Below are 228,690 nucleotides of genomic sequence, written 5' to 3'. Positions count from 1 at the left end.
CGGCATCGAGAAAGTCCACTACGCCGGCTTGAAGAGCCACCCGCAACACGAGCTGGCTCAGCGTCAGCAGCGTGGCTTCGGGGCCGTGGTCAGTTTCGAGGTCAAGGGCGGCAAAGAGGGCGCGTGGCGCTTTATCGACGCGACACGCCTGATCTCCATCACCGCCAACCTGGGTGATAGCAAAACCACCATTACCCATCCAAGCACCACTTCCCATGGTCGCCTGGCACCGCAGGAGCGTGAAGCCGCGGGTATCCGCGACAGCCTGATCCGTGTTGCCGTTGGCCTGGAAGATGTGACTGACTTGCAGGCCGACCTGGCTCGCGGGCTGGCTGCCTTGTGATCGAGTGGTCCCTGGAGGCGGCTGGCGTCAGTAATGGCCGGGTCGCGTTGGTGACGGGTGCGGCACGCGGTATCGGCCTGGGGATCGCGGCCTGGCTGGTCAGCGAAGGCTGGCAGGTGGTGTTGGCTGACCTGGACCGCGAGCGGGGCGCCAAGGTGTCCAGGGTGCTGGGTGACAACGCCTGGTTTATCACCATGGACGTGGCCGATGAGCAGCAGGTGGCCCTTGGGGTGGCCGAAGTGCTGGGTCAGTTCGGGCGCCTGGATGCCCTGGTGTGTAATGCCGCTGTGGCCGATCCGCGCAATATCACATTGGATAGCCTGGACCTGGCTTACTGGAATCGGGTGCTGGCGGTGAACCTCAGTGGGCCGATGCTGCTGGCCAAGCACTGTGCGCCCTATCTGCGTGCCCATGGTGGTTCGATCGTAAACCTCGCCTCGACCCGGGCGCGGCAGTCGGAAGCGGATACCGAGGCTTACGCGGCGAGCAAGGGCGGCCTGTTGGCCCTGACTCACGCGCTGGCTATCAGCCTGGGGCCGGAGGTGCGGGTCAACGCTGTCAGCCCGGGCTGGATCGACGCCCGTGATCCCGCGGCGCGCCGTGCAGAGCCGTTGAGTGACGCCGATCATGCGCAGCATCCTGCGGGCCGGGTAGGCACGGTTGAGGACGTGGCAGCCATGGTGGCGTGGCTGCTGTCGCGCAGCGCCGGGTTCGTCACTGGGCAAGAGTTCGTGGTGGACGGTGGGATGAGCAAGAAGATGATTTACAGCGAGTAGGGCGGGTCCTGCACTTGACGTTATTTTGTCTTTTTCAGAAAAACTTCAAGCAGGCTCTTGACTTAGGTCCGCCATCTGCGTAAATTTCGCGGCCTCAACGAAGCAAAGGGTGATTAGCTCAGCTGGGAGAGCATCTGCCTTACAAGCAGAGGGTCGGCGGTTCGATCCCGTCATCACCCACCACTTCTTGAGAGTTTTGCCTTCGGGCAAGACGCAACGTTAAAGGTTGCACCGACGCGCAGCGGTAGTTCAGTCGGTTAGAATACCGGCCTGTCACGCCGGGGGTCGCGGGTTCGAGTCCCGTCCGCTGCGCCATATTTTCCAGGTCCGATGTTTCGGATTTGAGATTGAACAGCCAAGGCTGCTCAGTCAGATGTTTGAAGGCGGTTGAAGGTGACACTTCAGCAGTCTGAGCGATACGCAGCGGTAGTTCAGTCGGTTAGAATACCGGCCTGTCACGCCGGGGGTCGCGGGTTCGAGTCCCGTCCGCTGCGCCATATCTGTTCCAGGGTCCACTGAACACCCTGAGAGCGCCAAGAAAAGCGTTATGCTTGATTGGATCGATAGCAAAGACCCTGGTCGAAAGACCGGGGTTTTTTGTGTCTGCGATTTGATGATTCGACCTGTAGGAGCCAGCACGCCGGCTCCTGCAGGGTGTTGATCAGAAACCCAGCTTGTCCCGCAGCCCGTAGTACCACGCGCCCAGTGCCGCAAATGGCGTGCGCAACAGTTGGCCGCCCGGGAACGGGTAGTGCGGCAGGTCGGCAAACGCATCAAAACGCTCTGCCTGGCCTCTGAGGGCTTCAGCCAGTACCTTGCCTGCCAGGTGGGTGTACGTCACGCCATGGCCGCTACAGCCTTGGGAGTAGTAGATGTTGTCGCCGATGCGACCGACCTGGGGCAGGCGCGAAAGGGTCAGTAGGAAGTTGCCGGTCCAGGCGTAGTCGATTTTTACATCCTTCAATTGCGGAAAAGCCTTGAGCATCTTCGGCCGGATGATCGCTTCGATGTTCGCTGGATCCCGTGCGCCATACACCACGCCACCGCCGAAGATCAGGCGCTTGTCGCTGGTCAGTCGGTAGTAGTCGAGCAGGTAGTTGCAATCTTCGACGCAGAAATCCTGGGGGAGCAGGCGGTTGGCCAGTTCATCACCCAGTGGCGCCGTGGTAATCACTTGGGTGCCGCAAGGCATCGACTTGGCCGCCAACTCGGGCACCAGGTTGCCCAGGTAGGCGTTGCCGGCGACGATGATGAATTTAGCCTTCACCTTGCCTTGCGCCGTGTGGACGACAGGGTTGGCGCCACGTTCGATACGCACGGCGGCGGACTGTTCGTAGATGGTGCCGCCCAGGGACTCCACTGCCGCCGCTTCACCCAATGCCAGGTTGAGCGGATGGATATGCCCGCCACTCATGTCCAGCAGGCCGCCCACGTAGTTCTCGCAGGCCACCACCTCGCGGATGCGCCGCTCGTCGAGCAGCTCCAGCTGGGTATGGCCATAGCGTTCCCACAAGCGCTTCTGCGACTCCAGGTGGCCCATGTGCTTGCTATTGAGCGCGGCGAATACACCGCCGTCCTTCAAGTCGCACTGGATCTGGTACTTGGCAACCCGCTCACGGATGATCCTGCCGCCCTCGAACGCCATTTGTCCCAACAGTTGCGCCTGCTGGGGGCCGACGCTGCGTTCGATCACGTCGATATCACGGCTATAGCTGTTGACGATCTGGCCACCATTGCGCCCGGACGCACCGAAACCCACTTTGGCGGCTTCCAGTACCGTTACGCGAAAGCCGTTCTCCAGCAGAAACAGCGCGCTCGACAACCCGGTATAGCCAGCACCGATCACGCACACATCGGTTTCAACCTCACCTTGCAGCACTGGCCGCGGAGGAGCCGCATTGGCGGACGCGGCGTAATACGACTGGGGATAGGGGGTGTTCGCCATACTGGAACCTCTGTTTTATATTTTTTACGAGTGCGCCGATCCTACCTGAGTTGAAAATGCCCTGCCAGCCACTCGAAAAAGCAGCGCTGCTGATAAAAATAAAAAATTCGCATATTCATAGGCTTAGCTGCAAAAAAGGTGTTGACACCCCTCGGGAATTCCGTAGAATGCCGCCTCACAGCAGGCACGTAGCTCAGTTGGTTAGAGCACCACCTTGACATGGTGGGGGTCGTTGGTTCGAGTCCAATCGCGCCTACCAAACAAAATCCGCTCTGCTGGGCGGTCTAGAAGGGCTCACCGAAAGGTGGGCCCTTTTTTGTTGTCTTGGATTTCATCAGAACGTTCACAAAATATCGGGTTCGTTCACACTGGGCAATGTGAACGCCGATCTCCTCCGCTTCTTGGAGGGATTCTGCCTCGTCTCAAAATCTCTCTATCATCGATTAACCCCAGCTCGAAATCCTGCTTCAGGCGCTTTGGCGTCATGTATTAGCGTCAGGATGGCAGGGGGCCGAGCAACTCATAGACCGAACCAGTCGACAGGTTGGGCTCTCTCGGGCGGGTCATCGGTATCTATAAATAAAGTTGTGAATTGAAGCTTGCTGGTGATAAGGCAGGTGATGTGATGGCTTTTGGTGGTGGCGTAAATTTTCCGGGGCGAAAGCCCCATGATGTAGGTGGCTATCAGGATGCGGAGTCAATGGTCGTTTGTCGTGGTAGCATCTGGCCAGTCCTGCATGAGGAATGAAGTGCGTGTGATGGCACACCGCCGGATAACTTGAGAGTCAAGCTATACTACGCTGCCAGTTGGTCGGGGGCGGGGCATAGTTGGCAGGCGTTGATTGCTACATATAATAATTTTCTGGTTTCTGTTCTTGAATTGGAAACTCTAAAGCTAGGGGGGGGCGGGTTATGGTTCGCGAAGTGATTGGTCATGATGATAATGATATTGTAATGCTGGGTGATAAGCTTCCAGTTTCAATGAAGCTTGTGCAAAGTATGTATAACGAGTTGACCGGGAAGACTGAGAATATTGGTCAGATGTTGAACGGTAATCACGAAATAACGTTTTCTGATATACAGCAACTGAATTTTAAGATACTGCAGCTTTTTGAGCAGTATTCGGTGATTGAGAAGAGTTGCTGTGTGACGATATATCACATTAATGATAGTAAGGAACAATTTAGTTCGTTTGATCGATTTTCATTTTACGAGAAGGGTTCAAAAAGCCCTTGCGAAAATATTCGAATTGAATACAATTTTCTTATAGTTTTGCCAGCTACAAAAAAGCCACAGTCATACAAAATCACTGTTGATTTGCATTCAAGGGCTGCTCTCAAGAGAAAAGCACGTGCTGAAGTTGGCGTAAATCGCCGTATAGTTCAGATGGTTGCGTTTCGTACTGGCATGATTGATATAGAATATGTCGATTATACCGTTGCTAGAAACTTTATGACGGCTATTAATGAGTGGTACGGCTCCGTAAATAAAAACGAAGGATTTTGGGGGTATGATACGCTTCAAGATAACTCTCATAAAATTTCATCTGTATTTTCTGTATTAAGTCTTTTTTGTTTGTTTTTTGTTATTTATTTCAATAGTGAGCAATTGGTTCCTCCTGCGGCAAGCTTGCATCAGTTATATTTGGCAATGGTGGTTTCGATTTTTTCGGCGATTTTTATTAGTGTGGTGGCGGGGCGCTTTGGTAGTGCGTGTGAGTCATTAATAGATGTATATGCTCCAGTATCGGGCCTGATTTTAAATAAAGGTGATGATGATGTTCTTTCGGAGCAGCGCCGATCTAATGTTAAAACTGTGGTGGGTGGGATTTTGTTTACTGCAATAACAGTTGGTCTTAATGTATTTTCTTCATATGCCTTTTTGAAGATGGGGATCACTGGCTAGTCATCTATGTTGAAAAGCTTGCTTTGATGGCTGTTAACTAATGCCTCTATTTATAAATTCACCGCTGTGATAGTAAGTAGAGGTGTTGTTAGCGGGTTTAGGGTTGATTGGTGAGTGTACGTTAATATCAGGTTCTGGATTGCCGGGGGGAGTTCTGCTGGGGGTTTCTTATAGCTCAACTCCCAAATACACTTAAAGAACGGTCTGTCTAATTTGGTGTTCCAAATCCGCCGCCAAAAATAAGTGAGCTTCTTTGGGTGTCTCTAGCACAAGGCTGGAAAAAATAAGCTGAGCGAGCTAGGTGCTAAGCACTGCACGAGTAGGTCAATCGGAAGCTCGACAAATCTCAAAATAAATTGGACGGCTCTTAAGCTCTCGCAGCCTCAGAACGAGACGTTGAAGGCGAGCATCAAGCGACGTACTACCGTTGGTGTGAACTCGCTGCCACGAGCGGTACGCAAGCCTTGGAGGGGCTTATGCTTCTGTCGTGCCCTTGTTCCAGTGACGTTTGATAGTGGCAATGCCCATACCCAGCTCAATAGCTGTCTGAAGCTGAGTCATGTCTTTGGCCTTGAGTCGTTGCACTGCTGCTGTGGTGCTAGTGGCCTCGGGACGACCAAGTTTCTTGCCTTCAGTCTTGGCGCGACTCAGACCAGCTTGGGTACGTTCAATCAGCAAATCACGTTCAAACTCCGCAACAGCTCCCAGCACTTGCATGGTCATCTTGCCTGCTGCACTGGTGAGGTCTACGCCACCAAGGGCCAGGCAGTGAACACGGATACCGCTTGAGTCCAGATGCTCAACTGTAGCGCGTACATCCATGGCGTTACGCCCCAGCCGGTCAAGCTTAGTAACGATCAGTACGTCTCCAGATTCCATGCGATCAAGCAGCTTCTGAAAGCCGGGGCGTTCCTTGGCTGCAATGCTTCCTGAAATGGTTTCTTCTACTACACGGCTCGCCTGTACATCGAACCCGGCAGATTTCACTTCCTGCAACTGATTCTCTGTGAACTGGTTGGAGGTGGACACTCGTGCATAAAGGAAAGTGCGTGACATGGCGGGTAGCTCCAAGGCGTATCATTTAACGTGGTATCAGTGTGCCTGCGTATCAACAATTAACCAAGGCTAATTTGATGATTCCTGATGCCGCCTGTCCGGAGCGTATCGTTTAACGACCGTTTGTTGATGCCTACGATTGTCGTAGACGCATGATGGCGTCTGTGAGGGCTTGGCTGTTCGAGTCCAGCACTTGTAATGCAGCCAGAGCATTGTCAGCAGCAACAGTACCGCCTTGGCTGGAAACCCATCCGGCAAGTTCTTCTAACGCAGCAGCGATGCCATGTTGGCTGTACAGCATCAGGGTTAATACGTCAGCAGTGGCTACGGCTTGATTCTGGGCAGTCATGGGCGTCGTCCTTGAAAGAGTCGGCACTGATCCTAGTCCACGTTGAAGCTGGTGCAAACAGGGAGGGTGCAGCCGTTGTTGATCAGGTTGTTAGCGTCAGGCATGGTCACCTTCCCGCAGTCAGTGCAAGCGCCTATCATTGGCGGATAACAGTCAGTGAGAATGCAAGGATGAACAAAAAGGCATGGTCGATAATTGGTTTGGCAGGTCTTGCTGTTGTTGCTGTCGTTAAGGCTGTACTCGATAAAACAGCTGAGAAAGTTGTTGATCAGTACTATCCCTCGGAAGGGATGGGAGCATTCTTCAGTTTCCTTGCTGGGATTCCGGCGTGGTTTATCCAGCCCGTGGGGGTGCCACTGCTGGTGTTGTTAGTTTTGTTGATTGCTCTTGGTGCATCCCTTGGCTATATCGCATGGATGATCTATAGCAAGCGGGTTGATAAGGAAGTTTTAAAGTCTAAATTGCCTGCTCCAAAACCAGCGTTGATCGTAAGTGATGAGCAAAGACTAGTTTTGAAGGTCATTGCAGATACTACGAATGCAGGAGTGCCGCTCACGATCAGAACGATTTTTGATTTTGCTGGAATGGATCAGCTAAATTTCGATAATGCACTTAACGAGTTGCAGATTAACAGGTTTATTATACCTTACGATAATTTCCAAAAAGGCAGAATGCTACAGCTTACCCCGGCAGGGACAAAGTACATCCTCGATGAGAATCTTGCACACAAAAGAATAGTCAAGGAGTTTGGTGCTCCAAGATAGTCAATGCTACTTACAGCGTACGCTGTAGGTTGATACCAATTAACGTTTTATTTTTTTTAAAGAGGTGAAGGGGATTTATTTTATTTTATAAAATCCCCTTGCTTTTGATCTGCTCTCAGGCTGTCGCCTGTCCCGTGCAAACCTTGAACGTAGTTCAAGAGGTATAACACTATCAAGCAGGCTTGATGGTAATACTTGGTTAGAAAATGATTCACTTTCGTTCATCAGTAATTTTATTATTTTTTTAACAAGGATAATATTTCAAAGTAAAACTATCAGGCTTCCGTCTTGATTGTGCTAATCCATTGGCTACGCCGACTGTGCTCAGCTGAGACGTACCGTCTCCAGTGCAAAGCTTTCGTTCGCTTCGCTCTCTTATAAATCTGTCGTTAATTAAAGTTACTGACCCCCCCCCCTTGAGAGTTTTCGTCAGGGGGGCGTTGCTTATCTCAGGCGGTCAGCCGCTCTAGTTTCCATTTCTTGATAGTGTTTCTTGAGACATCTGTCTGTCGTGCAATCGATTTTATATCCTCGCCTTGCTCCAGTAGGCGTAGTACCTCCTGTCGCTTCGGGTGTTCCTTTCGCCCTTGCTGCTTTGGTTCAGTCATACCGCTGGCCCAAAACGGATTGAAATCAATTTCCAAGCCAAGGCCAAGGAGTATTTCCGGATGGCGCTCCAAGTGCAGTGCTATACCCCTCAACGACACTCTTGCAGCTTCGACAACCCGTTGAATCTGTCTGACGCTCATCGGCTCGTGGTCGTGGTTCAGTAAGCGTCTTGAGGCGCTTTCTACTGAAATCTCTGGCTGGTATAGCAGTTTGGTGACGTCAGTGGTAGAAACGCTGTACCTTCCGTTGATTACTCCTGGCCCCATATTGATGGCGCCTCGGACGTAGTCGTCTAGCCAAGGTGTTGGTATCTCTTCGACCTTGGCAGCACAGATTACTGCGTACAACGGATTCTTAACTACCGATGCTTTTCGGCCTTTCCCTGTCGTTGGCTCGGCGTGTCTCCCGTTTCTGGTGGTAGGCAGGGTATTGACTGTTGCAGTATGCCCGTCGTGCGTAGTGGGGATGACAATCGAAATTGGGCTCCCGTCCTCATCTATGATGAACGCAGATACTTCCTGACCGGATGGAACTGGGTAGTCGAATGGTTCGGGAGTGTATTCAGAGTGGGTGTAACTACCCAGAACCTCGCTCGTAACCTTGTCGAAGATGATGTCATCAATGGTGGCTGTGCGATGTTTGGTGAGCGTGAAACGAATGTCGGGGGTTGGTACAGTGGCGTGGATCACTTTATTGAGGGCGATACTGGTCATCTTCATTTCTCCTTTTTAGTTCATTTCATAGGCGTTACCTCAGGTATTGCCGATTTAGTTATCCAAGTATTTTTCTTAGGGTGTGCTTTGCCAAATATTGGTAATTAAACCCCCAAATATGCTGGCTGAAACCCATGTAAAAACACCCAGCCCATAGGGTAGTTAGGGGTAGGCTCTTTTACATGGATTTGCGTCAGTAAACAGTGGCGCTAGCTGCGAACCTGTAACAGTTCAAAAAAGGCAGGGCTCACGCTCGCTAATTCTCCGGCGTCTACCAAAGTACCGTTTCGGGATCGCAGCCCAGCCCGTTTATCATATTTAGCCAAAATGGCATCGGACACCCGTATTGCTCGATACTTGGCGATAAGTCTCGGTTTGACGCTTGAGCAGATAATTTTTACGATCAGATTTGATTCTTTGTCTATAATGATGTAGTTCGACATTTTCTATTTCTCCTTGTGGTTTTTTTCGGGTTGGCTTTCACCTCTATTTGGTTGTGCCTGTATATTTTTTTGTCGCGGCAACTTGCTAATGCATGGCACTGTGCAGTGCAGGCGAGTTAGGTGGAATCGATGTTCATATGTACCTCCGCATGTTGAATTTTTGGCAAAAAAATACCGACACATTGGTCGGCATCATCGGCAGTATTCTTTCTACGAAGTAGTAATAAATTCAGCTATTTGATGTCGGCAATCTCGTGGTTGGTTTTGCTTGCTTTTGCAATGTTCATGGAATTTCTCATGGGTTGCATTGACCGTCGGTGGTGGTCAACCAAAATTCAGGCGTTAAAAAACCTCCTGCGATTTCTGGGTGATTTGTTCACACCATGGTCGCGTAGAGGCTTCTAATTTGTCTGTTCTGCCCTCTGCGGCAGGAGGCAGATTCTACACGAATCCTTTAAAAAAACAACCCCCTAGGTGTTGACATTTACGATTGCCAAGTTTGGAAAACTTCTTTTCAGCGAGAGAGAAAAGCATTTGCTTAGTTCAGACCACCGATCTGCCCCGTAAACATTGGGCCGGACGGAATTTGTTCTAAGAGCATGACGAATCCAGAGCAGGTTATGCTCGGGTTTACGGTTGGTTTCTGACGAGTTTTCGAGGCCGCCAACCCTTCTGTTAATCGAGGCTGGCTGCCAGTTCGTTTGATCAGTCGATCAGGTGCAACACATCCCTGACATTCAGGTGGGAGTATCGAGCTACGGATCGAGTATCCCTGTGGCCCGAGACGATCATGATCTGTGCGTTGTTGAATCCCTTCTTCGCTACATTGGTGATTCTGGTGTGCCTGAGCTGGTGCAGCCTGACGCTGCTATCAAGTCCAGCCTTTACACGCGCCAGACGCACAGCCTGAGAAACGGCGTGGGGAGTTACAGTGAAGATCATGTCGAGTGGGTGACGTTCCACAGTGGCCCACAACTGGGCGAGTTCAAGAATCTCAACGGCTCGGTGGGTGAGGGGAACGGATCGCGTGCCGTTCTTTCCATCGATTACATCGGCAATGCGTTCTTTGAGGTGCAGGCAGTCTTTCGTCAGCTTCAGGATTTCAGACCGTCTCATGGCAGTCTCGTATGCCAGTTCAACAATGAGCTTCATGGTTGGTGAGAGTTTCTCCAGCAGCCGCTCAAGCTCACTCGCACGGATCACTTTGTCAGAAGATCGGTCTGGCTTTGGTAGTGCGATATCACTTACAGGATTGTGAATGTCGATCAGCAATCCGCGTTTAGCAAATCGATAGAAGCGGGACATAAAAGCAAGCTGCGTCCTGCACGTTGACGGCTTCACCTTCTTCAATCGCATGATCTTGAAGTCGTTGATCATCTGTGGGGTGATTTCGTGAATGGGCTGTGTGAAGTGCCTGCCCAGATGGTCAACGATTTTCAGTGCGTGGTCGTAGCTACCTTTGCCCTTGAGCATCGTTTCGCAGTACGTCATTCCCAGCGTATAAATAGTGTGATGTTTGCGAAACATCGTCACAGCTTCGATCTGGTCCGCCCATGACTCTGCTTCATCTTTGGTGCTGAAGGTTTTCGACTGGGGAGATTTGCCCTTTATCCGTACCTGAGCATTCCAGTTGCCGGACGGAAGTAAGCGGAAATTGGCCATTTTTAACGCCTCATAGTGTGAATGGGCGTTCTGTGAAACCCTTGAGCACCAAGGCTTGCAGCTTGCTCAAGCAGACATTGACATGGTGGGGGTCGTTGGTTCGAGTCCAATCGCGCCTACCAAACAAAATCCGCTCTGCTGGGCGGTCTAGAAGGGCTCACCGAAAGGTGGGCCCTTTTTTGTTGCGATTTGCAAAGCCCTCACTCAAAACGCCAGTTCCGTACCCGTCTCCAGGTACTCTGATTTTCTTTTCGTCGCGCCTTGAGTGTCTTCCTTCGGGAGCCTCTATTGCTCGTACAGTATTTTCGGCTACTTCGGGCCCCCGGCCACCCCTAAACACAGCGCCCAATTCAAGGCCGCAGCCAACTCCAAGGCTTGGCAGCCCTGATCAAGCAGCTTTCCCCAAAAGGCCACGCCAGGATTTGAGCGCGCAAATCCTGACGTGACCCTGGTTGGCTTACATCCCCTCACAAACTTTATTGATTTGCAGCAACAATTTTTCTTGTTGGACACCCTCCGCCCCAAGCAGCAAAGATGCCCGCCAGTGACCCTCGACCTACTCGGTCAATAATAAAAATCCGCGTCGGGCTGCCCGTTATCGCTTATCAGCGATGCAGGCGTCGTAGCACGCAATCAAGGACTCAACGCCATGCAAACTGTTGTGAACCTTTGGCCGCTGATTGGCGTGCTCGTCATCGTGGTCGGCTTTGTGTTGCGCTTCAATCCATTACTGGTGGTGACGGCGGCGGCGATTGCCACCGGGTTTGCCGCGCATTTCCCCCTGGAAAAAATCCTCGCCACCATGGGCGATGGCTTCCTGCAGACTCGCGCCTTGCAATTGATCCTGCTGCTGCCCCTGGCCGTTATCGGCCTGTTGGAGCGCCATGGCTTGCGTCTGCACGCACAGAACTGGATTGCACGTTTCGAGCGGGCCACCGTCGGGCGTCTGTTGATCATTTATCTGTTTGTTCGCGAGTCCACGGCGGCGATGGGCCTGACCAGTCTTGGCGGGCACCCGCAGATGGTGCGCCCGTTGCTGGCGCCGATGGCGGAAGGGGCTGCCGAGAAGCGTTTCGGCAAGCTGCCGGACAAGGTGCGGCACAAGGTCCTGGCGATGTGTGCCGCCACGGACAACGTGGGGCTGTTTTTTGGTGAAGATATTTTCGTGGCCTTTGGTGCGATTGCCCTGATGCACACCTTCCTGCTGGGCTCTGGTATTGATGTCGAGCCGCTGCACATTGCGGTCTGGGGCATCCCCACGGCGATTTGTGCGTTCATTGTGCACGCCATCCGTTTACACCGGTTTGACCGAAGACTGACGCGTGAACTGACGGCCGCTGCGCCCGTTAACGCTCAGGCGGAGGCCGCGCAATGATCATTTCCATTCAATACTTGTACTGGCTTGCCGGCGTTTTGTTGCTGATTACTGCAGGCATGATCCTGGCTGACCGCACCCACCCCAAGCGTTGGTCAACAGCGTTTTTCTGGTTACTGTTCGCCATTCCGTTCCTGGTGGGTGAGCACCTGCCGTCGGTGGTGGTGGGTGTTGGCGTGGTGCTGATGGCGCTGATCGCCGGGCTCGGCGGGGTAGGGCGTGGTACCCATGTCGAGTTGCATGACAAGGAGTCCCGCGCCAGTGCTGGTCGGCTGGGTCATAAACTGTTTATTCCGGCCCTGGCCATTCCGTTGACCACGGTGATCGGCTCGGTGCTGCTCAAGCACACCGAGATTGGCGGCGTGCCGCTGCTGGACCCGAAAAACACCACGTTCGTGTCCCTTGGTCTCGGCTGCCTGATTGCCCTGGGCTTGGCCTGCTGGCTGACCCGCGATACCCCGGTGCAGGCCCTGCGTGAATCGCGACGCCTGACCGAAGCCCTGGGCTGGGCCATGGTGCTGCCGCAGATGCTGGCAATGCTTGGTTTGTTGTTCAACGAAGCCGGCGTTGGCACGGCCGTGGCTCACGTCACCACCACCTACATCAACCTGGATTACAAGCTGGTCGCGGTGATGGTCTATGTGTTGGGCATGGCGCTGTTTACGGTGATCATGGGTAACGGTTTTGCCGCCTTCCCGGTGATGACCGGTGGTGTGGGCGTGCCGGTGTTGGTGGGGATCTATGGCGGCAACCCGGCGGTGATGGCGGCCATCGGCATGTTCTCCGGCTACTGCGGTACGCTGATGACCCCGATGGCGGCAAACTTCAATATTGTGCCTGCAGCGCTCCTGGAATTACCGGACAAAAACGCGGTGATCAAGGCGCAGATACCCACGGCATTGATGATGTTGCTGGTCAATATCGTCCTGCTTTATCTGTTGATGTGAGGTCGAGATGGAAACTGTGTTGCTGTTGGGGTTCGAGCCATTCGATCGAGACCTGATCAACCCGTCCTGGGAGGCGGTGCGCCTGCTGGATGGGGTGCAATTGCAAGAAGGCGTGACCATCGTCGCCCGTCAATTGCCCTGTGCCTTCGCCACTGCCGGCAGCTGTTTGAACCAGTTGCTGGCCGAGCATCAGCCACAACTGGTGATTGCCACGGGGCTGGGGCCTGGGCGCAGTGATATTTCCATCGAGCGGGTTGCGATCAATCTGATTGATGCACGGATCCCGGACAACCTCGGTGCCCAGCCCGTGGATACGACAGTGACCCCCGAGGGGCCTGCTGCCTACTTCAGCACCTTGCCGGTCAAGGCCATGGTCAGGGCGGTGCGCGAGGCCGGAATCGCAGCCTCGGTTTCGCAAACGGCGGGCACCTTTGTATGTAATCAGGTGTTCTACCGCTTGCAGCATGCCTTGGTTGGATCGGGTGTGCGCAGTGGGTTTATCCATGTTCCGTATCTGCCAGGGCAGGCGGCTGAGCCTCAGCCTTCGATGGCGTTGGCGACAACGGTTGAAGGGCTGAGGATTGCGGTCCTGGCGGCTTGGAATACGCCGCGTGATATTGCCGAGAGCGGCGGCCAGGTGTGCTGATGCGCTGATGCGTCATCGTTCGTTTACAAGCTCGGGGCCGATCCGTAGATTGCATCAGGGCCCGACAACGGGCGACGAGTGCAAGAGGAAACCCTGCAGTGTCCGCCAAAGAATCGGCCGTATTTGATCGTCACTACCGTGCATTCCTGTTTGATATGGACGGCACTCTCCTTAACTCCATCGCCGCCGCAGAGCGGGTCTGGGCCGCCTGGGCGCAGCGCCATGGCCTGGACGTCGAGGCGTTCTTGACCACCATCCATGGCGTGCGCGCCATCGACACTATCACTCGTCAGGCTTTGCCAGGGGTAGATGCGCAGGCCGAGGCGCGGGGTATTACCGAGGCAGAAATCGAGGACGTGGCGGGCGTGGTGGCGATCCCTGGAGCCGTGACGTTTCTACAGAGCTTGCCCGCGCATTGCTGGGCGGTGGTCACGTCCGCGCCCAAGGCCCTGGCGCTGCGCCGTATGCAGGCGGCAGGGCTGGTGCCGCCGGCCGTCATGGTAACGGCTGAGGATGTAACCAATGGCAAGCCGGATCCGGCCGGTTACCTGCTGGGGGCCAAGCGTTTGGGGGTGCCAATAGGCGAGTGCCTGGTGTTTGAGGACGCGTCGGTGGGGATCCGTGCCGGGGAGGCGGCGGGCGCGGACGTCGTAGTGGTGACATCGACGCATTGGGAGCCGATGGCAACGGAACATCCGACGATTGCCAGTTATGACGGCGTGCGGGTGCAGTGTGATGCGGCCGGCCTGTTGCGTCTGCGGCCTTCTACACCGGCTTGAATGCCGCGCCGCGCCGGGTCAGCAGGATGTTCTCGGCGCCAATCCATTGGTAGCCCAGTGGATCCCTAATGTGTCCATGGATGACAGTGCCCGTGATCAGTTTCAACAGGTAAAGCTCGCGCAGGCCGGCGAGGATTTCCTCGGGCTTGCCCAGCAGTTCGCTGGAAGATTTCGGCTTATCTATTGAAAGTTGTTCGATCAAGGACTGTAGGTTCTTTGCGTTATGTTCTATGTCCATATCGATAACGTTTTTTATGAAGTGTAAGGGTATGGGTGCTACCGGGACGGATAGTTCCTCATATTTCAAGTAGAGGATCCAATCGGTGCGTCAGGAGGGGGATTTCTGACGAGCGTGACGAAACGCACGGCGGTTGAGTTTTCGCTGGATCGCAGACTGAATGGGCTTGAGGCAGAAGCAGAACAGATAACCACCGAGAAACAGCGCCAGGTCAGGCCATGTATCGGCATCCTGCGCGGTGGTGCTGCCTTCCATGTACAGCCTGAGGCCGTATCCGATTGTCACAAAACCCAGGGCAATCAGTAGGGCGATCATCCAGGATTTGCAGGTGTAGGGCTCTTTGCGGGATCGCCTCATCAACGCGCTCCGAAGGCACTGTAAGGTTTTGTTACGTTCCTGGAGGGGTTTGTCTGCGATACGGTCAGCAAGTTCCGTGGCTGAACCTGCATGCTGACAACCGGTGGCAGGGCCTGGCGCGAGCTGCGCTGATCACGGGATACCGTAGACAGGCCAAGGGGGCTTTCGCCAGCCGTTACAGGGGACGAGCGGGCTGGCTACTGGGGAGGCTTCAAGGTATTTCGCGTTTGTCCGGTGCAGTCAGGCCTGCCTGGATGCGCTGGTAAATCTCTTCGCGATGCACGGCAACATCCTTGGGAGCATTGATGCCGATTCTTACTTGCTGGCCGCTAACGCCCAGAATGGTGATCGTAATGTCATCACCGATATTTATGCTTTCACCGACTTTGCGGGTGAGTATCAGCATGGACTTCTCCTTGATTGCTTTGAAGGACGCATGTTTCTAACAGGGCGGATGTCGGTTATGTGTAGCTTACTGTGAAGCGCTTCCCTGTGGCTGCCTCTTTTAGGACGCATGGAGGCGGCATTAATTCCCATGGCGCCATCATACAGGTCTGGGAAACATCCTTCGCAATGTTTAAGCCAACGTTTATGACGGCCAGAATAGACAGTGAATGATAAAGTTGCCTCTTTGAACCTTAAAGGGGCAGGGCAGTGCGTAAAGTAGCGATGGCAATTGTGGTATTGGCGTTGGCCGGATGCGGTGAGGGGCCCAATCTCGACACCCCCCGAGACAAGGCTGAAGCCGCCAAGGCCCAGGCTCCTGCGGTTGCCGCTGTGCAGTGGGATATCCTGGTGCGCTCGCCCGACAATAAATTACAGGCGCTGACCGACCTGACCGCCTGGTTGCTGGAAAACGGCTTCACATTCTATCTGGCCAAGGAAGACGGCAAGGATCTGGTGCTGCTGGGGCCGTTCGCCAGCAAGGCCGAGGCTGAGGCTCGCCAGGTTCAGTTGCAGGAAAGACTGGTGAAAAAGAAGAAGACCGACGCCGAGTCGCTGGTGATCGAGCACAAGGCCCGCCCGTAATACGGTGGTTGGCGGGATCCGTGGATCCCGCTCATGTTTATCCGCAGGCTTTCAGATTCACCGGGCCGACGAACTCATTACCACGCCCCATCACGCAGGCTACGGTTTGATTGCGCTGGCGCTCCCAGGGCTGCACGGGATAGGTACGGTTCCAGGCTTCATACAGTTGGCGGTCCTGTTTCGACAGGCGCAGGCCGTATTGTTTACTCATGTAGAAATAAGTACGGGCGATCATGCCGCGGATGGATGGCCTGGGCATGACTTTCTTGGCCTTGAAGTCCACCTGGGTCAGGCATGAACCATATTGCCCGCTCTGCACCGGCAACCAGCCAAAACTGAAGTTGTTGCGATCGCCATTGACCTCGCCGATGCTCGGTACCAGATTGTGCAGGTCAGCTTCAGCGCGTTTGAAGACGGTGTCGGTGCGCGTGCAGTTCTTGCGTCCGCCGTCTTGCCAGCACTGGCGTTGATGGCCGATCTGCCAGGCCGGGACAATGTGCTCCCACTCGATGCGCGCCGCCCGGTTGGCGTTTTTACGCGGAACGTAGCCGCAGGTTTTCAGGTCGACCCGGTTACCCGTGTACTTGCAGCCGCAATAGAACTCAGTGGATTGCGGGGCGTAGAGTTTCCAGGCGATTTTCTTGGCTTCACTGAAGGTACGTGGGGCTTGGGCGTGGGCGGCGGTAGCAAAAAAAACACAGAACAGGGCGATAAAACGGACACTCATTGACTCAATCTTCCTTCGGTACGACCCAGAAAATCTGCACGCCGCCATCATCGCGATAAGCGAGGGTGACGTTGTCGTTTTCTGCGATTTCCTCCAGTAGTCGTGCCCACTCGTCCTCGGGTTCCTCCGGCAAACGGAAAATCAACGCGGCCTTGTTTTTTTGGGCGTTGGTGGAATTGATGATTTTTTGCACACGGATCGCCAGGCGTTGATAGGCGTCGGGCGGTGTCGGTGCTGCAGAGGAGGGCTTGGCCACGGAGGAGTCCTTAATTAGCTGTACGAACATACAGTATTTAACTGTGAGTAAATTCGCAACTGCTTAAAATTCAAGAAGTCCGTGTGACAACGGTTTACGCGGATTGGTGTACAGCGAGGATTTTTTGCAGGAGCCGACAACGACCTGTTGTCCCTGTCGGCGCCTACAAGGGTGTTAGCGGTGTGTCAGTAACTTAGTATTCCCAGAACATCCGCTGCAGTTCCTTGCTGTCCTGGGTCTTGGTCAGGGCGACCATGGCCAGGATGCGGGCTTTCTGCGGGTTCAGGTCATGGGCCACAACCCAGTCGTATTTGTCGTCAGGCTGCTCGGCATTGCGCAGAACGAAACCGCCGGCATTGACGTGGGAAGAACGAATGATTTGCACGCCTTCCTTACGCAGTTCCTGCAGGGCAGGTACTACCTTGGCCGGTACCGAGCCATTGCCGGTGCCGGCATGGATGATGGCTTTGGCGCCAGCCTGGGCCAGGGCTTTGTAGGCGGTGTCGCTGACGTTGCCATAACCGTAGGCAATTTCAACGTCGGGCAGGCTCTTGATGTTCTTGATATCGAACTCCGAGTTCATGGTGTGACGCTTGGCCGGCTGGCGGAACCAGTAGGATTTGCCCTCTACGACCATGCCCAGTGGGCCCCAGGCGCTTTTGAAGGCCTCGGTCTTGATGTTGATCATCTTGCTGACATCGCGACCCGATTGGATCTCGTCGTTCATGGTCACCAGGACGCCTTTGCCGCGTGCGTCTTTGCTACCGGCAACAGCCACAGCGTTGTACAGGTTGAGCATGCCGTCGGCCGACATGGCAGTGCCTGGACGCATGGAGCCCACGACCACGATAGGCTTGTCGGTTTTTTCCACCAGGTTGAGGAAGTAGGCAGTTTCTTCGAGGGTGTCGGTGCCGTGGGTGATCACGATGCCGTCCACGTCTTTGCTGTCGGCAAGTTCTGCGACACGACGACCCAGTTGCAGCAGGTTTTCGTTGGTGATGCTCTCGGAAGCAATTTGCATCACTTGCTCGCCGCGCACGTTGGCGATCTGGCTGAGCTCCGGAATGCCGGCGATCAGTTGTTCGATACCCACCTTGGCCGCCTGGTAGGTGGCGCTGTTGGCCGCGCTGGCGCCAGCGCCGGCAATGGTGCCGCCAGTGGCCAGCACGACTACGTTGGACAGTTTGGTCTTGGATTCAACTTCCTTGGCCTGGGCGGCCACGGGGAAGAGCAGCAGCAGGGCTAAAGCGCCCGGAACAAAGTTCTTGAGTGCAGATTTCATTATTTTTCTCTCTAGTTTTGATGAGTGCTTGTGCAGGTTCATCCAGAACACCCCGGGCTGCGCTGAGCGCCACAAGGTGCTGATTAAGAGCAGGATTTGTACCAGCGGGATTTTGTTTGGGGTTTGATTTTAACTTGTTGATTTAAATCATATTTTTTGATGCTGCGTGATCTCTTGGCTTCAGCTCGTGTCCGAATATCCGAACGCAGGAGGCTGTGGTGTTCGGTTGTCCGAAAATCACCCTGGGAAAATCAGCAGCATCCTTCTGAGGTGTGCCTGCCGATCTGTCGTTTTTAGAGAACGATCACCCAGCCCGGATGTTTAGCCAGGAGCTGGTCGAGCTGTAGGGCAGGAGGTAGAGCCAACGAAGAAAAAGCCCTTTTCTTTCGTTGACAAAATTCGGCAGCCTTCGCATAGTTTGTTTAGCGCAAACGTTTGCGAGGTGTTTCACGGCACTCGGTGAGTGAAGTGAATGTGCAGGCGTTGCTCACAATAATCATAAGATCGGAGTGAACCCATGAAGCTTCCATTCGCTGGACGTTTGCTTGCTGCCGCCGTGCTGGCTGCCGCATCCGCTGCCCTGCCTCTCTCCTCTGCATTCGCTGATGACACCGCCGCCAAACCCAAGGTCGGCCTGGTGATGAAATCCCTGGCCAATGAGTTTTTCGTCACCATGCAAGACGGTGCCAAGGACTATCAGAAAGCCCATGCCGCCGATTTCGACATGATCACCAACGGGATCAAGAACGAAACCGATACCTCGGCGCAGATTGATATCGTCAACCAGATGATCCTCGCCAAAGTCAACGCAATCGTCATCGCACCCGCCGACTCCAAGGCGTTGGTCAACGTGCTGAAGAAAGCCTCCGATGCCGGGATCAAGGTGGTCAACATTGATAACCGCCTGGACCCTGAAGTGTTGAAAAGCAAAAACCTCGAGGTTCCCTTTGTAGGCCCGGATAACCGCAAGGGTTCGCGTCTGGTCGGCGAGTACCTGGCCAAACAGCTGGCGAGTGGCGATAAAGTCGGCATTATCGAAGGCGTCCCGACCACCACCAATGCCCAGCAACGCACCGCCGGGTTCAAGGACGCCATGGGTGCGGCCGGTATGAAGATTGTGTCCGTGCAGTCCGGTAACTGGGAAATCGACCAGGGCAACAAGGTGGCGGCGGCCATGTTGAGCGAATACCCGGACCTCAAGGCGCTGCTGGCCGGTAACGACAACATGGCCCTGGGCGCCGTTTCAGCGGTGCGCGCAGCGGGCATGGCGGGCAAGGTCCAAGTGGTTGGCTACGACAACATCGCTGCGATCAAGCCGATGCTCAACGACGGTCGCGTCCTGGCCACCGCCGACCAGGCGGCTGCCCAGCAAGCCGTATTTGGTATCCAGAATGCGCTGAAGCTGGTCAAGGGCGAAAAAGTCGAGTCCGTGGACGGCGTGATCGAAACGCCGGTAGAGCTCGTCCTCAAGCAATAACCCCTGGCCGCGCACTACAGCGCCCGCTCACATGGAGCGGGCGCCTGGAGATTTTCTTATGTCATCTTCCGCACCGACCCCTGTCCTCTCGGTCAGTGGTATCGGTAAGACCTATGCCCAGCCCGTCCTGTCCGACATCACCCTGACGCTTAATCGCGGCGAGGTGCTGGCGTTGACGGGTGAGAATGGCGCGGGCAAAAGCACCTTGTCGAAGATCATCGGCGGTCTGGTCACGCCAACCACTGGCCAGATGCAGTTCAATGGTCAGGCATACACCCCCGCCAGCCGGACCCAGGCGGAAAAGCAGGGGATCCGTATGGTGATGCAGGAGCTCAACCTGCTGCCGACCCTGACCGTGGCCGAAAACCTGTTCCTCGATAACCTGCCCAACCGCGGTGGCTGGATCAGCCGCAAGCAGTTGCGCCAGGCCGCGATTGAGGCCATGGCACACGTGGGCCTGGATGCCATTGGCCCGGACACCCTGGTCGGCAGCTTGGGCATTGGCCATCAGCAGATGGTCGAGATCGCCCGCAACCTGATCGGCGATTGCCATGTGCTGATCCTCGACGAACCGACGGCGATGCTCACCGCCCGTGAAGTCGAGATGCTGTTCCAGCAAATTACCCGCCTGCAGGCCCGGGGCGTGGCAATTATCTATATTTCCCATCGACTGGAAGAGCTGGCACGGGTAGCCCAACGCATTGCAGTGCTGCGTGACGGCCAGTTGGTGTGTGTCGAACCGATGGCCAATTACAACAGCGAACAACTGGTCACGTTGATGGTCGGTCGTGAGCTGGGTGAGCACATCGACCTAGGTCCGCGCACCATCGGCGCGCCGGCATTGACGGTCAAGGGCCTGACCCGAGCGGACAAGGTTCGCGACGTGTCCTTTGAAGTGCGAGCCGGTGAAATCTACGGCATCTCGGGTTTGATCGGCGCCGGCCGTACGGAGTTGCTGCGCCTGATCTTTGGTGCCGACCTGGCCGACAGTGGCACGGTAGCCCTCGGCTCGCCGGCCCGGGTGGTGAGCATTCGTTCGCCGGTGGATGCAGTAGGCCATGGCATTGCCTTGATTACCGAGGATCGCAAGGGCGAGGGCCTGTTGTTGAGCCAGTCCATCAGCGCCAACACGGCCCTGGGCAATATGGCCAAGGTGTCCAGCGCCGGCCTGGTCAATGGGCGCGACGAAACGGCCCTGGCCAAGCGGCAGATTGACGCCATGCGTATCCGCAGCTCCAGCCCGGCGCAATTGGTGTCTGAGTTGTCGGGCGGCAATCAGCAGAAAGTGGTGATCGGCCGCTGGCTGGAGCGTGATTGCGCAGTGATGCTGTTTGATGAACCCACCCGTGGCATCGACGTGGGTGCCAAGTTTGATATCTATGCGCTGCTGGGTGACTTGACTCGTCAGGGCAAGGCGCTGGTGGTGGTGTCCAGCGACCTGCGGGAGCTGATGCTGATCTGTGACCGCATCGGTGTGCTGTCTGCCGGGCGCTTGATCGAGACCTTCGAGCGTGCCAGCTGGACCCAGGATGAATTGCTTGCTGCCGCATTTGCCGGCTATCAGAAACGTGATGCGTTGCTCAACGAAGCCGCGCCCAGGACAAACCCATGAAAACAGCAACTCCAACCGCCAAAGCCGGCGGTAATTTCTACGGCCTGGGCACCTATCTGGGTCTGGCTGGTGCATTGCTGGCGATGATTGCGCTGTTCTCGGCGCTGAGCAGCCACTTTTGGTCCTATGGCACCTTCAGCACCATTGCCAACCAGATTCCCGACCTGATGGTATTGGCGGTGGGCATGACGTTCATCCTGATCATCGGCGGCATTGACCTGTCGGTGGGCTCGGTATTGGCCCTGGCCGCGTCTGCGGTCAGCGTGGCGATCCTCGGCTGGGGCTGGAGCGTGATACCCGCAGCCTTGCTCGGCATGGGCTGCGCGGCACTGGCCGGCACCATCACCGGCTCGATCACCGTGGCCTGGCGGATTCCGTCGTTCATTGTGTCCCTGGGGGTGCTGGAAATGGCCCGTGGTGCGGCCTACCAGATGACCGGGTCGCGCACTGCCTATATCGGTGACTCCTTTGCCTGGCTGTCCAACCCGGTGGCCTTTGGTATCTCGCCGTCGTTCATCATTGCGTTGCTGGTGATTATCGTGGCCCACGCGGTACTGACGCGTACCGTGTTTGGTCGCTACCTGATCGGCATCGGCACCAATGAAGAGGCGGTGCGCCTGGCGGGTATCAATCCAAAACCCTACAAAATCCTGGTGTTCAGCCTGATGGGGCTGCTGGCTGGGGTGGCGGCGCTGTTCCAGATTTCGCGCCTGGAAGCGGCCGACCCGAACGCTGGCTCAGGCCTGGAGCTGCAGGTGATTGCCGCAGTGGTGATCGGCGGCACCAGCCTGATGGGCGGGCGTGGCTCGGTGATCAGTACATTCTTTGGGGTGCTGATTATTTCTGTATTGGCGGCCGGTCTGGCGCAGATCGGTGCGACCGAGCCGACCAAACGCATCATTACCGGCGCCGTTATCGTGATTGCCGTGGTGCTCGACACCTACCGCAGTCAACGCGCCAGTCGGCGGGGCTAAGCCATGGCAACCATCAAGGATGTGGCGGCGCTTGCGGGGATTTCCTACACCACAGTGTCCCATGTGGTGAACAGGACACGCCCGGTCAGCGAGCCCGTGCGACTCAAGGTCGAAGCCGCGATCAAGCAGTTGGACTATGTGCCCAGCGCGGTCGCCCGTTCGCTGAAGGCCAAGACCACGGCGACCATCGGCCTGCTGGTGCCCAACAGCCTCAACCCGTATTTCGCGGAGCTGGCCAGGGGCATCGAGGATTACTGCGAGCGCAATGGCTACTGCGTGATCCTGTGCAATTCCGACGATAACGCCGAGAAACAGCGCAACTATTTGCGGGTGTTGCTGGAGAAGCGTGTCGACGGCTTGATCGTCACCTCCGTCGGTGGTGATGACGATGGCCTGGCCGCTGGCTTGAAAGGCGTGCGCACGCCCATGGTCATTGTCGACCGGGGCCTGGAAGGCGTGGATGTGGACCTGGTGCGCATTGACCACGAGCAGGGCGCCTACCTGGCGACCCGGCATTTAGTGGCGCTGGGGCACCGGGATATCGCCTGTATTGGCGGGCCCGCCCATACCCGTGTGGCGCAGATGCGCCTGGCCGGCTACCAGCGTGCGTTGCAGGAGGCCGGGATCGCGGTGCCCGCCAGTCGCGTGCTGGAAAGCGATTTCACCAGCACCGGTGGCTATGGGGCGGCGGTGCAGTTGCTGGCAGACAACCCGCCCAGCGCGATATTTGCCGGCAACGACATGATCGGTTTTGGCGTATTGCGGGCGGCCGCCGAGCGCAACCTGCGGGTACCCGCCGAGCTGTCGGTGATTGGTTTTGATGACATTCAAATGAGCCGCTATGTGTACCCCGCGTTGACCACTGTGGGTCAGTCGATCCTGCAATTGGGGGAAACGGCGGCGGAGTTGTTACTGCGACGGATTGCGACACCGCAATTGCCGGTTGACCAGCGCATTGTCACGCCGAGCATTGTCTTGCGTGAGTCAACGGCGCCGTTGGCTGCTGTGTTTGCCTCAAACCGCTGAACGAATTGATGAGTATTGACGTATGCCAGCAACAGTAGTGGTAGTAGGCAGTTTGAACATGGACCTGGTGACCCGGGCCAGCCGGCTGCCTCGCGGCGGTGAGACCCTGGTTGGCCAGTCGTTTGCCACCGTTCCGGGCGGCAAGGGCGCCAATCAGGCGGTCGCTGCGGCGCGCCTGGGGGCTGAGGTTGCGATGATCGGCTGCATAGGCAGCGATGCCTACGGCGCTCAATTGCGCGATGCATTGCTGGTGGAAGGGATCGACTGTCAGGCCGTCAGTGAGGTGCCGGGTTCCAGTGGTGTCGCGCTGATTGTGGTGGATGACAGCAGTCAGAATGCGATTGTGATTGTGGCCGGCAGCAACGGCCAACTGACCCCCGCGTCGCTGTTGGCGTTCGACGCCGTGCTGCAGGCGGCCGAGGTGATTGTCTGCCAGCTCGAAGTGCCCATGGACACCGTGGGGTATGCCCTCAAGCGTGGCCGTGAGTTGGGCAAGACGGTGATCCTCAACCCGGCGCCCGCCAGCGGCCCGCTGCCGGCAGACTGGTACGCCTGCATTGACTACCTGATCCCCAACGAAAGTGAAGCATCGGCCTTGAGCGGGGTGCCGGTCGATTCCCTGGACTCCGCCAAGGTTGCGGCGACCCATCTGCTCAAAGCCGGGGCGGGCAAGGTCATCGTGACCCTGGGTTCGCAGGGGGCGCTGTTCGCCGACGGCCAAGGGTTCGAGCACCTGTTGGCGCCCAAAGTGCAGGCCGTGGATACCACGGCGGCAGGCGACACCTTTGTCGGTGGCTTTGCGGCAGCGCTGGCCAGCGGCCAGAGCGAGGCCGAGGCCATCCGGTTTGGCCAGGTCGCGGCGGCCCTGTCGGTCACCCGCGCCGGAGCCCAACCCTCTATTCCTACGCTGCATGACGTCCAAGGCTTTGTTCGCCCATGAAAAAGACCCCATTGCTCAATATTGCCCTGTCGCGGCTGATCGCCTCCCTTGGTCATGGCGACATCCTGGTGATCGGCGATGCCGGCCTGCCAGTGCCGCCGGGTGTGGAGTTGATCGACCTGGCGCTGACCCAGGGTATTCCTGACTTCATCAGCACCTTGCGCGTGGTGCTCAGCGAGATGCAGGTGGAAAGCCACGTACTGGCCGAGGAACTCTTGCACAAGCAGCCACCGGCGCTGGCTGACCTCAATGCCCTGGACCAGGGCGAACTGGGCGAGCGTCGCTTGCTGAGTCATGACGCGTTCAAGCTGCTCAGCCACAAGGCGCGCGCGGTGGTGCGCACAGGCGAGTGCCAGCCCTACTGTAATATCGCGCTGGTGTCTGGCGTGACTTTCTAGCGTTTCCCACAATGACAAGGAGTGCGTCATGCAACGTAGAACCCCAACCCTGCGACACCTGTTTCGGAGTGTGCTGCTTTTGTCCGTGCTAACTGCTGCAAGCGCCCAGGCGGCGGAAAAAATCGACCTGATCATTGATACCGACCCGGGCGCTGACGATGTGGTCGCGCTGCTGTTTGCGATGGCGTCCCCGCAGGAGCTGAATATCCGGGCGTTGACCACCGTGGCCGGCAACGTGCGGCTGGACAAGACCTCGCGCAACGCACGGTTGGCCCGTGAGTGGGCAGGGCGTGAAGAGATTCCGGTGTATGCCGGCGCGCCACAGCCGCTGCTGCGCACGCCGATTTATGCCGAGAATATCCATGGCAAGGAAGGTATTTCCGGTGTCACCGTGCACGAGCCGAAAAAAGGCCTGGCCGAAGGCAATGCGGTCGACTACCTGATCAAGACCCTGAGCACCGCCAAGCCCCATAGCATCACCATTGCCATGCTAGGCCCACAAACCAACCTGGCCCTGGCGTTGACCCAGGCACCGGAAATCACCCAGGGCATCAAGGAAGTGGTGGTCATGGGCGGCGCGCACTTCAACGGCGGCAACATTACGCCGGTGGCCGAGTTCAACCTGTTTGCCGATCCGGTGGCTGCTGAAATCGTCCTCAAAAGTGGCGTCAAGCTGACTTACCTGCCGCTGGACGTGACCCACAAGATCCTCACCAGCGAAGCGCGCCTGAAGCAGATCGCCGACTTGAACAACAACGCCAGCAAGATAGTGGGCAGTATTCTCAACGAATACGTCAAAGGGGATATGGAGCACTACGGTATGACGGGTGGCCCGGTGCATGACGCCACCGTGATCGGCTATCTGCTCAAGCCCGAGCTGTTCACCGGACGCCAGGCCAACATGGTGGTCGATAGCCGCGAAGGCCCGACGTTCGGCCAGACCATCGTCGATTGGTACGATGGCCTCAAGCACGATAAAAACGTGTTTTGGGTGGAAAACGGCGACGCCCAGGGGTTTTTCGACTTGCTCACCGAGCGCCTTGCGCGCCTGAAGTAAGCTGCCTGCCGGTCGGCGCTCGTCGACCGGTAACTATTCGCGCAGAGGGTCTTCGACCCCCATATGGTCGGCCGGGTATTTCTCGAATATCTGGCCGATAAAGGCCTGCGCTGCCTGGGTGCCCAGCTCCTTGACCAGCAGGTCGATGCCGATGATCGCCAACTCTTCCGGGCTGCCCGGGCTGTAGGAGCTTTGCCCTTGGGGCCACTTGGCTTTGATGTCGGCATTGATGGTAACGATGGTCATCGGGTTCTCGCGGCTCGCAAAGGCTGGACAGGCCTGCAGAGTTAACCATTTTGCGCTGCGTTTGGCACTGCTACTTAGGCATGAGGGGGACGCTGTGCGACACTGGCCCCCTGTTTAATTACCAGGACACGCCACGTGCACATCGACTTGACCAACCCCAAGAGCCTCACATTGGAGGCTGTTCGCCAAATGATTGCCAGTGCCAGCGACGATCAGCACACCCAGCTACGGGTTACCAAGGCCGGTATCGCCTATATCTCTTCCTGTGTGGTGGGAGGGATGCAGATTGATGGGTTGTTGTTTCGCCTGGAGACCTGGGCAGCTGGGTCTGGCTATGTCGGCAAGGTGGCGGCCAGTGATGAGGTGTGGGTGATGCAGATTTTCAATGCGCTGAAGCAGAACTGGCCAAAGCCGCCGTTTGACTACATCGACATCTACTGAGATTTATTCATATCTGGTGACGATTGATTCATCAAGCCATGGCGTAGAGTCAGGCAGACTCGCCTACAGCCAATTGTGACAATTCTGAAACCAATTGGCCAAATCACGGTCGCACGATCTCTGTCCATTTTTCTCAAAGGAGGCTTCATGCCTTGGAAGCTCGCATCATTCGGTACCTTGTTGGCGGCAGCCGTCCTCGCGGGTTGCAGTACTTCGGGTACCTCCGAGCCGGCCAAAGACACGGCCGCGGCTGAGCCTGTTCACACGCGCTGTGAATCGCAGGCTGCGCAGTTCGCCATCGGCCAGAAGGCCTCGCCGCAATTGCTGGAGCAGGCCCGTACCCGTGCCGGTGCGCAGAATGCCCGTATTCTCAAGCCCAACGACATGATCACCCTCGAATACCGTTCCGATCGCCTGAACCTCAACACCGATGACAATCTAGTGATCACCCGCGTCAACTGCGGCTGATAACACAACACTTTTGTGTCACCCATAAAAAACCCCGTCACATGGACGGGGTTTTTTAGATCGGCGTAGAGATTACTCTGCGCGAACCTGTGCAGCTTGCATACCCTTTTGGCCTTTCTCAGCCACGAAGGAAACGGTTTGGCCTTCTTTCAGGCTTTTGAAACCGTCGCTTTCGATAGCTTTGAAGTGTACGAACAGGTCGTCACCGCCACCTTGAGGAGTGATGAAGCCGAAGCCTTTTTCATCGTTGAACCATTTAACGGTGCCGGTTTGGCGATTAGACATGGTGTATCTCCAAGAAACATATATTTTCAGTAGTACTGTGCTGCTCAGGCCAACTGGGCACACTGGGCTATCATAGTCGAAATGTCCGGCTTGGGAGCCCCCCCAAGGCACTGTTTGCCAATCAAACGCGTTTTCTTCAGTGCCCTGGATGGCTGTAAGCCCCGGTTTACGGGGCTTTAGCGAGAAATATCAGCTAGTAAAAAAAGCCGTAAAAGCAATGTAAATTGTGAGAAATAGCAGTTTTCAGTGGGTTTTCAGGCCGTTTTTTCGGTCTGATTTCTCGCCACGCTTACTTTTTCTTCACGACCTTGCAGGACGAAATAGCTGCGACGGCTTTGTTTTTCAGCTCCGCGCTGGCGTTCTGGTTGGTCATCAGTTCCTTGATTTCCGCAGTGCTCAATTCAGCGTTGATTTTATCCGCGCCACATTCGCAATGGGCTTTGGCGGTTTTGGCATCAACGTTCTGGCTGGCGGCGGCGCTGCAGTCCTGGACAAAGCTATCCCGGGCGCCTGCAGGCCAGTTGGACGGGGCGGCGGCTTGAGCGCCAATGGAGAACAGGGCCAGGGAAGCGGCAAGGGCGAAGATCGAGGTGCTGCGCATGGTTAGATGCTCCTTGAGTCGAGATGACGGACGGCGATTTTCAGTGTGTTTGAGGCCTGACGTACAGCCCAAGTTCACTTTTGCCTGTAAAAGCCTGGAGTTTGCCTTTGCGCGGCGGTGGGGCGGCGCTATGACCGTTCATCTGTGCTAGCATCAGCGACCTGGCTTTTTTCGTGCCGGGTTTTTTTGTTTAACTCCAGTCACTCTGGTTCGATTATCGGTTGGCCGAAAGGCTCCTGCCGCTGTAAGGCAGGCGTTCAGCAATGAACGGCCTGGTGTTGGATCTTGTACTGGCTCATCCCAACCCACGTGACCTTTGGTAGGGGTCACCACTAGGAGAGGAGGCGCCATGCCAACTATTACTCTTCCCGACGGCAGTCAACGTTCATTCGATCATCCGGTTTCCGTAGCCGAGGTCGCCGCATCCATTGGTGCAGGCCTGGCCAAGGCCACCGTGGCCGGCAAGGTCGACGGCAAGCTGGTTGACGCCAGCGACCTGATCACCAGCGACGTCAGCCTGCAAATCATCACGCCCAAGGATCAAGAGGGGCTGGAGATCATTCGCCACTCTTGCGCGCACCTGATTGGCCATGCGGTCAAACAGCTGTACCCCACCGCGAAGATGGTGATCGGCCCGGTCATCGACGAAGGCTTCTATTACGATATCGCCTACGAGCGTCCTTTTACGCCGGACGATATGGCCGCCATCGAAGCGCGCATGCACGCGCTGATCGAGAAAGATTACGACGTCATCAAGAAAGTCACGCCACGCGCCGAAGTGATCGACGTGTTCACTGCCCGTGGTGAGGACTACAAGCTACGTCTGGTGGAAGACATGCCGGACGAACAGGCCATGGGCCTGTATTACCACGAAGAATATGTCGACATGTGCCGTGGCCCGCACGTGCCGAATACGCGCTTCCTCAAATCGTTCAAGCTGACCAAGCTGTCCGGTGCCTACTGGCGCGGCGATGCGAAAAACGAGCAACTGCAGCGGGTCTATGGCACCGCCTGGGCTGACAAGAAGCAGCTGGCGGCCTACATCCAGCGCATCGAAGAAGCCGAGAAGCGCGATCACCGTAAAATCGGTAAGCGCCTGAACCTGTTCCACCTCCAGGAAGAAGCGCCGGGCATGGTGTTCTGGCACCCGAACGGCTGGACCCTGTACCAGGTGCTTGAGCAGTACATGCGCAAGGTGCAGCGTGAAAACGGCTATCTGGAGATCAAGACGCCGCAAGTGGTTGACCGTAGCCTGTGGGAGAAATCCGGGCACTGGGCCAACTACGCCGACAATATGTTCACCACCGAGTCGGAAAGCCGCGACTACGCCATCAAGCCGATGAACTGCCCTTGCCACGTGCAAGTGTTCAATCAGGGCTTGAAGAGCTACCGCGAGCTGCCGATGCGCCTGGCCGAGTTCGGTGCGTGCCACCGTAACGAGCCATCGGGTGCACTGCACGGCATCATGCGTGTGCGCGGTTTCACTCAGGACGACGCCCACATCTTCTGCACCGAAGAGCAGATGCAGGCCGAATCCGCCGCGTTCATCAAGCTGACCATGGACGTTTATCGCGATTTCGGCTTTACCGACGTCGAAATGAAGCTGTCCACTCGTCCGGAAAAACGCGTCGGTTCCGACGAGTTGTGGGATCGCGCCGAAGCTGCACTGGCCGCTGCGCTAGATAGTGCGGGCCTTGCGTACGATCTGCAGCCGGGTGAGGGCGCCTTCTACGGTCCTAAAATCGAGTTCTCGCTGAAAGATTGCCTTGGCCGTGTCTGGCAATGTGGTACCTTGCAGCTCGATTTTAACCTGCCGATCCGTCTGGGAGCCGAATACGTCTCCGAAGACAACAGCCGTAAACACCCGGTTATGCTGCACCGGGCGATCCTCGGCTCATTCGAACGGTTCGTCGGGATCCTGATCGAGCACTACGAGGGCGCGTTCCCTGCGTGGCTGGCTCCGACTCAGGCAGTGATCATGAATATCACTGATAAACAGGCCGATTTTGCTGCTGAAGTTGAAAAAACACTCAACGAAAGCGGATTTCGTGCCAAGTCCGACTTGAGAAATGAAAAGATCGGCTTTAAAATCCGCGAGCATACTTTGCTCAAGGTTCCCTATCTTTTGGTTATCGGAGATCGGGAAGTCGAGATGCAGACTGTCGCTGTGCGTACTCGTGAAGGTGCTGACCTGGGCTCGATGCCCGTCGCCCAGTTCGCTGAGTTCCTCGCGCAAGCGGTTTCCCGGCGTGGTCGCCCAGATTCGGAGTAATTACTATTAAGCGTGAAATGAGACAAGATAAACGAGCTGCACCGAAAGCCCCGATCAACGAGAATATCTCGGCACGCGAGGTTCGGTTAATTGGGGCTGAGGGTGAGCAGCTTGGGATTGTGTCAATTGAAGACGCGCTTCTTAAGGCTGAAGAAGCCAAGCTCGATTTGGTGGAAATTTCCGCCGATGCTGTACCTCCTGTCTGCAAGCTGATGGATTACGGCAAGTCGATCTTCGAAAAGAAGAAGCAGATTGCCGCAGCCAAGAAAAACCAGAAGCAGATCCAGGTTAAAGAAATCAAGTTTCGTCCAGGGACGGAGGAAGGGGATTACCAGGTAAAACTGCGCAACCTGGTACGTTTCCTGAGTGATGGGGACAGGGCCAAGGTATCCTTGCGATTCCGCGGCCGTGAGATGGCCCACCAGGAGCTGGGTATGGAACTCCTCAAGCGGGTTGAAGCTGACCTGCTGGAGTACGGTTCCGTCGAACAGCATCCTAAGATGGAAGGACGCCAGCTGATCATGGTCATCGCCCCGAAAAAGAAGAAGTAATCAATAGGGCACGGCAGGCCTTCTGATTATGTTTATCAACTGAATGCGGAGTATCCGAACATGCCAAAGATGAAGACTAAAAGTGGTGCTGCTAAGCGGTTTCTGAAAACTGCTAACGGTATCAAGCACAAGCACGCTTTCAAGAGCCACATCCTGACCAAAATGTCGACCAAGCGTAAGCGTCAACTGCGCGGTAGCAGCTTGCTGCATCCGTCTGACGTGGCAAAAGTCGAGCGCATGCTGCGCCTTCGTTAATTTTGGATCAAGAATAGAGGAAGTAACTCATGGCTCGTGTAAAGCGTGGCGTCATTGCCCGTAAGCGTCACAAAAAAATTCTGAAACTCGCTAAAGGCTACTACGGCGCGCGTTCACGCGTATTCCGTGTTGCCAAGCAAGCGGTAATCAAGGCAGGCCAATACGCCTACCGTGACCGTCGTCAGAAAAAACGTCAGTTCCGCGCTCTGTGGATCGCTCGTATCAATGCTGGTGCTCGTGTTAACGGTCTGTCCTACAGCCGTTTCATCGCTGGCCTGAAAAAAGCGTCCATCGAAATCGACCGTAAGGTTCTGGCTGAACTGGCCGTGAACGAAAAAGCGGTGTTTGCTGCGATTGTCGAGAAAGCTAAAGCCACCTTGGCTTAAGTACCCCCGACAGTCACCCTGGGCTACTCCGTAGTCCAAGGTGGTAAACGTCATAAATAGGGGAAGAGCCTTCAAGCTCTTCCCCTATTTTGTATCTGGAGTCTGTACATGGAAAACCTGGACGCGCTGGTCGCTCAAGCTCTTGAGGCTGTGCAAAGCGCTGAAGATATCAATGCCCTGGAGCAAATCCGGGTTCAATACCTTGGCAAGAAAGGTGAGTTGACTCAGGTGATGAAGACCCTGGGCAATCTGCCGGCCGAAGAGCGCCCGCAAGTCGGTGCGCTGATCAACGTTGCCAAGGAGCGTGTCACAGAGGTTCTCAATGCACGCAAGGCGTTGTTCGAGGAGGCCGATCTTGCGGCCAAGCTCGCCGCCGAGTCCATTGACGTGACCCTGCCTGGCCGCGGCCAGACCTCTGGCGGTCTGCATCCGGTGACCCGGACTCTGGAACGTATCGAGCAGTTCTTTACCCACATCGGCTACGGCATTGCCGAAGGCCCTGAGGTCGAAGACGACTATCACAACTTCGAGGCGCTCAACATCCCAGGCCATCACCCGGCCCGGTCGATGCACGACACCTTCTATTTCAATGCGAACATGCTGTTGCGCACCCATACCTCGCCGGTACAGGTCCGCACCATGGAATCGCAGCAGCCGCCGATCCGCATCGTCTGCCCAGGCCGTGTGTACCGTAGCGACTCCGATATCACCCACTCGCCGATGTTCCACCAGGTCGAAGGCCTGCTGGTTGATCGCGACATCAATTTCGCCGACCTCAAAGGCACCATCGAAGAATTCCTGCGGGTGTTCTTCGAAAAAGAGCTGGCGGTACGTTTCCGCCCGTCCTACTTCCCGTTCACCGAGCCATCCGCCGAAGTCGATATGGAGTGCGTGATGTGCAGCGGTAAAGGCTGCCGTGTCTGCAAACAGACCGGCTGGCTGGAAGTCATGGGGTGCGGGATGGTTCACCCCAACGTGCTGCGCATGTCCGGGATCGACCCGGAAGAGTTCTCGGGCTTTGCCTTCGGCATGGGCGTCGAGCGTCTGGCCATGCTGCGTTACGGCGTGAACGACTTGCGCCTGTTCTTCGACAACGACTTGCGGTTCCTCGCGCAATTTCGCTAGTCGTAACGAACCTTTAGGAGAGCAGGATGAAATTCAGTGAACAATGGCTGCGTGGCTGGGTAAGCCCGCAGGTAAATCGCGATGAGCTGGTTGCTCGTCTGTCGATGGCCGGTCTTGAGGTCGATAGCGTTACGCCGGCCGCCGGTGTTTTCAGCGGTGTAGTGGTGGGCGAGGTGCTCAGCACCGAGCAGCACCCGGACGCCGACAAGTTGCGTGTGTGCCAGGTCAGCAACGGCGCGGAAACCTTCCAGGTTGTGTGCGGTGCGCCAAATGTGCGCCCAGGCCTGAAAATCCCGTTCGCGATGATCGGTGCCGAACTGCCCGGTGACTTCAAGATCAAGAAAGCCAAGCTGCGTGGCGTCGAGTCCAACGGCATGCTGTGCTCTCAGGCGGAGTTGCAGGTGGGCGAAGGCAATGATGGCTTGATGGAGCTGCCGGCTGATGCGCCCGTGGGCCAGGACATCCGTGCCTACCTCGACCTGGAAGACGCCAGCATCGAAGTCGACCTGACTCCGAACCGTGGCGACTGCCTGTCCCTGGCCGGTCTGGCCCGTGAAGTCGGTGCGCTGTACGGCGTGCCTGTCACACGTCCAGTAGTGACCGCGGTCCCGGCAGTCCACGACGAAGTGCGTTCCATCGAAGTGCTGGCGCCAAGCGCGTGCCCGCGCTACCTGGGCCGTGTCATTCGCAATGTCGACCTGTCCCGGCCGACCCCGCTGTGGATGGTTGAGCGCCTGCGTCGCGCCGACGTGCGCAGCATCGATGCCGCCGTCGACATCACCAACTACGTGATGCTGGAGCTGGGTCAACCGCTGCACGCCTTCGATTTGGCCGAGATCAACGGCGGGATTCGCGTGCGCATGGCCGAGGAAGGCGAAAAGCTGGTCTTGCTCGATGGCCAGGAAGTCACCCTGCGTAGCGATACCTTGGTGATTGCTGACCACTCCCGCGCCCTGGCCATTGCCGGTGTGATGGGGGGTGAGCACAGTGGCGTGTCGGCGACGACCCGTGACGTGTTCCTTGAAAGCGCGTTCTTCGACCAGATCGCTGTGGCAGGCAAGGCCCGTTCCTACGGCCTGCACACCGATGCCTCGCACCGCTACGAGCGTGGCGTGGACTGGCAACTGGCCCGTGAAGCCATGGAGCGTGCCACCGGCCTGCTGCTGGAAATCACCGGCGGTGAAGCTGGCCCGATTACCGAGACTGTCAACGAGCAGTACTTGCCGTCGATTGCACCGGTGACGCTGCGCGCCCAACGCGTCGAGCAGATGCTCGGCCTGGTGATCGAAGAAGCGCAAATTGTCAGTCTGCTGACCGGCCTCGGCCTGGACATCAGCGCTGATGGGGCAGGGCAGTGGCGCGTAGAAGTGCCAAGCCATCGCTTCGATATCAGCCTTGAAGTCGACCTGATCGAAGAACTGGCCCGCCTGTACGGCTACAACCGCCTGCCGGTTCGTTACCCGCAAGCGCGCCTGGCCCCACAGCCCAAGACCGAAGCCCGTGCGCACCTGCCGGAGCTGCGTCGTCTGCTGGTCGCTCGCGGCTATCAGGAAGCGGTGACCTACAGCTTCATTGATCCCAAGCAGTTCGAACTGTTCAGCCCGGGTGTCGAGCCGCTGTTGCTGGCCAACCCGATCTCCAACGACATGGCGGCTATGCGTTCGTCCCTGTGGCCAGGCCTGGTGAAAGCACTTTCCCATAACCTGAACCGTCAGCAGGATCGCGTGCGCATGTTCGAAAGCGGCCTGCGCTTTGTCGGCCAATTGGACGGCCTGAAGCAGGAGCCGATGCTGGCCGGTGTGGTCTGCGGCAGCCGTCTGCCTGAGGGTTGGGCCCAGGGGCGCGATCCGGTGGACTTCTTCGACGTCAAGGCTGATGTGGAAGCGGTGCTGGGCTTTGCCGGCGCGCTGGATGCCTTCGCATTTGTCCCGGGCAGCCACCCGGCATTGCATCCAGGCCAGACTGCGCGCATCGAGCGTGAAGGCCGCCTGGTCGGTTTCGTTGGCGCTATCCACCCTGAACTGTCGAAAACCCTCGGTCTTGACCGTCCGGTGTTCGTCTTCGAGTTGGTGTTGGCTGAAGTCGCTGCGGGCAAGATGCCTAAATTCAGCGAGCTGTCGCGTTTCCCGGAAGTGCGTCGTGACCTCGCCCTGGTGGCGGATCGTGATGTGGCGGCCAGTGCCGTGCTGGAAGTAATCCGAGAAAATGCAGGCGAATGGCTGACGGACCTCAGGCTATTTGACGTCTATCAGGGTAAAGGCATTGATCCGCATAGAAAAAGCCTTGCAGTTGGCTTGACCTGGCAGCATCCATCGCGCACTCTTAATGACGATGAGGTGAATACCACGACGCAAAATATCCTCACCTCGCTCGAACAAAGGTTGAACGCCACGTTAAGGAAGTGACGTATGGGGGCTTTGACGAAAGCTGAGATGGCGGAACGTCTGTACGAAGAGTTGGGTCTGAACAAGCGCGAGGCCAAGGAATTGGTCGAGCTGTTTTTTGAAGAAATCAGGCACGCTCTGGAAGACAACGAACAGGTCAAATTGTCCGGTTTCGGCAATTTTGACCTGCGGGACAAACGCCAGCGGCCTGGCCGCAATCCAAAAACGGGAGAAGAAATCCCGATCACGGCTCGCCGTGTGGTCACCTTTCGTCCAGGGCAGAAGTTGAAGGCCCGAGTTGAGGCTTATGCTGGAACCAAGTCATAACGACGAGCTACCCGTCATCCCAGGCAAACGCTACTTCACCATTGGTGAAGTCAGCGAGCTATGTGCGGTAAAACCGCACGTGCTGCGCTATTGGGAGCAGGAGTTTCCTCAACTCAACCCCGTCAAACGCACCGGGAACCGTCGGTATTATCAGCGCCAGGATGTGCTGATGATCCGACAGATCCGCGCGTTACTGTACGACCAGGGGTTCACCATCAGCGGCGCACGCCAGCGTATGTCCGGTGATGAAGCCAAAGAAGACACCACCCAATACAAGCAATTGATCCGCCAGATGATCTCCGAACTGGAAGATGTACTGGTGGTTTTGAAAAAGTGAAACAAGCCTTTAAAATACTTCCACATTTCAAATGCTTGCGGTATATTCCTGATCGCTTCTTTACGAAGCGAACCCAGTTTCACGCCTAGTCGGGGCGTAGCGCAGTCCGGTAGCGCACTAGCATGGGGTGCTAGGGGTCGAGTGTTCGAATCACTCCGTCCCGACCATATTATTCAATGACTTAGCCGCTTTCGAGCGGCTTTGTTGTTTCTGCCATAGTGACTTTCCGAGTGACCCTGGCGTTTTTCATCATGCCTCCCTCCGTTTCAGAATCGTCAACGCTGGTGCGCGTGAGTCGGTTGCTGATACCTTGTTTGCCGCCGCAATCAGCTGATCCAGTTCCGCCGCCGAGTAGTGACTGGTGATGCTTCCGTTCTTGTGGCCGAGCAACGCTTTCCGATCCTCCTCAGTCACGCCAGCAGCACGTAGCCTTCTCCCAAAGGTGTGCTTCAAGTCGTGTATGCGGATCCTGGTAAAGCCGTCATGTGCCGGCCGCAAGAACTTCTCCTGCCACTTCTTTGCCGCCCGAATCCGCGCCTTCTTCCAGGCCGAGTCGTTCATGCGGTGAACCGTCGTTTCATTCCCCTCGCCATCAGGCTTGCCAAACGGGAACACGTAGAGCGGATGCTTGCCGCGTTGCTTCTCGATCACCGACTTGGCAACGTCATTCATCACGACCAGGCGTTCGTCCCGGTTTTTTACGCCGGACCTCGCACTCCTGCCCCCAAACCCGGCCGGGATCAGGAACACGCTCGTTCCAAGCTCCGGTACCGCAATTTCCCAATTCCATTGCAGCTTGCAAACTTCCTGCTCCCGGCACCCTGTGTTGACCTTGAACATCGCCATGGTCTGAAGGTGCGCCGGCAGCTCGGCGAACAGGATCGACTGTTCTTCCCACGAAAGCGGATAGGGCTTTCGGCTGTTCGTCTTCTCATCCAACAGGGAAATCATCGGTACTACGTCGAGTAATGGCCGGCGATCTTCGTCCCGCCACTTCCGCGCGCAGAGGTTCAAAACCCGAATAACCCGCTGTAGCGCGATGTTCACCGTTCGATTCGAGACCGGCTTCCCCGTGGCTGGGTTGAGCTTCGACCGAACGTAGGGGGCTAGCGCGTCATCATCAATGTGGGTCAGCGGCATATCGCCAATGAAAGGATCAAGCTGTTCCATATACGTAGCTGAAATATGGATGGATGCCTGATCCTTCACTTCCAGCAGGAAGCGAGTTGCCGCTTCCCGCCAGGTCCTGACCCGTCGAACGCCATACACCTTCTGCTGGCGCAACTGCTCCAGCTTGTGGATCAGGTATTGCTCAGCTTCGGCGCGGTTACAAGTGCCAGTACTCTCTTGAATTCGCTCTCCTCTGTACTTTTTGTCGATCTTCCAGATGCCGTTCGGCATTTGCTGGAGGCCGGTGATAGCTTTTTGGGCCATGGCAATTCTCCTTTCTTCTTGCCCTGGCGCTCACTGCGGGGGCGATTGTTGTCCTGATCGGCCTGCTTTTCAATTGCCATGGACTCAGCCCAAGAATCTGCCCATTCATCCAACTCGATGCGGTCGAAGCCAACTCCCTGTTTCCCAATGGGGAATTCGCGAACGTTGGGCCGAACCGTTTTGTTAAATTCTTCTCTGCACATGCCCAAGTACGCAGGGGCAGTGGACGCTCTGAGGAAGCGAGGAGCGGTCTCTTTGGTTAGTAATGCAGTTGACTTGGCCATAGAGTCATCACTGTTCGATGGAGGAGGCGGTTTGCACTGACTTCCTGACGGGAAAGGCCTCGCCCTCCCATTTGCCGGGTTTTCCGCGTATCGCGCCATGTAGGCCGTATTGGTGTGGCCTCTTGCTGGCGAACAGCTTTTCACACGCTTTCAGCAAGGCGCCGTCATCTTCTATTTCCAACAGCTCCTGGCCAGCCATAGAACCCACCTGAATCCAGCCGGATTTGTCGCGCCCGTAGTTTTCTGTCTTGAACAAGCGAAACCTGTTCCGGTGTCCGGTACCAGGCGAAGAATTTTCGGTGTTCATGTAGAACGCCACGCCATCGAGGCGCACTCGCAGTACTGTCTTAGCCATGTAGTTCACCACCTTGAAAGTGGTCTGCCAGTACCCTGCGCGCGTCGATGCCGCATGATGCGGACATGGCGTAGATCTGGCCGAAGGTGGTTTCCCGACGCTGCAAGGCGTTGAACAGCTCGATCAGGCGCTCGCCCAGTTGTCCGTTACTGCGGCTCATAGGCTGGAACTCACAGGCGCGAGCGGAGCGACGGCACTTGCCAGCGCGTCCAGCAGCAGGGTTTGGCGATTCTGTCCATCCAGATACTGACGCACGGCTTGGACGAACACGCTGTTCATGCTGCGGTCCGCGGCGTTCGCGGCTGCTTCAATGTCAGCGCGCAGGCCGTCAGGCAGGCGCACCACAAACTTGTCGGCAGTGCGGGAATCGTATTGGTTGGTGCTCAATGTGTTTCTCCAGGCAAGCCGATATCCGGCCGCGGTGATGGCTTTCGCAAAAATTGAGGTGCTCTTGTTTCGCCATGAGGTGGCGAAGGAGTGGCTGTAAATTAGCAACAGCTAAATAAATTAGCAAATTGTTTTTGAGCGTTGACGGTTGCTAATTTTTTGTGAGGAGAAAGCTTTCAACTCGTAGTGGCTAAATAATGGTGCTAGATTCGCCTCATTACGGCTTGTTGGCAGCCTTGGCTAGGCTTGAGTTTGCCGACCTCAAGAAAGGGACTTTATGAAAAAGATGCTTCTTTGCCTCTCAATGGCCGCGCTTCTCTCGGGTTGCGCCACCAGTGGCACAAAAATCGAGCAAGCTCAGATCGACAGCTTGGTCAAAGGCAAAACCACCAGCAGTGAAGTGATTGCTTTACTCGGGCCACCGACGGCGGTCACACAAAATTCCGACGGGTCGCAAGTGCTGGGCTGGGGATATGCCTATGTCGGTTTCGCCGGTATTGGTACAGAGGTAGAGAGCACGACGGTGACCATTGCTCCTGATGGGACTGTGAGCAGCTATGCCCGTAGCGGGTCGAAGGTCGGAGGAGGGGCGCCATCAAAATACTCCGCTGCGCCCGTGCAGCCGACACCTGGACCTATGACGAAGAGTCAGTACAAACAGGTCCAACTCCAGAAGCTCACTGATCAGAACCTGCCTTATGACGAATATCAAAAGCGCTATCAGGAAATAATGGCGCAATAGCCCAGCTGAAGCGTTGGGCCCGGTCATTAGACCAATTCAAAGGAGTGAAATCAGTGACAACTATCAAGTTCAGCTACAGGGATGCTAGGGGGGATGTGAGCCAGCGGGAGTTGATTCAGTGGTCAGAGAACTTGACTTATATTCAGGGGCGTTCCGCGGGTGACTCATTTCCCAAGACCTTTCGTAAGGACCGCATAGTCGAGATCCTGTTCGGTGCGGAGCTGCTGCTGAATGATGCAGCTCCGCCAGCTCCTACGCTGTTGCCAAAACCACGTCCAGCGGACGTAGCGGTATCGGTCGCTGCCTCCCATCACCCACAGCCCAAGGCACCGCCCGGCGGGGTCAACCAAATTCTTTTCACTGGCTTTGCAGCGGAGCACCGTGCTGAACTAGAACAAAAGGCATTGAAATCAGGACTCAAAGTTATGAGTACCCCTGGAAAAACACTTACTTTTCTCTGCTATGGCGATAACGCCGGGCCTACTAAAGTTGCGAAAGCTCAGGAGGCCGGGGCATTCATCATTGATGCTGAGCAGTTTCTGAGCTTAGTCACGACTGGCGAGATGCCTTAGCCGCACCTGGCGCGGCGATGACGTAGGAGCTACTTCATGTCCTTAACCAAACCCAACCAGCAGCTACGCCGTGACATTAAGGCGATCGCATTCAACCTCGAGCAGTCCTGTGTCGACCTGGGCAAGCCAAGCTTGCGGAAAAGCTCGGCGATGCCGACGCCATAGCCCTGATGGGGTTGGTTGGTACGCTCTACGAAGAGGCGGATAGACTGGTGGGTTATGCCGAGGAAGTTAAGGCAGGCCGAATAGTGCGGGCTGCGGAATAGCTCGGATGACATCATGGCGAAATCAAAGCTCTTGGAATAAGGCTGGGGTCTATGCCTGGTTGGCACTACTCTTACTAATCTCCGACCGTTCAGACACAAGCTGGCTGGGCGGAGCTTATGAGGTCGCAAGCAGTTCTTCGCCCCAGGATTCGTTGGGCTCTGCGTTTTGGTAGTGGGGCTGAGTCGATAGCCTTGAACCACTTCTACTGCGCGCACGAGTGATGTGAATGCGGGGAGGGGGAGGGCGGTGAGGCGCGCATAATTAGTGCCGAAAATGTCTTATCTGTATAGCGTAAGCATTTACCTACAAAAGTTGGCTTGATTTTTGAGGGGGTTATCCGTCCGTCTGATATAAGGCTGGCGACACGTTTTGAGAATAACAAAACCGTGTCGCGCGCAATCATAGGCTATACATTCAATCGTGTGAATCGCCCGTAATTTACGATTTGATTCTGAACGTACACCGAAAGGATGCCCAAGAGGGCAATGACCATGAAGCGAGACTACCAGCCCCCACGCCATGACCCAGGTCCGGAAGAGGTGAATTTCGACATCCTGCGCATGAACAATGCACTTGCAGGCAGTCGCTTCACTATGCCTGAGGGTATGAAGCGCGAAGAATTCCGAGAATGGATGCGCGAGAATGCTGATAAATGCCGAACCAGGTAGAATTTAGTGTTCACTTCACGCAACTCTACAACGCCCTTTCGGATGCGGAGCAGGATTTGATAGACGAATTTGTCTTTCATTTCCATAAGAGCGGTACCAAGGGTTTCTACGGGAAAGTCGGTCCAACCGACAATGTTCCTCATCGCGACCCTGACCGAGAGAAGAAGATTTGGTATGCAAAGCGGCACAAGCTTTGGCATGCCCACATTGGTCACCCGCATTGGGATGCCTGCAAGAACCAAATGGCGAGTTATCACACATCAAATTTTGTTGTGCATTTCCAAAAGTTTAGCGAAACGTCGATAGCCTTGGTCGATTATGGGTCGCATGATCCTATGACACAGCCCAAGGCACAGTCGCTGTTTAAGCGATGACAGGCAAATATGCAAGAAGCCCGGCCCAGCGCCGGGCTTCTTGTATGTACCCTTTCACGACCTTTTCACAGTGGAGCGCCTAGTGTGGCCACAGCTCCTTGTTAAGACCCTTTAAGCCCGCTACTCCCCATCGCGGGCTTTTCTTTGCCTGGAATTTGCCAATCACGCCAGAGGTTGCCTAAGCTGCGTTTTCTATGTCCTCGAATGGAGTCGAAGTCATGCCAAAACCACAATACTCACTCCCAGATATGCTCGAACGAATCTACGAGAATCAGCTCGCTCTTGAGGCTGCCGTTATGGAGTTGTCGTTGTGGGCGAAGCGTAATGGGGGAGGTCATGTGGATGAGAATGTAAGGGGCGCACTGGATACGATCGGCGAGAACGCTGGGCACATCAAGCAAGGCTTGGCCAGGTTGAGAGCTCAAGGGCCAGATTGATCCAGCGGCAACCGTAGATAGCCCGCTGATGTGCGGGCTTTTTTCGTTTAGGGCTTAGCGTTTCGAGGCCTGCTCGTATACCGTACTTCGCTCGCGCTTACCGACGGCCAGCACCAGGATAACAATCCGCTCATCCTCGACGCGGTACACAAGTCGGTAGCCGGCACCGCGCAATTTGATCTTGTAGCAGTCCTTCATGCCATGAAGCGCATCGCCTGGCACTCGCGGGCCGGACTGCCGCTCCTGGAGCTTTTTCAGAAACTGGAGGCGTATTGCTCCGTCGAGTTTACGCAACTCCTTCAGCGCCTTCGGATCCCACTCAACCTCGTACTCAGCGGCCATTGGCGATATCTGCCTCTGCCTCGCCAATCAGATCGTCCAGAGATACTCGAACAGGTGTTTCGTTGGCGTCGAGCCGAGCCTTGACCAGTTGGACCAGCTCCAACTCGTCCAGGCGCTCAACCATCGCCTCGTAGACGTTTGCTGGAACCATGTAGCCCATAACGCGGTTGTGGTTCAGCACAGCAACAGGCATGCCGTTGGCGCCGCTCAAGACGGAGGAGGGGTTCTTCTTGAGTTCGGATACGCTGACGGCCACATCAGCCAGAATATTTTGCATATATATGACTCCTATATAGGTCTTTATTCTGGTCTTTTTGTGCGCGTGTTACAAGTGCATAGCAAATCTGCTCGAGCTTCTCGGTCGGCTACTTTCGGTGATTGCCTGTTCTGAGTGGGGCCGTACTTTCGTATCTGCGGGCAGTTGGTAGATCTTTCATTTGGCCTTGAAGTACATCATTGCATCGATGAAACGCTTTGCCTTTTGCTGGGTGTCGACGCGGGTTTGGTTCAGTGTGCCTCCAGCTTGGTTTCGAGTGATCACGACCCAGCGGTTGCGCTTGGTGTACAGAGTCGCTGTGCCGATCGAGTTGAAGTAGATCCTGGTCTGAACGGCTTTGGATGAGGTTGTCGAGTTGCCGGCGGCAATCGCACCATTCCCGATGGGTACAGCACTCGCGAAACCGCTGCTGGAGGAAGCGACACCACTCCCATAGGCGATGTACTCACTGGTGAAGAAAACCTGTTCGGGCCTGGTCTTCTCAGGCTGCTCCATCAACACCTGTTCAATCACCGATTTGGCCTGCTCTGCAGTGATCGGAGCCGGTTGGTACTCGACGACCTTGGACGCACATCCAGTTAGAAACAAAAGTGCTGCGATGGCGATAGCTTTCATCCCTGACTCCCTTAAATTAATGCCGAGCATTCTGCCATGGCACGGCTAGCCAATGCTCAGAACATGCTTGGGCATTTGTAAAGGTTGATCGATGAGCTATCAAGGCGGGATCCAAGCACATACAGCGTCTGGACCTGGTTCTTCTGTGCAATGAAACCCTCGCACGAGAAACCGCACGTCACGTTCGCAGTGAAGCAGATGTTCTGCATGCTGAATTTGTAGAGATCGTGTGGCCAGGTTAGACAGTCATATTTTCCGCCGACGGGGCAGTGGACCTGTTCTAGCTCGCCGGACGCCACAATCGTCGATCCTGTTAGGCGGTCAATTTCCCCATATCCCCATGCCGCCTGGCTCAGTCCAGCAACGATCAGCGGCAACATCCAGCGCAATGCGGTCATCATCTTTCCATGATTCAGGTGGTGGGGCGCTGACTCTACCAATCCGGGGAGCCGGCCTCAACGCCTGCATGCCCAGTCATTTTAGGTGTGTTCCTCGGGTGCGCCGCAGGGCTATTACATTTTGCTAACGGGCTAGTTAGACTGAACGTTATTGGAATACTAATTCGGTTCGTTCAGGAGAAAGTTATGGCGGCAACTAAATTTCTGGATGATTTGTTAGATGGCTTTGTATGTGTGGCGGATCTTATCACCAGTGTCTCCTATTCAGACGAAGATTCAATACTCACTCTACAAGACGCTGCTCGCGCGGTACTTGCCTGCCTACGGTCTGTAAAGAAAGCTCCCCAGCAAATGAGGCTGGATAAGGCCGGGTTGCCAGTAATCGATCTGGATGGCGGTGCTACGATATTTTTGAGAAAAGTGGCAGAAAACAAACGGTATTCCAGCTTGCAGGTTAGCGATGTAGTACTTGATGAAGCATTAACGTCGGAAGGGGCAGATCTTCTTGAGTATGGTTTTTCACGAGATATCTGGGATGTTCTTCGAGAGGATGGTATCCAAACAAGCTGGCGTCTTAACTACAAGACTGGTTTGCGTAAATACTCTTTTTTGTCATCTGTCTGGAAGGCCACTCCTCGCGAAATCAGTGTCTTGTTGGAGGGTCAAGGCTATAAACGTCCAACGGTGGTAAGTCTCATAAGGAAGGGGTATGCGGTTCCAGCAATCTCCCTCAGTGGCGTGGCAGAACGAACAGCAGAACTTGAAATCGACCAAGAAGTGGACCTGGGTGATGTGAGGAGATGGCTTTCAAAAAACGGCATAAATTGGCCAATTCCTGTGATGGTCGAGTGTGAACCAAGTGAATATTCTTATGAGTTGCAGACGCGTTCCAGTAATGACACTAGCAGGGCCTTTACCGTGCGCTTGCAAGAGCTTGAACGTCAAAATACGGATTTGCTCCAACAAAATGCCGATCTTAAGGCTCAGTTGTTGAACGTTAAATCCAGCTCGGTTGACCAAGGCGCGAGTCCGCAGGGACTGAATTTTCCGTATGCCACAAAGGAGCTTGAGGCAATGCGCCAAATTGCATTGAAATACTGGGCGCAGTATTCGCCAGAGATGCGGCAGCCGAAGCAAGACGAGATCCAGCGGGAGTTTTGTAGCCTGCTAGGGTTGAATGTGCCTGCCGAAAAAACACCTCCACACAAGGCAATTTACCTAGCAACAGCAATCAAACCTGATCATCTTATCAAACCATGACATGGGGCATGTAACCATGTATCCCCTTTCTGTCATGAACGTTACTACTGCAACCTGTTTACAGTCCAGATTAATGACAGGAAACAGCATGACTGACTTGAATGATCATTCGACGCAATTGGCGAGTGCCACAATCTATAAGTATTTCGCGCGATCTTGTCCGGAAAATGCAGAGCAAATCCTGAAAAGGCGCAGAGCTTTACTCGGATTCGTACAGACATTATAAAGCTCGGGGCTTGGCTCGTTCGATTCACCCATCACCACTATGGTGATGGTAGGAGGCTCATTGCTGGGAAGGGCTCAGGCTTTTCGCTTACGGTTAACAATTAATCGCCGCGGCGCCTCCAGGTGCTCGATATCCCGCTTGGTGGAGATTTCAATATGAGGAGCAGCCGGGGCGGACTCATCGTCACCGTAAGTAATCCAGATCGAATCTCCGCCATCCCATTCGAACTTATAACCGGCTTCATTGAGTTCATGGCTGAGCTCAAATTGAATTTTTGCCAATTCTTCCGATGGAAGCGATTCAAGCCCGAGGTCGCTGAGTGGTACCTCCGCCGCATTCAGCCCCCGAATAATTGAGCGGTTGATAGATACCCTGATTCGTTCTCGCACTATGGCTGGAATGCTTTTCCTCGCTACAGAGGCGTATGTCTTCGCCTCGTCTGCGGAGAAAAGGACTTCAGGCGATTTGCCATCCGCGAGCAGGCTGAGATCGAGGCGAGCGACTACCTCCGCGGTGAGAGAGCGACCGCTCTCCTTGGCGGCGCGCTCAAGCTCTGCCTTGAGTTCGGCCGGCATCCTGAAATTTACTTGAAGGTCTGTTCTGCTCATTTTCAGATAATGAAGCACGGTGCTATTGACTGCAATAAAGCACGGTGCTTAAATCGTGACAAAGCACGGTGCTTTGTAAGGGGTTTGAAATGAAGGTGCGTGAAATGAAGCAAGTGATCTTCCGAGCAGATCCTGATGTAAAGGATTGGCTCGAAAGGAAGGCACAACAGGAAGAGCGCAGCCAGAACTGGTTGGTCGGGAAGGCGCTGAGAGAGGCGATGCAACGAGATGAACAAATCAAACAGGCATAAAAAAACCCCAGCGCCGGCCAGCGCTGAGGTTTGGGTAACGTCAATCTTCTAGGAAAAACGTCATGAACAAGCATACCGAAGTAAACGAAAAACTCAATGCTGGCGCTGTTAAAGGGGCGGTGACCGTGCCGCTTTCATTCGTGCGCTGCAACGTTGAGCGACAAAATTTGTACAACGTTTGTCCAGGCGTTCCCGCTGTTGATGCTTTGAATCAGGCATCTTGCATTCTTCATAGCGTGAGGTCTGCGTTGGAAGACGCGGGGATGGCCGAGCTCATTGTTACGCCAAGCCAAGCATGGTTGCTCCACATGGCGGTCGAGTCTGCTAAAGCTGCGATCGACTCCGTCACCGAAGGCCTGGAGAAAGCACGATGAATACTTTCTCGATTCAATCCGAGCAGCGTTCTGGAGAGGCACCACGTTTTCCGCAATCGCAAAACGTGGCGCGGACAATGTCATCGCGAGAAATCGCTGATTTGGTCGAGGCGCGACACAACGATGTGATCGCAACTATCGAGCGGCTGTTCGCCAAAAACCTTTTACGATCAAGTCGTAAAAGCCGCAGGGAGTCCACTGGCGGGCGTCCGGTTGATGTTTATGACCTGACTGAGCGCGATACTCACTTGGTGGTGGCTGGCTACAGCGACGAGCATCGGGCGAGAGTTATCGACCGCTGGCAGGAGCTGGAGGAGATGATAGCCAAGCCTGCTTTCGATATCTCCAGCCTGAACGACCCAAAGGTCTTGCTCGCGCTGCTTACCGACAACGTGCGTAAGGTTGTAACCCTGGAAGCGGACAACACCGAGTTGACCAAAGAGAACCATCTTCTGGAAGTGAAGGTGGAGCAGGACGCTCCCAAGGTGGCCTTTCACGACATGGTCGTGGTGTCGCACAAGACCTACAACGCCGCACAGGCCGCGAAGATTATCGGCACCGGCCGTACTAGGCTGCTGCAGTTCATGCGGCAGAAGGGGTGGATTACTCGATCGAACGAGCCCTATCAGGCGAAGATTGAGGCCGGCCTGCTGGATGTGAAGCTGGGTACCTTCGAACATCCAATCGACGGCACGATTCCGACGTGCTCGACGCTGATTACTGGGAAAGGGCTGGCGAAGCTGGAAGCGCTGTGGCGGGAGAGGGACGCAGACTTGTTGGCGTAGACGCGAAGAGAGCCCGGCCTAGTGCCGGGCTTTCTGTATCTGGCTTAAGGCTTTTCAGCGTTGGCCTTCTCAAGGAGGGCGGCTATGCCCTCAAGCAGGACCAAGTCCGACTCCTTGAGCCTTCCCTTCGCCGCGGCCCTGGCGAGTTTCTCAATAACCGCAACTGCCCGCGGCGTAGCCTTGTCCTGAAGAGCCTGATAGGCAGACGCCGCCTCTCGCACCACATCCTGACGAGTGTACTCACCCTCGATCAATGCCGGCCCGTGCCCATTCGGATTGACCAGCACACCAGGCGTGAGCCCGATTTTCTGCTCGAGGTTGAGCGCTGCCTTCTCGCCCAGGGAGCGGTGCCCATTGAGGATCTGGGACAAATACGAAGCGTCCAGATCGTGCTGGTCGGCGAAGTCTTTCTGGCTGAGTGGGCCGATGACACGCCGCAGCGCGTCGACCCGAAGAGTTTTGATATCCATAGGCGAATAGTGTCCCTGCGTTAGCAAACAGTAAATTATAAAATGCTATTGCTATTGAGATTAGCAAAATGTAATCTGGGCTTCTTTCGGAGACAAACATGACGCTACTCGAACTTATCCGGTCCCTCGACACACCTGCAGTGGAGTCGTTGGCCAAACGCAGCGGCACCAGTGCCGGCAACCTCAAGCAGATCGCCCACGGCTTTCGTCGGGCAGGCCCAGGCCTCGCCATCAATCTTGAGCGGGAGTCGAGCAGGGCAGTGACCTGCGAAGAGCTTCGGCCAGATGTTGACTGGGCTTATCTGCGCAATTCAGGCCAAGAGCTGAATCTTTAATCTCGATTAAAAGAAGCCCTGATCGAGGGCGCATATCTTCGCCCTGAGCTGAACGTTCCGCCACGACAACCACGAAGAGGTTTCCCGAAATGGAACAGGTACACCGCGCAATACATGAGGCAGTTCTGGAGGCGGGGCCAAAGCAACTGGCTCACCTGATGGGTATGAGCCACACAGCATTGCTCAACCGCAGCAACCCCAATGACGACTCGCACCGCCTGAACCTGGAGCAATTTCTCCAGATCCTGGTGCACAGCAAAAACGTTGAACCGCTGGAACACCTGGCCAACACATTGGGCTATGCGCTGGTGCCGCAGGCGCGGCCGGCGAGCATGAACCTTATCGAGGCTCTGGTGCATCTGGCGGCTGAGTACGGGGATGTTTCCAGGCTGGTGCATGACGCCCTTGCGGACGGTCGGGTTTCACCTTTTGAGAAGGCGAACATCCAGAAAGAAATCGGCCATGTGCGGCAGAGCTTGCTGGTGCTGGAAGAGTCGGTGAAAGCGGCGTGAATGCTCGGCAGAGCATCTGGTCGTCTGGCAGGTTGCATCACTTAAAACGGGCAGAGAATCAATTTTGCCCGGTGCAGAAAGTAACAAACCCGGCGGGAACCGGGCTCATTTAATCGTCCTGTGTGATCAGGACTACACAACTACAGAGGTGTGAATCATGGCACATGCTATTAGTAATGAACAAGTTCGTTCGAATGCTAGCACTTTCGGAATGTCGTTGGCTCAGCCTTATCCGATTGAGAAGGTGGGCTTCGATATCGGATGTATTGGCTTCTGCGTTCAGGGGCTTCATCGGGAGCGTCGCATCAAGCGCTTCATGACTCATGAGATGGGCCGCGCTGATGCAAAGGTGGCTCTGGAGCTTCTTATCCCAGAGGTCCCAGAGGCAGAACTGTCGCTCTCAGCAAAGGGGTTTTTCAGCCAGGAAGTTCCCGAGTTTGAGAGAACGGCCCTGATCATGAGCTCCATCGTTAAAGCATCCAAGTACGAAGCGCGGCCGGGCAAATTCATCCTTGAGGCTGTGGGGTGGTATGGGCAGGCCGCCAAGGAGATGGCTCAGCCAATCTGGATGCCTGTCTGGAGGGCTGAGCAGTGAGCACTCCCAAAGAAACTGGTCCAACTGTCATTGACGAAGCCCACATGGAGCAGTTCACCAACGACCAGTTGGCCTACAAGGCATGGATCGGTGCCGACCTAGTGCAGGAGATCTTGTTTGATGACGGCGGCGAGGAACGAGACTTGATGTATGAGGCTAAGTTCGAGGTGGCCCACGCTTGCATGGCCTTGCGTGTGCTAGTCCGCCGGCTTACCGGCATGGATGCTGACACGCTCCGGCAGGCCGTATTGCAGCGCCACTTGGAGGCTCTGGTGCTGTGTCCTGAGGTCGAGCAGTACCCAGCAGGGGAGACACTGCAATGAATACCTTGCAGCAACCCGTTCCAGTGTCCACCACTGCCTGCACCATCGCCGGCCCCTGGCCAACCTACGGCAACTTCCGAACGCTTCCAGAGCGCGAGCGCTGGGTGCTTTACGGAAGCGCCAAGGCCTACCGCGAGTCGCTGGAGCGCCAGGGTTTCGAGATGGCTGAAACCTATGATGCCTTCATCCGTCGCGTGACAGAGGAGCTGGATATCTGATGGCACGCATTAGGACGATCAAGCCAGAGTTCTGGAGCAGTGAACAGGTGATGGAGTGTCAGGCTCTGACACGCCTGCTGTTCATTGGTATTTGGAATTTTTGTGACGATGGCGGCAATCATCCTGACTCGGAGAAAACCATCAAGGCCCGGGTTTTTCCCGGTGACGAAATCAGCTCGTCGAGTATTCGTCGAATGCTCGACGAGCTGTCGTCGAACGGTCTTTTGGCCTTCTACGAGCACTCTGGCAAGCGGTATTTGCATGTCAGCGGGTGGGAGCACCAAAGGATTGATAAACCAACCTTCAAGTACCCAGAGTTTGTTCAGTCTCCAGCTGTGTCCAGTCCGCCACTTCTGGGGGCTGGCACTGATGACAACCAGAAGCCGGGGCCTGGAGGTGATTCTGTCGGCGAGCCCTCTACGAGTATTCGACTACCTCTCGACGAGTCCTCCTCAAATCCTCTACTAGGCCTCGACCCCGGAAGGGAAGGGATGGGTAATAGGAAAGGAGAAGAACAAGATCAAGAGCAGGTCGTCGCTAACGCGTCGGCCCCTGCTCAGGCTGAAACAGCTCCGGGCAAGAAATCTAAACGCGGGACACGATTACCAGCGGATTGGATAGCGCCTGATGACTGGCTGGCATGGGCGAAAGGCGAGCGATCTGAGCTTGACGATCGGATGCTTGAGGCGATGGCGGATTCGTTCAAGGACTACTGGGTCAGCAAGTCAGGGGCGAACGCCACGAAGCTGGACTGGGAGGCCACCTGGCGCAACTGGGTGCGTAACCAGCGTCTTGGGAACCAGCGGGCCAGCCCAAGCAGCACCCAATCCAACTACATCGACCTCGACAAAATTGACCATACCGAAGGGCTTGTTCGCCAGCCTGACGGGACGTACCGAGTAGCCAAGCCATGACCACACCGAACATCTTGAAAACCGAAAGAGTCCAGTGCCGTGAGCACGGCGAATACAACAACCAGCTGATCGAGTCGTTTTCCGGAGATCACTTCTGGGAGGGTTGTACGCGTTGCCAGTTTGACGCTATCCACTCCGGTGACGATGCCATCCGCAAGCCTGCTTTGGATATCCGGCGTGAACGGGCGCTGAATGCTCGGTTGCTGGCTTCTGGAATTCCACCACGCTTCCGTGAGGCTACTCTGGAGAGCTACCTGACCACCACCAGCCCCGAGCAACAGGCGATTGCGTTGCGCCAATGCCAGGACTATGCGGCTAGCTTTGATGACCACTGGATGGTTGGCCGATCGATGATGCTGCTGGGGTCTCTGGGTACCGGCAAGACCCACCTGGGCTGTGCAGTTGCGCAGAGCGTTATCCGCAACCTCGGGGCGACTGCCAGCTACACGTCGGCGCTGGACATCATCCGAAATATCAAGTCTACCTTCAGCAAGGATTCGAATCTTACGGAGAGCGAGGTCTATGCCGCACTCAGGAAACCGGATCTTTTGGTGGTCGACGAGGTAGGCGTCCAACACGGTAGCGACTTCGAGCGCCAGGTGCTGTTCGAGGTGATCAACGACCGTTACAAGGACATCAACCCAACCATTGTAATTTCGAACCTGGGCATCCTAGGCCTGCGCAAGTGCCTAGGGGATCGCGCCGTGGACCGACTTACCGACGCTGGCGGACCTGCAGTCCTTTTCAACTGGGCTTCGGCGCGAGGTGCAGCATGAGTCGCGAGCTTTTCAGCATCGAAGCCGAGCATGGCGTCCTGGGCGCGATCATGCTGAAACCAGATCTGTTCGACGAGGTCACCAGCAAGGTCAGCGTTTCCGATTTCCACGACCTGGAGAACGCTGCGCTCTACCAGGCAATCATTGACTGCCACGCCACTGGTGATCCGGTTGACCCGGTCACCGTTGGGCTATGGCGCCCGACGTTGCCGAGCGGCGATAGCACCCTGGCGTTCGCGGTCGAGATCGCCAATAACGTAACCAGCACCGCCAACTGGAAGACGTACGCTCGGCACGTTCGTGAACGGGCAATACTTCGTCGGGTGGTTGAAGCCGGCGACGTGATTCGTGAGCAAGCCACAGAAGAGCTACCGCTTGCGGAGATCATCGCACTTGCCCAGCAGGCGACGGCTGACCTACGTGATCTGGACGACGACGGCCAGCGGGATTACTACAGGGCCAGCGAGATCCTGTCTGGTGTGGTCGACACCATCGACTCGAAGTTCAACAAGACGATGCCTACAGGGCTTTCGACCGGGCTGAAGGATCTTGATGAGCTAGTGCGAGGGTTACGCCCTGGCAACATGATCGTTGTCGGCGGCCTGACGGGTTCAGGCAAGACCATCCTTGGCCTGCAAATCGCCCAGCACGTCACCTGCAAACTCGACGGTGTGGGTCTTGCTTTCTCCATGGAAATGACCAAGGAGGAATTGATCACTCGCGGCCTTGCATCGATCGGTAGCGTCAACCTTAGCAAGTTGGACAGTGGCGACCTTGAAGACCATGACTGGCCAAAGCTAACCAGCGCGGTCAGCGTCCTCAGCGAAGCCAAGCTGTTCGTAAATGACCAGGCCGGCATGACGATGCCCCGCATCCGCTCAATTGCCCGGCAGTGCCAACGCCGCGAAGGGCTCAGCGTGCTGCTGGTCGATTACGTCCAGTTGATCAGCGCCGAAGGTAGCGGCAACCGCTCTATCGAAGTCGGGAAGATCTCCACGGCCCTGAAGAACCTGGCCAAGGAGCTCAAGATCCCGGTAATCGTGCTGGCCCAACTCAACCGCGGTTCAACCAATCGTCCAGACAAGCGTCCTCGTCCGAGTGATATCCGAGACTCCGGACAGATCGAGCAGGACGCTGATGTGGTGATCCTTGTGCACCGCGATCTGGAAAGCGAAGAGGGCCAGAACGGAGTAACCGAACTCATAGTCGGCAAGGTCAGACACGCAAAGGTCGGTTCGTGCCTTGTGCAGCAGCAGGGCAAGTACGTCAGGTTTGTTGATTTCGGAGGTAAAGCTCCAAGCACCGAAGAGGTGGAGATGGGGCGCGTATTGAAATTCACCGGCCGCGCAAAGGGGGAGGGAAGACCATGAGTAACGTAGCAGCGGCATTGCCGCGCAAAAGCATGAGCGACCTAGAGCGGCGCTTTTTGAAGATCGCGGGTGAGGAGCTGGCCAAGGTCAAAGTCGGCGGGCCGAGCGCACTGGCTTACCTGCTGGATATGGTCGCCAGTTGGCACGGCAGTCGGGCTCAGATCGGGTTCCATGACTTCGGGCAGCGCTGGCTGATCGAGGGCAATGCAAAGAACAAGCCCGCCGACCGGTTGCTGCGTGACTTGTTTGGCTTGAGTGATCCAGATCCAAGGAGAGCCGCATGAAGAAGCGCACGTATCTCGACAAACCCCTGGGCGACACGGAGTACCTGCTGGAACAGTGGGGCTGGTGGCGGATGGATGGGATGGGCTTGCCCCGTTACGTCTCGCCGCTGCTCGCCTTGATGCGGGACAAAGTCCAGATGGCGAGCCCATCCAGTTACGTTATTACGGATGATCAGGCGCTTGCTGTGGATTCAGCCATGGCCAGACTCACACAGCGCAATGCGCAGATGGGCTTGTTCCTCTGGCTCTACTTCGGTGCCAAATGGACGATGGTTCGAATAGGGGAGTCCGCTGGTATTTCTGAGCGCTCAACGCGAGAGGTAATCAAATCCGGAGTCGGTTGGATTGATGGTGTCCTGCATAGAATGAGCGATGCCGCGTAAATAGTCCTTTCATGCCGGATGCCGACCTGTTTTCATGACAGCGTGTTTGGCTGTTCCAGCGCGACACTGAGACAGACTCAACAAAGCCCGGTCGCAGAAATGCTTTCCGGGCTTTTTGTTGTCATTGGGGTTGATTCGTGAGTTGATCTTTCACATTTCTTGGACTGCAAGACGGCCAGAGGTTGTGTTAAGTTTCGTTAGCTATTCGAGAAGAATTTCTAGGAGAGTCTGCGAAGGGACGGCATAATGCCGGCCTTGTGCCATCGACTTGCCAAGGGAGTGACGATGCTCGAAAAGATTGGACATATTAAAAACCCTCTAACTGTTATCGCAATGTTTGCGGGAATCGCGGAGTTGAGCGGGACCGTAGTTTTGCCATTCCTAGAAAAGCCTATTCAAGAAGTGTACGTTTGGTTTTTGATGGGTTTTCCTGTGTTGATGATTTATCTTTTTTATAGAACTCTTTGGCGAGATCATACTGTTCTCTATGCGCCGTCCGACTTTCAGAAGGATGAGAGTTTTATGCAGGCGCATTTTAAGAAGTATAGTGAGGGGGAGGTGGATACACCATTTTCTGACATCTCATCAGAAGTTGAAGTTTTTGCTGCTAAGGACGTAGAGCAAGAACCTCACGCTACCGAGAGTGAGTCGTTAACTCCGGATCCTTTCGAACCCCCGATTGGTAATGTGGAAACGGACGGTGATAAAAGAATTCATGTTTCTGAAAAATATCTACTGAAAGTCTCTAAAAGGCGAATTCTCAGCAGGCTGTCTCGTTTATGTCATGGGGCATATCATGAAGACGTTGAGCCTAAACAGCTTCCTAATGTTAAATTTGATGGGGTGGTAGAGTCTCTTTTCTCATTTTGCGTGGTTGGATTTGTTCGCGGAAACGATGAGAATAAATATGCTTTGCGAGATGCTTTCTCAAAGATGAATGATGCGAGATTATTTTGGAATACTCTCTCAGATGAAGAGAAATCAAAATTCTCTCTTCACGTTGCCTTGATGCGGCTCAAGGGGGAGCATCCAGTAAGTGAGCGTATGATAAAGAAAGTTCAACTATTAAAAGCTAAGTTTCCTTTTAAAATAGATGTGGCGGAGTACATCTGCGAGAAGAGGAGTCTGGATACAAATCACCTATGCGATTGATATTGTTTTGTGCGGTTTTTTCAGGGGTTTCACCCGTTGTAAGTTCACGTCAGACCCTATAGAGACCCGCCAAGTGCGGGTTTTTTGTTGGCTGGAAATCATCCCTGAGCCCTGGCATTTGCCGGGGCTTTTTCGTATCTGGAGGCCCGTATGGCAGCCCCAGGCAGGAGCAGAAGCATGGCCACCCCGTCAACGGAGAGCATCGTAGAGGCTGTGATTGTTCCGGCAGCCAACAAGGGGATGCTCGCCGGCGGCGCTGTTGGTCTTTACGGCTGGCTTTCCCAGGTCAACTGGATCGGTATATCGGGCGTCGGAATTGCGGTACTGGGCTTGTTGATCAACGTTTACTTCCAATTGCGCCGCGACCGGCGTGAAACCGAAGAGAAAGCCGCCAACGCCCGCCGGGAAGACGCAGAGAGCGCCGCCAGAATCAAGGCTTTGATGGATAAGTGCGGGATATGAGCGCTGTCATTCGCCAGCGCATCGCGGTCAGCCTGCTCAGCCTGAGCGCTGCCGGCTTCGCCACATGGAAGGCGAGCGAGGGTTACACGCCTGTCGCTGTCATCCCCACCAAGGGCGACTTACCAACCCTGGGCCACGGATCTACCCGTTATGAAGACGGCTCGCCAGTCCGCATGGGCGACACCATCACCCCGGCCCGCGCCGAAGTCCTGGCCCGCAACCTGAACAGCCAGGCTGAGAAGCAATTCGCTGCATCACTTCCAGGCGTGAAGCTGTACCAGGCCGAGTTCGATGAGTACATGGACTTCGTTGGGCAGTACGGCATCGGCACCTGGCGCAAGGGCTCGCCCCGCAAGAGCCTGCTGGCCGGTAACTACGTCCAGGCCTGCAATGATCTGCTCAAGTACAAGTACGCCGCTGGCTTCGACTGCTCGACACCGGGCAACAAGCGCTGCTATGGGGTTTGGGCTCGCCAGCTTGAGCGCCACGCCAAGTGCATGGCTGCCCAGTAATGACCAACTACCTACTCGCCGCTATTGCTGCCCTGGTTCTGCTGCTGGGCATCCAGACACATCGCCTGGATAACGCTCAGACCGCTCATGCCGAGTACGTGGCAGGCATTGAGCGCCAAGCCAATGAAGCCAGCGAGCAGTCCCGCAAGACCGAACAGAAGCACCAGCAAGCCATTGAACAGGTACGCACCGATGCAACCAATCAAAAGATCAGCGATGACGCTCATGCTGCTGAGCTTGTTGCTATGGGTGTCAGCCTGCGCGAGCAACAGTCCACCCTGCTTGCCGACCGCGCCAATCTCCGTGCCCGCCTTACCAAGCGAGGCAAGACAATCGACGACCTTAACGATCTGCTCGCCCAGTTGCGCACAGAAGCTGACAACCATGCGGGTGAGCTGGCAGCAGCGCTTGACTCAAGTCGTCGGGCCGGATTTGCCTGTGAGCGCTCCTATGACGCAATACGACCATGACAAAACTGAATGATCGTCAGTCTCGATTCGTCATCGAGTACCTGGTTGACCTTAATGCCACACAGGCCGCTATCAGGTCCGGGTACAGCAAGAAGACAGCGGGACAGATTGGCGATGAGAACCTGAAAAAACCTCAAATAGCCCAGGCCATCAAGGAAGCGATGGATTCTCGCAATCAGCGTGTGCAGATCAATGCTGACTACGTGCTGAATCGCCTGGTTGAGATTGATCAGCTCGACGTGTTGGACATCCTCGATAACGCGGGGAACTTCAAGCCGATCATGGAATGGCCCAAGACTTGGCGCCAAACACTCAGCGGGGTTGACCTTCAGGAAATCATGCTCGGCGACGTCGAGACGGTTATCCGCAAAATCAAATGGCCCGACAAGCTCCGCAACTTGGAGCTGCTCGGTAAGCACGTCGCAGTCAGCGCCTTCCGTGAGCAGGTTGAAGTGAACGTAACCCACACCTTATCTGAGCGGATGGCTAAAGCACGTGAGCGCGCCAGCAACGGTTGACCTTGAGCAGCAGTTGGTCGAGGACATTCTTTCGTTTGCGCAAGATCCGCTTGGTTATGTCTGGTACGCCTTCCCGTGGGGCGAGCCTGGCACTGAGCTGGCGAACAAGTCCGGGCCCAGGCCCTGGCAGATGGAAGTCCTCGACTCAATCGGCAAGAAGCTACGCGCCGGCGCCAAGGATCTGGGAGAGGTTATCCACGAAGCCACGGCCAGCGGCCACGGCATCGGCAAGTCTGCCCTGGTGTCCTGGCTCATTAAGTGGTGTGTCGACACCTGCGTCGATGCGCGTGGCGTTGTCACAGCGAACACCGAAACCCAGCTCAGGACCAAGACCTGGCCCGAGGTGGCGAAGTGGAACCGGCTTTCCATCACGTCGCATTGGTTCCGTATCACGGCCACGGCGCTGATCAGCACCGATCCTGAACACGAAAAGAACTGGCGTGTGGATGCGGTGCCCTGGTCGGAAAGCAACACCGAGGCATTCGCCGGCCTGCACAACGAAGGCAAGCGCCTGCTCCTGGTGTTCGATGAGGCGTCAGCCATCGCCGACCTGGTGTGGGAAGTGGCCGAGGGTGCGCTGACCGACGAGAACACCGAAATCATTTGGGCTGCCTTCGGTAACCCAACCAAGACCACCGGCCGGTTCCGGGCGTGTTTCACCCGGTACAAGCACCGCTGGGCGCACCGCCAGGTTGATAGCCGGACGGTCGAAGGCACCAACAAAACGCAAATCGCCAAGTGGCAGGCGGACTACGGCGAGGACAGCGACTTCTTCCGTATCCGTGTACGCGGCATGTTCCCGAGGGCTTCTGAATTGCAACTGATCCCGACTGATTGGGTGGCGGAAGCCATGAAGCGCGAGGCCGTGTATGGCATGGACGATGCCCTGGTCTGCGGCATCGACATTGCCCGGGGCGGTATCGACAACAACGTCATCCGGTTCCGGCGCGGCCTTGATGCTCGATCGATACCGGCGATCAGGATCCCAGGCAGCGAAACCCGCGACACCACGCTGTTCATCGCCAAGGTTTGCACCGTGGTGCAGGAAAAGCGCCCTGACGCGGTGTTTGTGGACTCGACAGGCGTTGGCGGACCAGTTGCCGACCAGTTGCGACGGCTCATGCCTGGCGTGGTGATCATCGACGTGAACTTCGCCAGCGCAGCGCCAGACCGGCACTACGCCAACATGCGCACCTACATGTGGTGGCAGATGCGCGAGGCCATCCGCGCGGGCCTGGCCATCGAGAAGAACGCTGAGCTTGAGGCTGAATTGACTTCGCCCGAGTACTCCCACAACGGCAGTGACCAGATCGCGCTGGAAAAGAAGGACGCCATCAAGAAGCGCCTGGGCATATCCCCGGACGACGGTGACGCCCTGGCCCTCACGTTCACCATGCCGGTGATGAAAAGCCAATACAGCAACTACAGCGGGGCCGGAGACAGCAACAACGGCCTTGAATCCGAATACGATCCTTACGCGAGAAACTGACATGTGCGGAAAGAGCATCAAGAACCTGGTCAACAAGGTGGTCAAGCTCGACCCCTTGCGTGGCGGCGACGTACTACTTGAGGGCATGGGCCTCCCGAACATGTTTGGCGAGAACACCGGCATGTTCAACAAGGCCGAGCGCGAGAAGGCCGCAGCTGAAGCGGCGTCTGGCTCTGGCACTTCGGTCAATCCAGCAGCCCCGACCACCTCCAGCGATTCAGTACAGGCCGCTGTTGAGGCCGAACGCAAGCGCCGTCTGGCCCAGTCCGGCCAAAACGGCACCATCTTGACCGGCTCGTCTGGCGTGCTTGGCAATGCCAACACCAGCCAGAAAACGCTGTTGGGGGTGTAACTTGGCCGACTCCCTGCGCGAACGCTGCGAGAAGCGCTACACCGCTCTCAAGAGCGAGCGCGACAGCAACTGGCTGCCTGAGTGGAAGGAACTGGGCGACTTCATCAGCCCGCGCTCTGGCCGCTGGAACAATACCGACACCAACGACGGCAAGCGCCGCGATCAGAAGATCATCAACCCGCAGGCCACGTTTGCGGCCCGCACGCTGGGCGCCGGGATGCATACCGGCATGACCAACCCGTCGTCGCCCTGGGTGAAGTTCGGCACGCCTGACCCTGGCCTTATGAATTACGCCCCGGTCAAGGCCTGGCTGTTTTCTGCTGAAACTGCCATGCGCGAAGTCATGGCCAGGTCGAACCTGTACAGCGTTCTGCCCAACCGTTACAGCGAAGAAGGCATATTCGGCACTGCGCCCATGGTGGTGATGCCGGACGACAGCGACTTGCTGCGCTCCTACCCGCTGGCCGTGGGCAGCTACATGCTGGCCAACAACAGCCGCAACCAGGTGGACACGCTCTATCGCGACTTCCGCATGACTGCGCGCCAGATGGAACAGCAGTTCGGCAAGGACAAGATGGACACCGCGTCCAGGAACCTGTTGAGCAGCAAGCCAGATGCCTGGATCGACATTTGCCATGGCATCGAACCCAACGACACCCGCGAGAAGGGGCGCAAGGACAACACCAATATGCCGTTCCGCTCTGTGTACTGGGAGAAGGGCGGTGACAAGGATTCGATGTTGCGTGAATCCGGGTTCAAGGTGTTCCCGGTCATGGCGCCGCGCTGGGACGTGCTGGGCGAGGACGTGTATGGCACTGGCCCGGGCTCAATGTGCATTGGCACCACCAAGGCCATTCAGTTGATGGAGCGTCGCAAGGCCGAACTGTTGGAGAAGGGCGTTCGCCCGCCAATGGGGGCGCCGGTCAGCCTCAAGAATCAACGCGCCTCGATCCTGCCGGGCAGCATCACCTACCTCAACGATATGCAGGTAGGTGCCAAGTTCGCCCCGCTTTACGAGGTTCAGCCGGCCTGGCTTGGCCAACTGCGTGGCGAGATTGAAGCCGACAGCTCGATCATCGACACCGCGTTCTTTGTTGACCTGTTCCTGATGATCAGCCAGATGGACAGCGTGCGCACCGCGTACGAGATTGCCACCCGTAAGGAAGAGAAGCTGCTGATGCTGGGCCCGGTGCTCGAGCGTCAGACCGACGATCTGCTTGATCCGCTGGTGGACATGTACTTCAACCAGATGCTGGAACAGTCCATTCCGCGCTGGACCGGCATGTTGCCTGGTGCACCACTGCTGCCGCCGCCGCCGAAAGAACTGGCCAACATGGACTTGCGCATTGAGTTCACCAGCATCCTGGCCCAGGCCCAGAAGGCTATCGGCGTCTCCAGCATTGAGCGCGCTATCGGGTTCGCCGGCACCGTGGCCAACGTGACCCAAAGCACTGAGGCACTGGACCTGCTCGACTCCGACGAAGCCATGCGCCAGTACTTTGAACTGATCGGCGTGCCTCCGACCCTGGTGCGGGCTGACGACATGGTCGCGCAGATCCGCGAGCAGCGTTCCCAGCAGATGCAAGCCCAGCAGATGCAACAGGAACTCGGCAGCGCCATCCAGGGCGCCCAGCTGTTGAGCCAGACCGACACCGGCGGGGATAACGCCCTGACCGCGCTTGCGGGGGCTATGTGATGGACGACCAGCCAGGCCAGAAGCCGACCGAACAGGAATTGCAGGACATAGCCGACTTCAAGTGGCTGATGGGTGATAGCCGAGGGCGCCGTTTCATGTGGCGAACCATGGGCAGTTGCCGAATTTTCCAGGGCTCAATAGGCCCCACGGATGCAATCACGAACTTCAACGAAGGCCAACGCAATGTTGGCCTTCTTCTTTTGAGCCAGGTGAACAACCTGACCCCCGAGCTTTACGCCGTCATGGCTGCCGAGAACGTTGAGCAGCCTGCTGACGATCAACCCCAGGAGACAGATGAATGAGCCCTTTGATGATGAAGCTGCTTGGCCGCGTGTACATGAGCGAGGTTGATGCTGGCGGTGGCGGCGGTGGTGCAGATGCTCCCGCTCCCGCAGCTGATGCCCCAGCCACAGCGGCTGAAGGCTCTGTATTGACGCCGCCCGCTCCCGCAGACGCACCGGCGCCGGACGCAACCAAAACCCCGGACCAGATCCAGCAGGAAGCTGACGCAGCCAAGGACAAGGACAAGGAAGACGGCAAGGACGCTGACGACAAGGACAAACCTGCCGGCGCCCCAGAGGCCTACGAGGACTTCACCCTGCCCGAAGGCATGGAAATGGATGCCGAGGTGCTGGGCGAATTCAAGAACCTGGCCAAGGAACTGAACATCCCGCAGGCCAAGGCCCAGCAGTTGATCGACTTCCAAACCCAACTGGCGACCAAGCAGGCCGAGGAATACCAGGCCGCTGTAGTCAAGCAGTCCCAGGAGTGGGCCGCATCCATCAAGAACGACCCTGAAATTGGCGGCGAGAACTACGAAAAGAGCGTAGCCAGCGCCATCAAGGTCATTCAGTCCTTCGGCGACCCGGCATTGACCGAGCTGCTGAATCAATCCGGGCTGGGCAACCACCCGGCGCTGTTCAAGTTCTGCCACCGCATCAGCGCGGCTATCTCGGAAGACAAGTTCGTCTTGCCTGGCAGCCAGGCCAATGCACCGAAAGAAATGACCATTGTTGACGCCTTCAGCTAAGGCATTCATAAACCGTAGGAGATACACAGATGGGCATCCTTACCTCCACCATGCCGACCCTGATCGATAAGTTCAGCAGGGAAGACAGCACGAAAAAGGTCATGAAGATCGTTGAGCTGATGGCCAAGCGTAACGACATTCTTCAAGACGCCGAGTACCAGGAGTGCAACGACGGCTCCAAGCACAAGACCACCATGCGCTCGGGCATCCCTGAGCCGACCTGGCGCATGTTCAACCAGGGCATTCAGCCAAGCAAATCAACCACCGTTCCAGTGCTGGATACCACCGGCATGATGGAAGACTACGGCCTGGTCGATAAGGCGCTGGCTGATCTCAGTGGCAATGCCGACGCTTTCCGCACCTCCGAAAACATGGCCAAGTTGCAGGGCTTCAACAACAAGGCCGCCCGCTACATGATCTACGGCAACACCCAGGCAGAGCCTCAGGCGTTCCTGGGCCTGGCACCGCGCTACAACGATAAGTCGGCAGAGTCGGGCGCCAACATCGTCGATGCCGGCGGCACTGGCTCCACCAACACCTCCATCTGGTTTGTGACCTGGGGCGAGATGTCTACCCACCTGCTGTATCCGAAAGGCAGCGTGGCGGGCTTCCAGCACAAGTTCCTGGGCCAGCAAACCGCCCGCGCCGAAAACGGTGGTGATTTCGAGGCGTACCGCGATCACTTCAAATGGGATATCGGAATGTCCGTTCGTGACTGGCGTGCAAACGCTCGTATCGCGAACATCGATGTAACCCAGTTGACCCGCGATGGCGCGACCGGTGCGAACATCATCGATCTGATGATTGATGCTCTGTATCGCATCGACAACCCGGAGCAGGGCGAGGGGCGGACCATCATCTATGCCAACCGCACGATCCAGTCGTGGTTGCACAAACAGGCGATGAACTCCAAAAACGTCAACCTCACCCTGGGCGAGTACGGCGGCAAGAAGATCCCAGAGTTCCTGGGCATCCCAATCAAGCGCATCGACGCCATCCTCAACACCGAAGCCCGCGTGGTCTAACGACCGCGTGGCTTTCCCCTATTCAGGAGAGACCATCATGCTTTTCGACGTAAAGCTGCTCATGTCGAACGCCCAGGCAATCACTGCCTCCGCAGCTTCGACCGACGTTATCGACCGTGGCGACAACAAGGACGTAGGCCGCGCCGGTGACATTCCCCTGGTCATCCAGGTTGTTGAAGCGTTCAACACCCTGACCAGCCTCACCATCGAGCTACAGACCGATGACAACTCTGGGTTCAGCACACCTCGGTCGCTGTATTCGGTGGTGGTCCCGCTGGCCGACCTGAAGCTGGGCTACCAGACCCCGGTGATCACACTGCCGCAGAAGACTGAACGTTTCCTGCGCCTCAACTACACCGTGACCGGCACCGCCCCAACACTGGGCAAGGTAACCGCTGGCATCGTTGCCGGAGTGCAGACCAATGTCTAAGCGCTATGAAGTGCTGGAGCGGTCGTTTATCAACGGCCGGCTCTATGAGCCAGGTGAAACCGTGGTGCTGGAAATCGACAGTCCGGGCAGCAACCTGAAGATCGCTGGCGCGGAGAAGGCTGCGCCGGCCCCCGCTGGCAATCCCAACACTGACGGCCCTGAGTACTCCAGCAAACACAACGGTGGCGGGCGTTTCATCATCGTCAACAAGGCCGGTGAGCGAGTTGGCGAGTTCACTGGTGCTCGGGAGGACGCGGAAGCGGAAGCCGCTCGCCTGAACGCTGGCGGTGAGATTACGGCCCCCGCCGGCAATCCAAACACTGACGGCGACAACACCAGCGGCAACGCACTGCCAGACGCCTGACCCCCCAGCAACAAACCCTCAGGGCCCTTCGGGGCCCTTTTCTTTTTCTGAGGTTCCCGAATGTCCAGCGATATCGAAATCTGCAACCTTGCGCTGTCGCGGGTGGTTGTAACCAAGGCGATTGCCTCGTTTACCGAGCGGAGCATAGAGGCTGAACAGTGCCGCGTGCTTTACCCACATCTGCGTGGGCTGGTGTTGCAAGAGTTTCCCTGGCCATTCGCGGAATCAATTGTTGCGCTGGCCTCCCTCGGTAGCCCTGCGCCTGGCTGGGCGTTCCGTTATCGGTACCCGGCCGACTGCCTAAAGATTCGCAACATCGTGCAGCCAGGGTTTCGTCGCGCACTGAGCAGCGACATGGAAATCCCATATCAAATTGGCTACGACGCCGGCGGGCGGGTGATTCATACCGACCAGCCTGAGGCGGTGTGCCGTTTCACCTTCAAGGTTGAAGACTCAACGTTCTTCGACGCACTGTTTGTCGAGGCACTGGCCTGGCGTCTGGCCATGGATCTGGCCTTGCCGCTGACCTCAAAGGCAGACCTGCAGCAGTTCGCCGCCCAGCAGTACCAAATGGCCCTGACCCTGGCCGAGGGCTCGGCCTTCCAAGAGTCTCAGTCCGATCCAGAGCCTGAATCTGAATTCGTCACGGTGAGAACATGAGCAGCGTTGCTCAGCCTACCTTCGCGGCTGGCGAGCTATCGCCGTCGGCCAGCGCCCGTACCGATATCGCCCGCTATTACACCGGGCTCAAGCTCTGCCGCAACTTCATGGTCATGCCCTACGGTGGCGTGCGGAACCGGGCGGGCACAAAGTTCGTGTGTGAGGTCAAAGACTCGACCAAGCGTTGCCGCCTTATCCCGTTCCAGTTCAACGACGTGCAGACCTACGTGCTGGCGTTCGGCGACCTGAACATGCGGGTTATCAAGGACGGTGGCCAGGTGCTGTATAGCGCCGGCCCTAGCGTTGGTCAGCCTTTCGAGCTGGCGTTGCCGTACACCCAGAACGACCTGGACCTGTTGAACTTCACCCAGTCCGCCGACGTGATGACGTTCGCGCAGCCCAGCTACAAACCCCGAGAACTGAGCCGACTGGCACACGACAACTGGACCACGGCGGAAATCAGCCTGGCCCCGCGCATTGCTGCACCAGCTTCAGCAGCGGCTGTTTCTGCTGGTGGTTCCGGTACTCAGCAGACTTGGCGATATCAGGTGACAGCTGTTCTCGATGACGGCAACACCCTGGACGAGTCACTGCCTGCAACTTCAAACAGCGTTACCAGCTTTGCAGATACGGCAATCGCCACGATCACCTGGCCAGCAGTCACCGGGGCTACCTATTACATCGTCTACAAGGACAACGCCGGTGCGGGAATCTACGGGTTTATCGGTCGCGCTACGGCCCTCACGTTCACCGACAACAACATCACCGCCGTCAAGACTGATACTCCGCCCAATGGCAATGACCCATTCGTGGGAGCCGGCAACTACCCGGGCGCTGTGGGCTATTACCAGCAGCGCCTGGTGTTCGCCGGTAGCGACCTGAGCCCCCAAACCGTCTGGATGAGCAAGACCGGGCTGTTTAAAAACTTCAGCTTCTCGACCCCAAACAAGGACGATGACGCCATAACGTTCACTATTGCCAGCAGGGAGGTGAACCGGATGCGTCACCTGCTGGGCCTGCGCAAGCTGCTAGGGCTTACGTCTGGCGGGGAGTGGACATTCTCCGGTGCCGACACAGGGTTGACCGCAAAGACCGTGCAGGCGAGCCAGGAAGGCTATGACGGGTCTGCCATTGTTCCGCCCGTGGTGGTGGGCAACAGCTCGGTGTACGTGCAGGCCAGGGGTAGCCGGGTGTCGTCATTCGGTTACTCGCTCAATGCCGACGGGTTCGCCGCCGATGACCTGACCTTGTTCAGCGCCCACCTGTTCCGGGGCCGGGAGCTGACTAACGTTGCGTATCAGAAAATTCCTGACTCCATCGTCTGGTATGTGCGTGATGACGGGATCTTGTTGGGCCTGACCTATCTGCCGGAACAGCAGCTGGTGGGCTGGCACTGGCACGATACTGACGGCTTTGTCGAGTCCATCGCCTGCGTTCCAGAGGGGCAGGAGGACGCGCTTTACATGGTGGTCCGTCGCACCGTCAACGGCGTGCAGAAGCGCTATATCGAACGCATGGCGTCCCGCCAGATCACCAGCATTGAGGATGCTTTCTTTGTTGATTGCGGCCTGACCTATGACGGGCGCAACACGGATATCGCCAAGACCTTCACCCTTTCCGGCGGCAGCACCTGGCAATTTCCCGAGGTGGTGACCATGACAGCCGTTGGGCACGCGCCGTTCACCGCCGGCAGCATTGGCTTCGACTACTCGCTCAAGCGCGAGACCATGGACGAAAACGGCGACCCAGTGACCGAGATTGTCCGGGTTGAAGTGGTGGGCTACACCAGCACAAGCGTGGTTACCGTCAAGCTGTTGGTTATCTGCCCGGAATCGTTGCGCGGTACGGCTGTTTCGACGTGGGCCCGCCAGGTCAAAACCCTATCGGGCCTGGGCCACCTGGAAGGCAAGACCGTTTCCATCCTGACTGACGGCAGCGTGCATCCGCAGCGCGTTGTCACCGGCGGATCGGTTGCGTTGCAGGAAGCCGCGGGCATTGCTCATGTCGGCCTTCAGTACTTCTCCGATATGGAAACCCTCGACCTTGAGCTTAAAAACGCCAATGAAACGGTCCAGGACAAGAAGATTGCTGTCACGTCGCTGACGGTGGTGGTCGAGGAATCGCGGGGAATTCTCGCTGGTACGAACAAAAACCAGCTGTACGAAGCCAAGACCAACCGCTACGAGTACGAGCCACCTATTGAGCTGCTCACCGGCCAGGCACAAATCACCATCCCTAACAACTGGCAGAACAAGGGCCGGGTGTTCATCCGCCAGGCTGACCCGCTCCCGCTGTCCGTGCTGGCGGTGATTCCGGAGGTGACCATTGGTGGCCGCTGATGTTTTGCCCATTGAGCCTGAGGATATCGCCGCCATTCTGCGCGACGTACGCCAGGCCGACATTGACGAAATCGTCGAGGGCCTGGGCGTGTCGCTGGAAAGTGAGCTGGTCGACGGCATCGCCGGCAGCCTGAACGCCCGGAAGATCGTAGTGGATGGCCAGATAGTCGCGGTGTTTGGTGACGCCGTGCACAGCCTTCTTGGCTCTGTCGGAGTGCCCTGGCTGATCAGCACCATCCACGTCGAGCATCACGCCCGCGCCTTCCTGAAGGTCTGCAAGCCAGAGGTTCAGGGAATGCTGACCCGCCACCGGCACCTATTCAATTATGTCGATGCCCGCAACACCGCCGCCATTCGCTGGCTGAAGTGGCTTGGCTTCGACTTCGGTGAGGCCGTCCCGTATGGGCCCAAGCGCCTGCCGTTCTACCCCTTTACCTTGGATCGAGAGGAATAACCCATGTGCTGGATGGCATTGATACCAGTCGCCATAGGCCTGGCGGGCAGCATGATGCAGGCCCAGGGGCAGAAACAGAATGCCGCCTTTGAATCGGGCATGTTGAAACAGAACGCCATGTTCAAAGAGCAAACCGCCCAAGAGACCATCAACGCCGGCGATACCTCGGCAGATTGGCAGCGTGTGCGCACTGGGCAAATGGTCGGCACCCAACGCAGCGTGCAGGCCGCCAACGGTATCGACGTGAACAGCGGTAGTTCCGCCCTGATCCAGGACGATACCGCCATGCTCGGCGAGCTGGACGCCCTGACGATCCAGAACAACGCGGCGCGTGAGGCTTACGGCTACCGGGTGCAGGCACAGCAGGACAGGACCAACGCCAAGCAAACCGTCAAAAACGGCAATACCGCTGCCATGGGTTCAATCCTGGGCGGCCTGGGAAATGCCTTTGGTTCGTTCGCGGGCGGCGGTGGCTTTGGCGGGACTGGCGCGGGTACTCAGGCCGCAATGGCGGGCGGTACCAGTCGTTTAAATGCAAATCAGCGCCTTGCGTAAGGGGTAGGTAATGCCAAGAGTACCGACATACGACACGGCGCAGGTCCAGCAGCAGCCAACCCGGCCCATTCAATTGCAGGGCGTTGCGCCTGATAACACCTCGATTGCCCGTGGCTTGCAGAGCTTCGAACGGGGCGCGCAGATACTGGCCGACAAGTCCCGCGAGCAAGCCGACACAGCGTCGATCATGAACGCTGATCGCAAGCTGACCGAGTGGCAGCAGAACACCATGTTCAACCCTGAGGGCGGTGTCTACACCCGCAAGGGTGGGCAGGCGCTGGATATCACCAATCAGACGTTGGCCCAGTTTGAAGACGCCCAGGCCAAGATCGCCGAAACGCTGACCAGCGAACAGCAGAAGGCCCGGTACGCACAGATCGTTGCAGGCCGCCGCAACTCGCTTTCCAACGAGCTGAACCGGTACGAGTTCACCCAGCGCGAGCAGCATTACGACGACACCGCCGAGGGTCAGCGCAAAAGCGCTATCCAGGGCGCCGCGCTGTACGCCAACGACCCGCAGCAGTTGGCGTACTACCAAGCCAAGATGAATATCGTTGAAGGGTCTGAGGCGCAGCGCAAGGGGCTTCCTGCTGAACTGGCAGAACAGAAACGCCTGGAGGCAAATACCCGGCTGAACGCCGCAGTCATTGAACAACTGGCCGCGCGCGACCCGATGAAGGCCCGCGAGTACTTCACCAGCAACGCCATCAACATGACCGCCGATGCACAGATCAAGGCCGCCGAAATGCTCAAGCCGTTGATTGACCGCCAGGTGGGCGTTAGCGTCGGCTCCAAGGCTGTCGAGGCTGTGAGCAGCCCTGACAACCGTCTGTTCGCCTCGATCCTGCAGGCCGAAAGCGGTGGCAAGCAATTTGACCGCAGCGGCCAGCCGATGACCTCCAGTCGCGGGGCTATCGGTGCCGCCCAGATTATGCCCAGCACCGGGCCCGAGGCTGCCAAGCTGGCCGGCGTTGAGTGGGATGAAATCCGTTTTCGCAATGACCCGGAATACAACCGGCAACTGGGCCAGGCCTATTTCCAGAAGCTGACCAACGACTTCAAGTCGCCGGCTCTGGCTGTGGCCGCGTACAACGCAGGCCCTGGCATGGTTAACGACTGGATCAACGGCACCAATGCCACGGGCAAGAACGCGGACAAGCTCAAGCTGGGCGACCCGCGTACCGGCGAAATCAGCCAGGCTGAATTCCTCGACAGAATCCCCTTCAAGGAAACCCGCGAATACACCCAGAAGGTTCTGGGGAAGGCTGTCCAGGCGCAGGAACCGAGCTTTGGCGAAGTGGCCCAGGCCATTGATTCCCGCGATGACCTGACGGTTGATCAGAAGTCTATTGCCCTGCAAGCGGCAAAGCAGCGTATTGACTGGCAGGCCGAGCAGCGCAAGCAGCAGGACGCCCAGAACCTTGAATCGGCATGGGATGTGGTGCTGCAGGGCAATAGCTGGGATTCGATCCCGGCCGCTACCTGGGCCGCGCTTCCCGCCGCTGGCCGCAAGCAGATCATGGAGTACAGGCCAGGTCGGCCAACTGACCAGGAGGTCTACTACCGCGCCCGCGACCTGATCGTAGGTGGCGAGGAACTGAACCTGCTGGGTATGCGCGGCAAGCTGTCCGACACCGACTTCCAGGAACTGACCAAGCTCCAGCAGGATCGCCGCGAGAAGGGCGCCGAATCCACGGCATCCATTGGTAGCAATGACACGATCTTCAAGGAAGCGTTGCGCGTGGCCGGCATCGATGCGAGCGCCAAGGCCGGCAAGTCAGACGCCAAGGCAGTGGCCGCCGCACGCCGCTACGTCGATACGCAGATCCGCGCCCTGGAGCAGGATCAGGGCAAGAAGGCCACGCCCGACCAGGTGCAGAAGGTCGTTGACCGGGCATTCATCCAGGGTGAAGTACCCGGCTCCGGGTTCCTTGGCATGTTCTCCACGCAGAGGCGTGCATTTGAACGCCAGGACGGTGACCAGGTAATCGTCCGGGATATCAAGCAGATCCCGCCAGATGAGCACCAGCAGATTGTCGAGGCCATGAAGCGCCACGGCCAGAAGCCCAATGACGCCGACATTCTTCGTCTTTTCAATGAGGCAAACCAATGAGTCGTTACGACGAATTGCTCTCCGGTAGCGGCGAGCAGGGCGCCGCCGAGCCCAACAAATATGACGCAGCGATTCAGCGCCGGCGTGATCTGCCAAACCCACGCACCGCCTTGAGCTATGTCGCCGACACCAACCCGGACGAGCAGGCCAATATCCAGCGCCTGGCTGAACTGACCGGGCTGCCGCCGGAAATGGTATCGCGCAACCGGCCGGAGATTGAGCGCAAGGCCAAGCTGGACGCTGTGGACTATGACGCCTTGCTGAGTCGCGCCCCGGTCACCAACAAGTTTTTGACCGACCCGAACAATGCTGGCGTGGCGCATGACGATATCGACGCGCTGTCGAATGTTGAGGGGGCCTTTGACAGCTTCGTCAAGGAATCGGGGCAGCAGCACTCAACGGGTACTGGTGACGCGCTGTCCCGTGGTATTGGCCAGATCGGGTTGGTGGGCGAGGCTGCCGCCAACCTGCTTGACCGCTCGCTTTCGTCGGTCGGCGGCTTCTTCGTCAACATGCTGGCCCCGCAAAGCGCCCTTGATCGCAATGGCACGGATGAACCGAACTACACCGGGCAAAGCGAAAACAACGTGGTCAGCGCCGTGGAGGGCTACATGGCCATGCCGCGTGACCAGCGTATCGCCTTCGCGGGCCAGGTGTTCGACCAGGCCCGGGCCGGCGGTGCAGGCTTTGGCAGTGCGGCGGCAGATACCGGCATGTATGCCTTGCGCAACCCTGGGCTGATCGGCAGCGCTTTGACCGAAGCGTTGCCAAGCCTGTTGGTGGGCGGCGGCGCTGGTGGCATTGCCGCCCAGCCGGTGAAGAACTTTGCGGTCAGTCGCCTGGCCAGCACCTTTGCCCAGCGGGCAGCTGAAAAAGCAATCGTGGTTGGTGGTGTGAACTTCGGCGCCGGCATTGCTGGTGGTGCAGGTGAAAACCTGGCCGAGGGCTACAAGAAAACGGGCGATATCGATCAGTCCTACGCCTACAGCCTCAAGCGCACCGTGGCAGAAGCCGCCGTAAACGCCCTGGGCGGCATGCTGCCCATTCCGTTTGCTGGCCGTGGCATTGGCGGAAAGCTGGGCAATATCGCCGTCGAGGGCACGGCCCAGGCTGCTGGTGGTGCTGGTGGCGCGCTCGCTGGTGCCGCCGCCGTTGGCGAAGAAGCGACCGGTGGCGAAATGTTCCTCAATGCCGCCTTGGGCCTGGCCACTGCGCCGCTTGACGTGGCCATGGCCAGCGCCAGTTCGGGCCGACGCTACTGGCAGATCGAACAGGACCTGTCTGCCGTGCAGCGCTTGGGCGACATGGCCGAGAACTCCAAGATGTTCAAGCGCTCCCCGGCCCGTGCTGAAGCGCTGATCGCGCGCCTGAAAGAGCAGGCCGGCGGCACTGTGGAAAACATCTTGGTACCGGCCGAACAGTTCATGCGCTACTTCCAGGAGAACAACTTAGACCCTGAACAGTTCGCCACGGCGGCCACCGGCAATGCTGGCGCCCTGGGCGAGGCCTTGACCTTGGGCGGCGATATCTCGATCCCGCTGGAAAAGTGGGCCTCGGTCATCGCAAAGGATGGTCACCACCGGGGGCTGGAACAGGACATGCGCGCAACGCCGGACGCAATGACCCTGCGCGAGCTGGCCGAATTCCAACAGCGGGTACCGGAAGAACTGGACCGCCTGCGCGACCGGGTAGAACAGGACACCGTGGCGGCGTCTGATCGCCGGGTGTTTGAGGACGTGCGCGGGCAGTTGCTGGGTATTGGTCGTGAGGCGCAGACCGCAGACCGCGAGGCATCGCTATATCAGTCGGCTTTCCGCGCCCTGGGCGAACGCTCCGGGGTTGATCCTTTCGAGCTGTTCAACCAGTACCAGTTGCGCGTAGGTCGCGATATTCCCGAGGTGCTGCGCAGTCCGGCGAGTGCTGACCAGTTGGATTTGCTGCTGGATCGCCTGCGCATGGGCGACATTCCAGACGACGCAACGATCAATGGCCCGTCGCTGATCGACTTCATTCGCGAGCGCGGCGGCATTAATGACGAAGGCGGCGAGCTGGCGGCCCGCGACGCCGATGTTGGGCGCCGTGGTTTCAACCGTATTGCCAGGAAGGGCGGGCGCAGCCTTGACGATATGGCCGCACAGGCAGCAGAGGCCGGTTATCTGGGCAACGTGATGAGCGCCACGCCTGACATGCTGCTGGCTTCGCTCGACAAGGAACTGCGCGGTCAGCGCCAGTCAGCTCCCGGCAACATCAATCAGGAACAGCTGGATACCCGTACAACCCTGGACGAGTTGCAGCGTGCTATTGATCAGTCAGGACTGGACCTGGGCGCGATGGACAACGCGGCCGTCCGCAAGGCATTGCTTGGTGATGACGCTGTGCGCTTTGACCAGGCAGAGGATGGCGCGCGCGGGTTCATCCAGTTCGGCGATGACCGCAAGTTCAACATCAAGCTGACCGACAAGGCCAACCTTTCCACCTTCCTGCATGAAACCGGGCACTTCTATCTTGAAGTCATGGGCGATCTTGCTGCACGGACTGACGTGCCCGACCAGGTCAAACAGGACTATCAAACAATCCTCGACTGGTTTGGTGTGAACGATCGATCGGCAATCAAGGTTGATCAGCACGAACAGTTTGCCCGTGGCTTTGAAGCGTATTTGCGCGAAGGCAAGGCGCCCAGCGCTGCACTGCAATCGGCGTTTTCCCGGTTCAAGGCCTGGCTGACGCAGATTTACCGGGATGCAAGCCGCCTCAATGTTCAGCTCAATGACGAAGTGCGCCGCGTGTTTGATCGCCTGCTGGCCACCGACGATGAAATCGCTGTCGCCCAGGCGCCGTACCGCAACCTATTCACCGATGCCCAGGCCGCCGGTATGTCGCCGGCCGAGTTCGACGCCTACCGTGCTACCGCCGATAAGGCCGGCAAGGCCGCCGAGGAACAGTTGACCGCCGAGGCGCTGCACGAACTGACCCGCGAGCAACAGAAGTGGTGGAAGGACGCGCGCGGCGTGATGCAAGAAGCCGTGACCAAGGAAGTCGAGGCCCAGCCGGTTTACCGTGTACAGGATCTGCTGCGCAAAGGGCTGCAAACAGATGGCACGGTCGGCGATCCGGTAAAGCTGGCCCGAGGCCCGCTGGTGGAGCGGTATGGCAAGCCGGTAGTTTCCCGCCTGCGCGGCATGACCGGCGATGAAGGGATCCACCCGGACCTGGTGGCCGAGCAGTTCGGCTACACGTCCGGCGATGAAATGGTGCAAGCCCTGGTGGGCGCCCGTGGGCGCAAGGAACTGATCCAGGCCGAAACCGATGCACGGATGCGCGCCGAGTACGGCGACATGCTCAACGACGGCTCGCTGGCTGATCGTGCAATTGATGCAGTGCACAACGATGACCGGGCCCAGGTGGTTCGGGAAGAGCTGCGCGCCATTGATCGCTTGCGCCGCCAGGTGGAGAAAGTCCAGCGGGCTCAGGATGGCGATTCCCGTGCCCTGCGTAATGACGCCTACAGCGCCATCCCGTCATTGAAGGACATTCGCGAAGTCGCCACCCAGGTGATCGCCGACAAGACCGTGCGCGATATCCAGCCACACCTGTACCTGAACGCCGAGCGCAAGGCCAACCGTGACGCCTTCAACTTCGCGACCAAAAACCGCTGGCAGGAGGCCGCAGAGGCCAAGCAGCGCGAGCTGTTGAACCACTACCTTTACCGGGCAGCCACCGCCGCCCGCAAGGAAGAAGAAAAGATCTACACGTTCATGCGCCGCTTTGAAAAGCCATCGACCCGGGAGCGAATCGGGAAGGCTGGCGCCAGCTACCTGGAGCAGATCGAGGGCCTGCTCGACCAGTACGAGTTCCGCAGGGTCAGTGGCCCGCAGGTGGAGCGCCGCCGTAGCCTGGCCCAGTTTGTCGCCGAGCAGGAAGCCGCCGGCAACGTGGTCACCGTGCCGCAACACCTGATTGAGCAAAGCGCCAGGGTCAACTATCGGGATCTGACCTTTGAGGAACTGAACGGCGTGCGTGATGCGGTGGTGAACATCGAACACCTGGCCAAGCTGAAAAACAAACTGTTGAACAGCAAGTACAAGCGGGACTACGAGCAGGCCCGCATTGATCTGATCCGCTCCCTCAATGACAACGTGCCAGTCGATGCCCGCAAGGTGGCGACCTCGGAAAGCAGCGAGACCACCGCCGACAAGGCATTTGGTGCGCTGGCCGGGCTTGATGCCTCACTGACCCGCATGGAAAACGTGATCAACCGCCTGGATGGCAGGAACACCAGCGGCCCATGGCATGCGCTGGTGTGGAATCCGCTGGCCGAGGCCCAGGCCAATGAACGCACGCTGTTCAAAAATGGCATTCGATCCATTGTTGAGCGCTTCGCCGGCATGGATTCCAAGCGTCTGGCCGACCGCTTCTATATAGCCAGCGCTGGGAAGTCGTTCAACCGCCGTGAAATCTTGATGCACGCGCTCAACACCGGCAACGAGTCGAACCGTACCAAGCTGCTCAAGGGCAACAAGCTGAATGACGCTGCCCTGGCTGACATGCTGGGCCGCCTGGATAAACAGGACTGGGACCTGGTGCAGTCGGTGTGGGATTCCTTCGATACCCTCTGGCCAGATATTGCCGCCATGTACAAACGGCTGTCCGGTGTAGCGCCGCCACGCATTGAGCCCAAACCGGTAAGCACTGCCTTCGGCGAATATCGCGGGGGTTACTTCCCGATCATGTACGACCGCAAGCGGGCAGGGGCGCCGCCGGCGGCAGTGGGTGGCGAGCTGTTCAACGAGGGTTTCGAGGGGGCGCTACCGTCCAACGGGTTCACCAATCAGCGTAACGACAACGCCAGCGGGCCGTTGCTGCTGGATTTGAGCGCCATTCCCCAGCGCCTGGCCCAGCACGTCCACGACCTGACGCACCGCGAGGCTCTGCAGGATGCCCATCGGCTGACCAAAGACCCCCAAATCAGGGCGGTGCTGCTCGAAAAGCTCGGCCCGCGCGGCGCGGATTCGTTCCTGCCGTGGTTGAAGGCCATAGCCAACGACCGGAACCCACCGGAAACCGGCAACTTCAACCGGTTCCTGGACGCAGCCAGGACAAACACGTCCATCGTGGGCCTGGGCCTTTCCAGCACCACCTTGCTGGCGCAGGTCGGTGGCCTGATCCCGGGCCTGCTGTACGTCAAGCCGAAGCTGTTGGCTCAAAGTCTGCTCGATGGCATCCGGTCGCCCGTCGAGACGTACCGCATGATCACCGATGCATCGCCGGCAATGCGCCTTCGTTGGGACATGGAGGACGGCCGACTGGCTTCAAGCATGGCTGACCTGATCGGCAAGAACGCATTTTTCCGCAAGCGTGATGACCTAGTGCGGTTCTCGTTCAACCTGCTGGGCTACCTGGATCGCGGCATTTCCGGCGCAATCTGGATGGCCAGCTATCGCGAAGGGCTTGCTGCCGGCAAAGAGGCGGCCGCCGCCGCGCTCGATGGCGACAACGCGGTGCGCCTATCTCAGGGCGGCACCGGGGCAATGGATATTGCTGCTATCCAGCGCAAGGACCAGGGCGCGGCCATGCGCCTGCTGACAATGTTCTATACCCCGTTTTCGGCCTACTACAACCAGAACCGCGACCTGGCCTTCGAAGCCAAGCAGGGATCGCGCACGGTGGCCAGTGCTGCCGCTGCAATGCTGGCCGTGGCGTTCTTCCAGGGCGTGGTGGGCGATCTGCTCACCGGCAAAGGGCCTGACGAAGACGAGAACACCGCCGCATGGATGGCTAAAAGCACGCTTGGCTTCGGCGTTTCCGGCTTCCCGGTGATACGCGACACCATTGGTTCAGCGCTCAGTGGTCACGCCGGATCGCTATCGCCGGCTTGGCAGGCCATCAACGCAGGGCGGCAGGCCGCTGGCGCGGTCACTGGATTGGTTACCGGCGATAAGGATGCAGGTGCAGCAGCCAAGTCTGTTGTCACCGCCGGCGGCTATCTGCTGGGCGTACCGACAAAACCGTTAACCCGCCAGGGTTCGTACCTCTGGAATGTTGCCGTGGGCGAGGAAACCCCTGAAGACGCCGCCGAGTTCATTAAAGCCCTGTTGCACGGGGCCCCGAAAAAGTAAGCCCGCAGCAACCCACCCCGAAGCCCGCCACTGAGCGGGCTTTTTTTCGTCCTGAGAAAAGGAGTCACGACCGTGACAGTTCAAACAAGTAACAACGTAGCGACCTTCGATGGGAACGGGATTACTACTGTTCATCCGTTCAATTTTAAGTTCTTTGATGGGCGCGATCTGGTTGTGCTTTTGATTGATAGGGCAACGCGCGAGACCGAAACGCTTGTCTTGAATTCTGACTTTACCGTCCAAGGTGCTGGTGGGGAGTCTGGTGGCTCAGTAACAACCTCCATCGCTCCGCCGACAGGTAAGGTTCTTCGGGTTTCGCGTGAACTGAAAATTACCCAAGATACTAGCCTTCGAAATCAGGGTAAGTTTTTGGCGGAAGTGCATGAAGATGTATTCGACAAACAAGTAATGATTTCCCAACAAATCCAGGAGCAGGTTGACCGGTCTGTGAAGGTTCCAGTAGACGGCACGGGAACTGGAGATGAACTGGTAGAGCAGCTATTTGATGCTCGAGATATCGCGGTGCAGAGCGCGGCAGAGGCAGAGGCCATTGCGGAAAAATTCGGCGATGTTGATGAGGCTGTCACGCTCGCGGAGCAGGCCGCCGCCACTGCCGGTACATCTGCTGTCAGCTCCGCGGCGTCGGCGGCGCAGGCGTCGGCGTCCTCTACGGCTGCGCAAACTGCTGCTGATTCGGCTCAAACTTCTGCAAGCGTTTATCCAGATGTCGCGGCAGGCCTGGCTGCTACACCAGCAGACGGGTATTTCAGCGTTGTGTCGCCAGACTCAGCAGAATATTTGATTCTTTATCGTGATGTGGGAGGCGTGGCGGTAGAGCAAAAGCGGTACCCAAGCGCCCAGATAGATGGACTGACGATTGAGAAAGGAAAAGCCTACCCATTCCGGCAAATGACGCGTGCAGGTACCACCTCTGCGGAAAATCCATACTGGAGCAACAGCATTCTAAGTGTGTGCGTTGTTAATGCTAGACCTGGTGAGTACTACCAAATTGCTTGGCAGGCAAACGAAAGCCCCTATCTGGGGGAAAATAACTTCAACTGGATTATCAGAAAGTTTGATGCTGCAACGTTCCCTACCACGGGAGAAAACGAGGCCCTGGTTGAACTTGGTGATGTGCAGCCACAATTCACAAGGACGGGCGGTATACAGACCGTCGTCATTATTCCCAAGAATCGCTTGGAAATGCAGTTTGTCATTACGGTGGATCCTTCTGGGCTGCCGCCTGCAGGGACCGCTGTGAATTCAAATTCCGGATCAACCTTCCCTGCTTGGTCGTGGATTATTGACACCAGCTGCTACAGCTATGCCTCTGAATATAAGTCGCCGCAAGTAGACACCCTTTCTGTAAATTCCCGGAAAGTGTTCCCGCTTAATGCTGTCCTGCCTCGCGCCGGCGTCATATCGGCGGACTATCAGCCATTTCGCGACCTGTTCCTTGATATTGAAATTTTCGGCGCAGAAGCCGGAAAGCTTTATCGGGTTTCCTACATAGCATCCACGGCAGTAGTGCCGGTGGATGCAAGTAAAGCATCCCTCGGGTTTCGCATTGAAGAGTTCGACAAGGCAACCTACGAGGCCAGCGGGGTGGCTTCCAACATTCAGAACTTCCCGACCATTGTTGGTGTGGTAAGTCGAACTGGCGGGCCGCAAACGCTGACTTTTGAGACCACAGCAAAGCCCACAGTCGTAGTGAAAATCACGCTGGATGGCGCGAAAATTCCGGCCGATGGTTCTGCTTTCGCCTCAGTAAACGCAGGGTTCCCTGGGCGTAACTGGATTATCGACGAAAGCCGCTACAAGCGAACAGCTACATCTGGCGCCACAGGCGAAGCGCAGAAGAACGGTGTCTATTACACCTACAACCAGACCACTAAAGTGCTTACGTACGCCTACGTATCTGGAGATTACGCGTACCGTGTCACTGTCCGTCCTGTAGCTATGAATGGGCTTCCAAACCTCACTAGGATTGATCGGGCGCCTAAGGTCGCCGATCTGTCTTTGGCGGCTTGGGCGTTGCTCAGCGATACAGAGACGGATTACTTGCCGCCAATGATTGTTGAGGCTGTGAGCGGTGGTGACAGTGCGCCTCGCTACTACACTGGCGGCGCCCACGGCAGCGATGGCAACGCTGGCGGGGTGCCTACAGCTCGAAACACCCTGTACACGGTTTACATTGATGGCCAGCTACTCGATAAGACGGCTTCGGGTTATGCGGGAAGCGTTCAATGCATGATCATCAACGAGTTGTTCGCCTACAACACGATCAGCCTCAACCGCTATGTGTTGCAGCAAGCTTTCTCGCTGGATATGTCGGGTGCCGGCATGGAGATTTACGCCAACATTACTGCCCTGGAGCCGGTTAATGTATCTGTAGACAATGGGCCTCAGGCGTACTTTGGAGGATTCAACACCACGCAGATGCTGGCCGATTCCGAATTTCCAGCGCGTACCGCACTCGATCCTTCCGTTCTGAGCGGTGCAAGAACTGCATACCCGAAGGCATGGCTACTGCTGATGAAGTCGTCTAACGGGACTATGGCCTGCTGGGTTGACCGTAGCTATGAAGCGGGGGACGGGCGCTATGTTTCGCCAGATGCGTCATTTATCCGTGGGGGCGGGGTAGGGCGTGCGAAGTTCTACAACGCTATCGTGGCTGCGGCTAGCGCGAATCTGGCAGCCGGAGAGAGTTACAAATGGAGGGGTGGCTATCACTTCTTCTCGGATACCGCGCAGGCGGGCTTTGATACTAAAGCAGCACTCACTATTGGGCGGAGCAAGAAACTTGTGACTGTGGCTATTGGAGGTGTAAGTCTGACGGTTTAGCCAGCCGCAGGGTGAGAAATATCAGGCCGCGTATACGCGGCCTGAATATTAATATCCGTGACGATTGAACGGACTATAAAGCTGATGGCAATCGTTGCCCCGCCGCCCGGTGTTGCACTTCCTAGCCGATTTTTCCAGTTGTTCTGCGTCTGACGCTACTGGTAACCCCTCACCCTATGGGCAAGCATTGCTAGTGATGCGGTGCCTCAAGTCAGCGCTCACGGGGTGAGATCATTAGATATGTTTTGCATAGTTATTGATTGCCTTGCCGTTATTGCTCTTTGATAAAAGATCTTTGAAGTTGACTCTGTCGCGCATCAATTTTTCAATTCCTTTCTGATAACCGACGAACTCCAATGTGCTGATCATGTAGTTCTCAACACAAAGATATCCGTCAATGGCTTTTAGAACAGTGGGGATAAATCGCACGTTGCCTACGCCAGGCACAAGTTTGGTGTTTTTATCATAAATAATATGTTCAATATCTTTTATGCTGAAGAATGAAATAAGTGAGAATATTTTTTGGCAAAAAAATGCATATGAATTACGTGATTCATCAGAAGGGGCGTGTTCAATAGCTATTTTTAGCTCCTCTCTTGCATTTATGATGCTTGCGATCTGTTCGTCAATCACTTTTATTTTTAGGCGAGGTGTGCCATCAGCGGGTTCTCCTGCAAAAAGTCGATTATGTATGCGAGGGTTGATTCTATAGTCAACTTTAAGCCCGCCGGGGAATTTTGTATTACCTACCAGTTCATAGTAAGAAACAAATTCTCTCCGGTGAAGATAAAAAAGTTCATGTTTGTTTTTTTCTATCTGTCTAGCTGTTTGGGCTGTGGAGTGCAGCTTGGTTACTAGTGCTGCTAGAGGGATGGAAAGCGAAAGGAGAGCGATAGGTAGTTTGCTTATTTCAATGAATTTATTGAAGCCTTCAATACTTAAACTTGGCGTTTGGGTTTTCCAGACTGACCACCCGAACAGTGTGAAGTATATAATTGGCGTCAATACTACTATCCAAAATAAAGCTTGTTTTGATAGGCCGTGGTCAGGATCTAACCAAATGGTTTTTGGCCATGAATCATTGTTTTTCTTAATGCGACTAATTGTAACGGTTGCCATAATGGCTAATGCAATCGGTGGGCAGGTAATATATAAAACTAGAATAATGCAGTCCATGAGAGCTCCGGTGCTTGGTCTGATCCTGATTGAATGATATCTCTTTGCCACGTCCTCGGTTCTATGCAAAAAGTCACTGACTGAAAAAATAATCGAGACTCCCCTCATCACTCGAGAGCTATTAGCTTGAGGTTGATCGTCTGGGGGCCGGTATTGCGGCCTAGTTCTACAAGCGAACGCCAGACGTGTCAGGGGTGATGCGGTGATTGGTGGGTGTTCGGTCGGCAGAACGCCGTGAGGTAGCCAAAAAAGGCTCAGTGACTTTACGAGTGACTTCGTAAATTACGGCTCCGCACTGTTAGGCATCGTTGCAGCGAGCGCCAGGCGCGAAGCCTTGTATTTAGCGGGTTGTAGAGGTGTCCGCTTGCATGGGGTGCTAGGGGTCGAGTGTTCGAATCACTCCGTCCCGACCATATAATTCAATGACTTAGCCCAATCTGAAAAGATTGGGCTTTTTCATGCGTAGGGACTTTTGCGGGGGCTCATCCCGTTTTTCTCCTCAAGATTGTCAGCGTCGGCCCGCGAGAGTCAGTATGCAGATACTTTGTTCTCAGCTTCAATCAGATGTTGCACCTCCGGGGTAGAATAGTGGCTCGTAATGCTGCCGTTCTTATGCCCCAACAACGCTTTACGATCTTCCTCTGTCACGCTTACTGCACGTAGCCTTCTGCCAAAGGTGTGTTTGGTCGTGAATCTTGATTGATCTGAACCCAGGGTGTGCCGGCGCCTGGTGGGTCTTCTCCCACTTGTCCGCTGCGCGCACCCCGGCTTTCTCACACTTCGCCCGCCGAACCCGGCAGGCATCAGAAACACGCTGGTGTTCAACGCCGGCACTCGTGTTTCCCAATCCCATCGCAATTTGCAGACTTCCTGTTCCCGGCAGCCGGTGTTCACTTTAGAGAGGGCCATCCTCAACAGGTGGTCCGGCAGCTCGGCCAAAAGCATTGACTGCTCATCCCATGACAGGGGGTAAGGCTTCCTGCTGGATTTCTTTTCCCCCATCATTGAAATCATCGGCACGCTTTCCAGCCGATGGATCAAGTACTGCTCGGCTTCTTCCCTCTCGCTTGCTCCAGTGCGTTCTTGAAGTCGGCAACCTCTGACGACTTTGTCGATGTGCCCAATCCTGCTCCTCTCGTAGAGGCCCGACATTGTTTTTCGCGCCATTGTTTTGCTCCTTGGCGCCCACTGCGGGGCGGATTGTTGTCCTGATTGGTCTGCTTTTCAATCGCCTTGGCTTCGATGTAGGCGTCTGCCCACTGGTCCAGTTCATGACGGTCGAAGGCAACGCCCTGTTTCCCAATGGGGAATTCGCGGACGTGGGGGCGCACGGTGTTCTTGAGTTCTTCCCGGCACATGCCGAGATAAGCAGGTGCGTGCATCGCCCGAATGAAACGCGGCGCGGTCTCTAGGGCTGGCGCCAGCTTTGTGTTGGCCATAGGAATGCCTCGCCACGCCGTTGCCGGGTGGATTGATTGAAGGGGGGAGGGGTTACTTGGTTTTGAGTTCGGCGCTCCGCGAATCTTGGTGGCGCGGCGTAGGACGGTTAACCGCCTCTGTCGACGTCAGCTAGCGGGCCACAAAGGTGGTGCCGGTGGACCTGTGAGCGGATTGAATGGAGTGCTCGCCCCCAGTGAGCGCTGATGGACAAGTTCGCGACGCTATTACACCGGTCATTCACCGAGCCCCGCCATCACGTTGGCTCGATCCAACGCGGCCTTCAAAAAGTCACGTCTTCGGGGCCGATGTTGAGGCTCACGCCCGGCGAATCACGATTGTCATTCAGGAAGCCACTAACGATCAGGCGCATCTACTCGCTGTGGTTACATGGACTTCTCGAAACGCCTGTTCTTCACCGCTGCAGTCCGCCAGAAATAGCGCAAAAATGGTGGTGGCCATGGTTTTTAGCCGTCACCATACGTGGCAATCTCGATATTTAGCGGGCGGCTACTTGGGCTGTCAGAGTGTGATGATAAACGCCGCCACCGCCATAATCGCCAAGCAGCCAAGAATCTCGCCCGTAACGGGCATCAATAAGGTCAGGGACGCCACCGCCAGCAGGGCGGCTACGAGCATCCATCCTACGCGCCGCGAGCCCATCATGTGCAACGCTGCGTGAACAGGTAACCGTGGCCGCGCACGGTGTCGATCGGCTTAAAGCCGGTCCGGCCTTCGATTTTGCGCCGCAGTCGGTACACCAACACCTCGATGACATTCGGATCGCGCTCACCGTCTTGCGGATAGAGTCCCATCAAGTGTTCCTTGGCCACTACCTGCTGATGATGGCGCATCAGGTACTCGAGGATGCGGTACTCGTAGGCGCTTAGGGCCAATGGCTGCTCATCGAGAACCGCCTGCTTGCGATTAAGGTCGAGCGACAGCGGTCCGGCGACGAGAGTCGATTGGGTAAACCCGCCGGTGCGGCGCAGCAAGGCAGCCAGCCGTATGTCCAACTCTTCAAACCGAAAGGGTTTGACCAGGTAATCATCGGCCCCGGCGGCCAGACCTTCGACCTTGTTCTGCCAATTGCAGCGCGCGGTGAGGATTAGAACTGGAAAACGCTGGCCCCGGGTGCGCAGCTGGCGGATCAGTTCCTGCCCACTCATATCCGGCAGGCTAAGGTCGATCAGCGCCAGGTCATGGTTGAATTGCTCAGCCCGGTACAACGCCTCTTCGGCGTTGCTCACGGCTTCAACCAGGTAACCGCTCTCGGTCAGGCGCGTGTGCAGGTGATGACGCAACAACGCGTCATCTTCAACGACCAGCAATTTCATGACGCTCTCCTTGGAAACCTACTGACGAGGCACACCGATGTACCTCGTCAGCTTGACGTCGGACGCTGGTTAAAACGCGTAGTTGGCCGCCAGGTAGGTCTGAGCGCTGCTGTTGAGTTTCATCGAACCCTGTTTGCTGCCGCCGTGCTCGTTCAGTTCGGTACTGGCGTTGGTGCGCAGGTAGCGGTAACCCAGTTCCACCGAGGTGTTTTGCGATACCTGCTGCAGTACACCTACCTGAGCGCCGATGGTGTAACCGATATTGGTGTCGCGGCTGAAGCCGGACGATTCCTGGCTGACTTTGGTCAGGCCGGCCGAGGCACCGCCGAACAGTTTGGTATCTTTGCCCACCGGCAAGAACAGGTCGTAGCTGCCGAGCAGGTTTTCCTGACGCTGCTTATACGCATGGTGCGAACCCGACACGTTGTCATAGGTGGCGTAGTAACGGCTGTCGTCGCTTTGACGGCCGACGCGAAGACCAAAGGTGTGGTCCTTGTGGATTATGCCGTCGGCGCTTGGGTGGTTGAGGTTATCGTTTAGTGACTTGGATTTACTGACCTGGTTGCTGGTCTGGCCATAGGTCAGGCCAGCGAAGTTAGTGGTCTCCGCCTGGGCCGTGGCACTGGCGCCCAGTACGGTGAAGGTCAGCAGCAATTTTTTTAAGGAGGTCATGAGGAAATTCCTAATGCGCTGAGTGCGCTGTGGGGGATGAAGCAAGGTTATGTCCCCCGTCCTGAATACCCGCTGAACCCCTGCTGTACCTTAACTGAACCAGATCAAACGATTGTTTGAAGAGCCAAGTTTATTCTTTGGAATGCGCTGCTGGAATCCGGAACCACCAGAACGGAGCGGGCCTGTCGTCTGGCGTGCCACGGGGCCACGTCTATTGCCTCATCAGCAAACGCAAGATTGAAGACGGCAAGGCGCAACTGTGTGTCAAGGTTGAGAACCCCTTTCCGGTGATCAAGGTGCGCTTCAACCAACGCAAGGTTCGTTACCGTGGGCTGAAAAGAATACAGCGCAAAGTTGTTCAGTCTATTTGGGTTGGCCAATTTGCTGCTGGCCAAACGGTTTTTGCAACGGGCGACGGGATAAAACCGCCTGAAAGCGAGATGAGCCCGCGAATCAGCAAAATGAGGGCAGAAATCGCCCTCAGAAACCCAGAGTAAGACCGATGGGTTGAAAAAGGACGGCCTGGAAATGGAGGGCGGCGTGAGCGGATTAATTACTCGGCGCCTCCTTAATGGTTTTTGTCGTCGAATACTATCTTCCATAGTGGTACTGCAGTAGCAAATGTACCACGGTGAGTGGTTAGCCCTGTCGAAATTGCCTCTACCTGTGGGTTGCCATTTCCTATGGCTTGTTGATAGACCATCGGTAATCTGCCCAGGCCGATAGTAATCGCCTCATCAGCTTCGCCATAATAATTTTTCACTAGGCTTTTAATCACCCATCGGTAGGCTTGTGTGTCAGCAATTAATCGGCCATAAGCCGATGCTGCAAAAAACTGAGAGTTAAAATATTCTTTCTTAATTAGCTTCCGTAAGTCCGTGGGTATGTCGGCTGGGTCGTACTGCTGCCTCTCATACGCTTTGCGAGAAACTTCAAAATAGTCTTCATTTATTATTGATCTAGCCAAGCCAGGGATTCCATAATAGTGTTCAAATGAAAAGCTCGAGAGAATAAATAACGTAGGTACCCAGTCGGCATCGTTGGCTCTCGGGAAGTTTAGAAAACCACTCAGCGTTATGAAAATATCAGTTGGTGCACTGGCAGTCACTGCTGCCTGCACGGGGATGTTTGCCTTTTCTAACTTTTCAAGAAAGGCCATCGTGACGAAGCCGCCTTGTGACCAGCCAGCTAAAAATAAATTACGTGTATTGATTTGCATATGGCTAAGGACTGCTTTACTGGCGACCAACATATCGTAACTGGATTGCTGATGGCTAGCCTTCACCATATAACCTTCTGGCTCAGTGGATTTTCCCAAACCAAAGTAATCTGCACCTATGACGATATAACCCTGCCCGGCAAACTGAGCAATCATTAGCGCCGTTTCAGTCGATTGCTCGGGAAAAGAAGGGACTTGTTGCTTGCCATAGACTGTGCCGTGTTGATAAGAAACAATTGAAAGGTTAGAAGAATCTATATCTGGTATTGCAAGTAGTCCTGTGGCTATAGTGGGTTGATTGCCACGCTCTGGTATAACTGAAGGGTAGGTTATTCTATACAAGCTTACGCCGTTTGTTGCAGGTGAGTATTTCACAGTGACACCGAAAAATTCAGGCGCAAGCTGCTGGAGAATATTATTAAGCTTGTTCGGGGACCAATACCCAATCAATTCAAGTTTTACTTCGGATGAAACCACTGTTAATGTCTGTGTGCTTTTTGCCTGAGCAGTTGTTGCCAATGGCAGTAGAAAAAAAATAAGTGTCACTGCATGCACTAGTTTGTATAGGTGGTTCATGGGATTTCCTTGTGTTGGTGTTCAAGATTTTTGATATTGGAAATAAATATTATCTTTTGATGTCTCTCGATTTTTATGGACGCTCCGATCAACTTGCCGAAAAGTGGCGGCAAGTTGGTCGTAGCATCCCTAAGCGACGGTTTCTTTTTTAACCGCCCCCCCCGATTTCTATCGCGGCCACTCCAGTAACCGAAAATTGACCCGCTCGCTCGAAATGCTGCCTCTTAAAGAGCAGAGCTCTCAGCAGGGAGTGTCCGTTCTTCCTGTCGACGGTCAGTGGTAATCAGGAATCATTGTCCTACAATACTTTCGGGGAAAGTAATGTTTCCGAGCCGGTTTGTGCACGAGCCTGTGAGAAGTGGTGAATTCACATTAATTGAGCTTCTGTCTTGCACTGTGTTTGCCGAAACTAGTCCATTATTGGTGTCAAAGTTTGAAAGGTGATGAAATTGAAAATTTACTTTCGGGTGATTATAGCAATTACAGCTGCATATGCCTCGCTTACATGGGCTGCCCCTGAGTTGCAGGTGAAGTTTCACATGGGCATTGGCAACGGTAAGACCCAGGAGGTCGGCGGCACCCTTGTTAATGTAGGGGATGCGCCTATTACTCAAGGGTATCTGGTGATTACGCCTATAGCGACCCAATGTCACCCCAAGGCAAGCATTCTCTATACGTTTGGATTGTTAGCTCCCGGTGAGGAGCAGCCGTTTCGCGTTCCGGTTATCGAACGTTTTTCCAGCTATCGACTGCAGATGGGCGCTTTTGATGAACAAGGGTTTGCTGTTACGGCCAAGGATGCCAATCAGGCCATCCTGGATGGACGCATTGGCGAAGAGCGCGAGAAGTGTAACGCCGCTCGAGAGAATTAAAATCATAAAATGTTAAATGAGTGTTTTTGGTTCTTGCGCCATTTCATTGTTGGCGCATAACTGCGCTTCACTGTGCAGCCACTGAAAGTAAGCAATGAAGTCCAAGTGTTGGACTATTAAGGAGGCCTGCACCTTTGGGTGCTCGCTTGATAGATTTTTCTTGGGTAGAGTTTAATGATTTTCTTTCAAAATAAAAAAGCGTTCACCTATTTGACCCTGCTGTTCTTTACAGGTCATATCGCCTCGTCGGTGGCTGCGCCTTATCAGAAAACTGTCGCGGCAGAGCAAGTTCTGCAATACATTATCTACCCACCGGTTCAAGGTGAGACATTACAAGCTATTGCCGAACGCTTTTCTCTGCCGGTCAGTGCATTGACATCATTGCGCGAACAATTTAAAGCCTACGGCTGGTCATCCAGCTCGGTACTAGTACCTTATAGTCCGCAGGGTGAGGCACGGCTGTATAGCAATTACCTCGTCTATCAACTCAAGCCCGGTGAAACCCTGGCCGCAGTTGCCGGAAAATTTAACCGTTCCACTCGTGAACTTTCAGCCTTAAACGGGCAGGTTATGCTGGCCAGCAAACTGGCCACGCTCCAGGCAGGCGACTTCATTTTGGTGCCCGGTCCGGTGGGCTTTGCAGGCAATGGCAAGCTGAGTGCGGCACAGCTCAAAGAACAGGATCAACTGACCAGTGCCTTAGCGCAGGAGGTGGTGGGTGCTGCCCAACTGTTGGGGGCCAACCAGAAAAAAGGTGCAGACCCAACCGGGATGCTGACTCAGCGTGCCATGGGCGGGGTGACCGGCGGTGCGTCTCGCGAGATCGAGAAGTTCCTCGGCGCCAATGGCACCGCTAAGGTCGGAATCCAGGCCAACGTCAACAGCGGCCAGGTCGGCTACTCGCTGGATTACCTCCAGCCGTTGTACGAGCGTGACATCGACATTGTCTTCGCTCAAATAGGCGCACGCACCTTTGGCGAACGCAATCTGGCCAACGTCGGACTGGGGTATCGCAAGCAAGTGGACCCGCATTGGGTATTGGGGGTAAACGGCTTTCTCGATCAGGACATGTCTCGCAACCACACCCGTGGCGGCATCGGAGGCGAAGCCTGGACCGATCAGGCGCGCTTCTCGGCTAACTACTACGCCCCACTCAGCGGCTGGAAACACTCCAACGATCATCGGCTGAACAGTAATCCAGACACCCGCTTCCTTCAGGAACGTGCCGCTAAGGGCTGGGACGCTAATGTGGAAACCGCGATGCCCGGCATTCAACAGCTGTCGCTCTCTGGTAAATACTTCCAGTGGCAGGGCGACCGCGTCGACGTCTCAGGTAGCCGTAGTCAGACGGAAAAAAATCCTAAAGGCTATACCTTGGGTGCCAAGTATCAACCGATCCCTTTGCTTAACTTGAACGCTCAACATACCAAAGTTACCGGTGGCCTTGGGGGCTGGGAGCTGGGCATGGGGCTGACTTGGGACTTCGATAAATCACTCAATGAATTGCTTGATCCGGAAAAAGCTATTGCCCTACGCCCACTGGCACAAGCCAAGACCGATATCGTCAATCGCAACTACAACATCGTTCTTGAGTATCAGGAAAAAGACAAGTATGCGCCGCTGACCTTTGCGCTGAGTAACATGAGCATGATGGTGGGAACCAGTGATCCTGGTATGCGTGTTCAAGGCGGGCGCCAAGGTTTGGTGACCTACTCATCCTCTGACCCACTGGCACTGAGCGTCGACTCCGTGACCGGTGTGTTGAGTGCTCTGGTGCTTGGTACGGTGACCATTACTGCCGTTGAACACGATGGAGCCGGTAAAGTTTTCGGTTCAGCCAGTTATACCGTCACCGTAACTCCCAATACCTTGGTGCCGGCAGTTAATGTAACGGCCATCAATGGCAGCCTCAGCGTGGGTTCGACGTTAACGGGGGTCTATACCTTTACATCTAACGGCGGTGAGCCCACCGACAAATCAACAATGGTTTGGCTTAACGGCGGCCATACCGAGACTGATAACACCTATTTGCTCGACGGTGCCGACGTTGGCAGCGTGTTGACGTTTCAGGTTACCGCGCAAAACGGTGCTGGAATTATCGGTAATACCTCCAGCATGAACACGGCCAGCTCAATTGATACACAGATCCCGGTAGTGATCATTCAGGACCACGCCGGCAACACGTTGAATGGTGTTCCTTTGGTGGGTGACGTACTCACTGCGATGGTGGTGTGTGCCACTAGTTGTAGTGCCAGTAGCTTCCTCTACCAATGGGAAGAAGAAACCACCCCAGGCAGCGGCGTGTATGTCGATGTGGCAGGGGCGACGGGACAAACCTTCACAATCCAACCGGGGTATCAACTCAAGCGGGTTCGGGTGACGGTTGAATCCCAAAAAGTCACGCCCTAGATGACGCATTCACTGCGGTCACGGGTTCACTGGACGCGCTGAAGGGTACAGATGAAGGGTTATGAGGCTTTGTCCCAGGGACATCTGTGCCGTGGCAGTGGCCCTGCAACTGCTGTGGTGGGTGGGCAAATGGCGGGATGTCACCGGATGCCCGGCTTGTTACGGATCTTGTTTTTAACCTAGGTGTGGTGGCCAGGCGCGTAAGCCGCGGATGCGTAGGCAGAGCAGTGGACGTTCGATAGCAGTCTTCTGCCGCGCAGAGCGTCTTCTCGGTGCTTGGTCTTTTGAATATTCGAATTCTCTTTTTCAGGTTTAGATAGCGCTCATGAAGTTATTCAGAAACAAGATCACCGCTGGAATATTGATTGCATCGCAATTTATGTACGGTGTGCCGGTGTATGCGGAAAAATACACTTCCGAGCCCACTTCTCGGATTAACGGGCGAGCCCCGGTCGCCAGTAACCTTGCGTTTGACAAGCTGATACCGGCATTTGGCGACACCGTTACGCTGACCTATGATTTTAGCGACCTGGATGGGGACTTGGAGCAAGGGACCACAGTGCAATGGCTGCGCGATGGTCAACCTATTCAAGGCGCAACTGCGTTCAGTTACACCGTGGCTGAGAGCAACGGTGATCGTCCAGGCGAACGGCTGAGCGTAGAGGTCACGCCTAGGACCGACCCTGCGCGCTCCGAGCCGTCCGTGGGCCAAGTCGCAAGCCTGGAGACAACTGTGTACGGTGATCCAGCGGCGAAGCCGGTGGTCTCTGATTTGAACATCGTGGGTAAGCTGAGCATCGGTGAAGCCCTGACCGGCGTGTACAGCTATGACGACAACGGCAGTGGCTCGGCTGATGCGTCGACCTATAAGTGGGGTGTGAAAGACTCGACGGCCAATGGTGTTGCGAGCGGCGATCAGGTCACCAACAGCGGTGTGGTGCCAGGTTATACCCTACGTGATACCGATGCCGGTCAGGTGCTGGAAGTGTCGGTGCAGGCGAAGAACCAGGCCGGCACCGTGGGCAACACGGACACCAAGACGACGGCGAACTCGACCGGTACCACCGGCGGTGACGGTGCAGGGGGTGTGATTAACCTGAACGTCGCCCCGGTCATCGCTGACCTTACGATCAACGGCAAGCTGAATGTGGGTGAAAACCTGACGGGTCAGTACACATACGATGCCAACGGCAGTGGCTCGGCTGATGCGTCGACCTATAAGTGGGGTGTGAAAGACTCGACGGCCAATGGTGTTGCGAGCGGCGATCAGGTCACCAACAGCGGTGTGGTGCCAGGTTATACCCTACGTGATACCGATGCCGGTCAGGTGCTGGAAGTGTCGGTGCAGGCGAAGAACCAGGCCGGCACCGTGGGCAACACGGACACCAAGACGACGGCGAACTCGACCGGTACCACCGGCGGTGACGGTGCAGGGGGTGTGATTAACCTGAACGTCGCCCCGGTCATCGCTGACCTTACGATCAACGGCAAGCTGAATGTGGGTGAAAACCTGACGGGTCAGTACACATACGATGCCAACGGCAGTGGCTCGGCTGATGCGTCGACCTATAAGTGGGGTGTGAAAGACTCGACGGCCAATGGTGTTGCGAGCGGCGATCAGGTCACCAACAGCGGTGTGGTGCCAGGTTATACCCTACGTGATACCGATGCCGGTCAGGTGCTGGAAGTGTCGGTGCAGGCGAAGAACCAGGCCGGCACCGTGGGCAACACGGACACCAAGACGACGGCGAACTCGACCGGTACCACCGGCGGTGACGGTGCAGGGGGTGTGATTAACCTGAACGTCGCCCCGGTCATCGCTGACCTTACGATCAACGGCAAGCTGAATGTGGGTGAAAACCTGACGGGTCAGTACACATACGATGCCAACGGCAGTGGCTCGGCTGATGCGTCGACCTATAAGTGGGGTGTGAAAGACTCGACGGCCAATGGTGTTGCGAGCGGCGATCAGGTCACCAACAGCGGTGTGGTGCCAGGTTATACCCTACGTGATACCGATGCCGGTCAGGTGCTGGAAGTGTCGGTGCAGGCGAAGAACCAGGCCGGCACCGTGGGCAACACGGACACCAAGACGACGGCGAACTCGACCGGTACCACCGGCGGTGACGGTGCAGGGGGTGTGATTAACCTGAACGTCGCCCCGGTCATCGCTGACCTTACGATCAACGGCAAGCTGAATGTGGGTGAAAACCTGACGGGTCAGTACACATACGATGCCAACGGCAGTGGCTCGGCTGATGCGTCGACCTATAAGTGGGGTGTGAAAGACTCGACGGCCAATGGTGTTGCGAGCGGCGATCAGGTCACCAACAGCGGTGTGGTGCCAGGTTATACCCTACGTGATACCGATGCCGGTCAGGTGCTGGAAGTGTCGGTGCAGGCGAAGAACCAGGCCGGCACCGTGGGCAACACGGACACCAAGACGACGGCGAACTCGACCGGTACCACCGGCGGTGACGGTGCAGGGGGTGTGATTAACCTGAACGTCGCCCCGGTCATCGCTGACCTTACGATCAACGGCAAGCTGAATGTGGGTGAAAACCTGACGGGTCAGTACACATACGATGCCAACGGCAGTGGCTCGGCTGATGCGTCGACCTATAAGTGGGGTGTGAAAGACTCGACGGCCAATGGTGTTGCGAGCGGCGATCAGGTCACCAACAGCGGTGTGGTGCCAGGTTATACCCTACGTGATACCGATGCCGGTCAGGTGCTGGAAGTGTCGGTGCAGGCGAAGAACCAGGCCGGCACCGTGGGCAACACGGACACCAAGACGACGGCGAACTCGACCGGTACCACCGGCGGTGACGGTGCAGGGGGTGTGATTAACCTGAACGTCGCCCCGGTCATCGCTGACCTTACGATCAACGGCAAGCTGAATGTGGGTGAAAACCTGACGGGTCAGTACACATACGATGCCAACGGCAGTGGCTCGGCTGATGCGTCGACCTATAAGTGGGGTGTGAAAGACTCGACGGCCAATGGTGTTGCGAGCGGCGATCAGGTCACCAACAGCGGTGTGGTGCCAGGTTATACCCTACGTGATACCGATGCCGGTCAGGTGCTGGAAGTGTCGGTGCAGGCGAAGAACCAGGCCGGCACCGTGGGCAACACGGACACCAAGACGACGGCGAACTCGACCGGTACCACCGGCGGTGACGGTGCAGGGGGTGTGATTAACCTGAACGTCGCCCCGGTCATCGCTGACCTTACGATCAACGGCAAGCTGAATGTGGGTGAAAACCTGACGGGTCAGTACACATACGATGCCAACGGCAGTGGCTCGGCTGATGCGTCGACCTATAAGTGGGGTGTGAAAGACTCGACGGCCAATGGTGTTGCGAGCGGCGATCAGGTCACCAACAGCGGTGTGGTGCCAGGTTATACCCTACGTGATACCGATGCCGGTCAGGTGCTGGAAGTGTCGGTGCAGGCGAAGAACCAGGCCGGCACCGTGGGCAACACGGACACCAAGACGACGGCGAACTCGACCGGTACCACCGGCGGTGACGGTGCAGGGGGTGTGATTAACCTGAACGTCGCCCCGGTCATCGCTGACCTTACGATCAACGGCAAGCTGAATGTGGGTGAAAACCTGACGGGTCAGTACACATACGATGCCAACGGCAGTGGCTCGGCTGATGCGTCGACCTATAAGTGGGGTGTGAAAGACTCGACGGCCAATGGTGTTGCGAGCGGCGATCAGGTCACCAACAGCGGTGTGGTGCCAGGTTATACCCTACGTGATACCGATGCCGGTCAGGTGCTGGAAGTGTCGGTGCAGGCGAAGAACCAGGCCGGCACCGTGGGCAACACGGACACCAAGACGACGGCGAACTCGACCGGTACCACCGGCGGTGACGGTGCAGGGGGTGTGATTAACCTGAACGTCGCCCCGGTCATCGCTGACCTTACGATCAACGGCAAGCTGAATGTGGGTGAAAACCTGACGGGTCAGTACACATACGATGCCAACGGCAGTGGCTCGGCTGATGCGTCGACCTATAAGTGGGGTGTGAAAGACTCGACGGCCAATGGTGTTGCGAGCGGCGATCAGGTCACCAACAGCGGTGTGGTGCCAGGTTATACCCTACGTGATACCGATGCCGGTCAGGTGCTGGAAGTGTCGGTGCAGGCGAAGAACCAGGCCGGCACCGTGGGCAACACGGACACCAAGACGACGGCGAACTCGACCGGTACCACCGGCGGTGACGGTGCAGGGGGTGTGATTAACCTGAACGTCGCCCCGGTCATCGCTGACCTTACGATCAACGGCAAGCTGAATGTGGGTGAAAACCTGACGGGTCAGTACACATACGATGCCAACGGCAGTGGCTCGGCTGATGCGTCGACCTATAAGTGGGGTGTGAAAGACTCGACGGCCAATGGTGTTGCGAGCGGCGATAAGGTCATCAACAGCGGTGTGGTGCCAGGTTATACCCTACGTGATACCGATGCCGGTCAGGTGCTGGAAGTGTCGGTGCAGGCGAAGAACCTTGCTGGTGTAGCCGGCAATGTGGAGACCAAGACGACGGCGAACTCGACGGGTGGCACAGGCGGCACAGTGATCGACTCCTCCAAGAAGCCGCAGATCGATAAGCTGAGCATCAGCGGTATTCTGGATCAGAATCAGGTACTGACAGCAACCTATACCTACAATGATCCGAACGGCGGGTCGGATAGTTCGACCTATGCATGGGGCCTGGTAGGCACAACAGAAGGGGCTGTCGACAATTCGACGGACGTGGTAACTGGTAACGGCACCGTGCAGTCGCCGCCCTTGGATCTGGCGACATATTCTGGTCGCGTGGTGGAATTGACAATGTTGCCTAAAAATAATCTGGAAGTACCGTTGATTGGCAACAAGGTAATGGCTACTACAGAGCTCCCCCCTAGTGTCACTGATCTGAAAATTAAGCGACCTACTTCCGAAGGATATACCGTCATGGTCGGTCAGACCCTAGAGGCAGAATTTAAACCCGTTGGCAACAATATCGGAGTGACGAATAAGATCCAATGGTACCGGGCTGCGAATGCCATTCCTACGGCTACCAACAAAACCTACCAGCTAGTCTTCGCCGATCAAAATGAGACTATTACCTTTAAAGTGACACCGGTTTCAACGACAAACTTGAATGGTGTAGAAAAAATTTCTGCCTCGCTAGGGCCTGTCGCAAGTGCGATAAGACCGTTCATTCAACCAAAAGCGAAGCGGATGTCATGGAACGCAGCAAGAAACTTTTGCGCATCCCGAGGAGGAAAATTGGCAGAATCAAGCGATTTACAACAGATATTTACCCGTTTAACAGGTGCTGCGCCGGCTGGTTCGGAAAACGCGCAGGGTAATAAAATCATGAACACTATCTACGGATGGCCGTTCACAGAGGACGCTCCGGCGTACTATTATTGGGCCAATGATCAACCCTCTAGTGAAGAAGGTTATGCTGTCGACATGAATAATGGCTATAGAAGCAAAAACTATACAGAGACTAACATGCAGGTGGCCTGCATTGCTGGTTCGAGATAAGTGAAGTTCAAGCGAGATAACCGGGTTTGCTAACGATCTATTGAAGTGCTTGGTGGTGTGCGAGCAAAGTCGCAACTATGGTTTTAGGGAGGGACTGCCGGCAACGGCATGTCCTTTCTGGCTTCACCGGTTTCAGAATGGTGGTAAGTTTTGGTGGCGCGTGCCCTGCGCAAAAAAAAACGGCATTTGTTTTCAATAGGGAAACTCCGAACAAGCCCCCAAGTATGCTGAAATACAGCCTCACACCTGCCCAGAGTGCTTCATGAGCCAGCTGAGCTTTTCCGATTTCGAATACGCAAGCAAACACGCCGCGATGGATCAGGTCGTGCCCTGGAGCGGTTTACGGGCGTTGATACGAGCCTTATTATCCGAAGGCTGGCGGTGGCCGCAAACCGTATCCGCTGGATACCATGCTGCGCATTCACTTGCGGCAAAACTGGTTCTTGATCCTGCCATGGAAGAGGCGCTGTATAATCACGCCCATCCGCCAGTTTGCGCACTTGACCCTGAGCGCGCCGATTCCTGAGGATATGGTAGTTGTGAGGTAAATGGTCACCGTAATAAGAGACCACATCCCCAACGACCATAAACGGTGTAAATCCTTCATAGCCACCTTCTGCGCCTTTATAATTCACATAACCACAGACTCCTTCATAGCTTTTACCACTAGCGAAACGCCCCTTGAATTTATAAATAGTTTCAAATTTCGCGGAGTCGGGGTCTGAAATATGTCTGAGCAGCTTCCTTTTTGCATCGACGATTTCGGTCTTGCTTGCAATAGAGTGCTCGACTGTAGGGGGAGCAGGTGGCGCTGGGGGAGGGAGAAGTCCGCAACCTGTAAGTGCAAGAGTGACACCAGCTATGGTTATTTTCTTTAACCTTTTCCAAAATCCTTTTTCTAGTGCTTTAGCGCCGAATCAGCATCGTAATGTGCTAATTCGATGTGTCGATAGAGATGCACAGCACCGCCTTATCGAATCCTGCTTGGGAATCCATACTGCGACAAGAGTTGTGATTTTTTTGTTCCTGCTTAGTCGCCGAAGCGCATGACCGACTGTATCGCGATGGTATTGGCGTAGAACTCTCTTATGAATAGTACGAATGTGCTAGATGGCCCTTTGCCTCATGTCCAGGGTGTGAAACTATTTTCTTCAAAAATAACGGCAAAGGGCCGCCCCTATGATCGCTTTTACAAGGCATCTCCTGCCTGCCGCATTACTGTGTAGTGCCCTCGCTGCCCAAGCGAGCGAAGTGCTGAAGGGCGACTTCTGGGTCGTTCACTACCAGGGTGCCTTGGGCAAGAATCAAGTGTTCATCGCAGACGGCGACCCCACTCACATCGTCAATCGTCCAGGTGGGGCGAAATCATTGGGTGTCTATCAACTTTACGAAGAGCCCGGAAAGCCCGACTTCACCTCTTACGATGTCGAAATCGATTGTGCGAAGAACCGCGTGCGAGTAATGGGTGCAGCGGATTTCCGCAGCGTGTTCAATGGGTTTCGCGATGCGAAGTATTCCAGACAATGGCAGAGCAAACCTGACGCCTGGCTGATGCAAAGCCGTGACTTTGTCTGTAAGCCGACTGAACGCCAGGCCAAGAAGATGGAGCACTTGGGTGTGATGTCCGCGTCGCAAATGAGCAAGGCAGGGCCGCACTTCTTCGAGATATTGAACCGCGAGGCCGCCAAGACGGCCATCCTGCAGAAGATAGATGACGGGTTCGCGCAGATGCCTGCCAAGTAACGCGACCTTCAGGGAGAAGACCTTATGAACCGATTGTTTATGTTGGCCTTGCTCGCCACCTTGCTCAGTGGCTGTGCATCATTGTCGGCCAGCAGTACCTGGAAAGATCGCCCGGTGGGCGAACTGATCGACTTCTTCGGTGTGCCAAGGCAGATCATGGTGGCGCCGGAGGAAGATATGGTAGTGCTTAGGTATGTACGTGACAGTAGCTATGTCTCACGTGAAGCAGCGGGTACTTACACGGGGCCGCAGAACGGGCAACTTGTGCACGCAGAATACTGGGAAGACGTACAACACTCAGGCAGTTGCGAGATCAATGTGTTCGTCAACAGAGCGCGACTGGTGCAGAAGGTGCGGACGAAAGGGCGTTGTGTAGCGGTCGAGATGGCACCAGTAAGGTAGCGCATGGGCCACTGGCAAGAAGAGGGGCGGGTCTAACTATACGGAGCGGCCTTGCGAGGTGCAGGATTTTAGCGAATGGCATGAATTCATGCGCGCCTGCGAAGACAAGGTGATGGTAAGCATCAATGATCATCCCGAAGTCCGACGGGTGTTTAAAGGGTTCCGCATGGAGGCGATGGATATCCGTTACAGCAGGGCCAACCCGAGGAAGGGTGTAGCAGAAAAAACAGGCGAGCTGGCTATTATGAACTGGTAATGGTCACTATCAGCGCATTGGTGCAATCAGCTCAGGCCCTTTGCTCCGTACGTTGCCCACGGCTTTCTCGACTTTGAACCATTCGAACACCTCCGATGATTTGCCCTGGTGCAATACCATCTGCTCGGCACGCTCCTTGGGCGTGCCCGGGTCCAGACATTCCCTGGCCAACTCCGGCGTGAGCACCACAGGCCGCCGGTCGTGAAGGTCTACCATGCCGCCGGCGCTGTCGGCGGTGATGATCACAAAGCCGTCATGCTCGCCTTGGCCTTCATCTGCGTCGGGTAGCTGGCCTACGGTCGCGCACAGCACCGGCGCGCCATCTCCATGGGGAATTCGCGGACGTGGGGGCGAACGGTGTTCTTGAAAACCGCTCGGCATATGCTGAGATATGCGGGGCTGCCGATGCCCTGATGAAACGCGGCGCGGTTTCTAGGACCGTCGCCAGCTTTGTGTTGGCCATAGGAATGCCTCGCCACTCACCATGGCCAAAGAGGGCGAGTCGTACGATTTGAAGGTCATGATCACGCTGCACATCCTGGTGCCGGATCTGCCCCCACAGGAAGAGCTGCCGCCACCTGCGCTTGATCCTGTGGTGGCTGCACAAACCCAGATCGCGCACTTGCGAGCCGAGGCGGATTACGCAATCAGGCACCTGCAGGATGCAGTCGATATCGACGACGCTACAGCGGCAGAGCTGACGCCCCTCAAGGCCTGTAAGAAGTACCGCGTGGTCCTGAGCCGCGTGCCTGAGCAGGAAGGGTACCCGCTCGCAATTGATTGGCCCGCCGCGTCCTAGTACCGCGCTGTTGATCTCGGAACTCAGGTGTGGCAACGGCGGTTTCAAAGTATTTCGTACAGGCCCTGGGCGATTATTAAACAGCGTTACTGGATCACGGAAAGCGCTTTTTTTACAAGTTGCGATCACACGCAACTCAAGGCGGTGAAACGGTAATCACCGTGAAACCGGTGAACTTGCCGGGTGTGACTGCTCCCGTGGGGGTACTCAGTGTCGAGGTAATGTCTAATTTGCTGGTTTGACCATCAGTAACATTCACATTGATGCCTCTAGTCGCGTCCTTGCCATTTACGGTGATCTTTGAGAATAGAGTCCAATAGTCGTCGAGTTGCACGCCTAAAGAGTTTGTCCTGGATGCTGAAACTGTAACGTTAGTTGAGCCTCGGCACTGCAAATCGAGCTGGGTTGAAGCCTTTGCTCCTGATAATTTATTGTCGGGAAGGCTTCCATGGTCAATAGTGGCATTCCCCGATATTTCGCATTGAACTGCTACAGGGCCAACTCTGGCGCATGGCCCGAAAGGATTATAGGCGCCGCCGACACTGGGGCCGACTCGGGAGTACGTAAATGTTATGCAGATATTATTATCGGCATATTGACGAGGAACTAGAATCGATCCACTTAGAGGGATTCTAAATCCTTTCATCTGTAGGTCTGAGAGTAATTGGCCCAAAGTAGACGCGCCATGGCGAACAGGTACCTCCCAAGAGTTGTACTCTCCTACATAGATAATCGAATATGGCTGCAGCGCAGCAATGCCAATTGTGCATAAAGTTAATTGTGGGTCGTCGGATGCGCAAGGGCTCGGGCTGGTGTCGCCAGTTGTCCACCCGCTTACTAGGAAATAATAGCGCACCCCGCCCGATTCTATACGACTGTCTGTTGTGGTGAGGGTGTAGTAGGCCTGTGCTTGTAACGCTGAGGCCCATAATAGTATCCCAGCGAAAACTTTTTGCAGCACCGTTACGGAAATTTTTTTCATGTTGATTACTCGTAACTTAGGGAAAAAGTAAGAGATGCTTCAAAATCACCAAGCCCTAGGGCGTGATTAGCAAGTGCCTTGGGCTCGCCTTGCAGGTAAGTATTGAAGCTGAGCAAATTGTCGCCGATAGTTAGCGGCCCCATGCGGTGAGTCTTGTTCAATGGCAGGGCAGTGCCACTTTTAGTTTCCAGCCCGACCAGCAGACCTTTTACTGTGGCGCTTTGAAGCACCAGCAGCCCGGGAGGCTCTTTGCTTTCATTGCCGCTGAAGGTGATGCTGACCATACGTTTGCCGACATCCGGGTCACAGTTGGTCAGGTGTAGTTCAATCGGGAGACCCTTAGTTCTGCCGTTGAGATAAAGATCCTTGTCGATTACGGTGCTGAAGTCCCGCAGAATCTCCCTGTCATTCTCCGCGAGCACACAAGGTTCATTAACCAACGTGCCAGAAAAGTACAGGTTGTCCGGTGTCGCCTGCGCTGCAGGCAACCATAGGCTTACAACTAACCAGGCACTTAAGGTGGTCGTGTACTTACCCATAGATACTCCTAGTATAGTTCGGCCATCAAAAGCGCTGAGGCGGTAAAGTCAGTGCTGGGCAACTGAGCAGCGGGGAGCTTTACCGGTACGGCTTCGAGCAGCGGTGGCGTCGATGCGCTGACATCGATCTCTCGAGATTCGTTCGGAATCAGCACCGTGCCACCGAGCAGTACTTTGATGCCTAGGTTGTCCACCGAGGTCTTCAGGGCAGTAGGCTCGAAGTCTGCGTACGCTCCTTTGAGAGTCAGGCGCATGTGCCAGGCGATACCAGTGCCAGCCGCACCCGGACATTCGATCTGATAGGCGATCGCCTGGCGATAAAGCTCACCATCAATGCGATTGACGGCGATATTGCGCTCGAAGTGCACATCTATACGGCCACCCTTATTGCTAATAATACAGACGGGGGGCGCCAGCAAATTTCCGGTGAACTGCAGATTGTCTTGGCCCAGACTCGGAAAGCTTAGGGCGGTGAACCATAGTGCCGGTAACATGTAACCTAGTGTCTTCATTGATAGTCGACCACAAGGGTTGCGCCAGCTCTAAACGGACCCGCCTTGATCTCGCTGTTCTGGCGTTTAACCAACACCGCTTGCAATAATGGCTGCCTGCGAGAGTCAAAGTTTGCCCAGGTGTTGATTGCCAGCGGTTCACCGTCTTTTGTTAACGCGATGCCGAGATTTTCATACCCTGGGACTCTCAGCAGCGTGGAGTTGAAACCCGCGTCGTTACCGCGGATTTGCAGGCGTAGATCATTTGTCAACGAGCGTGTGCAGTCGAGGGAGTAGCCCAGGGTAATAGTTTTGTAATGTCCATTGATGCCCGTGGTCTGCACATCGCCAAACGACTGAGTAATAGGTTCGTTTTTGTTAATAACACAAGGAATTGCGGCATATACAATACCTTGAATTCTTACTGCCCGCTCGTTAGCGGGAGAAGTAGATGCACAAGTAACTAGCACGGCGAGAAGTGCAGTTTTTCCGACTTTCATCGCGGGAAATTCAATCATACGTCAGGTACACATTTAGACTGGCGCGAAAGGCGCCGGGGCGTAAAGCGGCTGCGGTGCGTTCAGGACGGATGTAGTACGTCAACTGGCTCTCTCCAGGCGAGACGAACCAGGCCGGTGCAGTGCGGCCTAGGCGTACGTCGTTGCCTTGGACATCGAGTACACGCAGGCCGAAGCCCTCGGCGCCAACCACCTTGATCAGGTCGGGGGTATCGGCATCCGCGACCGCGTTGAAGGCCAGTGTAGCCACCGGTTCAATCGCGCTCCAAACCAGCGTGCCTTGCTGATCATCACGTCGACCACCATCGCTACGCACACAGCCTTGCAACTTCAGCTGCATGGCCACCGGAGCGCCCTGATCGCCAATGCGTGAAAGGCGCGCAGTGCTCAGGTCTCCCAGCGACAAGGTCTGATAGGCGGAGCTCGGATCTAGGTAACAGGCGCTCTCAAGCAAGTTCCCGGTGACTTGGAGTTCGGCCGTCTGTGCAGGAATGCCAGCGGCGTGAGACCAAGTCCAAACACTGGCGTTGCACAGCAAGGCTACCAGGCATCTACGTGTTGCGAGCATCGTGATTTGCCCTCACTTGAACAGGTCATGGCTCGGTGTCAGCGGTTGTTGGCAACGGCGCTGGCGGTGCAGGTACCTGCGGTGCAGCTGAACTGCAGCTGCGGGCGGCCACCGAAATCATTTACGTAGGTCAATACAGGTTTGTCGCCCAGTGACTTGCTGCTGACACCCAGATCCAACTGACCTCTGGGGGTGATCATCAAGGGCTTGAAGTCCGTTGCGCTGGCGGTTTTGAGGTCGGGCGTGGCATCGATCACGGTGATGTAATAAGGCGTCGGGTTGTTCACTAAATAGCGGTCGTTCTGGCGGGTAAGCGTCAGTTTTTCCTGCCAGGGGGCTTCATTGAGACCGGCTTTTGGAGCAATAGCCACGGGGCGATAGAAAAGCTTCACTCGCGTTTGCAGCGCGATCTGCAAAGTGTTTGGTTTATCGCTGCGCGGCGGCACTTCGCGAAGGTTGAAGTAGAACAGTGATTCGCGATCCTGGGGCAGTTGGCCCAGTTCAGGCAGACCTTGAATTTTCACCTGGCTGGTGGTGCCGGCTTCCAGGCGCTGGATTGGAGGCAGTACCACCAGGGGGCTGGTGATCTTCTCGGCCTGTTCGTTTTCAATCCAGGCCTGGGCCAAATAGGGCAGTTGGGTATTCTGGTTGCTGACGCTGAGGCTGACCGATTTCTCGCTGCCGGTAAAAATCACCCGGGTACGATCAAGCGACACGGCGGCTTGGCAGGTCTGTGCGGTGCACGCGCCGATCAAAACGAGCAGGGGCAGAGTGTTGCGTTTGAAGCGAGCTTTCATAGAGGTACCTATTGCAATAAATTAAGCGCCAGCGTTATCCACGTCGCTGACTGGCCGGCACATCAGCTCCAGTTGTCGCTCAAGCGATGTAACCCGGTCGGGTAGGGTGAAGGTGCATCGTGCGCTGCCATCCCAATGCAGCGACATGGTTTCGCCTGGCTTTATGCCGCTTAGGTAAGTCGATCCTTCTTCACCGACAATGCCGGTTTCCTGGCCGCGGCTGTTCTGGGCGGTTGCGCCAAAGGGCGGAGCGCGGCGGTTTGCCATGCGAATGATGACCATGGACTTGTAGCCGGCAATAACGTCAAAGCGGCGATAGCCAATCGCGCCCTCGGTCAGGGTCGCCTGGGTGACTGATTGGGTGGCTTCGACGTCGTCGGCCAAGCTGTCCAGAACTATGTTGGCCTGATTCCGGTAGTAGCTGTTCACGTCGCTAATCACAGCCTTGCCGAAACGGTTGGTGCGGGTGACCCCGCCGCTGCCGCGCACCGGTACGCCGGCTACGCCCTGGGTATCAACCAGAAGCCGGGTGCCACCCATGAGGCTGCTACGGTGCAGGGCCGCGCCTTCACCGGTCAGGGTTGCTCCGCCTTGCAAAGACAGGCTCGCCGAGGTGTACTCGCCGGTCTGATAGCTGGCACTGGCCGTTACCTGAGCCTCATCACCATCATGAGAGAGGAAGCCGCTGGCCGTTTCACCGCTTGAGGCCTTGCCTGCGCTGAGCATGTAGTGGTTACGATCATCGATGCGGTCGTAGTAACTCAAGCTATGGCTGCTTTGCCCCTGGTTTACCGATGAGCTGTAGCTGAATGAGCCATTGCTGCCCCAGGGAATGCTGACCGACAGGTAAGCGCCGTCATCTGAGGTGCCGCTGGCCTTGTTCTGGTATGCGGTGAGCGACAGGCTGAGGTTCTTCAACCCTCCCACGTTGAAATAGCGTGACAACGACAGGCTATAGCGATCGCTCGCCTGGCTGTTCCAATAGGTCTGGTGGTTGTAGTTCAAGTACACGCTCAGCGCGGAATCGCGAAACTGTTTGCTTAATGTCGCGGTATACATTTCCTTGCTCTGGTTCAGTGGCTGGCCACCTCGCCGGGCTTCGATGAATTCGTTCATGCTCATGTAGCTCTCTTCGGAGAACCGGTAGCCGGCAAAGGTGACCTGGCTGTCGTACTCGTCGAAGCGTTTGGAGTAACTGGCGCGGTAGGATTTACCGCTCAATGTGTCGCGCTCCGGCAACGTCGCTCGCGACTGTGTAACGTCGACGGACAATGCACCGAACGCCATGAGGTCACGGCCTACACCCACAGCCAGCGAACCGTAGTCCTTGGCGCCGAGGCCACCGCCATACAGCGACCAACCGTTGCTCACCCCCCAGGAAAACTCACCGGTGGCGAATGCCGGGCCATCAAGCTGATGCTCCCAATCAGAGGGTTTGCCGGCAGCTAGCTTGTAGCGCACCGAACCCGGACGGGTCAGGTAGGGGATGCTGGCGGTGTCCATCTGGAATTCTTGGACGCTGCCATCCTGTTCTTCGACGCGCACGTCAAGTTGGCCAGAGACCGCATCGTTGAGGTCTTGGATGCGAAAAGCGCCTGGTGGTACCTGGGTGTCGTAAAGCACTCGGCCTTGCTGGCGAATTACCACGCGCGCGTTGGTGCGGGCTACACCGCTGATTTCTGGGGCATAACCTCTGAGGTTGGGGGGCAGCATGTTGTCGTTACTGCTCAGGTTGCCGCCGGTGTAGCGGAAACTGCCGAACAGGTTCGAGTCCAGGTAGTCCTCACCGAGGATCAGGTTCGAACGTAGCGACGGCACAGCGCGCAAAGCGTAAAAGCGACTCCAGGCAAATTGCTGCTGTGAAGGTTGGTCGGCGCTGCGTTGCATCTGGCTTTGCCAGTCGCCGCGCAAGCGCCAGGCACCCAGGTTGATACCGGCGGTACCATTGCCGCTGAGGTTATCGGTGCGTCCTTTACCTTGTTTGCGTTCGGTGGTCTGGGCGTTGAGGTTGTAATCGAACAGCACGCCGGCGATGCCGTCGTCCCAGCGTGAAGGCGGATCCCAATTTGCCGCCGTGTACTCCAGTTGGTCCTGGGGAATGCTCACGTACAGTGCCGAAGTACTCAGGCTGCCACGTGCCTGCATGCCAGGAACACTACTGAGGTTCAGACAGGCGCCGTCGTGCCACCAGGTCAGGGACTTTAGGACGTGCTCTTTCAGACCCAGTTCCTTGACCAAGGCTGGGGAAAGACAGGCGACGCTGCTTTTCGGATCGTCGTCGGCCGGGAGGTAATCGATCGGGAATTCCGTCAATGTATCGCGGTTCATGTGGACCATCAGGCTGTACTGGCCGGGCATAATGAAGTTGGCCGATGCAAACACTCCAAGATCAAGGTTCTCGCGATCTTTGAGGTCCAATACCTCGGTGTTGAATTGGAATTCTTCGGCTCCATTTACCCACGTCGCGACACAACACAACGCCGTAGCAGCCAATGCCTTACGGTGATCCACGTGACTAAATCCTTGAGCGAAACTGCGCACTGGGTAACTGCAGTTCAGAAGTGCTGAATACTCAGCTTAATCGTGGCGTGATAGTCGCCCGCTTCCAATGTATGTCCACTGCCGACGAGTGACAGCGAGTAGTTAAGAGTCAGCATGTCGGGAGACATACTGCTGTGTTGTAGTAACATGCCGGGTGAAACTAACTTTCCTTCCTGGTCTTTGATTTGTAAGGCAATGCCCTGTGCGACGCCTTGAACACTGAAGTATTTACCATTGGACTCACCTTCAAATGTTAATTGGAAACGCTGCGAAGGTTCAGTGTTGTCGTTCGTGCGGTAAGTAATGCAGTCATTTATAAAAATATTAAGGGGTTGTTTAGATGTAGTATCGCCATTGATTAAACCGTGAAGCGCTGTGGGCTTAAATGCAATCGTCTGGCTATCATTACCCATACGGATAGTGCAGGCGCTATCGACAATGCTTCCGGTCATCTGCACTCGCCCCTTGAGCCCAGTAGTCATCACCGGCTCGGCCAAACAGACAGACCCGCCCAAGGTGCAAAGGGCCAGGGTGACCAGCAATGCGGTTGAACGACTCATCTACGCCTCCGCAAAGTTCTCCGCAGCACGCAGCAAGTGCTGCGGAGTCCTCAGTGACAAAATCCGTTACTGATATGCGAGGGTGAAGTTGGCGAAAGTCTCGAAGTTACCCGGTACGATTTCGGCTGCGGCAGCTTCGCCGCCGCCTTCCGCAGCAAGCATGTCGCCCTGCAGATAAGCATTGAATTGCAGGTAGGTGTCGCCATTGGACAGCGACTGAGCAGGCGAAGCACTGCCCAGTTTGATGAGCGCGCCGGAGTGATCGGCAATGGCCAGGCTTGCACCTTGGGCAGTGCCTTTCAGCGACAGCAGGTCCGGGTTCGACGAGGGCGAACCGGTGAAAGTTGCCGTCGCAGACTTCAGAGCGCCCAGGTCACAGCCGCGCAATTCAATTTTGAAAGGAGTCGGGTTGGATTTGCCGCCGTTTTTCAGGGTTACGTTGGAGATTTGATCCATGTCGACAGTCTGGTACTGCGACTCTTGAGATATTGAACACGGCGAATCGATAATCGCGCCCTTGAAGGTAATCACACCGTGACCCTGATCTTTGGCAACACTGACAGCAGAAGTGGCAGCCAAGGTGATTGCCATTATCGCGCCAGCCAACGTACTAACTTTCATTTGAAACTCCTAAATTGATGTTGGTGTCCTTGAAGGGGACTCAATTGAACTCTCTTTGCGCCGGGGTATCGCCGTACCCTTGAGCTGGAGCCAGTTTAGGAGTGACAGGGGAAGAAATGAGTAGGACGTTGCCTATGCATGATAGGGAAATTTCCTACAAATTTGCTGGTTGGCAGTTAGGGAATCAATGCATTGCGCTTGGCGAACTCGGCCAGATCGACCAGCGAGGCGGCGCCTAGCTTTTGTAGCAATCGGGTTTTATAGGTGCTAACAGTTTTATTGCTGAGAAAGAGCATTTCACCAATCTGCTTATTGGTGTACCCCTGGGCCAGGTGTTGCAATACCGTCACTTCACGGTCTGTTAGGGACTGAATTTGTTCAAGCTCAGTAAGTTGTTCTGCTGAATTGACGCTGTCAAAGGACAGAGAGGGGAAGAAGCTATAGCCGGCGTCTACGGCTTTGATCGCGTTGATCAGGCTGCCCAAGTCTTCTTCTTTATTGACGAAGCCACGAGCGCCCAGCTGGATGCAGCGCCGGCACACTGAATCGGCGGGTTGAGAGGTCAATATTAGAATCTCGCTGCGTACATTCAAGGCTTTGATTCTAGAGATAACGGTATAGCCATCCAGCTTTGGAATGCCAATGTCGAGGACAACCACTTGTGGTGTCAGGTCGCGCACGAGTTGAACAGCGTCGATACCATTGTCTGCTTCGGCGACCACACGCATACCGTGCTTTTCCAGCAGGACCCGGACGGCAAGTCGAATGACCGGGTGATCGTCAACTATAAGAACGCTATGCATAATGTGAGTTCTACCTTGAAAAAACGTTTGTTACGAAGCGGTGTAGTCTCGGCGATATAAGGTTAACACCATTAGCTATTAGCGGCAGAGCTGTAAGTGCAGGATAGTGCTGCCTTAGGAAATTTCCCAGTGCGCATAGGAAAAGTCTCATGGAGATGTAGGAAGCGCTCCTTGCAGACTGTTCGTCCTTTAATTGCGTGCGTGTAGACCTGCAATGCAAGATTTGACTGTTTTGGTGCTGGAGGATGAGCCCTTTCAGCGCCTTGTCACCGTAACCGCGTTGGAAAAGGTGCTTCAGGGACCCATTCTGCAAGCTGCTGGTGGAGAAGAAGCGATTGCTGTCCTGGCCGCTTGTGACGCTGTGGACATCGTCCTCTGTGACCTGAAAATGGCGGGCATGGATGGCCTGGCGTTCTTGCGTCATGCCAGCAGCAGCGGCAAAGTCGGTGCTGTGGTGTTGTGCAGCGAGCTGGATCCGGTTCTACGTCAGGGCACAGTCGCGATGATTCACTGCCTAGGTCTTACTTTTCTGGGCGACCTGGGCAAGCCGTTCAATCTTGATGGGTTTAGCCTATTGGTTAAACGGTACCGGGAATACTGCAGCAGCATTCCCAGACTGTCGCCAGCAGAATTGCCGACCTTGGGCGACGTGCAACGCGGCCTGGATAACGGCGAATTTGAAGCCTACTACCAACCCAAAGTTACTCTCGAGGGCCAACTGCTGGTCGGAGCAGAAGTTTTGGCGCGTTGGACGCACCCGCAGTGGGGCGTTTTATTGCCGGCGCATTTTTTGCCCGTCATGGAAGAACACAATCTGGTCGATAGGATGTTCTGGCAGCTTTTTGACCAGGGCCTGGCCCTGCAGCAAAGACTGGCTGTACAAGGACGGGTGATTAACCTAGCGTTCAATCTGCATCCCGCACAACTGGCGTGCACCGGGCTGGCGGAGCGCATTGCCGTGTTGCTCAAGCAATCGCAGGTGCCAGCGGTCAGCGTGATGTTCGAAATCACTGAAGTCGGTGTCGTGAGTGCGCCGGCCAGTAGCCTGGAGAACTTGGTGCGGCTACGTATGCTTGGCTGTGGCCTAGCCATGGATGATTTTGGCGCTGGTTATTCTTCGCTGGACCGGCTCAGTGAGCTGCCGTTCAGCGAGATCAAGCTCGATCGGGCGTTTATACGCAAGATGCAAAGCCAGCCAAAAAGCGCCGCAATCATCAGTTGTTCTGTTGCGTTAGCCCGAGCGTTGGGGGTCTCGCTGGTTATCGAAGGTGTAGAGACCACCGAGCAACAGGTACGTCTCATTGAGTTGGGCGCCACCCTTGCCCAGGGCTTTCTTTTTGCACGCCCCATGCCGGAAGCTCATTTTATAGACTTCTGTACCGTTCAGGCGGGTTGGGACCGTTGAGGATTGAACGACAGAGGCGACTTTGAACTATTATTGCCTCATCCATGACGGCCCTCCAGTATCATGCCGGGCTCTTGAATGAACGGCCTTCAGCCAACGGATTCCCGTACTTCAGGCATTTTCGGTCTCCTATTTCATATGTATCTACGTCCATTCTGTCTGTCCATCGGGCTGTTTTTGGGGGGCGCCCCGGTGATGGCTACATCATTACCTCCAGCCCCGCAGGTACTGTCCAGCCAACTGCGTATCGATCGTCCCGATCTGGCTGTTTCTAGCGAAGATTGGCATTGGCTGCGGCACAAGGCCGAGCTCAAGGTCGGCGTATCGGCAGCCGCGTCCGCGCCGTTTTCGATCAATGCCCAAGACAACCTGTACGAGGGCATCAGCGCCGATGCAACTGCTCTGGTCGCGCAGCTATTGGGCTTGCAGGTGAAGGTCGTGGCCTTCGCCAATGAGCAGGATGCGCACAAGGCATTACAGGCCGGTAGCGTTGATGTGATCAGTATTCACGGCAGCACCAGGCCACGCCCGAACCTACTGCTGAGCATTCCCTATGCCGAGGATAGGCTGGCGGTTTTCAAACGCAGTACCGAACCTCGGCATTCACCCGTTGATCTTGCTGGCTTGCGCGTAGCGATCACCGAAGAACACAGCGACGAGCTCAAGCAGCGCTACCCGCAGGCCGATTTGCGGGTGTATGCCAAGCATGATGAGGCGATTGCCGCTGCAGCCTTTGGCCAAGCTGACGTTTATCTGGACGATCTGTACAGTGCCTACTACCGAATCAACCACTCCTACTATGGTTACTTGCGCTTTGAGCGTTTCAGCGATCTATCGGTAGGCGGTTATGGTTTTGCCTTGCGCACGGATAACTCGCGCTTGCAGCGGCTCATCAATGTCGCCATCGAGGCTATCGGTGACGATACGCTGCGTAACCTGTCCAAGCGCTGGGTCGGCAACAGCTTTATTCCAAGTGAAGAACCCTTAGACCTCACCGTAGAGCAGTTACGCTGGATCCAGCGTAACCCAGTGGCGCGACTGGTAATCAATGATGACATGGCGCCGGGTGCCTACTTCGACTCGAACGGCGTATTTTCCGGTGGGTTCGCTGACCTGCTCGAAGTGATAACCCTAAATACGGGCCTGCGTTTTGAGGTTGTTTTGCGCAGCGGCGGTTACCCGCAGATGATCGAAACGTTGAAAAATAACGAAGCTGACCTGGCCTTGATGACCGCCAGCCTTGAGCGTGAAGCGTTCCTGCGTTTTTCCAGGCCGCTGGATACCAGCCCCTTTGTGTTGCTTAGCAGCAAGGAACAGCAAGGCAAGCTGGAGAGCCTGGCCGACAAGCGTGTGGCGATTCCTACTGGGCACGTGGGCTCACAGCAACTGCGCAAGCGCTACCCCGAAGCAGTGATAATTGACGCTGGCACCACGCTGGATACGATGAACTTGCTCTATGAAGGCAAGGTCGATGCCGCCATTGTGGCGTTGCCTGCAGCACGTTATTACAAGGAGCGTTTGTTTCGCGATAAATTGGCGATCAACCAGGTGATTGATGTCGGGCCTGCCACGCTCAACTTTGCGATGCGACGAAGTGATGTCGAACTGCAATCCATTATCAACAAGGTCATGCAAAGCATCGCCCCGGATGAGATCAATGCGATTTCCAATCGCTGGCGTTCACCACCAGGGATGAGCGGCCAGACTTGGGTCGATTACCAAAGGGTTATCATCAACATCGTCGCGGTTGCGGTGTTGTTGCTTTTGCTGTCGTTGGTCTGGGTGGTGTATCTGCGTCGCCAGATTAAAGTCCGGGCAAGGGCAGAGCGGTTGCTCAGCGATCAACTGCAGTTTGTCGAAACACTGACTGATTGCATGCCGCCGCCGCTGTATGTGCGTGATCTCAAGGGACGCATGCTCTCGTGCAACCGCAGCTACTTGAAAAGTGTCGGCCTGAGCGCCGAGCAGGTGCTGAACAAAACGGTGCGTCAGCTACCCAAGGAAAACTTCGAGAGCCTCCCGGATTTTCATCGCAACTACTTTAAGGCGATGCGCGACGGCCAGACGATCGAGTCGGTGCATGCCATTCAGCTCCAGGGTAGGGAGGCGTGGATCAACCACTGGGTGCAACCGTTCCAGGACCCCAAAGGTGAGATAAAGGGGGTTATTTGTGGCTGGTTAGACATCACTGAGCATCGTCAGTTGGTGGAGCAGTTACGAGAAGCAAAAGCCCTCGCGGATGATGCCAGCCGTGCCAAGACCAGCTTTCTGGCGACCATGAGCCACGAAATTCGCACGCCAATGAACGCCGTAATCGGCATCCTTGAGCTGGCACTTAAGCGCGCCGAAAGTAAGCCGATTGACCGCGCGAGCATTGAAATCGCCCATACTTCGGCAAAAAGCCTGTTGGAGTTGATCGGCGACATTCTCGACATCGCCCGCATCGAATCCGGACGTCTCAGTCTGTCGCCCAAGCGTGCCAACTTGCGTGAACTGATCGAGTCGGTGGCCAGGGTGTTCGAGGGGCTGGCTAGGCAAAAGCGCTTGACCCTCATCCTTGACATCGATTCGAGCATTAACTGCGATGTGCTAGTCGATGCCCTACGCTTCAAGCAAATCCTCTCCAATTTGATCAGCAATGCCATCAAGTTCACCGAAGAAGGCTCGATCACGATCAGTATTTCCGGGTTCTTGGTCGATGCCAGCCTGCTTAATGTTCACCTCAGTGTGGAAGACACCGGTGTAGGCATAAGTCCTAATGATCAGCAACGCTTGTTCAGACCTTTCGTTCAGGCGCAGCGCAATGTGCAACAGACCGAAGGGACGGGCCTGGGACTAGTGATCTGTCGTTCGCTGTGCGAAATGATGGGCGGCCATGTCACTATGAGCAGTGCTTTAGGCCGTGGAACGAAGATAGAAGTAGAGCTGCATTTACAGGTATTAGAGCGCATCAACATCACGCAGTTACCCGCGTTACCCTTGGCTCATCAACGTTACTGCTTGCAAGTTCTGGTGGTAGATGATCACCAAGTCAACCGCCAAGTATTACACCAACAACTGGAATTCTTGGGTCATGATGTCTATGAGGCAGAAGACGGGCAGCGTGCCTTCGACCGCTGGGGCGAGCACTCTTTTGATGTTGTTATTACCGATTGTCATATGCCGGTCATGAGTGGTTCGGACCTTGCACTAGCCATACGCAGAGTCGAACAGGAGCAAGGACTAGAGCCCACGATGATTATTGGCCTTACGGCCGATGCGCAGCCGGAAGAAATAGAACAGTGTATAAAGGCGGGCATGAATGATTGTCTCATCAAGCCTATCGGTCTTGATGAGTTGGACGCGAGATTGTTGGGGCTACAACAGAATCGGGATGCAGAGAACGAGTGTCCTGCGACGACATTGCCACTGATGGCATCCGATTCACTACAACTGGTAGATCTGGGACCTCTGGAGTTGCTTCTCAATAATGACCCGGTAAAGTTTCGTGAAATACTGGATGAGCTAATCAATAATAATCGCAAAGATTGTCAGTTGCTGAGAGTCCTACTTCAGAATGGTGAGACGGATAAGTTAGGGGAGTTGGCTCACAGAATTAAAGGCGCTGCGCGTGTGGTTAAAGGAGAGCAACTGGTCGAGTCTTGCCGGCGTATGGAGTTGGTATGTGCTGATGCACAGGCTTCGTCTGAAGAGCTCAACCAGGCGTTGAGCGAGATGGAGTTTTCCATACTCCAATTGGAGCGGGTACTTGCAGCTCTTTGAACGGAAATTGTCTCTAGGACTGCTTATGTCGCGCTGAGCTTCTTGAATAAATCTGTAATCCACGTCGGTATCCATTCCGTTTTCAAGCTGCGGAACACTCGCTCCATCGGCGCATTGTCCCGGCAGTTTCCCCAGCGGCTCATGCTCTGGCGCATTCGATAACCCCACAGCCGCTGGCGAAATAAACGACTTGCACACTGGGGCAGCAGTTCCGATTGGCGCAGCTTTTTGAAGGCAACCAATTTGGTTGCCAGCATGAGTCGCCGAGGTAACTGTCATGAAAACGCCGTGGCCGAGAGCTTTTTCCGTAAGCGTTCGGCAATTACACCTTGCTCTTGGGTATTGGCATAGCGGCGATCAGGCTGCCCACCTTATCCTCCATCCTGTTACCGCCCCAACATCAGATGACTACGCCTGAAGTCTTTTCGTGGAAGTCGATGGATTTCAGCGAGCGTTGGTTAACATAGAAAAACTCTAATTCACGCATACGGACTTTGGTGTTTACGCGATCAGTAGTGGAAGCAGGATAGCCTCCTGCTTCCACGAGTGGATTGCTAGTTAATGGGTTTGCTGATCAATCCCGGCCTGTAACGCCTGGCTATCACTGTGCCCGCCGACCCTCAGCGGTCCAAGGTTGAAGGCTTGATCCTTACGTATGGCGTCGTCCTGTTTCTGGGTCAATTCGTCCTTGGCGCCCAGCACCAGGTTGACCGGTGACTTCGACAGGTTCAGCCCGACATCCGCTCGGTAATCGCTGCCGGCCAACGTCGTTGCCGTGACCTTGGAACCACCCAGGTCGACCTTGCCCTGGTCCGCGCTGATCCGGGCGCCAGTCAGGTGAGCTTCGCCACTCACCTGCAGTTTGACGCCTTGCGTGCGGATGCCCGACGCTTGAGTGACGCTGTCTTTCACCACATGGCTGACGTCCAGGTTCAACGTCGGGGTGTAGGACGTGTTGCCGCTCTTGTCGCCGAACAGCACGTTTTCGGTGGTATTGGCCACCGAACTGCCGGTGGTGTTTTTGCCGTTGACGGCGTAGCTGTCAGTGGTTTTTGGCCAGGCTTTTTCCTTGAGGTCGGACAGGCGAGTGCCCACGGCATCCTTCTTGTCCGCCAGGTAAGCCTTGGCTTTGTCCACGCTCGTACCGAAGGCGCCGCGGGGCTCGGGGTTCACGTCGTAGCTACCGCTGCGGGTGAGTTTTTCGCCCAGGCGTTCCTTGGCGTTGCCAACGCTGTTGACCACGCTGTCCTTGGCCGAGGCCAGGTGCTCGGTGCCCTTGTCCACGGCGTTCTCGAGCTTTTCGCGGTGCTTGTCAAACGCGCCCTCGGCCTTGGCTTGCACCTTGTCCTTGAGCGGGCCGCTGGCCTTGGCCAGTTTGTTGACCACGCCGGGTTGGTTTTTCTCGACATCAAGCTTGGCGTCGACGTTGACCTGGGTGCTGCTGACTTGATCCTTGCGGCTCTCGACGACGAGGTCGCCGCCGACATTGCCACTGACCTGATCGGCTTCAATTCGCGCGCCGGCCAGATGGGTATCACCGGCACTGTTGATCACCACCTTATTCGCCTTGATCAGGCTGTCGTGCTGGGTGGTGCCTTGCAGGTGATCCACGTCGACCTTGGCCCGCGCATTGATGCCGTGCTGGGTCTTGGGGGTGTCATGTTCACCGGCGTCGGCCAGGGTGGTTTTGCCGCCGCTGCCGCCTGCGCCCAGGGTCACGCCCCAGCTGTTATGCGCCTGGGTCGATTGCGCCGACTCTTGCAGGATGCCGCCGTTTTGCGCATCCAGATTGACGCTGTCAGCCACCACCTGAGTGCCTTGCAGGTGGATCGCATCCGCCGCGTTGGCGCCGCTGGTGAGGCTCACTTTGCCGTTGCTGTGCAACTGCCCGACGCTAACGCCATGGTCGTTTTCGGCGACTTTGCCGATGTTGAAGTTGGCGCTCAGGCTGCCGGTGGTGCCGCTGCTTTCAGCGCTGCTGGTCTTGCTGGCCCCGACCGTCAGGCCGCCGCCCAGGTTGCTGCCGCTGCTCACGTGCGTAGCGGTGGCCGCTTGCAGATTCAGCTTGCCGCCAGCGTTGAGGCTGATGTCACCGGTCTTCGTGGTGCTGCTGCCGACCTGAGTACCCTGCAGGGTCATGTCGCCACCGCTGCTGAGCTGGATCGGGCCGTTGCCCTGCAGCGTCGCGACACGCGCCTGGCTGTCCTGGGTGTTCAGGCGCTTGTCGTCCAGTTGCACGCCGGCACCGAGGCTGGCGTTCGTACCGTTGCTGCCCGGGGCCGTGCCCACGGTCATAGAACCGCTGCCGCGCAGGCTGTTACTGGTGTTGCTCTGGGTATCGTTGGCCTGGTTCAGCGCCAATTCGCCACCGGCTTTGAGGTTGACGCCCGCCTGGCCGCCGTTGAATTGGGTGCCTTCATAACGCGCGTCGCCTTGGGTCTCGATGTTCACACCCTGGGCCCCGGCGTAGCTGCCGACCACCGCCGTGCTGCTGGATTCGCGCACATCGCTGCTGCCGCCTGCGCCATTGCCGCGCACGTTCAAGTCTTCACCGGTGGTGGTGTAGACGCGCACGCCCACTCTGGCGTCAACGCCTTGCTCGCTGCTGGTGTGGGTGTTGGCGGCCGCCGTGGCGAGGTGCTCGCCGGCATTGATCTTCAGCCCGCCCTCACTGGCGCGGTACTGGGTGCCTTCATCTTTCACGGTGTTGGCGACATTGACCTGCACCGTGCCACCGCTGAACTGGCTGACCACGGCGGTACTGTCCTGCTGTGTGCGGGTCTTGTTGGTATGGCCGACTTCCACATCGAGCCCGACATTCGGTTGCTCGAAGGCATCCAGCAGGCCGGGCTGATGGAATTTGGCCTGGGCCACGCCGTCGACGGCTTTTTCGATCGGCCGGGTGATGCCTTTGTATTCAACATTGGCGCCGACGTCGGCGGTCCAACCGTTCTCTTTGTGGGTGCCGGTCTCGGTGTTATGCGCCGCCTGGTTATCGACCTGCGCCGCGTTGACCTGCAACTCAGAACCGGCCTTCACCTGCGCGCCCTGGCTGGTCAGGGTGTTGCCGGCGTTGATCGTCAGCGCGCCGGCCGACGCCACGCTGCTGGTTTGCGCGGTGGTTTTGTGGCTGGTGTCAGTGCTGCTCTGGTGGCTGAACTGCGCACCATTGCCGGCTCGGTCCAGGCCGCCGGTGTAATACACGCCGCCAGCGGTGGTAGTGGTGTCGGTTTGGCTACGGGTGCTGTCATCGGTCGCCAACAGCTCGACGTTTTTGCCGCTCACGGTCGCATCGCCCTGGGTCGCCTTCAGCTCGGAACCCTTGATGCTCACGTCGCCACCGGCCGTGACGGCCAGGCTGCCGCCGCTGAGGCTGGAAGCTTGCTGCTGGGTGGTGTCGGTCTTGCTGGCGTGCTGCTGGTCTGCATAGTTCACACCCGCGCGGTACTGATGCGTGCCGTCGGCGGTTTCCTTGGCGTAGCTATCGAAACCCCGCGTGTGAGTGCTGGTAGTGGTGTGAGAGGTGTTTTCAGCCGACGCGACTTTGATGTCACCCTTGGCATTCGCTTGCAGTTCGCCTGCCGCAGCGACCTTGGAGCCGCTGACGCTGATGTCCTTGGCGCTTTGCAGTTTGAGGTTGCTGTCCGAGCGCAGGTTGCTGGCGACGACGGTGCTGTCTTTGAGGTTCTTGCGGCTTTCATCCTTGGAGATACCAAAGAACTTGCTGTCGTTGCTGTAGCTATTGTCGTGGGAGGTGTCTTGCACGCCGTCGATCACCAGAGAGCCTTTGTCGCTGATGACGCTGGCCTGTTGGCCACCACGCGCCTGGCTGCCGCTGATGCGCACGTCGTCCGCCTTGACGATCAGCTTGCCATCGGCATTGACCTTGCTGCCGGTGTTCAGGGTCTTGCCCTTATCGCCATCGCCGTTCTTGCCGAAGAAACTGCCGCCAGTCAGGTCGCCGGAGTAAGCGTTGTCGCTGCTGCTCTGGATACGGCTGGCGCTGGTGATGTCGACTTGCCGAGCGGCCAATTGAATATCGCCCGCAGATTTCAGTTCGGCGCCTTGCAGTTGCAGTTTTTGCTGGCTGGTCAGCTCCAGGGCTTTGCCGGCCTTGAGACTGCTGGTGACGCTGCGCTGTTCGCTGCTGGACTTGTCCCAGTTGGCTTTCCACAGGTGCTTGCGGTGGTTGCCCTGGTCGCGGGTTTCGTGGGTCTCGGTGGCGGCGCTCAGTTGCAGGTCGGCGCCGCTGTTGACGCGCAATGCGTCGCCTGCTTCGACCTTGCTGGCCTTGATCTCGGTGTTGGCGCCGGACGACAGCGTGGCATTTTGTTGTGCGACGACGTTGTTGCCGTGCTGACGCGAGTCCTTGTCGGTGGTGGTGCGGTCATAGGTTTCGTAGGTAAACAGGAAGTTGCTGTTGTTCCACTGCTCACGTTTTTCCTGAAGTTTTTGGCTTTCCAGGCTGCTGAGGGTGAGGTTGCGGCCGGCGTCGAGCTTGACGTTGCGTCCGCCGACGTCGGTGGCGGCGAGGCTCAATTCTTTGGCGCTGTGCAAGTCGACATCGCCCTGGCGGCTCTGCACACCGGCGCGGGTGGCGTCGAGGCTGTTGGCGTGGACCTGGCCGCTGATATCGAGGTCGCCGGCCGAGCTGACCTTCACCCCATCACGGCCCTCGACTTGCACCGCGCCCACGCGCACCCCGGCACCTTCGGCGGTGCTGATGATGTTGATACGGCCGGCCTGCATTGCCCCGAACAGGCGGGCGTCGATACGCTGGTCCTGGGTTTTGCTCGCCGGGTCGACCTGGCGCACCTGGCCGCTGGCGTAGTCGACCTGATTGCGGCCGACCTTGAGGTTCAATTGGTCACGCGCACTGAGGCGCCCATCGCTGTCGATACGCGGCGCGATCAGGTTGATCGACCCCGCGCCGTTTTGCAGGCCCTGGCCCTGCACCGTCAGGTGGCCGCTTGCATCGCGAGTGTTCAAGCCTTGCAGCTTGCCGTCGTTGAGCTCAGGGCGGCCCACTACCAGGTTGGCATTTGGGGTGTTGATGAAACTGCCGCCGTTGACGGAAATGCCATTGGGGTTGGCCAGCACATAATCGGCAGCCCGGCCAAAAATCTCCTGAGCGCCGTTGATGGCCGAGGCGTTGCGGCTCACCACTTCGTTGAGGATCACGCTCGCCGCCTGGCCCTGGAACTGCGGATTGGCCGCCAGTTGCCCGGCGAGTTGCGATTGACCAGCCTGCAAGGCGTTGTTCAACACCACGCCCTGGCGGTCGACGTTGTAGTCCAGAAACTGGTTATGGGACAGGCCGCCGGCATTCGGCGCGACGATGTTGACGATGGGCACGCCGCCCTGGTTTTGCAGCTGCGGCGTACCGCCAGGCCCTTCGACGACGGTTAAGCCTCCGGCCAGTACCAGCTGTGGCAGCAGGAACAGGCTGGCGATGGCCCAGCGCAGTTTGCCCTGGGGTGAAAGGTGAAATGTATGGGTGTCAGTCGGCATAAAAAATTCGCTTTGTGTTGGCTGATCCGCGACGTGCGTTGTTCGTTGCAACGCTGCTGTGGTGGTCAGGTACGGCGGTTAACTCAGGCTAAACAGGTGTTGCTCAAATCTGCACGCTAAGGCGCGTCAGCCAGACCTCCGGCTCCTGGCCAAACCCTGCGGGCGTGTTGAGGTTGCGTTGGTAATCGAGGTCCAGTTGCACGTTTTTCCAGCTGAGGTTGAGCCCGGCACTGGCACCGCTCAGGCGCTGGCTTTGAGCGCCGTGTTCGCGCTTGATCCAGCCGTTGTCCAGGCCCAGGCGCGGGGTGATTTTTACCGGCAGGTCGCTGGTGAGCGGCAGGCGCAAGGTGTTGCGCCATACCGCGCCGATGGCCCCGGACGTGATGTTTTCGCGGTAGCCACGCACCGCCGAATCGTCGGTGCCCAGCAGTTGTTCGATGGCAGGCAACGCATCCGGGCTGTATTGCGCCGACAGCTGGCTCTGCCACTGCCACGGTTGCCCCAGCCATTGGCCGTTGCGCCATTGGGTGAGGTTGGCGCGGTACTTATGGAATTGCGCCTGGGGCAGGTTTTTTTGCGTTTGGTCAGCATCACGGTCGGCGCCGAACCATGTCAGGCCTTGGGCGTAATTGACGTCGAGGTTCCACACTGCGCTGTTGAGCCAGAACAGATTCAGGCCAGCCTCGGCCACTGTCAGCGTTGGGCTCTGGATGCCTAAGCGAACCTTTTGCAGGTAGCTGTCGACGTCCTTGTAGGCCAGTTGCAGGTTGGCGCTGAGTTGATGGCCCTGGTCGCGCCACAGCACGCGGTCGGTGCGCAAACTGACCTGGTCGGTACGGCCGCTGTTGTAAAACGTGGCGCGGCTGAGCTTGAACGGCGAGCGGTATTCGGTGTGGCTGGCGAACAGGCTGTAGGTCCAGTACCCGTAAGGGATGGAATAGAACAGGCTGTTGCTGCGGCTGTAGCGCGGCCCGTGGTTGAGCGTGTCGCTGAAGCTCAGGTTGAGCGAATCGTTGAGCTTGAGCGGGCTGTCCAGGCTCAGGTTGATGGCATTGCGATCACGCCCCGTGCCGGCACTGCCGAGGTTATCCACTCCAAGCCCCAGCCCCCAGCGTGACGCCGTGCTGCGCGAGCGCAGGATGATGCGCGAGGCGCCAGCTTCATTGCCAGGGGCGATGTCGGCGGTGAGGTCCACCGAACGCAGGCGGTTGAGCTGGTCCAGGCCTTGTTCCAAATCGCGCAGGTTCAGCGGCTTGCCGAGCATCCCGGGGAACGCGCCGCCTAATGACACCGGCAGGCTCTGGTCGGCCAGTTCGATGGCTTCGAGGTAGCCCTCTTCGACGTGAATATCCAGCGACTGTCCGGCCGCCGGCGGGCTGATCAGGTACGGGCGGCTGGCGATATAGCCGGCTTGCACATACAGCTGGGTGATCTCGGCCAGCAGGCGGTTGATCTGGGTGACGCCCATGCACGGCGCCACGTAGGGTTCGATGCGTTTGTTCAGCTCAGCCTTGCTGAACAGCGTGACCCCTGCCAGGCGCGTGCCACTTAGCGGCCAGCAGCGGTCATCTTTGGCGATGTCTGTTGGCAAGGCCGGCGTGGCCGCTTGCGTACCGAAACTACCGCGTTGCAGTTGCCGTTGGCGCTGCTCCAGGTGTAATTGCTGCAAGTCGCGCTGCTGTTGCTGCTGCAAGCGCAGCGCTTCCTGGCCCGCTTGCGGCCCATCGGCGGCGGCGGCCGGCAGCGCGCACAGGCAGAGCAGGGCGACGCCCAGGCTCTGGATACAATACTGGCGTTGGGTTGAGGGCTGATTTGGCACTCGACATCCTTAACGTAGAAGTACGCACAATCCATACCCATTAGCCAAACGGTGAACTCAGGGATTTTGCACAGTTGAGCCATCATTAAACTGTTTGTTACATCAGTGGCAGGACTTTTTACGTAAAACGTGGGGAATGCCGCGTTATTCACAAAATAAATGCATAGAGGTGGTGCGGGAGGGCCTGGCGACAACTCGTTTGGGCGTTTCATGAGGCGATTTCTGCTCTCATTCTGCTGACTCACCGATCAACCCTGCCTTTCAGACGTATTTACCCCTTTGCCTTTTACAAAAGCCGCTGGGCTAGCATCAGGTTGTTCAATACAAACAGCTGAACATCGGCATTCTGTTCTCTACTCGCCTCCAGGCATCGGTAGTGAATCTTGCGCTTGCCCCGTTACTGCATGCGGCCTTCGCCGTGATGCTTGTAACTGGTTGGCCGCGCACCATTTGCCAAGACAACGTCCTGTTCAGCCTGCTCCGCTTGCTTGGCAACATCGAGCGCATACGCTCGATGTAGTGCGCGCGGTTAAGGGTGTCCCCTTTCGACCGATTCTGTTGAAAAAGTCGGCTATGGTTTCCACGGCAGAAAAGTACGCGCTTGAGATTGAAATCTCTACTTTGAGTAGAGGGATCCCGGGCTCAGATTTCGCGTAGCAGCGCGCAAGAAAGGCGTTTTCAGCGGTCAATATTCCGGCAGGCTGGAAGAACCGACTTTTTCAACAGAATCGACCCAAAGCTGACATCAGGCGATGGATGCTCTTGGCCAATAGCCGTGATTAAGCAACCAGCGTAATCTTTCGGCCATCTCGCACAATTGAGGCAAGCAACAGATGACGGAACAGCTTTGCGTTGTATTCATTCCGGCGCTTTCGGTGGCTTTGCAAAGCGCCGAAACGAACAAAGGCTCCCCACTTACAGAGTCCGAGGCACTCAAAATCCGTGATCACGCGACGTGTGTTGCAGTTCCATTCGACGTCGCCCTGGATATGGAGAACGAACGTGGTTTCCGGGACTTAGTTGCCGAGGACTGCTGGAATGAATGGCAGCGACTACGGCTCTCAATGAAGAAATGCCCCCTCTGAATTGCACAAATACTCAGTCATAAGATGCAGTCTCACCTGCCTATTGCTGCTGAAATGAGAGGCAGCTATTGGCCGATTCTGTTGAAAAAGTCGGCCATGGTTTGCGCATCAGAAAAGTACGCGTCCGAGATTGAAATCTTTACTTTTGGCAGAGGCTTCCGGACTCGGATTGCACGTAGCAGCGTGCAAAAAAGGCGTTTTCATCAGTCAATGATCAGGCAGTTCGGGCAAACCAACTTTTTCAACAGAATCGGCCGTTTTCTGCCCTTCGCGACAGGCAGTTATCGATCCCAAAGGGACACCGGAGCAGGTTATCTACCAGCTGTGTGTTTGGAGGTGTGTATTGTTGAATTTGCCGTTACCCTTCTGGGACATCACGCAATAAGGACTATGCACATGAATGTCGGAATGGCTCATGCGATTGAGGCCGCAGAAAGCGAGTATTTGTGTGCCCGCGTCGAGAGTTTGTCTCGGATAAGTGGAAACCCTTTTGGTGCTCGTGTGTTTTTCAACGAAGCTTTTCCATGCTTTCAGGTGAAGGCATCACCTAGCCCGATGCTCAATCGCATCTACGGCGATAGTACCGACAGACCCAAGCCACTATTGAGCTTGCTCAAGGAATCAGCAGAGTATTCGACAGTAACGCCTCTTATCGGAAAGGCCTCGCCTTTGAAACAGTACGCTTTGGTGGGTGAGAGGCGGCTGGAGCGTCTGAGGGGGTGGACGCATCTGCAACTCGCGTGCACCATCGAAAATGTGGTCTTGAATCACCACTCATTCGAAATCGAAGAAGCCACCTCACAAACGCTTCCTGAGTTCGCAACCGTGCATGCGAGTGGATTTCATACCAAGCCAGAGCATCTTCAGTTGAGCCAGGCTTCGTTCGCAGGACTGATGTCAAATGAACGTCTGAAAATCTACGTTCTTAAAGCTGATGGAAAGGTCGTGGCAGGAGCGTTGATGTACCTGGCCTGCAATGGAGTTGCCTACCTTGGGACGGCTGCCACCCGAAAAAATGCACGAGGCCAGGGCTACCATGGAGCCCTGATATCTCATCGGGTAGAGCAAGCAAAAAAACACGGCAGTCTTGTGATCGCCGCAACCGCGCTTCCCAGCTCGTAAAGTCGCCGAAATTTGCAGCGTACAGGGCTAGCGACATCCCACGCTCAAGCGCTATATCGCCTGGTAGATAGCTGAAGTCTGCTCTTGGCCGGTTAGCGACGGTCTGACTTCGACCGTCGCTATGCATGATCAAACCTCAGTCTGTTCCGCCATTTCCAGGGCGTCATCGACCTCAATCCCCAAATATCGAACAGTGCTCTCCAGCTTCGTATGGCCGAGCAGCAACTGAACCGCCCGCAGGTTCTTCATCCTGCGATATATCAGTGATGCCTTCGTACGTCGCATTGTGTGGGTGCCATACATGGCAGGATCAAGGCCCACGGCTTTCACCCAGCCTTTGACGATACGAGCGTATTGACGAGTAGATAGATGGTCTGAAGTATGCAGCCGGCTAGGAAACAGGCAGTCCTCGCTGCGTAGCTGGGCCCGATGTATCCAGGCCGCGAGAGCAGACCGTGTTTGCTCAGTGATCTCAAACTGCACAGGCCGCTGCGTTTTCTGCTGCATCACCATGGCTCGTGATGATACGTGTTCGCCATGGGCGACATCGCGCACGCGGAGCTTGGTTAAGTCGCAGGCTCGAAGCTTACTGTCGATGGCCAGATCGAAGAGAGCCAGATCCCGGGTTCTTTCCGCAATTTGAAGCCTTACTCGGATGGCCCAGATATCTCTCAGTCGGAGTGGGGCTTTCTGCCCGACTAGTTTTCCTTTGTTCCAGGGCTGACGGCCGCAGGTAGCGATGATGTTCATAACAAGTCCTCCACGTGTGGAAAGACAAGGATGGCTAATCAGAGCGACGGTCGCTCACCGGCCAAGAGTACTCTCTTAGAGGGGTCTAAGAAGCCGGGGGGAAATTAAATGTAGGAAATTTCTCACGCGCCCTTGAACTTTAATGAGCAACAGTCGTTCATAGGGGAGTTGCCTGTCAGAGGCAATTCTCGCAGATCACGTGCCGTTCTGGTGCATGCTGCACCCGCAGGAAGATTTCACAGGGATGCGAAATGAAAGTATGTTTCCGGCCTAAGGAGTACCTGGCCCGTTTCGGTACGTTGTACTTGCCTGTTAGAAAACTGCCACCGTCCCTTCATTCGGTGGCCGTATTGTTGTTCGGTTTGATCAGCTGTTTCGGCGTGCAGGCCGCTGACCCTCCCGCACCTGCCCAACAGTTGCTATTGCAGCAGGACCGCGAGCGAGCGTTGCGCGAGCAACTTGAGCCGTCGCCTGATGTGCGCCTTGAGGCGCCGCCCTCATCCTCCGCCGGGGTTTTGCTCGAGAAGCGCGAATCCCCCTGTTTCCTGATTCGTCAGGTCGTCTTGAACGGCGAGTTGGCTGAAGATTTTCAATGGGCACTGCGCAGCGCCGATCCCAAAAATGACCCGGCCACCGGTCAGTGTCTGGGTGCCCAAGGCATCAACCTGACGATGAAGCGAATCCAGAATGCAATCATCGAGCGCGGGTTTGTCACGACACGCGTGCTTGCACCTCCTCAGGATTTAAACAGCGGTGTGCTGCAACTGACCCTGATTCCGGGGCGCATTCATTCCATCCGCTTCGCCGAAGGCACCTCTACCCGAGCCAATGCCTGGAACGCGGTGCCTGCCAAAACAGGTGACCTGCTGAACCTGCGTGATCTTGAGCAAGCGTTGGAAAACTTCAAACGCGTGCCCACGGCTGAGGCGGATATCCAAATCGCCGCGGCCCAGGGGATGGACGCAAAGCCGGGCGACAGTGACTTGGTTATCGCGTGGAAACAGGCACTTCCCGTGCGTTTGAGCGTGTCGGTAGATGATTCGGGAACCGACGCCACAGGTAAGTACCTGGGTTCGGCTTCGGTGTCGTTGGACAACCTGCTGAGCCTGAACGATTTGTTCTACGCCAGCTTCAACCACGACTTGGGCGGGGGGGACGCGGGTAATCGTGGTTCCAAGGGCCATACCTTGCACTACTCTGTCCCCTACGGTTATTGGCTGTTTGGCGTCACGTCCAGCGAGTATGACTATCACCAGACGGTCGCTGGGGCCAACCAGACTTACAAGTACACCGGAGAAAGCAAAAACAATGAGATCAGCGCGTCTCGCTTGCTGTATCGCGATGCCGTGCGCAAAACCACGCTCAAGCTCAGTGGCTGGACGCGCACTTCGCAAAACTATATCGACGATACCGAGATCGAAATTCAGCGCCGACGCATGGCAGGCTGGGCGCTGGGGCTGAGTCATCGGGAGTTCATCGGTACCGCCACGCTCGATCTGGGCACCAGCTATCGCCGGGGCACAGGTGCGCGCAACGCAATCGCTGCTCCTGAGGAGGCGTTTGACGAAGGGACCTCGCGTTCGCAGATCATCAACGCCGACGCGCAATTTTCCGTACCGTTTGGCCTTGCCACGCAGCGCTTGCGTTACACCGCGGCCTGGCGTGCGCAGTGGAACCGCACGGCGTTGGTGCCGCAGGATCGTTTCTCGATCGGCGGGCGCTACAGCGTGCGCGGGTTTGACGGTGAAAACATTTTGTCGGCCGACCGTGGTTGGCTGGTGCGTAACGACCTCGGCCTGGCGCTGGGCAACTCCGGGCAGGAAACCTACCTGGGTGTTGACTACGGCAAGGTGGGCGGGCCTTCAAGCCAATACCTCATTGGTGATCATCTGGCTGGGTACGTGGTGGGGTTGCGCGGTGGCTACCGGCAAGTGTCTTACGACGTGTTTGTCGGTCAACCAATCAGCAAACCCAAGGGCTTCGAGACTGCCAGTACCACGGCAGGTTTCAGCCTGACGTGGTCGATGTGAGGGTTTGCCATGCAACTCGATAACCTTGAGCTGATCGCGCCGGCGTTCAGCGAAAAGCCATGGAACGAGGCCCAGGCGCTGGGTGCCGCCGTATGGCTGTGGATGCACTCGGCGAGCCATCGCGATGTGCCGCTGCACACCCTGAACGCGCTGCTGTTGCCAGCTATTGCCAACCGCCAGTTCATCATCGGCTACGAATCGGGGCGCCCGGTGTTTTACGCCGCCTGGTGTTGGTTCAGCGTCGAGGCCGAGCAGCGCTATGTGCAAAATCCTGCCATCAGCCTGCCTGCGCACGACTGGAACAGCGGCGAGCGACTGTGGTTCCTGGACTGGGTGGCGCCTTTTGGCCACAGCGCCCGCCTTGCACGCTTAGTGCAGCGCCATTTGTTTGCCGACAGCCGGTTCAGCGCTCTGTATCACCGGGGCAACGAGCGCGGGTTACGGATCAAGCGGTTTCAAGGTGCTGCTCTGGCGCGCTTGAAGTGGCCGATCGCGGCCGTTGCCCGCCAATCGTAGTACTTGCGGCATTTTAGAGCTTTCAAGACACAGGGATCGTCATGAACAAACACCTCTACAGGATCGTTTTTAACAAAGCCCGTGGCCTGCTGATGGTAGTGGCCGAAAACGTGCTGGGCAGCAAAAAAGCCTCAGGCACCGGGATCGGTGTCGCCCCTGTCGTCTTGAATACTGTGCTGACACTGCGTCCCCTGCGGTTCTCATTGATGGCGGCGTTGGGCTTGATCACATTGGCCTCGCCGCTGGCCTGGGGCGATATTGTGGCTGACCGTGGCGCTGCGCCCGGCCAGCAACCGGTGATTATCAACGCCGCAAACGGTGTGCCCCAAGTCAACATTCAGGCCCCGAGTGCGGCAGGGGTGTCACGTAACACCTACAGCCAGTTCGACGTTAATGCCCAAGGCGCGATCCTTAACAATGCGCGCACCAATACCCAAACTCAGCTGGGTGGCTGGATTGAGGGCAATGCGCATTTGGCCGGCGGTACGGCGCGGGTGATCCTTAATGAGGTCAACAGCAGCAACCCCAGCCAATTGCGTGGTTACATCGAAGTCGCCGGTGACCGAGCCCAGGTGGTGATCGCCAACCCGTCGGGCATCGCCTGTGACGGCTGTGGTTTTATCAACGCTAACCGTGCCACCTTGACCAGCGGCAGTGCGCAGATGCAGGACGGCCAATTGCAAGGCTACCGCGTTGAAAGCGGCAAGGTGGTTATCTCCGGCAAGGGCCTGGACGCATCGCAGACCGACTTTACCGATGTCATCGCACGCTCGGTCGAGGTCAATGCCGGTATCTGGGCCAAGGACCTGCGGGTGACCAGTGGCGCCAACCAGGTCAATGCCGACAATACCCAGGCGACGGTCATCAACGGTTCCGGCGATAAGCCCCAGGTCGCCATTGACGTGGCGCAGCTGGGTGGCATGTATGCCGGCAAAATCAAGTTGGTGGGTACCGAAGCCGGCCTCGGCGTGCGCAATGCCGGGCAAATAGGTTCGAGTGCCGGCGATGTGGTCATCAGCGCCGACGGGCGCCTGGGCAACAGCGGGCAAATCAGCAGCAGTCAGAACCTGCAGGTGGACAGCCAGCTTGGCATCGATAACAGTGGTTCGCTGTACAGCAAGGGCGCCGCGACGCTGTCCAGTCGTGGCGATATCAACAACCAAGGGGTGGTGGCTGCGCAGCAGGACTTGACCCTGACCGCCCAAACCATCGACAACGCCAGCAAGTCGATATTGGGCGCAGGTGTGGCAACTGACGGCGCGGTCAGTGGCAATGGCGCACTGCGCGTCAGCGCCAGCCAGACGCTCAAGCACCAAGGCTCGGCGATTGCTGCCGGGGATCTGCAGTTGAGCGCCGAGAACCTTGACCTCAATGCGAGTAAGACCGCTGCGCAAAATGTCATGCTCACTGCCCGCACGGGCGGCGCTGACTTAAGCGGTGCAGCGTTGGACGCGACAGGGACGTTGAGCACAGCGGTGCGACAAACCCTGACCACCGACAGCGCCAAAATCAACACCGAAGGTGTGCAATTGGCCGCCGGCAGCCTGTCCAACCGCCAAGGTGAAATCGTCCAGGTCGGCAAGGGCGCCACGGTGATTGCTGTATCCGACAGCCTGGATAACACCGAAGGACGCATCGCCAGTAATGCGACCGACGTACGCCTTTCGGCGGCGCGCCTGTCCAATGCCAAGGGCAGGATCGAGCATGCCGGCACGGGCAGCCTGACCCTTCAGGGCCAGGCGCTGACAGGTGCCCAAGGCAGCCTGCAGAGCAATGGTCTACTGCAAGTCACCGTTGCCGACGCGGTACTGGACGGCGCCACCACCGTAGCCCGGCAGATTCAAATCGACGCCAACCAACTGTCCAATCGGCAGGGGAACATCCTGCAGACCGGCGCGGGCACGTTGCGCATCAACACCATGGGCCTGCTGGACAACACGGGCGCCACAGTGGCCAGTGACAGTGATATCAGCCTGACGGCTGATCGCTTGCTCAATCAAGGCGGCGCGGTTCAGGCGGCGGTGGCCGGCAACCTCAAGGTCACCGCGCATACGCTGTTGGACAACAGTGCAGGCACGCTGGCCGCAGCCAAGGGCGCACAGTTGAGTACCGGGCAGTTGCTCAACGCGCAAGGCAAGATCACTGCGGGCGACAGCCTCACGCTGTCCGGCGGGCAGGTGAACAATGACCACGGCACGCTGGCGGCCATCGGCGCACTCAGTGTCAGCGCCGACGCATTGCGTAACCGGCAGGGCACCGTGGGTTCGGTCGGCGGGCCGCTGGTGCTGACGGTGAGCCAGGGCGCGTTCGATAACATCGGCGGTGTGGTGCAGGCCCGGCAAGGCGTGACAATTACCAGCCTGGGCCTGAATAACGACGATGGGTTGATCAGTGGCGCGGCCTTGTTGCTCGACAGTGCCGGGCAAGGCCTGTCAAACCAGCGCGGCGCCATTATCGGCAGCGGCACCGTGGACCTGCGCAGTGGTGAGCTCAAGAACCAGGCCGGGCTTATCCAGGGTAGCGGTGCGATCACACTCGACACCCATGGGCAAACGTTGACCAATACTGACTCGGGCAGCGCCAATGGCATCCTCGGGCAGGCCGGTATCACGCTGCGCTCCGGCAACCTGAACAACAACGCCGGCTTTATCGGCAGTAAAGGCGACGTGGCGATCCATGCCGCGCAGGTCGATAACCTCGACGCCGGTGTACTCAGCAGTGAAAAGAGCCTGCTGCTAACCGCTGGCGGCCTGAGCAATCGCGGCGGCCAGCTGCAGAGCCTGGGGAACGCGCGGCTGGACATCGGCAGCGGTCACCTCGATAACGTCGGCGGCCTGCTGCGTGCCGGGGGCACCTTGACGGTCGATGCAGGACAGTTGGATAACCAGCAGACCCAAGGGAGCAACCAGGGCGTAGAGGGGCAGTCTTTAGCCCTGAACCTGGCGCAGTTGCTTAACCGCTCGGGTGCCATTCGTGCCGACCAGTTGCTGAGCGTCAACAGTACCGGGCAGTTGGACAACAGTGCGGGCCTGATCTCGTCGAGCAAGCAAGTGTCGATCAACGCAGACCAAGCGCTGCTCAACAGTGCCGGTACATTGATCGCCGGAGAACGGCTCGGCCTGACCAGCGCCAGCCTCAGTGGCGATGGCCGCGTGTTTAGCCTGGGCGACATCAGCCTCAACCTGGCTTCGGGGTTGGTCAATACCGGCAAACTGCAAGCCAACGGTAATCTAGAGGTGACCCTGCAAGGCACGCTCGACAACCAGGGTGGGGTTCAGGCCGGCAAGCAATTGCGGGTATTGAGCGGTGGGGTTGAAAACCGCGCCAACGGTGAGATCAGTGCCGCGCAATTGACCCTTGATGTGGGGGATACCCTGAATAACCGTGGCTTGATCGATGCCCAGATCACCCGAATCAATACCCAGGTGCTCAACAACCTTGGCAGCGGCCGTATTTATGGTGATCACGTATCCATTGCGGCGGGGCAACTGACCAATGATGTGGAAGATGCCCGAGCGGCCGTGATCGCCGCGCGCGAACGCCTGGACATTGGCGTCGGGACGCTGGTCAACCGTGAGCACGCCATGCTTTTCAGTGCCGGTGACTTGTTGATCGGCGGCGCGCTGGATGCCCAGGGCCAGGCCACCGGCCAGGCCGGGCTGGTGCATAACGCCAGCGCAAGTATCGAAGCACTCGGCGGGCTGAGCCTTAACAGTGCCGAGTTGCGCAATACCAACGAACACTTCAGCACCCAAGTGGTTGAGGTCAGCCGCGAAGGCGTCCAGGAGTTCCAGCACACCGGCTCTGCCAATCGCTATCGCCCGGATCAGATCTCACTCTACAACGACGAAGTCAGCCACTTGGTCAGCCCCGAGGGCGTGGCCGATAACTACAACCGCTACGACTACACTCGTACCACTACCCAGACCCAGATCCTCACCTCGGACCCGGGTGAAATCCTTTCCGGCGGCTCAATGCTGCTGACCGCCAATTCGGTGTTGAACGACAAGAGCCGGATCATCGCCGGCGGCACGTTGGTGGGCACTATCGGACAGCTCAACAACACCGAAGTCACCGGGCAGCAGACGGTGACGGACAGTGGCACGTTCAGCCATTTGTATCGCATCCATCGCAAGGGCCGTGACCGTCAGGGCCGTTCGACAGCCGCCTACAACCCGGCCGCCAGCGTCACGGATATTTTCCTGCGGCCAACCCAGTACCTGCAAAACACCGCCCATACCGGCAGTGGCCTGCAACTCGGCACTCGCCTGACCAGTAGCGTCGATCAGGCTGCAGGCGGTGCCAGTGCGGCCAAGGTCAATGTGGGCAATGGCCGAGCGCCTGGCGCGGTGCTGGAAGTGGCGGCGCTGCAAGCGACGGCGGCGGGAGGCGTAGGTGAGTCAATCCGTACCGGCGGGCTTAATGTGCAGGTGCCGGACAACAGCCTGTTCCACCTCAATCCCCAGGCCAACCCGAACTATCTGGTGGAGAGCGACCCGCGTTTCACCAGTTATCGTTCCTGGCTGTCTTCCAACTACATGCTGGATCGGCTGCAACTGGATCCGGGCCTGACCCTTACGCGGCTGGGCGATGGTTTCTATGAGCAAAAACTGATCCGCGAACAGATTGCCCAACTCACCGGCAGACGCTTCCTCGACGGCTACGCCAATGATGAGACCCAGTACCGCGCGTTGCTCGACAGTGCGCTGACCTACGCCGGCAAGTGGAAGCTGGTGCCGGGTGTGGCGCTCAGCCCTGAGCAAATGGCCCAGTTGACCAGCGACATCGTCTGGCTGGTGAAGAAGGACGTAACCCTTGCCGACGGCAGCGTGACGCAGGCGTTGGTGCCGCAGGTGTATGTGCGGGTGCGCGACGGCGACCTGGATGGCTCCGGTGCACTAATGGCGGGCAACGTGGTCGACCTCAAGCTACAAGGCGACCTGGTTAACCGCGGCACGATCGCCGGGCGCAGCGTGCTGGCGATTTCCGCCGACAACCTGCAGAACCTGGGCGGGCGCCTGACCGGTGGCGAGGTGGAGGTAAAAGCCCGCACCGACTTGAACAACCTCGGCGGGTTGATCGATGCCTCCACGCGCTTGAATACGGTTGCCGGTCGCGATATCAACATGGTGTCCACCACGCGCAACACCGAAAGTGCCCAGGGCACCGCCACGGGTATTTCGCGGGTTGCCGGGTTGTTTGTCTCCGATGCCAAGGGTGAACTGGTGGTGAACGCGGCGCGCGATATCAACCTGAGTGCGGCGCAGATCGTCAGTTCCGGCAAGGACGGCAAGACCACGGTGGTTGCTGGCCACGATATCAACCTGGGCACGGTGACCCAGAGCCGTGAACAAAGCGTGCAATGGAACGCCAGCAACTGGCGCAAGGACGCGAGCCGCACCGATGTCGGCAGTGTTATCCAGGGTGAGGGCGAGGTACGCCTGATCGCGGACAATGACCTCAATGCCCGAGGTGCCAAGGTCGTCAGCGAGCAGGGCGGGGTCACCGTTTCGACAGGCCGCGACGTCAATTTAAGCACCAGCCAGAGCTACAACTTTGTCGACGAGGCCCATAAGGTCACCGGCAGTAACAGCTTGTTCTCCAGCAAGACCACTTCAACCCGCGACACCGTGAGTGAAACCCGCGCCCAGGCCACCACCCTCAGTGGCGAGACCGCGTGGGTCAAGGCCGACAATGACTTGAATGTGCGCGGCAGTAACGTGGTCTCCACCAGTGGCACCACCCTGGTAGCCGGGCACGATGTGAATGTGGTGGCCGCCACCGACCAGCTCAGCGAACAGCACTTCAAGGAGGTCAAGCAAAGCGGGCTGTTCAGCGGTGGCGCCATCGCGGTGACCATCGGCAGCCAGCAGCGCAGCGACAAAAACCGTACCGCCAGTGAAACGGCGGCGGCCAGCACCATCGGCGCCACCGATGGCAACGTGAGTATCCTGGCCGGCAATGCCTACCGCCAGGTCGGCAGCCAAGTGACGGCGCCCAAGGGCGATGTGAACATTGCCGCGCGGTTGGTCGATATCCTTGAGGCCCGTGACCAGCAACACATCACCCAGGAGACCAAGTTCAAGCAAGGCGGCCTCACGATTACCGTAACCAACCCGGTGATCGAAGCCGTGCAGACCGCCCAGCGCATGAAAACCGCGTCCGACCGCACCGATGATGGCCGGCTCAAAACACTGGCGCTGGTCAACACCCTGATGGGGGCGGGCAACGGCTATATCCAGTATGACAAGGACCGGTCCATGGCCGGCGGCATTAATATCAGCATTTCGGCCGGCACCAGCAAGAAGGAAAGTAAAACCGAGCAGACCTCCAATTCGGCCGCCAGCTCGTCGGTGTTGGCCGGTGGTGATGTCAACATTACCGCGGCCGGCGCCGGCAAGAACAGTAACCTGACCGTACAAGGCAGCCAGATCACCGCCGGCCATGACGTTAACCTCAAGGCCGACGGCGCTATTGCCTTGCTGGCCGCGCAAAACACGGTGCAACAGCGCACGACCGAAAAGGGCAGCAACGCCAGCCTTGGGATTGGCATTGCCATCGGCGGCCAAACCACTGGCATCAGTTTTAACGCAGGGGCGTCCCAAAACCGCGGCAAGGCCGATGGCGATGATGTGGTCTGGAGCAATACCCATGTGGACGCCGGTAATAAGGTCTCGCTCGATTCCGGTGGCGATACCCGACTCAAGGGCGCAGTGGTGAGTGGCAAGCAAGTCACGGCCGATGTGGGCGGTGATTTCAGTGTCGAAAGCCTGCAGGACACCAGTACCTACAAGGCCAAACAGACTAGCCTGGGCGTGGGCGTGAGTATTTGCGTGCCGCCATTCTGCATCGGCTCATCGAGCTTCACGTTGAGTCAGAACAAAGGCATTCAGAAATCCAACTTTGAAAGTGTCACTGAGCAGAGCGGCATTCGGGCCGGGGACGGTGGTTTTGATATCCGGGTCAAGGGCAACACCCACTTGGTGGGCGGCGTGATCGCCAGCAACGACAAGGCGATTGCCGATGGCAAGAACAGCTTGAGTACCGGCTCATTGACCACCGCTGACCTGCACAACAGCGCCAAGGCCAGCGCCGACAGCAGTGGGCTCACCCTCAGCAGCGACTTTGTCGGCCAGGGCATGTACGGCGCCAGCAAGGCCTTGTTCAGCAACTACCTGGATGCAGGGAAGGCTTCGGACTCTTCCGAGGGCAACACGCTGAGCGTGGTGAGTGCCGGCAATATCCTCATTACCGATGCCTACCGCCAGCAGCAATTGACCGGCCGTGATGCCAGTCAAACCGTGGCCAGCCTTAACCGTGACACCGCCCACTCCCATGTTGGCGCCGAGCGTCAGGACCTGGACAAACTGCAGCGTACCGCCGAGGCGGAGCAGTCGATCAAGAATGAGGCCTATCGCCAAGGGGTGCAGTTTACCGATAAGGCGTATCGCACCATGTTCAAAACGCCGCCACAGATGTTGGCGCTGGAGCTGGATGAACAGGGCAATGTGAAGGAAGGCGCGGACCAAAAGCCGTTGTTCCGTGTAGTGGGTGATGCAGAAAGGCAACATCTGCAGGCGGATGAAAACAACGTAGTCAACGTAGCCCTCAATGGCATTTTCAACGACGACAAAGCCGCGGCTAAATACGCGGCTCAGCATCGCGACCCTGGCGCGACCGGGCCACAGTATTTCATGTGGTTTCCCAAGGCGGACAATACCCTGTCGGAGCTGTTGATTGCCGGGTATCAGAAGGCGATGGATAACGACTTTTTCGGCTTGACCAACTACACCGCGGCCTCGCGCCAGTTGCAGCTCGACTATGGCGCCACTGGCTTGCACCTGACTGAACACAGTCGCGGCACTATGACCGGTGGCAACTCCCGACAATCCATTTACAACATGCCTGATGCTGCCGGGTTACTCAGCAAGACTACGGTGTATAACTTCGGTGGCGCGTTCAATGTTTACACCGCCGATGAACAGTTGGCCTTTTTGCAAAACCGTTCGGCCGTCACCGACCCAGTCGAACAGGCGAAGATGGTTCTTAAATACGAAGTTCATAACAACGACCCGGTGGGCAGGTGGTTCTTCATGGGCAATAACCCGGGTACTGGCGGCGTAATACCTGAGGGCAGCAGCTTGCTCAAGGAGTTGGGCAATGTCTTCACCGGTGATACGACCATGCACAGCTGTTATGGCAGTGGTGCGCAAGCCTGCGCAAGATATTGGCCGCAAGGCAAGCCGGTGCTGGTGCCTGTCAGCCCGAGAAAATAAGGAGATTGATCATGTGGCTTAAACCTATGGCATTGGCGCTGCTGCTTGCTACCCTCGTCACCGCCTGTTTCAGCGAGCCCTTTCAGCCCCCGGCGGCTGATGCGGACTTATGGGAGAAACCCGGCGCGAGCAGCAAGGATGTCTTGACCTCCATGTTGGCTTGCGGTGAGAAGAATGGCTCCGGCATCGATCCCAATGCCAGCTTCCAGGAGCGGGCGCAGCGCTTTGTGTGTATGAAGCGCTCGGGCTACACCCGGCGTGATGGTTTTGACGTCTGTGCGTTGCGCACCCAAGAACCGTTGAAGGCCTGTGAGTCGGCGCAATGAAACCACAAAAAAACCGCCCTCTTTTTGAGGGTTCGTCACTCAACACGATAGGGACATCACCTGTGAAATATGCAATCTGCGCCACCTTGCTGCTGTTACTGAGCGGCTGTCTGACCATGTCGGGTGAGTACACCGTGACGGCTCAGGACGCCTCCGGCGCCCCGTTAACCAAGCTCGGCACGTTCACCGCCGAGGGCCATAACATTTACCCCATACGCAATGCGTTCTGCCTCAATGCGCCGGGGGCGACGGTCATCATTCGCGATGCCCGGACCGGCGAGGAACTGAGCAGCGAAAGCCCTTATCACTGCCGTTAAGCCTCAAAAAAGGACTTCCATGAGAGCGTTTCTGATAGCCGGCCTGGCCGTGGCCGTGAGTGGCTGCGGCAACATTTCCAATATCCGTGCTTACAACACGCCCTATGTTGAACCCACAGCAGGGGATACCGCACGCTTGCGCGTGATCACCAATGGCGTGGCGCGCGGTGTGCCGGGCCGTGACTGCATCGACTGGCGTGTGCCTGGCGCCGGGGTGATGGCCGTGTCCGAATCCGGCTTTGCGGGTCAGAATAATGGCCGCAGCCTGGGCATGCCCGAGAGCAACCGCCGGGTGGAGGCGCAAGGCTCGGCGCGTAGCGAACTGAAGGTGCCGGCGAACAAGCCTTTTGCCATGAACTTCCAGAGTGAGGGCTATGTTTCTGGCGGCAATTCCTATAGCTGCAGGCAGAGCTTTCACTTCACCCCCAAGGCCGGGCAAGATTACGAACTGATCCTGCTGGACGGTGGCCAGTGCCTGGTCGCGTTGCAGCGCTTAAACCCAGCTGGAAAACCTGAAAACGAGCCTGTTGAGAAGGCAGGGCTGTGTAGAGCATTGGATGCCTTTTAGCTTAGCGTATTCAGAGTTCCAGCTATAGGTGGCTATCCGGACATTGCGGATAGTTCAAACCTAAACGTGAGCCGAATCAATGCGCATCGGGGCGTGGCCTTTAGCCGACTTGACATACCAGGCGTATCCAAGAGGCAGAGAAGTGAGCCAGCTTGCACTTGCGGAGGAGGCAAGCTGGGCGAAACCAGAACCGAGTTGGTCGTCCGCTTTTGAGGTAGACATCCAGACAAAGGCCAATCGTTTTCTGGCGCTGTCACGAGATGGAGATAGATGGCATCATCGACCACAATTTTTCTGACATGTCCGCTTATGGCCGAATTCAATCGGTCGTCACAGGCAGAAAACGGCCAAAAGTGGCCGCTCATTACGTAGGAAATTCGGGCGATTCAGCAGATGACGTGTTGAGCTAATCAAACGTTACGACAAAACAATGTAGTCATTGCGCTGAATGATGCCGTCGTGTGGTCCCTCAACCAAATGAACGTATCGTCCTTCTATCGCATCAATCGGCAAACAGTCGTCCACATCCAGCACACCATCAGTATGGGCCTGGACCCAGTGCTTTAAAATCTCGCGTTTACCGAGGCTCATCGCCTCCCGCTTATCTTTCGCAACTATCAGAGAATAGTGATGCGCTTCGCCAAAGGATTTAACTTCATACCCGCCTAAATTGATAAAGTACAAACGCATTGATCCAGGGCGGGGAGCTAATTCACTTAGTTCTAACTTCCAGCCTGCAACTCCATCAACTGCCATCCATGCATCAATATGAAGGCCTACAGGAGATCCAAACCAACTCTGTCTAAGCTGAGGATATGCATCCTCTAAGCTATCAGCTAATACGAAGGCTATATCATGGACTTCAATTTTCGCTCTAGGATGTTTTCCGCCTAACATTACAATAAAAAGCATTATTCGCCCTGCTATAAATTAAAAATGGAACAGCTCAAATAATTGCGGGCCATATTATCATGCTTTAAACGCCATTAACATCGCACCGACAATTGCACGCAAGTCAAAAAATCAAATCAATAACCTAATAAAATTCATATAAACACACCTCCTACAACGCCATGCGTAAATGGTGATGAAGGATCAAAGAATGTAATTATACAGGTGTCAGTCAGGCCTCTATAGGCATCGAGTAGGCGTTCGGGGTTAACATTTTCGGGGGCTTCACCGCCTCCCGAACGCGTGCGCAAAGACCTGTGGTCGATTCAGAAAGTAGTAAAGTCCGGAGACGAGGACTCACAGGACCAGCCCTCCTGGTAAATATTCACACCCTAACTGAAGGTGCTGCAGCCCTTCGTGAAGGGCAGGTTAGCGTCGTTTGCCGCCAGTCAGGCGTAAACTCAACAGCGTTATCGGTGATGGGTTGGAACATCTAAGCCCGTAGCCCCCAAAACACAGGCAGTACAGCACCACGATTCATCCGTGGACTCGCTCAATGATCCGCATCGATTCCATCTGGATCGCCACCGAGCCGATGGACATGCGTGCCGGTACCGAGACCGCGTTGGCTAGAGTTATCGCGGTGTTCGGTGCGACGATTGAACCAAGACAAGTTTCACTGGCCAGGTATCCGGCACGGATCGGACGTCGAACTCGACAAGGAACAACTTCAGGCCTTGATACTGGGCTTGCCTTGGCAGCGGATAGCCGCGGGCGGCTCGATCACAGTGCTTTAGCTGCCATTACCCAGAACGCTCAAGAATGACGAATAAGGATCTTAAACTTCAAAGAGCCGACGCACCTGCACGGAATCGGCGTTACCGCTTTGTTCAAGAGGAAGAAAGTAACGTAGTTGCCATTGCTGTGTCCTAACGGCCTCTTTGGCGACTGGTTTGACCCAAGGTGGATAAACGCGGATAGCGCGCTTACCACCTTTACCGTTAGTCGCCATGATGCCCTTTGATGCCAGTATTTTCTGGTCGAAAACAAACTGTCCGCGATGCGTTGCATCGAACACACTCACCACAACAAAGGCTACGCCATCATCGATATCGAGAGGTGCAATGATGCTGCCTGACGTCGGGCGCTTCCATATTGTGACGAACTGTCCAATCTTCGTCGGCGTTGTTTTAGCCACACGGAAGACAATGGTGTGTCCGTCGAGGCCAAAGCGGGAGGCACCATACTCGGCACTCTCAGCCTCGCGTATAGCCAGATCCGTCAATTGCATTCCCGCCGGCGTGTACACATCCTGGATAGCCGCTATCAGATCGTTTGGAATATAGCCGAGGCCAGGGTCTGCCGCGCCCGCATATTTTGTGCCTTGTTCAGTTAAATCGAATTTCAAAGGGAACAACTCCTAAACCACTCATTGGCCACACGATCCAATCCAGAACATATGCTACGCCCTTCGACATACCGAACGGACTGCGGGCGATTACATCGTGTGATTACGCAAGGTGGGATAGCCAGCCGCTTACGCTTTGGATAGGTCCTTCGTGACAGGAAGCTTCTGGCCGAACGCGGCCATACGACAAGTGCCCCGAATCGTGGGCAATTTGGTAGTTCGTGTTCGGCCGGCAGGTACCCCCCGGAAAGTCTAAGAAGTCACTAGATGAGGGGTCACATAGACCCACGCGGCATATGTGAAGAAACACATGCCAGTGCAGAAGCAAACAAATCCAATCAGGCTTGCCCCCCACATCAAACATCTCGCTTCACGCTGCGTCCCGCCCTGACTACTGCCAGCCCCCCTTGCCATTTTCATAACACTTGACCTTCCCCTCATGGCAAGCCGGATAAGACCTCCAGTGTTGGTTTGTCCTGAAAATTACAAGGAGGTACACGATGTACGGCAAGCGCATAACCCTGGTCGCCGTGGCGATAGCTGTCGTGTTCACGCTGGGTGGCTGTAAAGAGAGCGCGCCCGCGGCCGATGCCGCCAAGCCGCCTGGCGTGCCGGTGGCCGAGGTGGTTGCGCAGCCGGTGATTCCGTTTGTTGAATACACCGGCTCCTTGACCGCGATTGAGCAGGTTGAGTTGCGCCCGCGTGTCAGTGGTTATCTGCAAAGTGTCAGCGTGCCTGAAGGGCAATCCGTGGCCAAGGGCAGCCTTTTGTTTATGATCGACCCACGGGAGTTCCAGGCGGCGCTGAACGCTGCCAAGGGCCGTTTGCGTGAGGCTGAGGCCAATGCATTGCTGGCCCAGGCCGAGCATGGTCGGGCTGAGCAACTGTTCGCTAAAAAGGTGGTGGCGCGGGATCGTCTCGACAGCGCCATCGCCTCGTTGAATGCCGGCAGGGCTCAGGTCGACGCCGCCAAGGCCGCGCTGGATGCCGCACAACTGGACTTGAGCTACACCCGCGTCACTGCGCCCATCAGCGGGCGTGTCGACCGTGCCCTTGTCACCGAGGGCAACTACGTCACCCGTGGGGTGACGCCGCTGACGACGATCGTTTCCATCGACCCGCTGCATGTGTATTTCGATGTCGACGAGCGCACCTATCTGCGCTCGCTTGCCGCGACTCGGGAGGTTGCTGCGTCGAAAGGGGAAAAGGCCGCCAGGGTCATGGTGGCGATGCTTAACGATGCAAGCTATGCACGCGCCGGGCGGGTGGACTTCCTGGCCAATGCGGCCGACCGCAAGACCGGCACAGTGCGTGCGCGTGCCGTGGTCGACAACCCGGATGGGCGCCTGACGCCGGGGCTGTTCGCCAAGGTCAAGCTGGACATCGGCGCGCCGCAACCCCGGGTGTTGGTGGCCGACCACTCGATTGGCACTGACCAGGGCCGCCGCTATGTGCTGGTGGTCGGCGCAGACGACAAGACCGAATACCGTCCCGTCGAACTGGGGCCGATGGCCAACGGCTTGCGCGTGATTGAGCAGGGCCTGCAACCGGGTGAACGCATTGTCGTCAAGGGGCTGGTGCGCCCCGGCATGCAGGTGACGCCATTGGCCGCCAGGATTGATGGGGCGCCGTTGGATGCGCCGTTGGTGTTGGGGGGCGTGCAATGAGCTTCCCACGCTTTTTCATTGACCGGCCGATCTTCGCCATCGTGCTGTCGGTGTTAATGATGATCGCCGGCATCGTGGCCTTCTTTCATTTGCCTCTCAGCGAATACCCCGCCGTGACGCCGCCCACGGTGCAAGTGACGGCTTCTTATCCGGGCGCCAACCCCCAGGTGATCGCCGAGACGGTGGCGGCGCCCCTTGAGCAGGTGATCACGGGCGTCGAGGGCATGCTGTATATGACGTCGCAATCGGCGACCGATGGCCGCATGATCCTCACCGCGACCTTCGCCCAGGGCACCAACGCGGACATGGCGCAGATCCAGGTGCAAAACCGCGTCTCGCGGGCCCTGCCGCGTTTGCCCGAAGAGGTGCAGCGCCTGGGCGTGGTTACGCAGAAGACCTCCCCGGACATCCTCATGGTGGTCCACCTGCTGTCGCCCGACCAACGTTATGACCCGCTCTACATCTCCAACTATGCCTACCTCCAGGTGCGCGACGAGCTGTCGCGGATTCCGGGGATCAACGACGTGCTGGTGTGGGGGGCGGGCGAGTACAGCATGCGTCTGTGGCTCGACCCGGACCTGATCGCCGCCCGTGGCTTGACCGCAGGCGATGTAATTACCGCAGTGCGTGAGCAAAACGTGCAAGTGGCGGCCGGCTCGGTCGGCCAGGCGCCTGACTCCAGCGCGGCGTTCCAGGTCACGGTCAATACCCTCGGGCGCCTGACGGACGAGGAGCAGTTTGGCGACATCATCATTCGCACCGGTGATAACGGCCAGGTGACGCGTCTGCGCGATGTGGCCCGTGTCGAAATGGGCGCCGATGCCTACGCGCTGCGCAGCCTGTTGGACGGCGAGCCGGCCGTTGCCCTGCAGATCATCCAGAGCCCGGGCGCCAACGCGCTGGATGTGGCGCAAGCGGTGCGCGATACCATGCAGCGTCTGGAGGCCAATTTCCCCGAGGGCATGGTGTCGCGGATTGCCTATGACCCGACAGTGTTTGTGCGTGCATCGCTGGAGTCAGTGGCCATCACCCTGATGGAAGCGATCCTGCTGGTGGTCCTCGTGGTGGTGGTGTTCCTGCGTAACTGGCGTGCGTCGCTGATCCCGTTGATGGCCGTGCCGGTGTCGATCATCGGCACCTTTGCGGTCATGCATCTGATGGGCTTCTCCCTCAATACCTTGTCGTTGTTCGGCCTGGTCCTGTCCATCGGGATTGTGGTCGACGATGCAATCGTGGTGGTCGAGAACGTCGAGCGGCATATCGAGAACGGCGAGGAGCCGACGCAGGCTGCGCGGCGAGCGATGGGCGAGGTCACCGGGCCGATTATTGCGATCACCTCGGTACTCGCTGCGGTGTTCATCCCCACCGCCTTCCTCAGTGGCCTGCAAGGTGAGTTCTATCGGCAGTTCGCGCTGACCATCGCGATTTCCACGATCCTGTCGGCGGTCAACTCCTTGACCCTCAGCCCGGCACTCGCCGGCCTGTTGCTGCGCCCGCGCGACGCTGCGGTGGTGCATGACCCGCGCAGCCTGCGCGGTCGCGCCGCGCATCTGGTGCAAGTGCTGAGCCGGCCGTTCCAGCGGGCACCGCAGGCGTATGGCAACACGGTGCGCAAGGTCGCGGGTCGTCGCGGCGCGGCGCTGTTGGTGTATGGCGGCTTGCTGGCGCTGACCTGGTTTGGTTTCAACGCTGTACCGGCGGGCTTCGTGCCGATGCAAGACAAGTACTACCTGGTCGGTATCGCCCAGTTGCCCAATGCGGCCTCCCTGGATCGTACCGATGCGGTGGTGCGGCAGATGTCGAAAATCGCCCTGGATGAGCCGGGCGTCGAAAGCGTGGTGGCGTTCCCTGGGCTGTCGGTCAACGGCTTCGTTAACGTACCGAATGCTGCCGTAATGTTCGTTATGCTCGATCCGTTCAAGGAGCGTACTTCTCCCGACATGGCTGCGGTCGCCATCGCCGGGCGCCTGCAAGCCAAGTTCGCGAGCATTCCCGACGGTTTCCTCGGTGTATTCCCACCGCCGCCAGTGCCCGGTCTTGGAGTGACCGGAGGCTTCAAGCTGCAGGTTGAGGACCGGGGTGGGGTCGGGCTCCAGGCTCTGGTGCAGCAGACCCAGGTGCTGATGACAAAAGCCACCGAGTCGGGCCAGGTCGCCGGGTTGATGACCAGCCTGGACGTCAACGCGCCCCAACTGAATGTCGATATCGACCGCACCCAGGTCAAGAGCCAGGGGGTGCGACTGGCGGATGTGTTCGAGTCTTTGCAGGTCTACCTCGGTTCGCTGTACGTCAACGACTTCAACCGGTTCGGCCGCACCTACAAGGTGACTGCCCAGGCCGATGCGGACCACCGTATGCAGGCCGAAGCCATCGGCCGCCTGCAGGTGCGCAACGCGGCCGGGGACATGCTGCCGTTGTCGGCGTTTGTCACCGTCACACCGAGTTCCGGGCCCGATCGGGTGATTCATTACAACGGCTATCCTTCGGCCGATATCTCCGGCGGAGCGATGCCCGGGGTCAGTTCCGGGCAGGCCGTCGCACTCATGGAGCGCCTGGCACAGGAGGTACTGCCCGAGGGCGTGACCTATGAATGGACGGACTTGACCTACCAGCAAAAGCTCGCTGGGTCATCGGCGCTGTTCATTTTCCCGCTGTGTGTGTTGCTGGCCTATCTGATCCTGGCCGCGCAATACAACAGTTGGTTGTTGCCCCTGGCGGTCTTGCTGATTGTGCCCATGTGTCTGCTCAGCGCGATCATCGGCGTTTGGTTGGTGGACGGCGATAACAACGTGTTTGTACAGATCGGGCTGGTGGTACTGGTCGGCCTGGCTGCGAAAAACGCCATCCTGATTGTCGAGTTCGCTCGCAGCCTTGAAGCCGAAGGCGCCAACCCGCTGGAAGCGGTTATCCATGCGTGCCAGCTGCGCTTGCGACCGATTCTGATGACCTCGCTGGCGTTCATCGCCGGTGTGGTGCCGCTGGTATTTGCCAGCGGTGCCGGGGCCGAGATGCGCCATGCCATGGGGGTTGCGGTGTTTGCCGGGATGTTGGGGGTGACCCTGTTCGGTCTGTTCCTGACGCCGGTGTTCTACGTGGTGATGCGCAGCCTTGCGCTGCGCAAGGTTTCGAGTCCGAAGCTGCAGTTGGAGGAGCGCGTGTCATGAAATTGGCCTATCAAGCGTTTCTGGTGTCGTCGCTCCTGCTGGCTGGCTGCACCGCAGTCGGGCCCGATTACTCCGCGCCGGTGTTGCCCGCCGCGCAACGGCCAGCAAGCTTCGGCGCGCCCATTGCCGGTCTTGGTACGGGCGATGTCGAGGTGCAGTGGTGGCGTGTGTTCGATGAGCCGGCCCTCAGCCAATTGATCCAGCAGGCGCTGGCGGCCAACCACGATATCGGCATCGCGGCCGCGCGGCTCGACGAAGCCAAGGCGATGTTGCGCGAGAGCCGCCAGGGCTTCTTGCCCAGCGGCGGTACCGCGTTAGGGTATGAGCACCGACAGCGCAGCGAAGTCGAGACCCCCCTCGGCCAGCAGCGCTCCCTTGAAACCACGCGCGCGGCGCTGGATGCCGCCTGGGAAATCGACTTGTTCGGCCGCGTCCGGCGCTCGGTGGAGGCGGCGCAGGCTCAGGCGGGATCGCGCCAGGCGTTGCTGCGCAGTGTGCAGGCGAGCGTCGCCGCTACCGTCGCGGCAACCTGGTTCGAGCTGCAAGGGGTCGAAGCCGAGCAGGCGGTGGTGGCGGACATCAGTCAAAGCCAGCGCGACAGCCTGGGCCTGGTGGAGCACTTGGTCAGCGTAGGCGCCGCCACCGAATTCGATCGGCTGCGTGCCGAGGCCTTGCTGCGCAATGTCGAGGCGGTAGCGCCTGGCCTGGAGCGACGTCGGGCAACCACCACCAACGCGTTGGCGGTATTACTGGGGCAGGCGCCACAAGGGTTCAAGCCACCGCAGGCCCGGCCCGGCCGTGAGACCTTGAACCTGCGCACCCTGCAGGTGGGCGACCCGGCCGGCTTGCTGGCCCGGCGCGCCGATATCGCCGCAGCCGAACGGGTGCTGGCAGCCGAGACCGCGCAGATCGGCGTGGCAACAGCCGGTTTGTATCCGGATATCCAGGTGCAGGGCTCCATCGGTCTGCTGGCCGGAAGCCTCGGCGCCTTGGGCGACTCGGGCATGCAGTCGAACTTTATCGCACCGGTCATTCGCTGGTCGCTGCTGGACACTGGGCGCGTACGCGCGCGGATCGCCGCCAGCGAGGCGCGCACCCAGGCGGCATTGATCAGCTACGACCAGACCGTATTGCGCGCCCTGCAAGAAACCGATGACGCGTTCCAGGCCAACAGTGCCGCAGGCAGCACCCTGGGCTTGCGGCTGCTGGAAGCGGCGGCCAATCGTGAGGCGGCGAGGTTGGCCCGCACGCGCTTCACGGAAGGTGAGGGGGTGTATCTGGACGTCCTGGAGGCCGAGCGCGCGGACTTCAGCAGCCGCCGCGCACTGACCGTGGCGCGCACCGAGCAGCGCTTGGCGGTGGTCGGTATCTACAAGGCATTGGGCGGTGGCTGGCAGATCTGCGAGCAGGCGGGGCAGGTGTGCAGCGGTGCTGCGGCACTGCGTTAGACACCGTTGTTGTACGCAAGCGCGCTGCTTGCGGTGTTCGGCGAAGAACGGCCTGGCGGCAGATTTACTGTCGCAAGCCACCATTTATCGAATGAGGAGTCACCCAGATGGATACCAAGCAGGTTCTAACCGTTGGCCTGGCAGTGCTAGGCGCGGCGACAATGCCGTCGATGGCAGCCCAGGAAAGCATCAAAGGCACGTTCGCGCTGCCCGGCGAGAGCGAAAAGGCTGTTGGCGCGCTGATCGTCAAAGAAACCGGCCCACTGACACGTGAGTTGTCGATTGCCTTTACCGACAAGGCCACCGGGCAACCGATCGTGCAGTTTGACGAAGAACTGACCCAGCGCCTTCATGTGCTGGCGACCGACAGCCATTTCACCAGCTTTATCCATGAGCACGCGGCCAAGCTGGGCGCTGATGGTCGCTTCAAGGTCGCGATGAAGTTTCCCCGGCCGGGCACCTATTACGTCTATGCCGATGCCGTGCCGAGCGGGCTTGGCCAGCAGGTGGTGCGCTTCGAGGTGCCAGTACAAGGCGGCAGCGATGCGGTGGCCCAGGCGCCGGCCAAGCCGGAGCAAGGTAGCGATGGCCCGTACACGGTCAAGTTGGACACGTCGGCCTTGCGTGCCGGCAGCGAAAGCATGATGTCGCTGACCGTGCTCAAGGATGGCAAGCCGGCCCAGGACCTGGACACCTACCTGGGTGTGGCGGCCCATGCGGTTTTCGTCAGTACCGATGAGCTGGACTATGTGCATGCGCACGCCATGGCGGCGCAGGCCGCCCACGGTGACCATGGCGACCCAGGCGCAGTCTCGGCGCAGTTGATGCTGCATGCCAAGCCCGCGCATGCGGGGCCTTATGCCTTGTGGATTCAATTCAAGGGAGGCGACAAAATTCGTACCGTGCCTTTCCTCGTGACAGTTCCCGCCGCGTCCTGAAGCCTCCCCCCGGCATCCTCGCCTCGCCGTTGGTCAGCCATCGGCGGGGCGAACAGCCCTGGTTACGGGCTGTTTCAACTCAATGAAAAGAATTTTCCTACAGGTGTTGACCTTGCCACTGGAGGAACCTTTAGGATTTTTTTCGAGTACGTAAACATCATAAAAATAAGGATCAAAGGGGTTATCAATGGATACTGCTGCCCTGCAACAACGCCCGGACGCCCATCAGTGCACCATCGCTTCGGCGCTGATGGCTGATGCTTTAAAGCCCGGCGCGCCATACACCCAGGTCACCAGCGCGCTGGAAGCGCTGCTCGCGCTGACCCGGCAAGGCCTGTCGGGAGACGCCGGCGCCTACGCCCACTACCAGTCAGCACTGCTGCAACTGCACATTCCCGGCGAGCCGCGCACCGAGCCGACCCGTCGCTGGATGGCCAGTGAGGTTTACCGCGTTGAAGATGAATTCGCCGCCGACCTGCCGAGTTTCACCGCACTGCCGGCGGATGAGTTCCGCAAGCAGGTCGATGCTGAAATCGCCGCACGCAGCCGGGTCAATCATCCCATGTCGGTGCACCTGTTCCAGGGCACGCCGCCGGTGCAAGACGTGCGCTTCTTCCTGGAACACCACTGGACCCGCTCTTACAACTTCTACAGCCTGCTGGCCGAACTGGCCTTTCGCTTCGAAGCCATTGAGGACGCGTCGGTGTTCTACCGCAACCTTTACGGCGAAGCGGGCGCGGAGACACCGGAGCGTTCCCACCCGGCGATGCTGGCCCACCTCATGGAGTATTTCGATATTCCGCTGGCGATTGACTTCCCGGCACTGCACCCCCTGGAAAAGGCCTACCTGAACAATCGCATTCGTTGTGTGCGGCACACCGATGTGGCGTGGGGCCTGGCGTTGCTGTACGCCGTCGAGTCGGTCAGTTGCGTCAACCATCGGCGCATCTACGAGTTGTTGCAGCGCCTTGAGGTGCCAGAGGGGCCCAGTGAGTTCCACCGCCTGCATGGCACCCAGGATGAGATCGACACCGAGGAAATGTGGGCACTGATCGCCAAGTTCGCCAGTGATGAAGGCTTCCAGCGCATGTTCATGCGGGCGCTCAAGCGTCACTTCGAAATCAACAAGGCCTACTTCGACAGCCTGTGGCAGCAGATGCAGGAACAACGCCTGCCCGCCTGATCCTCCCAGCGACCCTAGAACAAAAAAATGGAGCACATGATGAGCCCACGTAATTTTTCGCTGCCGCAATTACAGAGCATTCACACCGCTGAAGCCCGCCTGCTGGCTGAGGCGCTCAAACCTGACACGACATTCAACCGTATCGAAATTGCCGCCAATATGCTGCGCGCCTTGTGCGAATCGGGCCACCGGGGCGATGCCGCGAACGCGGCGCAGTGTCAGCAATTGTTGTACATCCTGTCGCTGAGCGATGACGTCGCCACTGCCTCGACCCGGCGCTGGCTGGCCAATGCGATCTATGGCGTGCAAGAGCGTTTCATGCCGTCTGCGGACCTGGCATCGCCCTTGTCCGAAGCTGGCTTCCAACAGCGCCTGGAAGAGGAAATCGCCGCGCAGTCGCGGGAAAACCATCCGATGTCGCAGTACATATTTGAAGGCAAGGCCTCCCGTGAGCAACTGCAGGTGTTCCTGCATCACCAGTGGTTCCGCACCTTCCGCCTGTACCGCGACGCAGCGGACCTGCTGGTCAACCTCACCGACGTGGATGAGGCAGCCGCGCTTGGCCGTTACCTCTACGGCGAGCTGGGCGAAGAGGACGAGCAGCGCTCCCACCCACGGCTGTTGGCCAAGCTCCTCGGCGCCGTGGGCCTGCCTGCCGATTTCGACGCCATCTCGACCATGCCCGAAGAGATCGCCTACCTGAACAACCGGGCCCGGTGCTTTCGCAACCCGGATGTCGGCTGGGGCCTGGCGGTGTTCTACATCACCGAACTGGTGGTTCCCGGCAACCACGGCAAGTTGTACAACGCCTTGCGCAACGCTGGCCTGAGCCAGGACGACGCGGAGTACTACGAAGTGCATATCAGCCTTGTCCCGCCGCGGGCCAAGCGTGAATGGGCGCTGATCTCACGGCGTATTCCGGACCTCGCGTTCCAGAATTCATTCCTGACGTCCCTGGCCCAGCACTTCCGGCTGGAGAGGGCTTATTACGACGCTGTCTGGGAAGAAGTGCAGCGCGTGAAGTAGCCCTCCCTGGACAACGCGAGTAACCCGACATGCCGAGTCATATATCAGAATCCCGTATCCACGGGGGCGCTTACTCGTCCCCGGAATTTGCCGCGATCTTCTCTGATGCCAATCAGGTGCAGAAGTGGCTCGATGTTGAAACAGCGCTGGCGGCGACCCAGGCGCAGATGGGCATCATCCCCCATGAAGCTGCGCGGGAAATCGCCCGGGTGGCCAGTGTGGAGCTGCTCGACCTCGACGCACTGGGGCGCGAGAGCATGGAAACCGGGCACATCCTGGTGCCGACCATTCGCGCACTGGAGGCCTTGTGCGCCGATGGGTTGGGTGAATACGTGCATTACGGCGTGACCACCCAGGACATCCTCGACACCGGGCTCATCTTGCAGGTTCGCGATGCCTGGGGCCTGGTCTTGCAGCGTTTGCGGGGGATTCGTGGGCATTTGCTCACGCTCGCCCTGCAGCATAAGCACACGCCGATGGTCGCCAGGACCCACGGGCAGCAAGCGCTGCCCACCACGTTTGGCTACAAGGTCGCGGTGTGGGTCGATGAAATTGATCGACACCTTGAGCGCTTTGATGAGGCGTATGCCCGGGTAATGGTGGGCAACCTGACCGGCGCCGTGGGCACCTTGGCGGCCTTGGGCACACAGGGCCTGGAGGTACAGCGCCGGACCCTGGAAAGCCTTGGCCTGGCGGCACCGTTGAGCAGTTGGCACAGCGCCCGCGACCGGGTCCTGGAGGCGGCCTGGCTGCTGGTCCAGGCCTCGGCGACCTTGGGCCGGGTCGCCAATGAGATCTACCACCTGCAACGCACCGAGATAGATGAAGTGCGTGAAGGCCGCCGGGCAGGGCAGGTGGGGAGCAGCACCATGCCCCACAAGCAAAACCCGTCGACGGTGGATCTGATCAGCGCGCTTTCGCGGCTGGTACGCGCACAAATGCTCGCGCTGACCGATGCGGCGTTCCAGTTGCACGAGCGTGACGGCACCACCTGGCGCATCGAATGGGCGGCCTTGCCGGAGCTGTTCATCTACGCCGGTGCCTTGCTTGCACGGATGGAGGGTGTGCTGCTGGCCGGGTTGGACGTGCGCGAAGCGCGCATGCGCAGCAACCTGGATTTGCTGGACGGGCTGATCCTGTCGGAGCGGGTCATGCTCGCGCTGGCGCCTCGCCTGGGCAAGCAGACGGCCCATCAGTTGGTCCACGAAATAGCTCTGCAAGCCCAAGGCGCGGGTGTTTCTTTTCGCGAAGCCCTGCTCAACGATCAGCGTTTGCACGGCTGTTTCACCCGCCAAGCGCTCGACGACCTGCTTGACCCGACCACCTACACGGGGCTTGCGGCACAGATGGTCGAATTGGTGGCGAACAAAGCGATACCCCGGTCTTCAAGCGATGGCCTTGAAGCGGTGATGGCAACCCCAGGAAATGTCGGTCAGTCCCAGTACGCGATGGAGGGTATGTGATGGATTCGCAAACGTTGGAAAAGGTAGCCCGTGCATCTTGCACCGCTCGTTCGGAACACCTCGGCCTGGGTCATGACGGCGAGCAGTGCCGGCACGAACACAGCCACATCCTCGACTCGAAAACCCACGGTTCAGGCTATGCCGGCCCGCAGAGCCGCAAGATCTTCTGCAGTCACTGCCGCCTGCAGCGCTGGCTGGATGTGGAAGCTGCGCTGGCCATGGCCCAGGCCGATGTCAATATCATCCCGCTCGAGGCCGCCCTGGAGATCGAAAAAGCCGCCTTGCTGTCGGGCATCAATGTGCGCCAGTTGGCCGAAGGCGTGGCTGCCACCGGTCATTCGCTGATGCCCTTGCTGAGCGCCCTGCAAAAAAACTGCAGCCCGAGTGCCCGTGAATTCGTGCACTACGGCGCCACCACCCAGGACATACAGGACACCGCCCAGTCCATGGAAATGCGCGACGTCCTCGACGCGATGGACCTGGCCCTGGAGACCTTGCTGGGCAAACTGTCGACGCTGGCCGATGCGCACCGTGATTCGCTGATGGTCGCCAGGACCCATTCGATCCCAGCCTTGCCAACCACCTTTGGGCTGAAGGTCGCCGGCTGGATTGATGAACTGCTGCGCCACCGCCAGCGCCTGGCTGAGGCCCGCCAGCGAGTGCTGGTGGTGCAGCTGTTTGGCGGGGTCGGCACGATGGCGGCGTTCGGTCCGGACGCGATGCCCATGCTGGAGCGTTTTGCGCAGCGCTTGTCGCTGCAAGTACCCCTGACCGGATGGCACGTATCCCGTGACCGTGTCGCAGAGTTCGTCAGTACCTTGGCCATGGTCACGGCATCGCTGGCCCGTGTGGCCGACGAAATCCGCACGCTCAATCGCTGGGAAATCGGCGAGGTGGAAGTGGGCTGGAGCGATCAGCAGATCGGCAGCAGCACCATGCCCCACAAGCGCAACCCCGAGGGCTGCGAGCAGGTCGTGGTCCTGGCGCGGTTAGCCAAGGCCCAGGTCGTGCTCGCGCTGGACGCGATGATCCTCGAGCACGAGCGCGATTACCGTGGCACGCGCCTGGAGTGGTGTGCGGTGGCGGACGTTTCGCACTATGCGCTGATGGCGCTCTCGATTCTGACCGAGACCATCGACGGGCTGACCGTTAACGTCAAGAAGATGGAATGCACCGCCCAGGGCTATGGCGATGCGATCTGCACCGAAGCCGTGGTGTTCGAAATGGCACGCAAGCTCGGCAAGAGCAGCGCCTACCAAATCATCTTCGAAGTGTCCCAGGCGAGCCAGCGCGATCACGTGTCGATCCGCACGGCGATCGAGGCCGATACCCGGGTGGTCGCTGTCATGGATGCAGGCGTCCTGGCGCGGCTGTTCGAGCCCAGAAGCCATCTGGGCATGTCCGAACGCATTGTCGATAACGTGCTGTCCAAACTGACGGACCGCTGACCCTTGCTCAATGAGCAGGCTTGCAAACTTATCAAGGAGAGACAGATGTCTAAGGTTATGGAAGTTGATAAAACCAAGGTCCAGCAGTTTTCCGCGCGGATCATGGAGGATTACGGCAACACACTGCGCGGTGCGATGCTCTACATCGGTGACCAGCTTGGCCTGTTCAAGGCACTGGCCGACGGTGAGGCCGTGACCCTGGAACAGCTGGCGCAGAAGACCGGCTACAACGCACGCTATTTGCGCGAATGGCTGGGCAGCATGGTCACCGGCAGCTATGTGACCTATGACGCGCAAACCCGTAGCTACCAGATGCCCGCTGAATTTGTGCCGGTTCTCGCCGATGAAGACTCGCCCTATTTTGCCGGTGGGATCATTCAGCTGAGTGTGCCGTTCGTGAGCATGGCGCCCAAGGTCATCGAAGCTTTTCGCCACGGTGGTGGTTGCGCCGAAGAGGCGTTTCCGCTGGAAACCTGGAAAGGCATGGAGCGCATGACCATGCCTTGGTACAAGCACTACTTGGTGCAGCACTGGATTCCTTCCCTGGACGGCGTCGAAGAGAAGCTCAAGACCGGCGGCAGTGTCCTGGATTTCGGTTGCGGCGCCGGCCTTGCGGCGATCACCATGGCCAAGGCGTACCCTGAGGCCCGGATTGTCGGCTGCGACTTTCACCTGCCTTCCATCGAGCTGGCACGGGCCAATGCCGAGGCAGCCGGGGTCGGTGACCGGGTGCAATTCGAGGTGAACGATTCGGATGCCTTGCGAGGCCAGCAATTCGACTTCGTGACCACCTTCGTGGTGATCCACGATGCCACCGATCCTCAGCAGATGCTCAAGGACCTGCGCGCCGCGACGGCCGAAGACGGCACCTACCTGATGGTCGAGCTCAACCTGTCCGAAGAGCTTCACGAGAACATGAACCTGTTCGGTCGAGTGATGTATCCGCAGAGCACCCTGTATTGCATGACCTGCTCGCTGTCCCACGGTGGGGCAGGGCTGGGGGCGTTCATGGGCGAGAAGCGCGCACGGCAGATGGCGCAAGCCGCCGGGTTCAGCCACTTCCGCAAGGTACCTTCCGAATGGCCGCCAATGCCGGCGTTGTTTGAACTCAAGCCGTGACCTAGCGTGCCCGGGGGCGTGTGGTACACGTTCCCGGGCATGCTCCTGCGACACCTGCGTGATGGACCGCCCAACTCTGTTATCGTGGCGCCCCTCTGAACGCACGGAAGCAATCACCCATGGATTTCTGCAAACCCCTGGCAATCGTCCTCCTGGTGTCGATTGGCAACCCCGCTGTGGCCGCCGAAAACAATAACCCGTTCCAGGGGGCGCTTATGCTCACCTCGGTAGCGCCCTTTGTGATTACCTCGGGAGCCACCGCCGGTACTTCCTACATTCCAGAGCTTTTCAAATCCTCCAAAAGTGACGCGCTGGCGTTCATTGGCTCCGATGGTGAGATCCGGGGTGCACAGTTCGAGCAGGCAAGCAGGTTTTATCGCTCGACCTACACGCCGCCGCTGATGTCTGACGCACAGCTGGCCCTGGCGATCGCGGCCTCATCTATACCGGCACTCTAGTGTTGGTTGTTCACGCCGCTCAACGGAACGTATGATCTGAGCCAGCCCTCCTTAGTTGGGGCTGAGCCGACTCACACCCGTTGAAGGACATGAGCATGCAAAAGCACTTCGGTAATTCAGGCCTGTTCAAGGCTGCGTCGTATCACTGCAACAACTCCCTGGTGAGCGGCATCGCGCGCTGGGAGCTGAAAAACATTGCGCTGAATACGAAGGAGTTTTTGATATGTCCAAAGAACTACTCGGAGTTTTTGCTCTAGGGTTGATGGTGATCGGTGAGTTTTGTGCAATCTACAGCGAGGTAGTCACCGCCAGGCTGGCCCATGCCGGCGACGGTTCATGGCAGGCATTCATCATGCCTGTAGTGCTGATGTGCTTTGCCGGGCTTTGCCTGTTGAGCGCCTATTGGCTGGGGTATGTGGCGGTCGGTGATATCTGGATCGTCACCGTGGTCTCGGTCACGTCCTTGTTGCTACTGGAGTCTGTGGTGGTCTGGGCGCTGTTCCATGAGGCACCTGGGCGCGGCGCATTGATCGGCTTTTGCCTGGGGGCGCTGGGGATGCTGGCTACGGTATTGTTGTAGTTGCACTTTCCTGGCCCGGCATGCAGATGCCGGGCACCCCGCTTTCAGCCAAATCCCAGACAAAGAAAAGCCCGCGATGGGGAGTGCGGGCTTAAAGGTTTTCACTAGGAGCTGGGATCACCTTAGGCGCCCGACTGTGAAAGGGATGTGAAAGCGTTAAGCAATCTGCAGTCGCGCTTATCAGCGCTGTATCGATAAGCGATAAACCCCCACCGGCCACTGCACCAGGGATTTACCCTTGTTGAACAGGGCTACGCGGTCCATTTGTGGAGTGGGCAGCCACAACGTCCCGTCCTTGTCCAGGAAGGGCGCGTCAACCCAATGCAGGCGCTTGTCCACGATCAGGGTTTCGATCTGTCCGTCAGGGCGGCGCACGCGCATGGCGTCGTGGGCCAGGTCGGAAAAGTACAGGTTGCCCTGTGCATCCATGACCGAACCTCCCGTTGCCGGTATATCGGCAAAGAATTCTACCCGCGCGGCCAGTTGTTCCGGGGGCAGGGCCGGGTTCGCAAGGTCCTGGATCCGCACCTTGAACCACGGGCCTTGCAGCGCGCCATAGTACAGCCAGACGCCGTCAATGCTGACTTCCAGCGGGTCGGCGTTGACGCGCAGGGGTTGGCCGTTGGGGGCCTTGACCACCTGGTTGCTGAGGATCAAGTCCCGGTCGGGCCGGGCGACCACTGAGGCATGCTGGTTCAGCACGCGCCGGGCTTCGCCGGTCTTCAGGTCGACGACAATAATGCCGGCATTTCCCGCATCGGTGAGGAAGGCCTTGCCGGCGCTGAAGCGGACGTCGTCCACGTAGCTGCCGGCCATGGCGATATCCGGCCCGAAGAAGTAGGTGCGAACCACCTGGTTTGTAGGCAGGTCGATACACACCAGCTTTGCGCCTTGGCTGACAGGGTTGCCGCCGAATTCGGGCGATCCGGTATCCACCACCCACAGTTTGTCGCCCTCCAGGCGCAGGGCATTGATGTTCACGAAGACGTTGGCAGCATCCCGCCCTGGTGCCCAACTGTTCCAGGCACCGCTTGGATAGGCAGCGCGCTGGCCATTTTGGTCGATTGCCGTCAGTTGTGGCCCCTGGGTCCCGGTCCAGCGTGGCCCCGAGAGAAACGTGCGGCCGCTGTAGTGCGCTACGGCGTTCCAGATCTGCCCGGAGCTTTGGACCGCGACGTCCAACTCGGGCTGTTTGACGGTGGCGCACCCGGCAAGCAGTGCCAGCATGGCGGCGCCCAGCAGCAAACGGGTCATGAGCGTGCTCCCCCAGCGCGGGCACAGGTATCCCACAACTCGGTGAGGCGTTGATGGAGGGTGTGCATGAACTGGCTGACGGTGGCTTTCGACATGATGATTCTCCTGCATCTGGTGACGTGACCTAACGAGGAGATAGCTTGATTGCTGGCGTTTAACTGAAAAAGCCCAGGTTCGATGCAATCAGTTTCTTCAAAATATTGATAATCCGCGTTCACACAGCCCAATACGCCACGTTCGTTGCGCAATGTTTCCCCGGGTGAGAAACTGGCCTAATTGTGAACGGTTATCATCTGCCGCCTATGCCATCTCCTTCCGCACGCATCCTGGTCATCGAGGATGACCTCGAGCTGTGCACCTTGCATAAACACGCCGGCAAGCCCTTGTCCAAGCGGCGCAAGCTCGTGGCGATGAACCTGCAGATGCTCAGCCAGGGGCGTTAGGTCCGCCAGGCTGGCACGCCCTTGTCGTCGATCGTCCAGTGCGGCTGCCCCGCTACGATCTGCACGCCACCGACCCAGCGCTCGTGGCTTGCATGATCGGGCCAGTACTCGCTGCCACTCAACACCTGGTGGCCCAGGGGCGTCAGCGCCAGTGTGCGGCCAGGCCAGGGTAGGTGGCTGTCGGACTCAGTCAGCAAAGGAGAGGCCCCGTCGATCAGCGGCCGCATCAGGGCATGGAACATCATGTCGCCGAGGTAGGGCAGGGGTTCACGCTTGGCCATCAGCTCGGCGAACACCCGGGCAAACGGCGTGGGGCCGACTTCTACCAGATACTGCAGGGCCAGGCGCTCGGTCAGCGACAAGCCATCGCGAGCGCCGGGCAACTCCTGCAACTGTCGGCGCAGTGCCGGGGCCAGCAAGGGCAAGGCGGGGAGGGGGTTGCGGGCCAACTGTGCCAGGGCCACGGGCGAGCTGTCGCAATAGGCCGCCCACGCCTGCCGCGCCAATTGGCGCATGGGCTCGTCAACTGGCCGGCGCTGGGGCCACAGCCAGGCCAACACCTGCGGGGCCAATTGCCCGATGCCGATAAAGCGCTGCACGCCGGGAATGCGGTCGACCGCGATCAACTCCAGCCTGGCCGGCGTGTGCTGAAGACCTGCCAGGGCACGGATCAGGAACAGTTGGTCATAGGCATCCGCTTCGCACCACAACACGCTGTGGTCGGCGCTGCCCAGCTCTTCAAGATGGCTGTACTCATCGTCCAGGCGGCGTGCGGCATCTGCCACATCCAGGGTAAACGCCTGGCCGATGAAGCGCGCCCGCATCGCCCGGTAGGCCTCGCCAGGCAAGGTCTGGACCGGGCCCATGCACAGCGGGTCGCTGAGCATCCGAAACCGCCCCTTGAACCCCGCCACGCCGAGGCTGTGGGCAATATCATTGCCGCAGCGCCAATGGGTGGTGCGCGCTTCATCGCTGGCTTCGAAACCGGGGTGGTTGGCGGCGAAATCCACTGCATCCACATGGGCCTTGAGCTTGGGCCAACTGCTGAAACCCAGTTGCCGGGCAATCAGCCATTGGGCATCGGAAAGCGTCGGGTGCGGGTTGGCAAGCAGCGCCAGTTCGGTTGGCGCGGTGCCATGTTTCAGGCGCTGCAACAGTTCCTTGGCGCGCTTGCGCTGCTGCTCAAGGTTGATACGGCCGTCAGTGGCCGATGAGGCGGGGCGTTGCGACATACGATCTCCTTGCACAAACCTTGTCCGCTTTAAGGTTGGGAGTCGTAGTGATGAGGTATGCAGTCATGTCCTGGGCGCGGCCCTTTCCGCGGAAGGTGGCGTAGATGGCGCCTGGCGCGAATATAGGTAGGGGGAGGGTGGATTGCAAGGTGTTCTGTTTCTGGATGTTGAAATCGGCAACTTCTCCAAGAGCCGAAAAAACACTTGAGGTAGCCTTATTTCCTACAGACAACAAGGAGTCGTCATGCAACGAAAAACCATCAATCCCCCGACAGTCTTCAACTCCCTGCAATACGGTTTCAGCCAGGCCATGGAAGTGCGCGAGGGCCGGCGCATTCTCTTGTCCGGCCAGGTGGGGGTGGATGCTGACGAGCGCACCGTCGGCCCCGGCATCGCCGAGCAGACCGCCACCGCCCTAGACAATATTGAAAAGGTCCTGGCCGCGGCCGAGGGCGATCTGTCCCATGTGATCATGCTGCGCCTGTATATCGTCGAGTCCGCCCGCGATCAGCAGGAGCCTATCGCTGCCGCGCTGCGCGAGCGTTTCCCCGACAATCCGCCGCCGTCGTCATGGATCATCGTCAGCGGCCTGTCGCTGCCCGAGTGGTTGATCGAGATCGAGGCGGAGGCGCTGATCCCGGGGTGATCAATAGCGCATCATCACCGACTTGAGTTCGGTGTAGTCCTCGATAAACGCGCTGCCAAACTCCCGGCCAATCCCCGAGGATTTGTTGCCACCGAACGGCACGGCCGGGTCGAGCAGGGTGTGCATATTCACCCATACCGTGCCGGCGTTGATCGCCGGGACCATGCGCAGCGCCTTGCCCAGGTCGTTGGTCCACAGGCTGGCGCTGAGGCCGCCAGCGGTGTGGTTTATCAACGCCAGCAACTCATCCTCGTCGTCGTAGGGCAGGAACGTGGCGATGGGGCCGAAGGTCTCTTCGGTGAGCAGCGTGTCGTTGATGCTGTTGGCGAGAATGATCGTGGGCTCGACATAGCAACCCTGCCAATCCATTGGCTGGCCGCCATGGATGATCGTGTTGTTTTCGGCGCGGGCGGTGGCAAAAAAACCTTCCAGCTTCAGCTGGTGCTGACGGTGGGTGACCGGGCCGAACTCGGTGCGCTCATCCAGTGGCGAGCCGATATTCAGTCGGCTCAAACGCTGGGCCAGGGCTTGCATGACCGGGTTGATCTGCGAGCGGTGGACGAAGAACCGCTCGGCCGCCGCGCAGATTTGCCCGGAGTGCAGGAACCCGGCTTCGATAATGCCGTTGACGGCGGTTTCCAGCTTCACATCGGGCAGGAACGCCGCGGCGTTTTTGCCACCCAGTTCCAGGGTCGCGCGGGTCAGGCCGGCACCCATGGCCGCGCTGCCCACCGCAAGGCCGGTGGGCACCGAACCGGTGAATGACACCTTGTCGGTGCCGGGGTGTTCGATCAGCCCCTTACCCACCCGGCCGCCGCCGGTCAGCACATTCAGCACGCCAGCGGGCAGGCCGGCTTCCACCGCCAGTTCGGCAATGCGCAGCAGGGTCAGCGGCGTGAACTCGCTGGGCTTGATGATGATGCTGCACCCGGTCACCAGGGCCGAGGCGAGTTTCCAGATGGCGATCATGGTCGAGAAATTCCACGGCACGATGCCTACCACCACGCCCACCGGTTCGCGCAGGGTGAAGGCGGTGTAGCGCTCGCCGGCAAACGAAGGCAGTGACGGGGTGAGGGTCTGGCCGCTGATCTTGGTCGCCCAGCCTGCGTAATAACGCAGGAAATGCGCGGCCTGGTCCACCTCGAACGCCCGGGAAATCTGGATGATCTTGCCCGACTGACAGGTCTCGATCTGTGCCAGCTCCTCACGGTGGCGTTCCAGCAGGTCGGCGAGTTTGAGCAGCACGTTACCGCGCACTGCGGGGGCGGTCTGCGACCATTGTTTAAAGCCGTGCCTGGCGGAGGTCACGGCCAGCTCGATATCACTGGCTTGCGCGTCGGCGACCGTGGCGATGACCTGGCCGGTGGCAGGGTTGATCACCTCCAGGGTCTGGCTGGACTGGCTGGCGACGTAGCCACCGTCGATAAACAGGCCGTGGTCTCGACGCAAGAAGGCTTCGACGGTGGGCAGCAGCGCGATATCGCTCATGGGGAGGTTCCTGATCAAAAGGGAAACCCCGAGGCTAACCAACGCTGCAGGCGACAGCTTGACTGTGCCTGCCGGGGCGTATGTCTGTGGCTGCCATGCCCCTGTGGGAGCGGGCTTGCCCGCGATGGCTGAGTGTCAGTCGATACATTCGGCGGATGAACTACCGCTATCGCGGGCAAGCCCGCTCCTACAGGGGAAGTGCGGTGGTTCAGGTGCAACCCACGGCTTAGAACGGCACCGCCACCACCAACTGGCTATACACGTTGGTGCCGTTGCCACCGACCTGGTTGCCGCCCGTCTCCTGGTCCTTGTCCGGTTGGTACAGGCCAATCAACGGCGTGATGATCAGGTGTTCGTTCACCGCCCATTCGACATACAGGTCCAGCTCGCGGCCATCCAGGTCGAGCATGTTGCGCTTGCTGACAGTCTGGTAGTCGAAGAACAGTGCGCCGAGGGTCAGGTTGTCCAGCGGCTTGACCTTGAGTGCCACGTGCTGCACCGAGGTGTTGCTGTTGTAGGGCCCGGAGTAGTTGCCCGCCACTTCGCCCTGGACCCAGGTACCCAACCCTCGATTGAAGCCAGCGAATAGCGCATCCCAGTTTTTCGAGTAGCGCGCATAGCGGTAGGTCAGGTCCGGCGACCAGGGCAGGTCGGCGAAGGTGTAGCCGGCCTCGGCGTACCAGGCTTTTTCCGGGCCGGGGTCTTTGTCCTGCCAGGCGTATTCAAACGAGAAGTGCGCGTTGTCGATCCCGGCATTCCCGGTGCCGCGCAGGCTGTAGAGGTTCATGCCCTTGCGTTGGCGTTGCAGGTCGTTGGCAAACCGCTCGTCCACGTCGATGCCATGCAGGTAGGTCAGACCCAGGGTGCCTGGCGCTGCGCTGTATTCCAGGGTGCCGATGGCCATTTCGGTCAGGGCCTGGGCGCGGTTGTCGGACTCGATCCACATCAGGCTGCCATGCAGGCCGTCCTTGCCGCCCAGGCGCATCACTGCCGCCTTGTCGAACGCATGCCGCGCCGCGATGTAATAGGCGCCGCCGCGGTCGAACTCACCGTCGGCCACGCCATTGCCCAGGTTCGGGCCATCGTCGTTGATGATAAAACCGTCGCCCACGGTGATGATCTGGCGCCCGTACGACAGGTCCAGGCCATCCTTGCCCAGGGCCGGCAACAGGTCCCCCGAGCGCCAGCCGGCAAAGGCTTCGTCGAACTTGGTGGTGCGCTCGCTGCCGTCGGTCACGCGGGAGGCATCGCCATCGCCCCAGGTGCCGGAACTCACCAGGTTGGTGGTGCCATACACACTGGCGTTGCCGCCCAGGGTCTGCTCGACGCTCAAGCCGTACTTGATAAAGCCTTCACGCCAGGTCGAACCGCCCTGGCTGCCCTCGTAGTTCTTGCGACTGTTGAACATGCCGTACACGGCCAGGAAGTTGCCGGTGACGGTGGTGTCGTCGTCGGCATACAGTTCGATTGCCTGGGCTGAAGGTTGGCCAATCAACAGCGCCAGACCCAGGCCGACAGCCGGGCGCAGGTGGCGGGTTTTGCGTGTGTGCTCCATTGTTATAGTCCCCCAAGGGTTAAGTTGAGGGCGCATTAGGGCGAGCGTCGGCGGCGCAAGTCTTTCACCTGCGTGCCAGGTAATTGATCCTGGCCGCCAGGCTGCAAGCCCTGGCAGGGAGCAACAAAACCGGCGGCAGCCAGGGGCAAGACGATCAGGTGGGGCGGGGCGCACAGTGCAAACACTTCTAAAAAATCCCTTTCGAGGATCTGCACCATGTCGAGCAATGACAGACTTACTGCGCACCTGAACCGGGGCACGGTGGGTTTCCCCACCGCGTTGGCCAGCACCATTGGCCTGATCATGGCCAGCCCGGTGATTCTCACCGCGACCATGGGCTTTGGCATCGGCGGCAGCGCGTTTGCGCTGGCCATGCTGCTGGCCGTGGTGATGATGCTGGCCCAGGCCACGACCTTCGCCGAGGCCGCCTCGATACTGCCTACCACCGGCTCGGTGTACGACTACATCAATTGCGGCATGGGCCGTTTCTTTGCGATCACCGGCACCTTGTCGGCGTATTTGATCGTGCATGTGTTTGCCGGCACCGCCGAGACCATCCTCGCCGGGGTCATGGCCCTGGTGAACTTCGAACACCTCAACACCCTGGCCGAATCCGCCGGTGGCTCGTGGCTGCTGGGTGTCGGTTTTGTGCTGGTGTTCGGCGTGCTCAATGTGTTTGGCGTCAGTGCCTTTGGCCGCGCCGAGATCATCCTCACCTTCGGCATGTGGACCACCTTGATGGTGTTTGGCGTGCTGGGCCTGATCGCCGCGCCGGCAGTGCAGCTGGACGGCTGGTTTGGTGAGTCCCTGGTGGGCACCGACCTGGTGACAGTGCTGTCGTTGGTGGGCATGGCGATGTTTATGTTTGTCGGCTGTGAATTCGTCACCCCGCTGGCGCCGGACTTGCGCCAGTCGGCCAAGGTCATGCCCCGGGCAATGATGCTCGGCCTGATGGGCGTGGCAACGTGCATGTTCATCTATGGCGCAGCGATGAAGCGCCAGGTGGAAAACGTGGTGCTGGACGCGACCAGCGGCGTGCATCTGCTGGACACACCCATGGCCATTCCACGCTTTGCCGAACAGGTGATGGGGCAGATCGGGCCGCTGTGGCTGGGCATTGGCTTTCTGTTTGCCGGCGCCGCCACCATCAACACCCTGATGGCCGGTGTGCCACGCATTCTGTATGGCATGGCGGTGGATGGCGCGTTGCCCAAGGTCTTCACCTACCTGCACCCACGCTTCAAGACTCCGGTGCTGTGCATCCTGGTGGCGATGCTGATTCCGTGCCTGCATGCGCTGTACCTGGGCGGCAACACCGACAACATCATGCACCTGGTGCTGGCGGCGGTGTGTGCGTGGAGTTTCGCCTACCTGTTGGTCACGGTGTCGGTGGTGATCCTGCGCATTCGTCGCCCCGATTTGCCACGGGCTTATCGCTCGCCGTGGTTCCCGCTGCCGCAGTTGCTGTCCAGCGCCGGCATTCTGTTGGGCATGTGGTTTATCACGCCGCCAGGGATGAACCCGGCGGATATCTATGTCCCGTTCGGCGTGATGCTGGGCGGCACTGCGGTGTATGCGCTGTTCTGGACCCTGGTGGTGCAGAAGGTCAATCCATTCACGCCGGCGTCGGTGGAAGACGTGCTGGCCAAGGAGTTTGCCAATGAACCGGGTCACGCTCATCACGGCTATGTCAGCACTGCGGCAAAAGCTGTCTGAACTGTTCAGTGCGCAACGGGCGCCCGCCGGCTATCAGCCTGGGCGCACCCTGGGGCAGTTGCAGCGCAACCTCGGGCTGGCGCGTTTCGAGCAGGTATCGCCGACTTTGGCGCACGCCCTCCTGGACGACGACAGCCTGCACCTGGAAATCCGCGAGCGCACCGAATCGCAGTTGTTGATGCACCTGGTCATGACCGAATTCAGCCTGCGCCTACCCGCCTCGGCAGAGGGCGCGGCACGCTTTGAATTGCACCATGGCGGGGCCATTCGACGAACTGGAATCTGCTGCCGGCAGCGCGCGGGCGAGGGGGCATTGCTGGGGCAATTGCAGGCGCGCTTGCAACAGGACAGCGCCCTGCACGAGGCATTGATGCCCCTGGATTTCAAGCGCCTGCACATCGAGCTGCATGCCCAGCAATGGCACGTACGCCTGGAGCACATGGGCGGCAGCGAGGTGGTCAACCGCATGCCGGCCTTCCGACGCTACATTGCCCTGAGCCGTGAACAGCGGGATGTACTGCTGGCTGCGCTGCTCGGCTTGCAGCGCGTATTGCGCACGCTCTGATTGGCATCATTAGTGCTAACACAATGGTGGACAGGTACTTGTTGCGCGCATATAGATAACATGTTAACTATTGCCCGACAAAAACAATAAGCCATTGTGGAGACACCCATGGGTATCCAACAGAGTGCACAACAGGGGCTCGACACCTGGAACCGCGACTTGCGTGCCATGTGCGGCCACTTCGACACCGAACTGGCCTTCAACCGCTCGCTGTTTATCGGCGAGTTCTCCATGCTCGCCAGCGGCGGCCTGTCGTTGGCCAGCCTGCGTACCAATGCCGGGTTGATCAAGCGCCAGGCGACCAACCCCGACCGCGATAACGATCAGGATTGCTTTTTGGTCAGCCAGCGCAGCGGCTATTCGCAGATCGTGCAGAACGGCCAGCGGGTGCAACTGGCTCCTGGCGAACTGCTGCTGATGGACTCGGTGGGCTCTATTGAAATCACCCCATTCGGCTTGATCGAGCATATCTCGCTGTCGTTGCCGCGCACCCAGGTGTGCAAGCAGATGGGCAGCCAATCAAAGACCTTTGGCAAGATCTCCTCCAGCAAAGCCTGCGGGCGCATGTTGCATGTGTTGATGGACCAGTTGTGCAAGGGCAGCGAGGGTGCCGAGGACGAGGTTGAGGCGCTGCAGTGTGCCTTTGTGTCACTGCTGGGCTCGGCCCTGGAGCAGGACGATGACGCGCGCGAGGACGTGGCCGCGTTGCAGGGCAACAACCTGCGCAGCTACGTGCAGAAAATCATTGATGAGTCTCTGAGCCAGCCTGGCTTGAGCCCGGTGGGCCTGGCCAGCCGCTTGAACATCTCGGTGCGCCATTTGTACCGGCTGTTCGAAGAACAGGACGACAGCGTCTGCCGCTACATCCAGCGCGCGCGGCTCAAGCGCAGCGCCGATGACTTGATCAACCCGTTCCTGCGCAGCGAGTCGATCACCTCGATTGCCTACAAATGGGGCTTCACCGATTCTGCGCATTTCAGCCGTTCGTTCAAGAAGCAGTTTGAGCAGTCGCCCAAGGCGTTTCGCAGTAGCCGGTTGCAGCAGGTGGTAGGAATGGCCTGACCGCGACTTATCAATCAGCCCACCCCCAATGTGGGAGTGGGCTTGTGTGGGAGCGGGCTTGCCCGCGATTGCGGTATGTCAGATTAGAAGTACTTAACTGATCCACCGCCATCGCGGGCAAGCCCGCTCCCACACCAAGCAACGCAGTTATGCGACCGCGAAGTAGTGCTTGACGAAACTCTCGCTGACCACTTCCCACAGCACGGGTGTGCCCTGGGTCACGAACCAGCTGTCACCGGCCTGGTAGCGGGTGGTTTGGCCGGTGTTTTCGTCGGTCAGGCGCACCTCGCCGGTGACCACTGTGGCTTGTTCATGAAACGGGTAGACCATGCGGAATTTGCCCTGGGTGGTGCCGAAATAGGCGCTGCTGACTTTGTCGGTGGGCGCACCAAAAGTCATTTTGCCGAAAGCCTTGAGCTCGCCGGCGAGGATCTCGGAGCCGAGATCGGCAACGGTGCCCCAGGCGTCGAGTTCAGACAGCTGGATATCTTTCTTGAGGGTAACGAGGGCCATACAGTTGCTCCTGAGGGATAAAAATGGAGTTAGCGGCGACCATTCCAGTAACCGGACAGTTGGTGCCAGGATTTGCCGGCGGTCAGCAGCAAGGGGCGGATTGCGTCCTTGCCGATAATCGTCGGGCGGTGGACTGAGCTGACCAGGTCATAGCGCGCCGAGCCTTCGCTCATGCCTTCGGCCAGGACCTTGCAGATGATGTGGCTGGGGGTGACGCCAAAGCCCGAGTAACCCTGGACGAAGAACGCATTGCTGCGCCCCGGCAGGGTGCCGATCTGGGGGAACAGGTTGGGGCTGCAGGCCATCGGGCCGCCCCAGGCCAGGTCGATTTTCACGTCCTTGAGGTAGGGGAAGATCTTCAGCATCAACTTGCGGTTCCAGGCTTTCAAATCGCCGGGAATGTGCTCTACCAGCGGCGTGGCGGCGCCGAACAGCAGGCGGTTTTCGTTGGTCACGCGGTAGTAGTCGATCACCGGGCGGATGTCGCTGTAGGCCCCGCGAATCGGGCTTATCCGCTGGATCAGTTCTTCGCTCAACGGCTCGGTCATCATCTGGAACGCGTAGGTGTTGATGGTCGAGCGATGCAGCTCCGGCTCCAGCTTGTTGAGAAAACTGTCACAGGCCCACAACAGCTTGCTGGCCTTGACCGAGCCGCGCCCGGTGCGCACGGTGATGCGCTCGCCATAGCTGACTTCCAGCGCCGGGCTGTTCTCGAAGATCCGCACGCCAAGGCCGGCCAGGGCGGTGGCTTCGCCCAGCAGCAGGTTCAGCGAATGCACATGCCCGCCGCCCATATGCAACAGGGCGCTGCTGTAGGCGTCGGAGCCGATGATCTGCTGGACGTCGGAGCCGCCGAGAAAGCGGATTTCATGCTTGCTGTTGATCGACTTGAAGTCTTTTTCCCAGGCCCGCAGGGTCTTTTCCTGACGGGCGTTGAAGCCCATATAGCCGTAGCCATGGCAGAAATCGGCGTCGATGTTGTACTTGGCGATCCGGTCTTTGATGATGTCGGCGCCCAGGTCACTGATCTCGAACACTTGGCGCAGGCCGTCTTCGCCGACGTCTTGCTTGATTTTCTCCAGGTCGTGGCCGATGCCGGCCATGATCTGCCCGCCATTGCGCCCGGTGCCGCCAAAGCCCAGGTAGCGCGCCTCCAGCACGACAATATTGGTGATGCCCTTTTCTGCCAGTTCCAGCGCCGTGTTGATCCCGGAAAAGCCGCCGCCGATCACGACGACGTCGGCCTCGATGTCCTGCTCCAGGGTGGGAAAGCTCAGGTTGTACTTCTTGGTCGCGGTGTAATACGTGGGGGTTTCAATAGTGATCATGGCGCAGCCTGAAAAGTGAAGGAAGGCTCTAAAGCAGATGTCTTCATTAGGGGCTTTGGCGGCAGCAATGTCTTGATCCTGCGTGCCGGGGCTTTTGATTCAGCGCGCCATGGACGTGCGCGACCATTAAGTTATAGCGCTTGCGCGGGGTGGGGATGTTAGAGTTTCGTTAAAACATTAACTAAATATCACGTGACCCTGACACTATGCTCAAACCCCGGCAGTCCCTGACCCTCACTTTGCTACAGGCCCGCGAAGCGGCCATGAGTTTTTTCCGTCCCTCGCTGAACGAGCACGGCCTCACCGAGCAGCAATGGCGGGTGATCCGCATCCTCAATGAACACGATGAACTGGAGATTTACCAACTGGCGGAACTGGCCTGCATCCTCAAACCGAGCATGACTGGCGTGCTGGTGCGCATGGAAGCGGCGGGGATGATCCATCGGCGCAAGGCCGAGCAGGATCAGCGGCGGGTATTGGTGACCCTGGCGGACAAGGGGCGGGCGAGTTTTGCCTCCATGAGCCAGTGCATGGAGGCCAACTACCAGCGCTTGCAGGAGCAACTGGGGGAGGAGAAGTTGCAGACGTTGCTGGGGCTGTTGGATGAGCTGAAAAACATCAAGCGCTGAAACACGATCTCTCAAACACCACGCATCCAAAATGTGGGAGCGGGCTTGCTCGCGAAAGCAGTGGTTCAGTCACCGAATATATTGACTGACACACCGCTTTCGCGAGCAAGCCCGCTCCCACATTGGGTCCTGCGGCGTTTGAAGGTAATTAGTAGACGCCGCCAGTGCTCGCTGGCGCGGGTTTGTCTTTGAACGTGCCCACCAACCCCTGCAACCCACGCATCAGCACCGTGGTATCCACCCCCACCGCGACAAACCCCGCGCCCAGTTCGATGTAACGCCGGGCCAGTTTCTCATCGGCACTGAGAATCCCCGCCGCCTTGCCCGCCTGGCGGATCCGCGCAATGGCATCTTCGATTGCCGCTTGCACGTCTGGGTGCCCCGGATTGCCTCGGTGGCCCATGGAGGCACTCAAATCCGCCGGGCCGATAAACACGCCGTCCACCCCCTCGACGGCGGCAATCGCGTCGAGGTTGGCCAGGCCTTGCAGGCTTTCGATCTGCACCAGCAGGCACATCTGTGCATCGGCCTGGTCCAGGTAGCCGTCGATGCTGTTCCAGCGCGAAGCCCGCGCCAGCGCACTGCCCACACCGCGTATGCCTTGGGGCGGATAGCGCATGGCGCGCACCAGCTCCCGGGCCTGGGCGGCGCTTTCGACCATCGGCACCAGCAGTGTCTGCGCGCCGATATCCAGCACCTGCTTGATCAGCGCGGTATCGCCGATCACCGGGCGAATCACCGCCGCGCTGGGGTAGGGCGCCACAGCCTGCAATTGGCCGAGCATGCCGCGCACGTCGTTGGGGGCGTGTTCGCCGTCGATCAGCAGCCAGTCGAAACCGGCATTGGCCGCCAGTTCCGCGCAGTACGCGTCCGCCAGGCCCAGCCACAGGCCGATCTGCGCTTCACCGCTGGCGAGCCGCTGTTTGAAACGGTTGACAGGCATGTCCATGAATCAGTCCTCCAGGGGTCAGACGAAGCGGCAGGAAATCGAACCGAGCATGTCGTAGTCGACATGGAAGGTATCGCCCGGGCTCGCCGCCACCGGCCGGGTAAACGAGCCGCCGAGGATGATTTGCCCCGGCAGCAAGGTGACGTCGTAGGGCGCCAGCTTGTTTGCCAGCCAGGCCACACCCTTGGCCGGGTGGTTGAGCACGGCGGCCGAGACCCCGGACTCTTCGATCACGCCGTTGCGGTACAGCACCGCCGGCACTTTGCGCAGGTCGATTTCGGTTGGCCGCACCGCGCGGCCGCCCATGACCACCCCTGCATTCGCGGCGTTGTCGGAGATGGTGTCGAACACTTTGCGCGTGGCCTTGGTGTGCGGGTCGATCTGCTGGATACGCGCGTCGATGATTTCCAGGGCCGGGATCACCCACTCGGTGGCGTCAAGCACATCGAAAATCGTGCAGCTGGGGCCCTTGAGCGGTTTGCCGAGGATGAAGGCCAGTTCGACCTCGACCCGCGGCACGATAAAGCGCTCGAACGGAATGTCGGTGCCTTCCTCAAACAGCATGTCATCGAGCAGCGCACCGTAGTCCGGTTCGGTGATGTTCGACGACACCTGCATCGCCCGCGAGGTCAGGCCGATCTTGTGCCCGACCAGCTTGCGCCCGCCCTTGATCTTCTGGGCGACCCAGGCGCGCTGGATGGCGTAGGCGTCCTCGATCGTGATCGCCGGATGCTCAAGGGAAAACTGGCGTACCTGTTCGCGGCTGCGTTCGGCATGGTCCAGCTGGGAGGCGGCTTGCAGGATGAGCTGTGGATCAAGCATGACAAGGGTCTCTTACTGAGGGTTGACGATGGCAGCGTTGGTGCGCAGCACCAGCAGGCCGCCAAGGGCGATAAACAGCGCCAGCACGTACAGGGCGAGGCTGGCGCTCTGGGTGGTGTCGCGCATCCAGCCGATCAGGTACGGCGCAAGGAACGAGGCAATGCTGCCAAACGAGCTGATCATGGCGATCCCGGCCGCCTGGGTGCAGTTGGACAAGAAGGCCGGCGGCAGTTGCCAGAACATCGGCAGCGCGGCGCTGGCGCCCATGCCGGCGACAATCAGGCCGCCCATCACCACCAGCGAGTTGCCCGGTGCCAGGCCGGCCACCGCGATCCCCGCCGCCGCCATCAGCAATGGCACACACAAGTGCCAGCGGCGTTCGCGGTTGCGGTCCGAGGAGCGTCCGCAGCCGATCATGAAAAAGCAGCCGGCCAGGTACGGCACGGCGCTCAGCAGGCCGACCTGGCTGTCGCGGCCGATGCCGGCGCCATGGATCAGGGTGGGCATCCAGAACGCCAGGGTGTTGACCGCCAGCATCACCGCAAAATAGATCGCTACCAGCAGCCACACTTGCGGGTCGCGCAGGATGCCGCCAAAGGAGGTGATGGATTTGCGCTTTTCCTCGGTGCTCAACTGTTCGCGCAATTGTTGTTTCTGCGCAGGCTCCAGCCATTTCACCGTTTCAAAACTGTCCGGCAGGTACTTGAGCACCACCAGGCCCAGCAGCACCACGGGTGCGCCTTCGATCAGGAACATCCACTGCCAGCCGCGCATCCCGCCGAAGTCGTGGAAGTTTTCCAGGATCGCCCCTGAGAGCGGCCCGCCAATCACCCCGGCCATGGGCACGGCGATGGCGAACAGGGCGGTGATCTGCGCACGTCGGCGCGCCGGGTACCAGCGGTTGAGAAACACCAGGATCCCGGGGAAGAAACCCGCTTCGGCCACGCCCAGCAAAAAACGCAGGACGTAGAAGCCGGTGGAGCTTTCGATCCACAGCATGCTGGTCGACAGGATGCCCCACACCACCATCAGGCAGGCGATCCAGCGCCGTGGCCCAACGCGGTCCAGGGCCATGTTGCTGGGCACGCCGAACAGCGCGTAGGCGATAAAAAACAGACCGGCCCCGAAGCCATACACCGTGTCGCTGAAATGCAGGTCGTTGCTCATCTGCATCTTGGCGAACCCGATGTTGATCCGGTCCAGGTGGGCAAACAGGTAACAGATCAGCAACAACGGCATCAGGCGCCAGGTGACGGTGCTGTGGGTGCGATCATGCTCGGCAAGGGTGACGCTGTGGGCGGTATTGGCTGTGCTCATGATGTTGTACTTTTTGTCTGAGAGGCCGTTGGGGGAGGCGGGGGGTCAACCCGCCTGGTTGCTTAAAAACGCGTGGACGTTGTTCTGTTTGAAATTCAACTGCGGGTGCAGCTCGACCATCTCGAAGGACAGCGCCAGCAGCCGTTGTGCCTGCAGGGCGGCGAAGTGCTCGGTGATCACCATGAACAAGGTTTCAGCCACCGCCTGACGGGTAGGCAGGTCGCGACCGTGGCCGACCTTGAGGGTCATATGGACGAAGGCGTAGTCGTGCTTGCCATCGGCCATGCGCCAGGTGTCCAGGCGCACCGCGCGGCTGCGGATGCCGCCGAGGGGGAACACGCCACTGTCTCCCAGCACCTGGTGGACCTTTTCAAACAGCCCTGCCAGGTCGGCCTGGGGTTCGAGGTTGTCGGTGTATTCGGCGATGAAATGCGGCATGCAAAGCCTCCTTCTGTAGGCGATTTAATGTGGGCGCTGTGTCGCCGGGCGAGGCTGCGCCCACATCTGCGGGTGTTGTATTCAGAGCGGGAAAATGGCGTTGATCTGGCCGGTGCCGGAGCTGCCGAATGGCTCGGTGATGATCTCGGCCGGGCGGTTGTACTCAGGCCCGCCGAGCAAGCCCAGGAGCATCGCGGTGTCGTGCATCTTGCCCTCGCCAAAGCAGTGTTCGGCATAGTCCGGGAGCATCGCGCAGAACTCCTTGAAGCGGCCTTCGCGCCACATCTGCACCACGTGCATATCCACTTGCTTGTCGAACTCGCGGGTCCAGTTGTGGATATTGGCTTCGGCTTCGCGGTCGTCGGAGAAGCGGTGCGACAGTGACCCGGAAGCCAGCACCAGCACCTTGCGATCACTCTTCTCGATGGCGCGGCGCACGGCGGCACCGAAGGCGAAGCTGTCTGCCAGGCGATGCCAGGCGCACCAGGCGGCGATGGAGATCACCTTGAATTTCTGCTCTTGGGGCACGTCCATGTGCATGTAGCGCATGGGCACCAGGGTGCCGTATTCCAGCTCCAGGCTCGGGATGTTGTGGTTCATGGTGCGCACCCCGGCCAGGTTGGCTTCGGCGGCAATCAGTTCACCCAGTTCCGGGCAGCCGGGGTAGGCGTACTCCATGTTCTTGATGAAGTGCGGCAGCTCATTGCTGGTGTAGGTGCCCTGGAAGCGCTCGCCACCGTTGACGTGGTAACCGCTGTTGACCAGCCAGTGCACATCGAATACCACTGCGGTGTCGGCCCCCAGTTCACGGGCGCGGCGCCCGATCTCCTTGTGCCCGGCAATCGCCGCCTCGCGGCAACCGTGGTGCTTGCCCGGTAGTTCCGACAGGTACATGGAAGGCACGTGGCAGATTTTCGCCGCCAGGACTACTTCACCCATGATCATTCTCCTGATTTCATTATTCTTGTTGGTACGCTACGGACCCTGTAGGAGCGAGCCCCGGCGGGGTTACACGCCCCAGCGCGGGATGTGGTGGCTGCCCATGGAAATGCACACGTTCTTGATCTCGGCGAACACTTCGAAGCTGTACTGGCCGCCTTCACGACCGGTCCCCGAGCCCTTGACCCCGCCGAACGGCTGACGCAGGTCGCGCACGTTCTGGCTGTTGATAAACACCATGCCGGCCTCGATGCCACGGGCCAGGCGATGGGCCTTGCCGATGTCCTGGGTCCAGATATAGGACGCCAGGCCATACTCGGTCTCGTTGGCCAGTTGCAGGGCCTCGGCTTCGTCCTTGAAGGGAATCAGGCACACCACCGGACCGAAGATTTCTTCCTGGGCGATGCGCATGTTGTTGTTGACATCGGCGAACACGGTTGGCTGGATAAACTGCCCGCGTGCCAGGTGCGCCGGCAGGTTGGCCGGCCGCTCCAGGCCGCCTGCAACCAGGTTGGCGCCTTCTTCTAGGCCAATCTTGATGTAGCCGGTGACTTTGTCATAGTGGGCTTGCGTGATCATCGAGCCCACCTGGGTGTTCGGGTCTTGCGGGTCACCGACAATCAGGCGTTTGGCGCGGGCGGCGAACTCGGCGACGAACTGCGGGTACACGCTCTCCTGGATAAACACCCGGCTGCCGGCGGTGCAGCGCTCGCCGTTGAGCGAGAAGATGGTGAACAGCGCGGCATCCAGGGCCCGTTCGAGGTCGGCGTCTTCAAAAATCAGCACCGGCGACTTGCCACCCAGCTCCATGGAGTACTTTTTCAGGCCGGCGGTCTGCATGATCTTCTTGCCGGTGGCGGTGCCGCCGGTAAAGGAAATTGCCCGCACATCCGGGTGACGCACCAGGGCATCACCGGCGGTGGCGCCGTAGCCCTGGATCACGTTGAGCACGCCCTTGGGGATCCCTGCTTCCAATGCCAGGCGTCCCAGTTCGTTGGCGGTCAGCGGCGACAGCTCGGACATCTTCAGTACCGCCGTGTTGCCCAGGGCCAGGCACGGGGCGGTCTTCCAGGTGGCAGTCATGAACGGTACGTTCCATGGCGACACCAGCGCGCACACACCCACCGGTTGGTACAGGGTGTAGTTGAGCATCTGGTCGTCCACCGGGTAGCTGTGGCCGTCCATGCGCGTGCAGACTTCGGCGAAGAAATCAAAGTTGTGCGAGGCCCGAGGGATCAGCACGTTCTTGGTCTGGTGGATCGGCAGGCCGGTGTCCAGGGTTTCCAGTTCGGCCAGGTGCGGTACGTTCTGCTCGATCAGTTCGCCGAGCTTGCGCATCAGGCGCGCGCGCTCCTTGGCCGGGGTGTTGGCCCACTTCGGGAAGGCTTCCTTGGCCGCAGCCACGGCCTGGGCGACTTCTTCAGCGCCACCGCTGGCCACTTCACCAATCGCCTCGCCGGTGGCGGGGTTGTAGTTGATGAAGGTGTCTTTGCTTTCGACCTCGCGGCCGTTGATCCAGTGTTTGATCATGGGGTTCAAGCCTCTTTCCGGGCGGCGAAAAAGTCCGCCTCGCTGACAATTCGGTTGACCAGGCGGCCGACGCCTTGCACTTCCACCACCACTTCATCCCCTGGCACCACATCGGCCAGGCCTTCGGGGGTGCCGGTGGCGATCATGTCGCCGGGTTGCAGGGTCATGAAGCTGGACAGGTATTCGATCAGGTAGGGGATATCGAAAATCATGTCGCGGGTGCTGCCTTCCTGGCGCAACTCACCGTTGATCCAGGTGCGCAGGGTCAGGTTGCCTGGGTCCGGCACATCGGCCACGTCGACCATCCATGGGCCGACCGGGGTGGTGGCGTCGCGGTTTTTCACGCGCAGGTTGGGGCGGTAGTAGTTTTCCAGGTAGTCGCGGATCGCGTAGTCGTTGCACACGGTGTAGCCGGCCAGGTACTCCAGGGCGTCCTCGCGCTTGACGTTGCGCGCCGGCTTGCCGATCACCGCCACCAGTTCGCACTCGTAGTGCATATAGGCGATGTTGTCCGGGCGCCAGGTGATCTGGTTGTGCCCGGTGTAGGTGCCTGGCGACTTGATAAAGGCCAGCGGCTCGGTCGGCGGGGCGAAGGCCAGCTCGGCGGCATGGTCGGCGTAGTTCAGGCCCAGGGCGAACATATTGCCGGTGGCCGGTGGCAGCCACTCGACCTGGTCTTCGGCCAGCAGCCGGCCATCGGCCAGGCGCACAGCGTTATCGGCTTCGACGTGGACCTGATGGACCTGGCCTGCATAGCGGATACGGGCGTGTTTCATGGGTGCTCCTCGGCCTGGATGTGGTTGACCAGGCGGCCCAGGCCGCTGATCTCGACTTCGACGGTGTCGCCGGGCTGCACATCCACGCGGCCTTCAGGCGTGCCGGTGATCAGCACATCGCCCGCATGCAGGGTCATGAACTCGCTGATTTCGGCGATCAAGCGGGGAATGTCGCGCACAAAATTGGCCGTGGTGTTCTGCTGGCGCAACTCGCCGTTGACGAACAGCTTGAGGCTCAACTGATGGGGGTTGGCGATCTGCTCGCGGGCCACCAGCTCAGGGCCCAGGGCGCAGAACCCGTCGCGGCACTTGGCTTTGACGGCGGGGCGGTAGTAGCTGTCTTCCGGCAGGCTGAACTCATTGACGATGACGTAGCCCGCCACGTGCTCCAGGGCATTTTCCACGCTGACGCGGCTGGCGCTTTTGCCGATCACCACGCCCAGGGCCGGGCCCGGTTGCAGGCGTTCGCCGTGGGGCTGGAGCACGATGCCGTCATGGCTGTTGCGGGTGTTGGGGGTCTTGATAAACAGCACCGGCTTGACCGGCGGCTTCTGGTACGGCGGCTGCTCGAATTCGGCGAGACGCTGGTTCAGCAAGCCCTGGTAGTTCAGCGCGACGCCGAACAGGGTGCCGCTGGCAACATCATGCAGGGTACGGCTCATGGATTTCTCCTGGCGATGGCGACTGCTCTGGAGGCAGTTCGTTAATGTGTTAACGTTATAATTAATATGTTAACTACCGTCAAGCGTGGCAAAATCATCGGGTGCAAAAAACAATAAAGAGGCGCCTGTGAAACCGATCCCCAACATCAACATCGGCCAGGTCTACGACCAGCGCTACAGCGATGCCGACGTGCATTACGACCGGCTCGGCAACCTGGCGGGGTTTTTCGGGCGCAATATGCCCGTGCATCGGCATGACCGGTTTTTCCAGGTGCATTACGTCAAGAGTGGCGCCGTGCGGGTCTACCTCGACGATCAGCAGTACCTGGAATCCGGGCCGATGTTTTTTCTCACGCCGCCCACGGTAGCCCATGCCTTTGTCACCGAAGCCGATGCCGACGGCCATGTCCTGACCGTGCGCCAGCAACTGGTACGGGCGCTGATTGATGCCGACCCGAGCCTTGCGCCCGGCCCGCAGATACCGCCCGCCTGCGTCGCGCTGGCACGCCTGGCACCCACGTTTGAGCCCGAGATCAAGCGGCTGGAGTGGCTGTTCGACGAGCTGTGCAACGAGGTCAACAGCACGGGCGCCGGGCGGGCGACAGCCCTGGAAAGCCTGACCCGCCTGATCATGATCAGCCTGCTGCGCCTGTGCGCCAATTCCCTGGAAGCGCGCCCGGCGCGCCACGAAGACTTGCGCATCTTCCATCGCTTCAATGAACTGATCGAAGACCACTATTTGCTGCATTGGCCGCTGTCGGCGTACGCCGAGCACATTGGCGTGACCGAGGCGCGGCTCAACGACGTATGCCGGCGTATTGCCGACCTGCCGTCCAAGCGCCTGGTGCTGGAACGGCTGATGCAGGAAGCCCGGCGCCTGCTGCTGTTTACCGGCAGTTCCGCGAATGAAATCTGCTACCAGTTGGGGTTCAAGGACCCGGCCTATTTCAGCCGGTTCTTCCAGCGTTATGCACAGATGACGCCGGGGGAGTACCGCCTGCGTCAATCGGGCCTGCGTTGATCACCACAGCGCCAGGCTGTAGCCGACGATGATGCGGTTTTCGTCGATATCACTGGTCAGGCCGTTGCTCGACCGCAGGGTCGCGTTACGCAGCCTGACGTTGACGTTTTTCAGCGGCCCGCTCTGCACGGTGTAGGTCAGGTCGGTATCGCGCTCCCATTCGCGGCCGTTGCGCACGCTGGCGGTCTGCACATGGCTGCCGTCCACATAGCGCGTCATAAAGGTCAGCCCCGGCAGGCCGAGGGCGGCGAAGTTGTAGTCATAGCGCGCTTGCCAGGCATCGGTCTCGGCCTTGGTGAACACATTGATGGTTACCAGGTTGACCGAGTAGGGGTCCATGCCGGGGTAGGCGAAATCGCCATGGCCTGACAGGTTCTGGTAGCCCAGGCCGAACTTGTGCGCCCCTGTCGACAGGCTCAGCATGCCGTTGAAGAACCGGTTGTCGATGCGCCCGCCATCCACCCGCGAAGCGCCGCGCAATTCATGGCTGCCCTGTTCGCGGGTATCGAAGTAGCGCAGGTCGCTGCGCAGGCTCATGCCGTTGCTCAGCGGCAGGTCATGCACCAGGCCGATGAAGTGCTGGCGGTAGATATCCTGCATCTGTGCGTAGTAGTAAGTCGTCGCCAGCTGTGGGGTGATTGCATAGGTGCCGCCGGCCAGGTCCAGGTGGCTGCTGTCGACGCCGGCGTAGCTCATCGCGTCGTTGCTGGAAGAGTCGCGCAGGTTCTGTTTTTCCAGGCGGCCGAGGTTCAGGGTCAGGCCGGCGATGTCCTGGGAGGTGAGCAACTCGCCGCTATAGGTCGAGGGCAGGAGCCGGGTGTCGTTGTAGGCGGCCACCGGCAACTGCGGCTGCAGGGTGCCGGCCTTGAGCACGGTTTTAGAGACCCGCACCTTGGCCGTCAGGCCCAGCTCACTGTAATTGTCGACGGGCTGCTGGCTGGCGCCATACGGCAGCAGCCCGGTGCCACGGCGGTCGCGGCTGGAGTCGAGCTTGACCCCCAGCTCACCCAGGGCATCCACGCCAAAGCCCACCCGGCCTTCGGTGTAGCCCGACTCCAGGCGCAGCACAAAGCCTTGGGCCCACTCATCGGCCTTGTTCTGCGGCGCGTTGGTTTGGCGAAAGTCGCGGTTCATATAGAAGTTGCGCAGGTCGAGGCTGGCCTTGCTGTCCTGGATAAACTCGGCGTAGGCGCTCAAAGGGCTGAACGTAGCGCACAGGCCAGCGCTGGCCGCCAGGGGAAGGAGGCGCAAATGCATGACAGATTCCTTTTGTTGTTTTTGTAGGTATCGCCCTTCGGATCGCTGAAGGGAGTGGCATATTGTTAACATGTTATATTTATTATGGGTAGACAATTTGCGCTGCTTTAAAATAATTAGTGTCGAGGTTAACGAGTTTGTGTGGCGGCCGGCTTGCATGCCCGTGGAGCCGACCCTAAGCTTCGACGCTTCGATCTCTTTTGTGCGTGAGCCATGTCCACTCCCAGACCTTCCCTGACGCTGACCCTGCTGCAGGCCCGCGAAGCCGCCATGGCGTTTTTCCGGCCGTTGCTCAATGAACATCAATTGACCGAGCAGCAGTGGCGGGTGATTCGGATCCTGCGCCAGCAGGGCGAACTGGAGAGTCATCAGTTGGCGCACCTGGCCTGCATCCTCAAACCGAGCATGACCGGCGTGTTGGCGCGCCTGGAACGCGACGGCATCGTGCGTCGGCGCAAGTCCAGCGAAGACCAGCGCCGGGTGTTCGTGACCCTCACCGAGCAGGGGCAACAGTGCTTCGTCGAGATGAGCGCGGGGATGGAAAGCAACTACCAGAAGATCCAGGAACAGTTCGGCGAAGAGCAATTGCAGCAACTGCTCGACTTGCTCAACCAGTTGAAAAACATCAAGCCCTAAGCTGTTGCCGGCGATGGCGCCTCATACCGCGCCGCACACAGGTTGAACACTCATGGAAAGACGGCAATTCAGCGGCGGGATGAAAGGCAAGAACCTGCGCTACCTGAACGAAACCCCGGGCCAGGCCCAACGCCAGGTGCGTGCAGGGTTTGTGTTGCTGGAACACTTTTCCCTGCCGGCCTTCACCCAGGCGCTGGACACCCTGATCACCGCCAACCTGCTGCGCCCGGGGTTGTTCACTTCACGCACTTTCGGCCTGGACGAGCAGGAGGTGATCAGCGACCTGGGCCTGGTGATTCGCCCGGACGCGCGCCTCGACCATAACGCCCTGGGCGACCTCGATCTGTTGGTGATTTGCGGCGGCTATCGCACCCAGCTCAAGGCCGGTGAAAGCTTTATCGAACTGCTCAAGGCTGCGGCGCAACAGGGTGTGATCCTCGCCGGCCTATGGAACGGCGCGTGGTTTCTGGGCAAGGCCGGGGTGTTGGACGGCTATCGCTGCGCCATTCACCCGGAACATCGCCCGGCCCTGACGGAAATCGCCAAGGCCACCCAGGTCAGCAGCGAGCCCTATGTGATTGATCGCGACCGCTTGAGCGCGTCCAGCCCTTCGGGCGCGTTCCATATGGCCCTGGACTGGATCAAGAGCCTGCACGACAAGGCGCTGGTGGAGGGCATTGAAGATATCCTGGCGTTTGAGGAGTCGCGTTACCGGCGGATCAAGCCCGCCGAAAATATCTGCGTGAGTGCGCCGCTGCGCGAGGTGGTGCGCTTGATGGATGCCAACCTCGAAGAACCCCTGGCCCTGGAGCAACTGGCGGTGTATGCCGGGCGCTCGCGGCGCCAGCTGGAGCGCTTGTTCCGCGAGCAGTTGGGCACCACACCGCAGCGCTACTACATGGAGCTGCGCATCACCGAGGCCCGGCGCCTGCTGCAGCACACCGAACTGTCCCAGGTCGAAGTGCTGGTGGCCTGCGGGTTTGTGTCGCCCAGCCACTTCAGCAAATGCTACAGCGCCTACTTCGGCTACCGGCCTTCAAAGGAAACCCGGCTGGTGAAGTAACCCCCCCATTTCTACGCGGAATGCGTCGCCGGTTTGCTCGCCGGTGCGCGCTTGACGCAATGCGCCAGCGCCTGCTCGATATCCGCCAGCAGGTCTGCGATATCCTCCAGCCCCACCGATAAGCGCACCAGTCCTTCGGCAATCCCGTGCTGGGCACGTTCCTCCGGGGTGTAGGTGGAGTGGGTCATGCTGGCCGGGTGCTGGGCCAGGGATTCGGCGTCGCCCAGGCTGACCGCGCGGCTGAACAGCTTGAGCGCGTTCATGAAGCGTTTGCCGGTGGCGATGCCACCCTTGAGTTCAAAGGCAATCATGCCGCCCGACAGTTTCATCTGACGTGCTGCCAACTCGTATTGCGGGAAGGAGCGCAGGCCGGGGTAGGTCACCGACTCGACTGCCGGGTGGGCCTGCAAGGCCTCGGCCACGGTCTGGGCATTGCTGCAATGGCGATCCATGCGCAGGGCCAGGGTCTTGAGACCGCGCATCAATAGAAAGGCGTCCTGGGGCGACAGTACGGCCCCGGTCAGGTCCTTCAAGCCCTGCAGGCGAATGCGCTGCGCCAGGTCATGGCGGCTGACGGCGATCCCGGCAGTGATATCGCCATGCCCGCTGAGGTACTTGGTGGCCGAATGCACCACCACATCCGCGCCCAGTTCCAGCGGGCGTTGCAGGTACGGGGTGCAGTAGGTGTTATCAACCACCATGGTCACGTTGGCTTGCTGGTGAGCGATCTTGGCCACGGCGGCAATGTCGATCAATTGCAGGTTGGGGTTGGCCGGGCTTTCGCAGTAGATCATGCGGGTCGCGGGGGAGAGCGCGGCACGCAGGGCGTCGAGGTCTGCCAGGTCGACATGGCGCACCTTGATGCCGAACTCACCAATGCCATGGTGCAGCAGGGCGAAAGTACAGCCGTACAGGGTCTGGCTGACGATCACCTCATCGCCGGGGCGTAATAGGGTCCAGAAGGTCGCCGCAATCGCGCCCATGCCGGAACTGAACGCCACTGCGGCCTCGCCGCCCTCCAGGGTGGCCATGCGTGATTCCAGCAGCGCCAGGGTCGGGTTGGAAATGCGCGTGTAGAAGTGCCCGCTTTCTTCACCGGCAAAACACCCCGCGCCGTATTCGGCGGTCGGGAAGGCAAAGGTCGCCGACAGATAGATCGGCGGCACCAGGGCACCGTGATGGTCTTGCGCATCGTAGCCGTAGTGAATGGCACGGGTAGAAAAGCCGAATGTGTTGTGTTTATTGTGCATGTCGGACACTCCTTATTTCCTACAATGCTATGCTCATAACCGAGGCAGAACGTTGCCTACTTTGCCGAGAAAAGCCTGTGGCGAAGGATGAAATCCCATAAAAATAACAACTTGAGGCAAGACATGCCCAGTAGCCTGGACCGTACCGACAAAGCCCTGCTCAACGCCCTGCAAGGCAACGCTCGCCTGACCGTCGCCGAACTGGCCGAGCGCGTGTCCCTGACCACCTCGCCCTGCTGGCGAAGGGTCAAGAACCTGGAAGACAGCGGCGTGATCAGCGGCTACCAGGCGATCCTTTCGCCCAAAGCCCTGGGCTACGGGGTTACGGCCTTTGTCAGCATCATGATGGATACCCACTCCAAGGAAATCGCCCGGGCGTTTGAACAGCGGTTGCTGGACATCCCGGAAATCGTCGCCTGCCATAACGTGTCCGGCCGCTATGATTTTTTACTGGAAGTGGTGGCCAGGGACCTGGAGTCCTTCGGCGAATTTGCCCGTGAGGTGTTGCAGACATTGCCGTGTGTGAAGGAAATCTACTCGAGCTTTTCCTACAAGTCGGTCAGGCCGTTGCGGGTGATTCCGTTGCCGGGATGACGAGGCACTCGTGGGCATTGCGCAAGGCCGTGGTGCTTTCCTGCCGGCTTAAGAGATAAATCGTATTTCTTGCTCCGCTGTGACCCTTCAAGCCCATACGGTACTGCCGGATGCTAAAGGGCAGGGGGGCGATGTCTGGTTTGTAAGCAATGATAAAGATATGTCCGTGCCCAAAGCCCAGCCTGGTGATGCCGGTCGCCATACGCTCATCCATGAACTGGGCCACGCAATGGGGCTTACGCACCCCGGCAACTACAACGGCATTCTCGATCGTTCGAAGATCGACTCCCATGAAGACTCTCAAAGCCATAGCGTCATGAGCTATCGGGGCGAACACACGACCTATGCCAATCATGGGGGCTTTCGGGCGTCGGCTCCCCAGCTCGACGATATTTACGCTTACCAATCCAAATATGGCGTCAATCACCAGACCCGCAAAGACGACACCACGTATGGCTTCAATTCCAATACCGGTCGTGACTTCCTGAGCGTCAATACCAAGCACGACAAAATGGTCGCCGCCATTTGGGACGGTGGCGGCAATGACACGCTTGACTTCTCGGGCTACAGCCAAGACCAGAAAATCAGTCTTGAAGAGGGTACGTTTTCCGATGTGGATGGCCTAAAAGGCAACGTTTCCATTGCTTATGGCGCCACTATCGAGAATGCCAAGGGTGGGACAGGCAACGATTGGCTGGTGGGCAACGCCGCGAATAACGAACTGCGCGGTGGCGATGGCAACGACTCCAGCGCCACGGCACCGGACCGGATCCAGGACTTTGTCAGCGGCGAGGACAAGGTTGACGTGTCAGGTATCAGGGCGCAGCTGGGTGATAAACCGTTGCAGTTTGTCAGCCGTTTTACCGGGGTGAGCGGTGAAGCCATCGTCGCCTATGACCGACAGTCGAACATGAGCACGTTGCAGATTTCGGGAAAACCCAGCCAGCCGGCCTTTGTCCTGGAGGTGCAGGGAGAACTGCAGCGCAGCGATATCGTGAGCTGATCGCTAAAGGTGTCCAAGGGCGGTGGGCCAGTCCTGGCTGTTCAGTACACCCAGCACCTTGAGCTTGCCATGCGCATTGATTTGAACGAACAGTGAGCTGCCATATTCGGCGCCATCAGCGTGGGGGTAACCCAGCACTCGCTCCAGGTCACCGATGCATTCGCTGTGGGTGACCAGCAACAGGTTGCGCCCAGGGCGTTTGCGTACCGGCAGATCGTGGGCGAGGGCCGTGCCACATAAGGTCAAGCGGTCGGGCAATATCTGGGCATCGCCGAACATGAGTCGCGAGGTTTGCACGGTACGCGTGGTAGGGCTGCTCACCACATCGCTGTGGGACATGCCCAGGGTGTGGAACGCGCTACCCACGGCGACGGCCGAGACACCGCCGGGGCGGCTCAAGCCATCCGCAGGGCCCAGGCAGGGGTTGCCGGAGCGGTCGCAGCGTTCTTCATGGCGCACCAGTACGATCAGGTCGCCACTGCGCCAGGCCGCCAAGGCTCCCGAAGTGACCAGGCGATTGTCGATTCCCAGGTTCGGCGGCGTGGTTGGCCAGAGCATTGCGCCCATCACCACCAGGCACAGGGCGATGAGCGCAACGAAACGCAGCCATAACTGCTTGAAGGTTTTCGCCCGGGCCTCATCCGGGCAATTTATGTCAACCACACTCTTCACCCTGACACCTGAGATACAGCCATTTAAGTTGCTGGGCAATTTAGGGGCCGGGGCGTGGTCGGCCAGTGAAAGCGATGTGAAAAAATTGCCTGGGTGGCGAGGGATAAGTCCCTCGCAACAAGGTCAGTTTCTCCTACAGCACTGATCACATCCTCCTTACATCTATTTGAAAAAATACTGTACAGATATACAGTATTATCCTACAGTCCATCCCAGGTGAACGGATTTCACCGCGCACCGACGCCACAATTTTTTAACTATGGATGGATAAAAAATGAAATCGAAAAAAGCCTTTATGCTGGGCGCGGCCATGGCGGCCTCCTGCTTCGTTTCGGCCTTTGCAATGGCCGAACAATACCCTTCGCAAGCCCCAGCCAAACTGTCCGCCCAGGCAGTCAAGCAAGCGGTCGACCAAGTGCTTAAAGTGGGGGGCAAGGTCCAGTCGTCGAAATTGTCGGTCGAACTCAAGCAAAAACTCAAGGCGGCCAAGGCAGCCAAGCCCAAGGCCCTGGCGAGCAAAGCCGCAGCCAGCGCTGCGCCCTTTGAGGCGGTGATCGGCGAGTTGCAAAAGCCGCAGCAGGATCAACTGCAAGGCGCAGCGATCGCGGCTTTTACCCCACAGTTTCCGACCCTGGATATCAACACCCTGTACACCCTCACCGGGGTAGAGACCGGGGCCGAAATCGCCTATCACTTCAACCTGCCGAAAAACGCTCGCATCCAGGTCCAACTGCTGAACCAGAGCGCCGGTACCGATATGTCGTTGAGCCTGTTCCATGACGATGGCCAGGGCAACCTGACGCTGCTGGGCACCTCTGATAACGCAGACAGCGCTGATGAATACCTCAACGGCGTGATGCCTGCCGGCGATTACTACTGGTACATGGTGGCCAAAGCCGCGAGCAATTCGCAGTTCAGTTTTGGCGTGGCGGTGGACAGCAATATCGACGCCTTCGAGCCCAACGACACCGCGCAAACCGCGTTCGCCCTGCCGGATGCCCTGAACCAGGTGACCGGCAACCTCGACAGCGTCAACGATGTCGATTACTTCGACTTCACCGCGCTGCGCGGCCAGGGTGTGGGCATGTTCCTTGGCGATGACGGCGAGGGCACCCGCGACCAGTGGATCTTCGAGCGCTTCGATGGCAACAATTGGGTGGTGATCCAGCCAAACAACACCTCCACCTACCCCAACCTCACGCCTGGCTACACCGTCAAGGTTCGGGTGCGGGCCAACCCGGCAGTGGCGCTCAACCCGCAGGCGCGATACCTCTTGTCTTTTGGCTCGGCGCCGCGACTGAACCAGAGCAATGTGAATGGCGATAACGTGGTGCGCATTCCCAGTTCGATCATGCAACTGGCCACCCAGGCTGCCCGTAGCCTGAGCTGGAGCACCCAATGGTCGGACAGCACCGGTGAGCCGTTGCGGGGTGTGACCCCGGTGCTGCGGGTCGACAAGCGCTTCGATAACACCATCAACTACCACTGGGTCAATTACGAGGCCAAGACCGGTATCACCGGCGCGGCCTCCGGCAATGTCGACCTGGGCACCTGCTCCGGCGATCTCAATGCGGTCTACCCGGACAGCTCGTCCGGCCAGACCTACAACTGGCGGACCTGGTTCAACATGGGCGGCTGGCGCATCGAGCTCAAAGAGTTCCCCGGTGTTGGTGTGGGCGGCAACATCACGCAGTACGTAAGCCTGGGGCATATCTGCAGCCAGACCATCGTGCGCTAACCGAAAACGGCTTGCCGGCGATCGCCGGCAAGTCGGCTTCTACAGCGCCAGTTTCAGTGGCAAGCGGGCCATGCTGGTGTTCTTCAGCGAGCCCAGGTACAGCCAGTCGCCATGCTCGCGCGCCGTGGTCACCGGCGAATAGTTGCCGGCACTGCCATCCTGCAAATTAGCGATCACCTGGCCATGCACGTCCAACCCCAGTACAAAGGCTTTGCGCTCAACGGGCTTGGGCAGCACCAGCAGCGCACGTACCACCATCTTGCGGATCGCCGGGTAACCGGCCAAGCCATCAAGCAGCGGGTTACGCGGTGAATACAGGGCTACCCAGAACCGATCCCGGCCGTTGAAGGTGAGGTTGTCCGGCAACCCTGGCAGGTTGTCGATAAACAGGTCATGGGTGCCCGCCTTGTCGCCCTTGAGCCAATAGCGACTGATGCGATAGGCCCCGGTCTCATTGACCAGCACATAGGCCTCATCCGGCCCCAGCGCCACGCCGTTGGCAAATTGCAGTTGATCGAGCAACACCTCGGTCTGGCCGTTGCTGAAGTCATAGCGCAACAAGCGGCCATCGCCACCATGCTCGATCACCGCTTCACCATCCTGGCCATAGCCCCAGCGGCTCGACGCGTCGCTGAAGTAGGCGTAGCGCCCGGCCGCATCCACCGTCACATCATCGGTAAAGCCGAAGGGCAGGCCATTGGCGCTGGTCGTCAGGCTGGCCAGTTTGCGCTGGCCGTCCAGTGCCAGCAGGCCTTTGATCCCGTCGGCAATGATCAGCCGCCCGTCCGGGTGTTGCGCCAGGCCCAGCGGCCGCCCCCCGGTATGGGCCAGCACCTCCAGGGTCTGGCTGTCGGGTGCGGTGCGGATGATCCGCCCGTCATGCAGGCCGGTGATCAGAAAACCCTCAGCATCCACCAGCAACGCTTCAGGCCCGTCGATGCCCAGGGCACCGATACGCTGGACGTCCTTCAGGCGCTGGTTTTCGCTGTAGGGCCCATCCTTCAGCGAGGGTGCCTTGGGTGGTGTCCAGTTGACCGGTTGCACCTGGGTGGGCATCAGCAGCAGGAAGGCCACGACGACGATCAATACCAGGAGCAGCAAGTGACGGATTTTTTGATTCATGGTGTGTCCCGAGGGGCTTTGGAGGGGGGCGTGACCGGCTCCCAGTGCAACGTGCCGAACAGATAGTCCATCAGCGGCAGCACAATGTTGAAGTTGCGCCCTTGCATCAACTCACGGCGGTGGTGCAACGCATGGAGCTGGTGCATGTGCCGGATCCACGGCAGGCGTGCCAGGGGATGGTCGGAGGGCAGATGTTCACAGGCATGGAAGGTTTCGTAGAGCAGGTAACCGAGGATCATACACCCGGCGAACAACCCCGCCACGTTGGGGTTTAACTGCTTGAGCAGCCACCAGGCGGGGAGGGTGATGGCAAGGCTATGGACAACGATCAGCCAGGCGGGAAACAGGATCACCCGCCAGTCCCTGGTGCTGTCGTAGGTCATATGGCCAGGGGTGAAAAAACTGTGGTGATCGCCGGTGTGGCGTGCATAGAACAGCTTGGCGACAGCGTGTTTGTGATGGCCCAGGTGGCGGTGGACGAGGTAGATGCACAGGTTGAAGAACACCAGGGTCAGGGGGATGGTCAGCCATTCCCAGGCCTGAATGTGCTGGGTGCTGCCCCATGCCAGGAGGATGCAGGACAAACCGTAGAGCAGTACAAAACCGGCATGCAGCCACGGGTTATAGCGTGGGTGGACAGCGGCACGGTAGCGTTCGCGAAAGGCCTCGGTGGGATGGGTCATGGCGTCGCTCGTTGTATTTTTTGTTGGTGAGTGAGCTTAGTCCGGCCTGAGGATTTTGCGAGCTGAGCTTGCCCCTGTGGGCGCTGGCTTGTCGGGTCGCCACATCGCTGCGATCACGCCAGTAAGAACACCTCGGGTGTGCGCCTTAACGACCCACGCGAGCATGCCCACACCCACAAGGGATATCGCAAGGGGCTTGCACCCACCTCATTTCCTTGCTAGCTTCTGGCAAAATGTTAACGATAACATTTGCTCTAAAAATAAAAACAAAACAGAGAACCACGCCATGAAAATGCTTCGCAAAACCCTGTGTTTGTTGGCTTTAAGCATCTCCACCGTCGCCCTGGCCGACACCAAGCCTGCCCCCATGCGCATCGGCGCTTCCTTCCAGGAAATCAACAACCCGTACTTCGTCACCATGAAAGACGCCCTGCAAGAAGCGGCGGCGACCATCGGTGCGCAATTGATCATCACCGATGCCCGCCACGACGTGTCCAAGCAGGTCAGTGACGTGGAAGACATGCTGCAAAAGGGCATCGACATCCTGCTGATCAACCCCACGGATTCGGTCGGCGTGCAGTCCGCCGTCAAATCGGCCCACGCCGCGGGTGTGGTGGTGGTTGCAGTGGATGCCCAGGCCGAGGGGCCGCTGGATTCCTTCGTCGGCTCGAAAAACTTCGACGCCGGCTTCCAGGCCTGTGAATACCTGGCCAAGAGCATCGGCGACCAAGGCAATATCGCGATCCTCGACGGCATCGCCGTGGTACCGATCCTCGAGCGCGTGCGCGGTTGCAAGGAAGCCGTGGCCAAGCACCCGCAGATCAAGATCGTCAGCATCCAGAACGGCAAGCAGGAACGTGACCAGGCGCTGAGCGTGACCGAAAACATGCTCCAGGCCCAACCCACCCTCAAGGGCATTTTCAGCGTCAATGACAACGGCTCCCTCGGCGCACTGTCGGCCATCGAGGCCAGCGGCATGGACGTCAAGCTGGTCAGCGTCGATGGCGCACCGGAAGCGATCAAGGCCATCCTCAAGCCAGGCAGCAAGTTTATTGCCACCTCGGCGCAGTACCCCCGCGACCAGATCCGCCTGGCCCTGGGCATCGCCCTGGCGAAGAAGTGGGGCTCCCATGTCCCCGCCAGTATCCCGGTGGACATCGCCCTGATCGACCAGGCCAAGGCCAAGGATTTCAGCTGGTAAACCGTCCATGCCCCACGTCAATCGTGGGGCACAGGGCATCCTTCTGAACGAGAGGTCGGCGGTATGAGCAGTCTTTTGCAACTGGAAAATATCTGTAAGCGCTACCCCGGGGTGCAAGCCCTCAAGTCCATCAACCTGCAAGTGGAACGCGGCGAGATTCATGCCTTGCTCGGGGAAAATGGCGCGGGCAAATCGACCCTGATGAAAATCCTCGGCGGCGTCGAGCACCAGGATGAAGGGCGCATTCTGATTGACGGGCAGGCCCGACACTTTGCGACGTATCGCGATGCGATTGCCGCCGGTATCGGCATTGTCTTCCAGGAGTTCAGCCTGATTCCCGACCTCACGGCCGTGGAGAATATTTTCCTCGGCCATGAGCTGAACAACCGCTTCGGCCTGCTGCGCAAGCGCGATATGCATGAGGCGTCCCAGGCATTGTTTCAGCGCCTGGGGGTGAGCATCGACCTGCAATGCCCGGTGCGGCGCCTGAGCGTGGCCGAGCAGCAGTTTGTCGAAATCGCCAAGGCCCTGGCCCTGGAGGCGCGGCTGCTGGTGCTCGATGAACCCACCGCGACCCTGACGCCGAGCGAGGCCGAACTGCTGTTCGAGATCATGCGCGAACTCAAGCGCCAGGGTGTGGCGGTGATTTTTATCTCGCACCATCTGGAGGAGATCTTCCAGGTTTGCGACCGCATCAGCGTGTTGCGCGACGGCGGCAATGCTGGCGTCACCGACGTGGCCGACAGCGATATTGACCGCCTGGTGGAGATGATGGTGGGCCGCAAGCTGGAATGCAGTTTTCCCGCCAAACCCACCGCCGCGCGCGGGCCGCTGCTGCTGGAGGTCAGGGATATCCAGTTGCAGCGCAATGGCCCCCACAACCAGTTCCACCTGCACCAGGGCGAAATCCTCGGCTTTGCCGGGCTGGTCGGTTCGGGCCGTACCGAGCTGGCACTGGGGATGATGGGCGCACTGCCGTCGGTGACCAAGGATGTGTGGTTGCGCGGCGCCAAAATCAGCCTCGACGACCCGGCCCAGGCGTTGGCCCACGGCATCGGCCTGTTGCCGGAAAGTCGCAAGAGCGAAGGCCTGATCACCGATTTCAGCATTCGCGAAAACATCTCCATCAACAACCTGCACAAGTACCAGGGCGCCAGCGGCCTGATCGACAAGGGCAAGGAGTGCGCCAGCGTCGAAGCGTTGATGCAGCAACTGTCGATCAAGGCGCCGAGTGGCGAAAGCCGGGTGTTCAACCTGAGCGGCGGCAACCAGCAGAAAGTGGTGATTGCTCGTTGGATCAACCATCACTGCGATGTGCTGGTGTTCGATGAACCAACCCGTGGCATCGACGTCGGCGCCAAGGCACAGATCTACGCGCTGATGCGCAAGCTCACCGAGCAAGGCTACGCAATCATCATGATTTCCTCCGAACTGCCGGAAATCATCGGCATGTGCGACCGCGTCGCCGTGTTCCACAAGGGCGCCATCGTCAAGGTACTGGAAGCGTCCGCCGTCAACCCACAAGAGGTCATGCGCCATGCAACAGGGGGCTCAAGTGAATACGTCCATTAACCGCGCAGGTACCCAGGGGTTACGGCTGAACCTGGCACGACTGGTGCGCTCGCCGGCGTTCTATCCGTTTATCGGGCTGCTGGTGGTCACGGCGGTGATGATCGTGGCCAGCGACAACTTCCTCACCGCCAGCAACCTGTCCAATATCGGCCGCCAGGTGTCGATCAACGCGATCATCGCGGTGGGCATGACCTGCGTGATCCTCACCGGTGGTATCGACTTGTCGGTGGGGCCGGTGATGGCCTTGTCCGGCACCCTGACCGCCGGGCTGATGGTCGCGGGCCTGCCGCCGGGCCTGGCGATTGGCGCGGGCCTGTTGATCGGCGTGGCCTTTGGTATCGGTAACGGGCTGTTCGTGGCGTACCTGCATATGCCGCCGATCATCGTCACCCTGGCGACCATGGGCATCGCCCGGGGTTTCGGCCTGATGTACACCGATGGCTATCCGATTTCCGGGCTGCCGGAGTGGTTTGGTTTCTTTGGCCGCCAAAGCCTGCTGGGCATCCAGGTGCCGATCCTGATCATGCTGGTCACCTACCTGGTGGCCTACGTGCTGCTGCAACACACACGCATCGGCCGCTACATCTACGCCATCGGTGGCAACGAAGAGGCGGTGCGCCTGTCCGGGGTGCGCGCGGCGCGCTTCAAGTTGCTGGTGTATGGCATCAGCGGCCTGACCGCAGCGATTGCCGGGCTGGTGTTGACCTCGCGCCTGATGAGTGGCCAACCCAACGCCGGCATCGGTTTCGAGCTGGATGCGATTGCCGCGGTGGTCCTGGGCGGCGCCTCGATTGCCGGTGGGCGCGGGGTGATTGTCGGCACCTTGCTCGGCGCCATGCTGTTGGGCGTGTTGAACAACGGCCTGAACATGCTCGGGGTCTCGCCCTATGTGCAGAGCGTGATCAAGGGCGCAATTATTTTGCTGGCGATCTTTATCAGCCGTCAGCGCCACAAGTAAAAAAACCAGCACCTCAACGCGGCCGCCGTGGCCGCGACGGGCTCTCTCATCTTCAATAAAGGTCAGTACATCATGGATAAGCACAGCCAAATGCAAGCCGTCGTCTGCCACGGCCCGAAAGACTACCGCCTGGAGCGCATCAGCAAACCCCTGGCGCGGCCCAATGAACTGGTGATCCGCATTGCCGCCTGCGGGATCTGCGCCAGTGACTGCAAATGCCACTCGGGCGCGGCGATGTTCTGGGGTGGCGACAACCCGTGGGTCAAGGCGCCGGTGGTGCCGGGGCACGAGTTTTTCGGTTACGTGGAGCAAGTGGGCGAGGGCGCCGAGGAGCACTTTGAGGTCAAGGTCGGCGACAAGGTCATCGCCGAGCAGATCGTGCCCTGTGGCAAGTGCCGCTTCTGCAAGTCCGGCAAGTACTGGATGTGCGAAGTGCACAACATTTTCGGCTTCCAGCGCGAAGTGGCCGAAGGCGGCATGGCCCAGTACATGCGCATCCCCAAGACCGCCATCGTGCACAAGATTCCCGAGTCGGTGTCCCTGGAGGATTCGGCGTTGATCGAGCCCATGGCCTGCGCGATCCATACGGTCAACCGTGGCGACCTGCAACTCGATGACGTGGTGGTGATTGCCGGTGCCGGCACCCTGGGCCTGTGCATGGTCCAGGTGGCTGCGCTGAAGACCCCGAAAAAGCTGGTGGTGATCGACATGGTCGACGAGCGCCTGGAGCTGGCGAAAAAATACGGCGCCGATGTGGTGATCAACCCGGCCCGTGACAACGCCCGCGCGATCATCAATGGCCTGACCGACAACTACGGCTGCGACGTGTATATCGAGACCACTGGCGTGCCGGCCGGCGTGACCCAGGGCCTGGATTTAATCCGCAAGCTGGGGCGGTTTGTCGAGTTCAGCGTGTTCGGCGCCGAGACCAGTGCCGACTGGTCAATCATCGGTGACCGCAAGGAACTGGACGTACGCGGCGCACACCTGGGGCCGTATTGCTACCCGGTGGCCATCGACCTGTTCGAGCGCGGCCTGGTGACGTCCAAGGGCATCGTCACCCACGACTTCCCCCTGGATAACTGGGCCGAAGCGTTCGACCTGGCCAACTCGGTGAAGTCGATCAAGGTGCTGCTCAAGCCGGGGCAATAAGTATGAAATACGTGATTGGCGTGGACATTGGCACCCAAAGCACCAAGGCGCTGTTGGTGGATGGTGAGGGTCGGATCATTGCCCAGCACAGCCAGGGCTATCGCGTGGACACGCCAAAAGTGCGCTGGGCCGAGCAGTGGCCGCAGGTCTGGCTGGACGCGGTGGAGGCCTGTGTAGCCGGGTGCATGGGCAAGGCCGGGGTCGTCAAAGAGCAGGTCAAGGCGCTGTGCATCAGCAGCCTGTACGGCGGCTCGGGGATAGCCGTGGATGCGCAGATCAAGCCGCTGCACCCATGCCTGATCTGGATGGACCGCCGCGCCGGCGAGCAGGTGGCCTGGGTCCGCGAGCAGGTTGACCTGGAGCGCCTGTTCGCGGTCACCGGCAACTCCCTGGACAGCTACTACGGCTTCACCAAGATGCTCTGGCTCAAGCAGCACCAGCCTGAAGTCTGGGCCAACACCCGCTACCTGCTGCCGCCCAACAGCTATATCAATTACTGCCTGACCGGTGAGGTGGCGGTGGATCACAGCAGCGCCGGCAATATCGGCGGGGTCTATGATGTGGCCGCGCGCGGCTGGTCCGTCGAGATGCTGGCGGCGCTGGATATCCCGTTGGCAATGATGCCCGAGCGCTTGCTGTATTCGGGCGAAGTGGTGGGCGGTTTGCTGCCGGAATGGGCTAGGCGCCTGGGCCTGGCGCCGGGCATGCCGGTGCTGGCCGGTGGCGTCGATGCGGCGATGGCGACCCTGGCGGCCGGCGTCACCCGGCCGGGCAACCACGTGGCGATGATCGGCACCAGCATGTGCTGGGGCTACCTCAACCAGCAGGTGGATGCCCGCCATGGCCTGGTGAGCATGCCCCATGTCTATAACGGCCAGCAGGACCTGTACATCTTTGGCGGCGCGATTACTGCCGGTGCCTCGGTAAGCTGGTTTCGCGAGCAGTTCTGCCAGGCCGAGGAGCAACAGGCCCAGGCCACCGGCCAAGACAGCCTGTGGCTGCTGGAACAGCGCGCGCGCGAGATCCCGGCGGGCAGTGAAGGGCTGTTGTTTTTGCCTTACCTGATGGGCGAGCGCAGCCCGGTGTGGGATGACCAGGCCAGCGGCAGCTTTGTCGGCCTGAACCTGTATCACAGCCGCATCCACCTGTACCGCGCGGTGCTCGAAGGCGTGAGTTTTGCCCTGCGGCACAATATCGAGGCGGGCATGCGCGGTGCCCATTCCCTGGACCCACGGTTGATCGTGGTGGGCGGCGCGAGCCATTCGGATTTGTGGATGCAGATTATCGCGGATGTCACCCGCTACCCGGTGTACACCATCGTCCAGGAAGTGGAGGCGGCGCTGGGCGCAGCGTTGTTGGCGGCGCACACGGTGGGGCTGGTGGATAAGGCGCAAATGGACAAAGGCTGGGTGCAGTTGCAGCTGCGGGCCGAGCCTGGGGCTGAAAATGTGCAGGCATACGACCGCGCTTTTGCCGACTACCTGAAGCTGTATCCGGCACTCAAACCGATCATGCATAGCCTGCAAATGAGTTAAGTGAACACAGACCAAGATTTGGGAGCAGGCAAGCCAGCTCCCACAGGGGTTCTCCATTGCATTCGAGACCATCATCCATGACCACCACCTTCGACTTCAGCCACCAGCGCATCCTTGTTACCGGCGCCACCAGCGGTATTGGCCGGGAAATCGCCCTGCAACTGATCGCCAGCGGCGCCCAGGTCTTTGCCATCGGCCGCGATGCCCACGCCCTGTCCCAATTGGGTTGTGCAACCCTGTGCCTGGACATCGCCAACAGCGCCGCCCTGGACCTGGCCCTCAAGGACTTGCCGCCCATGCACGGCCTGGTCAATTGCGCCGGGATCTCGCGCCTGGAACCGGCAGCGGCGATCAGCAGCGCCGCCTTCGACCACGTGATGAACGTCAACGCCCGCGCCGCCGCGCAAGTCGCCAGCCGGGTAGCGGCGGCGATGATCGCGGCAGGTATCGCCGGCAGTATCGTCAACGTTTCCAGCCAGGCCTCGTTGGTGGCGCTGGAGGATCACCTCGGTTATTGCGCGTCCAAGGCTGCCCTGGATGCGATCACCCGTGTGCAATGTGCCGAATGGGGACGTTTCGGGATCCGCGTCAACAGCGTCAACCCTACCGTGACCCTCACGCCGATGGCGCAACAGGCCTGGTCCGACCCGGCCAAACGCGACCCGGCCCTGGCGGCGATTCCCCTGGGGCGTTTTGCGCAGCCCCGGGAAGTGGCGTTGCCGGTGCTGTTCCTGTTGAGTGAGGCCGCGAGCATGATCAGTGGGGTCAGCCTGCCGATTGATGGCGGCTACACCAGCCGCTAGCCGTTCTCCAGCTTGCCGGCGATCACCACCTTGTCCCGGGGTTTGTGCGGGTCTTGCAGGCGGTCGAGCAACAGGCGCACCGCACTGCTGCCGGCCAGCGACGCATCGTGGGCCACGCAGGCAATCGGCACGCCGAAGATATCGGCAAACGGCAGGCGGTCGATGCCGCAGATGGTCAGGCTGTCGTGGGGGATATTGTGCATGCGCAAGGCGCGCAGGGCGCCGAGGGTGATCAACTGGTTGAAACCCATGATCGCCTCCGGCGCGGGGTGCGCGGCCAGGTAGTCGAGGGTGTGCAGGTAGGAGGGCATCAAGGTGTAGTCGCCGGCGCACACTTCGACCTGCACCTGGGGATGCTCGGCGAGCACTTCGCGCAGGCCCTTGAGGCGCTCCACGGTGATGCGTGAATGCTGCGGCCCGGTCAGTACCAGCAGGCGCTTGAGCGCCGGGTTCTGGCGCAACAGGTACTGCGCGGCCTCGATCCCGCTGTGGTAGTTGTCCAGCACCACGCGGCTGAACGGGCTGTCGTGGATCGTGCGGTCGAGCAGCACCACCGGGGTCTTGCCGTTGCCCAGGCGCTCCAGGTAATCGGGCTGGTAGTCGGGCTCGTCGGAGACCGGCGACAGGATAATCCCCGCCACGCGATAACCCAGCAGGGTATCCACGGCCTTGCTTTCCAATTCTTCCAGCTCGTCGGTGTCCACCAGCATGATGGTGTAGCCGTGCTTTTTCGCCTCGCGGGAAATCGCCTTGATCATTTCGCTGTAGAACGGGTTGTCCACCGACGCAGTGATCACCCCGATGATCAGGCTTTCGCTGCGCTTGAGCCCGCGAGCAAAGGCGTTGGGCACATAGTCCAGCTCCCGCGCCACCTCAAGGATCCGCGCCAGGGTGGCGGGCTTGACCAGGTCAGGTTTGCTCAACGCCCGCGACACCGTGATGGTGGTCATATTGACGCGTTTGGCGATGTCGCTGATGGTGACGGATTTTTTCTTGTTCATCGGCAGGTGGGACCAGGAGAAAACATCAGGAGGCTACCATGGGCATCGGTTCAAAGCACCGGATCCCAACGCTGTGACCAATCGCTCTCGGCCTTGACCACCCCGCGCAGCAGCACCAGGGCCTGCTGCAGGATCGCCGAATCACGCTCACGCGAGTACACCAGGTAGGTCGGGAAACTGAACTCCGGGGCCTTGGGCACGCGCTCCATCACGCCGCTTTCGAGATAGCTCTGCACCACCCGCGTGCGGAAATAGCCGCTGCCACCGTTCTCCAGGATGTACTGCAAGGCCAACGGCCCCAGGTTGAAACTCACAGCCGCGCGGGCCTTGTCCGGCAGGGCGGCGTCGTGTTGCTGGCGAAAGCCCGCGCCCCAGTCGATATACACATAGGGATCGGGGCGGGCGGCCAGACGCACCAGGATCAGTTTTTCCTCCAGTACCTGCTCCACCTGCAACCCCGGCCAGTACTGCGGCTGGAACACCAGCGCCGCATCCAGCACCCCCAGTTCCAGCTGGCGCAACAGGTACTCCCCGTCACGCACTTCGGTGCGCAGCGCATGGCTGGGGATGTGTTCGCGCAGGGCCTTGGCCCAACCGAGGATCAGCGGGTTGCACAGGCTGACTTCGCCGCCGATATGCAACACATTGCGATAGCCCTCGGGTAACGGCAGGTCGCGGCGTGCGGCTTCCCAGGTTTGCACCAGTTGATTGGCATACACCACGAATGCCTCGCCATCGGCCGTCAACCGCGCCCCGGCGCGGTTGCGCACAAACAGGGTGCTGTCGAGCTGGCTTTCGAGCTTTTGCACCCGGGCGGTGATGGCGGTCTGGGTAACGTGCAGTTTCTCGGCGGCTGCGGCCAGGCTGCCGCAGCGGGTGATTTCCAGGAAAGTGCGTGCCAGTTCGATGTCCATGTCGGCTCCGAGGCAGGAGCGAGCGTGCTCGCGAAAAGTGTCAACGATACCACGCGCCTCTTCGATGAGTGCGTTGCTCCAGGGCTCAGCGCGTGCGCGTGGGCTCACGCTTTCCTTAAGGAAAGGCCTATGTCTGCTCGCTGTGTGCAGGGCTAGTTTGGGATGTGCCCAGGCGGGCTCGTCCCCCGGCATTTCTCACCACTTCACTGCACCAGTGAAAAGGAGACGCAACATGTCGACTTCAACAACGTTTAACCTTTCTCCCTTTGCCAGCAATACCGTGACTCACTTGGATCGTGTCCTTCACCACGATCAACGCGGTGGCGAACGCACAATCAACGGCAAACCTTCATATACCGTCGAGCAGGCCGCCGATGAGATAACCCGTGACAACTCCCGTTGGCACGATACCAATGGTGATGGAAAAACTGATGTCACCTACCAGTTTCGAACGACGGCCGGGCCGTTTTTTCGGGCATTGGGCCTGAGTGGGTTCAGTGAATTCAATCAGGCCCAGAAGGATTCAGCGCGGCAGGCCATGGACCAATGGTCGGATGTGGCGAATGTGCGCTTCACCGAACAGGGTCAGGGAGCGGTGAGTGAGGGCAATATCAACTTTGGAAACTTCAATGAAAGCGCTGACGGCAAAAACGCTTTCGCGACGACGCTGCCTTCTGAAGCGACACAGCGATATCTGGCGGCAAACCCGCGTATTCCAAGGTTCGGTGCAGCCTCTGAAATATGGCTGGCCGGATCGGATGAGGTCCATACAGCCCCCAGCCATTCCAACGACGGGCACAGAACCACCGCCCACGAACTGGGGCATGCCCTGGGGTTGTCGCACCCGTTCAGAAGCCTTCCTACAGGTTCGAGTTACGCGACGGCTACCTACGCGGAGGACACCAGCGGGCATAGCATCATGAGCTACTGGAGTGAGCAGCATACTGGCCAGTCCTTCGTAAAAAACGGCATCAACTACCAGCCCTCTACACCGATGGTGGATGACATGGCCGCCATCCAGAAACTCTACGGGGCGAACCACGAAACCCGGACGGGCGATACCACCTATGGCTTCAACTCCAATGCCGACCGTGAGGCTTATCGTTTGAGTTCATCCAGAGACGCTCCAGTGTTTACAGTCTGGGACGGTGGTGGTGTAGACACGCTGGATTTTTCTGGGTTTAGCGATAATCAGGTGATCAATCTCAACGAAGGCGCACCGTCGGATGTCGGCGGGATGAAAAAAAATGTATTCATTGCCAAGGGCACGACCATCGAAAACGCCAAGGGTGGGGCGGGAAACGATATTTTTATCAGCAACCTTACCCAGAACATATTGACTGGCGGCGGTGGCAGGAACTCCTACCTGTTCTTGAATGCGCAGCAATCGACACCGCAGAGTCCTGATCGAATCACCGACTTCGTGTCGGGCAAGGACAAGATCGACGTGTCCAACCTGCGGGCGACGGGGCCAGAGGCTACTTATGTGGATGAGCGTGACGTTTCAGTGGTTGATGAAGCGCTGCATGGAGTTGAATCAGCGCCGAGGCGTGACATTGCGGAAAAACCCATGAGGTTCGTCAGCCGGTTTACCGGTGAAGGTCGCCAGGCCATTTTGGAATACGACGCTCAAGCCCATCAGTCCACGCTGCAGATTGACCTGAACGGTGATCGTCGCGTCGACTTCCTGCTCAAGATTGATAGTGAGCAGCCTTTGAAGGGCTCCGATATCAAAGCCTAATCCCGCAGCAACCTGTAGTCGGAGCCGGTCAGCCGGCTCCTGCAGGTGATCGCGTTTCAGGTGGGCGTATGCGGTGCTTGCAAATGCTGGGTCGGGAACGCCCTGGCATACGCCTGGCACACCCGCAATACCTGCTCATCGGCAAACCGCGCACCCACCACATGCAAGCCCACCGGCAAACCATTGGCCGCCAGCCCGCACGGCACCGAGGCCGCCGGTTGCTGGGTGAGGTTGAACGGATAGCTGAAAGGCGTCCACTCCATCCACTCGCCCAGCCCGGAGCCCGGTGGCACGTTATGCCCGGCGTCAAAGGCGGTGATTGGCAGCATCGGCGAGACCAGTAGGTCGTAGTGCTCATGGAACGCCGCCATGCGCGCCACCAATGCCGCCCGGGCCTCCAGAGCGGCGCTGAAGTCGGCCAGGCCGAGGCGTTCGCCCTGTTGCGCAATGCGCAGCAGGCCGGGGTCGAGCAGCTCGCACTGGGCGTCGGTCAACTGCCCGGTCAGGCGCGCCGCGCCGGCACACCACAGGGTACTGAACACCTCCAGCGGATCGCTGAAGCCCGGGTCGATCTGTTCGACATGCGCCCCCAGTTGCACCAGGCCCGCGACCGCTTGGGCGACCACCTTGGCCACCTGCGGATCGACGTCCACGTAACCAAAGTCCGGGCTGTAGGCGATACGCAGGCCCTTGAGGTCCGTGCCCGGCTTGAGCCATGGCGTGTTGCGCGGCGCGCCGATCAGGCCGTCCCGGGCATCCGGTTGGGCCACGGTTTGCAGCATCAGCACTGCATCTTCCACGGTGCGGGTCATCGGCCCCAGGTGCGAGAGGATCGTCATCGAGCTGGCCGGCCATTGCGGTACGTAGCCAAAGGTCGGCTTGATCCCGAAGGTGCCGGTAAAGGCGCAGGGAATGCGGATCGAGCCGCCAGCATCGCTGCCCTGGTGCAACACGCCAAGGTTCAGCGCCGCCGCTGCACCCGCGCCGCCGGACGAACCACCGGCTGTGGTGCGCGTGTCCCAGGGGTTGCGGGTGATGCCGTACAGCGGGTTGTCGGTGACGCCTTTCCAGCCGAATTCCGGGGTGGTGGTCTTGCCCAGCAACACGGCGCCGGCCTTGCGCATAAACGCCGAAAACGGCGCGTCAACGTCCCACGGCCCGGTGGCGGAGGAGGTGCGTGAGCCCTTGCGTGTGGGCATGCCTGCTGTCAGGGTCAAGTCCTTGATCGACGCCGGCACCCCGTCCAATGCCCCGCAGGGCGCGCCCTTGAACCAGCGCTGCTCCGAAGCCCGTGCGGCGTTCAAGGCGCCCTCGGGGTCGACATGGCAGTACGCGTTGACCACCGGGTTGTAGCGCTCGATGCGCAGCAGAGTGTCTTCGGTCACTTCCACCGGCGACAGGCTCTTATCCCGGTAGCGTGCCAGCAGTTCTACAGCCGTCAGGTTGGCGATCTGCGTCATGCTGCTTCACCTCCCTGTTGCGCGGCATTGACCATGGCCCGCAGCAGCACCGCGCAGCCGGCGGCCAAATCATCCGGCGCGGCGTTTTCGATTTCGTTGTGGCTGATACCGCCTTCGCACGGCACAAAAATCATCCCGGCCGGGCCCAGTTCAGCGACAAAAATTGCGTCGTGCCCGGCGCCGCTGACAATGTCCATGTGGCTCAGGCCCAGCACCTGGGCAGCATCGCGCACGGCGTTGACGCAGGTCGGATGAAAGTCCAGCGGCGGGAAGTCGGCGGTGGGCGTCAACTCATAGCTCAAGCCATGCTGCTTGGCTGTGGCTTCGATCACTTCACGCACTTCATCGACCATGGCCTGCAGCTTGTCGGCATGCAGGTGGCGCAGGTCGATGGTCATCTGCACTTGGCCGGGAATCACGTTGCGCGAGCCCGGATGCAGGGTCAGGCAGCCGACCGTGCCGCAGGCGTGGGGTTGCTGTTGATGAGCAATGCGGTTGACCGCACTGACCACCTGCGCGGCACCCACCAGGGCGTCCTTGCGCAGGCGCATGGGCGTGGGGCCGGCGTGGGCCTCGACGCCGGTGAAGGTCAGGTCGAACCACTTCTGGCCCAGGCAGCCCATGACCACGCCGAGGGTGATGGCCTGATCTTCGAGGACCGGGCCCTGTTCGATATGCGCCTCGAAGTAGGCGCCCACCGGGTGCCCGAGCACCGCACGCGGGCCGGCGTAGCCGATGCGCTGCAGCTCGGCGCCCACCGACAGACCTTGCTCATCCTGCTTGTCGAGGGTTTCCTGCAGGTCGAATTTGCCGGCAAACACTCCCGAGCCCATCATGCACGGCGGGAAGCGTGAGCCTTCCTCGTTGGTCCATACCACCACTTCAATCGGTGCTTCGGTTTCCACGCCCAAGTCATTCAAGGTGCGGATCACTTCCAGGCCGGCCATCACCCCATAGCACCCATCGAACTTGCCGCCGGTGGGCTGGGTATCGATATGGCTGCCGGTCATCACCGGTGGCAGGTTGGGGTTGCGCCCGGCGCGGCGGGCAAAGATATTGCCGATCGCATCCACGCTGACGCTGCACCCGGCCGCTGTGCACCACTGCACAAACAGGTCGCGGGCCTGGCGGTCGAGGTCGGTCAGGGCCAGGCGGCATACGCCGCCCTTGGCCGTGGCGCCGAGTTGGGCCAGGTCCATCAAGGATTGCCACAGGCGGTCGCGGTTGATCAGCGGGGCGTTGCTCTGGAGCGGTTGCGCAAAACTATTCATCAGCAGTCTCCGGTCAGGCACTCAGGGCCAGGTAGCGGTTCTTGATCGTCGGGTCGGCGCGAAACGCCTCGGCGCTGCCTTCGTAGACCACGCGGCCCTGTTCGAGTACGTAGTGGCGGTCGGCGAGCTTGTCGCAGACCAACAGGTTCTGCTCCACCAGCAGCACTGGCAGGCCGTCGTCCTTGATCTTGCGCAGGATCTTCACCAGTTCGTCGACGATCACCGGGGCCAGGCCCTCGGTGGGTTCGTCGAGGATCAGTAGCTTGGGATCGTTGAGCAGGGCGCGGGCGATGGCGAGCATCTGCTGCTCGCCACCGGACAACGCATGCCCGGCGTTTTTGCGCCGCTCCTTGAGGCGCGGGAACATCGCGTACACGTCCTCCATCTGCCAACGGCTGGTCTTGCGCACGGCGATGCGCAGGTTTTCCTCGACTGTAAGCAGGCGGAAAATCCCGCGGTTCTCCGGCACCAGCGCTAATCCCTGGCGGGCAATTTCAAAGATTTTCTGCCCCACCAGCGGTTTGCCGTTGAAGTGAATCTGCCCCTGGCGCGGGCAGATAATCCCCAGGATGCTGCGCAGGGTGGTGGTCTTGCCGGCGCCGTTACGGCCGAGCAGGGTCACCAGTTCGCCGGGATTGACAGTCAGGGACACGCCCTCGAGGACGTGGCTCTTGTCGTAGTAGGAATGGATATTGTCGACGGTCAGCATCAGGCGGCCTCCCCCAGGTAAGCACTGCGCACGCGCTCGTCGGCGCGCACGAATTCCGGTGTGCCCTCGACCAGGATCTGCCCGTGGCTCATCACAGTGATGCGTTGGCTGATGGACATGACGATGCTCATGTTGTGCTCGATCAGCAGCACCGTATGGTCGCGGCCCAGGTCGCTGATCAGTTGGGTCATGATTGGGATGTCGTCGATGCCCATGCCGGACGTGGGCTCGTCGAGCATCAACAGCTTGGGCTTGGAGCAGATCGACATGCCCACCTCCAGTACACGCTGCTGGCCGTGGGACAGCTCTCCGGCCAGGGTCTCGGCGCGGGCGGTGAGTTGCAGACGCTCCAGGACCTGGTCGGCCATCTCCAGGTGTTCACGCTTACTGTCCACGCGGCGCCAGAAGTTCAGGGCGCGTGCGCCGTCACGGCCCTGGGCGGCCAGGCGCAGGTTTTCGCGCACGCTGAGGTTCTGGAACAGGCTGGTGAGCTGGAACGAACGCGCCATGCCCAGGCCGACGCGGCTGTGGGCCGGCTTGCGCATCAGGTTCTGGCCGTCGAAATGAATCGCCCCGGCGGTGGCCTGGCGTTCGCCGGTCAGGCAGTGAAACAGGCTGGTCTTGCCGGCGCCGTTGGGGCCGATAATGGTGTGGATGGTGCCGGCTTCGACCTTGAGGTTGACGCCGTTGACGGCATGGAAGGCGCCGTAGGCCAGTTCCAGGTCTTTGGTTTCCAACAGGATGCTCATAGCAGATCCTCCTTGGTCACGGCGGGGGCCTTGCGGCTGCCACGCACACGTTCGAACAGCGCCGACAGGCCGCCCCACAAGCCTCCACGCATAAAGATCACCACCAGGATCAGGATCACCCCCAGCAGCATCAGCCAGCGCGGCCACAGGTCGGAGAGAAAGTCCCCCAGCAGCACGATGGAACCGGCCCCCAGCAACGAGCCGAACAGCGAGCCGGTGCCGCCGACGATGGTCATGATCAGGATGTTTTCCGACATCACCAGGTCGATGTTGGACAGCGGCACAAAGTGCAGGAGCATGGCGTACAGCGCCCCGGCGATCCCGGTGACCGCGCCAGACAGCACAAACACCAGGATCTTGAAGTGGCGCGTGTCGTAGCCGATGGCCGAGGCGCGGGTTTCGTTTTCGCGGATCGCCATCAGCGTGCTGCCGAACGGCGAGGCGATCACCCGGCGCGCGCCGATAAAGATCAGCAGGAACAGCACCGCGACAAAGCCATAGAACACCCGGGCGTCGGCCAGGGACAGCAGCACTGTGTCACCGATACGGATTTCCGGGCGCGGCACACTGAGCAGGCCGTTGTCGCCACCGGTCCAGTCGCTCAGGGTGTAGGCCAGGAAGTAGGCCATCTGGCTGAAGGCCAAGGTCAGCATCACGAAATAGATGCCGGTGCGGCGGATCGCCAGGGCGCCCACCAGGAAGGCCAGGAACCCGCCGACCAGGGCCGCGCCGAGTAGCGCGCTGAACAGGCCCAGTTGCAAGTGGATCATCAGCAAGGCGGCGCAATAGGCACCGGCGCCGAAGAAGATGCCTTGGCCGAACGACAGCAGTCCGGTGTAGCCCAGCAACAGGTTGCAGGCCAGGGCGGCGAGGGCAAAGATCAGGATCTCGGTGGCCAGGGTTGCCGAGGGCAGGATCAACGGCAGGCCGATCAGTACCGCCAGCACCCACAGCAACATGGCCTTGGATTGAGTTTTAGCAAACGGCAGGGGATTTTTCTCGCTCATGTCAGGCTCTCCCGAACAGGCCGTAAGGGCGTACCAGAATCACCACGGCCATGGCGCCGTAGATCATCAGGCTCGCGCCTTGGGGCCACAGGGTGGTCATCAGGCTCTGCACCACGCCCACCAGCAGGCCGCCCACCAGGGCGCCGCCGAACGAGCCCATGCCACCGATCACCACCACCACAAAGGCGATGCCGAGGATCTCCGGGCCGACAAAGGGCTGGGCGCCACGCAACGGGGCAAACAGCACCCCGGCGATCCCGGCCAGGGCCACGCCGAGGGCGAAGGTCATGGAGAACAGGCGGAAAATATTGGTGCCCAGCAGCGACACGGTCTCGGTACTTTCACTGCCGGCCCGCACCAGGGCGCCAAAGCGCGTGCGCTCCAGCAGCAGCCACAGGCCCAGGCCCACCAGCCCCGAGAACACAATCAAAAACAGGCGGTAGTAGGGGTACACGAAGTCGCCGACCACCAGCACCCCGCGCAGCAGTTCCGGCACGGCGACGCTTTTGCCCACCGGGCCCCAGATCATCACGCTGGCTTCCTGGATGATCAGCGCGATACCCAGGGTCACGAGGATCTGGAACATGTGCGGCAGGTGGTAGATCCGCTGGATCAATAATCGCTCGATCAGCCACGCCAGCGCGGCCACCACCAGCGGCGCGATCAGCAGGGCCAGCCAGAAGCTTTCGGTGAGGCTGACGGCGGTGTAGCAGATGTACGCCCCCAGCAAAAAAAACGCGCCGTGGGCGAAGTTGACGAAGTTCAGCAGGCCGAAAATGATCGTCAGCCCGACCGCAATCAGGAAGTAGATCATCCCCAGGCCCAGGCCATTGAGAATCTGGAACAGGTAAAGATTGAGCATGCAGGAATCCTCCAACAGGCGGCCGCGGTCAACGACCCTGTCGTGTGTTACCGGTGAAAGTGGGCGGATCAGCCGAGCTTGCAGCCCGTGGCTTCTACCGGTGGGAACGACTGGCCGGAGCTGAGGACTTTGGCCAGGTCATCCTTGTCGGCCATGTCGCCCGTGGCCTTGCCCACCAGCAGGTAGTAATCCTTGATCACCTGGTGGTCGCCGGCGCGGATCGTTTCCTTGCCGGTCGGGCCGTCGTAGCTCAGGCCCTGCATGGCCTTGGCCACGGTGGGGCCGTCGAAGCTGCCGGTGGCCTTGATGGTGTCGAGCATGACTTTGGTGCTGATGTAGTCAGCGGCCAGCGGGTAGGTGGGGTTGATCCCGTATTTGGCCTGGGTCAGCTTGACCAGCTCACGGTTGAGCGGGGTATCGACCTGGTGCCAATACTGCGCGCCGAGGTACACGCCTTCGAGTACATCACTGCCCAGCTCCTGGAACTGGTCGAGGCCGGCGGACCACACCAGCAGCACTTTCATGCGCTCCTTGATACCGAAGTTGACGGCCTGGCGCAGGGTGTTGGAGGACTGGCTGCCGAAATTCAGCAACACCAGCACGTCGGGCCGGGCGGCGATGGCGTTGGTCAGGTAGCCGGAGAATTCCTGTTCCTGCAATGAGTGATAGCTGTTGCCCACATGCTCCAGGCCGTTTTCGGCCAGCACGCTCTTGGCGCCTTCGAGCAAGGCTTCGCCGAACACGTATTGCGGGGTGATGGTGTACCAGCGCTTGGCCTCGGGCAGCAGCTTGATCAGCGGCACCAGGGTTTCGCGGATCGCGCCATAGGTGGGCACCGACCAGCGGAAGGTCGCACTGTTGCAGTCCTTGCCGGTGACTTCGTCAGCGCCCACCGGGGTCATGAACACACCGCCAACCTTGTCCACTTCCTTGGCCACTGCCAGTGCCGAGGACGACAGGGTGCAGCCCTGGAAGAACCGCGCGCCGTCCTGGCCGATCGCCTCCTGGACCTTGCGCACCGCCTTGCCGGCGTTGCCTTCGGTGTCGATCACCTTGTAGTTCAGTGGGCGCCCGAGAAGTTCGGGGTACTGGGCCACCGCCAAGCGTGAACCCATGTCGGCAAACTTGCCATAGCTGGCAAAGGCGCCAGACATGGACTTGAGGCCGTAAAAGGTAAACGGTTCGGCGGCGAATGCACTGCGCACGCTCAGCGGAAGGCTGAGCGCGGCGGCGGCGGTGAGGCTGGCTTTCAACAACGTACGACGCTGCATGGGGTGACTCCCTGGTTTAGTTATTGGCAGGAGTGGCAATGGCGATACGGTGGAGCACGGCCTGTGGGCAGGCCTTTTTTATTGAGGTGAAACACGGTCAAAACTGTAGGCGCAGGCAAGCCAGCTCCTACAGGGGATTTGGGGTGTTTTCAGGAGTGGTCGAACTCCAGCAAAAAGTGTGGGCTGACCTGGCCTTCCAGCGCGGTCATGTGGTGTTCGGCGTCGCACATGTGTTCATGCATCAGGCTGCGCACGGCCGCTTCATCGTTGGCGCGAAACGCGCTCAGCAGTTGCTTGTGATAGTCCAGGTTGGCCGCGTCGAATTGCTTGCGCTTGGGCTTGTAGGCTTTTTTCAGCACCACCAGGTCGCGCAGCAGGTCGTTGAGGAACTGCGCCATAAAACTCAGCAACGGATTGGGGCAGGCCCTGGCCAGCAGGTTGTGGAACTCCAGCTCCGCCAGGCGCTGCTCGCGCTGGCCGGCCTCGCTGTCTTCCGGCGCGCTGCAAAAGTCCACGTTGTCTTGCAGGGCGCGATAGTCGTCTTCGCTCAGGCGCCCCAGCACTGACACTGCCAGTTCCACCTCGATTACCTTGCGCAGTTGATACACCTGCTCGCCATCCAGGTGCTGGAAGTGCAGGTAGTTGCGCAAGGCGCGGCTGGCGGGCTCCGTGCCGGCCTGGTTCAGGTACGCGCCACCGGTAGGGCCGGTGCGGGTGCTGACCAGGCCTTCGACCTCCAGGGCCTTGAGCGCTTCGCGGGCCGAGCCCTTGGAGCATTGGAAGCTCTCCATCAATTCGCGCTCGGTGGGCAAGCGGTCGCCGGGCTTCAAGGCATCGGTGACGATCGAGCGCTTGACCGACTCGACAATCACATCGGAAAGTTTCTGGCGTTTGCGTCGCAGGGGGCGGCTGAGCATGGTTTTCTATTTATCGTATTAATGCGGATAAATAGCACTTAATAGGGGTTGGGGCGGGGCGTCAACGGCAGGGGTCGTTTTCAGTTAAAACAGGTCGTAAACCACGTCCATGCTCCCACAGTTGATGTGTCGTGCTCATAAAATTTGAGCCTGGCGCAGTAATTGCCTGCCATAGCGCTCCAGTCTTTGTGCAGGAGCACCCGAGCATGCAATTACGAGCCTTGCGGTATTTTCACGAGGTGGCGCGCTGCGCCTCGTTGCGTAAGGCGGCCGAGCGTTTGTACGTCACGCCCACTGCCGTCAGCCGGCAGATTGAACACCTCGAACACTTCTTTGGCGCCGCCCTGATTGAGCGCGGCCCGCGCGGTATCCGCCTGACGGTGGAGGGTGAGTGCCTGGCCGAGCAGGTCACCAGCACCCTGCGCGGCCTCGATCAGGTGCGCGATGTGATCGCCAGCCGGCAGAGTCAGGTGGCGGGTAACATCAGCATCCATGTGTCAGAAAGTATCGTTTCCACAGTGCTGGCGCCGGTGCTTGCGGCGTTTTACCGGGCGCACCCCAAGGTCACCTTCAATATCGTGATCGCCAGCGCCTCGGCCACCCTCGACGCCCTGTGCAGTGGCGAGGCCGACCTGGGCCTGGCGTTCTATCTGCAGGAACGGGCCGACGTGGAAGTCACCGCACAATGCGAGTTGTGGCACCGGGTGCTGGTCAGTGCCGAGCACCCCTTTGCCCAGCGCGACAGCATCGAACTGCGCGAACTTGAAGGCCAGCCCCTGGCCATTCCTGACTCGGCGTACGGCGTGCGCCAGGCCCTGGAGATGGCAGCAAAAAAACGAGGAGTGACGATCCAGCCGGTGTTTACCACCAGCTCCCTGGAAGTGCAGAAAAGCCTGGCCCGGCAACGGGCGGCGGTGTTGATCCTGCCCCAGGTGGATGCCGACGCCCGCGACCTGGGCGATGGCCTGGTGGCGGTGCCGATTGCCGATGAGCACCTGGGGCGAATCCGCATCGACCTGTGCGGGTACCGCAACCGGCCGCGCTCGGTGGCGGTGCTCAAGTGCCAGGAAATGCTGGCCAGCGCGATGCAGCGTTGTGCGCTGGTGGACTGAAGCCTCAGTTGCCCAGGCAGTCGCTTGCCGGCGGTGGCTGCCTGCCGTGTGCCAGGTAGACACCCGCCCAACGATTTACGCAGCGGCTGGCATCGACGACGGAACTGCCCTGTAGATAAGGCCCCTTGAGCCGCAATGTGGCGGGCAGGGATTCGAACGCCGGGGTGGCAGCCTCATCGGGCTCTACCAGCACCATGCGTTCGATGCGATCGGCAAACAGCCCGGCGTACCCGGCACCGAGCACGTTGCCTTGGGCGATGCCCAGGAAGCTGATCCGTTGCTCACCCAGTTGCTGGCGTACGAAATCCATGTCCCAGGCCGATTGCTCGTTGTCGGCTGCTGTGCGGGCGTTGCGCGGGCTCAACTCGATGACATCGTAGAACTGGGTCAGCGTCCGGTACGCCTCGGTGTTGTAGTACTTCCAGACTGTGGCCAGGTGCACCGCGAACACCCCGCGCAAATCCGCTTGTGCGGTAGCCGGGCGGGTGAAGATCACACCCCGACGCTCCAGAGGCTGACGGGCACCGACCCGGGTGAGGGTCAGGCGCAACGTGCGTGCGTCCGCGGCCTGATGGTTTTGCGGCACGGTGACGATGCCGCACTGGGTGCGTGCCATCACCTCCTGGTCAAGGGCCCGCCCGGGCAGGCGCGGGCAATCCACCAGCCACTCGATACCCGGCGGTGCGGCATGGCCAGGGGAACTCAAGAGCATTAACCATCCACTGATGATGCAAAGCGCTGCTGCTTTCAAAGGTTTCATCCGCGTTCCTGGGTAACCGTCCGTAGGGGACAGGCTTTTTACCAAGCGCGGCGGCGAGCCAATGCCGGAGCAGTCTCATGCAGGGTGTAAGAATTCTGAATATTACCCGTCGGCATTGACTGGTGCCGACGGGCGGGTGTCAGAACAGGTTGATGGGGAAGTTGCCGACGATCCGGAACTCGTCGTAGCTGCCGTCAATTTGACCGCCGCTGGCGCGGTGGTTGTAGACGATGGTGCGCAGTACGGTGTTCTTCAATTTCCCCGATTGCACCACGTAGGCCAGCATCAAGCCGTTTTCATTGTGCTTGGCGTTATCCAGGCCGCGCACGTTATAGCCGGTGTTGTGGCCGTTGCGATCCCCCTCGTAGTGCGTGCCGTCGATGCCCCAACCCTTGGCGTGCCACAGGCTGGCGGTCAGGCCGGGCACGCCGTAGGCGGCCAGGTCGAGGTCGTAGCGCAGTTGCCAGGATTTTTCGTTGGGGCCGTTGTAGTCCGAGTACAGCGAGTTGGCCATGTAGTTGCCGGTGGACTCCCACACATAGTCGAAGTACTCGTTGCCGAACACCTGTTGCCAGGCCAGGGTCAGGCTGTGGGCCTGGTGGTTGGCGGTCACGGCCAGGCTGGCGGCGTCGTTGTCGATATAACCCAGGCGCTGCTGGCCGGAATCCTGGGTGTGGTAGTAGTGCAGGGCGGTCTTGAGCGCCACCGCGTTTTTGTCGCCGATACGGTGGGTCAGCCCCAGGTAGTACTGGTCCCACATGTCCTCGAAGCGCGAGCCGTAGAGGCTGGCTTCCAGGCCGTAGCCCGGCTTGAGCGTGGCCCCCAGGTAGCTGATGCGCGCGCCGCTGTAGGCGCGGTTGCCGAAGGTGGTGGTCAGGCGTTCGGCGCCGGTGCCGGTGCGCGGGATGGCCCGGTCGAAGGTGCCGCCCTGCACCGACAGCCAGTCCCGTTCGTTGCTGTACAGGCCCACGCCCTGGAAGCTGGAGGGCAGGGCGCGGTTGTCCTTGTAGCGCAGGATCGGGTTATCGGTCATCAAGCGCCCGGCCTTGAGCTCGGTGTTGGACAGGCGAAACCGCACATCGCCCACCCCCAGCCGGCTCCAGGTCGGGATCGCATCGCCGTCGCTGTCCACCAGCACGCGGTCACCGCCATTGGCCACCTTGCCATGCCCGCGCTGCAGGTTGACCGCGCTGAATACGCCGACATCGACCCCCACGCCAATCACGCCCTGGGTGTAGCCGGAGCTGTACTTGAGCATGGCGGTCTGCACCCAGGTTTCGCGCACGCGGGTGCGTTCGATGCCGGCGGGTTTCTGGATGCTCAGGTAGGTGCTGCGCTGGGTGTGCTGGTTGGAGTAGTAGTGACGCAGGTTCAGGTCCAGGCTGCTGCCGTCGATAAAGCCGGGGGCGCTGGCCTGGGCGTTTTCTTGAGCAAAAGCCTGGGTACCGGACGCCAGGGCGGCGGCCAGGAAAAGACGTGGATACATGGTGAATCCCCACACAAAGAAGAGTAAGGCGACCGCTGAGGCCGGGCACAGTACCTGTGGCAAGTGGTCTTGCCACAGTAGGGATAAAGCGATCAGCGAACCGGGGCTTCTCTGAGCCGGGTTTCGCGGGCCGGGGTGCCGGGCAGCACAGGCCGGGTTTCCTTGGCGAACCAGGCGGCGGTGAGGCACACCAGGTTGGCGATCAGCAGGTACCACACCGGTGACATCGGGTCGCCCGTGGTGCCGATCAGCCAGGTGATGATGATCTGTGCGGTGCCGCCAAACGCCGCCACACCGAAGGCGTAGACGATGGAGAAACCGGTGGAACGCACGGATTTGGGGAAGCTTTCCACCAGCAACACGATCAACGCCGCGCCGCTCATGCCATGCAGGCCGGACAGCAGCGCCAGGGTCAGGAGGAAGGTCGACGGGCTGGGGTGTTCGGTCATCAATTGCAAGGCCGGGAACAGGATCAGCAACAGCACCACCCGGGGCGTCATCAGGATCACCCGGCGCCCGAAACGGTCGCACAACATGCCGCCAGCCACTGCGCACACCGCCATGGCCGCACCGGCCACCAGGGTTGAGAGCATGGAAATACTGGTGGGCAGCTTCAGCTCAGTCAGGGCAAAGGTGGTCATGTAGTTGAGGAAGTACTGGGTGATGGTGCTGCCCGAAAGGATCAGCAGGCCCAGGACCAGGGCGCGTCGATGCTTGCCGCAGACTTCGCGCACCAGGTCGCCGGTGCTGGTGGTTTCGCCCTGGCCGTGGAAGGTCTCGGCCAGGTTGCGGCGGATATAGATACCAATCGGCAACACCAGTAGGCCAAACACGAACGGCACGCGCCAGCCCCAGCTGTTGAGGTCTTCGGGGGACATGACTTTGGTCAGGGTGTAACCCACCAGCCCGGCGGCCATGGCGGCGACGCCCTGGGCGACCACTTGCCAGCAGGCATAGGTGCCGCGTTTGTGCGGCGGCGCGGCTTCCAGGATATAGGTGGTGGCGGGGCCGGCTTCACCGCCCCAGGCCAGGCCCTGAATCATACGGGTGACCACCAGCAGGATCGGCGCGGCAATCCCGATGGTCTCGTAGCCGGGCAATATCGCAATACTGCCGGTGCCCACCGCCATCATCACCAGGGTCAACAACATCGCCGGCTTGCGCCCGACGCGGTCGGCGTAGGCGCCAATCAGCACCGCGCCCAGGGGCCGTACGATAAAGCCGATGCCAAAGGCCGTGACCGAGAGCATCAAGCTGACGAAGGCGCTGTCGGACGGGAAAAACGTATGGCCGATCATCACCGCGAAGGTCGCGTAGACCCCAAAGTCGAAAAACTCCACGGCATTACCCAACACCACAGCGAAGATGCTCTTGCGACCGGCGTCCGGCGATGGCGTTTCGGGTGTGTGCTCGGGACCCTCGCGAGTCAATTGTTCAGTGTGCATACCAGCCCCTCGATTTTAGTTATAGGTCGTCCAGACCCCGGCCTTGTGGCCAGGGAACAGGCGTGTGGGTGGGCAGTTCAGTTACAGCGTCAAGGTCAGTTCGGGTTCGGCCATTGGTGGATTGCGCCACGCCAGCTCTCATAGGTTTTTGCGATTTGCAGCAGCCAGATATCGGCAAAACGCGGTGCGATCATCTGCAGGCCGATGGGCATGCCATCGGCGGCGAAACCACAGTTGATCGACAGCGCCGGTTGCTCGCCCATGTTCCAGGGCACGGTGAACACGATGTGTTCGAACGGTAATTGCGGGTCATTGCTCGGTGACGGCCATTCGGCGGGGAACGCGTTGACCTGGTTGGTGGGCGACAGGATCAGGTCCAGGTCGCTGAAGGCCTGGGCGGCGCGGCGGCGCATCTCGAAGGTCTGGTTGAACCCCTGCACCGCCTGCACGCCGCTGATATCGGCACCGGGCGCGGCCCAGTCGCGGATGTACGGCAAGACCTTATCGAATTGCTCGCTGCTCAACGCCGACAGGTCGCCCCATTGCCGGGCGCGCCAGAATTGGTCGAGGCCGTCGAGCTGGGCGCGGTCCATGATCGGGGGGATCAGCGTGACCTTGGCGCCATGGGCTTCGAACAGGCGCGCGGCGTGTTCCACCGCCTCACACACGAAACCTTCCGGTTGCAGGCCGGCGCCGGGTTCCAGCATCAGGCCGACGCGCAGGCCCTTGACCGACAGCGGCTGGTTGCTCCACTCGCTGGTGAGCGGCGGCAGGCTGGTGGCGTCGCGGGCATCGGGGCGGGCCAGGTGCTGCATCATCAGCACGCAGTCGTCCACCGTACGGGTCATGGGCCCGGCGGTGCGGCCGGTGTAGTAAGGGTCAATCGGGATACGCCCCAGGGTCGGCTTGAACCCCACCAGGCCGCACCAGGCGGCGGGCAAACGCACCGAACCGCCGATGTCGGTGCCGATATGCAGTGGCCCGTAACCGGCGGCGGCCGCAGCGGCAGCCCCCGAGCTGGAACCGCCGGTGTTGTTGGCAGTGTTCCACGGGTTGCGGGTGATGCCATGGAAGCTCGACAGGCCGGAGGAGAGCATGCCGAAATCCGGGACAGTGGTCTTGGCCAGCACAATCGCCCCGGCTTCCCGCATCCGCGCGGCGGGCGGGGCGTCCCTGAGGGCCGGGGTCAGGCGGGTGGCGGCACTGCCGAGGGGAATCGGCGTGCCTTCGGTAGCCACCAGTTCCTTGATGGTCACGGGTACGCCATCGAGCACCCCATTGGGCTGGCCTTTGTTCCAGCGCTCGGTGGAGGCCTGGGCTTCCCGGCGCACCTGCTCGGGATCGAAGGCATACAGGGCGCGGATCTGCGGCTCCCAGCGGTCGATATGGCCCAGCAGGTGATCGTAGTAGTCGATGGGGGAGAGCTGGCGACTGGCGAAATGCGCCAGCAATTGCGCGGCCGTGAGGTCGTGAAGGTCGGTCATTGAGCGCTTCCTGGTGATGGGCCCTGGGGCTCATGGCGGGTGGCTGTTGGACCCGACTATATAAACCCTGGGGGGCAGCGACCATCACATTCGAAGCGGTGCAGTGTTGCGTTTTTGTGTGCACTCAATTGTCACGACTGTGGGAGCCGGCAAGCCCTAATGCCCGTCAGTTAAGCGCAGATCCCCTGTGGGAGCGGGCTTGCTCGCGAAAGCAGTAGGTCAGTCAACATCAATGTTTGCTGGGCCGACGTCTTCGCGAGCAAGCCCGCTCCCACACTGGATCAGCGCAACAATGGCTCGATCGCTTGCCGGACCCGTGGATCGTCACAGTGCGCCACATTGAAACGCATAAACTCGCCCATCCCCGACTCATACCCAAACAACGCCCCCGGCGCCAACACCATGCCGCGCTTGAGCCCGGCCTCGGCCAATTGTTCAGCGTTAACCCCGGCCGGCAGGCGCGCCCAGAGAAACATCCCGGCCTCATACCCCATGGGCAGCTCACAGCCACAGCGGCGCAACCACTGTTCCACCCGCGCACCGGCTTCCAGCAGGCGCTGGACCATGCGCTTGCGGTGCCGCGCATAGCTGCCCTCGCTGAGCAGGCGGTAGACCAGTTGCTCGAACAGCTCCGAGGTCACGCCGCCGCTCATCAACTTCATATTGGTCAGGTTGGCCGCCAGTTGCGGTGCGGCCACCACATAGCTCATCCGGGTATTGGCGCTGAGGGTTTTCGAGAAGCCCGACAGGTACGTCACCTGCTCCAACCCGGCAAGTGCCGCCAGGCGGGGCGGCGGGTTGGGGTGCAGGTCGCCGTAGAGGTCGTCTTCGATGATATGGCAGTGATACTGACGCATCAGTTGCAGCAAGCCAAAGGCCTGGGCTGCACTGAAGGAATGGCCGGTGGGGTTGTGCAGGATGCTGGTGGTCACATACAGGCTGGGCCGGGCCTCGGCGAGCAACTGCTCCAGGGCCGCCAGGTCGAGCCCGTCCGGGCCGCGCGGCAGTGTCAGCACCTTGACCCCGTGCAGTGCCAGGTTGGCGTGGAAGTTGAAATAGCACGGTGCATCCAGCAGCACCGTGTCACCGGGGCGCGCCAGCAGGCGCATCAACATGTCCAGGCCCTGCAGGGTGCTGGGCGTGGTGATGATCTGTTCCACCGGCACCGCCAGGCCATCGCCCTGCAGTTTTTGTTGCAGGGCCTGGCGCAGGGGCAGGAAACCCGCTGGCGTACCCATGCCGGCAACCCGCAGGGAAGGGGCCCGCACCACACTGCGCAGGGCCTGGCGCATGGCCTCGGAGTCGAGCCAGTCTTCGGGCAGATGCCCGCCACCGGGGCGTAGCTCGCCCTGGCCGGTCAGCATGGGGCGGCGCAGCACACTGAGCAAATCCTGGGGCAGCAGGTCCACCCAGTTGCTCGACGACGGCTGCGTCTGGCGCTGGGCCACAAAGTGCCCACGGCCTTGGCGCGAGGTCAGCAGATGTTGGCCGCGCAGACGGTCCAGGGCTTCATTGATGGTGAATTTTCCGACACCCAACTGCGCTCCCAGCTCACGCACCGACGGCAGTTTGCTGCCAGCGGCCAATTCGCCTTGTTCGATAGCACGGGCGAACGCCTCGACGATCTGCTGGACCTTGGGGGCGTGCTCATGAAAGTGGATCTGCGGAAGGGCCATCGCGACGTCCTGAAGTTTGCCGGTCTCTTTACCGGTAAAGTCTGCGTGAATAACCGCCGAGTTTACCTGCCCGACACGGAATTCGCGCCCTAGACTGCGCAACATTCCTCCCCGCCGCGAAATTACCCACCATGGTCACCGCCCTTACGCTGTCTTCCTTTCTGTATTTTCTGGTGTTGTGCAGCACCCTGGCCTTCAGCCCCGGCCCGATGACCTTGCTGCTGCTGAGCCTGGGTCTCAAGGACGGCCTGCGGCACTCCTTGCCGGCCCAGTTCGGCGCCAGCGTGTCGTACCTGATTTCGATCCTGATCTTTGCCGTGGGTTTTTCCGAGCTGATCAAGGGCTACCCGCTGATTACCCAGGGCATCCAACTGGTGGGCGTGGCCTATATTCTGTACCTGGCCTACAAGCAGTGGACCAGCAGCGGCGTGCAGATCACCGCCGCCGGGCACGGGCCGGAGACGCCCCGCGGCCTGTTCGGCAAGGGCTTGCTGACCGGCCTGTCCAACCCCAAGGCAATCATCCTGTTCAGCGCCGTGTTCCCGCAGTTTGCCGCCGTCGGGCAGGACAGCGCCGCCGGTGACATCGCCATCCTCGGCCTGACATTCCTGATCCTGCAATTCGCCAGCGGCTGCCTGTATTGCTACTTCGGCCAACGCATCAAGCATGTGCTCGAGTCGCCGCGCAAACGCGTGCTGTTGCAGAAGGTCACGGCAGTATTGCTGCTGGCGGTGGCGATGTTGTTGGCCCGCGGTTTCTCCAGCTAGTCCGCTGGCGTCAAGGGTTTGGCAAGGCGATTGGCGTCTGCAGTAACTGTCTGAGCGGTACTGGCTATTTGCCTTTGCCCTGATAGACTTTCAGCATTCATCCAGGATCAGCCAGATCATGTCAGCCGCAGGAGGAAAAGGACTTCCGCTCGCCAAACGCCTGTACAAATCTCGGACCCTGGGGCTGACGCTCGGCTTTGTCTGTGTATCGGCCGGCATGTACCCACTGGACCCGCCTGGCTGGGTCTGGGCCTGGATGCTGATCAACGCCTTCGCCTGGCCGCACCTGGCCTACCAAATGGCGCGCCGCGCCGAAAACTCCCTGCGCGCCGAGCGCCGCCACCTGTTGGTGGACTCGTTTTGTGGCGGCTTCTGGGTCGCTGCCATGCACTTCAACCCGCTGCCCAGCGTCACCACCCTGTCGATGATGACCATGAACAACGTCGCCATCGGTGGCCTCCGATTTATGCTGATGGGGTGGGTGGCCCAGGCACTGGGCATCGGGGTGGCGCTGCTGCTGTTCGCCCCGGCCTATATCGCCCTGACCACGCCCGCCCAACTCTACGCCTGCTTGCCGATCCTGATGCTCTATCCGCTGGTCCTGGGCTGGATCTGTTATCGCCAGGCCATCACCCTGGCCCGGCATAAACGCGAACTCCTGGCCCTGAGCCGCACCGACAGCCTGTCCGGGTTGCTTAACCACGGCGCGTGGAAAGACCAGCTGGAAATCGAATTCGCCCGCTGCCGGGGCGGCCAGCAGGGGGCCGCCATTGCGTTGATTGATATCGACCATTTCAAGATCATCAACGACACCTACGGCCACGTCACCGGCGATATCGTGCTACGCCAGTTGAGCAAGATCCTGCGTCAGAACCTGCGCGCCACCGACCTGGCCGGGCGTTACGGCGGCGATGAATTTTGCGTGATCCTGCCGGACATGCCCCTGGGCCACGCCACCGAAGTAATGGACGCCCTGCGCGACCGCTTCAGCTCCCTGGGCTACGCCCAGGACCCCACCCTGCGCGCCAGCCTGAGCATCGGCCTGGCACCGTATCAAGCCTCCCACGACGACGCGACCAGTTGGCTGAATGACGCCGACCAGGCGTTGTATGAGGCCAAAAGCGGCGGGCGCAATCGGGTGCGGTCGATGCAGGGAGGGTGGGTGCGGTCGGTTTGAAGGGCCTTGGGGAATCTTGGTACTGCTTTTTTGTGGGAAGTCCGCTCGCCACAGGGATCGTGTTTGCCTCAGTTGCTGCGGTGTTAAATCCATCACCCTCCCCGGTAAGGGCATATCGACTTTATCAATGAGCATCAATAGTGGTTATTAGTTGGTTTTTTGTAATATTTTGGACTCCTAAATAGATCTGTTCTGATTATCTTAGCGAGTCTCCCCAGCGCACGCGAAATTCAATTTGTTCCTCGATATCGTTAGTCAGGTCATGTTCTTCGTAATCGAATATACGCACCATCTCTGGTTCAGGCTCACCTAACTTCATTTCATAGGCTACGAGGCCACTAGACATCGAAGATGACATAGCAGAAGGGAAAACATTGATTTTTGAGCCTTTGCACAAAAATTTTACTTCGCTAAATTCCTTTCGCAACAAACCAAATGAGCGAAAAACATCCAGTCCGGAGTACGTTTTTTTTGTTTGGTCGGAAAAGGTTATAAAAAGCGCACATGTGTTTCGATCGTATTCTATTTTTGCTTTTTCAATGTTGCCTCGATTGAGTATGCTTATTTCTATATTTTTCATGATTTACTTTCTATAAGGGTTTATTAGGCTGTAGTTTGCGGATGTGCCATCTTCGTTTATTGGGGTTGCACCTAATATGTCTTTTCGATGAATACGGTCGGGGATGGCTATTTCTTTTTCCCTTTTGTAGTCGGATAGTATTCCTAGTTCTTTGTTGACGTCTCGGCCGGGTATCTTTTTTAAAGTGTACAAAAAGCCATCTTCTAATCCGTAACGTGTTGCAAATATTATACCTACGTCCCTTGAAGTCGAGGTGGGTACAAAATTGCTTGGTGGATCCATATTGTCTCTCGAGTGCAAGAGTAGGTCCGTGCTTTTTCCTCTGCTCTTAAACCCCTCTTTGAAGATTTTACGTGGATGCCTGGAGTCTCCCCGGTAAAGATATTGCTTTTTCGTTGCGGGGGCTGGAAGGGAAGGAGCGCTCTCGTCGGTCTTCGTATCGGCGGACGGGTTTTGGACTTCAGATCCGGGCTCACATTTTTTTTCGCCCGGACACGCATTCAACCCCAACGGATCCACCCACCCCGTAGGATTGGGCACATACAAATACCCGTTCACCCCACCCGCCAACTTCACCGGGTCGGGCGTCAGGTAGCGTCCGTTATCCGGATTGTAGTAGCGATGCCGGTTGTAGTGCAGCCCGCTTTCCCGGTCGAAATACTGCCCCTGAAAACGCAGCGGGTTATCGACGGTGCTCTCGTCCAGTCGGGTGATTTTTCCGTAGGCTTGGTAATGGGCTGACCAGACGATTTTGCCGTCCGTGTTCGTTAGCTCCTGGGGCGTACCCAGGTGGTCCAGTTGGTAGTGGAACGCCTGGGTATTGGCCGGGCCAAAGCCTTCCAGCAAGGCCAGCGGCCTGAAGCTATCAGGCTCGTAGAGATAGCTGCGATGCTGCCCCGCCGTGTGCTCGGCGATGACTTTGTCGCCTTGCCAGAAAAACTCAGTGGTTTTGCCCGCCACGGTTTTGCTGATGCGCCGCCCAAATGGGTCATAGCGATAACTGGCCTGGCTGCCGTCCGGATGCGTCACGCCGATCAGGCGGTGCTGGCAGTCGTAGCGGTATTCGGTGACTAACTGCTGCGCGCGGCCACGGCGTTCGCGTATGAGGTTTCCGAAGGCGTCGTAGTCGTAATGCCGGTCGCCTTGCAGTAACAGGCGGTTGCCGACGACGATGCCGGGGCCTGGGCGGTCTTGCATCAGCAGGTTGTTCGCCGGGTCGTGGGCGAAGCGTTCGGTGGGATCCTGGGAGTGGTCGGCGCGGGTCAGGCGGTCGAGGGGGTCGTAGTGGTAGTCGTGCTGGCCCTTGCGGGTGTCGAGCAGGCGGGTGAGGTTGCCGCTGTTGTCGTAGGTGTAGCGGCGAAGGCCGTGGCGGTGTTCGTGTAGGGCCAGGCGGCCCTGGTCGTCGTAGTGGTAGTGGCTCAGCAGTTGGCCTTGCTGGCGCTGGTGTTCGCGGCCTGCTTTGAACAGGTGCGAGCTGAGTGTCCGGCCATTCAGGTCGACAGTGGCAAGGTGGCCGCCCTTGTCGTGGTTGAAGGTCAGGCGGTTGTTGTCTGGCAGGCGCAGGGTTTCGAGTTGGCCGCAGTGGTCGTAGCCATAACGCAGGGTGCCCCAGCCTTGGTGCTCGGCGGTCAGGCGGCTTTGCGCGTCGTATTCGTACTGCAGCGGCCAGTGGCCGTCGTCGACGCTAAGCAGATTGCCGAGGCGGTCGTAGGTGTAATCCACCGTGCTGCCATCGGGCAGGTTTTTTCGGACGAGGCGGCCGGTGTTATCGCGCTGGTAGGTGGTAACCAACTGACGGTCATCGTCGCCAAACTCGGTTTTTTCCTGCAGGTGGCCGTTGAGGTCGTAGACGTAGGCGGTGCGTTGGCCGTCGAAGCCGGTTTCCTGCTGGATCAGGCCGTTGGCGTGGTACTCCAGTTGATAGCGCTCACCTGCCTCGTTTTCGATCTCGGTCAGCAGCAGGCGAGTGTTGTCGTAGCGATAGCGCAGGGCCGTGCCATCGGGGTTGATCCGGCGACTGATCAGGTGCAAGCCATCGGCATATTCATACCGGGTCACACGCCCCAGTTCATCGCGCTCGGCGGTGATTTTTCCGTAGGGGTTGTAGCTCAATTCGCGGGTGGCACCGCCCGGCATTACCACCTTGATCAGCCGACCCACCGCGTCCCAGTGATACTGGGTCAGGGCGCCATGTTCATCCTCGCGGGTAATCTGCCGGCCCAGGTCGTCATAGCGATAACGCCGTACGCCGCCATTGGGCAGTTGTTCTCCAATCAACTGGCCAAGATCGTTCCACGTCAGGCGCTGACAGCTGTGGTCCGGGTACCAAACCGCTAAAAGCTGCCCACGCTTGTCATAGCTGTACTCGGTGACATTGCCGTCAGGGTCAGTCTGGCGCGTGATCGCGCCCTGATCATTACGCTGGTACTTCCAGACCGCCTGACCCCGGCGCATGACCCGTACGAAGCCATCCTCATACTCGTAGGTCGTGGGCTCGTCATCCCCGGGAAACAGCGCCACCAAGCGCCCAGCCTCGTCGTACTGATAGGCCGTGATCGCGCCCAGGGGATCCTGTTCAACCGTCAGCCGCCCCTGTGCGTCGTAGGACCTGAAATGCTCGCCGCCATCCGGATCAACCCGCTGCACCAGGCGTGCCCGCGGGTCATGCACGTAGACTTCCTGGCTGCCATCGGCGTTAAGCAGGGTGACGCGGCCGTCATCCCAGCTATAGCGCGTATCCATCTGCGCAAAACTGGCCCAATGCCGCACACAGCGCGCCGCCTTGCCAGACCGTTCCCACTCCCAGAAAAAACTCGCCCCACCGGCCAACTGCCGCTCAGTAATTACCGCAAGGCTGTCGTACTGATAGCGCTCGCTTTCGCCGACGGCATTGGTCGCCTCAAGCAGTCGCCACTGTTCGTCATAGCGGTAGGAAACAACGTTCTGCTCAGTAACCCAGGCGTCATCCGATTCGCTTTCCACGCGAAACACCTGGTAGTCCAGCGCCACGATATGCCCGCGGTCATAACGCAACAGCAAGGCGCGACCGGCACCGTTATCCAGGCGCAGAATCCGCCCCAAGCCATCGCGGGAAATACCCAGGCGGTTGTCATACCCATCGCTGATCGCCGTCAGCACACCGTCGTGAAAGTGGTAGAAGCGTGCCCCCTGCGCCAGCACCAGCTCATCCGGCGTCGCCCCCAGATAAATCGCCGCTTCAGCCAGGCTATTGCTGATCGCCGGGCGGGCACTGGAGGGCAGGGGAAAGGTGGTGCTGCGGTTCTCATGGTCCGTCCACACCACCGACCCGCCGACCACCTCCAGCCGCTGCGCCAACGAGTGGCTCCAGCCAAGCCCCAGCCCGCAATCCACCTCCACGGCACTGGTGCGATACAGGCGCGTCCAGGCAAATGGCAGCACGCCATCCAGTTCGCCATCGGTCAGGGTCAGCAGCTCTTCGCCGGTGACCATGGACACCGGGCAACCGTGGGTCGCGGTTTTGTCGGCGCTGGCGGTTGCTTCACCGTTGGGGTTTTTCGCGGAGGAGGGTGCGTCGTCGACCGCCTCATGCTTGACCAAGGCCGTCTTGGGCGCGGATTTTTCCCGCACCAGGGGCACCGGATTGGTTACTTCCATTGCGCCGGCTTTCAGCGGCACGCTGGGCACCGTCTTGATCGGCGTTGCAGGGCTACCCAGCATTAACGGCCTGAGCGCCTCGGCATGGGGCTCCATGCCGGTCTTCGCAAATGGCCGGGCCATCTGCTCGAGCCATTGGCGGACCCGACCCGACTTGATCTTGCCCAGCACTTGCGCGCCCAGGCGCACCGTCACGCCCATGCCGGCGGTGACCCACACCAGCAACAGGTTGATCAGCACTTCGGCGGTGATTTGCCCCAGCAGTTCGTTCAAGTACGGCGGCGGCAGCATGCGCATCCAGCTGACCAGCGCCGACAGGTAGATAAACAACAGCGGCTCGTCGCTGAGCATCAGCAGGCCATTGGCGATGGCTTCCTGGCTCAACGCCAGCAGGGCATCGAGTTCGGTCTGGGAGAGGTAGTGCAGGAGTTTTTCGCTGTTGGGCTTGAGGTCCGCCAGCCATTGATACAGCTGTTGGATGTTGTCCCACAGCTCATGCAGTGCGTTGCCAAATCCCTGCGCATAGCCTTGGTCCAGCAGGCGGTAGCGCTGCACAAAGTTGGCTTCGGAGTAGCCCTGCCACAAAGGTTCGAATGTACTGCTCCAGTCTTTGCGCAACTGGCTTTCCAGCGGCGCAATGATGGCCTGGTAAGACGCGTACAACGCCTGGACGTGGGCTTTGGAAACATTGGGGTAGAAGGTGATCCGATACGGCTGGTCGCGGGTGCAGTCGGTGACTTCGAGAATGCCGCTGGGGCCGATGGTTTTGTAAAGGGGGTCGCCCAGCGGGCCACCGTCCTTGGGGATGGCTTGCAGCATCACCGGGGTGTTGCCGATGGGCACAAAACGTGTGCTCTCGAACATATGCACCAGGGTCAACGAGCCACTGGCCTTGCACATCGCGACGGTGCTGCTGGGGGCTTTGGACGCAATGGGCGCCACCAGCGCCACCTCATCGCCCACCTTGAAGACCTGCTCGACCTCCAGCGCCGAAAAGCTCCAGAAACTCTCGGCCCAGGCGTCATAGGTGTTCAGGCATTGCCGGAAGTCGGCGAGAACCGCTTCGACGTCCCGCGTTTTGAAGTCCATGGCCGCCAGGACCATAAAACCAATGGCGGCATTCAAGAGGTTGCCCCCAGGACCGGGGCATCAATTGGAAAGTACATCGGCGGTCCCTTGCGCTGTGTGATCAGGCGAGGGACTTTGCAGCGGTTTTTAACGCTTGGAAGTAGAGATTATCCGGCAGTCGGGTGGGATATTTCGGGGGGGCCTGACGAAGAGTCTCCTGTCGGTTTGCGGATGAACAATGTGGCCATTGTCAGGTAGGGTGTGAGAGACCCTCTCCAATAAAAAACAAGGATCTGTTCATGACTCTCAACGTCCCCCGTACGCTGTTGTCCGCTGCCCTGGGGTTGTCCCTGGGGATCGCCATGCCGGCTTTCAGCGCCCAGCCTCACCCGCAGATCCAGGCCGATGCCGAGCAGTACAAGGCCCCGGCCTTGAAGCTGTTGGAGCGTCTGGTGAATATCGACTCGGGTTCCGGCTACGAGCCGGGCCTGACCCAGGTGCGCGAGATCGCCGTCGATGAATTGAAACAACTGGGTTTCAGCATCGAACAGGTGCCGGACGCGGCAGCCAATAACAGCCATGTAATCGCCACGCTCAAAGGCACGGGCAAGGCGAAAATCCTGCTGATGGCGCATATGGACACGGTGTTCAAGGAAGGCTCGGCGGCCGAGCGGCCGTTTCATATCAAGGACGGCCGTGCCTATGGCCCCGGGGTGATGGACGACAAGGGCGGGATCGTCGCCGGGATCTATGCCTTGAAAGTGCTGAAAAACCAGCACTTCACGGACTACGCGCAAATCACCTTTCTGCTCGATGCCAGCGAAGAAACCGGCTCCGAGGCCGCCTCCGAACTGATCCGCAAAACCGCCAGGGCCCACGATGTCACCTTGAACCTGGAGCCCGGTCGTCCGGCCGATGGCCTGGTGGTCTGGCGCAAGGGCAGTGCCACAGCGGTGGTTGAGGTCAAGGGCAAGGCCGCTCACGCCGGGGTTGCCCCGGAGTTGGGGCGTAACGCGGTGATGGAGGCGGCCCACCAGATCCTGCAACTGGGCAAGCTTGGGGATGACGAGAAAAAAACCACCATCAACTTCACCGTGCTCAAGGCTGGCGATCGCACCAACGTGATCCCCGACCAGGCCACGGCCAAGGCGGATGTGCGGGCGGCGCTGCCGGAAGAGTTTGATCGGATCGAGAAGGATCTGGCGCGGGTTTCCGCCAATAAGCTGATTCCTGAAACACAGGTCACCACCAGCCTGCAACGGGGTTTGCCGCCGATGCCGCAGACGCCTGAGTCTGACAAGTTGGTGGCTATCGCCCAAGGCATCTACGCCGAACTTGGGCGCAAGCTGACCATTGAAGGCAGTGGCGGGGCGGCGGATGCCAGCCTGTCGGCGGGTGTCGGCACCCCGACGCTGGACGGCTTCGGGATTGTCGGCGGCAATATCCATACAGCGCAGGAGTACGCCGAGGTGGAGAGTGTGGCGCCGCGGATTTATCTGTTGAGTCGGATGATTATGGAGCTGGCCAAGCGCTGATCTGAAAGCACCATCAATCGCTCGGTAGACACCGGGTTGATGTGGGAGCGGGCTTGCCCGCGATAGCGGTGTGTCAGGCGGCATCTTGGTTGACTGATTCGCCGCCATCGCGGGCAAGCCCGCTCCCACACAAACCGACACATTAGGAGATTGCCGCCCGCACCTTGTCCCGGCCCAGCACCAAACTGCACAACGCTGGCAAGAACAGCAGCGTCAACAATGTCCCCACCAACACCCCGCCGATCAGCACATACGCCAGGGACGACCAGAACACCGACAAGGTCAGCGGAATAAACGCCAACGCCGCCGCCAGCGCAGTCAGTATCACCGGCCGTGCGCGGCGTACGGTGGCTTCGACAATCGCCTCGGTGGTGGCCAGGCCCTGTTCCTGGTTCTGGCGGATCTGGTCGGTGAAGATCAGGGTGTTGCGCATCAGGATCCCGCCAATCCCGATCAACCCCAGGATCGCATTGAAGCCAAACGGTTGGTTGAACAGCAGCAAGGTCGGCACTGCGCCGATCAAGCCCAGCGGGGCGGTGGCGAAGACCATGAACATCACGCCGAACGAGCGCACCTGGAACATGATCACCGTGAGGGTCAGCAGGATCATGATCGGGAACAGTGCCGCCAGGGCCACGTTGGCCTTGGCGCTTTCTTCCACCGGGCCGCCGATGTCCAGGCGGTAGCCGGCCGGCAATCGTGCAATCAGCGCTTGCAGGTCTTTGTAGACAGCCATCTCCACGTCGGGCGGTTGCACGCCGTCGATGATGTCGGCGCGCACTTCAACCGTGGTCTTACGGTCGCGGCGCTTGAGGATAGGTTCCTCCATCACGGCCTGGAAATGCCCGACCTGGGCCAGGGGCAGCGACACGCCGGCGCTGTTGGTCAGGGTCATATTGTCGAGGTTGCCGAGGTCTTCACGCTGGCTGCCCTGGGCACGGACCACCACCGACACCGTGCGGTTGCCTTCGCGTACTTCGGTGATCGGGTTCCCGCTGAGCAGGGCGTTGAGTTGGGATTTCACCTCGTCGGGGGTGAAGCCCAGCAGGCGCAGGCGATCCTGGTCCAGCACCAGGCGATAAGCGCTGCTGCGTTCGCCCCAATCGAGGAACGCGTCCTTGGTCAGAGGGTTGGCGGCAACCACCTGGCGCACCTCTTCGGACAGGCTGCGCAACAGGCTCAAGTCGGGGCCGGACACGCGAAACACCACGGGGAAGGGCACCGGCGGGCCGAACAGCAATTGCGTGACCCGTACCCGCGCGGCGGGGAATTCGCCGTCGGCGATGCGCTCGCGCATGCGCCGTTTCAAGGCATCGCGGGCATGGGCGTCGGCGGTTTGCACGATCAGTTTGGCGAACGCCGGGTCAGGCAACTCAGGGTTAAGCGACAGGAAAAACCGTGGCGCACCGCCGCCTACATAGGTGTCGACCATGCGCGTCTGCGGCTCTTGCAGCAGCGCCTTTTCCAACTGCGCCGCCACCGCCTCGGTGCTTTTGAAGGCACTGCCCGGCGGCATATACACCTCCAGGATCAATTCGGAACGGTCGGAGTTGGGGAAGAACTGCTTCTTCACCACACCCATACCCAACCCGCACAGCACAAACGCCGACACCACCAGCCCGGTCACCTGCCAGCGCCGGCGCACGCAGGTTTGCACCAGGTGGCGCAGTTTCTGGTACCAGGGGCCGGCATAGATCGCGTCGTGGCCGCCGGGCACCGGCTTGATATTGGGCAGCAGCTTGACCCCCAGGTACGGGGTAAACACCACCGCCACCAACCACGAAGCGATTAGGGCAAAGCCAACGATCCAGAAGATATTGCCGGCATATTCGCCCGCACCCGAACGGGCAAAACCCACCGGCAGAAAGCCGATGATCGTCACCAGGGTGCCGGTCAGCATCGGCGCCGCAGTGGCGCTCCAGGCAAAGGTCGCGGCGTGGATGCGGTCGAAGCCTTCTTCGAGTTTCACCACCATCATCTCAATGGCGATGATTGCGTCGTCCACCAGCAGGCCCAGGGAAATGATCAGCGCGCCGAGGGTGATGCGGTCAAATTCGCGGCCGGTCAGCAGCATGATCACAAACACTATGGACAAGGTCAGCGGCACCGCCGCCGCTACTACCAAACCGACGCGAAAACCCAGGGCCAACAGGCTGATGACCATCACCACGGCCAGGGCGACGAAGAATTTGAGCATGAACTCATCCACCGCCAGGCTGATGTTTTTCGCCTGGTCGGAGACTTTTGCGAAGTTGACGCCCAGGGGCAGGTCCGCCTGGATTTTAGCCTCCTGGGCCTTGAGGCTCTGGTCCAGGTCCAGGCCGTTCCAGTGTTTTTCCATGATGATGCCCAGCATCAAGGCCGGGTCGCCCTGGTGGCGGATACGGTAGCTGGGCGGGTCTTCATAGCCACGGCTGACGGTGGCGACATCGGCGATGCGCAGCACTTTGCCGTCCACCGGCAGCGGCACGTTTTCGATCAGCGCCAGGCTGTCAAAGGCGCCGTCGATACGGATATAAGCGCGGGCGCCGGCGGTTTCGACAAACCCCGACGGCGCCACGGCGTTTTGCGCGGCGAGGGCGGCGAAGATCTGCTCGGGCTTGATCCCCAGGGTCGCCAGGCGCTCATAGGAGAACTCGACAAATACCCGCTGCGCCTGTTCGCCGAGGATATTGACCTTCTTCACCCCCGGCAGCCTGAGGAAGTCCTGGCGCATTGCTTCGGCCATCTGCACCTGTTGGCGATGGGGCAGGTGTTCGGCTTCCAGGGCGTATAGGGCGAAGTACACATCGGAATATTCATCATTGAAGAACGGCCCGATCACGCCCTTGGGCAGTTTGGCGGCTTCGTCACTGAGTTTTTTGCGGGTCTGGTAGAACAGGTCCTGGATTTCATTGGGGCGCGTGGACTCGAGGAAGGTCATGCGCATCGACACAAACCCCGGTTGGGCGATGGTTTCGACGCGGTCGTAGTCGTCCAGCTCCTGCAGGCGCTTTTCCAGGCGGTCGGCCACTTGCTCCTGCATCTCCTGGGCCGTGGCGCCGGGCCAGGCGGCGGTGATGGTCATGACTTTGACGGTGAACAGCGGGTCTTCGGCGCGCCCCAGTTTACCGAAGGAAAAAATCCCGGCAGCGAGGATCGCGAGGATCAGGAACAGGGTGACGGCACGGTGCTTGACCGCCAATGCCGAGAGATTCAGGCCATGCATGCTCAAGGTTCCTGGCGGCGGTTGAAGGGCTGTGCCTGGGCGGGCAGCACGCGCACGCTGTCACCCTGATGCAGCAGGTGCGCGCCGAGGGCGACCACCCGTTGGCCGGGGCTGACGCCGCTGGAAAGCAGGGCTTCTTCCTGGCCCAGGCTGGCCACCGTGACCGCAGCGAAGCTGACTTTGTCATCCGCGCCAATCAGCCAGACCCCGCTGCCGTTGCCGGTATCCTGCAAGGCGCCAATCGGCACGCGGGTGTGTGGCGGTTGGTCGTTGCCTTGCAGGCGCAGGGTGATGGTGGAACCGAGGGCGACACGCTCGACCGTGCCGTGCAGCACATAGCGCGCGCGGTAGGTGCGGGTGACGGGATCGGCGCTGGCCGAGAGTTCACGCAATGTCGCGGTGACCGCCTGGTCCGGCGCACCGAACGGCAAGGCCAGGGCTTTTTGCGAGGCGCGGTCACGCTGGTTTTCCGGCAGGTGGATGATGGCTTCCCGCGCACCGTCGTGGGCCAGGCGCGCGACGATCTGCCCTTCGGCCACCACCTGCCCGCGCTCCACCCGCACATCGGTGATCACCCCGTCGCCATCGGCCCGCAGCACCGAGTAGGTGCGACGGTTTTCAATCTGGCTGGCGTCCGACTGGGCGGCGGCGAGTTCAGCTTCGGCGACCCGCAGGTTAGTCGCGGACTGGTCGAAAATCTGCCGTGACACCGCGCCGGTGCTGGCCAGGCGTTGGTAGCGATTGGCATCATCACGGCGCTGACGCAGTTGCGCCTGGGCGGCATTGACGCGGTTTTTTGCCGAGCGCAGTGCCAGCTCGAAGTCGCCGATATCCAGGACCAGCAGGATGTCGCCCCGGGAAACGTGCTGGCCGGGATCGACTTTGCGTTCGATCACCTTGCCACTGACTCGAAAACCCAGGTCGCTTTCGGTGCGTGCCGCCACCACCCCGGTATAGGCATTCTGCTGGCTTGCAGCGGCTTCGACGTTGGCCGCCAGCACCGGGCGCGGTGGGGCGGTGTTGGCGGTGGGGTCGGCCTGGCTGTTGCAACCGCTGAGCAGGATCAACAGCGCCAGGGGCGAAAAAAGGCGGTGAAGAGGAGGGCGTGGGCTCATTTCAGGCTCCTGGTGGCGTTGGCGTAGAAAAAATTACGAACGTAATATTTGGCCAAATATTACGACCGAAATATAATTTAATCCACCCTTTGCTTTGGATCGCGTTGTCACACGTTGTCCAGGTAGATGATTGAGATGCCTGCTTTGCGTTTTGCGGGTGGCCTGTAGTCTCAACGCCCACGCCAATGAAACCGGATGGGCTATGACTGCGAAGCGCCGCGGTTAAGTCGTCCCATCCATGGAACGATGCGAGCCAAATCCGCTGTCTAGTGCCTTATTGGTATTGGATTTAAGGTGGATGCACTTTGGAGGTCCATCATGAAAAACATCATTGGTATCTACACCAGCCCACGCGGCCATTGGGTCGGCGACGGTTTTCCGGTTCGCACGCTATTTTCCTACGACACCATGGGCAAGCACATCAGCCCGTTCCTGCTGCTGGACCACGCCGGCCCGGCGGATTTCACCCCCACCACGCAGCGACGTGGCGTGGGCCAGCATCCCCATCGCGGCTTTGAAACCGTGACCATCGTCTACGACGGCGAAGTCGAGCACCGCGATTCCACGGGTGCCGGCGGCACCATCGGCCCGGGCGATGTGCAGTGGATGACTGCGGCCAAAGGGATCCTGCATGAAGAGTTCCATTCCGAAGCCTTCGCCAAACGGGGCGGCGCCCTGGAAATGGTGCAACTGTGGGTCAACCTGCCGGCCAAGGACAAAATGAGCGAAGCCGGCTACCAGACCATTCTCGACGGCGATATTCCGTCGTTGCCCCTGGCCAACGGTGCCGGCAGCCTGCGCCTGATTGCCGGTGAGTTCGCTGGCCGCACCGGGCCGGCACGCACCTTCACGCCGATTGACGTGTGGGACCTGCGCCTCAAGGGCGGCAAGGCCGTGACCCTGGACCTGCATGCCGGGCGCAATACCGCGCTGGTGGTGCTCAAAGGCACCGTGCAAGTCAACGGCCAGGAACTGGCACGCGAAGGGCAACTGGTGCTGTTTGAGCGCGAGGGCGATCAGCTCAGCCTGGAGTCCAACGCCGACGCCATGGTGCTGCTGCTCAGTGGTGAACCCATCGACGAGCCCATCGTCGGTCACGGTCCGTTTGTGATGAACACCGAGCAAGAGATTCACCAGGCCTTCGCCGACTTCCAGTCCGGCCAGTTCGGCCAAATGCACGGCGCCTCCCGCTGATTGGCGGCGCCCTATACCCGCCAACTGCATTTCATGCGATCTTCAGGGCATTCGCCCTGGAGTCGCCTGGATGCTGTCTTTTTTCTCCGATCACCCGATGCTGTGCGCCCTGGCGCTGATCCTTATCGATATCCTCGTCTGGCGTCTGTTTTCGGCCAGCCCCGGCAACTGGAAGCTGATTGCGCGGCTGGGGATTTTCGCCTTGTTCAGCGCCGTGCTGTTCAACGACGGCATGAACCCCATGCAACTGGCGCCGTACGCCGACAACACCCCGCTGCACCTGGCCGCCACGGCCTTGCAGATCGCCTGGTGGTTGTTTGCCGCGCGCACCCTGACGGTGTTGCTCGGCGCGCTGATGATGCAGCGGGTCGGCCACACCGGGCGGTTGCTGCAAGACCTGATGGGCGCGGTGATTTTCCTGATCGCGATCATCGCGGCCATGGCCTACGTGCTCGACCTGCCGGTCAAGGGCGTACTGGCCACCTCCGGCGCGGTGGCGATCATCGTCGGCCTGGCGCTGCAGAGCACCTTGAGCGACGTGTTCTCCGGAATCGTGCTCAACACCACCAAGCCCTACCAACTGGATGACTGGATCTCCATCGACGGCACCGAAGGCCGGGTGACGGATATCGACTGGCGCGCCACGCGCCTGCAAACCTCCCAGGGCAGTATGGCGGTGATCCCCAACTCGCTGGCGGCCAAGGCCAAGATCATCAATTTCTCGCGCCCGGCGGATATGTTCGGCCTGGCGGTGAGCCTGCAAGTCAGCCCCCATGCGCGCCCGCAAACGGTATTGGAAGCCCTGGAACGGGCCATGCAAGGTTGCCGGCAATTGCTGGCCAAGCCGGCGCCGAGCGTGGCCTTCAAAACCTCTACCGGTGGTGGCGTGGAGTATGAAATCAGCGGCTTCGTGCCGGCCATGGCCCTCAAGCGCGAGGTGCGCAACCAGCTTTATGACCTGGCCTACCGGCACTTGCAGGCGGCCGGTGTGAGCCTGTTGTCGAGCGCTGAAAGCCCGGCCTCGCCGGCCACCACACCCGCACGGGCACTGCTGGAAAGCTCGAGTATCTTCTCGACCTTGCGTCAGGAAGAGAAGGAAACCTTCAGCCAGAACATGACCCTGCACACCTTCCGCGCCGGTGAGATGATCCTGCCGAGGGGGGAGGTCAGCGATCACCTGTTTATCATCGAGTCCGGGGTGGTTTCGGTGATGCTGGTCAAGGCCGGGCACGCGTTCGAAGCCGGGCGCATGGGGCCAGGAGAAGTGATTGGCGAAGCCGGGATTCTGGGGGCGCAAAGCGTGCCGGCGGACTTTGTGGCCAAGACCTACTGCACCCTCTACCGCATCGAAAAGGAATACCTCAAGCCGTGCCTGGATGCGCGCCACGATATCAGTGAAGCCATGCAGAACCTCCTGGATTTCCGCCTGCACACCGCCCAGCACCTGACCCAGGACGCACCGATCGTGCCGGTGAAAAAGGGCTTTTTACAGTGGCTGCGCCGCCGGGCCTGAAGCGCCTGGCATTGGCTACCTGTTCTTCGTCAGGATTGGCTATTTGTGCGAGGCAGTGGGGTGATTAAGCTGGGCGCCAATTCCTACTGTCCTGGAGTAACACCATGTCTGCTCGCATTGATTTCTACACCGCGTCCCCCGATGCGATGAAAGCCATGCTCGCCCTGGAAGCCGCCGTCGGCAAACTGTCGATTGAACTGCCGCTGCTGGAGCTGGTGCGCCTGCGCGTCTCCCAGATCAACGGCTGCGCCTTCTGCCTGGATATGCACACTGCCGATGCCCGCAAGGGCGGCGAGACCGAGCGCCGCTTGTGCACCCTGTCGGCCTGGCGCGAAACGCCGTTCTTCACCCCGCGCGAACGCGCCGCCCTGGCCTGGGCCGAAAGCCTGACGCTGATCAGCCAGACCCACGCCTCGGACGAAGACTATGCGTTGCTCAATGCCGAGTTCAGCGCCGCCGAACAGGTCGACTTGAGCGTGGCCATTGCCACCATCAACAGCTGGAACCGCCTGGCGGTGGGCTTTCGCAAGATGCCTAAGTAAAGACATTCAAGGGTAGGCGCTGGCCAATGCAGGAGCTGGCTTGTGTGGGAGCTGGCTTGCCTGCGATGGCATCACCTCGGTATTGCTGATTCACCGAGGCGCCTGCATCGCAGGCAAGCCAGCTCCCACATAAGTCAGGTTTCACATTGGGGCGGGGGTCAGAAGTTGATGGAAGCACTCAGGCGTGCTGTCAATGGCGCACCCTGGAACAGGTAGTCATCGCCCATGTATTCGCCCGCATCACGCCAGTAGCGCTTGTCGAACAGGTTGTCGACGCTCAGGCGGAACACCGTTTCATAGCCGTCGACCTGGGTGGTGTAGCGGCTGCCGATGTTGACCAGCGCATAATCCCCCACTTCCACATTGCCGGTACGGTTGGCGTTCTTGCTGGCGCTGTATTGCACGCCGCCGAGTACCGCCAGGCCGTTGACCCATGGCAGGGCGTAGTCGGCGTATACACTGACGCGCAGCTTGGGCACGTTGATCGTCTGGTGGCCTTCGTATTGCGGCGTGCCGCTGCCGCTCACCCGGGCGCGAATCGCCGCCACGCTGGTCGCAATCTGCAGACGCTCGGTGGCCCAGCCATTGGCTGACAGCTCCAGGCCGGTGTTTTTCTGCTGGCCCTGCTGCACGTAGGTGAAGCCTCCGGCGTTGTCGGGCTTGGCGTACTGGTAGGCCTGGCGTGTCTGGAACACCGCGGCGGCGAAGCTGATGCGGCGCCAGTCGTATTTCACCCCGGCTTCGATCTGCCGGGAGACGGTCGGCGCGAGGATTTCCCCATCATTGCTCGCATACCACGGTGCCTCACCGCCCAGTGACAGGCCCTTGCTGTAGCTGGTGTACAACGAGATGTTTTCCACTGGCTTGTAGATCAGCGCAGCGTTGGGCAGGAACTCGTACTGCTGGGTGTGACGCTCCTGCACGCCATGTTGATCGAAGGATTTTTCATCCAGGCGCACTTCGCGGCCACCGAGCACGGTTTGCCATTGCTCGTTGAAGCTGATGCGGTCGGTGACGAACAGCCCGTACTGGCGGCTGTCGAGGCGCCGGTGACTGTCGTTCAGGGGCTTGTCGGTGGGCGGGAAGGTTTCCGGGTCCTGATTGATATTGCCGCTGCCGACGTATTCATTGACCGACTTGCGCTTGTCGATCACCCGGCGGAAGGCGCTGGTGCCGAAGGTCAGTTCATGGCTCAGGCCGGCCGTGCTGAACAGGCCGGTCATGGCCGCCTGGATTTCATCATTGCGCCGGGTGTCGTCAGGGCTGCGGTAGTCAGCGATGTCGTAGTTGCCTTCCGGGCTGAAGTAGTTCGGCACTTTGACGCCGGCGCAACTGGGGGAGCCGTAGCAACCCCAGGCAAACGAACTGTAGTCATCAATCACCACCTTGCTGCGGGCCGCGCTGACGCTGCCTTTCCACTGGTCACTGAAGCGGTACTCGAACTTGCCGTTGAGGTTCAGCGAGTCGATCCCCACCTGCTTGGAGCCGCTCTGGTGGCCGAGCAGTTTTTTCGGCGAGGCGTCATGGGGCACTTCGGTACCGCCGAGCAACTGGTAGCCGGGCACCGAGCGCTGTTGTTTGTCCTGGTATTCGGCATCCAGTTGCAGCACGGCGTCGGGGCTGATGTTCCAGTCGAAGGCCAGGGACACAAAGTCCCGCTGGCCATTGGCATGTTCGACATAGGAATTGAGGTCTTCATGGGCGACGTTGGCGCGCAAGCCAAATTGCTGCTCGCTGCCAAACCAGCCGCCGACATCGGTGGCGATATAGCCGCTGCCGCGATCATCGGTGGACACCGTGACCGAGCGCACGTCTTCCGGGCGTTTGGTCACGTAGTTGATCACGCCGCTGGGCTCGGAAATCCCGCTTTGCAGGCCCGCCAGGCCCTTGAGCAACTCCACCCGCTGCTTGTTTTCCAGGGCTACGTTCTGCTCGCCGGTGATGGTGCGCCCGTTGATCTTGTAGCTGCTGGCGGCATTCAGGGAAAAACCCCGGACCACGAAATTTTCGTAATAGCCAATCGGCGCGTAGCTTTCGCCCACCGAGGCGTCGTTGCGCAGCACTTCACTGAGCAGGCGTGCCTGCTGGTCCTTGATCAGCGCGGCGTTGATCACGGTGATCGAGGCCGGGGTGTCGAGCAGCGGTGCTTCATTGAAGCCGCCGACCGACGCGCTTTGCGCACGATAACCGGACTCATCCTGGCCCTGGATGTTCAGCGCCGGCAGTTCCAGCTCAGCCGCCAGGCTGTTGCCGATGCCGCCGCTGAGCAGCAGGCCGAGGGCCAAATGTGAGGTGACGACGGGGCGAAAACGCAAAACCATGGGGGCAAGGCCTTAAAGCGCGGGGCGGGGGCGCATAAGCTAGGCATAAGTGCGCGTCTTTACAAGTATTCGCCTCAGCCCGGCTGCTTGAGACGTTGCGTCTCAAGCCCTGCGCCAATTCATCCGGGCCTCGACAGCGTGACCCCGCACCTGCGATAGACAAGGCTTCGCTTATCGTTGCAGGAGATCATCATGGGTATCGCTGGAAAAGTTGCACTGGTGACCGGCGCCGGGCAGGGCATTGGCCGGGCCATTGCCCTGCGCCTGGCGCGGGACGGGGCGGATATCGCCCTGGTCGATATCAATAGCGCCAAGCTCGAAGCCGTGGCGGCCGAGGTCGTGGCACTCGGGCGCAAGGCCTCGGTGTTTACCGCCGACGTGTCCAAGCGCGAGCAGGTGGTCGCGGCGGTCGAGCATGCGCACCAGACCCTGGGTGGCTTTGACATCATCGTCAATAACGCCGGGGTGGCGCAGATTGATTCGCTGCTGGACGTGACCCCGGAACAGGTCGAACGCACTCTGGGTATCAACGTACAGGGCGTGTTGTGGGGCATCCAGGCGGCGGGCAATAAGTTCAAGGCGCTCAAACAGAAGGGCAAGATCATCAATGCCTGCTCGATTGCCGGGCACGAAGGCTTTGCACTGCTGGGGGTGTATTCGGCGACCAAGTTTGCCGTGCGTGCCCTGACTCAGGCAGCGGCCAAGGAACTGGCAAGCGCCGGGGTGACGGTGAATGCCTATTGCCCAGGCGTGGTGGGCACCGATATGTGGGTCGAGATCGACAAGCGCATGGCCGAGATTACCGGCGCGCAAGTGGGGGCAACGTACAAGAAGTACGTGGATGGCATTGCCCTGGGCCGTGCAGAAACACCGGAGGATGTGGCGGGCCTGGTGGCCTACCTGGCCGGCCCGGATTCGGACTATATGACCGGCCAGGCGCCGCTGATCGACGGTGGCCTCGTCTACCGCTAAACCCCAGACTCGACTCGGTAAAAATGTGGGAGCGGGCTTGCTCGCGAAAGCGGTGTGTCAGGTAGCTTACGTGTTACTGATACACCGCTTTCGCGAGCAAGCCCGCTCCCACATTTGGACTGCATTGTGTCAGGGGTGTTTACCCGGCATATCAATGCCCAACTGCTTGACCCGGCGATACAGGGTCGCGCGGGAAATCCCCAGCGCCTGCGCCGCCGGCAATGGCTTCCAGCGATGGCGTACCAAAGCATCCAGCAGCACCTGCCGCTCCGGGCTCATACTTTGCTCGACCTCGACCTCCAGCCGTTCACCACGCACCTCCAGCGGCAAGTCCGCCAACTGGATCGTGCCGCCGTCACACACCGCACAGGCATACGCCAGCACATGGCGCAGTTGCCGCACATTACCCGGCCAGGCGTAGCCCAGCAGCCGCTCCAGCGCAGCCTGGCCGATGCCGACCGTGACCCCGCTGCTGCGCGCTTCCTGCTCCAGCAGCCGGTTGATCAAGGCCAGTTTGTCGGTGCGCTCGCGCAGGGGCGGCAGGGTGACGCGGGCGCAGCCCAGGCGAAAGTACAGGTCTTCACGGAAACGCCCCTCACTGACCAGGCTCGCCAGGTCACGGTGGCTGGCGCAGATCACCTGAATATCCACCGCGCGGGTTTTCGCCGCACCCAGCGGCGCCACTTCACCTTCGGCCATCACCCGCAGCAAGCGGGTCTGCAGGGCCAGGGGCATATCGCCGATTTCATCGAGGAACAGCGTGCCGCCATGGGCCTGCTGCAACAGCCCGGTCATGCCCTTGCTGGACGCGCCGGTAAAGGCCCCGGCGACGTAGCCGAACAGCTCGCTTTCGATCAGGTTTTCCGGGATCGCCGCACAGTTCACCGCCACGAATGGTGCGTCGCGGCGTGCGCTGCGGGCGTGCAGTTGGCGGGCAAAAACTTCCTTGCCAGCCCCGGTTTCACCCTGCACCAGCACCGGCAGGTTGCGGTCCTTGACGCGCACCGCCAGGCGCAGGTGTTCTTCCACCCGGGGGTCGACCTGGGGGTTGGGCGCCACCCGCGCCGGTTGGCGTTGCGGCGTGTTGAGTCGCACATGGAGCACCCCGGCTTCGCCGCGCCACTGCAGTTGCTGGACCGATTGATCGGTCACCGCGCGTAGGGCATCGAGGTCGAACACCTCGCCGATATGCACCGGCACCTGGCCAAAACGCCGGCGCAGTGCCTGGCGCGCCTTGCTGTTCAAGGCTTGCAGGCGTCCGTCCTGGTCCCAGGCCAGCAGCAGGTCGGGTTGGCTGTCGACATAACCCGGGGTGCTGTGGGCCTGCAGTACCCAGTGCCGCGCAGCGCTGTGCATGAAGAAGGCGTTTTCGATGGCCTGGGCGCTCTGCGCCACCATCTGCCGCACCAGGTGCTGGCTGCGGCGGTCATCCGGGGATTGCAGCGCCGAGGCGTCCATCACCCCCAGCAGGTTGCCCTGGGGGTCGAAGATCGGTGCGGCGGAGCAGGTCAGGTTGATAAAGGCGGCGCGGAAGTGATCGCGCTTGTGCACCGTCACCGCCGCCTGGCTGGTCAGCACCGTGGCCACGCCGCAGGTGCCTTCTTCGGCTTCCGACCAGCAGGTACCCAGGTACAAGCCGGCCTTGCGACAGTCGCTGCGGATGGCCGCGTCTACCCGGTGGTCGATGGTCTGGCCCTGGGCATCGGTGAGCATCACGCAGTAGTCGGCGTGGCGCACGCGGTGGTGCAACTGGCTGACTTGCTCGCTGGCAATGCGCATGAACAGTTCGGCACGTTCGCGGCATTCCTTGAGCAGCGGCTCGGTGAGGATCCGTGGCCCCTGCAGCGAGCCGGGATCGAGGTGGTGCTGCTCCATGGAGCGGCGCCATGAATCGAAAATCAGCGACGGCACCGGCGCCTGGGGCAGGCGCTCGGCATTGCGGACCACACGACTGACGCAGTCGACGTGCTCTCTGGAGTTCGCGGCGAGCATAAGGCCTCCGGTTCTCGATCTTTGTTGTTATGCCCGCCATTAAGCGCCCAGGGGCGCAGGGGGACAAGGGCGGCCTGACCAACTGCCCGCCTTGAGACGCAGCGTCTCATCCTGCCTGAGACGCAACCTGCACGCTGCAATGCGCCGTCTCATTGTGCGGTGGCATGCCGCACCGGCACAACCGCACGGCACTGCTCTGGGTCAACGCTTTGCCAGGTTTTAGCGGGCCTTGGCACAGGCTGTGCTGAACAGGTTGCAGCTGGCCACAGCCAGCCTTTTGTGTGTCGAGACAACCTGGAGAACAACAAGATGTCCACTCACCTGTCCACCGATCAACTGCTGCATGCCTACACCGTGATGCGCACCATCCGTGATTTCGAAGAACGCCTGCATGTGGAATTCGCCACCGGCGAGATCCCCGGGTTCGTGCACCTGTATGCCGGCCAGGAGGCCTGCGCCGCCGGGGTCATGGCCCACCTCAACGATGAAGATTGCATCGCCTCCAACCACCGTGGCCACGGCCATTGCATCGCCAAGGGCGTGGATGTGTTCGGCATGATGGCCGAGATCTACGGCAAGAAAACCGGGGTATGCGGTGGCAAGGGGGGCTCCATGCACATTGCCGACCAGGAGAAGGGCATGCTCGGCGCCAACGGCATTGTCGGCGCCGGTGCGCCGCTGGCGGCCGGTGCGGCCCTGGCGTCCAAGCTCAAGGGCAGCCAGGGCGTGGCCGTGGCGTTTTTTGGCGACGGCGGTTCCAACGAGGGCGCGGTGTTCGAGGCGATGAACCTGGCCGCGATCATGAAACTGCCGTGCCTGTTCGTCGCCGAAAACAATGGTTATGCCGAAGCCACCGGTTCCGGCTGGTCGGTGGCGTGCAAGGACATTGCCGAGCGCGCCGTGGGTTTTGGCATGCCGGGGGTGATTGTCGATGGCAATGATTTCTTTGCCGTCCACGCAGCGCTGGGCGTGGCGGTGGCGCGGGCGCGCCAGGGCGAGGGGCCGACCCTGGTCGAGGTCAAGCTGCACCGCTTCTACGGCCACTTTGAGGGCGATGCGCAAACCTATCGCGGCCGCGATGAAGTGAAAAACCTGCGCGAAACCCAGGATTGCCTGGCGCTGTTTCGCCAGCGCTGCAGTGCCGAAGGCTGGTTG

General features: G+C 59.0%; 204 protein-coding genes, 6 tRNA genes and 7 pseudogenes (2 of these 217 cut by a window edge). 129 read left to right on the top strand and 88 right to left on the bottom strand.

The window, feature by feature from the left end:
• From PSH73_RS17290 to PSH73_RS17270, 5 genes are all read left to right on the top strand, one after another.
• On the top strand, positions 1-343 hold the 3' end of the coding sequence (locus PSH73_RS17290; RefSeq protein ID WP_057438615.1) for an O-succinylhomoserine sulfhydrylase. Its footprint begins 869 nt before the window's first position; the window shows 343 of its 1,212 coding nt (coding positions 870-1,212); its start codon lies beyond the left edge, outside the window; it ends in the stop codon at positions 341-343.
• A gap of 11 nt (positions 344-354) precedes the next feature.
• Positions 355-1,119, top strand: coding sequence for an SDR family oxidoreductase (locus PSH73_RS17285; RefSeq protein ID WP_115129422.1), 765 nt, complete (start codon positions 355-357; stop codon positions 1,117-1,119).
• Positions 1,120-1,226: 107 nt separating this feature from the next.
• Positions 1,227-1,302 (top strand) — tRNA-Val (locus tag PSH73_RS17280).
• A 55-nt stretch (positions 1,303-1,357) separates the two neighbouring features.
• A tRNA-Asp gene (locus PSH73_RS17275) sits at positions 1,358-1,434 on the top strand.
• Positions 1,435-1,539: 105 nt separating this feature from the next.
• Positions 1,540-1,616, top strand: a tRNA-Asp gene (locus tag PSH73_RS17270).
• Positions 1,617-1,780: 164 nt separating this feature from the next.
• On the opposite strand, the gene PSH73_RS17265 is transcribed toward PSH73_RS17270, so the two are convergent.
• Positions 1,781-3,064, bottom strand: coding sequence for an FAD-binding oxidoreductase (locus PSH73_RS17265; RefSeq protein WP_057438616.1), 1,284 nt, complete (start codon positions 3,062-3,064; stop codon positions 1,781-1,783).
• 182 nt (positions 3,065-3,246) lie between these two features.
• Here PSH73_RS17265 and PSH73_RS17260 point away from each other — a divergent pair.
• A tRNA-Val gene (locus PSH73_RS17260) sits at positions 3,247-3,323 on the top strand.
• A 653-nt stretch (positions 3,324-3,976) separates the two neighbouring features.
• Entirely contained in the window at positions 3,977-4,969 is a 993-nt protein-coding gene (locus tag PSH73_RS17255) for a hypothetical protein (protein WP_305461070.1), read from the top strand.
• A 474-nt stretch (positions 4,970-5,443) separates the two neighbouring features.
• Here PSH73_RS17255 and PSH73_RS17250 read toward each other — a convergent pair whose 3' ends face one another.
• On the bottom strand, positions 5,444-6,025 hold the full coding sequence (locus tag PSH73_RS17250) for a recombinase family protein (RefSeq protein ID WP_305461069.1): 582 nt from the start codon (positions 6,023-6,025) through the stop codon (positions 5,444-5,446).
• 133 nt (positions 6,026-6,158) lie between these two features.
• Positions 6,159-6,374, bottom strand: coding sequence for a hypothetical protein (locus tag PSH73_RS17245; RefSeq protein WP_305461067.1), 216 nt, complete (start codon positions 6,372-6,374; stop codon positions 6,159-6,161).
• Positions 6,375-6,385: 11 nt separating this feature from the next.
• Here PSH73_RS17245 and PSH73_RS17240 point away from each other — a divergent pair, with 11 nt between their 5' ends.
• Positions 6,386-7,138, top strand: a complete 753-nt coding sequence (locus tag PSH73_RS17240; protein ID WP_305461065.1) for a hypothetical protein — start codon at positions 6,386-6,388, stop codon at positions 7,136-7,138.
• Between the two features lie 449 nt (positions 7,139-7,587).
• Here PSH73_RS17240 and PSH73_RS17235 read toward each other — a convergent pair whose 3' ends face one another.
• From PSH73_RS17235 to PSH73_RS17225, 3 genes are all read right to left on the bottom strand, one after another.
• The gene (locus PSH73_RS17235) at positions 7,588-8,460 is read right to left on the bottom strand and encodes a helix-turn-helix domain-containing protein (protein WP_305461063.1); all 873 of its coding nucleotides are present in this window, start codon (positions 8,458-8,460) and stop codon (positions 7,588-7,590) included.
• A 209-nt stretch (positions 8,461-8,669) separates the two neighbouring features.
• Positions 8,670-8,903 (bottom strand): hypothetical protein, encoded by a 234-nt coding sequence (locus PSH73_RS17230; protein WP_305461062.1) that lies wholly within the window; start codon positions 8,901-8,903, stop codon positions 8,670-8,672.
• Between the two features lie 705 nt (positions 8,904-9,608).
• Positions 9,609-10,565, bottom strand: coding sequence for a site-specific integrase (locus PSH73_RS17225; RefSeq protein ID WP_305461060.1), 957 nt, complete (start codon positions 10,563-10,565; stop codon positions 9,609-9,611).
• 649 nt (positions 10,566-11,214) lie between these two features.
• Here PSH73_RS17225 and PSH73_RS17220 point away from each other — a divergent pair.
• From PSH73_RS17220 to PSH73_RS17205, 4 genes are all read left to right on the top strand, one after another.
• The gene (locus tag PSH73_RS17220; RefSeq protein WP_305461058.1) at positions 11,215-11,940 is read left to right on the top strand and encodes a DUF969 domain-containing protein; all 726 of its coding nucleotides are present in this window, start codon (positions 11,215-11,217) and stop codon (positions 11,938-11,940) included.
• A complete protein-coding gene (locus tag PSH73_RS17215) occupies positions 11,937-12,887 on the top strand; it encodes a DUF979 domain-containing protein (protein ID WP_057438618.1) in 951 nt (316 codons plus the stop codon). The genes PSH73_RS17220 and PSH73_RS17215 overlap by 4 nt, the downstream gene beginning before the upstream one ends.
• Before the next feature lie 7 nt (positions 12,888-12,894).
• Positions 12,895-13,533 (top strand): pyroglutamyl-peptidase I, encoded by a 639-nt coding sequence (gene pcp, locus PSH73_RS17210; RefSeq protein WP_186625973.1) that lies wholly within the window; start codon positions 12,895-12,897, stop codon positions 13,531-13,533.
• Between the two features lie 98 nt (positions 13,534-13,631).
• A complete protein-coding gene (locus PSH73_RS17205) occupies positions 13,632-14,312 on the top strand; it encodes an HAD family hydrolase (RefSeq protein ID WP_220172421.1) in 681 nt (226 codons plus the stop codon).
• On the opposite strand, the gene PSH73_RS17200 is transcribed toward PSH73_RS17205, so the two are convergent.
• The 3 genes from PSH73_RS17200 to csrA all read right to left on the bottom strand — a co-directional run bounded on the left by PSH73_RS17200 (position 14,299) and on the right by csrA (position 15,313).
• On the bottom strand, positions 14,299-14,514 hold the full coding sequence (locus PSH73_RS17200; RefSeq protein ID WP_162947747.1) for a hypothetical protein: 216 nt from the start codon (positions 14,512-14,514) through the stop codon (positions 14,299-14,301). The genes PSH73_RS17205 and PSH73_RS17200 overlap by 14 nt on opposite strands.
• 126 nt (positions 14,515-14,640) lie before the next feature.
• The gene (locus tag PSH73_RS17195; RefSeq protein WP_057438621.1) at positions 14,641-14,907 is read right to left on the bottom strand and encodes a hypothetical protein; all 267 of its coding nucleotides are present in this window, start codon (positions 14,905-14,907) and stop codon (positions 14,641-14,643) included.
• 211 nt (positions 14,908-15,118) lie between these two features.
• Positions 15,119-15,313, bottom strand: a complete 195-nt coding sequence (gene csrA, locus PSH73_RS17190) for a carbon storage regulator CsrA (protein ID WP_057960171.1) — start codon at positions 15,311-15,313, stop codon at positions 15,119-15,121.
• Between the two features lie 248 nt (positions 15,314-15,561).
• Between csrA and PSH73_RS17185 the strand changes: the two genes are divergently transcribed.
• Positions 15,562-15,936 carry a penicillin-binding protein activator LpoB gene (locus PSH73_RS17185; protein ID WP_081044283.1) on the top strand — a complete coding sequence of 125 codons (375 nt, stop codon included), beginning with the start codon at positions 15,562-15,564 and terminating at the stop codon, positions 15,934-15,936.
• Between the two features lie 37 nt (positions 15,937-15,973).
• On the opposite strand, the gene PSH73_RS17180 is transcribed toward PSH73_RS17185, so the two are convergent.
• The 3 genes from PSH73_RS17180 to PSH73_RS17170 form a co-directional block, all read right to left on the bottom strand.
• Positions 15,974-16,663, bottom strand: a complete 690-nt coding sequence (locus tag PSH73_RS17180) for an endonuclease I family protein (RefSeq protein WP_282405272.1) — start codon at positions 16,661-16,663, stop codon at positions 15,974-15,976.
• 4 nt (positions 16,664-16,667) lie between these two features.
• Entirely contained in the window at positions 16,668-16,919 is a 252-nt protein-coding gene (locus PSH73_RS17175; protein WP_057438624.1) for a DUF1654 domain-containing protein, read from the bottom strand.
• A gap of 193 nt (positions 16,920-17,112) precedes the next feature.
• On the bottom strand, positions 17,113-18,201 hold the full coding sequence (locus tag PSH73_RS17170; protein WP_057438625.1) for an asparaginase: 1,089 nt from the start codon (positions 18,199-18,201) through the stop codon (positions 17,113-17,115).
• A 517-nt stretch (positions 18,202-18,718) separates the two neighbouring features.
• Between PSH73_RS17170 and PSH73_RS17165 the strand changes: the two genes are divergently transcribed.
• Genes PSH73_RS17165 through PSH73_RS17135 form a run of 7 tightly spaced genes read left to right on the top strand, consistent with a single transcriptional unit; the run spans position 18,719 to position 25,685 of the window.
• Positions 18,719-19,678, top strand: a complete 960-nt coding sequence (locus PSH73_RS17165; RefSeq protein WP_057438626.1) for a sugar ABC transporter substrate-binding protein — start codon at positions 18,719-18,721, stop codon at positions 19,676-19,678.
• 58 nt (positions 19,679-19,736) lie between these two features.
• Positions 19,737-21,290, top strand: coding sequence for a sugar ABC transporter ATP-binding protein (locus PSH73_RS17160; protein ID WP_057960169.1), 1,554 nt, complete (start codon positions 19,737-19,739; stop codon positions 21,288-21,290).
• Complete coding sequence (locus PSH73_RS17155) at positions 21,287-22,264, top strand: ABC transporter permease (protein WP_057960168.1); 978 nt, start codon at positions 21,287-21,289, stop codon at positions 22,262-22,264. Before PSH73_RS17160 ends, PSH73_RS17155 begins: the two co-directional genes overlap by 4 nt.
• A 3-nt stretch (positions 22,265-22,267) precedes the next feature.
• Positions 22,268-23,290: a LacI family DNA-binding transcriptional regulator gene (locus tag PSH73_RS17150; protein WP_057960167.1), complete on the top strand. Its 1,023-nt coding sequence runs from the start codon at positions 22,268-22,270 to the stop codon at positions 23,288-23,290.
• A 22-nt stretch (positions 23,291-23,312) separates the two neighbouring features.
• Positions 23,313-24,230 carry a ribokinase gene (rbsK, locus tag PSH73_RS17145; protein ID WP_057960166.1) on the top strand — a complete coding sequence of 306 codons (918 nt, stop codon included), beginning with the start codon at positions 23,313-23,315 and terminating at the stop codon, positions 24,228-24,230.
• On the top strand, positions 24,227-24,628 hold the full coding sequence (gene rbsD, locus PSH73_RS17140) for a D-ribose pyranase (RefSeq protein ID WP_057438630.1): 402 nt from the start codon (positions 24,227-24,229) through the stop codon (positions 24,626-24,628). Before rbsK ends, rbsD begins: the two co-directional genes overlap by 4 nt.
• Before the next feature lie 28 nt (positions 24,629-24,656).
• Positions 24,657-25,685, top strand: coding sequence for a nucleoside hydrolase (locus PSH73_RS17135; RefSeq protein ID WP_057438631.1), 1,029 nt, complete (start codon positions 24,657-24,659; stop codon positions 25,683-25,685).
• A gap of 33 nt (positions 25,686-25,718) precedes the next feature.
• Here the strand turns inward: PSH73_RS17135 and PSH73_RS17130 are convergent, their stop codons facing one another.
• Complete coding sequence (locus PSH73_RS17130) at positions 25,719-25,931, bottom strand: hypothetical protein (protein ID WP_029294233.1); 213 nt, start codon at positions 25,929-25,931, stop codon at positions 25,719-25,721.
• A 135-nt stretch (positions 25,932-26,066) separates the two neighbouring features.
• On the opposite strand from PSH73_RS17130, the gene PSH73_RS17125 reads away from it, so the two are divergent.
• Both PSH73_RS17125 and PSH73_RS17120 read left to right on the top strand, forming a co-directional pair.
• The gene (locus PSH73_RS17125) at positions 26,067-26,372 is read left to right on the top strand and encodes a hypothetical protein (RefSeq protein ID WP_057438632.1); all 306 of its coding nucleotides are present in this window, start codon (positions 26,067-26,069) and stop codon (positions 26,370-26,372) included.
• A gap of 147 nt (positions 26,373-26,519) precedes the next feature.
• Positions 26,520-26,840, top strand: coding sequence for an I78 family peptidase inhibitor (locus tag PSH73_RS17120; RefSeq protein ID WP_057438633.1), 321 nt, complete (start codon positions 26,520-26,522; stop codon positions 26,838-26,840).
• Positions 26,841-26,912: 72 nt separating this feature from the next.
• On the opposite strand, the gene PSH73_RS17115 is transcribed toward PSH73_RS17120, so the two are convergent.
• Both PSH73_RS17115 and PSH73_RS17110 read right to left on the bottom strand, forming a co-directional pair.
• Entirely contained in the window at positions 26,913-27,125 is a 213-nt protein-coding gene (locus PSH73_RS17115; protein WP_007905882.1) for a cold-shock protein, read from the bottom strand.
• Positions 27,126-27,414: 289 nt separating this feature from the next.
• Complete coding sequence (locus tag PSH73_RS17110; protein ID WP_029294244.1) at positions 27,415-27,726, bottom strand: hypothetical protein; 312 nt, start codon at positions 27,724-27,726, stop codon at positions 27,415-27,417.
• Between the two features lie 349 nt (positions 27,727-28,075).
• Here PSH73_RS17110 and thrS point away from each other — a divergent pair, with 349 nt between their 5' ends.
• The 9 genes from thrS (at position 28,076) to PSH73_RS17065 (ending at position 35,530) form a co-directional block, all read left to right on the top strand.
• The gene (gene thrS / locus PSH73_RS17105; RefSeq protein ID WP_057960165.1) at positions 28,076-29,998 is read left to right on the top strand and encodes a threonine--tRNA ligase; all 1,923 of its coding nucleotides are present in this window, start codon (positions 28,076-28,078) and stop codon (positions 29,996-29,998) included.
• Positions 29,998-30,549 (top strand): translation initiation factor IF-3, encoded by a 552-nt coding sequence (gene infC / locus PSH73_RS17100; protein WP_169960276.1) that lies wholly within the window; start codon positions 29,998-30,000, stop codon positions 30,547-30,549. The genes thrS and infC overlap by 1 nt, the downstream gene beginning before the upstream one ends.
• A gap of 60 nt (positions 30,550-30,609) precedes the next feature.
• A complete protein-coding gene (gene rpmI, locus PSH73_RS17095; RefSeq protein ID WP_002553160.1) occupies positions 30,610-30,804 on the top strand; it encodes a 50S ribosomal protein L35 in 195 nt (64 codons plus the stop codon).
• Between the two features lie 29 nt (positions 30,805-30,833).
• Complete coding sequence (gene rplT / locus PSH73_RS17090) at positions 30,834-31,190, top strand: 50S ribosomal protein L20 (protein WP_003174975.1); 357 nt, start codon at positions 30,834-30,836, stop codon at positions 31,188-31,190.
• 108 nt (positions 31,191-31,298) lie between these two features.
• Positions 31,299-32,315, top strand: coding sequence for a phenylalanine--tRNA ligase subunit alpha (pheS, locus tag PSH73_RS17085; protein WP_057438636.1), 1,017 nt, complete (start codon positions 31,299-31,301; stop codon positions 32,313-32,315).
• Between the two features lie 26 nt (positions 32,316-32,341).
• Positions 32,342-34,720 carry a phenylalanine--tRNA ligase subunit beta gene (pheT, locus tag PSH73_RS17080; RefSeq protein WP_057960164.1) on the top strand — a complete coding sequence of 793 codons (2,379 nt, stop codon included), beginning with the start codon at positions 32,342-32,344 and terminating at the stop codon, positions 34,718-34,720.
• A 3-nt stretch (positions 34,721-34,723) separates the two neighbouring features.
• Positions 34,724-35,026 (top strand): integration host factor subunit alpha, encoded by a 303-nt coding sequence (gene ihfA / locus PSH73_RS17075; protein WP_002553164.1) that lies wholly within the window; start codon positions 34,724-34,726, stop codon positions 35,024-35,026.
• Positions 35,007-35,363 carry a MerR family transcriptional regulator gene (locus PSH73_RS17070; RefSeq protein WP_057960163.1) on the top strand — a complete coding sequence of 119 codons (357 nt, stop codon included), beginning with the start codon at positions 35,007-35,009 and terminating at the stop codon, positions 35,361-35,363. The genes ihfA and PSH73_RS17070 overlap by 20 nt, the downstream gene beginning before the upstream one ends.
• 90 nt (positions 35,364-35,453) lie before the next feature.
• Positions 35,454-35,530, top strand: a tRNA-Pro gene (locus tag PSH73_RS17065).
• Between the two features lie 82 nt (positions 35,531-35,612).
• On the opposite strand, the gene PSH73_RS17060 is transcribed toward PSH73_RS17065, so the two are convergent.
• The 4 genes from PSH73_RS17060 to PSH73_RS17040 form a co-directional block, all read right to left on the bottom strand.
• Entirely contained in the window at positions 35,613-36,797 is a 1,185-nt protein-coding gene (locus PSH73_RS17060) for a tyrosine-type recombinase/integrase (protein WP_370694588.1), read from the bottom strand.
• Between the two features lie 291 nt (positions 36,798-37,088).
• Positions 37,089-37,436 carry a hypothetical protein gene (locus PSH73_RS17050; protein ID WP_305461051.1) on the bottom strand — a complete coding sequence of 116 codons (348 nt, stop codon included), beginning with the start codon at positions 37,434-37,436 and terminating at the stop codon, positions 37,089-37,091.
• Entirely contained in the window at positions 37,429-37,596 is a 168-nt protein-coding gene (locus PSH73_RS17045) for a hypothetical protein (protein ID WP_305461049.1), read from the bottom strand. Before PSH73_RS17045 ends, PSH73_RS17050 begins: the two co-directional genes overlap by 8 nt.
• Positions 37,593-37,823, bottom strand: coding sequence for an Arc family DNA-binding protein (locus PSH73_RS17040; RefSeq protein ID WP_305461047.1), 231 nt, complete (start codon positions 37,821-37,823; stop codon positions 37,593-37,595). The genes PSH73_RS17045 and PSH73_RS17040 overlap by 4 nt, the downstream gene beginning before the upstream one ends.
• A gap of 277 nt (positions 37,824-38,100) precedes the next feature.
• On the opposite strand from PSH73_RS17040, the gene PSH73_RS17035 reads away from it, so the two are divergent.
• The 4 genes from PSH73_RS17035 to PSH73_RS17010 all read left to right on the top strand — a co-directional run bounded on the left by PSH73_RS17035 (position 38,101) and on the right by PSH73_RS17010 (position 40,883).
• On the top strand, positions 38,101-38,565 hold the full coding sequence (locus PSH73_RS17035; protein WP_305461045.1) for a hypothetical protein: 465 nt from the start codon (positions 38,101-38,103) through the stop codon (positions 38,563-38,565).
• Between the two features lie 53 nt (positions 38,566-38,618).
• Positions 38,619-39,137, top strand: a complete 519-nt coding sequence (locus PSH73_RS17030; protein ID WP_305461043.1) for a BRCT domain-containing protein — start codon at positions 38,619-38,621, stop codon at positions 39,135-39,137.
• A gap of 919 nt (positions 39,138-40,056) precedes the next feature.
• Positions 40,057-40,446, top strand: a complete 390-nt coding sequence (locus PSH73_RS17015; protein WP_305461041.1) for a hypothetical protein — start codon at positions 40,057-40,059, stop codon at positions 40,444-40,446.
• A gap of 218 nt (positions 40,447-40,664) precedes the next feature.
• The gene (locus PSH73_RS17010; protein ID WP_305461039.1) at positions 40,665-40,883 is read left to right on the top strand and encodes a hypothetical protein; all 219 of its coding nucleotides are present in this window, start codon (positions 40,665-40,667) and stop codon (positions 40,881-40,883) included.
• A gap of 54 nt (positions 40,884-40,937) precedes the next feature.
• Here the strand turns inward: PSH73_RS17010 and PSH73_RS17005 are convergent, their stop codons facing one another.
• The 4 genes from PSH73_RS17005 to PSH73_RS16990 all read right to left on the bottom strand — a co-directional run bounded on the left by PSH73_RS17005 (position 40,938) and on the right by PSH73_RS16990 (position 42,515).
• The gene (locus PSH73_RS17005; RefSeq protein ID WP_305461037.1) at positions 40,938-41,225 is read right to left on the bottom strand and encodes a type II toxin-antitoxin system RelE/ParE family toxin; all 288 of its coding nucleotides are present in this window, start codon (positions 41,223-41,225) and stop codon (positions 40,938-40,940) included.
• Positions 41,215-41,502, bottom strand: a complete 288-nt coding sequence (locus tag PSH73_RS17000; protein ID WP_305461035.1) for a type II toxin-antitoxin system Phd/YefM family antitoxin — start codon at positions 41,500-41,502, stop codon at positions 41,215-41,217. Before PSH73_RS17000 ends, PSH73_RS17005 begins: the two co-directional genes overlap by 11 nt.
• Before the next feature lie 156 nt (positions 41,503-41,658).
• Positions 41,659-42,117: a hypothetical protein gene (locus tag PSH73_RS16995; protein ID WP_305461033.1), complete on the bottom strand. Its 459-nt coding sequence runs from the start codon at positions 42,115-42,117 to the stop codon at positions 41,659-41,661.
• 56 nt (positions 42,118-42,173) lie between these two features.
• On the bottom strand, positions 42,174-42,515 hold the full coding sequence (locus PSH73_RS16990; protein ID WP_305461031.1) for a hypothetical protein: 342 nt from the start codon (positions 42,513-42,515) through the stop codon (positions 42,174-42,176).
• A 186-nt stretch (positions 42,516-42,701) separates the two neighbouring features.
• Here PSH73_RS16990 and PSH73_RS16985 point away from each other — a divergent pair, with 186 nt between their 5' ends.
• On the top strand, positions 42,702-43,775 hold the full coding sequence (locus PSH73_RS16985; protein ID WP_305461029.1) for a hypothetical protein: 1,074 nt from the start codon (positions 42,702-42,704) through the stop codon (positions 43,773-43,775).
• A gap of 300 nt (positions 43,776-44,075) precedes the next feature.
• Here PSH73_RS16985 and PSH73_RS16980 read toward each other — a convergent pair whose 3' ends face one another.
• Positions 44,076-44,576, bottom strand: a complete 501-nt coding sequence (locus PSH73_RS16980) for a TraY domain-containing protein (RefSeq protein WP_305461027.1) — start codon at positions 44,574-44,576, stop codon at positions 44,076-44,078.
• A 122-nt stretch (positions 44,577-44,698) separates the two neighbouring features.
• Here PSH73_RS16980 and PSH73_RS16975 point away from each other — a divergent pair, with 122 nt between their 5' ends.
• The 3 genes from PSH73_RS16975 to PSH73_RS16965 all read left to right on the top strand — a co-directional run bounded on the left by PSH73_RS16975 (position 44,699) and on the right by PSH73_RS16965 (position 46,019).
• Positions 44,699-44,860 (top strand): hypothetical protein, encoded by a 162-nt coding sequence (locus PSH73_RS16975; RefSeq protein WP_305461025.1) that lies wholly within the window; start codon positions 44,699-44,701, stop codon positions 44,858-44,860.
• 62 nt (positions 44,861-44,922) lie between these two features.
• Positions 44,923-45,234, top strand: coding sequence for a DUF3077 domain-containing protein (locus tag PSH73_RS16970; protein ID WP_305461023.1), 312 nt, complete (start codon positions 44,923-44,925; stop codon positions 45,232-45,234).
• A 77-nt stretch (positions 45,235-45,311) separates the two neighbouring features.
• On the top strand, positions 45,312-46,019 hold the full coding sequence (locus tag PSH73_RS16965) for a phage antirepressor KilAC domain-containing protein (protein WP_305462726.1): 708 nt from the start codon (positions 45,312-45,314) through the stop codon (positions 46,017-46,019).
• 44 nt (positions 46,020-46,063) lie between these two features.
• Here PSH73_RS16965 and PSH73_RS16960 read toward each other — a convergent pair whose 3' ends face one another.
• The gene (locus tag PSH73_RS16960) at positions 46,064-46,489 is read right to left on the bottom strand and encodes a hypothetical protein (RefSeq protein ID WP_305461022.1); all 426 of its coding nucleotides are present in this window, start codon (positions 46,487-46,489) and stop codon (positions 46,064-46,066) included.
• Positions 46,490-46,587: 98 nt separating this feature from the next.
• Here PSH73_RS16960 and PSH73_RS16955 point away from each other — a divergent pair, with 98 nt between their 5' ends.
• The 30 genes from PSH73_RS16955 to PSH73_RS16810 all read left to right on the top strand — a co-directional run bounded on the left by PSH73_RS16955 (position 46,588) and on the right by PSH73_RS16810 (position 76,780).
• Positions 46,588-46,824 carry a YdaS family helix-turn-helix protein gene (locus PSH73_RS16955; RefSeq protein ID WP_305461020.1) on the top strand — a complete coding sequence of 79 codons (237 nt, stop codon included), beginning with the start codon at positions 46,588-46,590 and terminating at the stop codon, positions 46,822-46,824.
• A gap of 89 nt (positions 46,825-46,913) precedes the next feature.
• Positions 46,914-47,336: a phage regulatory CII family protein gene (locus tag PSH73_RS16950; protein ID WP_370694587.1), complete on the top strand. Its 423-nt coding sequence runs from the start codon at positions 46,914-46,916 to the stop codon at positions 47,334-47,336.
• Positions 47,337-47,493: 157 nt separating this feature from the next.
• Positions 47,494-47,931 (top strand): hypothetical protein, encoded by a 438-nt coding sequence (locus tag PSH73_RS16945; RefSeq protein WP_305461016.1) that lies wholly within the window; start codon positions 47,494-47,496, stop codon positions 47,929-47,931.
• Positions 47,928-48,254 (top strand): hypothetical protein, encoded by a 327-nt coding sequence (locus PSH73_RS16940; RefSeq protein WP_305461014.1) that lies wholly within the window; start codon positions 47,928-47,930, stop codon positions 48,252-48,254. The genes PSH73_RS16945 and PSH73_RS16940 overlap by 4 nt, the downstream gene beginning before the upstream one ends.
• Positions 48,251-48,472: a hypothetical protein gene (locus tag PSH73_RS16935; RefSeq protein WP_305461012.1), complete on the top strand. Its 222-nt coding sequence runs from the start codon at positions 48,251-48,253 to the stop codon at positions 48,470-48,472. The genes PSH73_RS16940 and PSH73_RS16935 overlap by 4 nt, the downstream gene beginning before the upstream one ends.
• The gene (locus PSH73_RS16930) at positions 48,472-49,386 is read left to right on the top strand and encodes a hypothetical protein (RefSeq protein ID WP_305461010.1); all 915 of its coding nucleotides are present in this window, start codon (positions 48,472-48,474) and stop codon (positions 49,384-49,386) included. Before PSH73_RS16935 ends, PSH73_RS16930 begins: the two co-directional genes overlap by 1 nt.
• A complete protein-coding gene (locus PSH73_RS16925; protein WP_305461008.1) occupies positions 49,383-50,162 on the top strand; it encodes an ATP-binding protein in 780 nt (259 codons plus the stop codon). Before PSH73_RS16930 ends, PSH73_RS16925 begins: the two co-directional genes overlap by 4 nt.
• A complete protein-coding gene (locus PSH73_RS16920) occupies positions 50,159-51,532 on the top strand; it encodes a replicative DNA helicase (RefSeq protein WP_305461006.1) in 1,374 nt (457 codons plus the stop codon). Before PSH73_RS16925 ends, PSH73_RS16920 begins: the two co-directional genes overlap by 4 nt.
• Positions 51,529-51,816: a hypothetical protein gene (locus PSH73_RS16915; protein WP_278934205.1), complete on the top strand. Its 288-nt coding sequence runs from the start codon at positions 51,529-51,531 to the stop codon at positions 51,814-51,816. The genes PSH73_RS16920 and PSH73_RS16915 overlap by 4 nt, the downstream gene beginning before the upstream one ends.
• The gene (locus PSH73_RS16910) at positions 51,813-52,199 is read left to right on the top strand and encodes an antiterminator Q family protein (RefSeq protein ID WP_305461003.1); all 387 of its coding nucleotides are present in this window, start codon (positions 51,813-51,815) and stop codon (positions 52,197-52,199) included. The genes PSH73_RS16915 and PSH73_RS16910 overlap by 4 nt, the downstream gene beginning before the upstream one ends.
• A gap of 285 nt (positions 52,200-52,484) precedes the next feature.
• Complete coding sequence (locus PSH73_RS16905; RefSeq protein WP_305461001.1) at positions 52,485-53,351, top strand: hypothetical protein; 867 nt, start codon at positions 52,485-52,487, stop codon at positions 53,349-53,351.
• Between the two features lie 177 nt (positions 53,352-53,528).
• Positions 53,529-53,813, top strand: a complete 285-nt coding sequence (locus PSH73_RS16900) for a holin (RefSeq protein ID WP_305460999.1) — start codon at positions 53,529-53,531, stop codon at positions 53,811-53,813.
• Complete coding sequence (locus PSH73_RS16895) at positions 53,810-54,325, top strand: lysozyme (protein ID WP_305460997.1); 516 nt, start codon at positions 53,810-53,812, stop codon at positions 54,323-54,325. Before PSH73_RS16900 ends, PSH73_RS16895 begins: the two co-directional genes overlap by 4 nt.
• Entirely contained in the window at positions 54,325-54,795 is a 471-nt protein-coding gene (locus PSH73_RS16890) for a DUF2514 family protein (RefSeq protein ID WP_305460995.1), read from the top strand. Before PSH73_RS16895 ends, PSH73_RS16890 begins: the two co-directional genes overlap by 1 nt.
• Entirely contained in the window at positions 54,792-55,313 is a 522-nt protein-coding gene (locus PSH73_RS16885) for a terminase small subunit (RefSeq protein WP_305460993.1), read from the top strand. Before PSH73_RS16890 ends, PSH73_RS16885 begins: the two co-directional genes overlap by 4 nt.
• Positions 55,291-56,802 carry a terminase gene (locus PSH73_RS16880; RefSeq protein ID WP_305460991.1) on the top strand — a complete coding sequence of 504 codons (1,512 nt, stop codon included), beginning with the start codon at positions 55,291-55,293 and terminating at the stop codon, positions 56,800-56,802. Before PSH73_RS16885 ends, PSH73_RS16880 begins: the two co-directional genes overlap by 23 nt.
• Before the next feature lies 1 nt (position 56,803).
• Entirely contained in the window at positions 56,804-57,154 is a 351-nt protein-coding gene (locus PSH73_RS16875; protein WP_120732067.1) for a hypothetical protein, read from the top strand.
• Between the two features lies 1 nt (position 57,155).
• Entirely contained in the window at positions 57,156-58,850 is a 1,695-nt protein-coding gene (locus PSH73_RS16870; RefSeq protein ID WP_162947710.1) for a portal protein, read from the top strand.
• Positions 58,850-59,152 (top strand): hypothetical protein, encoded by a 303-nt coding sequence (locus PSH73_RS16865; protein ID WP_305460987.1) that lies wholly within the window; start codon positions 58,850-58,852, stop codon positions 59,150-59,152. Before PSH73_RS16870 ends, PSH73_RS16865 begins: the two co-directional genes overlap by 1 nt.
• The gene (locus tag PSH73_RS16860) at positions 59,149-59,880 is read left to right on the top strand and encodes a hypothetical protein (protein WP_305460985.1); all 732 of its coding nucleotides are present in this window, start codon (positions 59,149-59,151) and stop codon (positions 59,878-59,880) included. The genes PSH73_RS16865 and PSH73_RS16860 overlap by 4 nt, the downstream gene beginning before the upstream one ends.
• Positions 59,881-59,909: 29 nt before the next feature.
• Entirely contained in the window at positions 59,910-60,905 is a 996-nt protein-coding gene (locus tag PSH73_RS16855) for a major capsid protein (RefSeq protein ID WP_120732075.1), read from the top strand.
• Positions 60,906-60,942: 37 nt separating this feature from the next.
• Complete coding sequence (locus PSH73_RS16850) at positions 60,943-61,335, top strand: Bbp16 family capsid cement protein (RefSeq protein WP_305460983.1); 393 nt, start codon at positions 60,943-60,945, stop codon at positions 61,333-61,335.
• On the top strand, positions 61,328-61,699 hold the full coding sequence (locus PSH73_RS16845; RefSeq protein ID WP_305460981.1) for a hypothetical protein: 372 nt from the start codon (positions 61,328-61,330) through the stop codon (positions 61,697-61,699). The genes PSH73_RS16850 and PSH73_RS16845 overlap by 8 nt, the downstream gene beginning before the upstream one ends.
• A 60-nt stretch (positions 61,700-61,759) precedes the next feature.
• Complete coding sequence (locus PSH73_RS16840) at positions 61,760-62,359, top strand: hypothetical protein (RefSeq protein WP_305460979.1); 600 nt, start codon at positions 61,760-61,762, stop codon at positions 62,357-62,359.
• On the top strand, positions 62,356-64,698 hold the full coding sequence (locus PSH73_RS16835) for a hypothetical protein (protein ID WP_305460978.1): 2,343 nt from the start codon (positions 62,356-62,358) through the stop codon (positions 64,696-64,698). Before PSH73_RS16840 ends, PSH73_RS16835 begins: the two co-directional genes overlap by 4 nt.
• The gene (locus PSH73_RS16830) at positions 64,688-65,152 is read left to right on the top strand and encodes a hypothetical protein (protein ID WP_305460976.1); all 465 of its coding nucleotides are present in this window, start codon (positions 64,688-64,690) and stop codon (positions 65,150-65,152) included. Before PSH73_RS16835 ends, PSH73_RS16830 begins: the two co-directional genes overlap by 11 nt.
• 12 nt (positions 65,153-65,164) lie before the next feature.
• Entirely contained in the window at positions 65,165-65,707 is a 543-nt protein-coding gene (locus PSH73_RS16825; RefSeq protein ID WP_305460974.1) for a hypothetical protein, read from the top strand.
• A 10-nt stretch (positions 65,708-65,717) separates the two neighbouring features.
• Positions 65,718-67,820 (top strand): transglycosylase SLT domain-containing protein, encoded by a 2,103-nt coding sequence (locus tag PSH73_RS16820; protein WP_305460972.1) that lies wholly within the window; start codon positions 65,718-65,720, stop codon positions 67,818-67,820.
• Complete coding sequence (locus PSH73_RS16815; RefSeq protein WP_305460971.1) at positions 67,817-73,936, top strand: hypothetical protein; 6,120 nt, start codon at positions 67,817-67,819, stop codon at positions 73,934-73,936. Before PSH73_RS16820 ends, PSH73_RS16815 begins: the two co-directional genes overlap by 4 nt.
• A 72-nt stretch (positions 73,937-74,008) precedes the next feature.
• Positions 74,009-76,780, top strand: a complete 2,772-nt coding sequence (locus PSH73_RS16810) for a hypothetical protein (protein WP_305460969.1) — start codon at positions 74,009-74,011, stop codon at positions 76,778-76,780.
• A 234-nt stretch (positions 76,781-77,014) separates the two neighbouring features.
• On the opposite strand, the gene PSH73_RS16805 is transcribed toward PSH73_RS16810, so the two are convergent.
• A complete protein-coding gene (locus PSH73_RS16805) occupies positions 77,015-77,956 on the bottom strand; it encodes a hypothetical protein (protein WP_305460967.1) in 942 nt (313 codons plus the stop codon).
• Positions 77,957-78,300: 344 nt separating this feature from the next.
• On the opposite strand from PSH73_RS16805, the gene PSH73_RS16800 reads away from it, so the two are divergent.
• Positions 78,301-78,369: transfer RNA gene (locus tag PSH73_RS16800), tRNA-Pro, on the top strand.
• 69 nt (positions 78,370-78,438) lie between these two features.
• Here the strand turns inward: PSH73_RS16800 and PSH73_RS16795 are convergent.
• From PSH73_RS16795 to PSH73_RS16780, 4 genes and pseudogenes are all read right to left on the bottom strand, one after another.
• A pseudogene (locus PSH73_RS16795) lies at positions 78,439-79,108 on the bottom strand (hypothetical protein).
• The gene (locus PSH73_RS16790) at positions 78,994-79,395 is read right to left on the bottom strand and encodes a hypothetical protein (RefSeq protein WP_258571527.1); all 402 of its coding nucleotides are present in this window, start codon (positions 79,393-79,395) and stop codon (positions 78,994-78,996) included. Before PSH73_RS16790 ends, PSH73_RS16795 begins: the two are co-directional and overlap by 115 nt.
• 660 nt (positions 79,396-80,055) lie before the next feature.
• Positions 80,056-80,730 (bottom strand): response regulator transcription factor, encoded by a 675-nt coding sequence (locus PSH73_RS16785; RefSeq protein ID WP_220172417.1) that lies wholly within the window; start codon positions 80,728-80,730, stop codon positions 80,056-80,058.
• Between the two features lie 69 nt (positions 80,731-80,799).
• Complete coding sequence (locus PSH73_RS16780; protein ID WP_128592925.1) at positions 80,800-81,402, bottom strand: hypothetical protein; 603 nt, start codon at positions 81,400-81,402, stop codon at positions 80,800-80,802.
• 227 nt (positions 81,403-81,629) lie between these two features.
• Here PSH73_RS16780 and PSH73_RS16775 point away from each other — a divergent pair.
• Positions 81,630-81,825 (top strand): annotated as a pseudogene (locus tag PSH73_RS16775) (IS5/IS1182 family transposase); the annotation flags it as partial.
• 145 nt (positions 81,826-81,970) lie between these two features.
• Here PSH73_RS16775 and PSH73_RS16770 read toward each other — a convergent pair.
• Positions 81,971-83,197, bottom strand: a complete 1,227-nt coding sequence (locus PSH73_RS16770; protein WP_220172416.1) for a S9 family peptidase — start codon at positions 83,195-83,197, stop codon at positions 81,971-81,973.
• A gap of 443 nt (positions 83,198-83,640) precedes the next feature.
• Between PSH73_RS16770 and PSH73_RS16765 the strand changes: the two genes are divergently transcribed.
• The 7 genes and pseudogenes from PSH73_RS16765 to PSH73_RS16735 all read left to right on the top strand — a co-directional run.
• Entirely contained in the window at positions 83,641-84,069 is a 429-nt protein-coding gene (locus PSH73_RS16765) for a hypothetical protein (protein ID WP_220172415.1), read from the top strand.
• 174 nt (positions 84,070-84,243) lie between these two features.
• Positions 84,244-86,478: a ZirU family protein gene (locus PSH73_RS16760; RefSeq protein ID WP_220172414.1), complete on the top strand. Its 2,235-nt coding sequence runs from the start codon at positions 84,244-84,246 to the stop codon at positions 86,476-86,478.
• Between the two features lie 325 nt (positions 86,479-86,803).
• Entirely contained in the window at positions 86,804-92,026 is a 5,223-nt protein-coding gene (locus PSH73_RS16755; protein ID WP_305460964.1) for a hypothetical protein, read from the top strand.
• A 262-nt stretch (positions 92,027-92,288) separates the two neighbouring features.
• Positions 92,289-92,568, top strand: a pseudogene (locus PSH73_RS16750) (transposase); the annotation flags it as partial.
• A 637-nt stretch (positions 92,569-93,205) separates the two neighbouring features.
• Positions 93,206-93,769 (top strand): hypothetical protein, encoded by a 564-nt coding sequence (locus tag PSH73_RS16745; protein WP_200660413.1) that lies wholly within the window; start codon positions 93,206-93,208, stop codon positions 93,767-93,769.
• 24 nt (positions 93,770-93,793) lie between these two features.
• A complete protein-coding gene (locus tag PSH73_RS16740) occupies positions 93,794-94,171 on the top strand; it encodes a hypothetical protein (protein ID WP_057960160.1) in 378 nt (125 codons plus the stop codon).
• 79 nt (positions 94,172-94,250) lie between these two features.
• A pseudogene (locus tag PSH73_RS16735) lies at positions 94,251-94,427 on the top strand (DNA adenine methylase); the annotation flags it as partial.
• Positions 94,428-94,436: 9 nt separating this feature from the next.
• Here the strand turns inward: PSH73_RS16735 and PSH73_RS16730 are convergent.
• A pseudogene (locus tag PSH73_RS16730) lies at positions 94,437-94,751 on the bottom strand (SOS response-associated peptidase family protein); the annotation flags it as partial.
• Positions 94,752-94,911: 160 nt separating this feature from the next.
• Between PSH73_RS16730 and PSH73_RS16725 the strand changes: the two are divergent.
• On the top strand, positions 94,912-95,226 hold the full coding sequence (locus PSH73_RS16725; protein WP_258571526.1) for a tail fiber assembly protein: 315 nt from the start codon (positions 94,912-94,914) through the stop codon (positions 95,224-95,226).
• Positions 95,227-95,362: 136 nt separating this feature from the next.
• Here the strand turns inward: PSH73_RS16725 and PSH73_RS16720 are convergent, their stop codons facing one another.
• The 10 genes from PSH73_RS16720 to PSH73_RS16675 all read right to left on the bottom strand — a co-directional run bounded on the left by PSH73_RS16720 (position 95,363) and on the right by PSH73_RS16675 (position 103,646).
• Positions 95,363-96,208 carry a hypothetical protein gene (locus tag PSH73_RS16720; RefSeq protein ID WP_128593367.1) on the bottom strand — a complete coding sequence of 282 codons (846 nt, stop codon included), beginning with the start codon at positions 96,206-96,208 and terminating at the stop codon, positions 95,363-95,365.
• Positions 96,209-96,213: 5 nt separating this feature from the next.
• Positions 96,214-96,747 carry a fimbrial protein gene (locus PSH73_RS16715; RefSeq protein ID WP_057960158.1) on the bottom strand — a complete coding sequence of 178 codons (534 nt, stop codon included), beginning with the start codon at positions 96,745-96,747 and terminating at the stop codon, positions 96,214-96,216.
• Positions 96,748-96,755: 8 nt separating this feature from the next.
• The gene (locus PSH73_RS16710; protein WP_220172412.1) at positions 96,756-97,259 is read right to left on the bottom strand and encodes a pilus assembly protein; all 504 of its coding nucleotides are present in this window, start codon (positions 97,257-97,259) and stop codon (positions 96,756-96,758) included.
• The gene (locus PSH73_RS16705; protein ID WP_169990221.1) at positions 97,256-97,756 is read right to left on the bottom strand and encodes a fimbrial protein; all 501 of its coding nucleotides are present in this window, start codon (positions 97,754-97,756) and stop codon (positions 97,256-97,258) included. The genes PSH73_RS16710 and PSH73_RS16705 overlap by 4 nt, the downstream gene beginning before the upstream one ends.
• Positions 97,749-98,162: a fimbrial protein gene (locus tag PSH73_RS16700; protein WP_240435929.1), complete on the bottom strand. Its 414-nt coding sequence runs from the start codon at positions 98,160-98,162 to the stop codon at positions 97,749-97,751. The genes PSH73_RS16705 and PSH73_RS16700 overlap by 8 nt, the downstream gene beginning before the upstream one ends.
• Before the next feature lie 200 nt (positions 98,163-98,362).
• Positions 98,363-99,121 carry a fimbria/pilus periplasmic chaperone gene (locus PSH73_RS16695; protein WP_057960154.1) on the bottom strand — a complete coding sequence of 253 codons (759 nt, stop codon included), beginning with the start codon at positions 99,119-99,121 and terminating at the stop codon, positions 98,363-98,365.
• Between the two features lie 21 nt (positions 99,122-99,142).
• Positions 99,143-101,632 carry an outer membrane usher protein gene (locus PSH73_RS16690; protein ID WP_198830934.1) on the bottom strand — a complete coding sequence of 830 codons (2,490 nt, stop codon included), beginning with the start codon at positions 101,630-101,632 and terminating at the stop codon, positions 99,143-99,145.
• Positions 101,633-101,676: 44 nt separating this feature from the next.
• Positions 101,677-102,222 (bottom strand): fimbrial protein, encoded by a 546-nt coding sequence (locus PSH73_RS16685; RefSeq protein WP_057960153.1) that lies wholly within the window; start codon positions 102,220-102,222, stop codon positions 101,677-101,679.
• A 66-nt stretch (positions 102,223-102,288) separates the two neighbouring features.
• Entirely contained in the window at positions 102,289-102,843 is a 555-nt protein-coding gene (locus tag PSH73_RS16680) for a fimbrial protein (RefSeq protein WP_057960152.1), read from the bottom strand.
• A 176-nt stretch (positions 102,844-103,019) separates the two neighbouring features.
• Positions 103,020-103,646, bottom strand: a complete 627-nt coding sequence (locus tag PSH73_RS16675) for a response regulator transcription factor (RefSeq protein WP_057960151.1) — start codon at positions 103,644-103,646, stop codon at positions 103,020-103,022.
• Positions 103,647-103,860: 214 nt separating this feature from the next.
• Here PSH73_RS16675 and PSH73_RS16670 point away from each other — a divergent pair, with 214 nt between their 5' ends.
• Positions 103,861-105,051 carry an EAL domain-containing protein gene (locus PSH73_RS16670; protein WP_200660417.1) on the top strand — a complete coding sequence of 397 codons (1,191 nt, stop codon included), beginning with the start codon at positions 103,861-103,863 and terminating at the stop codon, positions 105,049-105,051.
• Between the two features lie 138 nt (positions 105,052-105,189).
• Positions 105,190-108,813, top strand: coding sequence for a transporter substrate-binding domain-containing protein (locus PSH73_RS16665; RefSeq protein WP_370694604.1), 3,624 nt, complete (start codon positions 105,190-105,192; stop codon positions 108,811-108,813).
• Positions 108,814-108,834: 21 nt separating this feature from the next.
• Here the strand turns inward: PSH73_RS16665 and PSH73_RS16660 are convergent.
• From PSH73_RS16660 to PSH73_RS16650, 3 genes and pseudogenes are all read right to left on the bottom strand, one after another.
• Positions 108,835-109,013, bottom strand: a pseudogene (locus PSH73_RS16660) (IS3 family transposase); the annotation flags it as partial.
• Positions 109,014-109,371: 358 nt separating this feature from the next.
• Complete coding sequence (locus PSH73_RS16655) at positions 109,372-114,324, bottom strand: hemagglutinin repeat-containing protein (RefSeq protein WP_305460956.1); 4,953 nt, start codon at positions 114,322-114,324, stop codon at positions 109,372-109,374.
• Positions 114,325-114,427: 103 nt separating this feature from the next.
• On the bottom strand, positions 114,428-116,143 hold the full coding sequence (locus PSH73_RS16650) for a ShlB/FhaC/HecB family hemolysin secretion/activation protein (RefSeq protein WP_057960146.1): 1,716 nt from the start codon (positions 116,141-116,143) through the stop codon (positions 114,428-114,430).
• A 1,481-nt stretch (positions 116,144-117,624) separates the two neighbouring features.
• Here PSH73_RS16650 and PSH73_RS16640 point away from each other — a divergent pair.
• Positions 117,625-118,425 (top strand): annotated as a pseudogene (locus PSH73_RS16640) (GNAT family N-acetyltransferase).
• A gap of 54 nt (positions 118,426-118,479) precedes the next feature.
• On the opposite strand, the gene PSH73_RS16635 reads toward PSH73_RS16640, so the two are convergent.
• Positions 118,480-119,100, bottom strand: a complete 621-nt coding sequence (locus tag PSH73_RS16635) for a tyrosine-type recombinase/integrase (RefSeq protein WP_128593361.1) — start codon at positions 119,098-119,100, stop codon at positions 118,480-118,482.
• 251 nt (positions 119,101-119,351) lie between these two features.
• Here PSH73_RS16635 and PSH73_RS16630 point away from each other — a divergent pair, with 251 nt between their 5' ends.
• The 6 genes from PSH73_RS16630 to PSH73_RS16605 all read left to right on the top strand — a co-directional run bounded on the left by PSH73_RS16630 (position 119,352) and on the right by PSH73_RS16605 (position 131,133).
• Positions 119,352-121,130: a ShlB/FhaC/HecB family hemolysin secretion/activation protein gene (locus tag PSH73_RS16630; RefSeq protein ID WP_233096795.1), complete on the top strand. Its 1,779-nt coding sequence runs from the start codon at positions 119,352-119,354 to the stop codon at positions 121,128-121,130.
• A gap of 9 nt (positions 121,131-121,139) precedes the next feature.
• Positions 121,140-121,646, top strand: a complete 507-nt coding sequence (locus PSH73_RS16625; protein ID WP_046068326.1) for a toxin-activating lysine-acyltransferase — start codon at positions 121,140-121,142, stop codon at positions 121,644-121,646.
• Between the two features lie 41 nt (positions 121,647-121,687).
• Positions 121,688-129,922, top strand: coding sequence for a hemagglutinin repeat-containing protein (locus tag PSH73_RS16620; RefSeq protein WP_305460950.1), 8,235 nt, complete (start codon positions 121,688-121,690; stop codon positions 129,920-129,922).
• Positions 129,923-129,933: 11 nt separating this feature from the next.
• Complete coding sequence (locus PSH73_RS16615; RefSeq protein WP_046068324.1) at positions 129,934-130,248, top strand: hypothetical protein; 315 nt, start codon at positions 129,934-129,936, stop codon at positions 130,246-130,248.
• A 62-nt stretch (positions 130,249-130,310) separates the two neighbouring features.
• Positions 130,311-130,565, top strand: coding sequence for a hypothetical protein (locus tag PSH73_RS16610; protein WP_015371087.1), 255 nt, complete (start codon positions 130,311-130,313; stop codon positions 130,563-130,565).
• A gap of 19 nt (positions 130,566-130,584) precedes the next feature.
• Positions 130,585-131,133, top strand: a complete 549-nt coding sequence (locus tag PSH73_RS16605) for a hypothetical protein (RefSeq protein WP_057960145.1) — start codon at positions 130,585-130,587, stop codon at positions 131,131-131,133.
• A gap of 417 nt (positions 131,134-131,550) precedes the next feature.
• On the opposite strand, the gene PSH73_RS16600 is transcribed toward PSH73_RS16605, so the two are convergent.
• The gene (locus PSH73_RS16600; RefSeq protein ID WP_057441699.1) at positions 131,551-132,045 is read right to left on the bottom strand and encodes a DUF1543 domain-containing protein; all 495 of its coding nucleotides are present in this window, start codon (positions 132,043-132,045) and stop codon (positions 131,551-131,553) included.
• A gap of 584 nt (positions 132,046-132,629) precedes the next feature.
• Here PSH73_RS16600 and tnpB point away from each other — a divergent pair.
• Positions 132,630-132,821 (top strand): IS66 family insertion sequence element accessory protein TnpB, encoded by a 192-nt coding sequence (tnpB, locus tag PSH73_RS16595; protein ID WP_367615869.1) that lies wholly within the window; start codon positions 132,630-132,632, stop codon positions 132,819-132,821.
• 41 nt (positions 132,822-132,862) lie between these two features.
• Here the strand turns inward: tnpB and PSH73_RS16590 are convergent, their stop codons facing one another.
• Positions 132,863-133,432: a MepB family protein gene (locus PSH73_RS16590; RefSeq protein ID WP_305417702.1), complete on the bottom strand. Its 570-nt coding sequence runs from the start codon at positions 133,430-133,432 to the stop codon at positions 132,863-132,865.
• 500 nt (positions 133,433-133,932) lie between these two features.
• On the opposite strand from PSH73_RS16590, the gene PSH73_RS16585 reads away from it, so the two are divergent.
• The 12 genes from PSH73_RS16585 (at position 133,933) to PSH73_RS16530 (ending at position 147,926) form a co-directional block, all read left to right on the top strand.
• Positions 133,933-135,099, top strand: a complete 1,167-nt coding sequence (locus PSH73_RS16585) for an efflux RND transporter periplasmic adaptor subunit (RefSeq protein ID WP_120733589.1) — start codon at positions 133,933-133,935, stop codon at positions 135,097-135,099.
• On the top strand, positions 135,096-138,263 hold the full coding sequence (locus PSH73_RS16580) for an efflux RND transporter permease subunit (protein ID WP_169990031.1): 3,168 nt from the start codon (positions 135,096-135,098) through the stop codon (positions 138,261-138,263). Before PSH73_RS16585 ends, PSH73_RS16580 begins: the two co-directional genes overlap by 4 nt.
• On the top strand, positions 138,260-139,711 hold the full coding sequence (locus PSH73_RS16575) for an efflux transporter outer membrane subunit (RefSeq protein ID WP_128593349.1): 1,452 nt from the start codon (positions 138,260-138,262) through the stop codon (positions 139,709-139,711). The genes PSH73_RS16580 and PSH73_RS16575 overlap by 4 nt, the downstream gene beginning before the upstream one ends.
• A gap of 107 nt (positions 139,712-139,818) precedes the next feature.
• A complete protein-coding gene (locus PSH73_RS16570) occupies positions 139,819-140,649 on the top strand; it encodes a hypothetical protein (RefSeq protein ID WP_057960139.1) in 831 nt (276 codons plus the stop codon).
• Positions 140,650-140,836: 187 nt separating this feature from the next.
• The gene (locus tag PSH73_RS16565) at positions 140,837-141,832 is read left to right on the top strand and encodes an HOASN domain-containing protein (RefSeq protein ID WP_120733586.1); all 996 of its coding nucleotides are present in this window, start codon (positions 140,837-140,839) and stop codon (positions 141,830-141,832) included.
• A 39-nt stretch (positions 141,833-141,871) separates the two neighbouring features.
• Positions 141,872-142,858: an HOASN domain-containing protein gene (locus tag PSH73_RS16560; RefSeq protein WP_057441693.1), complete on the top strand. Its 987-nt coding sequence runs from the start codon at positions 141,872-141,874 to the stop codon at positions 142,856-142,858.
• A 29-nt stretch (positions 142,859-142,887) separates the two neighbouring features.
• Positions 142,888-144,321 carry an adenylosuccinate lyase gene (gene purB / locus PSH73_RS16555; RefSeq protein WP_057441691.1) on the top strand — a complete coding sequence of 478 codons (1,434 nt, stop codon included), beginning with the start codon at positions 142,888-142,890 and terminating at the stop codon, positions 144,319-144,321.
• Entirely contained in the window at positions 144,321-145,769 is a 1,449-nt protein-coding gene (locus PSH73_RS16550) for an adenylosuccinate lyase family protein (protein WP_115128610.1), read from the top strand. Before purB ends, PSH73_RS16550 begins: the two co-directional genes overlap by 1 nt.
• 45 nt (positions 145,770-145,814) lie before the next feature.
• On the top strand, positions 145,815-146,888 hold the full coding sequence (locus PSH73_RS16545; protein ID WP_057444279.1) for a methyltransferase domain-containing protein: 1,074 nt from the start codon (positions 145,815-145,817) through the stop codon (positions 146,886-146,888).
• Positions 146,889-147,007: 119 nt separating this feature from the next.
• A complete protein-coding gene (locus PSH73_RS16540; RefSeq protein WP_057960135.1) occupies positions 147,008-147,346 on the top strand; it encodes a DUF2388 domain-containing protein in 339 nt (112 codons plus the stop codon).
• Positions 147,347-147,441: 95 nt separating this feature from the next.
• Positions 147,442-147,603 (top strand): hypothetical protein, encoded by a 162-nt coding sequence (locus PSH73_RS16535; protein WP_162947739.1) that lies wholly within the window; start codon positions 147,442-147,444, stop codon positions 147,601-147,603.
• Between the two features lie 5 nt (positions 147,604-147,608).
• A complete protein-coding gene (locus PSH73_RS16530; RefSeq protein WP_186625960.1) occupies positions 147,609-147,926 on the top strand; it encodes a hypothetical protein in 318 nt (105 codons plus the stop codon).
• A gap of 180 nt (positions 147,927-148,106) precedes the next feature.
• Here PSH73_RS16530 and PSH73_RS16525 read toward each other — a convergent pair whose 3' ends face one another.
• Entirely contained in the window at positions 148,107-149,180 is a 1,074-nt protein-coding gene (locus PSH73_RS16525; protein WP_186625957.1) for an L-dopachrome tautomerase-related protein, read from the bottom strand.
• Positions 149,181-149,482: 302 nt separating this feature from the next.
• Between PSH73_RS16525 and PSH73_RS16520 the strand changes: the two genes are divergently transcribed.
• Positions 149,483-149,623, top strand: coding sequence for a hypothetical protein (locus PSH73_RS16520; RefSeq protein ID WP_186625956.1), 141 nt, complete (start codon positions 149,483-149,485; stop codon positions 149,621-149,623).
• Here PSH73_RS16520 and PSH73_RS16515 read toward each other — a convergent pair.
• Positions 149,620-150,855, bottom strand: coding sequence for a DUF1835 domain-containing protein (locus PSH73_RS16515; protein WP_128593341.1), 1,236 nt, complete (start codon positions 150,853-150,855; stop codon positions 149,620-149,622). The two genes, PSH73_RS16520 and PSH73_RS16515, sit on opposite strands and share 4 nt — an antisense overlap.
• Positions 150,856-151,099: 244 nt before the next feature.
• Here PSH73_RS16515 and PSH73_RS16510 point away from each other — a divergent pair, with 244 nt between their 5' ends.
• Positions 151,100-151,501 (top strand): RidA family protein, encoded by a 402-nt coding sequence (locus PSH73_RS16510; RefSeq protein ID WP_057441680.1) that lies wholly within the window; start codon positions 151,100-151,102, stop codon positions 151,499-151,501.
• On the opposite strand, the gene PSH73_RS16505 is transcribed toward PSH73_RS16510, so the two are convergent.
• A complete protein-coding gene (locus tag PSH73_RS16505) occupies positions 151,502-152,989 on the bottom strand; it encodes an aldehyde dehydrogenase family protein (protein ID WP_305460944.1) in 1,488 nt (495 codons plus the stop codon).
• 226 nt (positions 152,990-153,215) lie between these two features.
• Entirely contained in the window at positions 153,216-154,544 is a 1,329-nt protein-coding gene (locus tag PSH73_RS16500) for a hypothetical protein (RefSeq protein WP_305460942.1), read from the bottom strand.
• Between the two features lie 216 nt (positions 154,545-154,760).
• Between PSH73_RS16500 and PSH73_RS16495 the strand changes: the two genes are divergently transcribed.
• The 3 genes from PSH73_RS16495 (at position 154,761) to feaR (ending at position 157,887) form a co-directional block, all read left to right on the top strand.
• Positions 154,761-156,260: an APC family permease gene (locus PSH73_RS16495; protein ID WP_057441676.1), complete on the top strand. Its 1,500-nt coding sequence runs from the start codon at positions 154,761-154,763 to the stop codon at positions 156,258-156,260.
• Positions 156,205-156,825, top strand: coding sequence for a DUF3156 family protein (locus PSH73_RS16490; protein WP_057960127.1), 621 nt, complete (start codon positions 156,205-156,207; stop codon positions 156,823-156,825). Before PSH73_RS16495 ends, PSH73_RS16490 begins: the two co-directional genes overlap by 56 nt.
• A 108-nt stretch (positions 156,826-156,933) precedes the next feature.
• Entirely contained in the window at positions 156,934-157,887 is a 954-nt protein-coding gene (gene feaR / locus PSH73_RS16485; protein WP_169990037.1) for a transcriptional regulator FeaR, read from the top strand.
• A gap of 147 nt (positions 157,888-158,034) precedes the next feature.
• Here feaR and PSH73_RS16480 read toward each other — a convergent pair whose 3' ends face one another.
• A complete protein-coding gene (locus tag PSH73_RS16480) occupies positions 158,035-158,400 on the bottom strand; it encodes a cupin domain-containing protein (RefSeq protein WP_057441665.1) in 366 nt (121 codons plus the stop codon).
• Positions 158,401-158,429: 29 nt separating this feature from the next.
• Positions 158,430-159,728, bottom strand: a complete 1,299-nt coding sequence (locus tag PSH73_RS16475) for an FAD-binding oxidoreductase (RefSeq protein ID WP_305460940.1) — start codon at positions 159,726-159,728, stop codon at positions 158,430-158,432.
• 206 nt (positions 159,729-159,934) lie between these two features.
• Between PSH73_RS16475 and hpaR (PSH73_RS16470) the strand changes: the two genes are divergently transcribed.
• Complete coding sequence (gene hpaR, locus PSH73_RS16470; protein ID WP_305417674.1) at positions 159,935-160,357, top strand: homoprotocatechuate degradation operon regulator HpaR; 423 nt, start codon at positions 159,935-159,937, stop codon at positions 160,355-160,357.
• Positions 160,358-160,505: 148 nt separating this feature from the next.
• On the opposite strand, the gene hpaI is transcribed toward hpaR (PSH73_RS16470), so the two are convergent.
• From hpaI to PSH73_RS16430, 8 genes are all read right to left on the bottom strand, one after another.
• Positions 160,506-161,306, bottom strand: a complete 801-nt coding sequence (gene hpaI / locus PSH73_RS16465; RefSeq protein ID WP_198792657.1) for a 4-hydroxy-2-oxoheptanedioate aldolase — start codon at positions 161,304-161,306, stop codon at positions 160,506-160,508.
• A gap of 18 nt (positions 161,307-161,324) precedes the next feature.
• Complete coding sequence (gene hpaH / locus PSH73_RS16460; protein ID WP_186625953.1) at positions 161,325-162,128, bottom strand: 2-oxo-hept-4-ene-1,7-dioate hydratase; 804 nt, start codon at positions 162,126-162,128, stop codon at positions 161,325-161,327.
• A gap of 12 nt (positions 162,129-162,140) precedes the next feature.
• Positions 162,141-163,445 carry an MFS transporter gene (locus PSH73_RS16455; RefSeq protein WP_057960122.1) on the bottom strand — a complete coding sequence of 435 codons (1,305 nt, stop codon included), beginning with the start codon at positions 163,443-163,445 and terminating at the stop codon, positions 162,141-162,143.
• Positions 163,446-163,490: 45 nt separating this feature from the next.
• A complete protein-coding gene (locus PSH73_RS16450; protein ID WP_057960121.1) occupies positions 163,491-163,883 on the bottom strand; it encodes a 5-carboxymethyl-2-hydroxymuconate Delta-isomerase in 393 nt (130 codons plus the stop codon).
• Positions 163,884-163,964: 81 nt separating this feature from the next.
• On the bottom strand, positions 163,965-164,822 hold the full coding sequence (hpaD, locus tag PSH73_RS16445; protein WP_057441719.1) for a 3,4-dihydroxyphenylacetate 2,3-dioxygenase: 858 nt from the start codon (positions 164,820-164,822) through the stop codon (positions 163,965-163,967).
• A gap of 69 nt (positions 164,823-164,891) precedes the next feature.
• Complete coding sequence (gene hpaE, locus PSH73_RS16440; protein WP_057441651.1) at positions 164,892-166,352, bottom strand: 5-carboxymethyl-2-hydroxymuconate semialdehyde dehydrogenase; 1,461 nt, start codon at positions 166,350-166,352, stop codon at positions 164,892-164,894.
• A 5-nt stretch (positions 166,353-166,357) separates the two neighbouring features.
• Positions 166,358-167,128: a fumarylacetoacetate hydrolase family protein gene (locus PSH73_RS16435; RefSeq protein WP_057441649.1), complete on the bottom strand. Its 771-nt coding sequence runs from the start codon at positions 167,126-167,128 to the stop codon at positions 166,358-166,360.
• On the bottom strand, positions 167,125-167,790 hold the full coding sequence (locus PSH73_RS16430) for a fumarylacetoacetate hydrolase family protein (RefSeq protein ID WP_057441647.1): 666 nt from the start codon (positions 167,788-167,790) through the stop codon (positions 167,125-167,127). The genes PSH73_RS16435 and PSH73_RS16430 overlap by 4 nt, the downstream gene beginning before the upstream one ends.
• Before the next feature lie 127 nt (positions 167,791-167,917).
• Between PSH73_RS16430 and hpaA the strand changes: the two genes are divergently transcribed.
• Positions 167,918-168,811: a 4-hydroxyphenylacetate catabolism regulatory protein HpaA gene (gene hpaA, locus PSH73_RS16425; protein ID WP_057441645.1), complete on the top strand. Its 894-nt coding sequence runs from the start codon at positions 167,918-167,920 to the stop codon at positions 168,809-168,811.
• Here the strand turns inward: hpaA and PSH73_RS16420 are convergent, their stop codons facing one another.
• Positions 168,812-170,068, bottom strand: a complete 1,257-nt coding sequence (locus PSH73_RS16420; RefSeq protein WP_169990040.1) for an OprD family porin — start codon at positions 170,066-170,068, stop codon at positions 168,812-168,814.
• A gap of 213 nt (positions 170,069-170,281) precedes the next feature.
• Between PSH73_RS16420 and hpaR (PSH73_RS16415) the strand changes: the two genes are divergently transcribed.
• A complete protein-coding gene (hpaR, locus tag PSH73_RS16415; RefSeq protein WP_057441641.1) occupies positions 170,282-170,704 on the top strand; it encodes a homoprotocatechuate degradation operon regulator HpaR in 423 nt (140 codons plus the stop codon).
• Positions 170,705-170,756: 52 nt separating this feature from the next.
• On the top strand, positions 170,757-171,767 hold the full coding sequence (locus PSH73_RS16410; RefSeq protein ID WP_081044276.1) for a GlxA family transcriptional regulator: 1,011 nt from the start codon (positions 170,757-170,759) through the stop codon (positions 171,765-171,767).
• Between the two features lie 11 nt (positions 171,768-171,778).
• On the opposite strand, the gene PSH73_RS16405 is transcribed toward PSH73_RS16410, so the two are convergent.
• The gene (locus tag PSH73_RS16405; protein ID WP_305460937.1) at positions 171,779-173,017 is read right to left on the bottom strand and encodes a methionine gamma-lyase; all 1,239 of its coding nucleotides are present in this window, start codon (positions 173,015-173,017) and stop codon (positions 171,779-171,781) included.
• A gap of 123 nt (positions 173,018-173,140) precedes the next feature.
• On the opposite strand from PSH73_RS16405, the gene PSH73_RS16400 reads away from it, so the two are divergent.
• Together PSH73_RS16400 and PSH73_RS16395 are read left to right on the top strand one after the other, a co-directional pair.
• Entirely contained in the window at positions 173,141-173,611 is a 471-nt protein-coding gene (locus PSH73_RS16400; RefSeq protein ID WP_032863716.1) for an Lrp/AsnC family transcriptional regulator, read from the top strand.
• A 160-nt stretch (positions 173,612-173,771) separates the two neighbouring features.
• Positions 173,772-174,614 (top strand): M10 family metallopeptidase C-terminal domain-containing protein, encoded by an 843-nt coding sequence (locus PSH73_RS16395; protein ID WP_220172401.1) that lies wholly within the window; start codon positions 173,772-173,774, stop codon positions 174,612-174,614.
• A 3-nt stretch (positions 174,615-174,617) separates the two neighbouring features.
• Here PSH73_RS16395 and PSH73_RS16390 read toward each other — a convergent pair whose 3' ends face one another.
• Positions 174,618-175,277 carry a histidine phosphatase family protein gene (locus tag PSH73_RS16390; RefSeq protein WP_258571523.1) on the bottom strand — a complete coding sequence of 220 codons (660 nt, stop codon included), beginning with the start codon at positions 175,275-175,277 and terminating at the stop codon, positions 174,618-174,620.
• Positions 175,278-175,560: 283 nt separating this feature from the next.
• Here PSH73_RS16390 and PSH73_RS16385 point away from each other — a divergent pair, with 283 nt between their 5' ends.
• The gene (locus PSH73_RS16385) at positions 175,561-177,024 is read left to right on the top strand and encodes a hypothetical protein (RefSeq protein WP_186625949.1); all 1,464 of its coding nucleotides are present in this window, start codon (positions 175,561-175,563) and stop codon (positions 177,022-177,024) included.
• A gap of 39 nt (positions 177,025-177,063) precedes the next feature.
• On the opposite strand, the gene PSH73_RS16380 is transcribed toward PSH73_RS16385, so the two are convergent.
• The gene (locus tag PSH73_RS16380; RefSeq protein WP_305460933.1) at positions 177,064-178,146 is read right to left on the bottom strand and encodes an SMP-30/gluconolactonase/LRE family protein; all 1,083 of its coding nucleotides are present in this window, start codon (positions 178,144-178,146) and stop codon (positions 177,064-177,066) included.
• Complete coding sequence (locus PSH73_RS16375; RefSeq protein ID WP_057960113.1) at positions 178,143-178,829, bottom strand: sterol desaturase family protein; 687 nt, start codon at positions 178,827-178,829, stop codon at positions 178,143-178,145. Before PSH73_RS16375 ends, PSH73_RS16380 begins: the two co-directional genes overlap by 4 nt.
• Before the next feature lie 286 nt (positions 178,830-179,115).
• Between PSH73_RS16375 and PSH73_RS16370 the strand changes: the two genes are divergently transcribed.
• The 6 genes from PSH73_RS16370 to PSH73_RS16345 all read left to right on the top strand — a co-directional run bounded on the left by PSH73_RS16370 (position 179,116) and on the right by PSH73_RS16345 (position 186,050).
• A complete protein-coding gene (locus PSH73_RS16370; protein ID WP_057444288.1) occupies positions 179,116-180,030 on the top strand; it encodes a substrate-binding domain-containing protein in 915 nt (304 codons plus the stop codon).
• A 63-nt stretch (positions 180,031-180,093) separates the two neighbouring features.
• Positions 180,094-181,602, top strand: coding sequence for a sugar ABC transporter ATP-binding protein (locus PSH73_RS16365; RefSeq protein WP_057960112.1), 1,509 nt, complete (start codon positions 180,094-180,096; stop codon positions 181,600-181,602).
• Complete coding sequence (locus PSH73_RS16360; protein ID WP_057960111.1) at positions 181,568-182,560, top strand: ABC transporter permease; 993 nt, start codon at positions 181,568-181,570, stop codon at positions 182,558-182,560. The genes PSH73_RS16365 and PSH73_RS16360 overlap by 35 nt, the downstream gene beginning before the upstream one ends.
• A 72-nt stretch (positions 182,561-182,632) precedes the next feature.
• Entirely contained in the window at positions 182,633-183,712 is a 1,080-nt protein-coding gene (locus tag PSH73_RS16355; protein WP_198792650.1) for an alcohol dehydrogenase catalytic domain-containing protein, read from the top strand.
• 2 nt (positions 183,713-183,714) lie between these two features.
• Positions 183,715-185,247: an FGGY-family carbohydrate kinase gene (locus tag PSH73_RS16350; RefSeq protein ID WP_057441624.1), complete on the top strand. Its 1,533-nt coding sequence runs from the start codon at positions 183,715-183,717 to the stop codon at positions 185,245-185,247.
• 77 nt (positions 185,248-185,324) lie between these two features.
• Positions 185,325-186,050 (top strand): SDR family oxidoreductase, encoded by a 726-nt coding sequence (locus PSH73_RS16345; protein WP_128593331.1) that lies wholly within the window; start codon positions 185,325-185,327, stop codon positions 186,048-186,050.
• On the opposite strand, the gene PSH73_RS16340 is transcribed toward PSH73_RS16345, so the two are convergent.
• Together PSH73_RS16340 and PSH73_RS16335 are read right to left on the bottom strand one after the other, a co-directional pair.
• Complete coding sequence (locus tag PSH73_RS16340) at positions 186,047-187,051, bottom strand: LacI family DNA-binding transcriptional regulator (protein WP_057441621.1); 1,005 nt, start codon at positions 187,049-187,051, stop codon at positions 186,047-186,049. The two genes, PSH73_RS16345 and PSH73_RS16340, sit on opposite strands and share 4 nt — an antisense overlap.
• 50 nt (positions 187,052-187,101) lie before the next feature.
• The gene (locus PSH73_RS16335) at positions 187,102-187,965 is read right to left on the bottom strand and encodes a LysR family transcriptional regulator (protein WP_057960108.1); all 864 of its coding nucleotides are present in this window, start codon (positions 187,963-187,965) and stop codon (positions 187,102-187,104) included.
• 232 nt (positions 187,966-188,197) lie between these two features.
• Between PSH73_RS16335 and PSH73_RS16330 the strand changes: the two genes are divergently transcribed.
• Positions 188,198-189,706: a M10 family metallopeptidase C-terminal domain-containing protein gene (locus tag PSH73_RS16330; RefSeq protein WP_162947738.1), complete on the top strand. Its 1,509-nt coding sequence runs from the start codon at positions 188,198-188,200 to the stop codon at positions 189,704-189,706.
• A gap of 56 nt (positions 189,707-189,762) precedes the next feature.
• Here PSH73_RS16330 and PSH73_RS16325 read toward each other — a convergent pair whose 3' ends face one another.
• From PSH73_RS16325 to PSH73_RS16290, 8 genes are all read right to left on the bottom strand, one after another.
• A complete protein-coding gene (locus tag PSH73_RS16325; protein ID WP_305460929.1) occupies positions 189,763-191,166 on the bottom strand; it encodes an amidase in 1,404 nt (467 codons plus the stop codon).
• Positions 191,163-192,437: a Zn-dependent hydrolase gene (locus PSH73_RS16320; protein ID WP_057960106.1), complete on the bottom strand. Its 1,275-nt coding sequence runs from the start codon at positions 192,435-192,437 to the stop codon at positions 191,163-191,165. The genes PSH73_RS16325 and PSH73_RS16320 overlap by 4 nt, the downstream gene beginning before the upstream one ends.
• 13 nt (positions 192,438-192,450) lie before the next feature.
• A complete protein-coding gene (locus PSH73_RS16315; protein ID WP_029293283.1) occupies positions 192,451-193,146 on the bottom strand; it encodes an ABC transporter ATP-binding protein in 696 nt (231 codons plus the stop codon).
• The gene (locus tag PSH73_RS16310) at positions 193,146-193,895 is read right to left on the bottom strand and encodes an ABC transporter ATP-binding protein (RefSeq protein ID WP_057441609.1); all 750 of its coding nucleotides are present in this window, start codon (positions 193,893-193,895) and stop codon (positions 193,146-193,148) included. The genes PSH73_RS16315 and PSH73_RS16310 overlap by 1 nt, the downstream gene beginning before the upstream one ends.
• A complete protein-coding gene (locus PSH73_RS16305) occupies positions 193,892-194,902 on the bottom strand; it encodes a branched-chain amino acid ABC transporter permease (protein WP_128593326.1) in 1,011 nt (336 codons plus the stop codon). The genes PSH73_RS16310 and PSH73_RS16305 overlap by 4 nt, the downstream gene beginning before the upstream one ends.
• Position 194,903: 1 nt before the next feature.
• Entirely contained in the window at positions 194,904-195,764 is an 861-nt protein-coding gene (locus PSH73_RS16300) for a branched-chain amino acid ABC transporter permease (protein WP_057960104.1), read from the bottom strand.
• Positions 195,765-195,832: 68 nt separating this feature from the next.
• Entirely contained in the window at positions 195,833-197,035 is a 1,203-nt protein-coding gene (locus PSH73_RS16295) for an ABC transporter substrate-binding protein (RefSeq protein WP_186625944.1), read from the bottom strand.
• A 149-nt stretch (positions 197,036-197,184) separates the two neighbouring features.
• Positions 197,185-197,952, bottom strand: coding sequence for a FadR/GntR family transcriptional regulator (locus PSH73_RS16290; protein WP_057441603.1), 768 nt, complete (start codon positions 197,950-197,952; stop codon positions 197,185-197,187).
• A gap of 206 nt (positions 197,953-198,158) precedes the next feature.
• On the opposite strand from PSH73_RS16290, the gene PSH73_RS16285 reads away from it, so the two are divergent.
• On the top strand, positions 198,159-199,064 hold the full coding sequence (locus tag PSH73_RS16285) for a LysR family transcriptional regulator (protein ID WP_057960102.1): 906 nt from the start codon (positions 198,159-198,161) through the stop codon (positions 199,062-199,064).
• A 4-nt stretch (positions 199,065-199,068) separates the two neighbouring features.
• On the opposite strand, the gene PSH73_RS16280 is transcribed toward PSH73_RS16285, so the two are convergent.
• The 5 genes from PSH73_RS16280 to PSH73_RS16260 all read right to left on the bottom strand — a co-directional run bounded on the left by PSH73_RS16280 (position 199,069) and on the right by PSH73_RS16260 (position 205,915).
• On the bottom strand, positions 199,069-199,824 hold the full coding sequence (locus tag PSH73_RS16280) for a hypothetical protein (protein WP_057960101.1): 756 nt from the start codon (positions 199,822-199,824) through the stop codon (positions 199,069-199,071).
• A 139-nt stretch (positions 199,825-199,963) separates the two neighbouring features.
• Positions 199,964-201,310 (bottom strand): OprD family outer membrane porin, encoded by a 1,347-nt coding sequence (locus PSH73_RS16275; RefSeq protein WP_305460925.1) that lies wholly within the window; start codon positions 201,308-201,310, stop codon positions 199,964-199,966.
• 92 nt (positions 201,311-201,402) lie between these two features.
• Positions 201,403-202,755 (bottom strand): citrate-proton symporter, encoded by a 1,353-nt coding sequence (locus tag PSH73_RS16270; protein ID WP_057960099.1) that lies wholly within the window; start codon positions 202,753-202,755, stop codon positions 201,403-201,405.
• A 95-nt stretch (positions 202,756-202,850) separates the two neighbouring features.
• Positions 202,851-204,239: an amidase gene (locus tag PSH73_RS16265; RefSeq protein ID WP_057444291.1), complete on the bottom strand. Its 1,389-nt coding sequence runs from the start codon at positions 204,237-204,239 to the stop codon at positions 202,851-202,853.
• A gap of 281 nt (positions 204,240-204,520) precedes the next feature.
• The gene (locus tag PSH73_RS16260; protein WP_057960098.1) at positions 204,521-205,915 is read right to left on the bottom strand and encodes a PLP-dependent aminotransferase family protein; all 1,395 of its coding nucleotides are present in this window, start codon (positions 205,913-205,915) and stop codon (positions 204,521-204,523) included.
• A gap of 131 nt (positions 205,916-206,046) precedes the next feature.
• Between PSH73_RS16260 and PSH73_RS16255 the strand changes: the two genes are divergently transcribed.
• A complete protein-coding gene (locus tag PSH73_RS16255) occupies positions 206,047-206,682 on the top strand; it encodes a LysE family translocator (RefSeq protein ID WP_186626335.1) in 636 nt (211 codons plus the stop codon).
• 118 nt (positions 206,683-206,800) lie between these two features.
• On the top strand, positions 206,801-207,859 hold the full coding sequence (locus tag PSH73_RS16250) for a diguanylate cyclase (protein WP_305460923.1): 1,059 nt from the start codon (positions 206,801-206,803) through the stop codon (positions 207,857-207,859).
• 196 nt (positions 207,860-208,055) lie between these two features.
• Here PSH73_RS16250 and PSH73_RS16245 read toward each other — a convergent pair whose 3' ends face one another.
• Both PSH73_RS16245 and PSH73_RS16240 read right to left on the bottom strand, forming a co-directional pair.
• A complete protein-coding gene (locus PSH73_RS16245; protein ID WP_169990049.1) occupies positions 208,056-208,439 on the bottom strand; it encodes a hypothetical protein in 384 nt (127 codons plus the stop codon).
• A gap of 3 nt (positions 208,440-208,442) precedes the next feature.
• Positions 208,443-213,164: an RHS repeat-associated core domain-containing protein gene (locus tag PSH73_RS16240; protein ID WP_305462722.1), complete on the bottom strand. Its 4,722-nt coding sequence runs from the start codon at positions 213,162-213,164 to the stop codon at positions 208,443-208,445.
• A 278-nt stretch (positions 213,165-213,442) separates the two neighbouring features.
• On the opposite strand from PSH73_RS16240, the gene PSH73_RS16235 reads away from it, so the two are divergent.
• Positions 213,443-214,678 carry a M20/M25/M40 family metallo-hydrolase gene (locus PSH73_RS16235; RefSeq protein WP_216312567.1) on the top strand — a complete coding sequence of 412 codons (1,236 nt, stop codon included), beginning with the start codon at positions 213,443-213,445 and terminating at the stop codon, positions 214,676-214,678.
• Positions 214,679-214,820: 142 nt separating this feature from the next.
• Here PSH73_RS16235 and PSH73_RS16230 read toward each other — a convergent pair whose 3' ends face one another.
• Both PSH73_RS16230 and PSH73_RS16225 read right to left on the bottom strand, forming a co-directional pair.
• Entirely contained in the window at positions 214,821-217,886 is a 3,066-nt protein-coding gene (locus tag PSH73_RS16230; RefSeq protein ID WP_305460920.1) for an efflux RND transporter permease subunit, read from the bottom strand.
• Between the two features lie 2 nt (positions 217,887-217,888).
• A complete protein-coding gene (locus tag PSH73_RS16225; protein WP_057959066.1) occupies positions 217,889-219,001 on the bottom strand; it encodes an efflux RND transporter periplasmic adaptor subunit in 1,113 nt (370 codons plus the stop codon).
• Between the two features lie 318 nt (positions 219,002-219,319).
• On the opposite strand from PSH73_RS16225, the gene PSH73_RS16220 reads away from it, so the two are divergent.
• The 3 genes from PSH73_RS16220 (at position 219,320) to PSH73_RS16210 (ending at position 222,250) form a co-directional block, all read left to right on the top strand.
• Positions 219,320-220,195 (top strand): pirin family protein, encoded by an 876-nt coding sequence (locus PSH73_RS16220; protein ID WP_115128575.1) that lies wholly within the window; start codon positions 219,320-219,322, stop codon positions 220,193-220,195.
• Positions 220,196-220,265: 70 nt separating this feature from the next.
• On the top strand, positions 220,266-221,708 hold the full coding sequence (locus PSH73_RS16215; protein ID WP_305460918.1) for a mechanosensitive ion channel family protein: 1,443 nt from the start codon (positions 220,266-220,268) through the stop codon (positions 221,706-221,708).
• Between the two features lie 104 nt (positions 221,709-221,812).
• The gene (locus PSH73_RS16210) at positions 221,813-222,250 is read left to right on the top strand and encodes a carboxymuconolactone decarboxylase family protein (RefSeq protein ID WP_057438487.1); all 438 of its coding nucleotides are present in this window, start codon (positions 221,813-221,815) and stop codon (positions 222,248-222,250) included.
• Between the two features lie 158 nt (positions 222,251-222,408).
• Here PSH73_RS16210 and PSH73_RS16205 read toward each other — a convergent pair whose 3' ends face one another.
• The gene (locus tag PSH73_RS16205) at positions 222,409-224,571 is read right to left on the bottom strand and encodes a TonB-dependent siderophore receptor (protein WP_305460916.1); all 2,163 of its coding nucleotides are present in this window, start codon (positions 224,569-224,571) and stop codon (positions 222,409-222,411) included.
• A 192-nt stretch (positions 224,572-224,763) separates the two neighbouring features.
• Between PSH73_RS16205 and PSH73_RS16200 the strand changes: the two genes are divergently transcribed.
• Positions 224,764-225,543, top strand: coding sequence for an acetoin reductase (locus PSH73_RS16200; protein ID WP_057438489.1), 780 nt, complete (start codon positions 224,764-224,766; stop codon positions 225,541-225,543).
• A gap of 129 nt (positions 225,544-225,672) precedes the next feature.
• Here the strand turns inward: PSH73_RS16200 and PSH73_RS16195 are convergent, their stop codons facing one another.
• Positions 225,673-227,535, bottom strand: coding sequence for a sigma-54-dependent Fis family transcriptional regulator (locus PSH73_RS16195; RefSeq protein ID WP_169990054.1), 1,863 nt, complete (start codon positions 227,533-227,535; stop codon positions 225,673-225,675).
• Positions 227,536-227,844: 309 nt separating this feature from the next.
• Here PSH73_RS16195 and PSH73_RS16190 point away from each other — a divergent pair, with 309 nt between their 5' ends.
• Positions 227,845-228,690, top strand: the 5' portion of a protein-coding gene (locus tag PSH73_RS16190) for a thiamine pyrophosphate-dependent dehydrogenase E1 component subunit alpha (RefSeq protein ID WP_057445001.1). 135 nt of this gene lie beyond the right edge of the window; 846 of the gene's 981 nt are visible here — the first part of the coding sequence; its start codon is at positions 227,845-227,847; its stop codon lies off the right edge, out of view.

Source organism: Pseudomonas sp. FP2294 (assembly GCF_030687625.1).
Lineage (GTDB): Bacteria > Pseudomonadota > Gammaproteobacteria > Pseudomonadales > Pseudomonadaceae > Aquipseudomonas > Aquipseudomonas shahriarae.
The sequence above is the reverse complement of the archived record's forward strand: the minus strand, read 5'-3'. Positions and strand labels throughout refer to the sequence as shown.

What these genes read in the sequence shown, in the direction of transcription:
- PSH73_RS16530 (WP_186625960.1), top strand. Translation starts at nt 147,609, where the DNA reads ATGGTGATCGGTGAGTTTTGTGCAATCTACAGCGAGGTAGTCACCGCC.
- PSH73_RS16980 (WP_305461027.1), bottom strand. Translation starts at nt 44,576, where the DNA reads ATGCCGGCCGAACTCAAGGCAGAGCTTGAGCGCGCCGCCAAGGAGAGC.
- PSH73_RS16780 (WP_128592925.1), bottom strand. Translation starts at nt 81,402, where the DNA reads ATGACCTCCTTAAAAAAATTGCTGCTGACCTTCACCGTACTGGGCGCC.
- PSH73_RS16695 (WP_057960154.1), bottom strand. Translation starts at nt 99,121, where the DNA reads ATGAAAGCTCGCTTCAAACGCAACACTCTGCCCCTGCTCGTTTTGATC.
- PSH73_RS16375 (WP_057960113.1), bottom strand. Translation starts at nt 178,829, where the DNA reads ATGACCCATCCCACCGAGGCCTTTCGCGAACGCTACCGTGCCGCTGTC.
- PSH73_RS16310 (WP_057441609.1), bottom strand. Translation starts at nt 193,895, where the DNA reads ATGAGCATCCTGTTGGAAACCAAAGACCTGGAACTGGCCTACGGCGCC.
- rpmI (WP_002553160.1), top strand. Translation starts at nt 30,610, where the DNA reads ATGCCAAAGATGAAGACTAAAAGTGGTGCTGCTAAGCGGTTTCTGAAA.
- PSH73_RS17250 (WP_305461069.1), bottom strand. Translation starts at nt 6,025, where the DNA reads ATGTCACGCACTTTCCTTTATGCACGAGTGTCCACCTCCAACCAGTTC.
- PSH73_RS16520 (WP_186625956.1), top strand. Translation starts at nt 149,483, where the DNA reads ATGCCATCTCCTTCCGCACGCATCCTGGTCATCGAGGATGACCTCGAG.
- PSH73_RS16620 (WP_305460950.1), top strand. Translation starts at nt 121,688, where the DNA reads ATGAACAAACACCTCTACAGGATCGTTTTTAACAAAGCCCGTGGCCTG.
- PSH73_RS16895 (WP_305460997.1), top strand. Translation starts at nt 53,810, where the DNA reads ATGAGCGCTGTCATTCGCCAGCGCATCGCGGTCAGCCTGCTCAGCCTG.
- PSH73_RS16815 (WP_305460971.1), top strand. Translation starts at nt 67,817, where the DNA reads ATGAGTCGTTACGACGAATTGCTCTCCGGTAGCGGCGAGCAGGGCGCC.
- PSH73_RS16995 (WP_305461033.1), bottom strand. Translation starts at nt 42,117, where the DNA reads ATGAAAGCTATCGCCATCGCAGCACTTTTGTTTCTAACTGGATGTGCG.
- PSH73_RS16365 (WP_057960112.1), top strand. Translation starts at nt 180,094, where the DNA reads ATGAGCAGTCTTTTGCAACTGGAAAATATCTGTAAGCGCTACCCCGGG.
- PSH73_RS16475 (WP_305460940.1), bottom strand. Translation starts at nt 159,728, where the DNA reads ATGATCACTATTGAAACCCCCACGTATTACACCGCGACCAAGAAGTAC.
- PSH73_RS16355 (WP_198792650.1), top strand. Translation starts at nt 182,633, where the DNA reads ATGGATAAGCACAGCCAAATGCAAGCCGTCGTCTGCCACGGCCCGAAA.
- PSH73_RS16625 (WP_046068326.1), top strand. Translation starts at nt 121,140, where the DNA reads ATGCAACTCGATAACCTTGAGCTGATCGCGCCGGCGTTCAGCGAAAAG.
- PSH73_RS16630 (WP_233096795.1), top strand. Translation starts at nt 119,352, where the DNA reads ATGAAAGTATGTTTCCGGCCTAAGGAGTACCTGGCCCGTTTCGGTACG.
- PSH73_RS16920 (WP_305461006.1), top strand. Translation starts at nt 50,159, where the DNA reads ATGAGTCGCGAGCTTTTCAGCATCGAAGCCGAGCATGGCGTCCTGGGC.
- PSH73_RS16275 (WP_305460925.1), bottom strand. Translation starts at nt 201,310, where the DNA reads ATGTATCCACGTCTTTTCCTGGCCGCCGCCCTGGCGTCCGGTACCCAG.
- PSH73_RS16210 (WP_057438487.1), top strand. Translation starts at nt 221,813, where the DNA reads ATGTCTGCTCGCATTGATTTCTACACCGCGTCCCCCGATGCGATGAAA.
- PSH73_RS16265 (WP_057444291.1), bottom strand. Translation starts at nt 204,239, where the DNA reads ATGACCGACCTTCACGACCTCACGGCCGCGCAATTGCTGGCGCATTTC.
- PSH73_RS16330 (WP_162947738.1), top strand. Translation starts at nt 188,198, where the DNA reads ATGTCGACTTCAACAACGTTTAACCTTTCTCCCTTTGCCAGCAATACC.
- PSH73_RS16300 (WP_057960104.1), bottom strand. Translation starts at nt 195,764, where the DNA reads ATGCTCAATCTTTACCTGTTCCAGATTCTCAATGGCCTGGGCCTGGGG.
- PSH73_RS16480 (WP_057441665.1), bottom strand. Translation starts at nt 158,400, where the DNA reads ATGGCCCTCGTTACCCTCAAGAAAGATATCCAGCTGTCTGAACTCGAC.
- PSH73_RS16525 (WP_186625957.1), bottom strand. Translation starts at nt 149,180, where the DNA reads ATGACCCGTTTGCTGCTGGGCGCCGCCATGCTGGCACTGCTTGCCGGG.
- PSH73_RS16740 (WP_057960160.1), top strand. Translation starts at nt 93,794, where the DNA reads ATGAACCGATTGTTTATGTTGGCCTTGCTCGCCACCTTGCTCAGTGGC.
- PSH73_RS16705 (WP_169990221.1), bottom strand. Translation starts at nt 97,756, where the DNA reads ATGATTGAATTTCCCGCGATGAAAGTCGGAAAAACTGCACTTCTCGCC.
- PSH73_RS16805 (WP_305460967.1), bottom strand. Translation starts at nt 77,956, where the DNA reads ATGGACTGCATTATTCTAGTTTTATATATTACCTGCCCACCGATTGCA.
- PSH73_RS16675 (WP_057960151.1), bottom strand. Translation starts at nt 103,646, where the DNA reads ATGCATAGCGTTCTTATAGTTGACGATCACCCGGTCATTCGACTTGCC.
- PSH73_RS16225 (WP_057959066.1), bottom strand. Translation starts at nt 219,001, where the DNA reads ATGAGCCCACGCCCTCCTCTTCACCGCCTTTTTTCGCCCCTGGCGCTG.
- PSH73_RS16230 (WP_305460920.1), bottom strand. Translation starts at nt 217,886, where the DNA reads ATGCATGGCCTGAATCTCTCGGCATTGGCGGTCAAGCACCGTGCCGTC.
- pcp (WP_186625973.1), top strand. Translation starts at nt 12,895, where the DNA reads ATGGAAACTGTGTTGCTGTTGGGGTTCGAGCCATTCGATCGAGACCTG.
- PSH73_RS16905 (WP_305461001.1), top strand. Translation starts at nt 52,485, where the DNA reads ATGCTCGAAAAGATTGGACATATTAAAAACCCTCTAACTGTTATCGCA.
- PSH73_RS17225 (WP_305461060.1), bottom strand. Translation starts at nt 10,565, where the DNA reads ATGGCCAATTTCCGCTTACTTCCGTCCGGCAACTGGAATGCTCAGGTA.
- PSH73_RS16845 (WP_305460981.1), top strand. Translation starts at nt 61,328, where the DNA reads ATGTCTAAGCGCTATGAAGTGCTGGAGCGGTCGTTTATCAACGGCCGG.
- PSH73_RS16255 (WP_186626335.1), top strand. Translation starts at nt 206,047, where the DNA reads ATGGTCACCGCCCTTACGCTGTCTTCCTTTCTGTATTTTCTGGTGTTG.
- PSH73_RS16420 (WP_169990040.1), bottom strand. Translation starts at nt 170,068, where the DNA reads ATGCATTTGCGCCTCCTTCCCCTGGCGGCCAGCGCTGGCCTGTGCGCT.
- PSH73_RS16600 (WP_057441699.1), bottom strand. Translation starts at nt 132,045, where the DNA reads ATGCTTTTTATTGTAATGTTAGGCGGAAAACATCCTAGAGCGAAAATT.
- PSH73_RS16725 (WP_258571526.1), top strand. Translation starts at nt 94,912, where the DNA reads ATGGCCAAAGAGGGCGAGTCGTACGATTTGAAGGTCATGATCACGCTG.
- rbsK (WP_057960166.1), top strand. Translation starts at nt 23,313, where the DNA reads ATGCCAGCAACAGTAGTGGTAGTAGGCAGTTTGAACATGGACCTGGTG.
- PSH73_RS16755 (WP_305460964.1), top strand. Translation starts at nt 86,804, where the DNA reads ATGAAGTTATTCAGAAACAAGATCACCGCTGGAATATTGATTGCATCG.
- PSH73_RS16925 (WP_305461008.1), top strand. Translation starts at nt 49,383, where the DNA reads ATGACCACACCGAACATCTTGAAAACCGAAAGAGTCCAGTGCCGTGAG.
- PSH73_RS16765 (WP_220172415.1), top strand. Translation starts at nt 83,641, where the DNA reads ATGAAATTGAAAATTTACTTTCGGGTGATTATAGCAATTACAGCTGCA.
- PSH73_RS16990 (WP_305461031.1), bottom strand. Translation starts at nt 42,515, where the DNA reads ATGACCGCATTGCGCTGGATGTTGCCGCTGATCGTTGCTGGACTGAGC.
- PSH73_RS16285 (WP_057960102.1), top strand. Translation starts at nt 198,159, where the DNA reads ATGCAATTACGAGCCTTGCGGTATTTTCACGAGGTGGCGCGCTGCGCC.
- PSH73_RS16515 (WP_128593341.1), bottom strand. Translation starts at nt 150,855, where the DNA reads ATGTCGCAACGCCCCGCCTCATCGGCCACTGACGGCCGTATCAACCTT.
- PSH73_RS16455 (WP_057960122.1), bottom strand. Translation starts at nt 163,445, where the DNA reads ATGAGCACAGCCAATACCGCCCACAGCGTCACCCTTGCCGAGCATGAT.
- PSH73_RS16890 (WP_305460995.1), top strand. Translation starts at nt 54,325, where the DNA reads ATGACCAACTACCTACTCGCCGCTATTGCTGCCCTGGTTCTGCTGCTG.
- PSH73_RS17010 (WP_305461039.1), top strand. Translation starts at nt 40,665, where the DNA reads ATGCCAAAACCACAATACTCACTCCCAGATATGCTCGAACGAATCTAC.
- PSH73_RS16615 (WP_046068324.1), top strand. Translation starts at nt 129,934, where the DNA reads ATGTGGCTTAAACCTATGGCATTGGCGCTGCTGCTTGCTACCCTCGTC.
- rbsD (WP_057438630.1), top strand. Translation starts at nt 24,227, where the DNA reads ATGAAAAAGACCCCATTGCTCAATATTGCCCTGTCGCGGCTGATCGCC.
- PSH73_RS16550 (WP_115128610.1), top strand. Translation starts at nt 144,321, where the DNA reads ATGGATTCGCAAACGTTGGAAAAGGTAGCCCGTGCATCTTGCACCGCT.
- PSH73_RS16680 (WP_057960152.1), bottom strand. Translation starts at nt 102,843, where the DNA reads ATGAAAGTTAGTACGTTGGCTGGCGCGATAATGGCAATCACCTTGGCT.
- PSH73_RS17035 (WP_305461045.1), top strand. Translation starts at nt 38,101, where the DNA reads ATGAAAAAGATGCTTCTTTGCCTCTCAATGGCCGCGCTTCTCTCGGGT.
- PSH73_RS17155 (WP_057960168.1), top strand. Translation starts at nt 21,287, where the DNA reads ATGAAAACAGCAACTCCAACCGCCAAAGCCGGCGGTAATTTCTACGGC.
- PSH73_RS16565 (WP_120733586.1), top strand. Translation starts at nt 140,837, where the DNA reads ATGGATACTGCTGCCCTGCAACAACGCCCGGACGCCCATCAGTGCACC.
- PSH73_RS17170 (WP_057438625.1), bottom strand. Translation starts at nt 18,201, where the DNA reads ATGAAATCTGCACTCAAGAACTTTGTTCCGGGCGCTTTAGCCCTGCTG.
- PSH73_RS16305 (WP_128593326.1), bottom strand. Translation starts at nt 194,902, where the DNA reads ATGAGCGAGAAAAATCCCCTGCCGTTTGCTAAAACTCAATCCAAGGCC.
- PSH73_RS16430 (WP_057441647.1), bottom strand. Translation starts at nt 167,790, where the DNA reads ATGAGCCGTACCCTGCATGATGTTGCCAGCGGCACCCTGTTCGGCGTC.
- PSH73_RS16860 (WP_305460985.1), top strand. Translation starts at nt 59,149, where the DNA reads ATGAGCCCTTTGATGATGAAGCTGCTTGGCCGCGTGTACATGAGCGAG.
- PSH73_RS16965 (WP_305462726.1), top strand. Translation starts at nt 45,312, where the DNA reads ATGTCATCGCGAGAAATCGCTGATTTGGTCGAGGCGCGACACAACGAT.
- PSH73_RS17195 (WP_057438621.1), bottom strand. Translation starts at nt 14,907, where the DNA reads ATGAGGCGATCCCGCAAAGAGCCCTACACCTGCAAATCCTGGATGATC.
- PSH73_RS16325 (WP_305460929.1), bottom strand. Translation starts at nt 191,166, where the DNA reads ATGACGCAGATCGCCAACCTGACGGCTGTAGAACTGCTGGCACGCTAC.
- PSH73_RS16605 (WP_057960145.1), top strand. Translation starts at nt 130,585, where the DNA reads ATGAGAGCGTTTCTGATAGCCGGCCTGGCCGTGGCCGTGAGTGGCTGC.
- PSH73_RS16745 (WP_200660413.1), top strand. Translation starts at nt 93,206, where the DNA reads ATGATCGCTTTTACAAGGCATCTCCTGCCTGCCGCATTACTGTGTAGT.
- PSH73_RS16435 (WP_057441649.1), bottom strand. Translation starts at nt 167,128, where the DNA reads ATGAAACACGCCCGTATCCGCTATGCAGGCCAGGTCCATCAGGTCCAC.
- PSH73_RS16835 (WP_305460978.1), top strand. Translation starts at nt 62,356, where the DNA reads ATGAGCAGCGTTGCTCAGCCTACCTTCGCGGCTGGCGAGCTATCGCCG.
- PSH73_RS16195 (WP_169990054.1), bottom strand. Translation starts at nt 227,535, where the DNA reads ATGCTCGCCGCGAACTCCAGAGAGCACGTCGACTGCGTCAGTCGTGTG.
- PSH73_RS17265 (WP_057438616.1), bottom strand. Translation starts at nt 3,064, where the DNA reads ATGGCGAACACCCCCTATCCCCAGTCGTATTACGCCGCGTCCGCCAAT.
- PSH73_RS16930 (WP_305461010.1), top strand. Translation starts at nt 48,472, where the DNA reads ATGGCACGCATTAGGACGATCAAGCCAGAGTTCTGGAGCAGTGAACAG.
- PSH73_RS16315 (WP_029293283.1), bottom strand. Translation starts at nt 193,146, where the DNA reads ATGCTGACCGTCGACAATATCCATTCCTACTACGACAAGAGCCACGTC.
- PSH73_RS16360 (WP_057960111.1), top strand. Translation starts at nt 181,568, where the DNA reads ATGCAACAGGGGGCTCAAGTGAATACGTCCATTAACCGCGCAGGTACC.
- PSH73_RS16250 (WP_305460923.1), top strand. Translation starts at nt 206,801, where the DNA reads ATGTCAGCCGCAGGAGGAAAAGGACTTCCGCTCGCCAAACGCCTGTAC.
- PSH73_RS16580 (WP_169990031.1), top strand. Translation starts at nt 135,096, where the DNA reads ATGAGCTTCCCACGCTTTTTCATTGACCGGCCGATCTTCGCCATCGTG.
- hpaE (WP_057441651.1), bottom strand. Translation starts at nt 166,352, where the DNA reads ATGATCAAACACTGGATCAACGGCCGCGAGGTCGAAAGCAAAGACACC.
- hpaI (WP_198792657.1), bottom strand. Translation starts at nt 161,306, where the DNA reads ATGGACATGCCTGTCAACCGTTTCAAACAGCGGCTCGCCAGCGGTGAA.
- PSH73_RS16875 (WP_120732067.1), top strand. Translation starts at nt 56,804, where the DNA reads ATGTGCGGAAAGAGCATCAAGAACCTGGTCAACAAGGTGGTCAAGCTC.
- PSH73_RS16865 (WP_305460987.1), top strand. Translation starts at nt 58,850, where the DNA reads ATGGACGACCAGCCAGGCCAGAAGCCGACCGAACAGGAATTGCAGGAC.
- PSH73_RS16855 (WP_120732075.1), top strand. Translation starts at nt 59,910, where the DNA reads ATGGGCATCCTTACCTCCACCATGCCGACCCTGATCGATAAGTTCAGC.
- hpaR (WP_305417674.1), top strand. Translation starts at nt 159,935, where the DNA reads ATGCTCAAACCCCGGCAGTCCCTGACCCTCACTTTGCTACAGGCCCGC.
- PSH73_RS16935 (WP_305461012.1), top strand. Translation starts at nt 48,251, where the DNA reads ATGAATACCTTGCAGCAACCCGTTCCAGTGTCCACCACTGCCTGCACC.
- PSH73_RS17130 (WP_029294233.1), bottom strand. Translation starts at nt 25,931, where the DNA reads ATGACCATCGTTACCATCAATGCCGACATCAAAGCCAAGTGGCCCCAA.
- PSH73_RS16975 (WP_305461025.1), top strand. Translation starts at nt 44,699, where the DNA reads ATGAAGGTGCGTGAAATGAAGCAAGTGATCTTCCGAGCAGATCCTGAT.
- PSH73_RS16205 (WP_305460916.1), bottom strand. Translation starts at nt 224,571, where the DNA reads ATGGTTTTGCGTTTTCGCCCCGTCGTCACCTCACATTTGGCCCTCGGC.
- PSH73_RS16945 (WP_305461016.1), top strand. Translation starts at nt 47,494, where the DNA reads ATGGCACATGCTATTAGTAATGAACAAGTTCGTTCGAATGCTAGCACT.
- PSH73_RS16290 (WP_057441603.1), bottom strand. Translation starts at nt 197,952, where the DNA reads ATGCTCAGCCGCCCCCTGCGACGCAAACGCCAGAAACTTTCCGATGTG.
- PSH73_RS16395 (WP_220172401.1), top strand. Translation starts at nt 173,772, where the DNA reads ATGTCCGTGCCCAAAGCCCAGCCTGGTGATGCCGGTCGCCATACGCTC.
- PSH73_RS16240 (WP_305462722.1), bottom strand. Translation starts at nt 213,164, where the DNA reads ATGGACTTCAAAACGCGGGACGTCGAAGCGGTTCTCGCCGACTTCCGG.
- PSH73_RS16400 (WP_032863716.1), top strand. Translation starts at nt 173,141, where the DNA reads ATGCCCAGTAGCCTGGACCGTACCGACAAAGCCCTGCTCAACGCCCTG.
- PSH73_RS17110 (WP_029294244.1), bottom strand. Translation starts at nt 27,726, where the DNA reads ATGCGCAGCACCTCGATCTTCGCCCTTGCCGCTTCCCTGGCCCTGTTC.
- PSH73_RS16495 (WP_057441676.1), top strand. Translation starts at nt 154,761, where the DNA reads ATGTCGAGCAATGACAGACTTACTGCGCACCTGAACCGGGGCACGGTG.
- PSH73_RS17045 (WP_305461049.1), bottom strand. Translation starts at nt 37,596, where the DNA reads ATGAGCCGCAGTAACGGACAACTGGGCGAGCGCCTGATCGAGCTGTTC.
- PSH73_RS17115 (WP_007905882.1), bottom strand. Translation starts at nt 27,125, where the DNA reads ATGTCTAATCGCCAAACCGGCACCGTTAAATGGTTCAACGATGAAAAA.
- PSH73_RS17180 (WP_282405272.1), bottom strand. Translation starts at nt 16,663, where the DNA reads ATGAGTGTCCGTTTTATCGCCCTGTTCTGTGTTTTTTTTGCTACCGCC.
- thrS (WP_057960165.1), top strand. Translation starts at nt 28,076, where the DNA reads ATGCCAACTATTACTCTTCCCGACGGCAGTCAACGTTCATTCGATCAT.
- PSH73_RS16260 (WP_057960098.1), bottom strand. Translation starts at nt 205,915, where the DNA reads ATGGCCCTTCCGCAGATCCACTTTCATGAGCACGCCCCCAAGGTCCAG.
- feaR (WP_169990037.1), top strand. Translation starts at nt 156,934, where the DNA reads ATGGGTATCCAACAGAGTGCACAACAGGGGCTCGACACCTGGAACCGC.
- PSH73_RS16850 (WP_305460983.1), top strand. Translation starts at nt 60,943, where the DNA reads ATGCTTTTCGACGTAAAGCTGCTCATGTCGAACGCCCAGGCAATCACT.
- hpaD (WP_057441719.1), bottom strand. Translation starts at nt 164,822, where the DNA reads ATGGGTGAAGTAGTCCTGGCGGCGAAAATCTGCCACGTGCCTTCCATG.
- PSH73_RS16350 (WP_057441624.1), top strand. Translation starts at nt 183,715, where the DNA reads ATGAAATACGTGATTGGCGTGGACATTGGCACCCAAAGCACCAAGGCG.
- PSH73_RS16535 (WP_162947739.1), top strand. Translation starts at nt 147,442, where the DNA reads ATGCAAAAGCACTTCGGTAATTCAGGCCTGTTCAAGGCTGCGTCGTAT.
- PSH73_RS16270 (WP_057960099.1), bottom strand. Translation starts at nt 202,755, where the DNA reads ATGCACACTGAACAATTGACTCGCGAGGGTCCCGAGCACACACCCGAA.
- PSH73_RS16665 (WP_370694604.1), top strand. Translation starts at nt 105,190, where the DNA reads ATGTATCTACGTCCATTCTGTCTGTCCATCGGGCTGTTTTTGGGGGGC.
- PSH73_RS16380 (WP_305460933.1), bottom strand. Translation starts at nt 178,146, where the DNA reads ATGAATCAAAAAATCCGTCACTTGCTGCTCCTGGTATTGATCGTCGTC.
- PSH73_RS16385 (WP_186625949.1), top strand. Translation starts at nt 175,561, where the DNA reads ATGAAATCGAAAAAAGCCTTTATGCTGGGCGCGGCCATGGCGGCCTCC.
- PSH73_RS17245 (WP_305461067.1), bottom strand. Translation starts at nt 6,374, where the DNA reads ATGACTGCCCAGAATCAAGCCGTAGCCACTGCTGACGTATTAACCCTG.
- pheS (WP_057438636.1), top strand. Translation starts at nt 31,299, where the DNA reads ATGGAAAACCTGGACGCGCTGGTCGCTCAAGCTCTTGAGGCTGTGCAA.
- PSH73_RS16960 (WP_305461022.1), bottom strand. Translation starts at nt 46,489, where the DNA reads ATGGATATCAAAACTCTTCGGGTCGACGCGCTGCGGCGTGTCATCGGC.
- PSH73_RS16335 (WP_057960108.1), bottom strand. Translation starts at nt 187,965, where the DNA reads ATGGACATCGAACTGGCACGCACTTTCCTGGAAATCACCCGCTGCGGC.
- PSH73_RS16450 (WP_057960121.1), bottom strand. Translation starts at nt 163,883, where the DNA reads ATGCCGCATTTCATCGCCGAATACACCGACAACCTCGAACCCCAGGCC.
- PSH73_RS16220 (WP_115128575.1), top strand. Translation starts at nt 219,320, where the DNA reads ATGAAAAACATCATTGGTATCTACACCAGCCCACGCGGCCATTGGGTC.
- PSH73_RS17000 (WP_305461035.1), bottom strand. Translation starts at nt 41,502, where the DNA reads ATGCAAAATATTCTGGCTGATGTGGCCGTCAGCGTATCCGAACTCAAG.
- csrA (WP_057960171.1), bottom strand. Translation starts at nt 15,313, where the DNA reads ATGCTGATACTCACCCGCAAAGTCGGTGAAAGCATAAATATCGGTGAT.
- PSH73_RS16505 (WP_305460944.1), bottom strand. Translation starts at nt 152,989, where the DNA reads ATGAGCGATATCGCGCTGCTGCCCACCGTCGAAGCCTTCTTGCGTCGA.
- PSH73_RS16915 (WP_278934205.1), top strand. Translation starts at nt 51,529, where the DNA reads ATGAGTAACGTAGCAGCGGCATTGCCGCGCAAAAGCATGAGCGACCTA.
- PSH73_RS16405 (WP_305460937.1), bottom strand. Translation starts at nt 173,017, where the DNA reads ATGCACAATAAACACAACACATTCGGCTTTTCTACCCGTGCCATTCAC.
- PSH73_RS17060 (WP_370694588.1), bottom strand. Translation starts at nt 36,797, where the DNA reads ATGGCCCAAAAAGCTATCACCGGCCTCCAGCAAATGCCGAACGGCATC.
- PSH73_RS16825 (WP_305460974.1), top strand. Translation starts at nt 65,165, where the DNA reads ATGGCATTGATACCAGTCGCCATAGGCCTGGCGGGCAGCATGATGCAG.
- PSH73_RS16710 (WP_220172412.1), bottom strand. Translation starts at nt 97,259, where the DNA reads ATGAAGACACTAGGTTACATGTTACCGGCACTATGGTTCACCGCCCTA.
- purB (WP_057441691.1), top strand. Translation starts at nt 142,888, where the DNA reads ATGCCGAGTCATATATCAGAATCCCGTATCCACGGGGGCGCTTACTCG.
- PSH73_RS17070 (WP_057960163.1), top strand. Translation starts at nt 35,007, where the DNA reads ATGCTGGAACCAAGTCATAACGACGAGCTACCCGTCATCCCAGGCAAA.
- PSH73_RS16215 (WP_305460918.1), top strand. Translation starts at nt 220,266, where the DNA reads ATGCTGTCTTTTTTCTCCGATCACCCGATGCTGTGCGCCCTGGCGCTG.
- PSH73_RS16720 (WP_128593367.1), bottom strand. Translation starts at nt 96,208, where the DNA reads ATGAAAAAAATTTCCGTAACGGTGCTGCAAAAAGTTTTCGCTGGGATA.
- ihfA (WP_002553164.1), top strand. Translation starts at nt 34,724, where the DNA reads ATGGGGGCTTTGACGAAAGCTGAGATGGCGGAACGTCTGTACGAAGAG.
- PSH73_RS16280 (WP_057960101.1), bottom strand. Translation starts at nt 199,824, where the DNA reads ATGAAACCTTTGAAAGCAGCAGCGCTTTGCATCATCAGTGGATGGTTA.
- PSH73_RS16320 (WP_057960106.1), bottom strand. Translation starts at nt 192,437, where the DNA reads ATGAATAGTTTTGCGCAACCGCTCCAGAGCAACGCCCCGCTGATCAAC.
- PSH73_RS16670 (WP_200660417.1), top strand. Translation starts at nt 103,861, where the DNA reads ATGCAAGATTTGACTGTTTTGGTGCTGGAGGATGAGCCCTTTCAGCGC.
- PSH73_RS17160 (WP_057960169.1), top strand. Translation starts at nt 19,737, where the DNA reads ATGTCATCTTCCGCACCGACCCCTGTCCTCTCGGTCAGTGGTATCGGT.
- PSH73_RS16715 (WP_057960158.1), bottom strand. Translation starts at nt 96,747, where the DNA reads ATGGGTAAGTACACGACCACCTTAAGTGCCTGGTTAGTTGTAAGCCTA.
- PSH73_RS17050 (WP_305461051.1), bottom strand. Translation starts at nt 37,436, where the DNA reads ATGGCTAAGACAGTACTGCGAGTGCGCCTCGATGGCGTGGCGTTCTAC.
- PSH73_RS17150 (WP_057960167.1), top strand. Translation starts at nt 22,268, where the DNA reads ATGGCAACCATCAAGGATGTGGCGGCGCTTGCGGGGATTTCCTACACC.
- PSH73_RS16540 (WP_057960135.1), top strand. Translation starts at nt 147,008, where the DNA reads ATGGATTTCTGCAAACCCCTGGCAATCGTCCTCCTGGTGTCGATTGGC.
- PSH73_RS16575 (WP_128593349.1), top strand. Translation starts at nt 138,260, where the DNA reads ATGAAATTGGCCTATCAAGCGTTTCTGGTGTCGTCGCTCCTGCTGGCT.
- hpaH (WP_186625953.1), bottom strand. Translation starts at nt 162,128, where the DNA reads ATGCTTGATCCACAGCTCATCCTGCAAGCCGCCTCCCAGCTGGACCAT.
- PSH73_RS16900 (WP_305460999.1), top strand. Translation starts at nt 53,529, where the DNA reads ATGGCCACCCCGTCAACGGAGAGCATCGTAGAGGCTGTGATTGTTCCG.
- PSH73_RS16950 (WP_370694587.1), top strand. Translation starts at nt 46,914, where the DNA reads ATGGAACAGGTACACCGCGCAATACATGAGGCAGTTCTGGAGGCGGGG.
- PSH73_RS16200 (WP_057438489.1), top strand. Translation starts at nt 224,764, where the DNA reads ATGGGTATCGCTGGAAAAGTTGCACTGGTGACCGGCGCCGGGCAGGGC.
- PSH73_RS16955 (WP_305461020.1), top strand. Translation starts at nt 46,588, where the DNA reads ATGACGCTACTCGAACTTATCCGGTCCCTCGACACACCTGCAGTGGAG.
- PSH73_RS16295 (WP_186625944.1), bottom strand. Translation starts at nt 197,035, where the DNA reads ATGCAGCGTCGTACGTTGTTGAAAGCCAGCCTCACCGCCGCCGCCGCG.
- PSH73_RS16685 (WP_057960153.1), bottom strand. Translation starts at nt 102,222, where the DNA reads ATGAGTCGTTCAACCGCATTGCTGGTCACCCTGGCCCTTTGCACCTTG.
- PSH73_RS16985 (WP_305461029.1), top strand. Translation starts at nt 42,702, where the DNA reads ATGGCGGCAACTAAATTTCTGGATGATTTGTTAGATGGCTTTGTATGT.
- PSH73_RS16500 (WP_305460942.1), bottom strand. Translation starts at nt 154,544, where the DNA reads ATGGAGCACACACGCAAAACCCGCCACCTGCGCCCGGCTGTCGGCCTG.
- PSH73_RS16340 (WP_057441621.1), bottom strand. Translation starts at nt 187,051, where the DNA reads ATGAACAAGAAAAAATCCGTCACCATCAGCGACATCGCCAAACGCGTC.
- PSH73_RS16970 (WP_305461023.1), top strand. Translation starts at nt 44,923, where the DNA reads ATGAACAAGCATACCGAAGTAAACGAAAAACTCAATGCTGGCGCTGTT.
- PSH73_RS16585 (WP_120733589.1), top strand. Translation starts at nt 133,933, where the DNA reads ATGTACGGCAAGCGCATAACCCTGGTCGCCGTGGCGATAGCTGTCGTG.
- PSH73_RS16545 (WP_057444279.1), top strand. Translation starts at nt 145,815, where the DNA reads ATGTCTAAGGTTATGGAAGTTGATAAAACCAAGGTCCAGCAGTTTTCC.
- PSH73_RS17005 (WP_305461037.1), bottom strand. Translation starts at nt 41,225, where the DNA reads ATGGCCGCTGAGTACGAGGTTGAGTGGGATCCGAAGGCGCTGAAGGAG.
- PSH73_RS16790 (WP_258571527.1), bottom strand. Translation starts at nt 79,395, where the DNA reads ATGGCCAACACAAAGCTGGCGCCAGCCCTAGAGACCGCGCCGCGTTTC.
- PSH73_RS16885 (WP_305460993.1), top strand. Translation starts at nt 54,792, where the DNA reads ATGACAAAACTGAATGATCGTCAGTCTCGATTCGTCATCGAGTACCTG.
- PSH73_RS16760 (WP_220172414.1), top strand. Translation starts at nt 84,244, where the DNA reads ATGATTTTCTTTCAAAATAAAAAAGCGTTCACCTATTTGACCCTGCTG.
- PSH73_RS16235 (WP_216312567.1), top strand. Translation starts at nt 213,443, where the DNA reads ATGACTCTCAACGTCCCCCGTACGCTGTTGTCCGCTGCCCTGGGGTTG.
- pheT (WP_057960164.1), top strand. Translation starts at nt 32,342, where the DNA reads ATGAAATTCAGTGAACAATGGCTGCGTGGCTGGGTAAGCCCGCAGGTA.
- PSH73_RS16560 (WP_057441693.1), top strand. Translation starts at nt 141,872, where the DNA reads ATGAGCCCACGTAATTTTTCGCTGCCGCAATTACAGAGCATTCACACC.
- PSH73_RS17220 (WP_305461058.1), top strand. Translation starts at nt 11,215, where the DNA reads ATGCAAACTGTTGTGAACCTTTGGCCGCTGATTGGCGTGCTCGTCATC.
- PSH73_RS17135 (WP_057438631.1), top strand. Translation starts at nt 24,657, where the DNA reads ATGCAACGTAGAACCCCAACCCTGCGACACCTGTTTCGGAGTGTGCTG.
- PSH73_RS17230 (WP_305461062.1), bottom strand. Translation starts at nt 8,903, where the DNA reads ATGTCGAACTACATCATTATAGACAAAGAATCAAATCTGATCGTAAAA.
- PSH73_RS16840 (WP_305460979.1), top strand. Translation starts at nt 61,760, where the DNA reads ATGTCCAGCGATATCGAAATCTGCAACCTTGCGCTGTCGCGGGTGGTT.
- hpaR (WP_057441641.1), top strand. Translation starts at nt 170,282, where the DNA reads ATGTCCACTCCCAGACCTTCCCTGACGCTGACCCTGCTGCAGGCCCGC.
- PSH73_RS16410 (WP_081044276.1), top strand. Translation starts at nt 170,757, where the DNA reads ATGGAAAGACGGCAATTCAGCGGCGGGATGAAAGGCAAGAACCTGCGC.
- PSH73_RS16490 (WP_057960127.1), top strand. Translation starts at nt 156,205, where the DNA reads ATGAACCGGGTCACGCTCATCACGGCTATGTCAGCACTGCGGCAAAAG.
- PSH73_RS16635 (WP_128593361.1), bottom strand. Translation starts at nt 119,100, where the DNA reads ATGAACATCATCGCTACCTGCGGCCGTCAGCCCTGGAACAAAGGAAAA.
- PSH73_RS16570 (WP_057960139.1), top strand. Translation starts at nt 139,819, where the DNA reads ATGGATACCAAGCAGGTTCTAACCGTTGGCCTGGCAGTGCTAGGCGCG.
- PSH73_RS16245 (WP_169990049.1), bottom strand. Translation starts at nt 208,439, where the DNA reads ATGAAAAATATAGAAATAAGCATACTCAATCGAGGCAACATTGAAAAA.
- PSH73_RS16785 (WP_220172417.1), bottom strand. Translation starts at nt 80,730, where the DNA reads ATGAAATTGCTGGTCGTTGAAGATGACGCGTTGTTGCGTCATCACCTG.
- PSH73_RS16510 (WP_057441680.1), top strand. Translation starts at nt 151,100, where the DNA reads ATGCAACGAAAAACCATCAATCCCCCGACAGTCTTCAACTCCCTGCAA.
- PSH73_RS16655 (WP_305460956.1), bottom strand. Translation starts at nt 114,324, where the DNA reads ATGCCGACTGACACCCATACATTTCACCTTTCACCCCAGGGCAAACTG.
- PSH73_RS16370 (WP_057444288.1), top strand. Translation starts at nt 179,116, where the DNA reads ATGAAAATGCTTCGCAAAACCCTGTGTTTGTTGGCTTTAAGCATCTCC.
- PSH73_RS16820 (WP_305460972.1), top strand. Translation starts at nt 65,718, where the DNA reads ATGCCAAGAGTACCGACATACGACACGGCGCAGGTCCAGCAGCAGCCA.
- PSH73_RS17255 (WP_305461070.1), top strand. Translation starts at nt 3,977, where the DNA reads ATGGTTCGCGAAGTGATTGGTCATGATGATAATGATATTGTAATGCTG.
- PSH73_RS16770 (WP_220172416.1), bottom strand. Translation starts at nt 83,197, where the DNA reads ATGAACCACCTATACAAACTAGTGCATGCAGTGACACTTATTTTTTTT.
- rplT (WP_003174975.1), top strand. Translation starts at nt 30,834, where the DNA reads ATGGCTCGTGTAAAGCGTGGCGTCATTGCCCGTAAGCGTCACAAAAAA.
- PSH73_RS16910 (WP_305461003.1), top strand. Translation starts at nt 51,813, where the DNA reads ATGAAGAAGCGCACGTATCTCGACAAACCCCTGGGCGACACGGAGTAC.
- PSH73_RS16345 (WP_128593331.1), top strand. Translation starts at nt 185,325, where the DNA reads ATGACCACCACCTTCGACTTCAGCCACCAGCGCATCCTTGTTACCGGC.
- PSH73_RS17235 (WP_305461063.1), bottom strand. Translation starts at nt 8,460, where the DNA reads ATGACCAGTATCGCCCTCAATAAAGTGATCCACGCCACTGTACCAACC.
- PSH73_RS17015 (WP_305461041.1), top strand. Translation starts at nt 40,057, where the DNA reads ATGCCGAACCAGGTAGAATTTAGTGTTCACTTCACGCAACTCTACAAC.
- PSH73_RS17215 (WP_057438618.1), top strand. Translation starts at nt 11,937, where the DNA reads ATGATCATTTCCATTCAATACTTGTACTGGCTTGCCGGCGTTTTGTTG.
- PSH73_RS17120 (WP_057438633.1), top strand. Translation starts at nt 26,520, where the DNA reads ATGCCTTGGAAGCTCGCATCATTCGGTACCTTGTTGGCGGCAGCCGTC.
- PSH73_RS17165 (WP_057438626.1), top strand. Translation starts at nt 18,719, where the DNA reads ATGAAGCTTCCATTCGCTGGACGTTTGCTTGCTGCCGCCGTGCTGGCT.